General features: G+C 63.8%; 202 protein-coding genes and 5 pseudogenes (2 of these 207 only partly in view). 97 read left to right on the plus strand and 110 right to left on the minus strand.

Translation table 11 applies throughout. The features are described 5' to 3' along the window. Both HU751_RS06630 and HU751_RS06635 read right to left on the minus strand, forming a co-directional pair. A protein-coding gene (locus HU751_RS06630) for a fumarylacetoacetate hydrolase family protein (RefSeq protein WP_186732780.1) crosses the window boundary here: on the minus strand, positions 1–675 show its 5' portion. Its footprint begins 105 nt before the window's first position; only the first 675 of its 780 coding nucleotides appear in the window; the start codon lies at positions 673–675; the stop codon falls past the left edge of the window. Then, complete coding sequence (locus tag HU751_RS06635; protein WP_186732781.1) at positions 672–1,346, minus strand: fumarylacetoacetate hydrolase family protein; 675 nt, start codon at positions 1,344–1,346, stop codon at positions 672–674. Before HU751_RS06635 ends, HU751_RS06630 begins: the two co-directional genes overlap by 4 nt. A 162-nt stretch (positions 1,347–1,508) precedes the next feature. On the opposite strand from HU751_RS06635, the gene hpaA reads away from it, so the two are divergent. After that, positions 1,509–2,411, plus strand: coding sequence for a 4-hydroxyphenylacetate catabolism regulatory protein HpaA (gene hpaA, locus HU751_RS06640; RefSeq protein ID WP_028688922.1), 903 nt, complete (start codon positions 1,509–1,511; stop codon positions 2,409–2,411). A 172-nt stretch (positions 2,412–2,583) separates the two neighbouring features. Beyond that, on the plus strand, positions 2,584–3,006 hold the full coding sequence (hpaR, locus tag HU751_RS06645; RefSeq protein ID WP_186714313.1) for a homoprotocatechuate degradation operon regulator HpaR: 423 nt from the start codon (positions 2,584–2,586) through the stop codon (positions 3,004–3,006). A 108-nt stretch (positions 3,007–3,114) separates the two neighbouring features. Here the strand turns inward: hpaR and HU751_RS06650 are convergent, their stop codons facing one another. Continuing rightward, on the minus strand, positions 3,115–3,711 hold the full coding sequence (locus HU751_RS06650; protein ID WP_186732782.1) for a TetR/AcrR family transcriptional regulator: 597 nt from the start codon (positions 3,709–3,711) through the stop codon (positions 3,115–3,117). Between the two features lie 5 nt (positions 3,712–3,716). Beyond that, a complete protein-coding gene (locus HU751_RS06655; RefSeq protein WP_186732783.1) occupies positions 3,717–4,919 on the minus strand; it encodes a multidrug effflux MFS transporter in 1,203 nt (400 codons plus the stop codon). 249 nt (positions 4,920–5,168) lie between these two features. On the opposite strand from HU751_RS06655, the gene HU751_RS06660 reads away from it, so the two are divergent. Beyond that, entirely contained in the window at positions 5,169–5,390 is a 222-nt protein-coding gene (locus HU751_RS06660) for a DUF6555 family protein (protein WP_050705694.1), read from the plus strand. A 151-nt stretch (positions 5,391–5,541) separates the two neighbouring features. Here the strand turns inward: HU751_RS06660 and HU751_RS06665 are convergent, their stop codons facing one another. Next, a complete protein-coding gene (locus HU751_RS06665) occupies positions 5,542–6,156 on the minus strand; it encodes a LuxR C-terminal-related transcriptional regulator (protein WP_186732784.1) in 615 nt (204 codons plus the stop codon). 107 nt (positions 6,157–6,263) lie between these two features. On the opposite strand from HU751_RS06665, the gene HU751_RS06670 reads away from it, so the two are divergent. After that, positions 6,264–7,895, plus strand: a complete 1,632-nt coding sequence (locus tag HU751_RS06670) for an ATP-binding response regulator (protein WP_186732785.1) — start codon at positions 6,264–6,266, stop codon at positions 7,893–7,895. A gap of 5 nt (positions 7,896–7,900) precedes the next feature. Here HU751_RS06670 and HU751_RS06675 read toward each other — a convergent pair whose 3' ends face one another. The 16 genes and pseudogenes from HU751_RS06675 to paaF all read right to left on the minus strand — a co-directional run bounded on the left by HU751_RS06675 (position 7,901) and on the right by paaF (position 24,140). Further along, a complete protein-coding gene (locus tag HU751_RS06675; protein WP_050705697.1) occupies positions 7,901–8,212 on the minus strand; it encodes a hypothetical protein in 312 nt (103 codons plus the stop codon). Positions 8,213–8,563: 351 nt separating this feature from the next. Continuing rightward, complete coding sequence (gene paaZ / locus HU751_RS06680; RefSeq protein WP_186732786.1) at positions 8,564–10,612, minus strand: phenylacetic acid degradation bifunctional protein PaaZ; 2,049 nt, start codon at positions 10,610–10,612, stop codon at positions 8,564–8,566. 25 nt (positions 10,613–10,637) lie between these two features. Then, complete coding sequence (locus HU751_RS06685; RefSeq protein WP_186732787.1) at positions 10,638–11,870, minus strand: OprD family porin; 1,233 nt, start codon at positions 11,868–11,870, stop codon at positions 10,638–10,640. Positions 11,871–11,905: 35 nt separating this feature from the next. Beyond that, positions 11,906–13,474 (minus strand): annotated as a pseudogene (locus tag HU751_RS06690) (cation acetate symporter); the annotation flags it as partial. Continuing rightward, the gene (locus tag HU751_RS06695) at positions 13,465–13,773 is read right to left on the minus strand and encodes a DUF485 domain-containing protein (RefSeq protein ID WP_028688889.1); all 309 of its coding nucleotides are present in this window, start codon (positions 13,771–13,773) and stop codon (positions 13,465–13,467) included. The gene HU751_RS06695 and the pseudogene HU751_RS06690, both read right to left, overlap by 10 nt. Before the next feature lie 224 nt (positions 13,774–13,997). Further along, positions 13,998–15,074 (minus strand): 1,2-phenylacetyl-CoA epoxidase subunit PaaE, encoded by a 1,077-nt coding sequence (gene paaE / locus HU751_RS06700; RefSeq protein WP_186732789.1) that lies wholly within the window; start codon positions 15,072–15,074, stop codon positions 13,998–14,000. Between the two features lie 15 nt (positions 15,075–15,089). Next, a complete protein-coding gene (gene paaD / locus HU751_RS06705) occupies positions 15,090–15,614 on the minus strand; it encodes a 1,2-phenylacetyl-CoA epoxidase subunit PaaD (RefSeq protein WP_186732790.1) in 525 nt (174 codons plus the stop codon). Continuing rightward, positions 15,601–16,359: a 1,2-phenylacetyl-CoA epoxidase subunit PaaC gene (gene paaC / locus HU751_RS06710; protein ID WP_186732791.1), complete on the minus strand. Its 759-nt coding sequence runs from the start codon at positions 16,357–16,359 to the stop codon at positions 15,601–15,603. The genes paaD and paaC overlap by 14 nt, the downstream gene beginning before the upstream one ends. A gap of 8 nt (positions 16,360–16,367) precedes the next feature. Further along, positions 16,368–16,649 (minus strand): 1,2-phenylacetyl-CoA epoxidase subunit PaaB, encoded by a 282-nt coding sequence (gene paaB / locus HU751_RS06715; RefSeq protein ID WP_011533969.1) that lies wholly within the window; start codon positions 16,647–16,649, stop codon positions 16,368–16,370. Between the two features lie 28 nt (positions 16,650–16,677). After that, complete coding sequence (gene paaA, locus HU751_RS06720; protein ID WP_186732792.1) at positions 16,678–17,667, minus strand: 1,2-phenylacetyl-CoA epoxidase subunit PaaA; 990 nt, start codon at positions 17,665–17,667, stop codon at positions 16,678–16,680. A gap of 284 nt (positions 17,668–17,951) precedes the next feature. Then, on the minus strand, positions 17,952–19,271 hold the full coding sequence (gene paaK, locus HU751_RS06725) for a phenylacetate--CoA ligase PaaK (RefSeq protein WP_186732793.1): 1,320 nt from the start codon (positions 19,269–19,271) through the stop codon (positions 17,952–17,954). 94 nt (positions 19,272–19,365) lie between these two features. Continuing rightward, positions 19,366–20,586, minus strand: a complete 1,221-nt coding sequence (gene pcaF / locus HU751_RS06730) for a 3-oxoadipyl-CoA thiolase (protein WP_186732794.1) — start codon at positions 20,584–20,586, stop codon at positions 19,366–19,368. Then, a complete protein-coding gene (paaI, locus tag HU751_RS06735; protein ID WP_186713285.1) occupies positions 20,579–21,028 on the minus strand; it encodes a hydroxyphenylacetyl-CoA thioesterase PaaI in 450 nt (149 codons plus the stop codon). Before paaI ends, pcaF begins: the two co-directional genes overlap by 8 nt. Next, positions 21,021–22,538, minus strand: coding sequence for a 3-hydroxyacyl-CoA dehydrogenase PaaH (paaH, locus tag HU751_RS06740; protein ID WP_186732795.1), 1,518 nt, complete (start codon positions 22,536–22,538; stop codon positions 21,021–21,023). The genes paaI and paaH overlap by 8 nt, the downstream gene beginning before the upstream one ends. Positions 22,539–22,540: 2 nt before the next feature. Continuing rightward, positions 22,541–23,335: a 2-(1,2-epoxy-1,2-dihydrophenyl)acetyl-CoA isomerase PaaG gene (paaG, locus tag HU751_RS06745; RefSeq protein WP_186732796.1), complete on the minus strand. Its 795-nt coding sequence runs from the start codon at positions 23,333–23,335 to the stop codon at positions 22,541–22,543. A gap of 31 nt (positions 23,336–23,366) precedes the next feature. Beyond that, positions 23,367–24,140 carry a 2,3-dehydroadipyl-CoA hydratase PaaF gene (gene paaF / locus HU751_RS06750; RefSeq protein WP_186732797.1) on the minus strand — a complete coding sequence of 258 codons (774 nt, stop codon included), beginning with the start codon at positions 24,138–24,140 and terminating at the stop codon, positions 23,367–23,369. Between the two features lie 339 nt (positions 24,141–24,479). Here paaF and paaY point away from each other — a divergent pair, with 339 nt between their 5' ends. From paaY to HU751_RS06765, 3 genes are all read left to right on the plus strand, one after another. After that, entirely contained in the window at positions 24,480–25,079 is a 600-nt protein-coding gene (paaY, locus tag HU751_RS06755; RefSeq protein WP_186732798.1) for a phenylacetic acid degradation protein PaaY, read from the plus strand. A gap of 59 nt (positions 25,080–25,138) precedes the next feature. After that, positions 25,139–26,062: a phenylacetic acid degradation operon negative regulatory protein PaaX gene (gene paaX, locus HU751_RS06760; protein ID WP_186732799.1), complete on the plus strand. Its 924-nt coding sequence runs from the start codon at positions 25,139–25,141 to the stop codon at positions 26,060–26,062. 223 nt (positions 26,063–26,285) lie between these two features. Next, positions 26,286–29,354: a hypothetical protein gene (locus tag HU751_RS06765; RefSeq protein ID WP_186732800.1), complete on the plus strand. Its 3,069-nt coding sequence runs from the start codon at positions 26,286–26,288 to the stop codon at positions 29,352–29,354. Between the two features lie 147 nt (positions 29,355–29,501). Here HU751_RS06765 and HU751_RS26795 read toward each other — a convergent pair. Further along, a pseudogene (locus HU751_RS26795) lies at positions 29,502–29,651 on the minus strand (hypothetical protein); the annotation flags it as partial. A gap of 7 nt (positions 29,652–29,658) precedes the next feature. On the opposite strand from HU751_RS26795, the gene HU751_RS06770 reads away from it, so the two are divergent. Beyond that, on the plus strand, positions 29,659–30,999 hold the full coding sequence (locus HU751_RS06770) for an LLM class flavin-dependent oxidoreductase (protein WP_186732801.1): 1,341 nt from the start codon (positions 29,659–29,661) through the stop codon (positions 30,997–30,999). A 111-nt stretch (positions 31,000–31,110) separates the two neighbouring features. On the opposite strand, the gene HU751_RS06775 is transcribed toward HU751_RS06770, so the two are convergent. From HU751_RS06775 to HU751_RS06805, 7 genes are all read right to left on the minus strand, one after another. Next, positions 31,111–32,094 carry a fatty acid desaturase family protein gene (locus HU751_RS06775; protein WP_186732802.1) on the minus strand — a complete coding sequence of 328 codons (984 nt, stop codon included), beginning with the start codon at positions 32,092–32,094 and terminating at the stop codon, positions 31,111–31,113. A gap of 19 nt (positions 32,095–32,113) precedes the next feature. Further along, a complete protein-coding gene (locus HU751_RS06780; RefSeq protein ID WP_186732803.1) occupies positions 32,114–33,181 on the minus strand; it encodes a GNAT family N-acetyltransferase in 1,068 nt (355 codons plus the stop codon). Between the two features lie 421 nt (positions 33,182–33,602). Then, entirely contained in the window at positions 33,603–34,898 is a 1,296-nt protein-coding gene (locus HU751_RS06785) for a histidine decarboxylase (protein WP_186732804.1), read from the minus strand. An 80-nt stretch (positions 34,899–34,978) separates the two neighbouring features. Continuing rightward, a complete protein-coding gene (gene dhbA, locus HU751_RS06790) occupies positions 34,979–35,728 on the minus strand; it encodes a 2,3-dihydro-2,3-dihydroxybenzoate dehydrogenase (RefSeq protein ID WP_186732805.1) in 750 nt (249 codons plus the stop codon). Next, positions 35,728–36,594, minus strand: a complete 867-nt coding sequence (locus HU751_RS06795; RefSeq protein ID WP_186732806.1) for an isochorismatase — start codon at positions 36,592–36,594, stop codon at positions 35,728–35,730. The genes dhbA and HU751_RS06795 overlap by 1 nt, the downstream gene beginning before the upstream one ends. Before the next feature lie 17 nt (positions 36,595–36,611). Then, positions 36,612–38,213, minus strand: a complete 1,602-nt coding sequence (locus HU751_RS06800) for a (2,3-dihydroxybenzoyl)adenylate synthase (RefSeq protein ID WP_186732807.1) — start codon at positions 38,211–38,213, stop codon at positions 36,612–36,614. A gap of 26 nt (positions 38,214–38,239) precedes the next feature. Next, a complete protein-coding gene (locus HU751_RS06805; RefSeq protein ID WP_186732808.1) occupies positions 38,240–39,412 on the minus strand; it encodes an isochorismate synthase in 1,173 nt (390 codons plus the stop codon). Between the two features lie 129 nt (positions 39,413–39,541). Here HU751_RS06805 and HU751_RS06810 point away from each other — a divergent pair, with 129 nt between their 5' ends. After that, a complete protein-coding gene (locus tag HU751_RS06810; RefSeq protein ID WP_225933234.1) occupies positions 39,542–43,828 on the plus strand; it encodes an amino acid adenylation domain-containing protein in 4,287 nt (1,428 codons plus the stop codon). A 61-nt stretch (positions 43,829–43,889) separates the two neighbouring features. Then, positions 43,890–45,209 carry a putative histamine N-monooxygenase gene (gene basC, locus HU751_RS06815; RefSeq protein WP_186732810.1) on the plus strand — a complete coding sequence of 440 codons (1,320 nt, stop codon included), beginning with the start codon at positions 43,890–43,892 and terminating at the stop codon, positions 45,207–45,209. 153 nt (positions 45,210–45,362) lie between these two features. Here basC and HU751_RS06820 read toward each other — a convergent pair whose 3' ends face one another. After that, entirely contained in the window at positions 45,363–47,468 is a 2,106-nt protein-coding gene (locus tag HU751_RS06820) for a condensation domain-containing protein (protein ID WP_186732811.1), read from the minus strand. Between the two features lie 217 nt (positions 47,469–47,685). Between HU751_RS06820 and HU751_RS06825 the strand changes: the two genes are divergently transcribed. The 8 genes from HU751_RS06825 to HU751_RS06860 all read left to right on the plus strand — a co-directional run bounded on the left by HU751_RS06825 (position 47,686) and on the right by HU751_RS06860 (position 57,958). After that, entirely contained in the window at positions 47,686–48,201 is a 516-nt protein-coding gene (locus tag HU751_RS06825) for a sigma-70 family RNA polymerase sigma factor (protein ID WP_186732812.1), read from the plus strand. A 120-nt stretch (positions 48,202–48,321) separates the two neighbouring features. Then, positions 48,322–50,106 carry an ABC transporter ATP-binding protein gene (locus tag HU751_RS06830; RefSeq protein WP_186732813.1) on the plus strand — a complete coding sequence of 595 codons (1,785 nt, stop codon included), beginning with the start codon at positions 48,322–48,324 and terminating at the stop codon, positions 50,104–50,106. Between the two features lie 2 nt (positions 50,107–50,108). Next, positions 50,109–51,878 (plus strand): ABC transporter ATP-binding protein, encoded by a 1,770-nt coding sequence (locus HU751_RS06835; RefSeq protein ID WP_186732814.1) that lies wholly within the window; start codon positions 50,109–50,111, stop codon positions 51,876–51,878. After that, complete coding sequence (locus HU751_RS06840) at positions 51,875–52,819, plus strand: ABC transporter permease (RefSeq protein WP_186732815.1); 945 nt, start codon at positions 51,875–51,877, stop codon at positions 52,817–52,819. The genes HU751_RS06835 and HU751_RS06840 overlap by 4 nt, the downstream gene beginning before the upstream one ends. Continuing rightward, positions 52,819–53,754, plus strand: a complete 936-nt coding sequence (locus tag HU751_RS06845) for an iron chelate uptake ABC transporter family permease subunit (protein ID WP_275967721.1) — start codon at positions 52,819–52,821, stop codon at positions 53,752–53,754. Before HU751_RS06840 ends, HU751_RS06845 begins: the two co-directional genes overlap by 1 nt. Then, entirely contained in the window at positions 53,751–54,533 is a 783-nt protein-coding gene (locus HU751_RS06850) for an iron ABC transporter ATP-binding protein (protein WP_186732817.1), read from the plus strand. Before HU751_RS06845 ends, HU751_RS06850 begins: the two co-directional genes overlap by 4 nt. After that, positions 54,530–55,492 carry a siderophore ABC transporter substrate-binding protein gene (locus tag HU751_RS06855; protein WP_186732818.1) on the plus strand — a complete coding sequence of 321 codons (963 nt, stop codon included), beginning with the start codon at positions 54,530–54,532 and terminating at the stop codon, positions 55,490–55,492. Before HU751_RS06850 ends, HU751_RS06855 begins: the two co-directional genes overlap by 4 nt. Before the next feature lie 228 nt (positions 55,493–55,720). Further along, positions 55,721–57,958: a TonB-dependent receptor gene (locus HU751_RS06860; RefSeq protein ID WP_225933235.1), complete on the plus strand. Its 2,238-nt coding sequence runs from the start codon at positions 55,721–55,723 to the stop codon at positions 57,956–57,958. A gap of 80 nt (positions 57,959–58,038) precedes the next feature. Here the strand turns inward: HU751_RS06860 and HU751_RS06865 are convergent, their stop codons facing one another. After that, positions 58,039–58,935: a LysR substrate-binding domain-containing protein gene (locus HU751_RS06865; protein WP_186732819.1), complete on the minus strand. Its 897-nt coding sequence runs from the start codon at positions 58,933–58,935 to the stop codon at positions 58,039–58,041. Positions 58,936–59,056: 121 nt separating this feature from the next. Here HU751_RS06865 and HU751_RS06870 point away from each other — a divergent pair, with 121 nt between their 5' ends. Next, complete coding sequence (locus HU751_RS06870) at positions 59,057–60,388, plus strand: serine hydrolase domain-containing protein (protein WP_186732820.1); 1,332 nt, start codon at positions 59,057–59,059, stop codon at positions 60,386–60,388. 39 nt (positions 60,389–60,427) lie between these two features. Here HU751_RS06870 and HU751_RS06875 read toward each other — a convergent pair whose 3' ends face one another. From HU751_RS06875 to HU751_RS06885, 3 genes are all read right to left on the minus strand, one after another. Continuing rightward, positions 60,428–62,035, minus strand: coding sequence for a methyl-accepting chemotaxis protein (locus HU751_RS06875; protein ID WP_186732821.1), 1,608 nt, complete (start codon positions 62,033–62,035; stop codon positions 60,428–60,430). A gap of 403 nt (positions 62,036–62,438) precedes the next feature. Next, positions 62,439–63,266, minus strand: coding sequence for an RHS repeat-associated core domain-containing protein (locus HU751_RS06880; protein WP_225933236.1), 828 nt, complete (start codon positions 63,264–63,266; stop codon positions 62,439–62,441). A gap of 77 nt (positions 63,267–63,343) precedes the next feature. Beyond that, positions 63,344–63,496, minus strand: coding sequence for a hypothetical protein (locus tag HU751_RS06885; protein ID WP_186732823.1), 153 nt, complete (start codon positions 63,494–63,496; stop codon positions 63,344–63,346). A 296-nt stretch (positions 63,497–63,792) separates the two neighbouring features. On the opposite strand from HU751_RS06885, the gene HU751_RS06890 reads away from it, so the two are divergent. The 3 genes from HU751_RS06890 (at position 63,793) to HU751_RS06900 (ending at position 69,085) form a co-directional block, all read left to right on the plus strand. Beyond that, positions 63,793–64,530 carry a PA3715 family protein gene (locus tag HU751_RS06890; RefSeq protein ID WP_186732824.1) on the plus strand — a complete coding sequence of 246 codons (738 nt, stop codon included), beginning with the start codon at positions 63,793–63,795 and terminating at the stop codon, positions 64,528–64,530. 377 nt (positions 64,531–64,907) lie between these two features. Then, entirely contained in the window at positions 64,908–67,217 is a 2,310-nt protein-coding gene (locus tag HU751_RS06895) for an AAA family ATPase (RefSeq protein ID WP_062574067.1), read from the plus strand. Then, positions 67,214–69,085, plus strand: a complete 1,872-nt coding sequence (locus HU751_RS06900) for a UvrD-helicase domain-containing protein (RefSeq protein WP_062574066.1) — start codon at positions 67,214–67,216, stop codon at positions 69,083–69,085. Before HU751_RS06895 ends, HU751_RS06900 begins: the two co-directional genes overlap by 4 nt. Before the next feature lie 458 nt (positions 69,086–69,543). Here the strand turns inward: HU751_RS06900 and HU751_RS06905 are convergent, their stop codons facing one another. Then, positions 69,544–69,852: a helix-turn-helix domain-containing protein gene (locus HU751_RS06905; protein ID WP_062574065.1), complete on the minus strand. Its 309-nt coding sequence runs from the start codon at positions 69,850–69,852 to the stop codon at positions 69,544–69,546. Between the two features lie 84 nt (positions 69,853–69,936). On the opposite strand from HU751_RS06905, the gene HU751_RS06910 reads away from it, so the two are divergent. After that, entirely contained in the window at positions 69,937–70,383 is a 447-nt protein-coding gene (locus HU751_RS06910; protein WP_062574064.1) for a hypothetical protein, read from the plus strand. Positions 70,384–70,728: 345 nt separating this feature from the next. Here HU751_RS06910 and HU751_RS06915 read toward each other — a convergent pair whose 3' ends face one another. From HU751_RS06915 to HU751_RS06930, 4 genes are all read right to left on the minus strand, one after another. Continuing rightward, a complete protein-coding gene (locus HU751_RS06915; RefSeq protein WP_062574063.1) occupies positions 70,729–71,010 on the minus strand; it encodes a hypothetical protein in 282 nt (93 codons plus the stop codon). After that, positions 71,007–71,408 (minus strand): hypothetical protein, encoded by a 402-nt coding sequence (locus tag HU751_RS06920; RefSeq protein WP_062574062.1) that lies wholly within the window; start codon positions 71,406–71,408, stop codon positions 71,007–71,009. The genes HU751_RS06915 and HU751_RS06920 overlap by 4 nt, the downstream gene beginning before the upstream one ends. A gap of 188 nt (positions 71,409–71,596) precedes the next feature. Beyond that, on the minus strand, positions 71,597–72,565 hold the full coding sequence (locus HU751_RS06925) for a DNA-binding protein (protein ID WP_062574061.1): 969 nt from the start codon (positions 72,563–72,565) through the stop codon (positions 71,597–71,599). Positions 72,566–73,135: 570 nt separating this feature from the next. Then, positions 73,136–74,389 (minus strand): PucR family transcriptional regulator, encoded by a 1,254-nt coding sequence (locus HU751_RS06930; protein ID WP_185831978.1) that lies wholly within the window; start codon positions 74,387–74,389, stop codon positions 73,136–73,138. A 351-nt stretch (positions 74,390–74,740) separates the two neighbouring features. On the opposite strand from HU751_RS06930, the gene HU751_RS27000 reads away from it, so the two are divergent. After that, positions 74,741–74,965, plus strand: coding sequence for a hypothetical protein (locus HU751_RS27000; RefSeq protein WP_260480057.1), 225 nt, complete (start codon positions 74,741–74,743; stop codon positions 74,963–74,965). After that, entirely contained in the window at positions 74,913–75,440 is a 528-nt protein-coding gene (locus tag HU751_RS27005; RefSeq protein ID WP_250636910.1) for a phytanoyl-CoA dioxygenase family protein, read from the plus strand. The genes HU751_RS27000 and HU751_RS27005 overlap by 53 nt, the downstream gene beginning before the upstream one ends. A 217-nt stretch (positions 75,441–75,657) precedes the next feature. On the opposite strand, the gene HU751_RS06940 is transcribed toward HU751_RS27005, so the two are convergent. The 7 genes from HU751_RS06940 to HU751_RS06970 all read right to left on the minus strand — a co-directional run bounded on the left by HU751_RS06940 (position 75,658) and on the right by HU751_RS06970 (position 85,678). Continuing rightward, the gene (locus HU751_RS06940) at positions 75,658–76,620 is read right to left on the minus strand and encodes a WD40/YVTN/BNR-like repeat-containing protein (RefSeq protein WP_062574059.1); all 963 of its coding nucleotides are present in this window, start codon (positions 76,618–76,620) and stop codon (positions 75,658–75,660) included. 10 nt (positions 76,621–76,630) lie between these two features. Beyond that, positions 76,631–79,045 carry an efflux RND transporter permease subunit gene (locus HU751_RS06945; protein ID WP_062574058.1) on the minus strand — a complete coding sequence of 805 codons (2,415 nt, stop codon included), beginning with the start codon at positions 79,043–79,045 and terminating at the stop codon, positions 76,631–76,633. An 8-nt stretch (positions 79,046–79,053) separates the two neighbouring features. Then, a complete protein-coding gene (locus HU751_RS06950) occupies positions 79,054–80,700 on the minus strand; it encodes a DUF1302 domain-containing protein (RefSeq protein ID WP_062574057.1) in 1,647 nt (548 codons plus the stop codon). 26 nt (positions 80,701–80,726) lie between these two features. Continuing rightward, complete coding sequence (locus HU751_RS06955; protein ID WP_062574056.1) at positions 80,727–82,148, minus strand: DUF1329 domain-containing protein; 1,422 nt, start codon at positions 82,146–82,148, stop codon at positions 80,727–80,729. A gap of 475 nt (positions 82,149–82,623) precedes the next feature. Beyond that, on the minus strand, positions 82,624–83,271 hold the full coding sequence (locus tag HU751_RS06960) for a hypothetical protein (protein ID WP_062574055.1): 648 nt from the start codon (positions 83,269–83,271) through the stop codon (positions 82,624–82,626). Positions 83,272–83,359: 88 nt separating this feature from the next. Next, the gene (locus tag HU751_RS06965; protein WP_062574054.1) at positions 83,360–84,727 is read right to left on the minus strand and encodes an NAD(P)/FAD-dependent oxidoreductase; all 1,368 of its coding nucleotides are present in this window, start codon (positions 84,725–84,727) and stop codon (positions 83,360–83,362) included. A 63-nt stretch (positions 84,728–84,790) separates the two neighbouring features. After that, positions 84,791–85,678: a phytanoyl-CoA dioxygenase family protein gene (locus HU751_RS06970; protein WP_062574053.1), complete on the minus strand. Its 888-nt coding sequence runs from the start codon at positions 85,676–85,678 to the stop codon at positions 84,791–84,793. Between the two features lie 320 nt (positions 85,679–85,998). Here HU751_RS06970 and HU751_RS06975 point away from each other — a divergent pair, with 320 nt between their 5' ends. The 10 genes from HU751_RS06975 (at position 85,999) to HU751_RS07020 (ending at position 97,461) form a co-directional block, all read left to right on the plus strand. Continuing rightward, positions 85,999–86,580, plus strand: coding sequence for a TetR/AcrR family transcriptional regulator (locus tag HU751_RS06975; RefSeq protein WP_062574052.1), 582 nt, complete (start codon positions 85,999–86,001; stop codon positions 86,578–86,580). 274 nt (positions 86,581–86,854) lie between these two features. Further along, complete coding sequence (locus tag HU751_RS06980) at positions 86,855–88,381, plus strand: flavin-containing monooxygenase (RefSeq protein WP_062574051.1); 1,527 nt, start codon at positions 86,855–86,857, stop codon at positions 88,379–88,381. Beyond that, complete coding sequence (locus tag HU751_RS06985; RefSeq protein WP_062574050.1) at positions 88,378–89,253, plus strand: alpha/beta fold hydrolase; 876 nt, start codon at positions 88,378–88,380, stop codon at positions 89,251–89,253. Before HU751_RS06980 ends, HU751_RS06985 begins: the two co-directional genes overlap by 4 nt. Positions 89,254–89,470: 217 nt before the next feature. Further along, a complete protein-coding gene (locus HU751_RS06990; protein WP_062574049.1) occupies positions 89,471–90,628 on the plus strand; it encodes an iron-containing alcohol dehydrogenase in 1,158 nt (385 codons plus the stop codon). A 12-nt stretch (positions 90,629–90,640) separates the two neighbouring features. Continuing rightward, the gene (locus HU751_RS06995) at positions 90,641–91,972 is read left to right on the plus strand and encodes an APC family permease (RefSeq protein WP_062574048.1); all 1,332 of its coding nucleotides are present in this window, start codon (positions 90,641–90,643) and stop codon (positions 91,970–91,972) included. A gap of 79 nt (positions 91,973–92,051) precedes the next feature. Continuing rightward, positions 92,052–93,476, plus strand: a complete 1,425-nt coding sequence (locus HU751_RS07000) for a gamma-aminobutyraldehyde dehydrogenase (RefSeq protein ID WP_126577637.1) — start codon at positions 92,052–92,054, stop codon at positions 93,474–93,476. Between the two features lie 43 nt (positions 93,477–93,519). Further along, on the plus strand, positions 93,520–94,773 hold the full coding sequence (locus HU751_RS07005; RefSeq protein ID WP_062574046.1) for an aspartate aminotransferase family protein: 1,254 nt from the start codon (positions 93,520–93,522) through the stop codon (positions 94,771–94,773). A gap of 96 nt (positions 94,774–94,869) precedes the next feature. Beyond that, positions 94,870–96,249: an aspartate aminotransferase family protein gene (locus HU751_RS07010; protein ID WP_062574045.1), complete on the plus strand. Its 1,380-nt coding sequence runs from the start codon at positions 94,870–94,872 to the stop codon at positions 96,247–96,249. 57 nt (positions 96,250–96,306) lie between these two features. Then, the gene (locus HU751_RS07015; protein ID WP_186732825.1) at positions 96,307–97,233 is read left to right on the plus strand and encodes an NAD(P)-dependent oxidoreductase; all 927 of its coding nucleotides are present in this window, start codon (positions 96,307–96,309) and stop codon (positions 97,231–97,233) included. Positions 97,234–97,311: 78 nt separating this feature from the next. Beyond that, positions 97,312–97,461 carry a hypothetical protein gene (locus HU751_RS07020; RefSeq protein ID WP_062574044.1) on the plus strand — a complete coding sequence of 50 codons (150 nt, stop codon included), beginning with the start codon at positions 97,312–97,314 and terminating at the stop codon, positions 97,459–97,461. A 143-nt stretch (positions 97,462–97,604) separates the two neighbouring features. Here HU751_RS07020 and HU751_RS07025 read toward each other — a convergent pair whose 3' ends face one another. The 5 genes from HU751_RS07025 to HU751_RS07045 form a co-directional block, all read right to left on the minus strand. Continuing rightward, the gene (locus HU751_RS07025) at positions 97,605–99,299 is read right to left on the minus strand and encodes an acyl-CoA synthetase (RefSeq protein ID WP_225933237.1); all 1,695 of its coding nucleotides are present in this window, start codon (positions 99,297–99,299) and stop codon (positions 97,605–97,607) included. Between the two features lie 124 nt (positions 99,300–99,423). Then, positions 99,424–100,191 (minus strand): SDR family NAD(P)-dependent oxidoreductase, encoded by a 768-nt coding sequence (locus HU751_RS07030; RefSeq protein WP_062574043.1) that lies wholly within the window; start codon positions 100,189–100,191, stop codon positions 99,424–99,426. Further along, a complete protein-coding gene (locus HU751_RS07035) occupies positions 100,191–101,363 on the minus strand; it encodes an acyl-CoA dehydrogenase family protein (protein WP_062574042.1) in 1,173 nt (390 codons plus the stop codon). The genes HU751_RS07030 and HU751_RS07035 overlap by 1 nt, the downstream gene beginning before the upstream one ends. A gap of 49 nt (positions 101,364–101,412) precedes the next feature. Continuing rightward, positions 101,413–101,769, minus strand: coding sequence for a DUF6285 domain-containing protein (locus HU751_RS07040; protein WP_062574041.1), 357 nt, complete (start codon positions 101,767–101,769; stop codon positions 101,413–101,415). Continuing rightward, positions 101,766–102,824, minus strand: coding sequence for a phosphotransferase family protein (locus tag HU751_RS07045; RefSeq protein WP_062574040.1), 1,059 nt, complete (start codon positions 102,822–102,824; stop codon positions 101,766–101,768). Before HU751_RS07045 ends, HU751_RS07040 begins: the two co-directional genes overlap by 4 nt. Before the next feature lie 199 nt (positions 102,825–103,023). Here HU751_RS07045 and prpR point away from each other — a divergent pair, with 199 nt between their 5' ends. From prpR to HU751_RS07060, 3 genes are all read left to right on the plus strand, one after another. Next, complete coding sequence (gene prpR, locus HU751_RS07050; RefSeq protein WP_062574039.1) at positions 103,024–104,970, plus strand: propionate catabolism operon regulatory protein PrpR; 1,947 nt, start codon at positions 103,024–103,026, stop codon at positions 104,968–104,970. Positions 104,971–105,531: 561 nt separating this feature from the next. Next, entirely contained in the window at positions 105,532–106,623 is a 1,092-nt protein-coding gene (locus tag HU751_RS07055; RefSeq protein WP_062574038.1) for a site-specific integrase, read from the plus strand. 251 nt (positions 106,624–106,874) lie between these two features. Next, entirely contained in the window at positions 106,875–108,104 is a 1,230-nt protein-coding gene (locus tag HU751_RS07060) for a hypothetical protein (RefSeq protein WP_062574037.1), read from the plus strand. Positions 108,105–108,111: 7 nt separating this feature from the next. Here HU751_RS07060 and HU751_RS07065 read toward each other — a convergent pair whose 3' ends face one another. From HU751_RS07065 to HU751_RS07105, 9 genes are all read right to left on the minus strand, one after another. Then, on the minus strand, positions 108,112–109,536 hold the full coding sequence (locus HU751_RS07065) for a TniQ family protein (protein WP_081100290.1): 1,425 nt from the start codon (positions 109,534–109,536) through the stop codon (positions 108,112–108,114). A 2-nt stretch (positions 109,537–109,538) separates the two neighbouring features. Beyond that, entirely contained in the window at positions 109,539–110,525 is a 987-nt protein-coding gene (locus tag HU751_RS07070) for an ATP-binding protein (protein WP_062574035.1), read from the minus strand. Between the two features lie 14 nt (positions 110,526–110,539). Next, positions 110,540–112,414, minus strand: coding sequence for a TnsB C-terminal domain-containing protein (locus tag HU751_RS07075; RefSeq protein ID WP_062574034.1), 1,875 nt, complete (start codon positions 112,412–112,414; stop codon positions 110,540–110,542). Further along, entirely contained in the window at positions 112,407–113,030 is a 624-nt protein-coding gene (locus tag HU751_RS07080) for an SPFH domain-containing protein (protein WP_062574033.1), read from the minus strand. Before HU751_RS07080 ends, HU751_RS07075 begins: the two co-directional genes overlap by 8 nt. A gap of 258 nt (positions 113,031–113,288) precedes the next feature. After that, the gene (locus HU751_RS07085) at positions 113,289–113,561 is read right to left on the minus strand and encodes a hypothetical protein (RefSeq protein ID WP_186732826.1); all 273 of its coding nucleotides are present in this window, start codon (positions 113,559–113,561) and stop codon (positions 113,289–113,291) included. A 145-nt stretch (positions 113,562–113,706) separates the two neighbouring features. After that, a complete protein-coding gene (locus HU751_RS07090; protein ID WP_186732827.1) occupies positions 113,707–114,015 on the minus strand; it encodes a DUF3077 domain-containing protein in 309 nt (102 codons plus the stop codon). Between the two features lie 352 nt (positions 114,016–114,367). Next, positions 114,368–115,384 carry a cytochrome d ubiquinol oxidase subunit II gene (gene cydB, locus HU751_RS07095; protein ID WP_186732828.1) on the minus strand — a complete coding sequence of 339 codons (1,017 nt, stop codon included), beginning with the start codon at positions 115,382–115,384 and terminating at the stop codon, positions 114,368–114,370. Between the two features lie 14 nt (positions 115,385–115,398). Next, positions 115,399–116,790 carry a cytochrome ubiquinol oxidase subunit I gene (locus HU751_RS07100; protein WP_186732829.1) on the minus strand — a complete coding sequence of 464 codons (1,392 nt, stop codon included), beginning with the start codon at positions 116,788–116,790 and terminating at the stop codon, positions 115,399–115,401. A gap of 99 nt (positions 116,791–116,889) precedes the next feature. Next, the gene (locus HU751_RS07105; protein WP_186732830.1) at positions 116,890–119,214 is read right to left on the minus strand and encodes an FdhF/YdeP family oxidoreductase; all 2,325 of its coding nucleotides are present in this window, start codon (positions 119,212–119,214) and stop codon (positions 116,890–116,892) included. Between the two features lie 274 nt (positions 119,215–119,488). Between HU751_RS07105 and HU751_RS07110 the strand changes: the two genes are divergently transcribed. Then, complete coding sequence (locus HU751_RS07110; protein ID WP_186732831.1) at positions 119,489–120,388, plus strand: bestrophin family protein; 900 nt, start codon at positions 119,489–119,491, stop codon at positions 120,386–120,388. 90 nt (positions 120,389–120,478) lie between these two features. Next, positions 120,479–121,855, plus strand: a complete 1,377-nt coding sequence (locus HU751_RS07115) for an OprD family porin (RefSeq protein WP_186732832.1) — start codon at positions 120,479–120,481, stop codon at positions 121,853–121,855. 118 nt (positions 121,856–121,973) lie between these two features. Here HU751_RS07115 and HU751_RS07120 read toward each other — a convergent pair whose 3' ends face one another. Beyond that, entirely contained in the window at positions 121,974–123,188 is a 1,215-nt protein-coding gene (locus HU751_RS07120; protein WP_225933238.1) for a molybdopterin molybdotransferase MoeA, read from the minus strand. After that, positions 123,170–123,709 (minus strand): molybdenum cofactor biosynthesis protein B, encoded by a 540-nt coding sequence (gene moaB, locus HU751_RS07125; RefSeq protein ID WP_186732833.1) that lies wholly within the window; start codon positions 123,707–123,709, stop codon positions 123,170–123,172. Before moaB ends, HU751_RS07120 begins: the two co-directional genes overlap by 19 nt. Positions 123,710–123,974: 265 nt before the next feature. On the opposite strand from moaB, the gene HU751_RS07130 reads away from it, so the two are divergent. Genes HU751_RS07130 through HU751_RS07140 form a run of 3 tightly spaced genes read left to right on the plus strand, consistent with a single transcriptional unit; the run spans position 123,975 to position 125,643 of the window. Beyond that, positions 123,975–124,895, plus strand: coding sequence for a LysR family transcriptional regulator (locus tag HU751_RS07130; RefSeq protein ID WP_186732834.1), 921 nt, complete (start codon positions 123,975–123,977; stop codon positions 124,893–124,895). Further along, positions 124,892–125,395, plus strand: coding sequence for a cyclic pyranopterin monophosphate synthase MoaC (gene moaC, locus HU751_RS07135; RefSeq protein WP_186732835.1), 504 nt, complete (start codon positions 124,892–124,894; stop codon positions 125,393–125,395). Before HU751_RS07130 ends, moaC begins: the two co-directional genes overlap by 4 nt. Further along, positions 125,392–125,643 (plus strand): MoaD/ThiS family protein, encoded by a 252-nt coding sequence (locus tag HU751_RS07140; RefSeq protein WP_186732836.1) that lies wholly within the window; start codon positions 125,392–125,394, stop codon positions 125,641–125,643. Before moaC ends, HU751_RS07140 begins: the two co-directional genes overlap by 4 nt. 271 nt (positions 125,644–125,914) lie before the next feature. Here HU751_RS07140 and cydB (HU751_RS07145) read toward each other — a convergent pair whose 3' ends face one another. Both cydB (HU751_RS07145) and HU751_RS07150 read right to left on the minus strand, forming a co-directional pair. After that, the gene (cydB, locus tag HU751_RS07145) at positions 125,915–126,922 is read right to left on the minus strand and encodes a cytochrome d ubiquinol oxidase subunit II (RefSeq protein ID WP_186732837.1); all 1,008 of its coding nucleotides are present in this window, start codon (positions 126,920–126,922) and stop codon (positions 125,915–125,917) included. A 38-nt stretch (positions 126,923–126,960) separates the two neighbouring features. Then, entirely contained in the window at positions 126,961–128,367 is a 1,407-nt protein-coding gene (locus HU751_RS07150) for a cytochrome ubiquinol oxidase subunit I (RefSeq protein WP_186732838.1), read from the minus strand. 324 nt (positions 128,368–128,691) lie between these two features. Here HU751_RS07150 and HU751_RS07155 point away from each other — a divergent pair, with 324 nt between their 5' ends. Beyond that, positions 128,692–130,965, plus strand: coding sequence for an FdhF/YdeP family oxidoreductase (locus HU751_RS07155; RefSeq protein WP_186732839.1), 2,274 nt, complete (start codon positions 128,692–128,694; stop codon positions 130,963–130,965). 279 nt (positions 130,966–131,244) lie between these two features. Then, positions 131,245–131,364: pseudogene (locus tag HU751_RS27220) on the plus strand (hypothetical protein); the annotation flags it as partial. Positions 131,365–131,404: 40 nt separating this feature from the next. On the opposite strand, the gene HU751_RS07160 reads toward HU751_RS27220, so the two are convergent. Beyond that, complete coding sequence (locus HU751_RS07160; RefSeq protein ID WP_186732840.1) at positions 131,405–131,956, minus strand: YdeI/OmpD-associated family protein; 552 nt, start codon at positions 131,954–131,956, stop codon at positions 131,405–131,407. A gap of 22 nt (positions 131,957–131,978) precedes the next feature. Then, positions 131,979–133,112, minus strand: coding sequence for a pyridoxal-phosphate-dependent aminotransferase family protein (locus HU751_RS07165; RefSeq protein ID WP_186732861.1), 1,134 nt, complete (start codon positions 133,110–133,112; stop codon positions 131,979–131,981). Positions 133,113–133,413: 301 nt separating this feature from the next. Between HU751_RS07165 and HU751_RS07170 the strand changes: the two genes are divergently transcribed. Beyond that, on the plus strand, positions 133,414–134,349 hold the full coding sequence (locus HU751_RS07170) for a cyclase family protein (RefSeq protein WP_186732841.1): 936 nt from the start codon (positions 133,414–133,416) through the stop codon (positions 134,347–134,349). Between the two features lie 69 nt (positions 134,350–134,418). Here HU751_RS07170 and HU751_RS07175 read toward each other — a convergent pair whose 3' ends face one another. The 3 genes from HU751_RS07175 to HU751_RS07185 all read right to left on the minus strand — a co-directional run bounded on the left by HU751_RS07175 (position 134,419) and on the right by HU751_RS07185 (position 139,790). Beyond that, positions 134,419–137,442 (minus strand): non-ribosomal peptide synthetase family protein, encoded by a 3,024-nt coding sequence (locus HU751_RS07175; protein ID WP_186732842.1) that lies wholly within the window; start codon positions 137,440–137,442, stop codon positions 134,419–134,421. 327 nt (positions 137,443–137,769) lie between these two features. Further along, on the minus strand, positions 137,770–138,915 hold the full coding sequence (locus HU751_RS07180) for an AAA family ATPase (protein WP_186732843.1): 1,146 nt from the start codon (positions 138,913–138,915) through the stop codon (positions 137,770–137,772). A 14-nt stretch (positions 138,916–138,929) separates the two neighbouring features. Next, positions 138,930–139,790, minus strand: a complete 861-nt coding sequence (locus HU751_RS07185) for an RNA ligase family protein (RefSeq protein ID WP_186732844.1) — start codon at positions 139,788–139,790, stop codon at positions 138,930–138,932. Positions 139,791–140,087: 297 nt separating this feature from the next. On the opposite strand from HU751_RS07185, the gene HU751_RS07190 reads away from it, so the two are divergent. Continuing rightward, a complete protein-coding gene (locus HU751_RS07190; protein WP_186713361.1) occupies positions 140,088–140,306 on the plus strand; it encodes a hypothetical protein in 219 nt (72 codons plus the stop codon). 38 nt (positions 140,307–140,344) lie between these two features. On the opposite strand, the gene HU751_RS07195 is transcribed toward HU751_RS07190, so the two are convergent. Genes HU751_RS07195 through HU751_RS07205 form a run of 3 tightly spaced genes read right to left on the minus strand, consistent with a single transcriptional unit; the run spans position 140,345 to position 141,584 of the window. Next, positions 140,345–140,506 carry a DUF2256 domain-containing protein gene (locus tag HU751_RS07195; protein ID WP_186732845.1) on the minus strand — a complete coding sequence of 54 codons (162 nt, stop codon included), beginning with the start codon at positions 140,504–140,506 and terminating at the stop codon, positions 140,345–140,347. Then, positions 140,503–141,039, minus strand: coding sequence for a DUF3833 domain-containing protein (locus HU751_RS07200; RefSeq protein WP_186732862.1), 537 nt, complete (start codon positions 141,037–141,039; stop codon positions 140,503–140,505). The genes HU751_RS07195 and HU751_RS07200 overlap by 4 nt, the downstream gene beginning before the upstream one ends. Positions 141,040–141,041: 2 nt before the next feature. Next, complete coding sequence (locus HU751_RS07205; RefSeq protein WP_186732846.1) at positions 141,042–141,584, minus strand: chalcone isomerase family protein; 543 nt, start codon at positions 141,582–141,584, stop codon at positions 141,042–141,044. 108 nt (positions 141,585–141,692) lie between these two features. Between HU751_RS07205 and HU751_RS07210 the strand changes: the two genes are divergently transcribed. Then, positions 141,693–142,463 carry an SDR family NAD(P)-dependent oxidoreductase gene (locus tag HU751_RS07210; protein WP_186732847.1) on the plus strand — a complete coding sequence of 257 codons (771 nt, stop codon included), beginning with the start codon at positions 141,693–141,695 and terminating at the stop codon, positions 142,461–142,463. 14 nt (positions 142,464–142,477) lie between these two features. Here the strand turns inward: HU751_RS07210 and HU751_RS26800 are convergent, their stop codons facing one another. Further along, positions 142,478–142,804: a putative quinol monooxygenase gene (locus tag HU751_RS26800; RefSeq protein WP_367616949.1), complete on the minus strand. Its 327-nt coding sequence runs from the start codon at positions 142,802–142,804 to the stop codon at positions 142,478–142,480. Between the two features lie 64 nt (positions 142,805–142,868). After that, positions 142,869–143,876, minus strand: a complete 1,008-nt coding sequence (locus HU751_RS07220; protein WP_186732849.1) for a zinc-binding alcohol dehydrogenase family protein — start codon at positions 143,874–143,876, stop codon at positions 142,869–142,871. 106 nt (positions 143,877–143,982) lie between these two features. Between HU751_RS07220 and HU751_RS07225 the strand changes: the two genes are divergently transcribed. Continuing rightward, entirely contained in the window at positions 143,983–144,873 is an 891-nt protein-coding gene (locus tag HU751_RS07225; protein WP_186732850.1) for a LysR family transcriptional regulator, read from the plus strand. Here HU751_RS07225 and HU751_RS07230 read toward each other — a convergent pair whose 3' ends face one another. The 3 genes from HU751_RS07230 to HU751_RS07240 all read right to left on the minus strand — a co-directional run bounded on the left by HU751_RS07230 (position 144,874) and on the right by HU751_RS07240 (position 146,930). Beyond that, positions 144,874–145,491, minus strand: a complete 618-nt coding sequence (locus HU751_RS07230; protein ID WP_186732851.1) for a dTMP kinase — start codon at positions 145,489–145,491, stop codon at positions 144,874–144,876. A 43-nt stretch (positions 145,492–145,534) separates the two neighbouring features. Then, the gene (locus HU751_RS07235) at positions 145,535–145,957 is read right to left on the minus strand and encodes a PA0061/PA0062 family lipoprotein (protein WP_186732852.1); all 423 of its coding nucleotides are present in this window, start codon (positions 145,955–145,957) and stop codon (positions 145,535–145,537) included. A gap of 64 nt (positions 145,958–146,021) precedes the next feature. Continuing rightward, complete coding sequence (locus HU751_RS07240) at positions 146,022–146,930, minus strand: NHL repeat-containing protein (protein WP_186732853.1); 909 nt, start codon at positions 146,928–146,930, stop codon at positions 146,022–146,024. Between the two features lie 255 nt (positions 146,931–147,185). Here HU751_RS07240 and HU751_RS07245 point away from each other — a divergent pair, with 255 nt between their 5' ends. Both HU751_RS07245 and HU751_RS07250 read left to right on the plus strand, forming a co-directional pair. Beyond that, complete coding sequence (locus tag HU751_RS07245) at positions 147,186–148,022, plus strand: bifunctional allantoicase/(S)-ureidoglycine aminohydrolase (RefSeq protein WP_028692239.1); 837 nt, start codon at positions 147,186–147,188, stop codon at positions 148,020–148,022. 80 nt (positions 148,023–148,102) lie between these two features. Then, positions 148,103–148,708 (plus strand): START domain-containing protein, encoded by a 606-nt coding sequence (locus HU751_RS07250; RefSeq protein WP_186732854.1) that lies wholly within the window; start codon positions 148,103–148,105, stop codon positions 148,706–148,708. Between the two features lie 3 nt (positions 148,709–148,711). On the opposite strand, the gene HU751_RS07255 is transcribed toward HU751_RS07250, so the two are convergent. The 5 genes from HU751_RS07255 to HU751_RS07275 all read right to left on the minus strand — a co-directional run bounded on the left by HU751_RS07255 (position 148,712) and on the right by HU751_RS07275 (position 154,026). Next, the gene (locus HU751_RS07255) at positions 148,712–150,220 is read right to left on the minus strand and encodes an MDR family MFS transporter (protein WP_186732855.1); all 1,509 of its coding nucleotides are present in this window, start codon (positions 150,218–150,220) and stop codon (positions 148,712–148,714) included. Continuing rightward, on the minus strand, positions 150,210–151,346 hold the full coding sequence (locus HU751_RS07260) for an HlyD family secretion protein (RefSeq protein WP_186732856.1): 1,137 nt from the start codon (positions 151,344–151,346) through the stop codon (positions 150,210–150,212). Before HU751_RS07260 ends, HU751_RS07255 begins: the two co-directional genes overlap by 11 nt. 289 nt (positions 151,347–151,635) lie before the next feature. Then, positions 151,636–152,508 (minus strand): alpha/beta fold hydrolase, encoded by an 873-nt coding sequence (locus HU751_RS07265; protein WP_186732857.1) that lies wholly within the window; start codon positions 152,506–152,508, stop codon positions 151,636–151,638. An 18-nt stretch (positions 152,509–152,526) separates the two neighbouring features. Beyond that, a complete protein-coding gene (locus HU751_RS07270) occupies positions 152,527–153,147 on the minus strand; it encodes a LysE family translocator (RefSeq protein WP_186732858.1) in 621 nt (206 codons plus the stop codon). Positions 153,148–153,570: 423 nt separating this feature from the next. Beyond that, on the minus strand, positions 153,571–154,026 hold the full coding sequence (locus HU751_RS07275) for an REP-associated tyrosine transposase (RefSeq protein ID WP_186735684.1): 456 nt from the start codon (positions 154,024–154,026) through the stop codon (positions 153,571–153,573). Positions 154,027–154,224: 198 nt separating this feature from the next. Here HU751_RS07275 and HU751_RS07280 point away from each other — a divergent pair, with 198 nt between their 5' ends. Next, positions 154,225–154,704: a GNAT family N-acetyltransferase gene (locus tag HU751_RS07280; RefSeq protein WP_186735686.1), complete on the plus strand. Its 480-nt coding sequence runs from the start codon at positions 154,225–154,227 to the stop codon at positions 154,702–154,704. Here the strand turns inward: HU751_RS07280 and HU751_RS07285 are convergent. Continuing rightward, the gene (locus tag HU751_RS07285) at positions 154,686–155,126 is read right to left on the minus strand and encodes a general secretion pathway protein GspC (RefSeq protein ID WP_186735688.1); all 441 of its coding nucleotides are present in this window, start codon (positions 155,124–155,126) and stop codon (positions 154,686–154,688) included. The genes HU751_RS07280 and HU751_RS07285 overlap by 19 nt on opposite strands. Positions 155,127–155,240: 114 nt before the next feature. On the opposite strand from HU751_RS07285, the gene gspH reads away from it, so the two are divergent. Then, the gene (gspH, locus tag HU751_RS07290; protein ID WP_186735690.1) at positions 155,241–155,675 is read left to right on the plus strand and encodes a type II secretion system minor pseudopilin GspH; all 435 of its coding nucleotides are present in this window, start codon (positions 155,241–155,243) and stop codon (positions 155,673–155,675) included. After that, entirely contained in the window at positions 155,672–156,265 is a 594-nt protein-coding gene (locus tag HU751_RS07295; RefSeq protein WP_186735692.1) for a type II secretion system protein GspJ, read from the plus strand. Before gspH ends, HU751_RS07295 begins: the two co-directional genes overlap by 4 nt. Here the strand turns inward: HU751_RS07295 and HU751_RS07300 are convergent. From HU751_RS07300 to HU751_RS07310, 3 genes are read right to left on the minus strand one after another with little or no spacing between them, the layout of a single operon-like run. Further along, complete coding sequence (locus HU751_RS07300) at positions 156,258–157,160, minus strand: FecR family protein (RefSeq protein WP_186735694.1); 903 nt, start codon at positions 157,158–157,160, stop codon at positions 156,258–156,260. The genes HU751_RS07295 and HU751_RS07300 overlap by 8 nt on opposite strands. A 29-nt stretch (positions 157,161–157,189) precedes the next feature. After that, a complete protein-coding gene (locus HU751_RS07305; RefSeq protein WP_050705431.1) occupies positions 157,190–157,732 on the minus strand; it encodes an RNA polymerase sigma factor in 543 nt (180 codons plus the stop codon). Continuing rightward, positions 157,729–158,373, minus strand: a complete 645-nt coding sequence (locus HU751_RS07310; RefSeq protein WP_367616950.1) for an STN domain-containing protein — start codon at positions 158,371–158,373, stop codon at positions 157,729–157,731. The genes HU751_RS07305 and HU751_RS07310 overlap by 4 nt, the downstream gene beginning before the upstream one ends. A 160-nt stretch (positions 158,374–158,533) precedes the next feature. Here HU751_RS07310 and HU751_RS07315 point away from each other — a divergent pair, with 160 nt between their 5' ends. Then, complete coding sequence (locus tag HU751_RS07315) at positions 158,534–158,848, plus strand: hypothetical protein (protein ID WP_186735696.1); 315 nt, start codon at positions 158,534–158,536, stop codon at positions 158,846–158,848. 57 nt (positions 158,849–158,905) lie between these two features. Here the strand turns inward: HU751_RS07315 and cobF are convergent, their stop codons facing one another. Together cobF and HU751_RS07325 are read right to left on the minus strand one after the other, a co-directional pair. Beyond that, positions 158,906–159,655, minus strand: a complete 750-nt coding sequence (gene cobF / locus HU751_RS07320) for a precorrin-6A synthase (deacetylating) (protein ID WP_186735698.1) — start codon at positions 159,653–159,655, stop codon at positions 158,906–158,908. Positions 159,656–159,719: 64 nt separating this feature from the next. Continuing rightward, positions 159,720–161,009 carry an OprD family porin gene (locus HU751_RS07325; protein ID WP_186735701.1) on the minus strand — a complete coding sequence of 430 codons (1,290 nt, stop codon included), beginning with the start codon at positions 161,007–161,009 and terminating at the stop codon, positions 159,720–159,722. Between the two features lie 346 nt (positions 161,010–161,355). Between HU751_RS07325 and HU751_RS07330 the strand changes: the two genes are divergently transcribed. The 3 genes from HU751_RS07330 (at position 161,356) to HU751_RS07340 (ending at position 162,788) form a co-directional block, all read left to right on the plus strand. Further along, entirely contained in the window at positions 161,356–161,712 is a 357-nt protein-coding gene (locus HU751_RS07330) for a histone-like nucleoid-structuring protein, MvaT/MvaU family (RefSeq protein WP_186713382.1), read from the plus strand. Between the two features lie 206 nt (positions 161,713–161,918). After that, positions 161,919–162,446, plus strand: a complete 528-nt coding sequence (gene gloA / locus HU751_RS07335) for a lactoylglutathione lyase (protein WP_186735703.1) — start codon at positions 161,919–161,921, stop codon at positions 162,444–162,446. 96 nt (positions 162,447–162,542) lie between these two features. Next, positions 162,543–162,788 (plus strand): hypothetical protein, encoded by a 246-nt coding sequence (locus HU751_RS07340; protein ID WP_186735705.1) that lies wholly within the window; start codon positions 162,543–162,545, stop codon positions 162,786–162,788. A 127-nt stretch (positions 162,789–162,915) separates the two neighbouring features. Here the strand turns inward: HU751_RS07340 and mnxG are convergent, their stop codons facing one another. Next, on the minus strand, positions 162,916–168,768 hold the full coding sequence (mnxG, locus tag HU751_RS07345) for a manganese-oxidizing multicopper oxidase MnxG (protein ID WP_186735707.1): 5,853 nt from the start codon (positions 168,766–168,768) through the stop codon (positions 162,916–162,918). Between the two features lie 601 nt (positions 168,769–169,369). On the opposite strand from mnxG, the gene HU751_RS07350 reads away from it, so the two are divergent. The 11 genes from HU751_RS07350 to HU751_RS07400 all read left to right on the plus strand — a co-directional run bounded on the left by HU751_RS07350 (position 169,370) and on the right by HU751_RS07400 (position 181,524). Further along, positions 169,370–169,513, plus strand: a complete 144-nt coding sequence (locus tag HU751_RS07350) for a hypothetical protein (protein ID WP_186735709.1) — start codon at positions 169,370–169,372, stop codon at positions 169,511–169,513. A 50-nt stretch (positions 169,514–169,563) separates the two neighbouring features. After that, the gene (locus HU751_RS07355; protein ID WP_186735711.1) at positions 169,564–170,625 is read left to right on the plus strand and encodes a 3-deoxy-7-phosphoheptulonate synthase; all 1,062 of its coding nucleotides are present in this window, start codon (positions 169,564–169,566) and stop codon (positions 170,623–170,625) included. 79 nt (positions 170,626–170,704) lie between these two features. Next, the gene (locus tag HU751_RS07360; RefSeq protein WP_186735713.1) at positions 170,705–170,986 is read left to right on the plus strand and encodes a peptidylprolyl isomerase; all 282 of its coding nucleotides are present in this window, start codon (positions 170,705–170,707) and stop codon (positions 170,984–170,986) included. A 16-nt stretch (positions 170,987–171,002) separates the two neighbouring features. After that, complete coding sequence (locus HU751_RS07365; protein ID WP_437181038.1) at positions 171,003–172,925, plus strand: extracellular solute-binding protein; 1,923 nt, start codon at positions 171,003–171,005, stop codon at positions 172,923–172,925. Further along, positions 172,922–173,980, plus strand: coding sequence for a microcin C ABC transporter permease YejB (locus HU751_RS07370; protein WP_186735717.1), 1,059 nt, complete (start codon positions 172,922–172,924; stop codon positions 173,978–173,980). Before HU751_RS07365 ends, HU751_RS07370 begins: the two co-directional genes overlap by 4 nt. After that, positions 173,980–174,996: an ABC transporter permease gene (locus HU751_RS07375; protein WP_186735719.1), complete on the plus strand. Its 1,017-nt coding sequence runs from the start codon at positions 173,980–173,982 to the stop codon at positions 174,994–174,996. The genes HU751_RS07370 and HU751_RS07375 overlap by 1 nt, the downstream gene beginning before the upstream one ends. A gap of 129 nt (positions 174,997–175,125) precedes the next feature. Continuing rightward, on the plus strand, positions 175,126–176,511 hold the full coding sequence (locus HU751_RS07380; protein WP_186735219.1) for a sigma-54 interaction domain-containing protein: 1,386 nt from the start codon (positions 175,126–175,128) through the stop codon (positions 176,509–176,511). 278 nt (positions 176,512–176,789) lie between these two features. Continuing rightward, on the plus strand, positions 176,790–178,181 hold the full coding sequence (locus tag HU751_RS07385; RefSeq protein WP_186735221.1) for a GntP family permease: 1,392 nt from the start codon (positions 176,790–176,792) through the stop codon (positions 178,179–178,181). A gap of 11 nt (positions 178,182–178,192) precedes the next feature. Continuing rightward, positions 178,193–178,963 carry a 3-hydroxybutyrate dehydrogenase gene (hbdH, locus tag HU751_RS07390; protein ID WP_186735223.1) on the plus strand — a complete coding sequence of 257 codons (771 nt, stop codon included), beginning with the start codon at positions 178,193–178,195 and terminating at the stop codon, positions 178,961–178,963. 283 nt (positions 178,964–179,246) lie between these two features. Further along, positions 179,247–181,196 carry an acetoacetate--CoA ligase gene (locus HU751_RS07395; protein ID WP_186735225.1) on the plus strand — a complete coding sequence of 650 codons (1,950 nt, stop codon included), beginning with the start codon at positions 179,247–179,249 and terminating at the stop codon, positions 181,194–181,196. A gap of 52 nt (positions 181,197–181,248) precedes the next feature. Further along, positions 181,249–181,524, plus strand: coding sequence for a peptidylprolyl isomerase (locus HU751_RS07400; RefSeq protein WP_008095636.1), 276 nt, complete (start codon positions 181,249–181,251; stop codon positions 181,522–181,524). Positions 181,525–181,529: 5 nt separating this feature from the next. Here HU751_RS07400 and HU751_RS07405 read toward each other — a convergent pair whose 3' ends face one another. After that, positions 181,530–182,153 (minus strand): LysE family translocator, encoded by a 624-nt coding sequence (locus tag HU751_RS07405; protein ID WP_186713393.1) that lies wholly within the window; start codon positions 182,151–182,153, stop codon positions 181,530–181,532. Between the two features lie 135 nt (positions 182,154–182,288). Here HU751_RS07405 and HU751_RS07410 point away from each other — a divergent pair, with 135 nt between their 5' ends. Together HU751_RS07410 and HU751_RS07415 are read left to right on the plus strand one after the other, a co-directional pair. Further along, positions 182,289–183,104 carry an AraC family transcriptional regulator gene (locus HU751_RS07410; protein WP_186735227.1) on the plus strand — a complete coding sequence of 272 codons (816 nt, stop codon included), beginning with the start codon at positions 182,289–182,291 and terminating at the stop codon, positions 183,102–183,104. 63 nt (positions 183,105–183,167) lie between these two features. After that, complete coding sequence (locus HU751_RS07415; protein WP_186735229.1) at positions 183,168–183,788, plus strand: LysE family translocator; 621 nt, start codon at positions 183,168–183,170, stop codon at positions 183,786–183,788. On the opposite strand, the gene HU751_RS07420 is transcribed toward HU751_RS07415, so the two are convergent. Further along, positions 183,766–184,461: a metallophosphoesterase gene (locus HU751_RS07420; protein WP_186735231.1), complete on the minus strand. Its 696-nt coding sequence runs from the start codon at positions 184,459–184,461 to the stop codon at positions 183,766–183,768. The genes HU751_RS07415 and HU751_RS07420 overlap by 23 nt on opposite strands. 74 nt (positions 184,462–184,535) lie before the next feature. Here HU751_RS07420 and HU751_RS07425 point away from each other — a divergent pair, with 74 nt between their 5' ends. After that, positions 184,536–185,042, plus strand: coding sequence for a DUF3016 domain-containing protein (locus tag HU751_RS07425; protein WP_186713397.1), 507 nt, complete (start codon positions 184,536–184,538; stop codon positions 185,040–185,042). Between the two features lie 3 nt (positions 185,043–185,045). Here the strand turns inward: HU751_RS07425 and HU751_RS07430 are convergent, their stop codons facing one another. Beyond that, positions 185,046–185,570 (minus strand): DUF2867 domain-containing protein, encoded by a 525-nt coding sequence (locus HU751_RS07430; RefSeq protein ID WP_225933240.1) that lies wholly within the window; start codon positions 185,568–185,570, stop codon positions 185,046–185,048. 141 nt (positions 185,571–185,711) lie between these two features. Here HU751_RS07430 and HU751_RS07435 point away from each other — a divergent pair, with 141 nt between their 5' ends. After that, complete coding sequence (locus tag HU751_RS07435; RefSeq protein ID WP_186735233.1) at positions 185,712–185,954, plus strand: hypothetical protein; 243 nt, start codon at positions 185,712–185,714, stop codon at positions 185,952–185,954. 3 nt (positions 185,955–185,957) lie between these two features. Here HU751_RS07435 and HU751_RS07440 read toward each other — a convergent pair whose 3' ends face one another. Next, the gene (locus HU751_RS07440; RefSeq protein ID WP_186735235.1) at positions 185,958–186,458 is read right to left on the minus strand and encodes a methylated-DNA--[protein]-cysteine S-methyltransferase; all 501 of its coding nucleotides are present in this window, start codon (positions 186,456–186,458) and stop codon (positions 185,958–185,960) included. A gap of 150 nt (positions 186,459–186,608) precedes the next feature. On the opposite strand from HU751_RS07440, the gene HU751_RS07445 reads away from it, so the two are divergent. Further along, on the plus strand, positions 186,609–187,118 hold the full coding sequence (locus tag HU751_RS07445; RefSeq protein WP_186713400.1) for a GNAT family N-acetyltransferase: 510 nt from the start codon (positions 186,609–186,611) through the stop codon (positions 187,116–187,118). Here the strand turns inward: HU751_RS07445 and fos are convergent. The 4 genes from fos to HU751_RS07465 form a co-directional block, all read right to left on the minus strand. Further along, positions 187,109–187,519, minus strand: coding sequence for a fosfomycin resistance glutathione transferase (fos, locus tag HU751_RS07450; RefSeq protein ID WP_186735237.1), 411 nt, complete (start codon positions 187,517–187,519; stop codon positions 187,109–187,111). The genes HU751_RS07445 and fos overlap by 10 nt on opposite strands. 178 nt (positions 187,520–187,697) lie before the next feature. Next, positions 187,698–188,516 carry an RHS repeat-associated core domain-containing protein gene (locus HU751_RS07455; RefSeq protein WP_186735239.1) on the minus strand — a complete coding sequence of 273 codons (819 nt, stop codon included), beginning with the start codon at positions 188,514–188,516 and terminating at the stop codon, positions 187,698–187,700. 248 nt (positions 188,517–188,764) lie between these two features. Then, entirely contained in the window at positions 188,765–189,112 is a 348-nt protein-coding gene (locus HU751_RS07460; RefSeq protein WP_225933241.1) for a hypothetical protein, read from the minus strand. A 137-nt stretch (positions 189,113–189,249) separates the two neighbouring features. Beyond that, the gene (locus HU751_RS07465; RefSeq protein WP_186735241.1) at positions 189,250–189,789 is read right to left on the minus strand and encodes a GNAT family N-acetyltransferase; all 540 of its coding nucleotides are present in this window, start codon (positions 189,787–189,789) and stop codon (positions 189,250–189,252) included. Positions 189,790–189,943: 154 nt separating this feature from the next. On the opposite strand from HU751_RS07465, the gene HU751_RS07470 reads away from it, so the two are divergent. Further along, on the plus strand, positions 189,944–190,390 hold the full coding sequence (locus tag HU751_RS07470; RefSeq protein ID WP_186735243.1) for a hypothetical protein: 447 nt from the start codon (positions 189,944–189,946) through the stop codon (positions 190,388–190,390). A 76-nt stretch (positions 190,391–190,466) separates the two neighbouring features. Here HU751_RS07470 and HU751_RS07475 read toward each other — a convergent pair whose 3' ends face one another. Beyond that, the gene (locus HU751_RS07475; protein WP_186735244.1) at positions 190,467–190,697 is read right to left on the minus strand and encodes a hypothetical protein; all 231 of its coding nucleotides are present in this window, start codon (positions 190,695–190,697) and stop codon (positions 190,467–190,469) included. A 356-nt stretch (positions 190,698–191,053) separates the two neighbouring features. Between HU751_RS07475 and HU751_RS07480 the strand changes: the two genes are divergently transcribed. The 4 genes from HU751_RS07480 (at position 191,054) to HU751_RS07495 (ending at position 193,230) form a co-directional block, all read left to right on the plus strand. Then, positions 191,054–191,236: a hypothetical protein gene (locus HU751_RS07480; protein ID WP_186735246.1), complete on the plus strand. Its 183-nt coding sequence runs from the start codon at positions 191,054–191,056 to the stop codon at positions 191,234–191,236. Positions 191,237–191,351: 115 nt separating this feature from the next. Beyond that, the gene (locus HU751_RS07485; protein ID WP_186735248.1) at positions 191,352–191,870 is read left to right on the plus strand and encodes a GNAT family N-acetyltransferase; all 519 of its coding nucleotides are present in this window, start codon (positions 191,352–191,354) and stop codon (positions 191,868–191,870) included. An 80-nt stretch (positions 191,871–191,950) separates the two neighbouring features. Further along, positions 191,951–192,340: a hypothetical protein gene (locus HU751_RS07490; RefSeq protein WP_186735250.1), complete on the plus strand. Its 390-nt coding sequence runs from the start codon at positions 191,951–191,953 to the stop codon at positions 192,338–192,340. A gap of 224 nt (positions 192,341–192,564) precedes the next feature. Continuing rightward, entirely contained in the window at positions 192,565–193,230 is a 666-nt protein-coding gene (locus tag HU751_RS07495) for an SOS response-associated peptidase (protein WP_186735252.1), read from the plus strand. A 44-nt stretch (positions 193,231–193,274) separates the two neighbouring features. Here the strand turns inward: HU751_RS07495 and HU751_RS07500 are convergent. Next, a pseudogene (locus HU751_RS07500) lies at positions 193,275–193,385 on the minus strand (VOC family protein); the annotation flags it as partial. Between the two features lie 53 nt (positions 193,386–193,438). Further along, positions 193,439–194,080: a hypothetical protein gene (locus HU751_RS07505; RefSeq protein WP_186735254.1), complete on the minus strand. Its 642-nt coding sequence runs from the start codon at positions 194,078–194,080 to the stop codon at positions 193,439–193,441. Between the two features lie 259 nt (positions 194,081–194,339). Between HU751_RS07505 and HU751_RS07510 the strand changes: the two genes are divergently transcribed. Both HU751_RS07510 and HU751_RS07515 read left to right on the plus strand, forming a co-directional pair. Further along, positions 194,340–195,926, plus strand: coding sequence for an ABC-F family ATPase (locus tag HU751_RS07510; RefSeq protein ID WP_050705397.1), 1,587 nt, complete (start codon positions 194,340–194,342; stop codon positions 195,924–195,926). 155 nt (positions 195,927–196,081) lie between these two features. Further along, the gene (locus HU751_RS07515; protein WP_186735256.1) at positions 196,082–197,248 is read left to right on the plus strand and encodes an MFS transporter; all 1,167 of its coding nucleotides are present in this window, start codon (positions 196,082–196,084) and stop codon (positions 197,246–197,248) included. Here the strand turns inward: HU751_RS07515 and HU751_RS07520 are convergent. Further along, the gene (locus tag HU751_RS07520) at positions 197,207–198,256 is read right to left on the minus strand and encodes an alpha/beta hydrolase family protein (RefSeq protein ID WP_186735258.1); all 1,050 of its coding nucleotides are present in this window, start codon (positions 198,254–198,256) and stop codon (positions 197,207–197,209) included. The two genes, HU751_RS07515 and HU751_RS07520, sit on opposite strands and share 42 nt — an antisense overlap. A 148-nt stretch (positions 198,257–198,404) precedes the next feature. Beyond that, positions 198,405–199,016, minus strand: coding sequence for an FMN-dependent NADH-azoreductase (locus tag HU751_RS07525; RefSeq protein WP_186735260.1), 612 nt, complete (start codon positions 199,014–199,016; stop codon positions 198,405–198,407). 133 nt (positions 199,017–199,149) lie between these two features. Here HU751_RS07525 and HU751_RS07530 point away from each other — a divergent pair, with 133 nt between their 5' ends. After that, a complete protein-coding gene (locus HU751_RS07530; protein WP_186735262.1) occupies positions 199,150–200,052 on the plus strand; it encodes a LysR substrate-binding domain-containing protein in 903 nt (300 codons plus the stop codon). Then, positions 200,045–200,416 carry an MmcQ/YjbR family DNA-binding protein gene (locus tag HU751_RS07535; protein WP_186735264.1) on the plus strand — a complete coding sequence of 124 codons (372 nt, stop codon included), beginning with the start codon at positions 200,045–200,047 and terminating at the stop codon, positions 200,414–200,416. Before HU751_RS07530 ends, HU751_RS07535 begins: the two co-directional genes overlap by 8 nt. A gap of 18 nt (positions 200,417–200,434) precedes the next feature. Here the strand turns inward: HU751_RS07535 and HU751_RS07540 are convergent, their stop codons facing one another. Then, positions 200,435–200,851 (minus strand): VOC family protein, encoded by a 417-nt coding sequence (locus HU751_RS07540; protein WP_186735266.1) that lies wholly within the window; start codon positions 200,849–200,851, stop codon positions 200,435–200,437. Positions 200,852–201,072: 221 nt separating this feature from the next. Here HU751_RS07540 and HU751_RS07545 point away from each other — a divergent pair, with 221 nt between their 5' ends. Then, positions 201,073–206,073, plus strand: coding sequence for an NEL-type E3 ubiquitin ligase domain-containing protein (locus tag HU751_RS07545; RefSeq protein WP_186735268.1), 5,001 nt, complete (start codon positions 201,073–201,075; stop codon positions 206,071–206,073). A 2-nt stretch (positions 206,074–206,075) separates the two neighbouring features. On the opposite strand, the gene HU751_RS07550 is transcribed toward HU751_RS07545, so the two are convergent. Further along, positions 206,076–208,580, minus strand: coding sequence for a UvrD-helicase domain-containing protein (locus tag HU751_RS07550; RefSeq protein ID WP_186735284.1), 2,505 nt, complete (start codon positions 208,578–208,580; stop codon positions 206,076–206,078). 187 nt (positions 208,581–208,767) lie between these two features. On the opposite strand from HU751_RS07550, the gene HU751_RS07555 reads away from it, so the two are divergent. Next, positions 208,768–209,466: a pirin family protein gene (locus tag HU751_RS07555; RefSeq protein WP_186735270.1), complete on the plus strand. Its 699-nt coding sequence runs from the start codon at positions 208,768–208,770 to the stop codon at positions 209,464–209,466. 51 nt (positions 209,467–209,517) lie between these two features. On the opposite strand, the gene HU751_RS07560 is transcribed toward HU751_RS07555, so the two are convergent. The 3 genes from HU751_RS07560 to hisN form a co-directional block, all read right to left on the minus strand. Beyond that, positions 209,518–210,474, minus strand: coding sequence for an AraC family transcriptional regulator (locus tag HU751_RS07560; protein WP_186735272.1), 957 nt, complete (start codon positions 210,472–210,474; stop codon positions 209,518–209,520). Positions 210,475–210,713: 239 nt separating this feature from the next. Next, a complete protein-coding gene (locus HU751_RS07565; protein WP_186735274.1) occupies positions 210,714–211,448 on the minus strand; it encodes a hypothetical protein in 735 nt (244 codons plus the stop codon). Between the two features lie 111 nt (positions 211,449–211,559). Further along, entirely contained in the window at positions 211,560–212,351 is a 792-nt protein-coding gene (hisN, locus tag HU751_RS07570; protein WP_186735276.1) for a histidinol-phosphatase, read from the minus strand. A 228-nt stretch (positions 212,352–212,579) separates the two neighbouring features. Here hisN and HU751_RS07575 point away from each other — a divergent pair, with 228 nt between their 5' ends. Continuing rightward, entirely contained in the window at positions 212,580–213,224 is a 645-nt protein-coding gene (locus HU751_RS07575) for a helix-turn-helix transcriptional regulator (RefSeq protein ID WP_186735278.1), read from the plus strand. An 828-nt stretch (positions 213,225–214,052) separates the two neighbouring features. On the opposite strand, the gene HU751_RS07580 is transcribed toward HU751_RS07575, so the two are convergent. Beyond that, entirely contained in the window at positions 214,053–214,469 is a 417-nt protein-coding gene (locus HU751_RS07580) for a DUF1294 domain-containing protein (protein WP_186734617.1), read from the minus strand. A 1-nt stretch (position 214,470) separates the two neighbouring features. Further along, positions 214,471–215,301 (minus strand): undecaprenyl-diphosphate phosphatase, encoded by an 831-nt coding sequence (locus tag HU751_RS07585; RefSeq protein WP_186734616.1) that lies wholly within the window; start codon positions 215,299–215,301, stop codon positions 214,471–214,473. A 390-nt stretch (positions 215,302–215,691) separates the two neighbouring features. On the opposite strand from HU751_RS07585, the pseudogene HU751_RS27225 reads away from it, so the two are divergent. From HU751_RS27225 to HU751_RS07635, 11 genes and pseudogenes are all read left to right on the plus strand, one after another. Then, positions 215,692–216,363: pseudogene (locus HU751_RS27225) on the plus strand (cache domain-containing protein); the annotation flags it as partial. A 138-nt stretch (positions 216,364–216,501) separates the two neighbouring features. After that, positions 216,502–217,236 carry a methyl-accepting chemotaxis protein gene (locus HU751_RS27230; RefSeq protein ID WP_437181045.1) on the plus strand — a complete coding sequence of 245 codons (735 nt, stop codon included), beginning with the start codon at positions 216,502–216,504 and terminating at the stop codon, positions 217,234–217,236. A 98-nt stretch (positions 217,237–217,334) separates the two neighbouring features. Then, positions 217,335–217,901 (plus strand): nicotinamide riboside transporter PnuC, encoded by a 567-nt coding sequence (gene pnuC, locus HU751_RS07595; protein WP_186734614.1) that lies wholly within the window; start codon positions 217,335–217,337, stop codon positions 217,899–217,901. Continuing rightward, positions 217,898–218,449: an AAA family ATPase gene (locus tag HU751_RS07600; RefSeq protein WP_186734613.1), complete on the plus strand. Its 552-nt coding sequence runs from the start codon at positions 217,898–217,900 to the stop codon at positions 218,447–218,449. Before pnuC ends, HU751_RS07600 begins: the two co-directional genes overlap by 4 nt. Positions 218,450–218,747: 298 nt before the next feature. Then, positions 218,748–219,188, plus strand: coding sequence for a functional amyloid chaperone FapA (gene fapA / locus HU751_RS07605; protein WP_186734612.1), 441 nt, complete (start codon positions 218,748–218,750; stop codon positions 219,186–219,188). Position 219,189: 1 nt separating this feature from the next. Continuing rightward, positions 219,190–219,762 carry a fibril amyloid subunit FapB gene (gene fapB, locus HU751_RS07610; RefSeq protein ID WP_186734611.1) on the plus strand — a complete coding sequence of 191 codons (573 nt, stop codon included), beginning with the start codon at positions 219,190–219,192 and terminating at the stop codon, positions 219,760–219,762. A 52-nt stretch (positions 219,763–219,814) separates the two neighbouring features. After that, positions 219,815–221,128 carry an amyloid-like fimbrin subunit FapC gene (fapC, locus tag HU751_RS07615; RefSeq protein WP_186734610.1) on the plus strand — a complete coding sequence of 438 codons (1,314 nt, stop codon included), beginning with the start codon at positions 219,815–219,817 and terminating at the stop codon, positions 221,126–221,128. Between the two features lie 63 nt (positions 221,129–221,191). Beyond that, entirely contained in the window at positions 221,192–221,872 is a 681-nt protein-coding gene (gene fapD / locus HU751_RS07620; protein WP_186734609.1) for a fibril amyloid maturation endopeptidase FapD, read from the plus strand. Between the two features lie 33 nt (positions 221,873–221,905). Then, positions 221,906–222,643 carry a fibril amyloid subunit FapE gene (fapE, locus tag HU751_RS07625; protein ID WP_186734608.1) on the plus strand — a complete coding sequence of 246 codons (738 nt, stop codon included), beginning with the start codon at positions 221,906–221,908 and terminating at the stop codon, positions 222,641–222,643. A 46-nt stretch (positions 222,644–222,689) separates the two neighbouring features. Beyond that, positions 222,690–223,970 (plus strand): fibril amyloid transporter FapF, encoded by a 1,281-nt coding sequence (gene fapF, locus HU751_RS07630; protein ID WP_186734607.1) that lies wholly within the window; start codon positions 222,690–222,692, stop codon positions 223,968–223,970. Between the two features lie 129 nt (positions 223,971–224,099). After that, positions 224,100–226,295 carry an LTA synthase family protein gene (locus HU751_RS07635; RefSeq protein ID WP_186734606.1) on the plus strand — a complete coding sequence of 732 codons (2,196 nt, stop codon included), beginning with the start codon at positions 224,100–224,102 and terminating at the stop codon, positions 226,293–226,295. Between the two features lie 6 nt (positions 226,296–226,301). Here the strand turns inward: HU751_RS07635 and HU751_RS07640 are convergent, their stop codons facing one another. After that, a protein-coding gene (locus HU751_RS07640; RefSeq protein WP_050705488.1) for a sigma-54 dependent transcriptional regulator crosses the window boundary here: on the minus strand, positions 226,302–226,703 show its 3' portion. Its footprint extends 924 nt past the window's final position; 402 of the gene's 1,326 nt are visible here — the last part of the coding sequence; the start codon falls outside the window, past its right edge; it ends in the stop codon at positions 226,302–226,304.

Below are 226,703 nucleotides of genomic sequence, written 5' to 3' on the forward strand. Positions count from 1 at the left end.
CGGCACCACGTCGGCCAGGCCTTCCGGTGTGCCGGTGGCGATCATGTCGCCGGGCTGCAGGGTCATGAAGCTGGAGAAGTATTCGATCAGGTAGGGGATGTCGAAGATCATGTCGGCGGTGCTGCCTTGCTGTTTCAGCTCGCCGTTGATCCAGGTGCGCAGCGTCAGCTTCGACGGATCCGGCACGTCGGCGACGTCGACGATCCACGGGCCCACCGGGGTGGTGGCGTCGCGGTTCTTCACCCTCAGGTTGGGGCGGTAGTAGTTCTCCAGGTAGTCGCGGATGGCGTAGTCGTTGCACACCGTGTAGCCGGCCAGGTAGTCGAGGGCGTCCTCGCGCCGGACGTTGCGCGCCGGCTTGCCGATCACCGCCACCAGCTCGCACTCGTAGTGCATGTACTTGACGTTGTCCGGGCGCCAGGTGACCTGCTCGTGCCCGGTGTAGGTGCCCGGCGACTTGATGAACGCCAGCGGTTCGGTGGGCGGGGTGAAGGCCAGCTCGGCGGCGTGGTCGGCGTAGTTCAGGCCCAGGGCGAACATGTTGCCGGTGGCCGGCGGCAGCCAGGTGACCTGGTCGGCATGGACCAGGCGACCATCGGCCAGGCGCAGTTGCTGGTCGTCCTCGACGGTGACCTGATGGACCTGGCCGTCGAACTGGATACGGGCGTGCTTCATGGGGCGAGTCCTTGTTCGGCGACGATGGGGTTGGTCAGTTGGCCAAGGCCGTCGATCTCGACCGTCACGCGGTCGCCGGGCAGCACATCGACGCGGCCTTCGGGCGTGCCGGTGATCAGCACGTCGCCGGCATGCAGGGTCATGAACTCGCTGATCTCGGCGATCAGCCGGGCCACGCCGCGCACGCAGTTGGCGGTGTTGTTCTGCTGGCGCAGCTCGCCGTTGACCCACAGGCGGATGCCCAGCGCGTCGGGGTTGCCGACCTGCGCGGCCGGCACCAGCTGCGGGCCGATGGCGCAGAAGCCGTCGCGGCACTTGGCCTTGACCGCCGGACGGTAGTAGCTGTCCTCGGGCAGGCTGAACTCGTTGACGATGGTGTAGCCGGCCACATGCGCGAGGGCGTCGTCGACGCTGACGCGGCTGGCGTCCTTGCCGATCACCACGCCCAGCGCGGGGCCGGGTTGCAGGTGCTCGACTGCCGAGGGGTAGGTCACCGGTTGGGCATGCCCGTTGCGGGTGTTCGGGGTCTTGATGAACAGCACCGGCTTGACCGGCGGCTGCCGGTACGGCGCTTCATGGAAGGATGCCAGATGCTGCTGCAGCAGGCCCTGGTAGTTCAGGGCGACGCCGAACAAGCTGCCGTTGGCGACCTCGTGCAAGGCACGGCTCATGCTTTTCTCCTGCGGTGATTGAGGCGACCGGGGGCGCCTCGTGGTGTTTTTGTTAATGTGTTAACGTTATATTTAATATGTTAACGATCGTCAAGGCGTCCACCGCTGGCTGGTGGTGCTACGATGGTTTCCCCGGCGCGTTTCACCGCTGCGAGAACAACAATGAAAGAACGACAGCCGATCCCCAACATCAACATCGGTCAGGTCTACGACCAGCGCTACAGCGACAGCGAGGTGCACTACGACCGCCTGGGCAACCTGGCCGGTTTCTTCGGCCGCAACATGCCTGTGCACCGCCACGACCGCTTCTTCCAGGTGCACTACGTGAAGACCGGCAGTGTGCGGGTGTACCTGGACGAGCAGCGCTACCACGAGTCCGGGCCGATGTTCTTCCTCACCCCGCCGACCATTCCCCATGCCTTCGTCACCGAGGCCGACGCCGACGGCCATGTGCTGACCGTACGCCAGCAGCTGGTCTGGCAACTGCTGCAGGCCGAGCCTGGGCTGGCGTTGGGCCCGCGGCTGCAACCGGCCTGCGTTGCCCTGGGTCACCTGCAGGGCGCGGCGGCCGGCGAGGTACGGCGCCTGGAGCAGCTGTTCGACCTGCTCGGCGATGAAATCGGCCATGGCCAGGCCGGGCAGGGCACCGCCGTGCAGGACCTGGCGCGCCTGGTGATGATCAGCCTGCTGCGCCTGGGCGCCAATTCGCTGGAGGCCACGCCCGCGCGGCACGAGGACCTGCAGCTGTTCCATCGCTTCAACGAGCTGATCGAGCGCCACTACCTCGACCACTGGACGCTGCCGGCCTATGCGGCGGCGCTAGGGGTGACCGAGGCGCGGCTGAACGATGTGTGCCGGCGCATGGCCGACCTGCCGTCCAAGCGCCTGGTGTTCGAACGGCTGATGCAGGAGGCGCGGCGATTGCTGCTGTACACCGGCGGTTCGGCCAACGAGATCTGCTACCGGCTGGGGTTCAAGGATCCGGCGTATTTCAGCCGCTTCTTCCAGCGCCATGCGCAGATGACGCCGGGGGAGTACCGCCAGCGCCAGGCGGGATTGCGTTGACTTGGGGGTGATCGGCTCCGGGCTGCAGGCTTCAACCGATCGTGCAATGAGGGTGGTGTCTGGAAAATGGGCGTTTGCCAGGAGCGCTGGTACTTTTCACAGGGGCTGGACAGCACGGGTGAAAATGGTTTTCACTTTATTAATATCTTAATAAAACCAGTCGTTTATCCTGATGACCAATCCTAGACCTTCCCTGACGTTGACCCTGTTGCAGGCCCGCGAAGCGACCATGGCGTTCTTCCGTCCGGCCCTCAATGCCCATGACCTGACCGAGCAGCAGTGGCGGGTGATCCGCATCCTGCGCCAGCAAGGCGAGCTGGAAAGCCACCAGTTGGCGGACCTGGCCTGCATCCTCAAGCCGAGCATGAGCGGCGTGCTCAAGCGCCTGGAGCGTGATGGCCTGGTGGGCCGGCGCAAGTCGCCGGAGGACCAGCGGCGGATCTTCATCAGCCTGACCGTGCGTGGCCAGCAGGCGTTCCTGGCCATGAGCGAGGAGATGGAGCGCAATTATCAGGAAATCCAGCGTCAGTTCGGCGAGGACAAGCTGGAGCAGTTGATGGGACTACTGAATGAGCTGAAGAAAGTCAGGCCCTGATGCCGTGAACGCTGGTCACCCCTATCGCGGGGCAAGCCCGCTCCCACGGGTAAACGTGGGAGCGGGCTTGCCCCGCGATAGGGCCCTTGAATCGTGTACAGGGTCCCCCTACAGACCGGCAAGATACAGCGAATCATCGAGAATCTTCAGCAACGAAGCTGCTCGCCGCGCATACACCGCCGGGTTCGCATACAGCAGCTCCACATGCAGGCTGTCGATGATCCCCAGGTACGCATCGCCATACAGCTCAAGCTTGTTGCCATCGCTGCGAGCCCAGGCGTGGCGCTCGCGCAGCGCTTGGCAGAAGCCCAGGCGGATCTGCTCCAGGTAGGCCTCGAAGCCGCCGGTGACGATCGCACGGATTGGCGCTGGCGGCAGGAACGCCGTGCGCAGCACGAAGCGCAGGTTGGCCGAGGCGGCGTAGCGCTCGGCCAGGTGCAGCGGGTGCCAGTGCCCCGGTGCCTCGCGGCCCGCCGCCTCGAGGCCGAATCCGGCCTCGACGTAGGCGGTCTCGTCCGCCAGCGCCCGTTCGAAGGCGCGCACGAACAACGCGTCCTTGTTGGCGAAGTGGGCATACAGCGACGCCTTGCGCATGCCCGCCAGGACGGCGATCTCGTTCAGCGACGAGCCGTCGTAGCCGTGTTCGGCAAAGTGCTCGACGGCATGGTCGCAGATGCGCGCGGCGGAAGGGGTCAGGGCTTTCAAGGCGGTCACTCCGGGTTGACGCTAGGGGCGCTGATTGTCTTTGCCATGGCGGCGCTGGTCAAACCGACGATGACCAGGGCAGCGGCCGCCAGCAGCCAGGCCCAGGCCAGCGGTCCCAGTGTGGCCAGGTGCCCGGCCAACGGTGTGGCACTGGACGAGATCACCAGTTGCAGGGCACCGAGCAACGCTGCGGTAGAGCCGACGTCACGTTGTTGCGACGACATCGCCAGGGCCATCAAGGTGGCCTCGCAGATCCCCAGGCCAAACAGCGCCAGTACCACGCCCGCCAGCAGCAGCGGCAGGCCCGCGGCGGTCAGCCCGGCGACCACCGTCAGCAGCGCGCCGCCACCCATGCACAGCGCACCCCACCAGGCCACGCGGGCCACGCCATGGCGCGTCACCCAGTAGCCGGACAGCGCCGCGCCGAGCAGGATGGCCACGCCGCAGGCCCCGAACAGCAGGCCGAAGTGGGCGCTGGAAAGACCGAAATACTGCTGATACACGTAGGCGGAGCCGGCGATGTAGGCGAACAGGAAGAAGAACACCGCCGACAACGCCAGGGCCGGTCGCATGAAGGCGCCGTCGGCGGCGATGCGCGCATAGGTGCGCCATGCAGTGGTTGGTGCCAGGCGTACCCGCTGCCCTGCAGGCAAGGTTTCGCCGAGCGTCAGCATCGAATTGAGCAGGGTCAGCAGGCCCAGAGCGGCCAGCACCAGCATGATTGCCCGCCAGCCATAGGCGGCGTCGATCACCCCGCCCAGCGCCGGGGCGAGGATCGGCGCCAGGCCTTCGATGGTCATCAGCAGGGCGAAGATCTGCGCCGCCCGCGCGCCGTCGGCGCTGTCGCGCACCATGCTCATGATCACCACCAGCGTCAGCGCGCTGGCCAGGCCCTGGACCAGGCGTGCGATCAGCAACAGGTCCAGCGAAGGCGCGGCGGCTGCGCCGAGGGAGGCCAGGCTGAACACCATCAGCCCCGCGAGCAGTGGACGACGACGGCCCACGGCGTCGACCACGGGGCCGAACAGCAACTGGCCGGCGCCCATCGCCAGCAAGAACACGGTCAGGGTCAGCTGCACCTGGGTATAGCCGGTGGCGAAGTCGCGGGCCATTTCCGGCAGGCTGGCCAGGTACATGTCGATGGCCGAAGGGCCGAGGGCGCCGATCAGGGCGAGGGAGGCGGCGAAGCGCAGGTTGGAGGCAGGCATGACTGGGAAATCCGTTGGCAAAAAATAACCTACCGACCGGTAGGTTGTACGAATTATGCCAGAGAACACGCAGGGGTCAACAAGGCCAGTGTCCGCTTGCGCCCCGGCAACAGGGCATTCGCTTGTACAGGACCGACGGATCTTGAGTCTCGGCTCCTCCCTTGGCCTTGCCTGATAATTTTTTGAATTTTCAACGCACGGGGTGATCAGTCAGAGAGTCATCCATGGAGAAGAGGAGGGCCTGCGGCAATGCCAAGTCCCCAGCTATTTACCATTGAATACCGGCTGCACGGAGAGCCGCGGCGTTTCATCATCCGCCAGGAGCACATGGACAATGCCGAAGCCTGGCACTGGGCAAGTTGCGATGCGGGGTTGGGGATCATCCCGAAGTTCGGGCGGGAAAAGATCAAGAAGGTCAGCCGGCCGATGGCCGAGCGGCATGGCATCACTGATGTGCACTGGCGGGTGTGAGGCGTCGAGGCGAACTGCGGGAAATCGGGCAGGTACCTGAATCAACGTGGGAGCGGGCTAGCCCCGCGAACACCGGCAAAGCCGGTGCCAGGCATTGCATCGCGGGGCAAGCCCGCTCCCACGCAGTCACACACAATCGTCTGATGGTTTCTCAGTTCCCCGAATACTTCACCGCCGCTGCCGTGCGGGTTGGTACATTGAGGGTCTTGAGCAGCGAAGACACATGAATACGCACCGTGAACGGCGAGATATCCAGCGCCCGTGCGATCTCCTTGTTGGTCTTGCCCTGGGCGATCAGGCGCAGCACGTCCTGCTGGCGATGGGTGAGCTGTTCCAACTCGCTGGGGGTTCCCAGTTGCGGCAGCAGGCCGCTGGGCAGGTAGTTGACCACCACCTCGCCGGCGCGGATGGCGAGGATGGCCGCGCCGATTTCCGCAGGGCTGACGCTCTTGCCGATAAAGCCATCGACACCGGCGGCCATGACTTCGCAGATCACCTCCGGGTCATCGACCATCGACACGACGATCAGCGTGGTGCGCGGCAACTGTCGGCGTAGCTCGGCGAGGCGGCCGATGCAGGTAAGGCCGGGAAAGCGCAGGTCGAGGATCAGGGTGTCGGGCGTGGCGCCCAAGGTGGCCAGGCGCAACACATCGGCCAGGCTGCCGGCTTCCTCCAGCCGGGCGTCGGGCAGGATGCGCCGCGCGGTGTTGACCATGGCTTCCCTGAACAGCGGATGGTCGTCCGCCACGATGATGCGGCAACTCACGTCGAGGAACTCCCTGTCGTCCGACACATGCTAATTTAGCAGTCAACTGCGGCTTTTTCCCATGATGCATGCCGCAAATGCCGACTGGCGCACAAGGACGTTACCCCATGAGGTTCGAGAAGAACAACGAACTGGACCAAGCCAACCTGCGCATCATCGTCGCCTCCTGCGCGATCAGCTACGTGGCGCTGCTGGGCTTCCTGCCGGGACGCTCGCCGGCCACCTACCTGCCGGTACTGCTCTACTACGCAGGTTTCGTGGTGGTCTCGATTGGCATGCGCCAGGCCATCAAGCGCTGGCCCGGGCATTACCCGGCGCGGCGGATCTTCGGCATGCTCGGCGACTACACCGGTACCTGCTTCGGCCTGGTGGTCGGCGGCGAGACCGCATTGCCGCTGTATGCGGTGATGGTATGGATCAACCTGGGCAACGGCATGCGCTTCGGTTCGCGCTACCTGGCCATCGCCACGGTGCTGGCCCTGGCCGCGTTGCTGGTGGTGTGGCGGCTGACGCCCTACTGGCAGGAGCAGCCGTTCCTGCTGCCGATGCTGCTGACCACCAGCACCCTGATCCCGTTCTACGCTCACCTGCTGCTGGAGCGCACGCGCAAGGCCACGGCCCTGGCCGAGGCCGCGACCCGCGAGAAATCCCGCTTCCTGGCCCAGGCCAGCCACGACCTGCGCCAGCCGATCCACTCCATCGGCCTGTTCACCGCCTGCCTGCGCGAGGCGCGCCTGGGCGAGGAGGAGCGGCGCCTGGTGGACAGCATCGACCGCTCGCTGCTCAACGTCTCGCAGCTGTTCCGCTCGATCCTCGACCTGTACACCCTGGACAACGGCCGGGTGCAGCCGAAATGGGAGACCATTGCCGTGGACGGCTTTTTGCGCGAGCTGCTGCGCCAGAACAGCGAAGCGGCGCGCTGGGCCGGGGTCGAGATGCGCCTGATGCCGAGCCGTCACTGGATCCGCGCCGACCCGGGCATGCTGGCGACCATGGTGCAGAACGTGCTGTCCAACAGCTTCAAGTACGCCGCCGGCCGCCCGCTGCTGATCGGCGTGCGGCCTCGCGGGCAGGGCCTGGCCATCGTCGTCTGCGACCAGGGTCGGGGGATTGCCGAGGAGCACCAGGGCCGGGTGTTCGAGGAGTTCTACCGGGTGCGCGAAGTGCGCGACAAGGATGTCGAGGGGGTCGGCCTGGGCCTGGCCATCGTCAAGCGCCTGGGGCGGTTGATGGGCCTGGAGGTCAGCCTGCGCTCGCGCCTGGGGCATGGCACCTGCGTGACCCTGCAGGGGCTGGCCAAGGCCCCTGCGCAAGTGCCGCGGGCCACGCTCGACCAGGCCGTGCAGGCGGGCCTGCTCACGGGGTTGCGGGTGTGCCTGGTGGAGGACGACCACAACGTGCTGCAGGCCACCAGCGCCCTGCTGCAACGCTGGGGATGCGAGGTCCAGGCCGAGAGCTCGCCCCATGGCCTGGTCAGCGACTGCGATGTGATCGTCGCCGACTACGACCTGGGGCCGCAGGCCACCGGCATCGACTGCATCGACCAGTTGCGCGCGCAGCGCGGCGCCGCTGTGCCGGCGCTGATCATGACCGGTCACGACATCGACAGGTTGCAGGGCGCCTTGCAGGCGCGGGGCATCGCGGTGCTGGCCAAGCCGGTGCGGCCTGCCGAGTTGCGCGCGGCGTTGCGTGCCCTGCGCGAGACGGCAGCGGCGCCGGCGGTTCAGGCCGGCGCTTGAGGGTGTCACTGGAAGACGGGGGCCTGGCCTTCCTTCCAGCAGGTGGGGGACGGGGTGTAGATGCCCATGCCGGCCACGGCGACCAGGCCGCCGCTGGGCACCTGGCAATCAAACTGGCCCTTGGAGGTGCTGGCGGTGAAGTAGGTGGTGTTGGAGTCGCTGCGCAGGTTGCTGACCTTGCTTACCGGCACGCCGAGGGTGACCTCGGTACGCTGCTTGAGGGTGTCGGCGCTGGGGCTGGCGGTCTGGCAACCGGCCAGGGCGGCGAGGCCGGCGAGCAGGAACAGGGACTTGAAGGGGAAGGACATGGGGATCATCGCGTTGCTTCCTTGGCATTGTTCTCGGTACGGCGCACCCACCGCCAGGAAGGGGGGCTGGCGGTGGGGCGGTGGGCCGACTATAGCGCCGAGGTGGCGTTGCGCGATGTAGGGCGGATGTGCGAGGTGGCATAGTGATGGCAATTTCAAGATGCTGAGCATTGGCGTCCGGCTTGGACTTGCCGGGGCTGCTTTGCAGCCCTTTCGCGGCACAAGGCCGCTCCTACAGAGGCGCGAATCTCCTGTAGGAGCGGCCTTGTGCCGCGAAAGGGTCGCAAAGCGACCCCAGCAATCGCAAGACCTTGAAAGGGATGGCCGCTTATCGCCAGGCCCCTCGCCACCCAACCACGCTCACCGCTTAACCACCAACGTCAGGATGTCATAACTGGCCACCAGCTCACCCAGCTGGTTGGTCACCTCCACATCCCACGCCACCACCCCTTGTGCCTGCCCTTGCGGGCTGGTCTTGCCCTGGTCGATCTTGCGCTTGCAGGTCAACCGTGCCTGGATGGTGTCGCCGATCCCTACCGGGGTGATGAAGCGCAGCGTGTCCAGGCCATAGTTGGCTAGCACTGGCCCCTGGCCCGGAGAAACAAATAACCCGGCCGCTGCCGACAGCACGAAGTAGCCATGGGCGATGCGTTTGCCGAACTGAGACTGCTTCGCCGCGATCTCGTCGAAGTGCATGTAGAAGTGATCGCCCGACAGACAGCCGAAATTGACCAGGTCGGCTTCGGTCACTGTACGCCGGTGGGTGAGCAGCGACTCGCCGATGCGCAGGTCGTCGAAATGGCGGCGGAACGGGTGCACCTCGGTCTCGATCACCTCGGCGCCGCGCACGTATTCACCGGTCACCGCCATCAGCATGCTTGGCGAGCCTTGCACGGCGGCACGTTGCAGGTAGTGCTTGACCGCGCGCAGGCCGCCCAGCTCCTCGCCGCCGCCGGCACGGCCGGGGCCGCCATGCTTGAGCTGCGGCAATGGCGAGCCATGGCCGGTGGATTCCTTGGCCGCCTCGCTGTCGAGCACCAGCAGCCGCCCATGCCAGGCCGCCGCCACCGGGATGGCCTTGGCCGCCACGGCGCGGTCGGCGGTCACCAGCGATGCCACCAGGCTGCCCTTGCCGCGGGCGGCCAGGGCCAGGGCCTCGTCGAGGTCGTCGTAGGCCATCAGTGTGCTCACCGGACCAAACGCCTCGATGTCATGGGCACCGCCCTCGGCATGCGGGTCGCGGGCCAACAGCAGGGTCGGGGCGAAGAACGCGCCCTCGGCCACGCCGTCGCCGAGCGGGGTGAAACCGTCACTGGCCCCCAGCAACTGCTCGCAGCTGTCCAGCAACTGGCGCACGCGCTCGCCGACATCGCGCTGCTGGTCGTGGGAGGCCAGCGCACCCATGCGCACGCCCTCGACCGCAGGATCGCCCACCACCACCTTGCGCAGCCGCTCGCGCAGGCGGGTGGCCACCGCGTCGAGGTGTTTGGCCGGGACGATGGCGCGGCGGATCGCCGTGCATTTCTGCCCGGCCTTGGTGGTCATCTCCCGCGCCACTTCCTTGATGTACAGCTCGAACTCCTCGCTGTCGGGGCTGACGTCCGGGCCGAGGATGGCGCAGTTCAGCGAGTCGGCCTCGGCGGTGAAGGGCACCGAGTGGCGGATCAGGTTCGGGGTCACGCGCAGCTTGGCCGCCGTGTCGGCGGAGCCGGTGAAGGTCACCACGTCCTGACCCTGCAGACGGTCGAGCAGATCACCCGTGCTGCCGATCACCAGTTGCAGGCTGCCAGCCGGCAACAGGCCCGATTCGTTCATCAGGCGTACCACCGCTTCGGTGAGGTAGCTGGTGGCGGTGGCGGGCTTGACGATGCACGGCATGCCGGCGAGGAAGGTCGGGGCGAACTTCTCCAGCATGCCCCAGATCGGGAAGTTGAAGGCGTTGATATGCACGGCCACCCCGGTGCGCGGCACCAGGATATGGCTGCCGGCGAAATGGCCTTGCTTGCCCAACGAGATCGCCGGCCCTTCATGCACCAGGTTGCCCGACGGCAACTCGCGCCGGCCCATGCTGGAGTAGGCGAACAGCGTGGCGTTGCCGCCCTCGATGTCGATCCAGCTGTCGGCGCGGGTGGCGCCTGAGTGGTGGGACAGGGCGTAGAGCTGCTCCTTGCGCTCGGCCAGGTACAGCGCCAGGGCCTTGAGGCGGGCGGCGCGCTGCTGGAAATCCATGGCCAGCAGCTGCTTGAGGCCCTGGGCCCGGGCGAAATCCACGGCCTCGGCGAAGTCCGGGCGCTCTTCGTGGCTGTAGGCCAGGACGTGGCCGTCGAGGGCGCTGCGCAGGGCCTGGGCGCCGTGCTGGCCAATCCAGCGGCCGGCGATGAAGCTTTGCAGGGTAGGGGCGGCGGACATGCTGTTCTCCTTTGAAGGGGCGCGGTTACCAGAGCGCCACGGTGTAGCCGATGATCAGGCGGTTCTCGTCCACGGCGTTGGTCAGGCCGTTGCCGGAACGGAAGGTGACGTTGCGCCAGCGCAGGCTGACGTCCTTGAACGGGCCGCTCTGGATGACGTAGGTGATGTCGGTGTCGCGCTCGCGCTCGCGGCCATTACTGAGCGTGGCGGTTTCGGCGTGGCGGCCGTCGGTGTAGCGGGTCATGAAACTCAGCCCGGGGATGCCCATCGCGACGAAGTCGTAGTCGTAGCGCAGTTGCCAGGAGTCGAGCCCGGCGCGGGTGAAGGTGTTGTAGGTGACCAGGTTGACGGTGTACGGATCGCCGCCGTTGAGGAACGGGAAGGCGCTGTCGCCGGACATCTGCTGCCAGGTGGCGGTGAACTTGTGGGCCTTCACGCCCAGGGTGAACATGGCGTTGAAGTTGCGGTTGTCGATGCGCCCGGCACGCTCGGCGCCGTCGCCGCGGCTGTCGAAGTAGCGCAGGTCGCTGCGCAGGCTGACGCCTTCGGCCAGGGGCTGGGTGTGCAGCAAGCCCACATACTGCTGGCGGTAGATGTCCTCGAGCTTGGCGTAGTAGTAGCTGACGCTGGTCTGCGGGGTGATGGCGTAGCTGCCGCCGCCGAAGTCGAAGTGGTCGCTGCTGGCGGCGCCGTAGCCGATGTCGTCGCGCCCGGAAGAGTCGCGCAGGTTGGCCTTGGTCAGGCGGCCGCCGTTGAAGGTCAGGCCGTCCAGTTCCTGGCTGGTCAGCAGGCCGCCCTGGAAGGTCGAGGCGAGCAGGCGGGTGTCGTTGTACACCACCACCGGCAGGATCGGCTGCAAGGTGCCCAGGCGCAGGGTGCTCTTGGACACCCTCAGCTTGCCGGTCAGGCCCAGTTCGCTGTAGTCGTCCACCGGCTCCAGGCTGCGCGGTCCGTAGGGCAGCAGGCCGGTGTTGCGCCGGTCGCGGCTGGAGTCGAGCTTGATGCCCAATTGGCCCATGGCGTCCACCCCGACACCGACCGGGCCCTCGGTGAAACCCGATTCGAAGCGGGCGGTGAAACCCTGGCCCCATTCCTCGGCCTTGCTCTGCGGGGCGTTGCTCTGGCGGAAGTCGCGGTTGATGTAGTGGTTGCGCAGTTCCAGGCGTGCGTGGCTGTCAGCGATAAAGTCCGCCATGGCCGGCAAGGGCAGGGCGAGGGTGGCCAGCCAGGCGGCTGACTTGAGGTGCGTGCGGTTCATTGTTGTTGTACCCGACATTGTTATTGTTCTTGAGGTCAGTGCTTGCTGGCGCCGGCGGCGCCGATACCGGTCATCGAGCGGATGAACTGGGCCAGGTAACGCCCACGTTCTTCGCGTGCCCGCTCCGAGCCGTCGGTGACCGAGAAGGCCCAGGCGGCGAGGAAGGCCAGCGACATGGAGAACAGCGCCGGGTTGCTGTAGGGGAACAGCGCCCGCTCGTTATGCAGCACGTTGACCCATACCGCCGGGCCCAGCACCACCAGGACGATGGCCGAGACCAGCCCGGCCAGGCTGCCGCCCACCGCGCCGCGGGTGGTCAGGCCTTTCCAGAACATCGAGAGCAGCAGCACCGGGAAGTTGACCGAGGCGGCCACCGCCAGCACCAGGCCGGAGAGGAAGGCGATGTTCTGCGACTCGAACAGCAACCCCAGCAGCACCGCGAACAGGCCGATCCCCAGGGTGGCCAGGCGCGAGACGCGCATCTCTTCCTGTTCGCTGGCCTGGCCCTTGCGCACCACACAGGCGTACAGGTCGTGGGACACCGCCGATGCGCCGGACAGCGCCAGGCCCGCCACAACGGCGAGGATGGTGGCGAAGGCCACCGCCGAGATGAAGCCAAGGAACAGGTTGCCGCCCACGGCCTGGGCCAGGTGTACCGCGACCATGTTGCCGCCGCCGATGATCGCCCCGCTGGCGTCGCGGTAGGACGGCTCGGTGCCGACCATGACGATGGCGCCGAAGCCGATGACGATCAGCAGCAGGTAGAAGTAGCCGATGAAACCGGTGGCGTAGAACACGCTCTTGCGCGCTTCCTTGGCGTCGCTGACGGTGAAGAAGCGCATGAGGATATGCGGCAGGCCGGCCGTGCCGAACATCATACCCAGGCCCAGGGAGATGGCGTCCACCGGGTTGGACAGCAGCGCCCCCGGCGCCATGATCGCCTGGCCCTTGGCGTGCACGGCCACGGCGCTGGCGAACATCGCCTCGGTGCTGAAGCTGAAGTGCCTGAGCACCATGAAGGCCATGAAGGTGGTGCCCGACAGCAGCATCACCGCCTTGATGATCTGCACCCAGGTGGTGGCGAGCATGCCGCCGAAGGTGACGTACAGCACCATCAGCACGCCCACCAGCATCACCGCGTACAGGTAGCTGATGCCGAACAGCAGCTCGATCAGCTTGCCGGCGCCGACCATCTGCGCCACCAGGTACATCAGCGCCACGGCCAGGGTGCCGAAGGCCGAGGTCAGGCGCACCGGGGCCTGGGCCAGGCGGTAGGAAACCACGTCGGCAAAGGTGTACTTGCCCAGGTTGCGCAGGCGCTCGGCGATCAGGAACAGGATGATCGGCCAGCCGGCCAGCACGCCCAGGGCGTAGAGCAGGCCGTCGTAGCCGTTCATGAACATCATCGCCGAGATGCCCAGGAAGGAGGCGGCGCTGATCATGTCGCCGGCGATCGCCAGGCCGTTCTGCATGCCGGTCAGGCCGCCGCCGGCGGTGTAGAAGTCACTGGCCGAACGGGTGCGCAGGGCGGCCCAGCGGGTCACCAGCAGGGTGAAACCGACGAACACCAGGAACATCGAGATGGCGGTCCAGTTCATCGCGCGCACTCCTGCTTGACCACCTCGTTGAGCGGGTCGATGACGCGGTTGGCGCGGTGCATGTAGACGCCGGTGAGGGCGAAGGACAGCAGCACCATCAACACGCCCACCAGCATGCCGACGCTGGTCACGCCGCCGCTGAGGGACTGGCCGAGCACGCCGGGGGCGAAGGCCACCAGCAGGACGAAGCCGTAGTAGGCGACGAGCATGGTCAGGGTCAGCGAGCCGTTTAGGCGGCGCTTGCGCTGGATCAGTTGCACGAAGGCGGGGTGCTTGCTGATGGATTCGAGGTGTTCGGGTGTCATGGGAGCGTTCTCTCTGGCTGTTGTAATTGTTTTTTCAGGTCACGCGGGTGTTGCCGAAGGTTTGCAATTTCTCTGTGGGAGCGGCCTTGTGTCGCGAAAGGACCGCAACGCGGTCCCAGGAACCCAGCAGCTCGGCAGCGATTGCTGGGGCTGCTGCGCAGCCCTTTCCGACCGGTCCGACGCCTCGGCAAGGCCGCTCCCACAACGCGCCGGGCGCCTCGATCTCAAAGCTGATCGAAATCGAGCACCACCTTGTCGCTCAGCGGGTAGGTCTGGCACGACAGCACATACCCGGCCGCCACTTCGTAGTCCTCCAGGGCATGGTTGCTGTCCATCTCCACCTCGCCCTCGATCACCTTGCACTTGCAGGTCGAGCACACCCCGGCCTTGCACGACCAGGGCAGCTCGGCGCCGATGGCGTTGCCGGCCTCGAGCACGCTGCGGGTGTTGCGCGGCAGGTCGAAGGCCAGGGCGCGGCCGTCGCTGATCACGGTGACGTGGCTGACCGCCGAATCCACCTGCCGCGCCGCCTCGCGGGCTTCGCGACGGGCCTCGCCACCGGCGGCGGCGAACAGCTCGAAGTGGATGCGCTCCCTGGCCAGACCGTTGGCCTGCAGGCTGTCGCGCACGGTCTCGGTCATCGCCTGCGGGCCGCAGATGAACGCCGCATCGAGTGACTTCACGTCGAGCCAGCGGGCGAACAGCTGGCCGCACTTGTCGGCGTCGATGCGGCCGTTGTACAGGTCGACGTCCTGCTGCTCGCGGCTGAACACGAAGATCAGGTTGAGGCGGTCGAGGTACTGGTTCTTCAGGTCTTCCAGGCGATCGCGGAACAGCGCGCTGTTGCTGGCGCGGTTGCCGTACAGCAAGGTGAAGCGGCTGTGAGGCTCGCAGGCCAATGTCGTGGCGACCAGCGACAGGATGGGGGTGATGCCGCTGCCGGCGGCCACGCCCAGGTAGTGGCCCCGGCGCGTTGGGTCCAACGGCACGAAGAAGCTGCCCGACGGCGGCATCACCTCCAACTGCTGGCCGGCCTTGAGCACTTCGTTGGCGAAGGCCGAGAAACGACCGCCCGGCACGCGTTTGACCGCCACGCGTAATTCGCCGTCCTGCACCGCGCTGCAGATCGAGTAGGAGCGGCGCACCTCTTCGTCATCCAGTCGGGTGCGCATGACCAGGTACTGGCCCTGGGTGAAACGGAACTCTTCGCGCAAGTGCGCGGGCACGTCGAAGGCGATGGACACCGCGTCGCGGGTCTCCTGGCGCACTTGCCGGACGGTCAGGCTGTGAAACTGGCTCATGGCGTTCTCCACGGCTCAAAGGCATTTGAAATAGTCGAACGGTTCCAGGCACGCACGGCAGCGGTACAGGGCCTTGCAGGCGGTGGAACCGAACTGGCTGAGCAGTTCGGTATCGCTGCTTGCGCATTGCGGGCAGCACACCGTGGGCGAGGCCCCGCGCAGGCTGGCACTGCCGGCGGGTGGAGCGATGCCGTAGGCGCGCAGGCGCTCGCGGCCCTGGTCGCTGATCCAGTCGGTACTCCAGGCCGGGGTAAGCCTGCGCTCCAGCGCGGGTTCGGCGAACCCGGCCTGCTCCAGGGCCTGGCGGATATCGCCCTCGATTACCTCGGTGGCCGGACAGCCGGAGTAGGTCGGGGTGACCACCAGGTGCAGGTGGCCGGCGCGCCAGTCGAGGTCGCGGACTATCCCTAGGTCGATCACGCTGACCACCGGCACCTCCGGGTCCATCACCTCGGCCAGCACTGCCCAGGCCTGTGCCAGGTCGCCGTCGCGCAGGGCGCGGGCGCCGCGGTCACCCGCGATCAGCTCACCAGGTCGCATCGGGGTAGGCTCGCGGCAAGAACTGCATCTCGGCCAGCAGCAGGCCCAGGTGTTCGGTGTGCAGGCCCTTGCGCCCGTCCAGGTAGAAGTGGCTGGCGGCTTTGGGCAGCGGCAGCTCGACCGAGGCGAAGATCGCCTCCACCGCGGCGTGCCAGCGCTGGGCGACCTGCGTCGGGTCGGCGGCAATGCCGGCTTGAGCCAGCTGTACTTCGCTGTCGCTGGCCACCGTCAGCTCGACGGTGAAGCGCCACAGCACCGGAATGGCCTCGAGCATGCGCCGGCGGCTTTCCTCGGTGCCGCCGCCCAGGCGCTGCACCCATTCGCCGGAGCGGCGCAGGTGGTAGGTCACCTCCTTCAGGGCCTTGGCGGCGATGCCGGCGATACGCTCATCGCCCGAGGCACTCAAGCCATCGAGCATGGCATGGTGCCAGGCGTCGTAAAAGAACTGCTTGAGCATCGTCACGGCGTAGTCGCCGTTGGGTTGCTCGACCAGCAGCAGATTGCGGTAGGCGCGTTCGTCGCGACGGAAGGCCAGGGCGTCGGCGTCATGGCCGTCCCCCTGCAGTTCAGCGGCATAGTCCAGCCAGTTGCGGGCCTGGCCGACCAGGTCGAGGCCGACGTTCATCAGCGCCAGTTCTTCCTCCAGCGCCGGGGCCTTGCCGCACCACTCGCACAGGCGCTGGCCCTGGACCAGGGCGCTGTCGCCGAGCAGCAGCAGGTATTGAATCAGTGCTTGCTTGTGCATGGCGCGCCTCACATGTGTCCGACTTCGGCCGGCAGCTCGTAGAAGCTGGCGTGGCGATAGACCTTGTCATCGGCCGGGGCGAACAGCGGGTCCTTCTCGTCGGGGGAGGAGGCGGTGATCAGCGCCGAGGGCACCACCCACAGGCTCACCCCCTCGCTGCGGCGGGTGTACAGCTCGCGGGCATTCTCGATGGCCATGGCGGCGTCGGCGGCGTGCACGCTGCCGACGTGCTTGTGGTTCAGGCCGTGCTTGCTGCGCACGAAGACTTCGAACAGGGTCCAGACAGACATTGGGGGTATCTCCGCATCATTCGCCGCTTCAGGCGGCGTTCTTGTTCTGTTGCTTGCGGGCATAGGCCACGGCGGCCTCGCGCACCCAGGCACCGCTTTCGATGGCGTTGCGCCGGGTGGCCAGGCGTTCCTGGTTGCACGGGCCGTTGCCTTTGATCACTTCGTAGAACTCGTCCCACTGGATCTCGCCGAAGTCGTAGTGGCCGCGGGCCTCGTTCCACTTCAGGGCCGGATCCGGCGCGGTGCAGCCGAGCAGTTCGAGCTGGGGCACGGTCTGGTCGATGAAACGCTGGCGCAGTTCGTCGTTGGTCTGGCGCTTGATCTTCCAGGCCATGGACTGGGCGCTGTTGGGGGAATGCTCGTCGCTGGGGCCGAACATCATCAGCGCCGGCCACCACAGGCGGTCGATGGCGTCCTGGACCATGTCCTTCTGCGCCTGGGTGCCGTGGCGCATCATGGTCAGCAGCAGTTCGTAGCCCTGGCGCTGGTGGAAGCTCTCTTCCTTGCAGATGCGAATCATGGCGCGCGAATAGGGGCCGTAGGAGGTGCGCTGCAGCACCACCTGGTTGACGATCGCCGCGCCGTCCACCAGCCAGCCCACCGCGCCCATGTCGGCCCAGCTCAGGGTCGGGTAGTTGAAGATGCTCGAGTACTTGGCCTTGCCGCTGTGCAGCTTGGCGATCTCGTCGTCGCGATCGGCGCCGAGGGTTTCCATGGCGCTGTACAGGTACAGGCCGTGGCCGGCTTCGTCCTGGATCTTGGCCATCAGCTGCAGCTTGCGCTTGAGCGACGGGGCGCGGGTGACCCAGTTGCCTTCCGGGAGCATGCCGACGATTTCCGAGTGGGCGTGTTGGGAGATCTGGCGGATCAGGGTCTGGCGGTAGGCCTCGGGCATCCAGTTCTTGGCTTCGATCTTGATCTCGGCGTCGATCTTCTCCTGGAAGGCGCGCTCTTCGGGCGACATCTCCTCCAGGGACTTGAGGCGCTTGACGCCGGTTTCTACGAGCTGTGCGTACATGTTCGGGCTCCCGGTTGTGGGCTGCTTGGGGCGTGGCTCATTTATAAGCGATACAAAACACAACATCAAACAGTATTTGATGTATCGAATAAGATTTGTGTATCGCTTTTAGATTGCCGGGGCTGCTGCGCAGCCCTTTCGCGACGCAAGGCCGCTCCCACAGGTACCGCGCAAACTCTGTGGGAGCGGCCTTGCGTCGCGAAAGGGGCGCAAAGCGCCCCCGGTTTTCTCGAGGCCAAAAAAAGCCCCGGACCATGCCGGGGCTTCCTTCTAAGTGCTTGCTGTCAGCCAGCCAAGCGCTTGTCATACACATGACAAGCCTTGCCCTCCGAACGCTTCAGCGTGCCGCAAGGCTGCAACTGGATCTGCGTGCTGATACCGATATAGGTCTTGATCTGCCGCGCCAACTCGCCCACCACCTGCTTGCGCTGGCCCTCGTCGAGGTACTGGCTGTCGTTGCGCAGTTCCACATGCACCTCGACACTGTCGAGGTTGCCATTACGATACAGATGAATCTCATAAAGCTCTGAAAGTTGTTTTATCTTGAGCACCTGTTCCTCGATCTGCGTCGGGAACACATTGACCCCGCGGATGATCAGCATGTCGTCGCTGCGCCCGGTGATCTTGCCAATGCGCCGCATCGGCCGCGCCGTGCCGGGCAGCAGTCGGGTCAGGTCACGGGTGCGGTAGCGCACCATCGGCAACGCCTCCTTGCTCAGCGAGGTGAACACCAGCTCGCCGAGCTGGCCGTCCGGCAGCACAACGCCGCTGACCGGGTCGATGATCTCGGGGTAGAAGTGGTCCTCCCAGATGGTCGGGCCGTCCTTGGTCTCGAGGCATTCCATGGCCACGCCCGGGCCCATGATTTCCGACAGCCCGTAGATGTCCAGCGCATCGATGCCCAGGCGCTGCTCGATGGAGCGGCGCAGTTCGTCGGTCCAGGGTTCGGCGCCGAAGATGCCCAGGCGCAGCTTGAGGTCGTGCGGGTCGATGCCCTGGCGCTCGATCTCGTCGGCCAGGTTGAGCATGTACGAAGGCGTGACCATGATGATGTCAGGCTGGAAGTCGCGGATCAGCTGCACCTGCTTCTCGGTCTGGCCGCCGGACATGGGAATCACCGTGCAGCCCAGGCGCTCGGCGCCGTAGTGCGCGCCCAGGCCGCCGGTGAACAGGCCGTAGCCGTAGGACACGTGCACCTTGTCGCCGCGGCGCCCGCCGGCGGCGCGGATCGAGCGCGCCACCACGTTGGCCCAGGTGTCGATGTCGTTCTGGGTGTAGCCGACCACCGTCGGCTTGCCGGTGGTGCCGCTGGAGGCATGCAGGCGCACCACCTGGTCCTGGGGCACGGCGAACATGCCGTAGGGGTAGTTGTCGCGCAGGTCATTCTTGCCGGTGAAGGGGAACTTCGCCAGGTCGTCCAGCGACTTCAGGTCATCGGGGTGGGCGCCGCAGGCGTCGAAACGCTGGCGATACAACGGCACGTTGGCGTAGGCGTGGTTCAGGCTCCAGCGCAGGCGTTCCAGCTGGTGCTGGCGCAGCGCATCGAGGCTGGCGGTTTCCATCGGGTCAAGCAGGGCGCGGTCGGCATCGTGGTAGAGATTCATGGTTTCACTCGAGTTGTTCTTGTCGTGGGCCGAAGCCCTGAGTGTCATGGCAGGCAGCATACTGCCCGCGTCGCGTGGCGTCTCTGGCGGCTGATCAGAGGCGTTCGAGCACAAGGGCGATGCCCTGGCCGACGCCGATGCACATGGTGCACAGGGCATAGCGGCGGCCGGTCTGCTCCAGCTGGTGCAGGGCGGTGGTGACCAGCCGCGCGCCGCTCATGCCCAGCGGGTGGCCCAGGGCGATGGCGCCGCCGTTGGGGTTGACCCGGGGATCGTCGTCGGCCAGGCCCAGCTCGCGCAGCACGGCCAGGCCCTGGGCGGCGAAGGCTTCGTTGAGTTCGATCACGTCCATGTCGGCCAGGGACAGGCCGGTCAGTTCCAGCACCTTGCGGGTGGCCGGCACCGGGCCGATGCCCATCAGTCGCGGCTCGACGCCCGCCACGGCGAGGCCAAGGACCCGGCCGCGAGCCTTGAGGCCATGTCGCCGGGCTGCCGCGGGGCTGGCCAGGAGCAGGGCGCAGGCGCCGTCGTTGACGCCAGAGGCATTGCCGGCGGTGACGCTGCCGCCCTCGCGGAACGGTGTGCCCAGGCGCGCCAGTTGCTCAAGGGTGGTGTCGCCCCGTGGATGTTCGTCGTGCTCGACGCGCTTGGCCGGGCCTTTGCGCTGGGGGATATCCACCGCGACGATCTCCCGGGCCAGGCGGCCATTGGCCTGGGCGGCGGCGGCCTTGAGCTGGCTGCGCAGGGCGAAGGCGTCCTGGTCCTCGCGGGAGATGGCGAAGCGCTCGGCGACGTTCTCGGCGGTCTCGGGCATCGAGTCGATGCCATATTGCGCCTGCATCAGCGGATTGACGAAGCGCCAGCCGATGGTGGTGTCGAACAGCTGCGCGCTGCGACCGAACGCCTGTTCCGACTTGCCCATGACGAAGGGTGCTCGCGACATCGATTCGACGCCGCCAGCCAGCATCAGCCCGGCCTCGCCGCAGCGCAGGGCGCGGGCGGCGTTGCCGATGGCGTCCAGACCCGAGCCGCACAGGCGGTTGAGGGTGGTGCCGGGTACCTCGATCGGCAGCCCGGCCAGCAGGCCGGCCATGCGCGCGACGTTGCGGTTGTCTTCGCCGGCCTGGTTGGCGCAGCCGAGAATCACATCGTCCACGGCCGCCCAGTCCAGCTCCGGGTGGCGCGCCATCAGTGCCTTGATCGGCACCGCGGCGAGGTCGTCGGGGCGCACGCTCGCCAGGGCGCCGCCATAGCGGCCGATGGGCGTGCGCACGGCATCGATGATCAGCGCGTGGGGCAGGGTGGCATCAGTCATGGGAGGTCTCCGGCGACAGCACGGTGCCGCGCACTTTGTAGGATTTGCCGTGGAACAGGGCGATCAGCTCGCCCTGTTGGTTCTCGATGCGCACGTCGTAGTTGCCGGTGCGGCCCTTGCGGCTCTGTTCGCCGGCGGTGGCCAGCAACTGGTCGCCCAGGCGTGCCGGCGCCACATAGTCGATGCTGCAACCCAGGGCCACGGCGGCTTCATCGTAGCTGTTGCAGGCAAAGGCGAAGGCCGAGTCGGCCAGGGCGAACAGGTAGCCGCCGTGGCAGGTGCCGTGGCCCTGGAGCATGTCGGCGCGCACGCGCATGCTCAGCCGTGCGCTGCCGGGGCCGGCGTCGAGCAGTTCGATGCCCAGGCCCTGGCTGGCGGCGTCGCGGGCGAACATGGCCTGGGCGCAGGCGCGGGCCAGGGTGTGTGCGGATTGTTCAGCCATGCAGGCGGCCTCCTTCGACGTGGGTGCGGCGTAGCAGCAGGGACGGGCGGTAACGCTCCTCGCCGTAGCTGCGTTGCAGGTTGTCGAGTACGTTCAGGGTGAAGCCGACCCCCAGGTCGTCGGCCCAGGCCAGCGGGCCGCGTGGGTAATTGACCCCGGCGCGCATCGCCAGGTCGATGTCGCCGGGCGTGCCGACGCTTTGCAGCACCGCGTCGGCGGCCTCGTTGGCGAGCATCGCCACGGTGCGCAGCACCACCAGGCCGGGAAGGTCGGCCACCGGACAGACGCTCAGCCCGGCCCGGGCGAGCAAGGCGACGGCCTGGTCCCGGGCCTCGGCACTGCACTCGGCGCCGTGGCTGATGGCCAGGCGCGTGGCGTTGGCGTAGTCCAGGGCCAGGTCCAGCAGCACCAGGTTGCGCAAGCCGTCCTCGCGGGCGCGCTGGCTGGCCAGGCGGCCATCGGACAGCGCCAGGGTGGCGTCCCCCACCCGCAGCAGGCCGCCGCCAGCGCGTTCGGTGATGCCGATACCCTTGGCGCGCAGGCGCTCGACCAGGGGCTGCAGGACACCGAGGTCACCTTCCACCGTGCAGCGCTCGACAGGCGCCTGGCTGGTGAGTGCCGCAGGCTCTGGTCGCTCGGCACCGTCGGCGTAGCTGTAGAAGCCCTGGCCGGTCTTGCGCCCGAGGCGCCCGGCGTCGACCAGCTCTTTTTGCACCAGCGATGGCTGGAAGCGGAAATCGCCATAGAACGCCTCGAACACCGAGCAAGTCACCGCGTAGTTGACGTCGTGACCGATCAGGTCGGTCAACTCGAAGGCTCCCATGCGAAAACCCCCGGCGTCGCGCAGCAGGGCATCGAGGGTGGCGCAGTCGGCGGCGCCCTCCTGCAGCAGGCGCAGGCTTTCGGCGTAGAAGGGCCGAGCCACGCGGTTGACGATAAAGCCCGGCGTCGAACGGGTGTGCACCGGTTGCTTGCCCCAGTTACGGGCGGTGTCGTACAGGGTGGTCGCCAGTGTCGGCGCCGTGGCCAGTCCGGACACGACCTCCACCAGCGCCATCAGCGGTGCCGGGTTGAAGAAGTGCATGCCGATCACTCGTTGCGGGTGCCGGAGCCCGGCGGCAAGGCTGGTGATCGACAGTGACGAGGTGTTGCTGGCCAGGATGCAGTCGTCGGCGCAGCGGGCTTCAAGCTGGCGTAGCAGATCCTGCTTGATCGGCAGGCTTTCGACGATGGCCTCGATTACCAGGCGGGCATCGGCAAGGCCGTCGAGGCTGTCGAACGGTTGCAGGCGAGCGCGGATGGCGCTGTGGTTGTCAGGGGTGAGCCTGCCTTTCTCGACCAGTCGGCCGAGTTGCCGGTCGATACCCTCGATGGCCTGCGCGGCGGCGCCGGGGCGGTTGTCATACAGGCATACCGGGTGCCCGGCCTGGGCCGCCACCTGGGCGATGCCGGCCCCCATGGCACCGGCGCCGATCACCGCCACCAGGGCGTCGTTGTCGAGTGCGGCCATGGTCAGCGCCCCTTGAACACGGGTGTGCGTTTGTTCATGAAGGCACCGACGCCCTCGCGGTAGTCCTCGCTGCGCCCGGCCAGGCGTTGCAGGTCGCGCTCCAGTTCCAGTTGTTCGTCGAAGCGATTGTCGAAGCTCTGGTTGAGGGCGCGCTTGATCAGGGCCAGGCCATAGGTGGGCTGGTTCGCCAGGTGGCGGGCGAGCTTGAGCGCTTCGTCGCGCAGCGCGGCATCGTCCACCACCCGGTGGATCAGCCCCCATTGCTCGGCCTGCTCGGCGCTCAGGCGCTCGCCCAGCAGGGCCAGCGCCTTGGCCCGGGCCATGCCGACCAGGCGCGGCAGCAGCCAGGTGCCGCCGGAGTCCGGCACCAGGCCGATCTTGCAGAACGCCTGGATGAAGCTTGCCGAGCGCGCCGCCAGCACCAGGTCACAGGCCAGCGGCAGGTTGGCCCCGGCGCCGGCGGCCACGCCGTTGACCGCGCAGATCACCGGCAGCGGCAGGTCGCGCAGGCTGCGCACCAGCGGGTTGTAGAACTGTTCGATGGACTGACCAAGGTCAGGCAACTCGGCGCCGGGCGCGACGTTGCGGTCGGCCAGGTCCTGGCCTGCGCAGAAGCCACGGCCTTCGCCGGTCAGCAGCAGCACCCGGGCGGTTTCGCTCTGGCGCACCTGCTTCAGCGCCTCGCGCACTTCCAGGTGCATGGCGCTGTTGAAGCTGTTGAGCTGCTCGGGCCGGTTCAGCGAAAGCAGGGCGACGCCGTCGTCGCCGATGGAAAACAGGATGTGCTGGAAGGACATGACTGGCTCGCTCCGTCAGTCGGTGGAAGGCTTACAGCCCTTGGAATCGGGCCGGGCGTTTGGCCTGGAAGGCGCGAATACCCTCGTCGCGGTCGGCGGTGCCGGCCAGCAGGGTGAAGGCGTGGCGTTCGAAGCGCAGGCCGCAGGCCAGGTCCATGTCCTGGGCCTTGAGCAGCGCCTCCTTGGCCAGGCGCACCGCCAGCGGCGCCTTGGCGGCGATGGCGGCGGCCACCTGCAGGGCGCGCTCGACGGTGTGTTCGGGCTGGGTGACTTCGCCGACCAGGCCTGCCTGCAGGGCATGACGGGCATCGATGGCTTCGCCGCCGAGGACCATCTGCATGGCCAGCGGCTTGCCCACTGCGCGCAGCAGGCGCTGGGTGCCGCCAGCGCCGGGGATGATGCCGAGGTTGATTTCCGGTTGGCCGAAACGGGCGTCGCTGCCGGCGATGACGATGTCGGCGCACATCACCAGTTCGCAGCCGCCGCCGAGGGCGAAGCCGTTGACGGCGGCGATCAGTGGCTTGCCAAAGGCGGTGATGCGCTGCCAATGGGCCACGCGCGGGTCGTTGAGGATGCCGACCAGGTCGCGCTGGGCCATTTCGTTGATGTCGGCGCCGGCGGCGAAGGCCTTGCGGTTGCCGGTGATGACCACGGCGCGGATCTCTGGATCCTGGTCGGCGGCATCCAGTTCTGCGGCCAGCTCTTCCAGCAGCGCCGTGTTCAGGGCGTTGAGGGCTTGCGGTCGATGCAGGGTGATCAGGCGGACGCCGTCCGCCGGGGCCTGCACGATGAGGTTGCTTGGCATGGGGGTACCTCAGGCTGCACGTTTGGCGCCGGCTGGGGCCGGCTTTTTTGGAATTGTTCGTGGTGCTGGGACAAGTATATGTACAAAGCGATACGCAAAATCAACATAGAAATTGTAATTGCGTATCTGTATTTGAGGCGAGTGACGCTATCGCGGGGCAAGCCCGCTCCCACGCTGCCTCGCTGTTGTAGCCATTTGTGGGCGCTGGTTTGCCCAGCGATTAGGTCATCACTGGTCTGAAGCTTTGTGAAGAAAACGATACACAGCAAGGCATTGACTAAGTGATTTGATCTGATACAGGATTTACATGCCATCTGAATCATATCGAGCACACAGCCCATGCCCTGCTATCGCCTCGACGGCCTGACCCCGGTAATCCACCCCACCGCCTACGTACACCCCAGCGCCGTGCTGATCGGCGACGTGCTGGTCGGCCCCAACTGCTACATCGGCCCCCTGGCCTCGCTGCGCGGCGATTTCGGGCGAATCATCCTGGAAGAGGGCGCGAACCTGCAGGACACCTGCGTGATGCACGGTTTCCCCGGCGGCGACACGCTGGTCGAGCGCAACGGCCATATCGGCCATGGCGCGGTGCTGCACGGCTGTCGGATAGGCGAGGACGCCCTGGTCGGCATGAACGCGGTGGTCATGGACGGCGCGCATATCGCCCCGCGCTGCATCGTCGCCGCCACGGCCTTCGTCAAGGCGGGGTTCACCTGCCTAGAGCAGCGCCTGGTGGTTGGCGCGCCGGCCGAGGTCAAGCGCCCGCTCAGCGACCAGGAGCTGGCCTGGAAACAGCGCGGCACCGCCGAATACCACAGCCTGGCCCGGCGCTGCATGACCGCGCTGGTGGAGTGCCCGCCGCTGACCACGCCCGAAGCGGACCGCCCACGCATGGGCGACTCCGGCTTCAGGCCCAAGGCCGAGGGCGGCGCATGAGCCTTGCGCGGTCGCGGCAGGCAGGTATAGTCGAGGCTTTAGCCGCGCCTCGTTCCCCCATGAGCAGCCTTGCCCCCCTGAATCACCTGATCACCCGTTTCCAGGAGCAGACGCCGATCCGCGCCAGCTCCCTGATCATCACCCTCTATGGCGATGCCATCGAACCCCATGGCGGCACGGTCTGGCTGGGCAGCCTGATCAACCTGCTGGAGCCGATGGGCATCAACGAGCGGCTGATCCGTACCTCGATCTTCCGCCTGACCAAGGAAGGCTGGCTGACCGCCGAGAAGGTCGGCCGGCGCAGCTACTACAGCCTTACCGGCACCGGTCGGCGGCGTTTCGAGAAAGCCTTCAAGCGCGTCTACAGCGCCAGCCTGCCGGCCTGGAACGGCGCCTGGACCCTGGTGCTGCTGTCGCAGCTCGACGCCGGCAAGCGCAAGGCCGTGCGCGAAGAGCTGGAATGGCAGGGCTTCGGCGCCATGGGCGCGAACCTGCTGGGCTGCCCGCGCACCGACCGCGCCGACCTCGCCGCGACCCTGCGCGAGCAGGACGCCGAGGACGACTGCATCGTCTTCGAAACCCTCGCCCAGGAAGTGCTGGCCTCCAAGGCCCTGCGCGCCCAGGTGCGGGAAAGCTGGAACATCGAGGAGCTGGGCCAACACTACAGCGAATTCATCCGCCTGTTCCGCCCGCTGTGGCAGGCCATGAAGGACATTGAGGCGCCGAGCCCGCAGGACTGCTTCCTGGCGCGCACGCTGCTGATCCACGAATACCGCCGCCTGTTGTTGCGTGATCCGCAACTGCCGGACGAGTTGTTGCCGGGGGATTGGGAAGGGCGCGCGGCGCGCCAGCTGTGCCGCAACCTGTACCGGTTGGTGCAGGGTAGGGCGGAGGAGTACCTGGCCAGCGCGCTGGAGACGGCGGATGGGCCGTTGCCAGATGCCAACGAGAGTTACTATCGGCGGTTTGGTGGGCTGGGCTGAGTGGCAGGCGGGACCGTGTTGCGCAGTAACTTACCTGCGGAAGCTAAACGCAAAGGGGGCGCCGGCATAGCGGGCAAGCCCCTTCCCATCGTTTCATTCGGACGTAAACTGGCAATTTTGTCAGTGGCGGGCTGCGATCCAGCAGGTGATGCTCGAAGGTGCCAGGTAGTGCAGCCGTCGTTGGTTTGGCATTGCCAGAAATGCATCTCAGGGAGCCTTTGTCATGGAATACTCACGCAGCCTGATCGAGAAGTGCCTTGCTTTTTCGCCTGATGCTCGTCGGGTCGTAGTAAGACCTTTTAATAGCTTTAGTGTCGGCGATCATCTCGCCGAGATTACAGACAGTTTCATTAAACTTAACAGCTCACACAAGTTCAACTATGCAGATATCGAGCAAATTTCGCCGCTCGATGAAGTGGCGAAAGAAATCGGGCGGGCGGAGGCCGAGCTAAACTCGGAAGGTAACAAGACGTTGACCGCAGCCGAATGGCTTGGTCTATCGGTCACCGACGGCCCTGTGCTGATTCAGCTCAACACTTACACCGAGCCTGACGGGTATTTGTTTCTCGGCTATGTTCAGGTCGTAGCGCAGATCAACGCGGCCCCAGAACTGATTTTGGTATGCGACGAGAAAACCAGGACCACGGCCAAAGCCAGTGAACTGGCTTATGTGAAGCATGCTGCTGCCAAAGATAAGAAACGGATTCCAGGGCACTTGATTGAATCGGTCTATCGCATCAACCTCGCTGCTCAGTATGTTTTTTCAGAGAGCGCCACTGCCCCAGTGACTCCGGTCGAATCAGCGAAGCAACCTGTCGGTTTTGTTACGCAGAAGCTAGGTGTCGGTGAGTGCGAATGGACCAGTCCATGTTTTTTGCTTTCGGACCGTGACCTGACTGGCAGTGAAAGTGTTCGTGTATGGGCCGTCGACAAAGTGAATGGCCGAGTGCTGAAAACCGTCACACTTGCAGCATACTTGCAGTCACGCAGTCAGTTTGAGTGGCCGAAAGCACTGGTCAAAGCGGTACGCGATGACCGCTCGCTGATTGACGGGTCCACACTACTACAGGCGGGGTACGTAGATAACTTTCCAGGGTATTTTGATAAAGGCGAGTCTTTTTCCACACAAGCGTTCAATGATGGACAAAACCCCTACCGCTTGACCAGGCTTTGGGTATTTTCCAGCCGGGCACGCCTGTTTACCAATGCACCGTTCATTGGCAACGCTGTCATCGCAAACGACCTGTCCAGCATTGATCTTGCCAACACCGAACGGGTATGCGTCGAGGTTCGGGATAAAAACAGCAAGCACTTGCATGAGTCGCTCATTGTCTCCTTCTCCCCCTCAAGCAGTGCCCAGGCTCGTGCCGAGGCCCTGTGCATGGCGGTTGGTCGGCACAGCAAGATGCTATGGGCGGGCGCTATGGCTGAAGACGGCGTGACTATTGCTCCGAATAGCCAGCACAATGCGCTATGGGTTCCGTACCAGTCCGAGCTATCGGTCACCGTGGAGACGGTCCAGTGGGTATCCTACGGCGACCTGAAAATCACGCGTGCCTTGGCTGCCGAAGAGCTGCTTCACATTCATGTGCATGATGACGTGACAGGCGCCCCGCTGGCTGGGTCGCCATTGCTGTTCACGGCATGCGCCGCAGACCTTAGGCAGGACAGGTGGCCGGTGGCTTTGGCCCAAGCGCTTGGGAAATCACCGCTTGGCGATCATCTCCGTCTGGATATGGACGCTACAGCCACGGATTGTCCCTCAGTGGCGCACTGGAAGCGTGCGGGGATAGCGTTGCGTATCTGGATGAGTCAACCGCTTCAGGATGGCGACGCTTGGGTGCCTATGGTGGCTAACACCGAGAATCCGGCTGTTGCCTGCAACCTGAGTGAATGCTTCGAATCGAAAAAAGTCATCGTGAGTTCAAGGGAAACTGATTTCCATAGGCTCGATAACTTTAATTGTGACGACTGGAACTTATCTGTCGGTGATACGGAAAGTTTCGGTAAGAAAGATTATGGATCGATCATGGATGCGGAGTCAAGGGAGCTATATGGTCGGTACGAAATTGAACTACAGGATAAAAATACTGCACATGCCTGCTATCGTTGGATTGTTGTAGTGCCGCCCCTGAAGATTGATGCTTCTACGCAAGAAGAGTGGTCGTTAGAAGAGTTAGACAAGGCGAAAAAAGAAGCAAAGGAAGTTCAGGCGTCTAATCTGAAAAGCGCCTTGCTTGCTGCGATGGAGGCTGATGGTGTTCGCTGGTTTGCGATTGGTTCTGCCCAGTCATGTGAGAAAGCTGACGGGGGCGAGACAGGTCACGAAGCTATCTGGCTACCGAGCTCAATGGGCATGAGAGCGGTGTTCAAAGGCCTGGATACTGCAGAAGTGGCCAACAACAGGCCGGCAATTGGGCAAGCCGCAGTACGTGCACGAGTGCTCATTACAAGTACGGCGTGCATAGCGAATGCTCTGTATGGGATGAAGCCATTCACTCCGGCGGCGTTCCAGAAATGCCTCGCTGAAGCCCTTGCTCTCAAGAAACCGGGTCAGGATGTGGCCTTGGATTTGGCAGAGGTGGTAGCTGAGCAAAACCTTGCGGTTCGAGCCGAAATACTGGGCAATGCAAATAAAGCACTGCTTGAACAGCTACTGACTTTTTTAATGGGGGAGAACGTTAGCGTTAACCGTACCCCTGCGGCTAACAAGCACGATGAGTATAGTTGTCATTCGCAGCTTCGTTCGGAAAGAAAGGTTGGTATAGAACCGGTGATGGCTCGTGTCGATGAAATTCTGTCCTCAGAGCCGCTTGTGGCGTGCGTAAGCGAAAAGGATTTTAAAATTAATAGGTATAGAATGACAGAAAGTAGAGATGCTAGTTTTGGGGGGATTGAGCGTGTTCGTGTTTTTTGGCCTGTTATTGAGTTTTCCCCGCAAGCTAAGCAGCAGGTGACTGATAGCTGGAAAGCTGTGCCGCTTTGGTTGGATCACACAGCCTGGGATAGTAACTCGCTGTCTCTCTCAGAGCTAAAATCCCAACTCCCGGACGCCCCCGAGAAACACTCTGCGCGTGAAATCGATATACCGCTTAGCACGAAAGAGGTTCTTCGCCTCAGAGTTGATGTTACCCGAGGCGAAGAAGAAGGCGCAGAGTTCAAGTCTGTTCGGCTCAGGGACTGCATTGTTGAGATGAATCTGGTTGGTACTCATTACCTCAACGGTGCTTACACTACCCCAGAGGGACCCTGGTGTTATCCATTCGTGACGGATCTGCATAAGTTTTCCTGAGCGCTTAAGCTCGCGATATTTTCAGGCTCTGAGAACGAGTCGGGACGTGGCGTTCAGGTAGGTAATGAAAACCGGTCAGTGGAAGGCAAAGAGTTCTGCTATACGCCTGGCCGGATTTCATCTTCACCTAAAGGCCACGCGTCGAGGCTAAATCACGAAGAACCCATGGGTCCCATCCCACCCCAACTGGTCCACCAACCCGAACTCCCAATCCAGATACCCCTGCATCGCCTCCCGCGGATTGTCGGTGCCCTCATAGGGGCGGCGATAGCGATCGATGCGGGGCGCGCCCAGGAGCCCAGCCATGGCAAGGCGTGACGGCCGCCTGCGGCTGGGCGCCTTTCTCTCCGGCTCCGGTGCTCACGCCGGCAGCTGGCGACACCCGCAGGCCGACGCCGACGCCTCGATCAACTTCCAGCGCTACCGGCAGTACGCCCAGACCCTGGAACGTGGGTGTTTCGACGCGCTGTTTCTCAACGACAACGTCGCTGTCGGCGAACTGGACCCACGGGTGCTGCGCAGCAGTGCCTACAGCCTGCGCTGGGACCCGCTGACCCTGCTGCCGGCGCTGGCGGTGGTGACCCGTCACATCGGCCTGATCGCCACCGCCAACACCAGTTTCAACGAGCCCTACAACATCGCCCGCAGCTTCGCCTCCCTCGATCACCTGTCCGCTGGTCGCGCCGGCTGGAACCTGGTTACCGCGCTGATCGGTGGCGAGAATTTCAACCAGGCGGCGCACCTGCCCCATGCCGATCGTTACGCCCGCGCCGAGGAGTTCTTCGACGTGGTCACCGGGCTCTGGGACAGCTGGGCGAACGACGCCTTTCCGCTGGACAAGGCCTCCGGTACCTGGCTGGAGCCCGCGCGCATGCGGGTGCTCGACCACCAGGGCGAGCATTTCCGCGTACGGGGCCCGTTGAATGCTCCACGACCCGTGCAAGGCTGGCCGGTGATCGCCCAGGCCGGTTCCTCACAGGCCGGCCGGGCGCTGGCGGCACGCAGCGCCGAGCTGGTGTTCACCGCCCAGCAGACCTTGAGCGAGGGCCGGGCGTTCTACGCCGACATGCACCAGCGCCTGGCCCTGGCCGGACGGGCGCCGGAGTCTTTGCTGGTGTTTCCGGGCCTGGCGCCGGTGGTGGGGCGCACGGCCAGCGAAGCCCAGGAGAAGCACGAGCAGCTGCAGGCGCTGGTGGATCCGGAGGCGGTGCTCAAGGCGTTGTCGTTCCTGCTGGACATTGGCATCGACCTGGAGCGGCTGCCGGCGGATGCCCCGGTGGTGCTGCCGGAGCCGTTGCCGTTGACCGAGCGGCACCAGAGCCGCCAGCAGCTGGTGGTGGACCTGATCCGCCGCGAACGGCCCACCGCCAGGCAGTTGCTGGCCGGGCTCGGCGCGGGCGGGCACCGGATGCTGGTGGGCACGCCAAGGCAGATCGTCGAGGAGATGGCCTGCTGGTTCGAGGAAGGGGCGGCGGATGGCTTCAACCTGCTGTTCACCCATCTGCCGGGTGGGCTGGATGATTTTGTCGGGCAGGTGGTGCCCGAGTTGCAGCGGCAGGGGTTGTTCCGGCGCGAGTATGAGGGGCGTACGTTGCGAGAGAACCTGGGGTTGCGGTATGTGCCCAATCGCCATTTTTCGAACTGAGCATGGCAGCTGTGGGAGCGGGCTTGCCCCGCGATGGCGTCATTAGCGAACTGACGCTATCGCGGGGCAAGCCCGCTCCCACGAATACCTGTACTGACCCGGAGGGGCAGCTCAACCCCGCTGATCGAAGAAATGCCCCATCAGCTGCAACAACGGCCGCCGCCGGTTCTTCACCGCGAACTCCCACTCATGGGTCTGCGACGGCGCATGGCCGACCTCATGCTCGCTCAGCAGCTTCTGCACCTGGGCCAACCGGTACCACGGCACCGAGGGGAAGGCGTGGTGGACGATGTGCAGGTTGAAGTTGAGGATCACATAGCGCGACCACAGCGGCAGGTCCTTGCAGTCGTGGGACACCCCGTCCTGCTCCCAGAACTGCAGGCGGTCGGCGTCCCGCGCAAGCAACGGTGCCTCGGCATGGTGAGGCAGGTTGAGCAGCTCGACCATGAAGAACAGGAACACCCAGGTGATCCCGTAGAACAGCACCAGGTCCAGCAGGTGCCCCAGGCTCCAGGCCAGCACGGCCGCCGCCAGGTAACCGGTCAGGTACAGGCGGGCGAAGCGGATCTCCTTGAGAATCCTCGGCGAACTGTCGCCCTTGGCCCGGGCAATGAACGGCGCGCGCCAGTTGAGCAGGAAATGGTTGGCGGCGATCATCGGGATCCAGTGCTTCCAGACGAACTCCAGGGTGCGCTCCTGTTTTTTCGTCATCACCGAGAAGCGCTCGATCATGCCGCGGTTCTCCGGGTCGTTCACCGGGTGCGCGGTCCAGGTGTGGTGGGCCATATGGAAGCGCCGGCGGACCAGGAACGGCAAGGCGATCAGCCAGCCGTCGCAGTGGCCGATGAAGTCGTTGAGCCGGCGGTTGGCCGAGGCGGCGCCGTGGGTCGCCTCGTGCATGATCAGGTAGAGCTGCACGGTGGCCAGGCCGGCCAGCGCCAGGCCCAGCAACTGCAAGGCGGTGGAGTCGGCGAGCCACAGGTTCCAGGCCACCGCCAACAACAGCAGGTCGGCGACCCAGAGCATCACGGTCCAGGGTTCCCGGGCGCCGTCGGGGATCTGTTTTCTTACACTAAGCCATTGGTCCTTGGTCACTTGCAAAAACTCCGATCGGTTAGCTGGCGGCCCGGGAAGCCGGGGCTGCGGGAATGCTGCAGAGGTTGTTGGCCAGGTGCGCGTAGGCCAGGTCGAAACGGGCGATGTCGTCGTCGAAACCATGGCTGCGCGGGGCCACGGCGAAGTCCTGGAACACCAGTTGGAGGCAGTCGTAGCGGCTGCCGTTCTCCAGGTGCCAGGCCGGCAGGTAGGCAGTGATGGCAAAGCCCAGGCGACGCAGGCTGGCCAGCAGCTCCAGCTTGTCGGCCAGGATCAGCAGGCTGACGTACTCGGCCTGCGCATGCTGGCGCAGCAGCGCGCCCAGCTCCGCCAGCACGGCCTGGGTCGACGGGTAACGGCCGCACTGGCCCGACAGCATCAGCGCGCCGGCCTGGGGATCGTGGCTGTAGCTGAGCTGGCCATGGCGTTCGGCGCCGGTGGGGCCGCTGAGGAAGGTGTCCGGGTAGTTGCCGGGGGTGACGGCAAGCTGCAGGGCGGGGTAGAGCAGGCGGCGGACGAAGTCGGCGGCGCGGGTGGTCACGTACCAGGGCGCGACATGCACAAAGCCGGCCTGGGGCACCGGGTGGATGGCGGTCAGGTGATACTCGCGCAGGCCGTCGACCTTGTCCGGACCACCGTCGTGCCCCACCAGCACCGCGGGGCGGATCTTCTTCATGACGCCGTGGCTGGCGATGTTGCGGGTGATGTAGAAACCCAGCTCCAGGGGCTCGGGCCGGTGGGTCTCGAAGCCCAGGCGCACCAGGCTGGAAATGGCGCCGGTCCTGCGCGCATCGGGGTGGATCACCCCGTGGCAGACTTCCCACGAGCGGTTCCAGGGGCGGCGGGCGATGCAGCAGCATCCGAGCAGCTGGCCTTGGGCCTCGGCGACGAACCATTGCTGTTGCCCGCTGCCCAGCGAGTGGCGGATATAGTCCGGGCTTTGGCAAGGGTGGGTGGTCTGCCCATAGACCTGCTGGAACAGCGCGGCGAGGGCTTCGATATCGGCGGGGCTGGCCGGACGATAGCGCAGTGTTTCGGTTTCCGGCAACGGCGCAACGGCCGTTTGCGGCGAACGGGTCGCAGTCATGACGCACCTTTTGTCTTTATTGAAGGCGAACGAAGGCAGTGACCGCCCAGGGCAGGTCACGGGCACGTGGCGGGGCTGGGGTCAGTGACGGGGATGTCGTCGCAGGTCGGCGCGGCGGGGCGATTCGTATAGAGGGTGAGGCGAGGGGGCGTCATCCGTGAGCATGGCCATCATGCGACTCCTGTACATGGCGGGTTCTTGTCCAAGGCCAGCGCAAATCCTTGGCGCTGGCAGGAAAGGGACTATAGAGCCACGCCAGGGGCCGTCAAACGGGCATCGGCAGGAAGCGGCAACGCGTTGCGTAGGCAAGGCGCCGAGGCGGCGGGCAGGCCCGCCCCCTGTTTTTCGGCACGCCAGGTCCCGGAGCAGTACGCCGTAGGAAATGGCTTACATGTAAATGGTTGTAAAGACGACCAGGCGTTCAGATATCGCTGTCCTTGAGGCGGGCAAGGCCGCTGTCGCGTGCAGGTCTGGCATGGCCCGGCAGCGGCTCCGTCCGGGGTTGTCCTGCCGTGCTGTAGACCCGTGTACGACTGCCCAGGCCCTCCACCAGGGGCGCCTGCAGCGGGTTTCGGGTGACGGGTTTGCCACGGAACTTGAGGTCGGCGATCACCTCGTCAAGCAGCGCGTCGATCTGCGTGCTGTCCTGGTGGTGGGCGGTGGTAATCAGGTGCGCGGTGTCGCCCGAGGTGGCCAGGCAATGGCGTTTCCACACGCTGGCCGAGGGGCAGGGGAACACCACGGTGATCGAGTTGGGGTTGCGCCAGGCCTCGATGCCGGCCGCCCGCAACCGGTCCACCGCATGCTGGGCCAGGTCCAGGCAGCGCTGGATGCGTGCGCGCCAGTCCTCCAGCGACCGGCTGCACAGGGCGGCCCACATCATCAGTGGCGTGTGGCCGTTGCGCGAGCCGCTGATGGTCTGGTCGCGGGCGCTGATGTAGTCGATTTCCACCGAGATGCGCTCGACGTTGCCGCGCCGGGCCACGACGATGCCGCAGGGCATCGGCGAGCCGATCATCTTGTGCCCGGAGACGCAGATCGAGTCGATGCCGTCGGCAAACGAGTAGGGCTCGGGGGCGTCGACGAAGGGCAGGATCATGCCGCTCAGGGCCGCGTCGGCATGCAGGTAGTAGTCCTCGCGGCGGATGCCGGCCTGGGCCAGGCGCTGCTGGATGACGGCGATGTTGTCGGTGGCGCCGCGCAGGGTGGTGCCGATATTGGCGAAGATGATCGGGTGGCGTTCACCGTCGGCCGCGATCCGCGCGACCAGGTCGTCGTAGTCCATCTCGCCGTTGGCCTGGGATTCCACCACCTGGGCCTTGATGCGCAGCAGGCGGACGATCTTGGCCACCGAGTAGTGGGTGTCCTTGGAGTAGTAGAGGGTGGCGTCGGGAAACAGCTCGCGGGCCAGGTAGCAGCCGAACATGTTGCCTTCGGTGCCGCCGTTGGTAACGTAGCCCCAGCTGTCCTCGAACGGGATGTGGAACAGCTCGGCGAAGAAGCGCATCACCTCGCGCTCGAAGTCGAAGGAGTTGAGCAGGTAGTTGCTGGGTTCGTTCCAGTCGCCGCAGTTGTTGATGGAAAAGCGCATGAAACGGTGCAGCAGGCTGTAGTCGAAGTCGGCCGACTCGGGGTAGCCGACGTTGAAGTACTGGTGGGTGAGGCAGTACTGCCAGAAGGCCTCGAGGCGCTTGTGGTTGGCGGGTGAGAATGTCATGTCCAGCTCCATGGTGCGCGCTCGACCGGCCAGGGCCGAGCGCGGTGCGGGTGAAAGTCCTTGTCAGTGCCGCATCAGGCTCAGGCGGCCAGGGTGGCGCCGCCGTCGACCACGATATCCTGCAGGGTCACGTGCCCGGCCTGTTCGGAGGCCAGGAACAGCACCACCTGGGCGATGTCGTCGGGCGTGGCGATCTTGCCCAGCGGCACGCCGAGCTTGAACTGCCCGGGCAGGCCGTCGACCAGCTGGCGCTCGCCCGCCGGGTCGCCGAGCATGCCGGCCAGCATCGGCGTGCGCGTCGAGCCCGGCGAAACCACGTTGCAGCGCACGCCGTAGGGCGCCAGCTCCAGGCCCACGCAGTGGCTGAGGCTGACCAATGCGGCCTTGGAGGCGCAGTAGGCGGCCATGTTCAGGCGCGGCACGTGGGCGGCGTTGGAGGCGACGTTGACGATGGCGCCGCGGCGTTGGCGACGGAACACCGGGGTCCACTGGCGCATCAGGTAGAACGGCGCGCTCAAGTTGACATCCAGGCAGCGCTGCCAGTCCTCGCAGGACACCTCGTCGCTGCGCCCCAGGCGCAGCACGCCGGCGACATTGACCAGCACGTCGAGGTACTGCGCCTGCTCCTTGAGGCGGTCGCAGACCCGCTGCACGTCGGCCGGGTCGGTCAGGTCGACATGCAGCAGCGGGAACGGCACGTCGGCCTCCTCGCAGTCCAGGCCGATGACCTCGGCGCCTTCGTCGAGAAACTGCTGCGCCACGCAGCGGCCGATACCGCTGGCGGCACCGGTGACCAGCACGCGCCGGCCGGTGAAACGGGCCATGGCCATCAGGCGGCACCCCGCGCTTGCACCAGCGACCACCAGCCGTCCAGGGTCGGCGCGTTGGCCAGCTCCTCGAAGCTGACGGCGATGCCGCGCTGCTTGAGCTCGGCGGCCAGCTTCATCACCTGCAGCGAGTCCAGGCCGTAGAAGATCAGGCTTTCCTGCGGGTCGAGGTCGCTGTCGTCCTCGATCATCTGGCGCACCCGGCCATGCAGCCAGTCGCGGGTGGTCTCGCCCGCGGGTTGGGTCAGCAGGGCGGCGGTGTCGGTGACATGGCCGCAGCGGGTGGCCACGTACTTCAGGGCCAGGCGGTGCTCCTCCTCGGAGAAGTCGGCCACCGCGTCGCCCACCAGGAACGCCTGGATATCGTTCATGAAGGCGTCGGCGGCGGTGATCATGCAGCCGATATGGGCGTACACGCCGCCGATCAGCAGCTGGTCGCGGCGCCAGCCGCGCATGCGCTCGAGCAGGTCGGAGCGCTGGAAGGCGCTGTAGCGCCACTTGGTCAGCACCGTGTCGCCCGGCTGCGGCGCCAGGGCGTCGATGATCGGTTGCTGCTCGGGGCTGGCCGCCGGCAGGCCCGGGCCCCACATGGCGTTGAGCAGGGCACGGTCCTCGGGCGGCTGTTCATGGGGCTGGGCGGTGTAGACCACCGGGATGCCCTGCTCGCGGGCCCACTGGATCAGCCGCGACAGGTTGTCCACCAGGGCGGTGAGTAGGGCGCCATCGGGCTGGTAGAAGCGCAGGAAGTAGCGCTGCATGTCGTGGATCAACAGCACGGCCCGGGCCGGGTCGGGCTGCCACTGGGTCTTGTTGGCCGGGTAGCTGGCCCGCTGTGGCATGGCATAGTCGTGGATGGTTGGAATGGTCATGTCGGGTCCTTGGACGGTCAGGCGGTCGGGGCGACGGCGAGCAGCGCGCGCAGTTGCTTCTTGTCGATCTTGCCCACCGCGGTCAGCGGCATGGCGTCGATCAGCCGGATCCGGTCCGGGAGCTTGTACTCGGCGATGCCCAGGCCCATCAGGTGGCGACGCAGGGCGATCGGCTTGAGCTGCGGGTTGCGCGAGACGATGAAGGCGCAGCTCTTTTCGCCGAGCAGGTCGTCGGGCAGCGCCACCAGGGCGGCGTGGGTCACGTCCGGGTGCATGACGATCAGGTTCTCGATCTCTTCCGAGGCGACTTTCTCGCCGCCGCGGTTGATCTGGTCCTTGACCCGCCCGACCACCCGCAGGTTGCCGTCGGCGCTGCGCTGGACGATGTCGCCGGAGTGGTAGAAGCCGTCCTGGTCGAACACCTGGGCGTTGTGCTCGGGGCTTTTGTAGTAGCCGCAGAAGGTGTAGGGACCACGGGTGGCGAGCATGCCCGGCTCACCATCGGCGACCGGCTGGCCTTGCTCGTCGAGGATGCGCACCTCGTCCAGCTCGCTGATCGGCCGGCCCTGGGTGGTGAACACCTGTTCGTCGCTGTCGTCCAGGCGGGTGTAGTTGACCAGGCCCTCGGCCATGCCGAACACCTGTTGCAGGCGGCAGCCCAGTACCTCGGGGACCTGGCGGGCCAGGGCCTCGGCGAAACTGGCGCCACCGACCTGCAGCAGGCGCAGGCTGCGCAGTTTGGTCGCGTGCCCGGGCGCGGCCTGCAGCCACAGGGCCACGGCGCTGGGCACCAGGGCGACCATGGTCACGGCATGGCGCTCGATCAGGGCGAAGCAGTTGAGCGGCTCCGGATTGGCCGCCATGACGATGCAGCCGCCGGCATGCAGCACGCCCAGGCCGCCGGGGGAACTGAGGGTGTAGTTGTGCGCGGCGGGCAGGGCGCAGAGAAAGCGCGTGGCGCTGTCCAGGGCGCAGATCTGCGCGCTGGCCCGCACGCTGTAGGCGTAGTCGTTGTGGGTGCGCGGGATCAGCTTGGGGGTGCCGGTGCTGCCGCCGGACAGCTGGAACAGCGCCACCTCGCCAGCGGGGCTGGGCGCGTAGTGGGTGCCGCGCACATCGGCGCTGGCGCTCCATTCGTCGAGGGCATCGAGCATCAGTGTCAGCTTCGGACGCAGGCCTTCCTTGGCCAGGTCATCGAGGAACGCGTCGTTGCGGAACACTTCATGCTCGGCAGAGGCGATCAGCAGGGCGGGGCGGATCTGCCGGGCGAAGGCGCCCAGCTCGTGCTGGCGGTGGCTGTAGAGCGCGTTGACCGGGGCGATGCCGGCCTTGAACAGGGCAAACAGCACGATGTAGAACTCGGCGACGTTGGGCAACTGCACCAGCGCCGTGTCGCCCTGGCCCAGGCCGTGGGCGGCCAGGCGCGAGGCCAGGTTGGAAGCGCGCCGGTCCAGTTCGCCGTAGCTGATGCAGCGTTCGCCGCAGAGGATCGCCGGGGCCTGTGGCTGCGCGGCGGCGCGCTCGATCAGCAGTTGGCTGAGCGGCTGGTCGTTCCAGTAGCCGGCGGCGCGATAGCGCTGCGCCCGGTCCGCGGGCCAGGGGGTGAATTCGATGGTCATGGGAATCTCGGAAAGCGGGTTTGAGGTCAATGGTCCAGGCCGCAGGCACGCAGCATGGTGCCGAGCTTGGTCTGCACTTCGTTCCATTCGGTGTCGGGGCTGGAGGCCTCGACGATGCCGGCGCCGGCGAACAGGCGCACGCGCTGGCCGTTGAAGGTGCCGCAGCGGATGGTCACCACCCACTCGCCGTTACCCTGGGCGTCGCACCAACCGACCATGCCGGTGAACAGGCCGCGCTCGAAGGGTTCGACGAAGCGGATCAGCTGGCGAGCCCGCTCGGTGGGGTAGCCGCACACGGCGGGAGTCGGGTGCAGGCGGCAGGCCAGCTGCAGGGCGTCGATATCGGCCGTGGCCAGTTCACCCTCGATGCGGGTGGACAGGTGCCACAGCGCGGCGGTGCTGATCAGCGACGGCCGCTCGGGGACCTGCAGGCGGCTGCACAGTTCGCCGACGCGCTGGGCGATGTCCTCGGTGACCAGGCGGTGCTCGTAGTGGTCCTTCTCCGACGCTGCCAGCCATTGCGCATTGGCGCGGTCTGCCTCGGGGTCGGCCATGCGCCGCACCGAGCCGGCCAGCGGGTTGCTGATGAACGCCGTGCCTTGCTTGTGCACCAGCAGCTCCGGGCTCACCCCCAGCAGGGTGGCGCCGTCGGCCAGGGGCACGCGGAAGTGGTAGCCCTCGCGGTTCAGCGCCTTGAGGTTGGCCTGCACCTGTGCCGGGTCCACGGGCGCTGCGAAGTGCAGTTCACGCTGCACCGAGAGCACGGCCTTGCGCACATCGCTGTGCTGGAAGTTGACGATGGCATGGCGCACGGCGCGCTTGAAACCGTGTTCGTCGGGGATGTTGGCCTGGCTGAGCAACGCCGGCAGCGCTCCGGCCTGGGCGGGCGCCGCGGTGCGTTGCTGCCAGGCATAGGCCTGGGGAATGTACAGACTGGATGCCTGAGTGGTGTCGAAGGGGATGGCGCCGACCACGATCGGGTTGTCCTGGCCGGCCTGGCGGGCGCGCTCGAAGGCCTGGTCGATGCTGCGCCGCAGCGCGCCGCCGGCCAGGTGGCTGCCGTGGGCCGGGGTATCGATCCGCTCGCGCAGGCCGCTGACGCTCAGCTCGCGGTCGCCGGATGTGAATGAAAAGCTCGAGTCCTCTTGGCTGAGCGGCACGGTGTCCCTGTCTTGCAAACGCAGGGTGCCTGTCTTCATGGGTAGCCTCCTTGGCCGATGGGTGAGAAAGAAAACCTTGAAATATAATCATTCTCGTTAGTAAATATGAGGACGCGAAACACATGGATTTGTCAACCACGCGGGTAAGCGATGAGAGAGTTAACTTCGATGCAGGCCGCCTGTTGGATCGGGCGGGATGCACATGCGGCACTGGGTGGCGTCAGCGCGCACCTGTATGCCGAGTTCGATGGCCAGGCCATCGATGTGGCGCGCCTTGAGGGCGCACTTGAGGGGCTGTACCGGGCACATCCGATGCTCAGGCTGCGCATCGACGGGCAGGGGCGGCAGAGCATCGACGAGACGCTGCGCGCCCATCTGGAGCTGGAGGATTTCAGCGATCTGGACGGTCCCGCCGTGGAGCGGCGCCTGCTGGAGAAACGTCGCCAGTGGAGCCACCAGCGCCTGGACCTGGGCGCCGGCCAGGGTGCGCGCTTCGGCCTGAGCCTGTTGCCGGGCAATGCCGCTCGGCTGCATGTGGACACCGACATGATCGCGGTGGACCCGTCGAGCTTCCGGGTGCTGATGGAAGACCTGGCCCGGCTGTACGACGCCCCAGGCGCCGCGCTGCCACCCACGCTGAGCTACTTCGACTGGTTGGACCAGGTACGTGCCGATGCCGACCTGCGCGACGCTCGCAGCCGCGACCGCGCCTGGTGGCGGGCACGCCTTGCGCAGATCGCCCCGGCGCCGACGTTGCCCTTGCTTGCCCCGGGCCCTGCACGCAGCGAGCGCTTTGCCGCCCGGCTCGAACCCGACCAGTACCGCGCCTTGCAGCAGGCGGCGCGGGTGCAGCGGATCACCTCGTCGGCGTTGCTGCTCGGGCTGTTCGCCACTGCCCTGGGCGAACACACCGGCGATCGGCGCCTGCGCCTGAACGTCCCGGTGTTCTGGCGCGAGCCGGTGCTGGAGCCGGTGCAACGGATCGTCGGCGAGTTCGCCAACCTGGTGCTGGTCGATGTCGACTTCACCGGCGTCGCCAGCCTTGCCGCACTGTGCCAGGACCTGCACCGGCAATTGGTCGAGCGCCTGGCGCACAGCGCCTATCCAGGCGTGGACCTGATGCGCGACCTGTCGCGCCATCACGGCACGCCGCAACTGGCGCCGGTGGTGTTCACCGCAGGGCTGGACCTGCCCGGTGGCGAGCTGTTCTCCGAGCGCGTGGGCCGGGTGTTCGGGCCGATGGACTGGGTGATCTCCCAGGGGCCGCAGGTGGCGCTGGACGCGCAGGTGGCCCAGGTCGATGGCGGTCTGCTGGTCAACTGGGATGTGCGCCTGGACGCACTGCCGGCGGATTGGGTCCGGGCACTGTTCGAGCGCTTCATTGCCTTGGCCGTCGCGGTGGCTGCCGACACGGGCGCGCTGCACCAGCCTTTGACGATCGCGGCCAGCCGGGATTGCCCCTTGAACGCCCTGCAGCAGGCCTACCTGCTGGGGCGTGGCGAACACCTGCCGCTGGGCGGCGTGGCCATGCAGGAGTTCCGTGAGTACCGCGGGCGCATGGACCTGGCACTGCTGCGCAGCCGCCTCTCGGACATGGTGCGCCGCCACGACAGCCTGCGCACCCGCATCGATGCCCAGGCACTGACCCAGTCGTTGAGCGACCAGGTGCAGGTCAACCTGGAGGTGATCGACCTGCACGCCTTGACGGTCGAGCAGGCCCAGGCGCAGCTCGAGGTCCGTCGCGAGACCTATGCCCACGCGCTGTTCGACCTGGCCGGGCCGCCCTGGAATGTCACCGCCTTCCAGCTGCCGCAGGGTGAGCTGGTGGTGTTCGTACGCTTCGATGCGCTGATCCTCGATGGACGCTCCATCGCCACCCTGATGGTCGAGCTGTTCGACGGGCATTGCCAGCCGCTGACCGCCGGCGAGCCGACGGCGGCTGTCGTCGACCGGAGCGAGGTGCGCAAGGCTGATACCGAGTATTGGAAGTCAAAGCTGGCCGAGGTCGATGGCGCGCCACGGCTGCCGTGGCGCTACGCCCTGGACAAGGTCGGCGTGGCCCGATACGCACGCCAGCGCCAGGTGATCCCGGCCCCGGTGTTCAAGGCGTTGAGCCGCGCCGGTGCGCGCGAGGGGCTGTTCAAGAACTCGACGATCATGGCCGTGGTGCTGGAAGTGCTCGGCCACTGGCTCGACGAGGGCAGCCTGTGCGTGGCGGTGCCGGTGGCGCCGCCCCAGGACGGCGCGTTCGCCAACCGTTCCAGCTTCATTGCCCTCGACTGGCAGCACCGACTGCCCACGCTCGCCGAGCGCGCCAAGCGCCTGCAGGCCGATGTACTGGAGGGCCTGCAGCACCTGGCGTTCTCCGGCGTGGACCTGGCACGCCTGCTGTACGACAGCAACGGCCCGGGCCCGGCACTGCCGGTGGTGTTGACCAATGGCCTGTCCTGGCCGGTGAGCGCGGTCGATGCTCCGATGACCTTGAGCGCGGGCCTGACCCAGACGCCCCAGGTGGCCATGGACATCCGCTTCTGCAACACCGCCGAGGGAGGCCTGGCGTTCGAGATCGACTATGCCCGCGAAGCGGTCGATGGCCGCTGGGTCGGGCAGTTGCTCGCAGCCTTTGGCCAGGCGGTGGCGCAACTGGCCGGGCAGGGCGCGTTCGAAGTCCAGGCACGGCAGTTCATCGACCTTGGCCACTACCGCCTGAACAGCAGCGAGGCGCAGGCCGAACCTGTCGATTTCCTCGGGCGCATCGCCCACAACCTGTTCGGCCCGGACAATGGACGCATCGCCTTGCTGCACGGCGAGCGGCGGATCAGCTACGCCGAACTGGGCGAGGGCGTCGCCCGCATCGCCCAGGCTTTCAAGGCCCGGGGCCTGCAGCCTGGCCAAGTGGTCGCGATCTGCCTGCCGCGCGGCCCCGAGCACAGCATGACGACCCTGGCCTGCGCCCTGAGCGGGCTGGTCTGGGTGCCGATCGACGCGGCGGCGCCCGAGGAGCGCCTGCGCTACCTGCTGGACAACTGCCAGCCGGCGCTGGTGGTCGACACCGCCGCGCCACTACTGGCCAGCCCGCCGGCCGCCCTGGACCTGACGGGCCTGGCGGCGTTGTCGGCCAGCACCACGCCGGCCTACTACCTCTACACCTCCGGCACCACCGGCAAGCCCAAGTGCGTGGTGCTGAACAACCGCGCCACGGCCAACGTCATCGGCAGCACCCTGGCGCAGTGGCAGGTCAGCCGCGACGATGTGTTCATCTCGGTGACCCCGCTGCACCACGACATGTCGGTGTTCGACGTGTTCGGCAGCCTCTGCGCCGGGGCGGCGCTGGTGCTGCCCGAGCCCGGCGAGGAAAAGGACGCGTTGCGCTGGAACCAGCTGGTCAGGCAGCACGGCGTGAGTCTCTGGTGTTCGGTGCCGGCCATCTTCGAAATGCTCCTGGCCTGCCGCCAGGGCGATGGCCTGCAGAGCCTGCGCCTGCTGGCCCAGGGTGGCGACTACATCAAGCCGGCGGTGATCGCCGAATTGCGCGAGCAGTTGCCGGTGGCGCGGCTGGTGTCCCTGGGCGGGCCGACCGAGACCACCATCTGGAGCATCTGGCACGAGATCGGCGACCAGGACCGCGCCAGGGTGCCCTATGGACGCCCATTGCCGGGCAACCGCTACTGGCTGCTGGACGAGCACGGCGAGCATTGCCCGCAGGGCGTCGCCGGGCGTATCCACACCAGTGGCGTGGGCCTGGCCCTGGGCTACCTGCAAGAGGGTGAGCTGGTGCAGAACGACTTCGTCAGCGTGCTCGACGAGCACGGTGCGCCAGTGCGGGCTTTCCGTACCGGCGACCGTGGCCGCTACCGCGAGGACGGCGTGCTGCTGTTCGACAGCCGGGTCAATGGCTATGTGAAGGTGCGCGGCGTGCGCGTGTCGCTGCCGGACATCGAGATCGAGCTGATTCGCCATCCGGCGGTGCAGCAGGTGCTGGTGGTGGACTATGGCGACACGCAACAGGGCGAGGCCTGCATCGGCGCGCTCTATGTGCGGCGCAACGGCGCGCCACCCGGCGACGTGGCGCTACGCGAGCATGCCCGGGCGTTGCTGGCGCAGTCCCACGTGCCCACGCGCTTCATCGAGGTAGCCGAGTTGCCGTTGACGGCCAACGGCAAGCCGGACCGCCGCCGCGCCCGCACGTTGCTGGAAGGCGACACCGAGCAGGCGCCGGCAGCGACGCCCAGTGATCCGCAGCGGTGCGCCCAGGTGCTGGCGATCTATCAGCAGGTGCTCGGCGCCACGCAGCCGGCCCTGGACTTTCTCGCCATGGGCCTGCGCCCGCAGCACCTCAAACCCCTGGCGGCACGCCTGGGCGAGGCCTTCGCGGTGCGTTTGTCGCCCGCGCAGCTGCTGCCGTGCCGCACGGTCGAAGAGGTCGAGCGCCTGCTCGCCGCCACGCCTGCCTGAATCAACCGCCCTGGGCCGCACCCAGGGCGCCATCCGTAGTTTTTGGGAAATCATCGAGCATATGGACATCGCAACCCTAGACATCGCCGGCATCGGCGTCGGACCGTTCAACCTGGGCCTGGCCGCGCTGCTGTCGCGCCACCCGGACCTGCGCTGCGCGTTCCTCGAGCGCAAGGCGGAATTTCGCTGGCACGAGGGCCTGCTGCTGCCGGGCACCACCTTGCAGGTGCCGTTCCTCGCTGACCTTGTGACCCTGGCCGACCCGTGCCACCCGTTGAGCTACCTCAACTACCTGCACCAGCACGACCGTTTGTTCCAGTTCTACTACTACGACCACTTCCAGGTGCCCCGGCGCGAATACGATCACTATTGCCGCTGGGCCGCGCGCCAGTTGCCGGCCTGCCACTTCGGCGAGGAGGTCACCGGGGTGCGTTACGATGGCGACAGCGAGCGCTTCGTCATCGACAGCGTGTCGGTGTCGGGCCTGGAGCGGCGCTACAGCAGCCGTGACCTGGCCATCGGCGTCGGTACCCGGCCGTGGCTGCCGGCCTGGGCGCGCACCCGCAGCCAGGCGCCGATGCTGCACTCGGCGGAGTTCGGCAAGCGCCAGGGCGAACTGGAGCAGTGCCGGCGTGTGGTGGTGGTCGGCTCCGGGCAGAGCGCGGCAGAGTGCGTGCTGGCCCTGTTCAATGCGTTGACGCCGGAGCAGGTGGAGGCGGGGGCTTCGATCCACTGGATCACCCGTTCAGGGGGCTTCCATCCCATGGAATACTCCAAGCTTGGTCAGGAGTGCTTCACCCCGGCCTACATGAACTACTTCCACACCCTGGACCGCGACAAGCGCCGCGAGATCGTCGCCGAGCAGGGCCTGTTGTACAAGGGCATCAGTTTTTCCACCATCGGCGCGATCTACGACCTGATCTACGAGCGCTCCATCGGCGGGCGCGAGCCGGGGCTGACGTTGCTGTCCAGCTGCGACGTGGAGTCGGTCGAGGACCTGAGCTCAGCAGGCCTGCGCATGACCTTTCGCCACCGCCAACTGGACCAGCGGGCGACCCTGGAGACCGATGCGATCATCGCGGCGACCGGCTATGCGCATGCCTGGCCGCAGTGGTTCGAGCAGCTCAAGGGCACGGTGCTGGCCACCGACGCGCATGGCGACTGCATCGTCGGCGAGGATTTCACCGCGCAGCGCTGTGATGGCGGCAGTGGCCGGGTGTTCGTGCAGAACGCGGAGATATTCCAGCATGGCGTCGGTTCACCGGACCTGGGGCTGGGGCCGGTGCGCAATGCGGTGATCCTCAACCAGTTGCTGGGCCGGGCGCAGTATCGGGTGCCGCAGCGGTCGTCGTTCCAGCGCTATGGGTTGCCGCAGGGGTGATGGGCGTTAGGGCTGCAAAGTTTTCGCCGTGGGGGATGTTGCGCCTGTGAGATCGAGCGCCGCCCGCGCGGCGCTCGATCTTGTAGGCGATACAACTCTTGCGCCGGACAACAGCAGGCGGCGCTCGCTCTCACAAGCGCCGCCCACCTTGAACTACAAAACCACTTCTGCCAAAGCCCTCCGGCCGCCGTCCACCTCGGCCAACACCCCGAACGCCGCGGAAATCATCGCGCACAGGCGCTCGACCTGGGCGGCGCTATAGCGATCGCTGCGGTAGGTGACCACCAGGCGCAGCGAGCGCTGGCCGTCGAACACATCCTCCATGATCTCGAACTGCAGGCCGAACATCGACTCGCTCTTGTCCGGGTCGATCTGCTTGTAGCGGATCGCCTGGCCTGCGGGCGTGCGCAGGGCGCCATTGAGGGCGTTGTTGGCGTGGATCTGCACGTACACATCGAACATCAGCCCCTCGGCGGGCGTCATGCCCAGCGCCTGCTGGATGGTCTCCATGGGCACGTCGGCATAGGCCATCGAGTCGTTGATCATCCGCGTCACATCGCCCAGCAGGTCACCCAGCGACTGTTCCGGGGCGAACTGCACGCGGTGGGCGACCATGGTGGTGAAGTAGCCGACGGTGTCGAAGAACGCCGGATCCGTACGCCCCGAGGCCGAGGTGCCGATCACCAGGTCCGACAGGTTGCCGAGCTTGTGCAGCGACAGGGCGATGGCGGTGTAGATCACGCTGAACAGCGATGACTGGTGCTGCCGGGCACTGGTGCCGAGTTGCTCCAGCACGCCGGGTGCGGGACGCAGCTCCAGCCAGCGCGCACGGGTGGTCGCCTGGTCGGCGGGCAGCAGCGTGGCATCATCCCAGGCGGGCAGGGCAAGGCCGCGGGTGGCGTCGCCCAGCAGTTCGGTCCAGTACGCCAGGTGGCGCGGGTTCGGGCCCTGGGCACTCTGGGCGAGGGCGAACTCGTGGAAGGTGCGCGCCGCCGCCGGCCATTGCGGCGCCCGGTCCTGGGCACGGGCCAGGTAGGCCTCGGCCAGTTCGGCCATGATCACGTTTAGCGACCACTCGTCGATGGCCATGTGGTGGACCAGGAACGACAGCACCTGGTGGCCACTGTGCGGGTCACGCAGCAGGCGTAGCCTCAGTGGCAGTTCGCGGGCCAGGTCGAAGCGGTGCTTCGCCTCGCTGGCAAGGCTCGCACCGCTGCTCTCGGCGCTGTTCCAGAACCACTTGTAGCGGCCCAGTTCGGCCAGCGGCACGATGCGCTGGCAGGCGTTGTCGCCTTCGCCATGGTAGGTGGTGCGCAGGCTGGCATGGCGCTCCAGCAGGTCGCTGAAAGCTTGCTGTAGCAGCGCTTCGTCCACTGGGTCGTGGAAGTCCAGGGCAAAGGGCAGGTTGAAAATGGTGCCGTAGTCGAAGGCCGCGCAGGCGCGCCACAACGACGCCTGGGCCAGGGCCATCGGTGCCTGCTGGATATCCCCGGCCTGGTCGCTGGCCTGACTGGCTTGCCCTTGGCTCAGCTTGGCGCGGGTGGCCAGCGCCGACGCGCTGGGCGAGGCGAAGAAGTCGCTGAAGCGCAGTTCGATACCGTGCTCGCCCTGCAGGCGCCCGATGATCCGGGTGGCCAGCAGCGAGTGGCCGCCCATGTCGAAGAAATCGTCGTCCAGGGTCATGCCAGGCTCCGCCAGTGCCTGGCGGAACGCGTCGAGAATGCGTTGCGCGATGTCCGTCGAGGGTGCCTGGGACAGCGGCTCGAGCTGCAGTGGCTGGTCGCCGGCCTGGGCGTCGTATTCGGCGCGGATACGTTCGAGCAGGGCTTGCGGCGACTGGCGCAGCACCGCATGGCAGAGCAGGCCGAGCGCGGCCTGCTGGTCGCCGGCCAGCAGCAGGGCCTCGAACGGCGGCTGCGTGGTGGAATCCCAGGGCGCCGTCTGGCGCGCCCGCAGCAGGGCGTCCATGCCCTGGGCGGCGCTGCGCTCGATGCGCAGGCACGGGTACCAGCCGGGCTCCTGGGTCTTGTACAGGTCGCCGTCATCGCTGAAGTGGTAGCGGCTGTTCAGGCCCGGCGTGGTCTCGACCACCGCCTGCACGGCCAGGGCCAGCAACGACAGGTCGGCCTGGGGGCCAAGGCGCCAGGCGCCCAGTTGCCGGTGCAGTTGCTCGGGTTGCTGCTGCTGGGCGAACCAGGCGAGCTCCTCGTGTTCGTCCAGGGCCTGGGGTGAGGGTGGGGTGGTGTTGCGTTCCAACATAGCTAGCTTCCTGCTGTTCGATCGTTCAAGGCCCGCGTCGGCCTCACTGCCATCCATGGATCGCGGTGAGTGGCCGCGCAGAGGGGTTGCACCACCGGGGTGCATTGCGTGAATCCCGGGGATTCGTTATGGTGTGAAAGATGCAAATAATTATCATCTAGATTGGCGCACGTCAAAGCAAGCCGTCTGGAATGCACCACGCTCAGGGAGAGGTACCGTGGACAACGGAACGTTCGCGCTTCGTCAGCAGCTGCACCAGCTGTATCAGGATCATCACGGCTGGTTGTGCGACCTGCTGCGGCGCAAGCTCGGCAACTCGGTGGATGCGGCGGACCTGGCCCACGACATCTACCTGCACTTGATGAACAAGGGCCAGGTGCCCACGGCCGAGCAATCGCGCTGCCACCTCACACAGATCGCCAACGGCAAGGTCATCGACCTGTACCGCCGCCGCCAGCGCGAAACCCGCTACCTCGAGGACCATGGCCTGCTGCCCGAGCCACGGGTGCCGTCGGAGGAGACGCGGGCGCTGGTGGTCGAAGCGTTGGCTGCGATCGACAGCGCCCTGCAGCGGCACTCGCCCAAGGCGCGCCAGGCCCTGTTGCTGTGCCGACTCGACGGCATGGCCCACCGCGCCATCGCCGACGAGCTGCGGGTCTCGGTGTCCTCGGTGGAAAAGTACATCGCCGCCGGCCTGCGCACTTGCAGGCGCTACCGGCTGGGCGGCGTCTGAGGGTGCGCAGATTTTCTTGCGGGTTTGCCCGCCTCGTGCGGAATACAGGTTGAGAAGGACATGCGGGCAGGGCGCCCCTGGGACGGCCCGGCCCGCGCCTCGTGCTGAAAAGGAGCATTCATGAGTGTTGAACAAGGGGTGGCGGACCCGTCCGCCCGTGGACCGGTCGCCGCGGTGCTTGCGCCGATACGCGGCCGATTGATCGTCGCCGGGCTGCTCGCCGCCCTGGGCGCCATGCTGACCCTGGCGCCGCTGGCAGCCATCGCCGAAGTCGCCCGGCTGGCCCTGGCCGGTGGGCAGGGCCTCGACCAGGCCTGGCCGGTCATCGCCGTGGGGCTGGGTTGCCTGTTCGCCGGCATGGCGCTGATCTCGCTGGGCGACCTGGTGGCGCACCTGGCTGACAACCACATCACCGGCACGCTGCGCCTGGCGATCATCCGCCGCCTGGCGCGGGTGCCGCTGGGCTGGTTCACCAGTCGCGCCTCGGGCGAGGTCAAGCAGGCCATGCAGGATGACATCGGCATCCTGCACAGCCTCACCGCACACTTCTATACCACCCTGGGGCGCAGCGCCGGGGCGGTGCTGGCCTCGATCGTCTACCTGTTCGCCATGGACTGGCGCATGGCGATCGTGTCGATGCTGCCGTTCCCGCTGTTCTTCCTGTTCTTCGCCCGCGCCCACCAGGCCAGTGCTCGTAACATGCAGGCCTTCGGCGCCGGCATGGGGCGGATCAACCAGGCGGTGGTCGAGTTCGTCAACGGCATCCCGGTGGTCAAGGCCTTCGGTGGCCAGCGCAAGGCCCATGGCAGCTATCGCGAGGCGGTGGACGCCTTCGCCGCGGCCTTCACCGACTTCACCCGGCCGCTGGTCAGTGCCATGGCCAATGCCAACGCAATGATCGCCCCAGTGTCGGTGCTCGGCGTGGTCCTGGCGTTCGGCACGCTGTTCGTCGGCCTTGGCTGGATCACCCCGGTGCAGGTGTTGCCGTTCGCCCTGGTGGCGCCGGGCATCTGCGCGCCGCTGCTGTTGCTGGCCTACATCACCCACGACCTGAACAACGCCACCGGCGCCGCCCAGCGCGTGCAGGCGCTGCTGCGCACGCCGGTGCTGGAGACCGACGGCCAGGGCGCCGGCAAGCTGCCGGCCGATGCGCGGATCGAAGTGCAGGGCCTGGGCTATCACTACGACCCGCGCAATCCGGTGCTGAGCGAGGTGTCGTTCACCCTCGAACCCGGCACGGTGACCGCGGTGGTCGGCGCCTCGGGCGCCGGCAAGTCGACCCTGGCGCGCCTGCTGCTGCGCTTCTTCGACCCCAGCGCCGGGCGCATCACCCTGGGCGGCGTCGACCTGCGCCAGATCGACAGTGCCCAGTTGTACCGACGCATCGGCTTCGTCCTGCAGGACGTGCGCCTGATCCATGCCAGCGTGCGCGAGAACATCGCCCTGGGCCGGCCTTCGGCGAGCCAGGAGCAGATCGAGGCGGCGGCACGGATCGCCAATATCCACGAGCGCATCCTTGCCCAACCGCGTGGCTACGACGCGGTGATCGGCGAGGACGTGCAGTTCTCCGGCGGTGAGCTGCAACGGCTGAGCATCGCCCGCGCGGTGTTGCTCGACCCACCGGTGCTGGTGCTCGACGAAGCCACCGCGGCGGCCGACGCCGAGAACGAAGTCAAGCTGCAACAGGCACTGTCGCGCTTCGCCCAGGGCCGCACGCTGCTGGTGATCGCCCACCGCCTGGACACGGTCATGCACGCCGAGCAGATCCTGGTGCTGGACCAGGGCACGGTCGCCGAGCGCGGCAATCACGACGAACTGCTGGCCCGTCGCGGTCTGTACGCGCGCTTGTGGGCTGCCGGGGGTTATGCGAAGTCGCGGGTGACCGCGCAGGTGGAGGAACACTGATCATGCTGGGGATTTTCGTTCGACTGCTCGGCGCCGACGCCGTGTTCCTGCGCCGTTATCTGCGCCTGGCACTGGTGTATGGCGTGCTCTGCGGGCTGACCATCGTCACCCTGATGCCGATCCTGCGCCACCTGCTGGGCAATCAGCTGGAGGCCGCCGGCCAGTGGCTGGCCCTGCTGGCCCTGGGCGTGGTGGTGTGCTGGTACCTGCGCCGGCGGGTGGAGAAGGCCGGTATCGCCGTCGGTATCGCGGTGCTGCGCGGTGGCCGCCAGCGCCTGGGCGAGCATGTCGGCACGCTGCCGGTGGGCTGGTTCAGCGCTGCCAACACCGCGCGCCTGAGCCACGTCACCACCCAGGGCATGATGGAAATCGCCCAGTTGCCGGCCCATGTGTTCACGCCGCTGTTCACCGGGGTGGTGACGCCGCTGGTGATCCTCGTCGCGCTGTTGCTGGTCGACCTGCGCCTGGGCCTGGTGGCCCTGGTCAGCCTGCCGCTGCTGGCCCTGGTGATGCTGGCGACCATGCGCCTGGGCCAGCGCGCCGACCAGCGCTACCAGCGTGACACCGCGCAGACCAGCCAGCGCATGGTCGAATTCGCCCAGGCGCAGTCGGTGCTGCGCGCCTTCAATGGCGAGCAGGGCGGCACGCGCTTCCTAGAGCAGGCCGTGGCCCAGCAACAGCAGGCCGCGCGCAAGCTGATCCAGCTTTCGGCGCTGTCGTCGGTGCTCAATGTCTGGGCGGTGCAGGCCAGCTTCGCCGCCTTGCTGGTGGTCGCCACGCTGTGGCTCGGCGAGCAGGCCGGTGCAGCCTTCGACAGCGCGGCGGTGATCGCCACCCTGGTCGCGCTGGTGCTGGCGACCCGCTTCATCGATCCGCTGCTGGATGTGGCCGGCTACAGCGAGGTGCTGCGCGGCACCCGTGGCCAGTTGCAGGCGGTGGCCGAGTTGCTGGCCGTCGAACCGCTGCCCGAACCCGCCGCGCCGCAGTCGCCGGCCGATGGGTCGGTGCAGCTTGAGCAGGTCGGTTTCCGCTACGGCGATGATCAACCTGAAGTGCTGCGCGAGGTCAGCCTGGATATCGCGCCCGGCAGCATGACCGCGCTGGTCGGCGCGTCGGGGTCGGGCAAGACCACCCTGGTGCGCCTGATCGCCCGGTTCTTCGATGTCACCCAGGGCCGGGTCAAGGTCGGCGGGGTGGATGTGCGGCAGATGTCCGCCGAGCAACTGGCCGGGCAGATCAGCCAGATCTTCCAGGACGCCTACCTGTTCCAGGGCAGCATCGCCCACAACATCCGCCTCGGCAAACCCGATGCCAGCGAGGCCGAGGTGCTCGAGGCGGCGCGGCTGGCCGGGGTACAGGAGATCCTCGAACGCCTGCCCGAAGGCTTGCACACGCCGGTGGGCGAGGGCGGTGCACGGCTGTCCGGCGGCGAACGCCAGCGTATCTCGATTGCCCGGGCGCTGATCAAGGACGCGCCGATCCTGCTGATCGACGAGGCCACCGCGGCGCTGGACGCCGAGAACCAGGCGGCCATCGCCGAGGCGCTGGCACGGCTGCGCGGCAAGCGCACGCTGATCGTCATCGCCCACCAGCTGTCGACGGTGGCCATGGCCGACCAGATCGTGGTGCTGGACCAAGGGCGCATCCGCGAGCAGGGCGCCCATGCCCAGTTGGCCGCCGAGGGTGGGCTGTACGCGCACTTCCTCGAGCAGCGCCGGGCCGCCAAGGGCTGGCGTATCGGCGAGGCGGCGGGTGATGGAGTGACCGCTTGAGTCGGGTGCTGCTGCCAACGCTGTTGTTGCTGCTGTGTGGCGTTTCATTGATGGTCGGGGCCAGCCAGATATCCTGGTCGGCCTTGTGGTCGGCCAGCGACGATGCCTGGCTGACCCTCACCGCCAGCCGCCTGCCACGCCTGGCGGCGCTGGTGCTGACCGGTGTCGGCCTGTCGATCTGCGGGGTGATCCTGCAGCAGATCGTGCGCAACCGCTTCGTCGAGCCGGCCACCTGCGGCGGACTCGACGCAGCCAAGCTGGGCATCCTGGTGGCCCTGACCGTGCTGCCCGGGGCTGGGGCCAGCGGGCGCATGCTGTTCGCCCTGGTGTTCTGCCTGCTGGCGAGCCTGGTGTATGTGGCGATCATCCGCCGCATCCGTTTCACCAACCTGGTACTGGTGCCGGTGATCGGCCTGATGTACGGCAGCCTGCTCAGCGCCATCGCCGAATTCTACGCCTATCGCCACAACATCCTGCAGAGCATGCAGGGCTGGCTGCTGGGCGACTTCTCGCGGGTGATCGAGGGCAACTACGAGATCATCTACCTGATCCTGCCGATCGTCGTGCTCACCTACCTGTACGCCCAGCGTTTCACCGTGCTCGGCATGGGCGAGGGCATGGCCACCAGCCTCGGGCTCAACTACGCGGCCACCGCCATCCTTGGCCTGGTGCTGGTGGCGGTGAGCGTGTCGGCCACGGTGATCACCGTGGGCGCGATCCCTTTCGTCGGCCTGGTGGTGCCGAACCTGGTGGCGCTGCGCTACGGCGAGAACCTCAAGCGCACCCTGCCCATCGTCGCCATGTGCGGCGCGGCGCTGCTGCTGGCCTGCGACATCCTCGGCCGGCTGCTGATCCATCCCTACGAGGTGCCCATTGGCCTGACCGCCGGCAGTGTCGGCGGCGTGCTGTTCCTGTTGCTGATCCTGTGGAAATGCAAATAATGCGTCGCGCCGCCTGGTTGTTGCTGCCGGCCCTGGCGCTGGCGTTCCTGCTGCTGGGCTCGGGCCTGGACTTCAGCTACGTGATCCCCAAGCGCCTGGTGCGCCTGGGCGCGATCGTCGTGGCCGGGGTGTGCATCGCCTTGTCCTCGGTGATCTTCCAGACCCTGGCCGGCAACCGTGTGCTGACCCCGGCGATCATGGGTTACGAAGGCATCTACCTGTTGTTCCAGGCCCTGCTGGTGCTGTGGCTGGGTACCGCCAGCGTGGCGCTGCTGGGCGCCCAGGGCAACGCGCTGCTGTCGATCGCGCTGATGCTCGGCTACTCGTGGCTGTTGCAACGCTGGCTGCTGCGCGAGGGGCGAGGGGATGTCTATCGCCTGCTGCTGCTGGGCCTGGTGCTGACCATGGTGCTGGGCACTTTCACCCAGTTCATCCAGCTCAAGACCAGCCCGGGGGAGTTCTCCATCCTGCAGAGCCTGGGCTACACCAGCTTCAACCGCGCCCAGCCGGCCCAGGTGCTGTACTCGGGCCTGCTGGTGGCGGCGGTGGCGCTGCTGGTGGCGCGCGGCACGCGGGTGCTCGACGTGCTGGCGCTGGGGCGCGACCAGGCCATCGCCCTGGGCCTGGACCATGGCCGCTGCCTGCGCCTGCAGATGGCGCTGATCGCGGTGCTGGTGGCGGTGTCCACCAGTTTGGTGGGGCCGACTGCGTTCATGGGCGTGTTCGTCGCCAACATCGCCTACGCCCTGGCGCGCAGCGCCAGGCACCAGGTCACCCTGCCACTGGCCTGCGCCGTGGCCATCGGCATGTTCCTGCTCGCCCAACTGCTGGTCGAGCACCTGTTCAACTACCGGACCAGCGTGAGCATCCTCGTCAACCTGGTGTGCGGCGCGTACTTCCTCGCGCTGATGGTCCGAACCCGAGGCACCCCATGATCACCCTCGAACACCTGCACAAGGCCTACGGCGACAAGACCGTGCTCGACGATGTGAGCCTGGCGTTCCCCGCAGGCCAGGTCACCTCGCTGATCGGCCCCAACGGCGCCGGCAAGAGCACGCTGCTGATGTGCATCGCCCGGCTGCTGCCAGCCAATCGCGGGCAGATCCTGCTCGACGGCCAGGACATCAGCCGCATCGCCATCGCCGACTACGCCCGCCGCGTGGCTACCCTGCGCCAGGTGCTGGACTTCAACCTGCGCCTGACCGTCGAGGAGCTGGTCGCCTTCGGCCGCTTCCCCTACAGCCGCGGCCTGCTGACCGCCGACGACCAGCAGGTGATCGACGAGTCGCTGGATTTCCTCGGGCTGCAGCCTCTGCGCGGGGCTTACCTCGACGAACTCAGCGGCGGCCAGCGGCAGATGGCCTTCCTGGCCATGACCATCGCCCAGCGCACCGACCTGCTGCTGCTCGACGAGCCGCTGAACAACCTCGACATGAAGCACGCGGTGCAGATCATGCAGGCGATCCGCAGGCTCTGCGACGAGCAGGGGCGCACGGTGATCCTGGTGGTGCACGACATCAACTTCGCCGCCAACTATTCCGACCACATCGTCGCCATGAAGGGCGGCGCCGTGCACAGCCATGGGCCGGTCGCCGAGGTGGTCACCCAGGCCAACCTGCGCGCGCTGTTCGGCCTGGCCTTCGAGATCCTGCCCAGCGCGCACGGTTTCGTCTGCAACTACTTCAACCCATCATTATCGAGAGAGCTGGTATGAACGGAATCTGCAAGATACTGCTGGCCGCCGCCGTGGCGGCCGCGCTGCCCGGCTGCGACCAGGCCCCGCCGGCACAGGCGCGCGCCGCCAGCGCCGACTACGCCCCGGTGAAGGTCGAGCACGCCCTGGGCACCACGCTGGTCGAACACCAGCCGCAGCGCGTGGTGGCCTTCGACATGAGCGAGCTGGACACCCTCGACCAGCTCGGCGCGCCGGTGGTCGGCATCGCCAAGGACTATGTGGCGGGCTTCCTGGCCAAGTACCGCGACGACCCCAAGGTGGCCGATGTCGGCACCACCATCCAGCCCAACCTCGAGCGCCTGCATGCGCTCAAGCCCGACCTGATCCTGATCTCGCCGCTGCAGGCGCAGAGCTACCAGGAGCTGAGCCAGATCGCCCCGACGGTGCACTACGACATCGACATGGACAACCGCCAGGGCAACGTCATCGACACCGCCAAGCAGCACCTGCTGACCGTCGGACGGATCCTCGGCAAGGAAGACCAGGCCCGGGAAACCGCCGCGCGCATCGACGCCAAGGTGGCCCAGGTGCGCCAGGTGACCGATGGGCGTTCGGAGAAGGCGCTGATAGTGCTGCACAACAACGGCGCGTTCACCGCCTATGGCGTGCGCTCGCGCTACGGCTTCATCTTCGACACCCTCGGGGTCAAGCCGGCCAGTGACGACATGCAGGCCGGCCTGCACGGGCAGCCGATTTCCAACGAGTTCATTCACCAGGCCGACCCGGACATCCTCTACGTGATCGACCGCACTGCGGTCATGGAGCGCAGGGCCGCGCTGGACCGTGAGACCCTGGACAACCCGCTGCTGCGCCAGACCAAGGCGTGGAAGAACGGCCATGTGGTGTTCGTCGATGCGCAGACCTGGTACCTGTGCACGGCCAGCGTGACCTGTCTGGAGCGGGTGGCGGACGAGGTGGTGAAGGGGTATCAGGGCTGACGTACGGAAAGGTGGGGCTGCTATGCAGCCCTTTCGCCGGCAAGCCGGCTCCCACAAGAAACATCAGCCAGGCGCGATTCCTGTGGGAGCCGGCTTGCCGGCGATGAGGCCGGTACAGATATAGAACCGATAGTGGCCAAATGACGGTAATTTCTGTTGAGGGATTCGCCGACTCGTACGGAATGACTAATGAGAAACATTACCATTGCGTCCCGAAAGGAATCCCTCATGTCTCCACTGCAACATCCCCAGGCCCCGAACCTGCCCCGCAGGGCCTTGCGCATGGCCGTGCTGCTGGGCATGGCCGCCATCGCCGGCAACGCCTTCGCGCAACCGCCACGCACCACCACCTCGGCGCAGCAACAGACCCCCGATGTGAAGGAAGAAGGCCTGACCCTGCCGGAAACCCTGGTACAGGACACACGTGACTCCCTCGGCGCTCCGCCAGCGGAATATGCCGGTGGCCAGGTCGGTTCGGGTAGCCGGCTCGGGCTGATGGGCAACAAGGACTTCAGCGAAACGCCGTTCAACGCCATCAGCTACACCAAGGAATACATCGAGAACCGTCAGGCTCAGGACATCGGCTCGGTGATCGGCGCCACCGATCCGTCGGTGTACGTGCCGAGCAAGCGCGGCATCTTCGAGACCTTCTTCATCCGCGGCCTCTACAGCACCGGCAACGACATCACCTTCAACGGCCTGCCGAGCATGGCACCGAACATGCGCGGCTCCACCGAGCTTGCCGAGCGCATCGAGGTGCTCAAGGGCCCGTCGGCGCTGCTCAACGGCATGCCGCCTGACGGCAGCGTCGGCGGCAGCATCAACATCGTGCCCAAGCGTGCCGGCGACGAGCCCCTGGCTCGGCTGACCGCCTCGTACGAGTCCGACGGCCTGGCCGGCATGCATGCCGATATCGGCCGCCGCTTTGGTGACCAGAAGCAGTTCGGTGTGCGCTTCAATGGCGTCTACCGCGACGGCGACACCCCGGTGGACGACCAGCAGCACCGCATGCAGCTGTCGTCGCTGGCCCTGGACTGGCGCGGCGAGCGGGCGAGGGCGTCGCTGGACTACTACCACCAGCGCGAGCGCATGGATGGGGTCAACTACTTCGGCATCTCCTCGATCAGCCCCGGGGTGACTCACCTGCCCAAGGCCAAGAAAGGCGATCATTCGCTGGCCCCGGAGTGGGGCTACACCGTCAACGACACCGACACCGTGGTGCTGCGCGGCGAGTACGACCTCAACGACTCGCTCACCGCATTCGCCGGCTGGGGCCACAGGGAAGGGGGCTACAACGCGCTGATGACCAGCGGCATGCTGCTCAACGATGCCGGCGACATCTCCGCCACCCCGATCCGCTCGGCCCGCGATGGCGAGCAGAAATCCGGCGAAGTCGGCCTGCGCGGGCGTTTCGCCACCGGGCCCGTGGACCACGCCTGGTCGCTGGCGGCCACCCGCTACGACTCCGAGAACAGCTTCAAGGACAAGCGCCTGTCGTCGACCATCCGCACCAACTACTACAACCTGGACTACGGCCCGCGCCCGGAGATCGGCGAGTACGGCAACGTCACCTCGCGCATGCGTGCCCGGCTGAGCAGCGAAGCCTTGCTCGACACCATGTCGTTCCTCGATGACAAGGTGCAATGGACCGTGGGGGCACGCCACCAGAACGTGCGTGCGTCGAACTATAACGGCAACCACCAGCGCACCTCCAAGCCCTACGATGAAAGCCGGGTTTCGCCGGCCACGGCCTTGCTGGTCAAGGTCACTGACGAGCTGTCGCTGTACGGCAATTACATCGAAGGCCTTAGCCAGGGCGGCATCGCGCCGGACAACGCGCGAAACGCGGGTGCGATCATGGCGCCGTACCAGACCAAGCAGTACGAGCTGGGCGCCAAGCTCGACCTGGGCACCTTCGCGCACACGGTCAGTGTCTACCAGGTGAAGAAACCAAGCGCCTATACCGACCCGGTCACGCAGGTCTACGGCGTGTACGGCGAGCAGCGCAACCGTGGCCTGGAATGGTCGTTCTTCGGCGAGCTCGAGCCGGGCTTGCGCCTGCTGGGCGGTGCGTCCTACACCAAGGCCGAGCTGACCAAATCGATCCGCAAGGAAAACGAGGGCAACCAGGCCACTGGCGTGCCCAAGGTGCTGGCCAAGCTCGGCGTCGAGTACGACCTGCGTGAGCTTCCCGGCCTGACCCTGACCGGCAACGCCAACTATGCCGGCCGGCGCTACGCCACCGATGCCAACAACCTGTCGCTGCCGTCCTACACGATCTTCGACCTGGGCGCCCGCTACAGCCTGAAGATCTCGGACAAGCCGGTGACCTTCCGCGCCACCGTGCAGAACGTGGCCAACAAGGCTTACTGGATCGGTTCGTGGAACGGCGGCGATGGCAGTGGCCTGTCCGGTGGATTGGGGACGCCGCGGTCGTTGTTGTTCTCTACCTCGGTGGATTTCTAGCCAGACCAGCGCTGGCTGCATGGGAGGGGCGGTGCGCCGATGCGACCTGCCCCGTGATCACCGGCCAGCCGGTGCCAGATTCACACCGCGTCCGGATATGCCTCACGCAGGCTGTCCCCCAACCAACCCATGAACCACAACGCATCGGCACTCGGCGGCTGCGCTGGCGTCAGCAACTGGTAGCTTTCCAGCGCCACGGCTTGTTCCACGCAGCGCACCAGGCTGCCTTCGCGCAGCTCCCGCGCCACCAGTACCTCGGTGGCCAGGGCAACACCGTGACCGCGCTGGGCCAGGTTCAGCACGATATCGTTGCTGATATGCGAAGTGTCGGCCTTGACCCGCACCCTCAGGCCATTGGCGGCGAACCAGCTGTTCCACCAAGTGCCGTCATCAACATGGATCAGCCTGCAGGCGGGCAAGTCCGCAGCGCTCAGCCCCACAGGCAACTGCGCGAGATAGCTCGGCGCGCAGACGGCGAACACCTTCGGACGGATCAACACCTCACGTACCCCGCTCAGCTCACCCGGCAGACCGAAGGCGATGCCCAGGTCCGCCTGGCGCGCATCCACGCTGGTAAAGGTGGCGTTAGGCTCGATGGCGATCCTCAGGTCCGGGCGCAGGCTGCGCAGGGCGTCGATGCGCGGTGTCAGCCAGCGCGAGGCGAACGCCGGCACGCAGAGGATCCGCAGCCAGCGCTCGTCTCCCCGTTGTGCCAGGCGCGCACCGGCATCGGCGAGGATCTGCAGTGCTTCGGCTGCGGCCTTGTAGTAATGGGCGCCGGGCAGGGTGAGGCTCACACCGCGGGGGGAGCGTTCGAGCAGGCGCACGCCCAACCAGGCCTCGAGGTTCTTTACATGCCGACCGATCGCCGGCTGGGTCACGTGCAACGCCTGGGAAGCCGCGACATAGCTACCCAGGCGGGCGGCGGCCTCGAAAGCACGCACGGCGTTGAGCGGGGGCAGGCGGTCTTCGGCCATGGGCACGCTCCTGGCTGTTAGTTTTTTTAATAGTGAAGGCAAATTTATTGTGCTTTTCCCGCCCGTTCAAGTTGCCGACACTCGGGGCGGCGTATTTCCGCGCTTTACGAGGAGCCCTCCGATGCGGCCAACAACAATAAAGAAGTCGTTCAACGGTCTTTCCATCCTGGCCCTGGCGCTCGCCGCCCTGGCTGGTGCGGCGCAGGCGGCCGACAACAAGGGGGGCTGCGGCGTGCCAGGGCTTGAACCCTGTCCGCAGCCGTTCGACAAGGTGCTGCCGGCTGCCAGGGATATGCTCACCTGGGACCAGGCCACCCGGGTCGTGGGCTTTCGCAACACTTACCGCCTCTACGGTGGCGATGTCTTCGCCCCGAACGGCGCCACGCCATTTCCCTTGCCGCAGGCCAGCCACACGCTGACCGACGTGCAGTATCAGTTGGACGGCAAGACGCACAACCTCGCGCAATACCTGGCCAACCAGAGCGTGACCGGCCTGCTGGTGCTCAAGGACGGCAAGATCGCCTACGAATACTACGGCAAGGGCAACACGCCACAGACCTTGTGGACGTCCCGCTCGGTGGCCAAGTCGGTGGTCAGCGTGCTGGTCGGCATCGCCGTCAAGGAGGGCAAGATCCAGTCGCTGGACGACAGAATCAGCCGCTACGTTCCGGAACTGGAAGGTTCCGAATGGCAGGACGTGACCTTGCACCAGCTGTTGCAACACACTTCGGGCGTAATCTGGGACGAGAACTACGCCTCCAAGGATTCGGACTTTTCGCACATGACCCAGTGTGAGGCCACCGCTGATCCCTATCACTGCGTGCTCGAATTGGTAAGGTCGGTCAAGCGCAAGCCCGGGGTCAAGCCGGGTGAAGTCTGGTCGTACAACACCGGTGGCGCCTGGCTGGTCGGTCGGGTGCTGGAGAATGCCACCGGCATGACCATCGCCGAGTATCTGCAAAGTCGGGTGTGGAGCCGCTACGGCATGCAACAGGCCGGCGTCTGGCACGCCCTGGTGCCGGGCAAGGTGGACATGGGCGGCCACGGTTTCAATGCCACGCTGCGCGACTGGGGGCGCTTCGGCCAGTTTGTGCAGAGCGGCGGCCAGCTGCCGGATGGCGAAAAGCTGCTCCCGGACGACTGGATCGCACGTTCGACCCACTGGACCCAAGCCAAGGGATCGGTGACGGCCGCAGCGCCCAACGGCCAGTACGGCTACCAGTGGTGGTACAACGCCCCGGCCGCGGACAGCGATGCCGAGCCCAAGCGCACCGCCAACAGCGACAAGACCTTCTGGGCGCTGGGTATCTTCGGCCAGAGCATCGCCATCAACCCGACGGAGCATCTGGTGGTGGTGCAATGGTCAACCTGGAAGAACGCCGAGAGCCCCAGCTCGCTGTATGACGAGCAGGCGGTGTTCGTCAATGCGGTGGGCAAGGCATTGAGCCATTGACGCAAGGCCAGGGCAGGGCGCCGGGACGCGCCTTGCCGTTCACACGCGAAACCGCGACACACTCGCCTGCATGCCCTGGGCAATCTCGCCCAGGCGCTGCGCCGCCGACGCCAGCTGCCGCGTGGTGTCGGTACTGTCCCGCGACATGCGGGCAATCAGCTCGACCTGCTGCGCCACCTCCTGGCTGGCCTTGGTCTGTTCGCCGATGGTCTGCGAGATCTCCTCGACCACCGAGGCGGCGCGGCGCGCCCCTTCACGAATCTGCTGGATCGACGCGCCGGCCTGGGTGGCCAGCTCCACCCCGGCGCGTACTCGGGTGACGCCAGTCTGCATGCTGTCCACGGCATTGCCGGTGCTGTGGCGGATGCGCTCGATCATGTCGGCGATTTCCCGGGTCGACTGCGCCGTGCGCCCGGCCAGGCCGCGCACCTCGTCGGCCACCACCGCGAAGCCGCGTCCGGCATCGCCGGCGCGGGCCGCCTCGATGGCCGCGTTGAGGGCCAGCAGGTTGGTCTGCTCGGCGATGGTGTTGATCACCTGGATGATCGAGTAGATCTCCTCGGAACTCTGGCCCAGCACGGTGATGGTCTCGGAGGAGCGGTTGACCGCCTCGTCGATCCCCTGCATGCCGCCGACCACGCTGAGGATGACCTCGCCGCCGTCGCTGGCCAGGCGCTCGGACTGGCCGGAGATGGACTGCGCATCCCGGGCGTGCTCGGCGATCTGCGCCAGGTTGGCGATCATCTGCTCGGTGGCCGAGGCCATGCTCACGGCGCTGTCGGACTGCTGGCTGGTGCGTTCCACCAGGCTGCTGGAGGCCTGGCCCAGTTCGTCGGCCACCTCGCGCAGCAGCAGGTTTTCCTCGTGGATCGCCTTGATCATGTTGCCCAGGCTGTCGCGCATGTCGGCCAGCGAGCGCAGCAGGTGCCCGGTCTCGTCGCGATCATGGACCTGGATCTGGGTGGTGAGGTCGCCCTGGGCGATGCGTTCGGCTACCGCCATGGTCTGGCTCAGGGGGCGCAGGATCGAGCGCAGCAGCAGGACGGTGCACAGCGCCAGGACCAGGGTGGCCAGGATCATCCCGCCCACCAGCACGGCGATGCCCTGGTGCAGGGTGGCGGTGCTCTGCTCGCGGCTCTTGTCGGCGTTGCCGGCGATCAGGTCGCTGAGGGTACTGTTGCGCTGCTCCAGCTCCTTGAACGCCGCGACGAAGGCCGGCAACTGCGTCTGAGCCTGCTCGGGGGATTTCAATGCCAGCTGGATGATCGAGGTGGCGCTGGCGATGTACTGCTCCAGCAACGGCCCCAGATCGCTGATGGCCTGGTGCAGATCGGCGTCCAGAGGCAGTTCGAGATTGCTTTGCACGACACTGCGGAACCACTTGGCGTGCTCGTCGAGGTCGGCCAGCACCTGGTTGGCGGTGTCCGTGTCGCCCGGCTTGACCAGCAGGGCGGCCAGCACGTCGGCGCGCAGCGCGTCGTGCATCATGTCGCCTTCCATGTGATTGCGCAGGGCGGCCATGCTGTCCTCGCTGCGCTTGAGTGCCTGGTTCTGGTCATGCTCGGCGAGCAGGCCGCTACCGCCGAGCAACAGCGCGGCGAGGATGCTGACCAGACCGAACCCGATGGTTTTCTGGCGAATGTCCATTTCGAACAGGCTCCGTGGGGTAGGTCAGGTGAGCATAGATGGCTGGCCGGGCGATGCACGGGGCATTGCGGTCGGGGAGTGCGCATGATTACGATCAAGGCGGCCATCACCACCGGTATTGAGCGCGACCGGCGTGGAAGGACGCGCTGATCTTCGTCCGCCTGGTGGGCCTGGGTGAGCACGGCCACGCACTGGGCATGGCGCTGGCCGGGGTGCTGGGGATGGCGGTGGCGATCATCTACGACTTCTTCCCGATCCCGGGCGACTAGGACAAGGTTGTGTTCCTGACCCTGACCACCTGGTCGCACATGATGGCGCAGATGTCGCCTTCGAGCGCGCCAGGGCCAGGAGGGCGCGACACGCAACCACGGGAAAAGCGGGCATTTGTTGAGGCACAGCACGATCAGGTGTTTTGGGGGGCTATGGTGTCTGCATAGCTTGGGGGAGGGGGCTCTGGGTGAGTAGTGTTACTACGAATTGAGTTATTCATATTACTGTTGGCTCCAGTATCAGCGGCCGATAATGAAATGGTTTGTACGCCTTCAGGGGTTGTAACCGCCGCTCCCACCGCTGTACGCACACTCGCATCTAACGGCGTGGGGGTGACCAAGCTGGAAAGTCGATTAACACCCCAGTTTATATCGAGTAGCGTATTCAGATCTTCTTCAGTGTATATGTATCCTGTAGCACGACTGTAATCGCTAGCGCGGATAAGGTCCGCAACTTTTTTGGGTATGCTTTTTATGAGTTTTATTTCAGATTTACTTAATTTATCTTTTTTGGCGATCGCCTTCCAGTTTGGAAACTGACTAAAAAAATCCTGTTCAAGCGCACGCGGACTAAGACTTACATTATATATACGAATATTGATATCCCGGATTGGGATACGCCCAGAGTCATCCCTGTAGTTGACAGGGTCGTTTCGGCAGTAAGCATATGCATTAATTCCACCCTTTCCGAATGGACTCAACCTGTCAGGCGAAACAAAACGCATCAGCGATGCAATAAATGCACGATGGCCATTCCCCAACAGGTAATGTCCTATCAGTGGTGTTCTTGGATAGCCATCATACCCAAGGTGCATGCTTGAAAGCTTGTCAGTGGGATCGTATCCAAACGGGGTATAGGCAATGCAATGACCACTTCCGGTGCCGAGCCCCCGCAATATGGATTTTTGTCGATCAATCACCAGATGCCTGGTACATGTGCATACGCTTGACTTATCGATCATATGCCCTCCTAAGCGCGTCATCCGACGTCTGAGACCAGATTGCAACTGGCATGATGGTACTGCAACTGGCAAAAATGTCAGGTATCACTATCGATGAGAATACAGAACGTTGCTTTGCCCGTGGCGTCGTAGGAGTCGACGCCTTCCAGGCGCTCGCCATTGAAGTCGGTGGCGCGGATCGTTACCTCGACTAAGGCCTTGGTGGCCGCGCCAGCGCCGACGAATTCCATGGCGGCCGGGCAGGGCGAATTTCTTGCGCAGTTCCTCGATCTTGATGTGCAGGCAGTGGCGCGATTGCGGGCAGGCAGAACCGATAGTGGAGAGTTTGGCGAACCCCGCCAGGGCAGGCGTACCGAGGGTGGGCTGTTTATATAACTCAACTAAATAGTCATTTAGTTGAGTTATAATTTACGATTATCAATAGCCGGACAGGGTACACAGACGTGTTGCAGAAGCCTGCCGACCACGTGAAGTTTGCGCCCAGTTCACATACCCTGAAAAACCATCAAAGGAATGAGACATCTCCATGCGTGGACTCACCGTAATACCGCTGTTGTTTGCGCCCATGATCGCTTGGGGCGACTGTACGCAGCACCTGCAAACCTGGGCCCAGCACCTGCATCCAACCTTGAAGCTCGCCAGCGAGTTTGCGGTCTGCAAGGTCAATCCCGCAGACGCCAACCAGGTACTGGCAGCCTTGCCGTTGATGGTGAACGTCGATGAATACGGGCAAGGCGATTACGGCCTGGATGTGCTGGTGGCCGATGCCGCCGGCGGCAAGGTCATTGCCCACAGCTACCAGGAGGCTGCGATCGTCTCCGACGCGGTGCAGTTTTCAGGCCTGATGCTGGACACGGCGCGTTATCAGATTGCGCCTGGGCTGCGGGCATTTGGCGTGCGCATTCGTCATACAGGCTCGTCGCGGGTCAATCCGTTCAGCAGCGAAACCCTGAGTCTCTATGTGAACGACAGCTCGCAATTGCGCCAGGTCATGGACGGCCTGGTTGTTAGCAATGGCCACGGCGAATGGGATGGTGCCTGCGCCGGTGAGTTCGGCGAAACAAAGCGGACACTGGCGATTGGCAAACCTGGCAAGGAGGGTTTCAGCAGGTTGCGAGTGACCGAGATCACGACCGGAAGTCGGAGCGTTGTGAAAGGCGTTGATGACTGTGAGGAAATCGAGAGCAGTTCGACGACGAAGACGTTCAACCTTGAATATGACGGCAGTCGGTATGGGGTGCCGAAGGAATTGACGTTCCAGTGATCTGGGTTGGCGACGGGGCTTTGATGGAGACTGAAATCTGGCCTCCCTCTGGGCGTGATGCTCAATACGAACATACGCATAATGTATATTATGTTAAATTGCGTATTATGAATGTGGTTTGCGTCTGCCAGATCACGCTCGAGCTGCCGACGCCATCTCGACAACTGCTTGCGAATGCGGGAATTCGGCACTTTCCACATGAAACTCGTACGGCCAGCCGGAAAATTCGTCTAAATTTGAAACAGTCTCTCCAAAAAAAGCGCAAATTCGAAACCCTCTCCTTGCTACTGCGCGAATTTGGAGTCCTACAGGCCCTCAGCTAGAGTCCAAACATCCGCCTCTGGCAACCCGCCCTATGCCACCACAAGGAAGAGGCTATGCAGATCCAGTACCTGGAGATCGCGAACTTCCGCAAGCTCCTGTCTGTTCGAATCGACCTGGCAAGCACCACTAGCCTTCTGGTCGGCGCTAACAACAGCGGTAAGTCATCCGCTATGTTAGCGCTACGCAAGTTCCTGCTTTCAAAAGCGACGGTATTCCGTCTCCAGGATCTGACGCTTTCCCACCTCGCAGTTATTGACGCCATTGGCGCCGATTGGGAGGCTTCGGATGAAACCCTTGAGACACCCACGGCTAATGAGTGGTCCCACTGGTTACCCACCCTCGATCTCTGGGTGGAAGCTTCGCAAGGCGAATTGCACTACATCCGTGACCTTATCCCTAATTTCGCCTGGAAAGGCGGTCATGTGGGAATGCGCTTCCGACTCGAGCCAAAGGACATGGCCAAGCTCTTTACCGACTACCGGAAGGAGCGAACCCGCGTGAAGATGCTGCAGCAGGAGATAGCGAAGCAGACCGAGGAAGGAAAGACTCCGCCTACCCTGCCCCTTTGGCCGCAAAGTCTTCACGATTACCTCAACAGGCGCCTGGGAGCAATGTTCACAGTTTGTTGGTATCGCCTAGACCCATCGAAGCTCGATGCGCCAGATACCAAAACGCGCCATGCCAATCTGCAACCACTGTCCGCGACTGCGGTGCCGCTGGAGGCCAACCCGCTGACTGACCTGATACGCGTGCACGAAATCAACGCCCAGCGGGGCTTTGGAGATAGCGCGGAAGAATCTGTCACTGAAGGCAGAGGTGGCTCTGGGAAACGACTGACAGAACAATTACGCGCTTACTACAACCGCCACCTTGATCCGGGCGACAGCCCTGATTTATCCGACCTCGAGGCGCTGACAGCTATTCAGGCTGCGCAGTCTGCGTTCGATTCCCGGCTCACCTCAAGCTTTGCTCCTGCTCTCATTGAGCTCGCGGGCCTGGGGTACCCGAATCACTCTGACCCCGCCATTAGGGTGGAGACGCGGCTGTCGCCTACTGACGGGATGAACCATGAGGCAGCGGTGTTGTTCGAGTTGGACTCAGTCGCCGGCGCGCCAGGCGCACCTCTCATGCGCTTGCCCGAAACCTCAAACGGACTGGGTTACCAGAACCTGATCTCGATGATTTTCCAGTTGATGGCGTTTCGGGACGACTGGCTGAAAAAGTACAAAAATACCGAGGAGCAAACTGACGTAGGGGTTGAGCCAATCCACCTGGTGCTGATTGAAGAGCCTGAAGCTCACCTTCACGTCCAGGTGCAGCAGGCATTTATCAAGCATGCGTATCATGTCCTGTGTAACGACCCGCTACTGACGAGGTATCCAAGGCTGAAAACCCAGATGGTCGTCAGCTCTCACTCGAGTCACGTTGCCCATGAGACGGAGTATGCGAATTTACGCTACTTCCGTCGGCTGCCAGCGGGGATGGCCGGTGTGCCGGTGCCGGTATCGACTGTCTCCAATCTGAGCACGGTGTTCGGTCAGCGGAACCCGCATAGGCAGACGAAGGAGTTTGTAACCCGATACCTCAGGGCTCAACATGCTGACCTCTTCTTCGCCGACGCCGTCATCCTGGTTGAAGGTGCTGCGGAGAGAATGATGCTGCCGCATTTCCTGCGCAACCACTTCCCTTTCCTTGATCGTTGCTACATTACCATCCTGGATATCGGAGGCAGTCATGCGCATCGCCTGCGGCCTTTGGTCGATGCGCTGGGTATTGTGACATTGGTGATCACAGATCTTGACGCCGGCCTCAAGAAATCAGCAGTACCGGTTAAACGCAAAGCAAAACAGGAAACCAACAACCCTACCCTGCGCAACTGGGCCAAGGCCCAGAAGATTGGGCACGACGTCGACACGTTGTTGGATCTGGATGATGAGACAAAGTCCCAACAGATAGACGACCTGTTCGGGATCCGGATCGCGTACCAGACTCCAATTGCCGTTCGATTGCCCAGCAACGAAACCGAAGCTGAGGCGCTGCCCAATACCTTTGAGGACAGCCTGGTACTGAGCAATGTTCAGCACTTCGCAAAAAAGAAGGGTCAAGGGTTGACCAAAGCTTTCGCGGCAGCCCTGCGACAGTCGCAGACCGCAGATGACCTCGGCAAAGCCTTGTTCGACGCGCTCAGGGATGGCGACAAAGCGAAGTTCGCCTTGCAGGTGTTAGGTGACCCGGATTTCGCGAAACTGACGGTTCCAGAATACATTCGTGAAGGGCTCTTCTGGTTGGAAACCAAGCTCAAGAAGAAAAGTAAAGAGCTGTTGATTGTCCCAACAGCCAGCATCGAGGTGACAGAGGGATGAGCATCACGACCGAGATACCTGATGATCCGAAGCCGACTGCTGACGATGTTATTCAGGAGTGCTTAAACCTCGAGTACCCCCGTAGTTTCTTTCTGTACGCGGGTGCTGGCTCTGGAAAAACCCATTCGCTTGTGGTTGCCGTGAGGTCGCTGAAGGAACGAGAGCGGGAACGCCTGACCTTTGAGGGGCGGCAGATCGCGATCATTACCTACACCAATGCGGCTTGTGAGGAAATTGCTCGTCGACTCGAGCACGACCCCTTGGTTGAAGTTTCTACAATCCATGCGTTCTCTTGGCGAATGATCAAAGGATTCAACGACGACATACGTGATTGGTTGCGCATCAAGCTCGCCGCAGACATCGAAGCGTTGGATGACAGGATCAGCCGTGCGCGGGGTGTTAACAAAACCTCTTTGGCGAACCAGGCCAGTCGCGACAGTAAGGCCGGGCGCCTGGCCAGCCTGGATGACATACCGGTCTTCACCTATAGCCCAACCGGTGACAACCGGAGTAGGCAGTCATTGAATCATAGCGAGGTCATTCAGATGGCCGCGGCGTTCATCCCTAAGCCGCCGTTACTTGACGTCATGGCGGATCGGCACCCGGTGCTGCTTATCGATGAAAGCCAAGACACGAATGGCGATCTCATGGATGCTTTTCTGGAAGCGCAAGCAGCAATTCCTAAGCGTTTCTGCCTGGGATTGCTGGGCGACACGATGCAACGGATCTACAACGACGGGAAGGTTGGGCTGGATGAAGCGATTCCGTCAGACTGGGCCAAGCCTGAAAAGCGTGTGAACCGTCGTTGCCCGACGCGAATCGTTGAACTGATCAACGTGATCCGCGCCAGCGTAGATGATCATGAGCAGATACCCAAGCCGGGCGCCACTCAAGGTACCGTGCGGATGTTCTGCACTCAGCAGGTTGCAGGCCTGGACTTTAATCTGGAAGAGCAGATCGCAAAGCAGATGGCTGACGTCACTGGGGACTCACAATGGGCATCAGGTGCAAAAGGCCGGAAGACCCTCATCTTGGAGCACAAGATGGCCGGGCGCCGTATGGGGTTTGAGGGCGTTTTCTCGCCGCTGTATGAAGTCGAGCACCTGAGTACGGGGCTTCTGGACGGAACGCTCCCCATACTTAAACTGTTCTTCGAGCGTGTGGGCCCGATTCTTGAAGCAGCGAAAGCAGATGAATTCGCGTTGATGGAGGCCGTGCGACTACGATCTCCTCTGCTCGATCCTCAGCACCTACAGTCGGTACCCAATCAGCTTGACTTGCTTGAGTCTGTCGGCGAAGCGACTCAAAGGCTATGTGAATTGTTAAGGAACAACGACCCGCTGATTGAGGAGGTCGCTCATGTCCTTCAGCGGACTGGCCTACTTGAGCTGCCGGAACGGTTTATGGAGGCTTTGACTCAGGGAGCAACGGCAGATGACGCACCCGATACTGCAGATCGGGATGCGCTTGAGGTGCATGCGTATCGGGTCGTCCTTGGACGCCCTTATTCGGAGATGGCCGCATTCGCGGATTATGCAAATGGGCTTTCGCCGTTTGACACCCATCAGGGTGTAAAGGGTTTGGAGTTCCCGCGAGTTATGGTGGTGTTGAACGACGAGGAAGCCGGCGGTTTTCTGTTCAGCTATGAAAAGCTGTTAGGCGTGGTGCCTGCATCTTCTACCGACGTGAAAAACCAGCTGGCCGGCAAGGACAACGCCCTATCTCGAACGCGGCGACTTCTGTACGTCACGTGCAGCCGCGCTGAGGAAAGTCTGGCCATCGTGGTCTATACCGCTCAGCCAGAGGTTGCCAAGGCAAGTGTCATCAGTGCTGGCTGGTTGAAAGCTGATGAGATTGTGGTGCTTTGACTAAACTTCGACCAACGACGAAGCAGTCTTCTGGGATAAAGGCACCTTTCAATAAAACCCGAGTAAGCCCTAACGTCACCATACCGCGTCAGGCATGCTCATGGCCTAAGGCATGATCGTACAGGTCTTGAAGCACGACCGCAGTGCACGAGACGATGGGGATCTAGCAGGTTTAAGGATCAACTGGTATGCGCCGAAGCGGGCGTGGATATCGCCACAGCAGTCAGCGATTGACCCCTGAGCGGAGAGCAAAAAAATGATCTTACCGCACGTCCAGGCGACCACGCGCCCAGAGCATGATGGGAAGCTGTTGCGCACCAGATCCATTGCGAAGTGGGTCTGAGCAGACTGGCCCATGCCCACTTGATAGCGCCCATGCTTTCACGCATCGCACATGACCGCCCTTTTCCAGCGCGGGTTAAAGCAACGATTGCCTGCGTGGCGGTAGAATCCATATCTTACTGGTGAGTTTCACCCGTTTCGGTAGTAAATCCCAATGCTTGTAACTCGCCTTCCAAGCGAGCGAGAAGCGCTTGGCTATCGCGGTGCGGCTCTTTAAAAAGGTAGGCCGCAATCAGCACTGTGGCGGGATGAACCTCCAATACGTCCGCTAACTGCTCGAGCTTTTGAATCGTCGGGCCTTTTTGCCCTCTTTCCAGCGTACTCAAGTAGGTGCGGCTACTGACCGTCGAAAAGTCCTCCTGGGTCAGTTCCCGATGCTTGCGTAGCTGCTTGAGGGCAAGGCCAAAGGCCGTATTCAGTTCCATTTTGCCAAATCCGCAAAAGGAACGATGAAGCCCGCTTGAACACTATAGGACTACAATCTATAGGATTCATTTCGAGGCTCAATCATGTTCATTACCTATCGTCATCTTGAGATGCACCTGGATCCGCGGTTCGATTACTACCCGGCCCAGTTGTGGGCGGCTGTCGAACAGGACCTTCAATGGCCGTGGTTCTACGTGCAAATTGCTCGGCGGGATAAGCGTGAGGTGACAGCCAGCACGCTGCTGCTCCAGTACGCACATGACTTGGCGTGGATTATCGAAAACCAGTCGAAACACGCATGGGTCGAACAGGTGCAAATCGTAACCCCTGCCCATCTCAACGGACACTCCAAATGGCTGATGGAGCCGTTGCTGGAGGTGTGCGTAGTGCAGGACAAGGCTGGTGTAGCAGGCCTGCTCTTCAAAGTGGAAAACGACGTCCGCTATTCACTGCATCCCACGCGAGACCTAGAGAAACTGCTCGTGATCAACGTATTGTTCTCGGCTGAGTCGGATTTGGGGCGACGCTGAACAGCAGTCGGAGCTGGCCATCTCGACCGGAATTTCATGAGCGCACCCTAGCAGTATCTTTGATCGTTGCTTGCCCAATCCCGGTGTCTGCAGGTAAACGGGGTCACGGTATTAATCTGGGGTCTTCACAAGAGGAGACAGTTGCCCGTCAACAGCTTCCACAGGCCAGTCAGGTGGTTCACATCAAAAATGTCCACGATGGGCAAATCTTGTCGCTTGACTCACTAGGCGAGAGCTTGCGCTTCAAGGAGAAAACACCCTCGACGTACTCAAGGATCAACTCCTCCCCAACGTCCCATCCCAGCCCATCGAGCAACGCGGACGGCAGCTTGATTCGGCTGCTCATCAGTAGCGGTACTCTTGCGGCGAAAAACGCCCCTTGGGACCAAACAGCAACATGGCCGTAAGTCTTTCCAAGTAGGCCGCCGCTTCCCTGGGAGCATACTGCGCGAAATATACCCGCTGCGCCGCAGGCAGCGTAGCGCGGTGCGCGAGGCACGCCTTCACCATCTCTGTCAGCACATAGCCGCGGACGTCATAACGTGCATCCACGGCGCGCAGGACGGTGTCATAGCATGCGTAAAAAGTCGATTGCGGACTGACCTGCCGTTGGGTATCGCTACTCATCCCTGGCTCCCGGCCTGCCAAGAGGCCAGAAACTGCAACACCTGATCGACTTGTCCCTGACTGACCAACTGCTCCGCAGTCTGCTGGTCGAAGGTTGGTAATGGCTCGAAGCGAAACCAAGTGATCGCCGGCTGGATGGCAATCCCGTTCTCGGCTACCGCCAAGACCACCCGAAGGGCATCTGCGATAAACCGCTGCGCCGCTTCGACATCTGATGTTCTAGCCGCATCTGGTTGGCTGCGACGATAGACTGCGACCTGGTCAGCAAGCACGACAGGTCTGAGGCCAAAAATCTCGACGTAGCGCTCAACTGAGTAGGGTGCGCCGTTCGCGGTACAAAGGTAGTCGATTAACTCGGCGGTCGATAGCGCCGCTGCTTGGGGTGCCCCCTGATTCATGGCTCATTCCTCCCACTACGTTTCACACTACAGCATGCCCGCAAACCGGCGCCGGGCAAAGCCCCTCTTGGTCGCCGGATCCGCCTACGTGGACGCACCATTTTCCGACCCATCAAGCGGCCTTCATGCCTCCTCAGCGCCGTACTTACTGATGTAGCCGCGTCGGTCCAAGTACAAAGCGTCGACGCTCAGTTGCGCTTGTTAGTTGAACGCCGCGGGCGACTGGCCAGCACCTCAATTCGGGCTTCGGCCGCCACCGCACGTTCACGAGCTTCGGCCAAATCCTCTCGGGCAGCCTGCAAGGCGGCCTCTAGGCGACTGATGTATTCACCCGCCTCGCTAGCGCGTTGCTGGACCTGCGTCAACTGCGCGCCGAGCAATTGCCCCTGGCTACGTGCCGCCTGCAACTGGTCACGGGTGTCTGTTAGGACAAGCTGATGCTCCTCCATGCCGCGCTGGGCAATGCTGAGCCGGCCTTGGGCGTCCTTAAGTTGTGCGCCCAGTGCTTTGCTCTCCTCCCGGGCTCGATCGATCTCGCGATAGGCGCGGTCTTCGACGTCGCGGGTGTAGCGCTGCTGCTCGCTACGCGCTTGCTCAGCCTGCTTACGGCTTTCCTGCAACAGATGGTCGACTTCGGTCAATTGCGTACGCGCCTCGTCACGCTGCGCTTGCAGTTCATCGCGCTGGTTGCGCAGGTCGTCGATCTGGGCCTGGCGTTGGGTCAGTAACTGTTCCAAGTCAGCCAGACGGACTTCTGCGCCCTGCCTCGCTGCCACAGCTTCCACCGTCTGCTGACGGGCCTGTGCGACTTCCAGACGCGCGCGAGCCTCCAGCTCGGCCAGCGCCTCGCGCTCTTCTAATAGCACTTGACGCTGGCCGGCCAACGCCTGCTCCGCCGCGCCCTGGGCCAAGGTGGTCGCCTGCTGCCAAATAGCAACGAAGGCCTGCGCCACCTCCGCCGGCAATCCGGGTAGCCGGGTTTCGCCGCGCAGGCGCCCGGCCAGCTGTTCCCACCACTGATCGAGCAGCGCGCCGACCCGCGCCGGGCTGCCGCGGCCGAGCGCCAGGCGCACGCGCTCCACCGTCGGCCGCTCACCACGGGCCAGCACCGCGTCCGCCGCCGCGAAAACGTCAGTTTCTGGTACGCCTACCGCCATGCCCTACCCTCCGCCCCATTAGGTCTGATAATTAAATCTTATCCGACCCTATTAATATAGATCTTAATTTTTTTTACGTTTAACGTATTTTATCATACGAATGGTGACAAAACCTTACTCTAGTGACAACCTCGTTATCCGCCAACAGAAAGTAAAATGAGGTCAGCTGAGACTGGAATGAGCTCGGTATGCCTGGGCGGCTGCACTTTGTCACTGAGGCCTACAGCTCCATGCCAGCACACCCCAGCTGGCTTGCAGAATTACAGCCATCACCTGATCGACGACCAAGCCGGTCGCTCTACATAGAAACTCATTCGACATTTAAATCGAGCGGCAGCCCGTCGGTGAGACCGCCGAGAGGTTCGAACGGAACCTTGCCTCAAACGCTGCACTTGACTAACAAAGAAAATGAAGGCGGCGATAAACTTATGCCACGAACGGTCGAACCAGCACATTGCTCGAAGAAAAAGTAAACAACGTGGGTGCAAGCTGATGGCAAATCACTAGGTATATAACTGCTCGAATTCTGGTTCCTGGCCCGCAGTCCTGACTCTGGACGTGCATTGACAACTATTTCTCGTCGCCTGCAAATGGGGTATTCCAGATCACCAGCTCGAGTGCGGCAGCGATCTGGATGCGATGGTCGCCAAACGGAATAGGCAGCAAGTCCTGGGCGCGCTCCAGCCGGCGCAGCAAGGTATTGCGATGGGTACCCAGCACCTCGGCGGTCTGGGTGATGTTGCAGCCATTGGCCAGGAAGGCATGCAACGATTGCTGAAGCACCGTGGGCTCGGTCGCCAAGCGCCCCAGCGTGTTCAATACGAACTGCCTGGCCGCGCGGGCATCCTGGGTCATCAGCGACACCATCCTCACCTGATCGATCGTGGCAACGCCGGGTGAGCCCGCCAAACGGCCCATCAACCGCTGGGTGGTCAAGGCTTCCAGGTGCGAGCGCCGGAAGCCATTCATCCCCGCGCCCGCCGAACCGATTGCCGCGCGCATCTTCGGAAATTGCCGGGCGACGACCTGCAGCAGGTTCAGGTCCAGCGGCTTAACCGCATGGCTCCAGGCCCACAGGGTCGCATGGCCCGCGAATACGATCAGAGGCGCTACCGTGCCCGTGAGCTGCGCCAGAGCACGCGCCATATCCTCCAAGGGGCGAATCTCGGCGTCCGGGGTTTCACTCCAGACGAGGCAGGCATGGTGCCTCTGAGCCAGGCTGTAACCCAGTCGCTTGCCGAACTGCTCCGCGTCCACATCCCTGCCATCGAGCAGCCGGCTGACCAGGCTGCGTTTATCGATAGGGTCGTCATGGGCCTGGGCGCTTTTTTCTTCGAGGATGATCTGCGTCACCACACGCATGTTACTGTCGATGAATTCCGAGATCGACCGCGACGAGACCTCTAGGAATTCCTTGAGCACCGCGGGATCCTGCGTCAGGCTGAAGGCCATCTTCATCCACAGGTCCCAGGCTGCGTTCTGTGTCGACCTTGCAACATTCATCAGCAGTTCGGCCCCCCCCCTGCGGGCGAGCTCCCTGGCCGTGTCCACCATGTCAACGGACACATAGGGTTCCACCGGCTCCCCAGGGCGCTGCAGGTTGGCATTCGCCCAGTGGAGCAACTCTGCCCGATTGGCGCGCCGACACGCGGCCAGGATGACCGGGTCCTCCAGCAACCTGGCATCTTCGGGCGAGGAGAGCAGTGACTGGTTCAGGCGCTCGACCCACTCGGGTGGCAGCGCCTGAGCGAGTTCGGCGCCTTTGCGCATGAGCTCGCGAACTGTTTCCGAGGGGCGTGGCCAGGGTGATGGCGTGTTGGTCATGGGCGGTGCAAATCACTCAAAAATCGGCTGGGAAATAGTGCAGTTCGTACCTTGGCGCAGGGCCAGTGGAAACCTAGCATGCACTCACTGCCTGAACAAAAACTACAAGGAGGCACCGTGACGCTCCATGTCCTTTTTTGGGTTTAACGCAGTGGCAAGTAGGCCTGTTTCCTGATGCCCGTTGATCAAACGTCAACCCGCCTGCGCAACCGTTCCTTTCAATCTGGAGTGTTCTTAATGTCAGCCTCTCGCGCCTCCACGCCAAGCCTACCCGTGGTAACCCGCTCGACTTCCGCGCAAGAGATTGCGCTGCTGAGCGACCAAGCAGGTGCAGTAATCATCCGGAACTTCATGACCCCAGAACAAGTCGTACGGATCAACAACGAACTCGACGCCCCGCTGGCCGCGCTCGATGCCGGCTCTAGGCACGAGCAAGAGCTGACTGCCGAGTTCCATGGCCATCAGACCAAACAGCTCACCAACCTCGTCACCCACAGCAAGACCTTTCGTGAGGAAATCCTCGATGACGACCTCTTCCACGAACTGGGGAGCGTGCTTTCGCCCCGGGTGCGGTGACTGGTGGCTGACCACGGCCCAGTTGATCGAAATCGGCCCAGGCAACAAAGCGCAAATGCTGCACCGTGACATGATGCAGTACCAACCGGTCGTGCCCATGAACAACGCCATCACCAACCTCATGCTGGCCCTGACCGATTTCACCGAAGAAAACGGCGCTACGCGCCTCATCCCCGGGAGCCAGGACTGGGATGATTACGAAGACGTCGGCACCCCGGAAATGACCATCCCTGCCGTGTTGAACGCAGGCGATGCGGTACTGTTCGGCGGCAAGGTCGTCCATGGTGACGGCGCCAACGTGACCGCCGGTGAGTTCCGCCTGGGCCTGACCATTCCACTGCAGGCTTCGATCCTCACGCCGGAAGAGGCTTATCCGTTGATCGTGCCGCTGGAGGTGGTAAAGACGCTTTCTGCGCGCGTGCAGAAGATCATCGGCTTCCGTTCGCAGTATCCTGCGGGCAGCCCAGGCCTGTGACAGCATAACTACGCTGACCTGGCGGACCATCTGCAGCTGTAACGCGTGTAATCGATCCGGGGGGCAGGCCACCTGCCCCCGGATATGCCCTGCTTGGTCCGTAATGCCCTGTCCTCTGCGTTGACCGCGTCCTCCCCCCCTCTTAAGGGGTTGATGATTGGCGTTCGGCCTGGGTTGTTTTGCGACCCAAGCCATGGCCAGTTCGTCCGGTAACGCCTCACTCCTGGTACGGCACGACGCCACGGCGCGAGAACAACACAGGCGAACCGTGGGCATCGAGCAGCACCGCAGTCAGCGACAAGCCATCAGCCGACTGCTTTTCCTGGAAATGGCGCCCGCCATCGTCGCTCAGCATCATCAGCCCATCCAGCCCGACCACCAGCACCCGGGTACCCGCTACCGCCATGGCGGTGACGGAGCCTTTGCCGTGGGTGGGTAACCGGCGCAAGTCCTTTGCGTCCTTGGCGCCATGCAGCAACGTGCCTCGCTGGCCACCGAGCAACAGGCTGCCGTCATTCAGGATGGCCCCGGACCACAAGCTGCCTGTGTAGCCGGTATCCAGGTAACCCCAGTTTTTGCCGTGGTCCTCGGAGTGCAACAGCTGCCCATGCTCGGCGGTGGCGTACAGCGTGCCGTGGCTGTCGGCAAACAGCCCCATTAGGTTGAGGTCGGCCTTCCTAGCACCCGGCGGCGGCGGCAACGATTGCTCGGTCCAGGTCTTGCCACCATCCTCGGTGGTCAGCAGCAACGACCACAGCCCCACCGCAACGCCCTGTTGGGCGTTGAAAAAATGCACGGCGAACAGCGGCCGATCTTCGTCGCTGGACAAGCGCTGGATCTGCCACGACTCGCCACCGTCAGTAGTGGCCAGGATCGCCCCCCAATGGCCGACCGCCCAACCGTGCTCGGCGTCGACGAACGATACACCTGTCAGTTGGGTCGACACCGGTACCGAACGCGCCTGGCGAAAGCGCTTGCCCTGATCGTCTGACAACAACACCACGCCGTGATCACCCACCGCGACCACCCGCTGGCCGGCCCACACGGCATCCAGCATGGTCGCTTGCGTGGCATTGCTCGCCTGCACGGCAGGCACTGCCTGCAAGAGCTCGGCCCGGGCAGACAGCAACGGCAATGTCGCGGCGAGCACCGCCGCGATCAATGAAGCCCTGAATCGCATGTTTCTCTCCTCAGTGCAGCAACGCGCCGATCATGCGCACGGGGCGCTTGCGCGGGAATACCCGCTCCAGCCAGACCGCGAACGCCGGCAGTACGGTCATGGCCATGACCATGTTGACAATGAACATGAAGGCCAGCAGCTTGCCCATGTCCGCCTGGAACTTCAGGTCGGAAAAGGCCCAGGTGGCGACGCCCACCGCCAGGGTGATCGCGGTGAAGATGGTGGCCACGCCCACTTCGAGCAACGCGTGCTCGACCGCCTTGGTGATCGACTGGCCATGGGCCAGGTGCAACTGCAGGCGGTTGTAGATGTAGAAGGCGTAGTCGACGCCGATACCCACGGCCAGCACCATCACCGGCAAGGTGGCGATGGTCAGGCCGATCTGCAGCTCCTTCATGAACCAGTAGCCAATGAACGTACCGATGGTCAACGGCAGGCAGCACACCAGCACCGCGCGCAGGTCGCGGTAGACCGCAAACACCAGCAACGCGATCGCGGCATAGACATACAGCAGCATGGGCGTCTCGCTCTTCTCCACCTCCTCGTTGATCGCCGCCAGGACACCGGCGTTACCCGAAGCGAGGCGGATCGACAGGCCCGGTTGCGGATACTCGCTGCGAAACGCCTTGACCGCCGCCACCACCCGGTTGATCGTCGTGGCCTTGTGATCGGCCAGGTACAGGTGCACGGCGGACATGCTGCAATCGGTACGCACCAGTCCAGGGGTGCGAGCCACCTCGGTAGCCAGCGCCGCGTAGTTCATCGGGTCGATGGGCACCACGGCCATCTTCGGGTTGCCTTCGTTGTAGCCCTCGTTGAACTGGCGCAGGTTGCTGGAGAACGACGCTACCGACAGCACGCCAGGCACGCCCTGCATGGCCCAGACGAAACGGTCCTGGTACTGGCCCGCGGCGACATCCTCGCACGCCGCCGGCACGCCTTCGCCAGCCTCCCCCGGCTTGGCTTCGAACACCACGCTGAGCCAGTCCAGGCCGATGTCATAGTTGTTGGCGATGGACACGGCGTCGCGGTTGAAGCGCGAATCCTCGCGCAACTCCGGGGCCCCGGCCTGCAACGAACCGACGACACGGTCATGGCTTTGCCAGATCGCCACCAGAAAGATCACCAGCGCCACGCCCAGTACCCACTGCGCGTTGCGCCACTCGGCCAGCCGCGCCAGGCCCCGCAGCCAGCGGCTACGGCGCTGCCGGGAAACCTCCTGGGCCGCCGCATACTTGTCGTCGATCCGCAGCATGGACGCCAGCAAGGGCAGCATCAGCAGGTTGGTGATGATCTTGTAGGCCACCCCGAGCGATGCGGTGATGGCCAATTCGCGCACCATAGGGATCGGGATCAGCAGCAATGTCACGAAAGACACCAGGGCGGTCACCAACGCCAGCGTTCCTGGGATCAGCAAGCCGGTGAAGCTCGAGCGTGCCGCCGCTTCGGCACTCTTGCCGATGGCGATCTCGCGAACGATGAAGTTGATCTGCTGCACGCCATGGGAAACCCCGATGGCGAACACCAGGAACGGCACCAGCACCGCCAGCGGGTCGAGCCCGTAGCCGAGCAGGCGCAAGCTGCCAAATTGCCAGACCAGCGAGGCTAGCGAACAGACCAGCGCCAGGAGGGTGAAGCGCAGCGAATGGCAATACCAATACACCGCCGCCGCGGTCAGCAGCAGCGCCAGCAAGCAGAACTCCAGCACCGCCGAAGCGCCGTCGGCGATGTCGCCGATCTGCTTGGCGAAGCCGATGATCTGCACTTCGAAATCGCCATCTTCGAACTGCTGGCGTAGCTCTTTTTCCAGGCGATGATTGAACGCGACATAGTCCAGGTGTGTCCCGTCGGCCTCGTACTCGTTGAGCTCCGCGGTGATCATCGCGCTGCTCTGGTCACGCGACACCAGGGTGCCGATGAAGCCCCCTTGCGCGGTGGAGTTGGCGATCGAGGCGATGACCTGGTCGTTCAGGTGCTCGGGCGAAACCGTGCCCGGCACCAGCGGATCGGCGCGAAAGCCTTCTTCGGTAATCTCGTTGACGAAGGCATTGGGCGTCCACAACGAGCGCACGCTGCTGCGCGAGATCCCCGGCAGGAAGCTGATTGCCTGGGTCACGTCATACAACCGCTTCAGCCCAGGGGCGCTCCAGATATCACCTTTGCGTGCCTTGACCACGATGGTCAGGCGGTTGGCGCCCATCAGGTCGTTGCGGTACGTCTCGAAGGTCTGGATGTATTCATGGCCGACCGGCAACTGTTTTTCGAAGCCGGCGTCCATGCGCAACTGCACCGCGAACCAGGCCATGACCAGGGTGAACACGGCCAGGCCCGCCAGCACGAGCCGACGATGTCCGAACAAGACCCGCTCGACGCGTGGCAACACGCCACGCGCCTGGACCTCTGTCAGTTTTACAGAACCGTTCACAGGAAGCCTCACAAGGTGCGGGAGATCGCGATGCCGACATAGTCGCGGTCACGATACAGCTGGTCGTAAGGGGTATCGCCGCCCATGAACTTGGCGTAGTTCAGGGACACCTGCCAACTGGCCGGGTTGCGCACGAAGTTCAGGTAGAAGTTCATGCTGCTCGCGTCCTTGGTGAAGGTGGCCGTGAGGTTCGGTGTGCGCCCGCTCAGCGAGCGTGCGTAGAACACCCCCGGGGTGACCTGCCAGCCCGGCAGCAAGGTGCCGTCGTAGGTCATGCTGAAGTCCAGGTTGATGCCCGACGAGGTCTTGTCGCCACTGGACTTGGGCGCAGTCGCAGGGTCCAGCTGCCAGGTATTGAGGCCAGCGGCGAGCGGCTCGCCGTTGACCTGGTCATGCAGCCCCGGGTACTTGATGACCACAAGTTCCGTGAGCAAGGTACCGGTGCTTGCGCCAGTGAAGTCCAGCAGCGTCGGCGAGTTGGACGGCGTGAAGCTGTACAGGCCGGTCAGGTGCCACTGGAACTTCTTCTCGTCCTTCCAGCATTTGCCGCCATTGCTCGAACACAGGTCGACGACCGGGTTGAGCATCACCGAATCCTTCGGCCGGTAGGACAGCTCGGTACCGACGGCCCAGTCGCCGATCGGCATGTTGGCGCTGACGCCATACATCATCCGGTCTTCCTGGTAGCGCCAGCTCGGTGCGGCGGCAAAGGTGTCCGGGTCGAGAATATCCACGCGCAACGACGGCGTCTTGTCGTGGTAGCGCATCACATAGAAGCCATAGTTGACGTCGCTGTCCTCCGGTTGCCAGCGCAGCGAAAGGCCCCACTGGCCGCTGTCCCGGGCTTTGTTCTCGGAGAACCCATACTCGCCCCTGCCCTCGCCGAGCGCGTTGGTGGTGGACCAGTAGCTGCCCACCGGCGGCAGCTCGCTCTTGTTCCAGCGGAATTGATAGTAGGCCTCGACGTTGACCCCGGAGCCCAGGCCCGACGCGACACTGAGCATCGGCGCCGGCAGCACGGCCTCCTTGAGCTGCACCCCCGGGCGGGCCAGGGCTTGATAGTCGTAGGCGTTGGTATTGTTGATACCCCCGGCCACGAACAGACTCTCGCCCCAGTTGATCACCTGGTTACCCAGGCGCGCCCGGACCCGCTGCCCGCCCACTTCGAAGCCTTTGCTCACCCACAGATCGAGCAGGCGAGCCTTGAAGGCGAGATCGTCGCGGGCATCTTTGCCAAGGCCACTGCTACCGATGCTTTCAGGGGTGTTGAACGAGCGCGTGCCGGTGGTATCGGTGGCCGCGAAGTCGCGGATCCAGGTACCGCGCGCCATGAAGGTGATGTCCTCGGGCATCTTCAGCAACAGCTCGTGGGTACCCTTGAGGTAGTTGGTGAACATGTCGCCACGGTCGTAGTTCAGATCGCCCTGATCCGCAACGCCCGAACTCTGCGCCAGGCAGCCGGACGGCACATTGTGCCCGGTCGGCCCCTGGTTGATCAGGTTGCAGCCGCGCGACTCCGTGCGTACGCCCATGCCGGCGGTGATGGTGGAGTCGAACGAACCATTGAGGGTTTCGGTTTCGAAGGTGAACCCCATTGCCAGTGGGGTGGTGCACACGATGACAAGGCCTGATGCTTTGCTAATTATTCTTTTCATGCTGGCTCTCGATCTGACGTCGTTCTTTAGCGCTCGCTGATGGCTCGCAGGTTATCGGAGGTGAAGAAATCGCGTTTCAGGCGTGGGCTGCTGCCGTCCTCGGTGAGCCAGCGGATATCGTTCTTGCCAACGCCGACCGACGTCATGTCGAACAGGTAGCGGCCATCGACCAGGTTGTACTGGACCTGGGCCTGCACATCGCAGGTGCCGGTCTCGTAGACGGGGATCGAGAAGCCTTCACGGACCTTCCAGATCTGCCCTTGCTTGTCGTAATCGACGGCCAGCAGCGGGTTCCAGCTGTCCTCGTCGATGTAGAACATGCGTTTTGGCGCCTGGTGGCGCATGCCCTGGCGGACATTGGCTTCGACCACCCAGACCCGATGCAGCTCGTAGCGGCGCGCCTGCGGCGCGATCGAGTCGTTGCCGGCGAACGCCTCTACCTTGGCGGCGGTGTCATAGGCACCGAAGGCGTTGTACGGCACCAGCAGTTCCTGCTTGCCGACCAGTTTCCAGTCAAAGCGATCCATGGTGCCGAAGAAGACATTCGCCTCATCCACGGTGTACTGGTTGTCCAGGCCGATCTGCGGCGCGTCGTAGGAGTACGACGGCATGCGCCGTACGCGACGTTGGCCGGGGAAGTAGTAGAAGGTCGTGGCCTGTTCGCCGGCCACGGCCGTCTGCACCGCGGACTGGCCAGCCAGGGCGGCAGGCTCCAGGTAATTGAAGAAGGTGGCGTTTTCCAGGCGGCCGACGGAGGAGAACAGGTTGTCGCCTTTCTTGCCCCAGGGGGTGAAGAAGAAGGTGTCGGTGGACTGGCGCAGCCACTCCCCGCCCTTGCGCGGCGAGATGCCCGAGATGCTTTTCGGGATTTCGACGCCCACGCCGCGGTAACGCATCTTCATGTTCCACATCACCTCGGCGCCGTTGCTCGGCATCGGGAACGGGGCACCTGGCAAATGGGCTTCCTCGAGGGCGACCCCGGTGGCGTCGAGCTTGGCGAAGCCCACGTTCTTGCGCGTGTTCTCAGCCACGAAGGCCGGTACATCGCAGGTCCGACGGGTCGGGTAGACCTCCATGCGGTAGCCTGGAATCTTCTTGAACAATTCCAGCTGGGCGGGAGCAAGCTTGCTCGCGTACTGCGCCACATTGCTCGCATCGATGCTGTACAGGGGCTTGTCGCCCTTGAACTTCCAATGCTCCCCGCGTACCTGGCCGTAGTTCCAGCCCGTCCCTTGCGGCCCCGGGGCGTTCCAGGCCGGAATATCGCCGTTTGAGCTGGCGGCGACTTCACCCCCCAGCGGCGTCAGCTTCGAGCCCAGCGCCTCGGCCCCCTGGGGCGCGGCCTGCACCGAACAGATCGCGGTCGACGCCGCCAGGGTAACCAGCAGCTGCCTGAAAATACGCCGGGCGGACGGTTCACCTTCCAGCCGTGCAGTGACTTCTTTCATGGGGGGATCCTCAAACAAATGGCTTTGACCGGCTGTTCGATCTTCCGGGTGGGAAAATCGGTGTCTGACGCATCTCGGTCACCCGACATGATCAGTTGACCATGTCATGTGATCAACAGGCAAACCATATGCCAAAACACCTTACAGGCGGTTTACATCAGATAAATCAGCTAGTTGGAATTGTTTATCGCTTTATAGGTGCCAAGCGTCTGCACTCTGATGGGAAGTAAGGAAACATGTGTTACTAAAAGATGCTTGTTCTTGGTGCGCTGCATAAACACTTCGCCCCTGACAAAGCTGACACTAGCGGACCGTTTTATACTTTCCGCTTATCCAGCCTCATTCTTGACGCGAATACGTCACCCATAAAAAAACCGCCCCGAGGGGCGGCAAAGAAGCAGGCCCTCGGCCCGCCATGGAGTAGATGCCAGATATAACATCCTGAAAAAGCATGAAGCGCGTAGATACCGTTGCGTCAATGCGAGTGCAGCATGGCCTGCGCGCAAACTTTTCGGGAGCGCTGAAGTGCACCATAGGCATAGAACAACTGCGCCATCGAATAGGACCAGGTCACGAAGGCACAACTCATGAATATCATCTTCGTGTCATCCCCCGGGATCGGGAAGAAGTCATACCTTAGTGCAATCGTCAAGCCCGCTGCCGCCCCCAGGAATGTGGACAACGCGTGCAGAATCTCGCCCGCACGCGCCAGTCGCCACGTGAAGTAGAGCAGGTACACCGTGGCGATCGACCACATCAGCACATAGAAATAAGGGAGCCATGGCTTGAATGCCGACGAGAGAAAGTAAATAGCCGCGGCAACGAAAGACAGCAAGAACAATATAAAGTCTTTCGCCGGTGTCGGCTTGTAATTATGCGTCACCGCCATCAACCCGAGCGTTACAATAATCGGCACGCCGACACCGCGGGAAAATGCGTCGAGAAAAATGGCAATATTGTAGTTAGTCTGCCAGCCGGTGGCGATGAACGTCGTAAAGTTCGTTGCGGATATACCCACAATCAGAAACTCGAAACCGAGCAGATAATTTTTTTGCCTGATGAATGCCGCACCATAACCTAAACCACATACCACCAGCAGCACGCATGCGACCAGCGCGAACATATCTATTAGTTCCACGATAACAGCCTCTTCAATAGGATCGCGGCGTTGTCCCGTCGCCCGTCGCACAGAACAACGACATCAACTGTAATCAGCCTTTGCTGGCATTGTGTTTGCGTACTTTTCTATCGGTCCAGTCATCCAGTAACTTGGCCGCCGCGAACGCGGAATGGATGGCGCACCATTGCAAAGGCTCAGGCAGCATCGACGGTGTCTTGTGCTGCATGGCAGTCAGCAGTTCTGGTGTCTTGCCGTTGATTTGCGCGGCAAACAGCGACCCGACATATGACTGGGTGCCCAGCCCGTGGCCCGAGCAGCCGGTGGTGTAGAGAATGTTCTGCTGTTCGCCCATGGCACCGATCACCGGCAGGAAGTCATAGGCACCGCTGACATAGCCACTCCAGCAATGCTGGATGCCCAGCCCGTGCATGGCTGGATGGCGTTCGCGCAGTACCTGCGCCAGTGCCGCATAGGCGCCTTGGTCCGGGATATTGGGCGTCTTCGAACCGTACGCATAACCCAGCTTCTTGACGGTCAACACCATGGTGCCATGTGCCGTCAGACGATGGCTTTCCATGGTGTAATGCGGCGTGATTATGCCTTCGCGCCCCTGCCAGCCCACGGCAGCGAGCTGCTGCGGCGAGAGCGGTTGCGTTTCTATCGCCGACACCCGAATCGCCGCGACCTTGTTGCGCAATACCCCCAACTGCGGGGTATAGGCATTGGTGGCCAGTACCATCACTGGCGCGGTCGCGCTGCCGTGGGCAGTCTTGCAGGTAATGACCGGCCCTTCGCTGAAGGAGAGCAACGGCGTGCGCTCATAGAGTTTCACGCCCGCCTCGATGGCCGCGCGGCGCAGGCCGGCGACGTATTTCCCTGGGTTCAGGGTGCCGCCACACTGCTCTGCCGCGAACAGAAACGCCGGCGGGATTCCCCGCGCCCGCATCTCGGCGCCATCCACGAAGCGGGTCACGGCCCCCAGTTTTTGCCCCAGCGCCATGTTTTCCCGCAAGCGTTTTTCCTGGCTGGCATGAACACCTGCGCGCAGCACGCCGGAGGGGTTGTAGTCACAGTCAATGCCCAACGCCTTCATTCGGCCTTCCACATAAGGCACGGCCTCGTCGTAGAACCTGACGAACTGCGTCGCCTGCTCGACCCCCAAACGCTTGACGAACATGTCGTACTCGATGCCCATGCTGCCCAGCAGGTAACCGGCATTGCGGCCACTGGCGCCGAAGCCGGCGAACTCCTGCTCCAGCAGGATCACCTGGGCGCCCAGCGCCCTCAACTCCAGCGCGGTCGACAGCCCGGCAAAACCGGCGCCGACCACGATGACATCGGCCTTCACGTGCCCTTCAAGCGACGGCTGCAGATCGGCGGGTCGCTCCACCCATCCACCCAGGCTGCGAAACTTCAACGGTGCAGCGTCACCAGGGGCTGCTTTATTCACTGCATTCATACATGACTCCCAGAATACCGGCCATTGCTTGCATCCGAAGCGGCCCAGGACGGTTCGGAACTGTCAGAACCCTTTCCCAGGCTCGGAGAATGCCGGCATGTTCAGGAGCTCTTGCGGGTCGCGCATCTGACCATCGATTTCCACCCAGCCGAGCAACGTGGAGCTGGCGCTCCAGCCCAGCAGACGTTGCATTTCTGCCGGGAGCTGGCGAACGCGCTCGATGGGAATGGACAGGAAGTGGTTCTCTTCCAGACGCAGGAAGGCCAGGTCATAAGCCATGGTCAGGCCGGTGCGCGGGGCTGCGGACGTATTGGCGCCACCGCCGTGATAAACCGAGCCCATCCACAGCAATGCGGAACCTGCCGGCATTTGCGCGGCGACGGTTTCTTCCTGGGTCGGCATGCGCTCGTCATCCCACAGATGACTGCCGGGGATGACACGGGTCGCGCCGTTTTCTTCGGTGAAATCGGAAATCGCCAGCATCATTTGCAGCCGGGCCTCACGCCCGAACTGGGGGTGGCGCCACAGCGAAGTGGCATCGTCACGGTGCAGGGGCTGCAGGCCTTGGCCCGGGCCGATCTGAATGGCCTGGGTGATGCTCAGCTGAATATCGGGCGCCATCTCGATGCGATCACTGCCCACCCAGACGTGGGTAGGGGTTTGCAGGATCTGCTTGGCCACGCCGAGGAACAGCGGGTTCATCGCTACTTCGACAGCCGTGTCGCTACGCCCGATGATCCGCGCGACACGCCGGGTCTGGGTGCCCGCGAAATAGGGGTCGACGCCGCAAGGGGTGACATTCAGGTAGCTGTCCAGTTCGTCGCGCAGGGCATTCAGCGTGGCCGGCGAGACCAGGTCGGAAATGATGACTCCGCCGTCACGCCGAATGATCTCCACCACCTGTTCGACCGATGCATCGCTGCCGAGCGTCGAGAGCTTTCGTGTATCCATCTGCTTTGTACCTGTCTGGTTTTGTCATTGTTCTGATCCAGCGAAGCTGGGCAACGTGGCTCAACCCGCCAGTGCCGACCACGGCATCCCCTTCCCTGCGGTACTTGCGCAGTACAGCGGTGCCTGGGTGTGAAAATCATCATTACTGAACATGGTCAATTGATCAAGTCGTTTGATTTAACTATTTTTCATGCTGTTTCATGTTCCTTGGCGCAGGAGGGCTTCGACGCATGGATCGAGCCCCCTCCTTGCGATAGCATTCGTCACCGTCGACGCCGGACCAAAAGGCCGGCGACAACATCGAAAAGGGAGAACGCTCTATGGCTCGAATTGGCGCAGAAGAGCGCAGGCAGGATTTCATCGAGGCCACCGTGAAGGTGATCGCGGAACATGGGGTGGCCAATGCCACGACGCGGCGTATCGCAGCGGCGGCAGACTCTCCGCTGGCTTCGTTGCACTATGTCTTCCACACCAAGGACGAGCTGTTCTATGCCGTCTACGAATCCTTGATCAACCTGCCGCAGCAATCGCTGCAGCACGTGCCGGCGGGTGCCACGGCAGCTGAATCGGTGGGCGAAATGTTGCGCCAGCTGGTCAACTGGTTCACCGCCCACCCGGAAATGGCCACCACGCAGTTCGAACTGTTTTGCTGGAACCTGCGCAACAACCCGGAGATGGCAGCCAAGATCTACGCCGTGTCCATCGACGCGACCCAGCAGGCCATCGCCAAGGTCACCGGCTCGGCGCTGGACCAGGCCGCGGTGGCCACCGTCAGCCGCTTGCTGATCAACCTGTTCGACGGCCTGATGCTCGCCTGGTCCGCCCACGGCGACCGTGCGCGCCTCGAAACCGAGACTGAAACCGCCTGCCAGGCGGTCAAGCTGCTGGTGGCCAGCTACTGAAACGCCATTCGGATTGCCGGGCTGCGCCGCCGCGCGGCAATCCGCATTTCCCAGGCGGGAGCATCTCGCCCACTCCTCCCCGTTGCCCTGAGGCTGTCCGTCAACCGGTGTACTGACTCGGTGTACTGACCGACGTATCGCGAAGGTGCAAATCATCTCAAAACGATGACGAGCAGGTGCATTTTGCACCTTGCTCCGCACAATCGGCCGCCCTATTCTGGTCAAATGATCAAGTCAAAAGATCAGTCTCTATAACACTACAACAGGAGGCGACATGTCCTCGCACACTGCTCTTGCGGTTGAGCCGCTCGACATTTTGATCATGGGAGCCGGTGTGTCTGGCATCGGCGCGGCGGCCTACCTGCGACGCCATCAACCCGCCAAGACCTTCGCGATTCTCGAGTCCCGCGAACGCATGGGCGGCACCTGGGACCTCTTCCGTTACCCCGGCATCCGCTCCGACTCGGACCTCTATACCTTCGGTTTCGACTTCAAGCCCTGGACCAAGGCGAAATCCCTGGCGGATGCCGCGGATATTCTCGAGTACCTGCGCGAAGCCATTGACGAGTACCAGCTGGAACCGTTCATCCAGTACCAGCAGAAAGTCGTCTCGGCCAACTGGCAAAGCGACAGGGGCCTGTGGGCAGTGCGCATCGAGGAGGGCCAGACGGCCCAGGTGCGTACGCTCGAATGCCGCTGGCTGTTCAGTGCGGGTGGCTACTATCGCTATGACCAGGGCTTCACCCCCCGCTTCGAGGGCACCGAGCAGTTCAAGGGGCAGATCGTTCACCCGCAACACTGGCCGGAGAACCTCGACTATGCGGGCAAGCGCGTGGTCGTCATCGGCAGTGGCGCGACCGCGGTGACGCTGATTCCGGCCATGGCGGACAAGGTCGCCAGCATCACCATGCTGCAGCGCACGCCGTCCTACATCATCAATCAGCCGGCCACTGACGGGGTTGCCGCGTTCCTGCGCAGGGTGCTGCCGGCGCAAACCGCCTACTCCCTGACGCGCTACAAGAACGCCAAGATCACCCTGGCGTTCTGGGGCTTCTGCCAGCGCTTCCCCAAGCTTTCGAAAAAGCTGCTGCTGTGGCTGACCCGCAAGGAGTTGCCGAAAGGCTACCCGGTCGACGTGCACTTCAACCCACCCTACAACCCGTGGGACCAGCGTCTGTGTTCGGTGCCCGAGGGCGACCTGTTCAAAGCCATCGGTGCCGGCAAGGCCGACATCGTCACCGACCATATCGAGCGCTTCACCGAGTCCGGTGTATTGCTCAAGTCAGGCAGGACGCTGGAGGCCGACATCATCGTCACGGCCACCGGGCTCAACGTACAACTGTTCGGTGGCATCACCCTGCACAAGGACGGCAAGCCGGTGGTGCTCAGCGAGACCCTGGCCTACAAAGGCATGATGCTCTCCGGCGTGCCAAACTTCGCTTTCGCGGTGGGCTACACCAACTCGTCCTGGACCTTGAAGGTCTGCCTGCTGTGCGACCACTTCTGCCGCCTGCTCGGTTTCATGGCGCGCGAAGGCTACAACGTCTGCGAGCCGAAGGCGCCGGCCGGGATCGAGACCCGCCCTCTGCTGGACTTTGGTGCCGGCTATGTGCAGCGCGCGCTCGACAGCATGCCGCGCCAGGGGCCGTGTGAACCCTGGGTGATGTCGATGGACTACTTCCGCGATATCAAACTGCTGCGCCGCGGCACAGTGGCGGAAAAGTGCCTCAGTTTCAGCAGCGTACCGAACGTGCCGGTGCATGCCAGCGTCGAACTGCAGCAAACAGGTAGCCGCCGATGAGCCGTGACCGCTTCTGCGAGCTACCGGGCAAAGGCAAGCTCTGCTACCGCAGCTACGGTATCGAGGGTGCCCCGACGGTCCTGCTCATCGTCGGCCTCGGGCTGCAGCTGACCTACTGGCCGCAAGCGCTCATCGCCGGGCTGGTCGCGCAAGGGTTGCGGGTCATCACGCTGGACAACCGTGACTCGGGCAGGTCGTTCTTCACCGACGTGGCGCCCCCCACGACCCTGCAGCAGTTCCTGCGCAAGCGCACCGCAGGCTATGACCTGGGCGACATGGCCAACGACGTCATCGGCTTGATGGACGACTTGCAACTGGAAGCGGCGCATGTCGTGGGAATGTCGATGGGCGGCATGATCGCCCAGACCCTCGCCGCGCGTTACCCGCAACGGGTCAGGACCCTCACGTCGATCTTTTCCACCACAGGCTCCCTGCGCGTCGGCCAGCCGGCGCTCAAGGCCCTCCTGCAGCTGCTGCGCCGCCCGCCGCGCAGCGAGAAGGAAAGCGTTCGCGACTACGTGGACATCATGCGCCTGATCGGCTCCACCCTCGAGTGGAACGAGCCTGCCTTGCGTGAGTATGCCCAGCTGGCCTGGGAGCGAGGCGGTGGCGAGGCCAGCAACCTTGGTACCGCCAGGCAGATCGGCGCGATCATCAACTCCGCCGACCGCACCGAGGAGCTGCAGCGGATTCGTTGCCGCACCCTGGTCATCCATGGGGAAAAAGACCTCATGGTCGCCACCAGCGGCGGCTACGCCACGGCGGCGGCGATCCGTGGCTCCAGCCTGGTGTTGCTGCCCGGGATGGGGCATGACTTTCCGGCTTGCCTGTCCACCACGCTGCTGTCCCTGCTGACGGGGCACCTGCGTTAACAACAGTTTCTTTAGGGGCGTGCAGCTTGGCCGCCCCTCTTTTTATTCCACTGGAGACCTTTGGCGGCACGTTGCAACACCACCCAAAACAACAACATACCGGCTTGCGCCAAAGCGCCAGGCCACACATCACACGCCTGAGCGGCCGACCGCGAGCAGGCGCGGGTGCTCCTCCACTGCCCTTTCGACAATGACAACAATTGAGCAAGAGGTACGTATGGAATTCAAGTTCTTACTCCCCAGCAAGATCGTGATGGAACCTGGCCTGCGCGAGCGCACCGGTGAACATCTCCAGGGCCTCGGCCTGGCACGGGTGCTGATCGTGACCGATGCCGGGGTCAAGGCCGCCGGCCTGCTGGACAGCGTCTATGCCAGCCTGGACAAGGCAGGGATCGCCTACGAGGAAGTCGCGGACATAAAGGCCAACCCGCGCAGCGAAGACATCAACCGCACCGCGCAGCAGTATCGTGGCAAAGGCATCGACGGCCTGCTGGCCGTGGGCGGCGGCAGCGCGATGGACGCGGCCAAGGCCATCAGCCTGCTGCTCACCCACGAGGGGCGGATCGAGGACTACGAAGGGTCGTTCACCCTCAAGCACGCCATACCGCCGATCGTCGCCATCCCGACCACCGCAGGCACCGGCAGCGAAGTGACCTGCTTCTCGGTGATCACCGACACTGCCCGTCATTTCAAGATGAGCGTCCATGATTACCGCGTCGGCCCCGTGCTGGCGCTGCTCGACTCCCGTATCCTCGACACCCTGCCCGCGTCGATTGCCGCCGCCACCGGCATGGATGCCCTGACCCATGCCATCGAGGCCTACACCTGCCGCGTTTCAAACCCGATCAGTGATGGCCTGGCATTGCATGCCATCCGCCTGATCAGCCAGCACCTCAAGGCGGTCGTACTGGAGCCAGACAATCAAGAGGCGCGCGAGCAGATGTTGGTGGCGAGCCTGATCGCCGGCATGGCATTCGGCAACGCTGACGTCGGCAGCGTGCACTGCATCTCCGAGTCAATTGGCGGCATGTACGACACCCCGCACGGCGTCGGCAACGCGATCTTCCTGCCCTTCGTCTTTGGCCACAACCGCGATGCCGACATCCTCCGCCACGCCCAGGTGGCCTACGCCCTGGGGATCGACCCGACGCTGGCGCCGGCCGCCGCCGCCGAGGCCGCCGTGGGCCATCTGTTCCAGATGAGCAAGGACCTGGGCATCCCCTCCTTCGCCGAGGTCAAGGGCGTGCGCGAGGAGGACTTCCAGGCCATCGCCGAAAAATCCAAGCAGAACTTCTCGGACGCCAGCAATGCCAAGGCGATGTCCGTCGAGGCTTATCACGACATCATCACCACCGCTTACCACTTCGTCGCGTAGGAGGGCTGTGTCATGAGTCATTCAATCTCCAGCGCCTCGTTGCGGCGCACCTTGGGGCCGTTCTCGGTGCTGCTGTTCGGCCTGGCGTTCCTTGCCCCGCTGATCGTCTTCGGCACCTACGGCGTGATCACCCAGGCCAGCGGCAACACCACGGCGATGGCCTACCTGATCGCGGCGACCGGGGTGGTGTTCACCGCGTTGAGCTACGGGCGGCTGGTCAGGGTATTCCCGGTAGCCGGCTCGGCCTACACCTATACCCGCAAGATGCTCAATGCCAATCTCGGGTTCATGGTGGGCTGGGCCGCCCTGCTCGATTACTTCTTCATCCCGATGCTGATCTGGCTGCTCGGTGCCAGCTACCTCAACATGGCTTTTCCAGACGTTGCGCAGTGGGTGTGGATCAGCGGTTTCATCGTCACCACTTCAGTGCTCAATGTCCTGGGCATCCAGGTCGCCAATCGCTTCAACGTGCTGTTGATGGTGGCGCAACTGGCGATCATCGTCGTGTTCCTTGGCCTGTGCGTGCACTACATCGTGGCGGCCAACGGCCCTGGCGGGCTGCTGTCGGCCAAGCCGTTCTTCAACCAGGACGTGCCCTTCGCCACCAGCATGGCCGGCGCCGCCATTGCCGCCTACTCGTTCCTGGGCTTCGACGCGCTGTCCACGCTGAGCGAGGAAACCCGCGACCCGGGTCGAACGCTGCCACGCGCCATCCTGCTGGTCGCGTTGATCGGCGGCTCGGTCTACGTGGGCTCCTCGTACTTCATGTACCTGGCACACCCCTCCCCCAGCTTCGAGCAGGTGGACGGGGCCGCCTTCGAGATCGCCCGGATGATCGGCGGTGACGTGTTCTTCGCCGTGGTGCTGGCGGGGATCATCATCGCCCACTTCGCCGCGGGCATGTCGTTCCAGGCCAGCGTGGGGCGGCTGCTCTACGCCCTTGGCCGGGACAACCAGCTGCCGCGCAAGGTGTTCGGTGTCCTGCATCCGCGCTTCAAGACCCCGGCCTTCAACATCCTGCTCTGCGGCGTTTTCGGCACGGCCGGTTTTGCCTTGACTATCGCCACCGCGACGTCGCTGGTCAACTTCGGCGCGTTTGTCGCCTTCACCGCCGTCAACCTGTGTGCATTGCGGCTCACCTTCGATGCCCGCGTCAAGGATGGCGCCGGACTGCTGCGTGGCGTGCTGTTCCCGCTCATCGGCCTGGTCACGGCCGGGTGGATGCTGATCAGCCTGGATAAAGACGCGCTGATCATGGGCAGCTGCTGGCTCGGCCTGGGGCTGGTCTACCTGGCCTGCCGCACCAGCTTCTTCCGCAGTCCCGTCCCTGAGGCATTGGTATAGCGACCCCGTTTCCATCGAATGCTCTGACGACAATCACAAGGCCGGCCATTGGCCGCGCCGTTAAATGGCGAGAATCGACATGCAAAGCAAACTTCTGATCAATGGTGCCCTGGTAGCCGGTGAAGGCGACGAGCTGGCCGTGTACAACCCCTCCCTGGGCAGCGTCCTGGTGCAAACCACCGAGGCCAGCCAAGCCCAGGTCGAGGCCGCGGTGCAAGGCGCCGATGCAGCCTTCGAAGCCTGGTCGCAAACCCCGCCCAAGGACCGCGCGGCGCTGCTGCTCAAGCTCGCCGACAGCATCGATGCCCAGGCAGCGGTGTTCGCGCGCCTGGAAGCCGACAACTGCGGCAAGCCCTACACCGCCGTGCTGCAGGACGAGCTGCCGGCGGTGTCGGACGTATTCCGCTTCTTCGCCGGCGCCGTGCGTTGCCTGCAAGGCTCGGCCGGGGGCGAGTACATCCCGGGGCACACCTCGATGATTCGCCGCGATGCGGTCGGCGTGGTCGCCTCCATCGCACCGTGGAACTACCCCTTGCTGATGGCGGCCTGGAAACTCGGCCCCGCCTTGGCAGGTGGCAACACCGTGGTGCTGAAACCCTCGGAACACACGCCGATGACCACCCTGAAACTGGGTGAACTGCTGGCCGAGATCTTCCCTGCCGGCGTGGTCAACATCGTCCATGGTCGGGGGGCCACGGTTGGTGAGCCGCTGACCAGCCACGCCAAGGTGCGCATGGTGTCGCTGACCGGCTCCGTGCGCACCGGCAGCCGGATCATCGAGGGCACCGCCGACAGCGTCAAACGCATGCACATGGAACTGGGCGGCAAGGCCCCCGTGTTGATCTTCGACGATGCCGATATCGACGCGGCCGTCGAAGGCATTCGTGCCTTTGGCTTCTACAACGCAGGCCAGGACTGTACCGCCGCGTGCCGCCTGTATGTGCAGAAGTCGGTGTACCCGGAGTTCGTGCGCAAGCTCGGCGAGGCCGTGGCCAGCATCAAGTGCGGGCTGCAGGATGATCCCTCGACCGAGATGGGGCCGCTGATCACCGAAGAGCACCTGGGCCGTGTCGAGGGCTTCGTCAAGCGTGCCCGCGAAGTGCCTCATATCGAAGTCATCACCGGTGGCAAGCGCGCCGCTGGTAGCGGGTTCTTCTTCGAACCGACGGTCCTGGCCGGTGCCCGCCAGGACGACGAGGTGGTGTGCCGGGAGATCTTCGGCCCGGTGGTGACGGTCTCGTCGTTCGAGGACGAAGCCCAGGCGCTGGCCTGGGCCAATGACTCCGACTACGGCCTGGCCTCTTCGGTGTGGACCGCCGATGTCGGCCGCGCCCATCGCCTGGCTGCGCGCCTGCAATACGGCTGCACCTGGGTCAATACCCATTTCATGCTGGTCAGCGAGATGCCCCATGGCGGCGTGAAGCTGTCCGGCTATGGCAAGGACCTGTCCATGTATGGCCTGGAAGACTACACCGTGGTGCGCCACGTGATGTTCAAGCACTGATAGCGCCAAGCAAACGTTGCCCGATCACTTCAAGAGGTTATGCATGAACAACATCGAGACATTCGAACGGCTCGAGTCCAACGTGCGGATGTATTGCCGCGACCTGCCCCTGGTCTTCGATACCGCCCAGGGCAGCAAGATCCGCGGCGAGGATGGCCGCGAGTACCTGGACTTCTTTGCCGGCGCCGGCGCCCTGAACTATGGCCACAACGACCCGCGCATGCGCGATGCGCTGATCGCGTACCTGTCGGCCAACGGCGTGACCCACGCGCTGGACCTGCACACCACCACCAAGCGCCAGTTCCTCGAGGCGCTGGAACGCGACTTGCTCAAGCCGCGCGGCTGGGACTACAAGGTGCAGTTCACCGGCCCGACCGGCGCCGATGCCGTCGAGGCCACATTGAAACTGGCGCGCAAGGCGACCGGGCGGAGCAAGATCGTGTCGTTCTATGGTGCCTACCACGGCATGACGGCCGGTGCGCTGGCCGTTACCGGCAACCGCACCCGGCGCGGCCCGGGGCTGTCCACCGACGTGGTGTTCGTGCCCTACGAAGACAGCCCCTACGGTGAGTTCGACAGCATCGGCTTCCTCGAGCGCCTGGCCAACGACCAGGGCAGCGGCTCGGAATTGCCCGCGGCGGTGATCGTCGAATCCGTGCAGATCCAGGCTGGTGTGTACGTGGCCTCAAACCAATGGTTGCAGCGCCTGCGCCAGTGGACCCGGGCGCATGGGGTATTGCTGATCTGCGACGAGATCCAGGCTGGCTGCGGCCGCACCGGTGACTTCTTCGGTTTCGAGCGCTCCGGGGTGGTCCCCGACCTGATCACCTGCGCCAAATCGATCGGTGGCTATGGCCTGCCCATGGCCATCGTGTTGATCGGCGCCGGGCTTGATGTCTGGGAGCCGGGCGATCATATCGGCACCTTCCGCGGCAACCAGTTGGCGTTCCTCACCGCCCAGATCGCCCTCGGCTATTGGCGCGACGAGCAGTTCCTGAAGTTGCTGGCCGCCAACTGCGCAGCCATGGAACGCGCGGTCGCCAGCTATGCCGAGATTCCAGGAGTCGCCTCCGCGCGCTGCCGCGGCATGATCGCCGGCATCGATTTCGGCCGCGGCAACGTGGCCTTGGCCAAGGATGCCCAGCAGCGCGTGCTGCAGGCGGGCGTGCTGGTCGACCGCTGCGGTCCGAACGGCGAGATCATCAAGCTGATGCCACCGGTGAACACCCCGACCGAGCAGCTCGAACAGGGCCTCAAGGCGTTCGGCGAAGCGGTCGCGGCAGCGCTTGGTCTGTAACCGCAGGATCCTGCCGTGCGTCCCGTGACGATCCACGGGGCGCAGGCAACCTGCTCACTTGCGGGCGATCGAAGCCTGCGACAGGAACATGAACCAATGAACACGCTCACTGCAACCGCGCGCAACGATCTGGCAGCGCTCATTCACCCCAACACCAACCTGGCCCAGCATCAGGAAATCGGGCCGTTGGTCATCACCGCAGGCGACGGTGTGCGGGTCTTCGACGAACAGGGCAATACCTATATCGAAGCCATGTCGGGCCTGTGGAGCGTTGCCCTGGGTTTCAGCGAACAGCGCCTGGTCGACGCCGCCGTCGAGCAGCTCAGGCAACTGCCCTACTACCACAGCTTCAGCCACAAGACCAACGCCCCGGCCGCGGCGCTCGCCGCCAAGCTGGCGGAGCTTGCGCCCGGCGATCTGAACCATGTGTTCTTCACCAACTCAGGGTCCGAGGCCAACGACTCGGTGGTAAAGATGGTCTGGTACGTGAACAACGCACTGGGCAAGCCCGCCAAGAAGAAGTTCATCTCGCGCCAGCAGGCCTATCACGGCGCCACCGTCGCCTGCGCCAGCTTGAGCGGCATCCCGTCGATGCACCGTGATTTCGATCTGCCGGCCATCCCGGTGCATCACCTGACCTGCCCGAACTTCTATCGATTCGGCCGGCCTGGCGAGACCGAGAAAGCCTTTTCGGCGCGCCTGGCGGACGAGCTGGAGCATTACATCCTCGACGAAGGCCCGGAAACCATCGCGGCATTCATCGGCGAACCGGTGATGGCCGCAGGTGGTGTGATTCCTCCTCCCCAAGGCTACTGGGCAGCGATCCAGGCGGTGTGCAGACGCTACGACATCCTCGTGGTGATCGACGAGATCATCACCGGCTTCGGCAGGCTTGGCACGATGTTCGGCGCCGAGCTGTACGGGATCCAGCCCGACATCATGGTGCTATCCAAACAGCTCACCTCGTCCTATCAGCCCCTGGCCGCCGTGCTGGTGTCCGATGCCATCCATGATGTCCTGCTCAGCCAGAGCCAGCGTTTGGGGGGCTTCGCCCATGGCCTGACCTGCACGGCTCATCCCGTCGCCACTGCGGTGGCGCTGGAAAATATCCGCATCATCGAAGAGCGCGACCTGGTGGGCCAGGTCCAGCGCCTGGCCCCTGAATTCCAGCGCCGTCTGCGCGCATTCGCCGACCATCCGCTGGTGGGCGATGTGCGCGGTATCGGGCTGGTGGGCGCCATCGAACTGGTGGCGAACAAGACCACCGGCCAACCGTTCGCCGAGCCCGGCACCTTGGGTGGCTATGTGTTCAAACAGGCGCACAAGCACGGGCTGATCATTCGCGCCATCTACGACACGATCGCCTTCTGTCCGCCGTTGATCTGCACCCAGCCCGATATCGAGGCGATCTTCAGCGCCTTCGAACGCACGCTGGCCGACGCGACTGACTGGGCCCGCGCACAGAACCTGTTGTAGGCGAAGGACTGCGCCCGCGTCCTGGACACCTAAAACAAAAATCATGAGGGTTGGAATGTGAGCACACAAAATGACCAGCGCTTCGACTTCGATGTATCGGTAGTCGGGCTCGGCGCCATGGGCACGATCATGGCCCATGCATTTCTCAAGCAAGGCAAACGCGTGGCGGTGTGGAACCGATCGCCTGGCAAAGCAGCGGCGCTGGTCGCCGCTGGCGCTCAGCTGTGCGACTCGGCTCACGCCGCGCTCAGCGCCAGCCCGGTCACGGTCTTCGTGCTGCTGGACGACCAGGCGACCCACGGCGTGCTTGGCATGCCGGGGGTGATGACTGCGCTCGCAGGTCGCACAGTGGTCGATTACACCACCAACGGCCGCGACGAGGGCCTGGCGCTCCAGGCGCTGGTCAACGCCGCTGGCGGCCTGTACGTCAAAGGGATGATCGTGGCCTACCCGCGCAACGTCGGTCATCGCCAGAGCCACACCCTGCATACCGGAGACCGTGAGGGTTTCGAGCAGCATCGGGCGCTGCTCGAAGCGCTGGCCGGTCAAACGATGTTCCTGCCTTGGGACGAAGCACTGGCCTTTGCCACCGTGCTCCACGCTCAGGCATTCGCCACGATGGTGGCGTTCTTCGAGGCCGTGGGCGCGAGCGAGCGATTCGGCCTGCCGGTGGCGAAGACGGCCAGGCTGCTGCTCGACACATCACGGTTTTTCATCAGCGATGCGCTCGAGGAAGCGGTACGCCGGCTGGAAGCGCAGGATTTCGCAGGCGCTCAGGGCAGGCTCGATGTGCATGTCGGCGCCTTCGCCCACATCGCCCAGTCGCTGCACGCGCAAGGGGCCTGGACGCCGGTCTTCGACGCCGTATGCGGGGTCGTGCAGCGTGCCGAATCCATGGGCTACGGCGATCAGGACATCGTGGCGGCCACCCAGGTGTTCGCAGCGGCCAACCCTCCCGAAACGGCCGCACAAAGGACCATTTAGTGGCGCGCTTTATCAAGCTTTAGCCAACGCCACGGACCAGACTCGACGGTAATTACAAAAACAAAGCTGGAGGTTTCCATGCGTCTTTTTGCCTTACTAGTTGCCAGCGTGACACTTGCCCTGTTCCTGACGGCGGTCTACGCCCAGCGGTCTGCCATGGCCAATCGATCGGGTGCGCACGCGGCGCACCCGATCGCGAGCATCGGCGATATCTTCCGGGGTTACTAGGCAGCATGCCGAACGTTTCGCTCCCGTCACAGGCAAGCTGGCTCTCACAGGAATGCGCGAGCCGGCTTGTCGTTGCGACAACCCCTGACGATGGGACGCAAAGCGGCCCCCGTCACCAGACGATCTGACGCCAGGTACAGTGCCTACCTGAAGTCCGGCGGCGACTGGAACGCCTCTTCTTTGGGTGATGCAGCAGATTCGACCGGGCCGGCGGCCGCTTGGCGAGCCCATTCGCGCAGGACGAACTTCTGGATCTTGCCGGTGGCCGTCTTGGGCAGCTCCACCAACGAGACATGCCGCGGCGCCTTGAAGTGCGCCAGGCGCTCGCGACACCAGCGGATCAGGTCTTCCCCCGAGATACCCGCCTGGGCCTCTGCACACAGGGTGACGAAGGCATGCGGGGTTTCGCCCCAGCGCGAATCGGGCCGCGCCACCACGGCAGCCTCGAGCACCTCGGGATGCTGGTAGAGCACCTCCTCGATCTCCAGCGAACTGATGTTCTCGCCGCCGGAAATGATGATGTCCTTGGCCCGATCCTTGATCTCCACATAACCATCAGGGTGCAGCACGGCCAGGTCGCCCGTGTGCAGCCAGCCGCCAGCCAGGGCGCTGCGGGTGGCTTCGGGATTGTGCAGGTAGCCTTTCATCACCGTGTTGCCGCGCACCACCAGCTCGCCCAGGGTCGCCCCGTCGGCGGGAACCGGCTGGCCGCTACCGGTATCCAGCACCGTGGCTTCCTCGAGCATCGGATGGGCCACGCCCTGGCGGCTCATGAACCGCGCGCGAGCCACCAGCGGCAGCTCGTCGACGCCTGGCTGCCACAGGCACAAGGTACTGGGGCCATAGCTTTCGGTCATGCCATAGGCGTGGGTGATGCTGAAGCCACGCGCCTCCATGGCGGCGATCACCGCGCTGGGCGGTGCGGCGCCACCAGTGATCACCGACACCGCCTGGGACGGCGCGGCGCCTGCCGGAGCATGGATCAGCATCGACATCACCACCGGCGCGGCGCTCAGGTGGGTCACGCCATGCTCGGCGATGGCGGCGTGAATCGCCTCGGGCTGCACCTTGCGCAGGCACACATGGCTGCCGCCCGACAGGGTCACCGCCCAGGTATGGCTCCAGCCGTTGCAGTGGAACATCGGCAAGGTCCACAGGTAGACACTGCGCGGGCCGAGCTGGAAGATCAGCGCCCCGGCGCAGGCATTGAGGTAGGCGCCGCGGTGATGCAGCACCACGCCCTTGGGATCGCCGGTTGTGCCGGAGGTGTAGTTGATGGCGATCGACTGCCATTCGTTGTGCGGCGCGCTCAACGGCCGGTTGCCATCGCCCTGGGCCAGGAAGCTTTCGTAGTCCAGGTCCGGCGCCAGGTCGGCGCCCTCGGCCTGGGTATCATCGATGCCCACCAGCAGCGGTGGCGTGTCCAGCATCGCCAGCGCCTGGTGGACCACCGCGCCGAACTCGCGATCGCACAACAGTACCCTGGCCGCGCAATGGCGTAGGATGAACGCGATGCTGCGTGCCTCCAGGCGGATATTGATGCACACCAGCACGGCACCCGCACCCGGCACGCCATAGTGCGCCTCGAGCATCTCGGGGATGTTCGGCGCCAGGATCGCCACGCGCTCGCCCGGCTGCACGCCGACCCGCTCCAGGGCGCTGGCCAGGGCCCGGCTGCGCTGGTGCAAATGCTGGTAGGTGTAGCGGCGGTCGCCGTACACCACTGCGTCGCGCTGCGGATAGACCTGCGCGGCGCGCTTGAGGAACGACAGTGGTGACAGCGGCACGTGGTTGGCCGCATTCGGGGCCAGTTCGTGTTCCAGGCTCGGGGTCATCATGACGGGTCCTTCGTCCATGGGCAGTTCAACGGTTGCACGCACATAACTACCTCTGTTTCTTGTTGTTCTTGACCGGCACAGCCGGTGCCATTCATCGCGGGGTTTGCAAGGCTGGGGGGTGTATCTACAGGCTGCTGCACAGGTGGCCGCCATCGACCACGATCTCGCTGCCGCTCATGCCGCGGCCGGCGTCACTGGCGAGCAGCAGCAAGGCGCCGTCCAGGTCCGCCGGCTGGCTGAAGCGCCGGCTCGGAATACGCGCGCGCAACTTCTGCCCCGCGTCGCTGGCCAGGAACGCCTCGTTCAGGTCGGTCATCACGTACCCCGGCGCCAGGGCGTTCACGCGGATGCCATGGCGCGCCAGCTCCAGGGCCATGGCCCGGGTCAGGTGCGCCAGGCCGGCCTTGGCCGCCAGATAAGGACCGACGGCGCCGGCCACCCGGCTGGCGAGGATCGAGGTGACATTGATCAGGCTGCCGCCCTGCCCTGCGGCGACCATGCGCCGCGCGCTTTCCTGGGCCACCGTCCAGGCACCCTTGAGGTTGGTGTCGAGCACGCGGTCCCAACTGCCATCGTCGCAGTCGAGCAGCGCCTGGCTGTCGCTCACCCCGGCATTGTTGACCAGCACATCCAGCGCGCCGGCGGCATCGAGCACCCGGCAGACATCGTCACGGCTGGTTACATCGAGGGCATAGGCGCGGGCACGGCCGCCGCTGGCCTGGATGGTCTCGACCAGGGCCTGCAACGGCGCCTCGCGCCGGGCGGTGACCAGCACCTCGGCGCCAGCGGCCGCCAGGGTCTGGGCAAAGTGCCGGCCCAGGCCACTGGAGGCCCCGGTCACCAGGGCGCGACGGCCATCGAGAGAGAACAGTCGAGCAAGCTGCGGCTGCATCAGTGACCTCCCGGGCGCTGTTCAAGAAGCTTCTTCGCCAGGCTCATGCGGTGCACTTCACTCGGACCGTCATAGATGCGGAACGGCCGGATATCGCGGAAGATCCGCTCCACCACCGTGTCCCCGGTCACACCGCGCCCGCCCAGCACCTGCATCGAGCGATCGACCACCCGCCACAGCGCCTCGGAGCTGATCACCTTGGCCATGCTCGATTCGACATTGCCCCGCTCGCCCTGGTCGAGCACCCAGGCGCAGTGCCACACCGCCAGGCGTACCACATGCAGGTCCATCATGTTGTCGGCGAGCATGAAGCCCACCCCCTGGTGCTCGCCCAGCGGCTTGCCAAACGCGCCGCGGGTGCGCGCGTAGTCGCAGGCGATGTCATGGGCCCGTCGCGCGGCACCGAGCCAGCGCATGCAGTGGGTCAGCCGTGCCGGCGCCAGACGCACCTGGGCATAGCGGAAGCCCTTGCCGATCTCGCCGAGCACATCGCTCGCCGGGATCCGCAGGTTGTCGAAACGCAGTTGCCCGTGGCCACCCGTGAAGCAGCTGTCCAGCGTATCCAGCTGACGCTCGTGGATGATCCCTTCACGCTGCATGTCGGTAAGGAACATGGTCGCCGAGCCATCCTCCATGCGGGCCATGATGATGGCGAACCCGGCGCCGTCGGCCCCGGTGATCAACCATTTACGGCCGTTGATCAGGTAGTCGTCGCCATCGCGGGTGGCGGTTGTACGCAGCATCGATGGATCAGACCCCGAGCCCGGCGCCGGTTCGGTCATGGCGAAGCACGAACGCACGTGCCCCTGGACCAAAGGCCGTAGCCAGCGGTCCTTCTGCGCTTCGGTGGCCACCACGTCCATCAGGTGGATGTTGCCTTCGTCCGGGGCATGGATATTCAGCGCCACCGGGCCCAGGGGCGAGTAGCCGGCCTCTTCGAAAACGATCGCCTTGGCGGCATGGCTCAGGCCCAGCCCACCCATTTCGCGGCTGGCGTGGGGCGTCAGCAGGCCTGCGGCCTGGGCGAGGGCCTGCAGGTCCCGACGCAGGGCGTCGCTGGGGCCGTGGCCTTCCTGGCGTGGGTCGTTTTCGAACGGGATGACCTGTTCGGCAATGAAGGTGCGGGTTCTGGCCTGCAGTTCGAGCAGTTCGTCTGGGAGGGGGAAGTTCATGAGAGTCCTTGTTCGTGCTTGTCGGTCTTGAAACAGGGGCGCGCCGCGCTCAGCGCACGGCCTTGGGGTTGCTGATCGCCAGCCGGTCGAGCGTCACATGGCGCAGCGTCTCGACCAGGACGTGAGCGCTGTGCGGGGCGTCATGACGGCCTTGGCGAATCGCCCGCGCCAGCTGGCTGCGGGCTTGCTGCAACGACGGGGCGGTCGTATCGTTCAGCGCGGCCAGGTGCGCCTGCTCTTGCAGGCCGACGACGGCGTCCAGGCGGTTTTCCCGGGCGGCGATGGCCATGGCGTTGGCGATCATCAATGTTGGGTAACGCAGCTCGCCGGGCAGTGCCGGCAATACCTGCTCGAGCAAGGTCTGGCGGGCAATTTCGAGTAGTTCATGGGCGTGTGGCTGGGTCATGGCGCATCGGCCCCGGTCATGTTCAGGATGTCGAGTTCAAGCTCCGGCAGCAGGCACGCCGTCAGGGCCAGCTCCAGGGAAGGTTCTTCGCCGGACAGGTGGCGCTGCCCCTGCTGCAGCGCGATCACCGCCCAGCGCAGGGTCGCCATGACCTGCCAGTAGTGCAGTTGGTGAGGCTCGATCCACAGTGGCGATACTTGATGGTAGCCACGCAGGAAGTCCGCCAGCTGGCCGATGCCGCCGGCTTCCAGGTCAGGGCGCGTGAACCGCCAGCAGGGGGCGGTGAACCAGCCCAGGTCCTCGCAAGGGTCGCCCCAGCCGGTGAACTCCCAGTCCAGCACCGCCTCCAGCCCCTGCTCACTGGCCAGGTAATTGCCGGTGCGGTAGTCGCGGTGCAGCAGGCACAGACGGCTGTCGCGCGGGGCATGCAGCTCGCACCAGCGCAGGCCCCACTCCAGCGCCGGGTAGGCATCGTCGAGAGTGTCGAGGTAACGACGATAGGCATCGACGGTGGCCAGGGCCGGCGAACGCTGCGGCACGGGCAAAAAGTCCAATGCCGCACTCGGCGGGCGGATCTGATGCAGGCGTGCCAGGTTGGCGCCGAGCTGCTCTGCCAGCCGAGCCTGGCCCTGGGCGCCCGCCCCTGCGCTTAGCAACCGCCCAGCAGCGGCACCCGGCACGTATTCCATCAGGAAGAACACCCGCCCGTGGATCTGGGTATCTCGGCACAGCCAGAGCGGCCGCGGCACTTTCACCCCGGCTTGGTAGGCCACCTGCAACACGGCGAACTCCTGGGTACGGTCGAGGCTGGCCGGCAGCGCGGACAGCGCGTCGCTGCGCAACACCCAGCGCCGGGCGCCGGCCCAGGGGCCGCCCTCGATCAGTAGTTCAAGCAGCCAGTTTTCCTGGATGGCACCGCCGCTCAGGCGCTTACGGGTTTGCATGACAACGCGTGTTGCCGTTGCCTGCTCACGGATGAAGTCGACAAGGCGCTGCTCATCGGCCGAGACCGCGAGCGCGTCGCCTGCCGGACAAGTCGTAGAGGAACTGCTCATGAATCAATGGTCCTGCCTTCGGTTTCAAGTGGGCAGTTCAGCTAGAGCAACGCCCGGGCCAACTTTGCGCGGATCATCTGCAGGCCCCGTCACACCTAGCCTGCAGCGGCTCATTGGAAAGGCTGGCGAAGCGCTGCATTGCATATACGAAACAAATTAGTTCAGGATTGAAACACTTCAATTCTGAACAGGCACCGCCATGCACTCCCCCACCTCCCAGGTCGTCGTGCTGATCAGCCACCTGCAGCGCCCCCGGCAACGCAGCCGCCTCGCGCAAATGGTGGCCGGGCTCGCCGCGGACTACCCCGACACCCACATCGAAGTGCTCGACACCTCGGTGAGCGAGGCGTTGCAAGCCGCCCGCGAGCTGGAATTGCGCGGCGAAGCCGACGTGTTCATCTGCGCAGGGGCCACTGCCGCCTACCTGCGCAAGCACCTGGCGCGCCCGGTACTGACGATGCGTGTGGGCGGCGATGACCTGCTGCGGGCGCTGGGGCAGGCGCGCGAGCATGCCTCGCAAGTGGCCTTGCTCAGCTACAACCGCATCGACCAGGGCCTTAAGGCCATGGCCGCACTGTTCACCGTGCAGGTTCACCAGGCCGCCTACACATCCCTGGAAGAAGCGCGCCAAGCGGTCGAACAGGCCGCCCAGCTGGGATGTCGCAGCATCATCGGCTCATCGACTGTGGTGGAACTGGCGGAACAGGTTGGCCTGCACGGCGTGCTGTCACTGAGCGAAGACACGGTGCGCAAGTCGCTCGAAGAGGCCTTGGGCATTCTCGACAGCCAACGTATCGAGATCGCCAAGCGCCGGCACTTGAACGCAGTGCTGCAACATATCCCCACCGGCGTGGCGGCGATCGACAACCAAGGCGTGGTGCAGTCGCTGAATCCGGCCCTGGCCCATCTGCTGGATTTGCCCCTTAGCGCGGCCCTGGGCCGTCCGTTGCAGCAGCTGTGCCCGGAACTGGACCTGGAGCAGGCGTTTGCGGAGGGTGGCGAAGAAAACCGGGTGATCCGGCTCGGCTCACATGCAGTGGTCAGCAACCTACTGCCGATCCTGGAGAATGGCCAGCGCACCGGCCTGGTTCTGACCTGCCAGGACACCACCGCCGTGCAGCGCGCGGACCAACGCATCCGCTCCACCCGCCGCCCCGGCGCCTTTACCGCCCGATACCGCCTCGAGCAGCTCGACGGCAACAGCCGGGCCAACCGGGAAATGCTGCAGTTGGCCAGGCGTTTCGCCGCCAGCCAGTCAACCATCCTGATCACCGGTGAAAGCGGTACCGGCAAAGAGCTTCTGGCCCAGGGCATCCATAACGAAAGCCCTCGCCGGCAGGGCCCCTTCGTCGCTATCAACTGCGCGGCGTTCCCGGAGTCGCTGCTGGAAAGCGAACTGTTCGGCTATGAGGAAGGCGCCTTCAGCGGCTCGCGCAAGGGCGGCAAGCCCGGCCTGTTCGAAGTGGCTCACCGTGGCACGCTGTTCCTCGACGAAATAGGCGACATGCCCGTGTCACTGCAGACGCGCTTGTTGCGGGTACTGCAGGAGCGCGAGGTCCTGCGCCTGGGCGGCACCGAGCCGATCGCGATCGATGTGCGCATCATCGCCGCCACCCATCAGGACCTAAGTGCTGCGATACAAGATGGCGATTTTCGTACCGACCTGTATTACCGGCTCAACATCCTGCGCCTACAGACCACGCCCTTGCGCGAGCGCCCCGAGGATATCGCCCTGATCTGTCGAGGCATCAGCCAGCGCCTGCTGGTCCAAGGTCAGCCGCCCGGCGCGGCGGAGGTGCCAGGCGCCCTGCTGCCTTACCTGGCACGTTATGGGTGGCCAGGCAATGTGCGTGAGCTGGAGAACGTGATCGAGCGGGCGATGCTCTCGGCCCGCGAACTGCTGGGAGAGCACGGCGTAGACGAACAGTATCTGGCGCGGGTGCTGCCCGAGCTGTGCCAAAGTGTCGCACCAACCAGCCGTGCCAGGCCCTCCAGGGAGTCGGACCTGCACAGCATCGGCAAGGCCGCCCAGCTGCGGCATGTGCAGGAAACCCTGGACAACTGCCAGGGCAATCTCGACGATGCGGCGCGGCAGTTAGGAATCAGTCGGACCACGTTATGGCGAAGGCTCAGGTCAGTGCGGTGAATCAGGTACTTAGCCAACCAAAGGCCAATTACCGATCAAGTATCGTTCCGCGTCGACGGAAGACATTAGTCACGAGCGCTCCAGGACAGGCGCGGGCCCGCCCAGTTTCCAGCCACTGCACCTTGGAGATGCACTGATGCCCACCGTATACAACATCGATGGCTAGCCGAAATCGCCATTCTCGATCGCGTATCCTACTGAGAGTATCGAGGGGTATTTCTGGGGGTACATTTCTGCTTCTGCAATCCATAAATCCCGCCCTAGAGCCCTGTCCAAATGTTCTTCGGTGAGTCACCTCGGCCAGCCTCTCCGGCGGCGGCATATCCTCAGCCGTCAGCGCTTTTCTACTCCCGCAACTGACCAAAACCCTCGAGACACTTGTGCAGAGCGCATCAAATTGATTCCGCGCCTTTGCAATACGACGAGCGCCTACATTGTTTCACAATCTACTGAAACACTTAACTTCTAAGGCTGCGTCTCGGTATATTGGGTCTGATAAGCCACAGGTTATCCGAACCTATTGCAACGTTGAGCGAGAAGACATTGACAGAGCCGGTACAGATGCCCTCCTCCCAGCCGCTGGTGCTAACAGAGTTGGCCGACAGCACCCGCGCCGCGGCTGAGGCATTCATCGCGGCAGGCACTGCGGCCAACACCGTGCGCAGCTACCAAAGCGCCCTCACCTACTGGTCCGCTTGGCTGCGGTTGCGTTATCGCCGCTCGCTCGGAGACGGCCCGTTGCCACCCGAGGTCGCCGTGCAATTTATCGTGGATCACCTGGCCAGGCCCGATACTAATGGCGGCTGGACACACCTGCTGCCCCCAACCGTCGACGCTGCACTAGTTGCAGCCAAGATCAAGGGCAAGTCGGGGCCACTGGCTTTTAGTACAGTCAGCCACCGCTTGGCGGTTTTGGCTAAATGGCATCGCCTGCAACACTGGACCAACCCAAGTGAGGCTCCAGAAGTCAAAACCCTGCTGCGAGAGGCGCGCAAGGCCCAAACACGCCAAGGCGTATCCGTGCGAAAGAAGACCGCAATTGTGCTGGAGCCGCTGCAGGCGATGCTCGCCACCTGCACCGATGGCGTGCGTGGGGTTCGCGATCGCGCCCTGCTGTTGCTTGCCTGGAGCGGTGGTGGCCGGCGCCGCTCGGAAATCGTCGCATTGCAGACCGAGGACTTGCGCCGTCTGGAAGCCGACACTTGGCTATATGTGCTTGGGGCAACCAAAACCGACAGTAGTGGCGTGCGTCGGGAAAAACCGCTGCAGGGGCCGGCGGCACAGGCACTTAACGCCTGGCTCGCTGTAGCACCGGCCACCAATGGCCCGCTGTTTCGCCGCTTGTACAAAGGGGGCCGGGTCGCGACTGTTGGCCTGTCCGGTGACCAGATCGCGCGCATTGTCAAACGTCGCGCGGCACTGGCAGGCCTCGACGGTGACTGGGCGGCACACAGCCTCCGCTCGGGCTTCGTCACCGAGGCAGGACGCCAGGGTGTGCCTCTGGGCGAGGTGATGGCGATGACCGAGCACCGTAGCGTCAGCACCGTAATGGGTTACTTCCAGTCGGGGTCGTTACTGGGCAGTCGTGTCAGCCAGTTAATGACCACTTCTTCATCGGAAAAAGACAGCCCTGACGAGGTAGAGGACGGCTAACCCTTGCTCCTGAAGCGGCGCGCGGCGATGGCAGGTCTTGACGGGGACCGGGCAGCTTACTGTCGTCTACACCTCTAGCCGCTGTATTGCCCGCAGAGCGGACGACGGCAGCATCGCACAATGCTCAAGAATGCTATGGGCAACGTGCAGTGACGCTTTGCTACACTCTTTGCCTACCTAACCAATCGCCACCTTAAAGCAGCGTAAGCCTCCCCGAACTGCTTAACGTAGATGGTAGGCCGGAGCCACCGATGCCGCAGACGCAAAAGATCTACTTCATCCCCCCGCTGGATCAGGAGATCTCTCATTATCTGATGCAGACCATACCTGCGCGCCGGCGACGTAAAGTGGCGCGCTATCTTCAGCATTTCGACCTCTGGTTGCGCAACACCCATTATAAATCCCTGAACCATAATCCCCTACCGCTCGAAGCTTATGTGTATTTTTATCTCTGCCACATAAGCCTCTACCCTGGCTCACTGCCGCCCTCAGAACCAAGGGATTACTACCTAGAAGTAGATATTGATGAGTTGCTCATCGATCGAAAGCTCAAAGGATTGGGTCGGCTGACCAGTCGTCAAGCGGCATCTCGCGTGGCTGCAGCCATGAAGTGGCAAGAGCATCGCTTTGGCAAAATTCTAGACCCGATGCGTTCAAGCATGAAAAAACTTTACACCCAAGCCAAATACTTTTCCTGCGTCACTGAGTTAACCGCGAAAGCTGAGCTCAACTCAGCTGAACTGTTCGAGCAGGTCAACGAAACGTGCAGAGGTGTGGAGCACTGGGTCAGAGATCTCGTGATGGTTAGCTTATTAAAAGAAACGAGATGCACCACCAAAGATTTGGCCGAAGCAAAATGCGTCGATTTTTTCCACGAACTCAGTGATCGTTGGTACTTCCAATTCGGCATGAACAAAAAGATTTACCTTACCCAGGGGTGTGCAACCCTCCTTCAGGTGCTCCTAGGGCGACATCATCATTTGGAGAAGTATCGGGTTAATCATCAACAGCTATTCAGCATGGGCGATGCTGGCGTCGAATTCAAGATGGATGCCCACGAGGTAGAACTCGTGTTGGAACGTCGTTACCGCTTTGCCCTAATGCTACGCAGCGTGAACTGCGCACCGGTTGTCAATCTTTATAATCCAGGCGCAACGCCTTTTCCGGAGGAGTTTGTCAGTGAGCGTGCAGCTCCTATTCCACCCCAAGGAAAAACTCACAAAGTCATCAATCTCCAATTTACAGCAGACTTTGACAAGCCACTTGATCTTCCTAGTTTCTCAGTACCTCAAGACCAATATTTCTACGAAGATTGGGATGCTGCGGTTCGCCAATCCAGCTTGGCAGTGGTAGAACCGAAGGTTGTGCACATCGATAAAACACCACCCGGGTCGCAGAATACCAACCTGCAGCACCGGCGTGTGCTGATTGCCGGCGAAAGTATCGATGAAACGGCTTGGGCCGATTGTGGTGAAGACTAATCATTGATCAATGTGACAGTGAAAGAAACGTCTCTCGCTGCACTGGCTTGCTCACCTTCCACCAACGGAGTTCAGCGAAAGCGGAGCGGGCTGAAAAGTGGAACTCGCAAGCGGCTTGTTGCGGCAGGACAATCAGCGCCCACGCAGTGGGTCCCAACCACCGGCGATAGACGACACGACTGGCATCCGTTTTGGAGCAGGTTGGCTCCACTTCTGATAGCCGGTGTAGCTGCGTACTCATGAAAAAAAGAATTTCGTGAGCTAATATTTTCGACATCAGCCATTTCTTTTCGCGCCCTCCTTTTAGCGAGGCAAATACGTCATGCGTCCGCTTCGACTCAAGCCAGGTTCTCAGTTTTCTGATGGTACAGGAGCTAGCTTTCGAGTACAGGTCGGAGGGCGTTTGAACCCCGCACCAAAAACATAGCCAGTCAAGATAGCCAACAAGTTGATACCCTTGCGTGGGTACCTCACTCTGTTCGACACTCCGCCACATCACGGCGAGCTTATACTGGCTGAGCTTGATTCCGGGAAGATACCGCTTTCGCATGTGCCTGAAGATACACTTCAAAATTGGGACGAACTCGTCAGCAGTTAGAACGACTACTTTTTCATTAACTGGCGAGCAACGATTGATGTTGCTGACCCTGTAGAAGCCCGCAGTTTTATCGCCGCGACCGGATGCGGCCATTGATTGAACCTCACTGAACTGTTCACGCTGATGCACCGCGAAATCAGTGATGGCCGACGAAAACTGAGCGGTGTTATCAAAATAAATGTTGGTCGGCTGATTAACATCAAAAAATAGCTGGCGGTCCTTGCTACGCTCAAATATTCGATGCGCCAGATTCAGCCGTTCCAGCCCCAACCTATTCAAATAGGACCGGCCACTCTGCCCTTGCTTGAGTCGCAGTAGATGACCACAATGCACACAGCTATATGGCTCATGGAACAATTTGCTGTTTAACGAGTAATCCATTGCCCCGCCGCAGGTCCGACACGCCTGGCTCAACTCGATCTGATGGATCGGGCACTGCTTAATAAGCGAGTATTGGAACAGCGTGTAGTGCACACCACGTACCATGCACACCGGACACACTCTTAAATTGGTTGCGATGTGATCAATGCTCGGTACGGCAGCCGGCACTAAGAAAAGCGCGTCTTGCTGCACTGCAGCGAGAGTAAAACACTCTTTAAGCGCTACCGGACTCACAGACGCGCTGTCGGCAAGGCTTGGGAATCGGCTGCGCTTGCCGCTTCTCGCATTCTTTGCTGGTGCAAAGATCTTGACCAATGTATTCCCGTGGATGACGTTATAGAGCGCAAATCGGCATAGCAGCGAATAGGCTGACTCATAAGCCATATATCTTGGCGTCACCGGACAGTACCTGGATGTGACACTCAGCGTTTTAGTATCTGGAACAATGATCATGATCAAGCGCTCGGATCAGCTGCTTTACTATTGCGCGTTGCGGCCTGAAACCAAGATTCACGTATAGATCGCAAACTGAACTCCCTGGTAATGGTGTAGCTTGGGTGATCCATGTCGACACTATCGCGCAAAATAATCTCTATTGTTTTACTGAAATACTGCATCGGTATTTCCATTTTGCTTTTCAGCTTCAACTCCTTATAAGCATCACAAAAGGCATCCCACAGTATGTCTTTCACTTGCGCCAGCCTAAAGCCATTGGCATATGCCTGTGGGACAAAGAATTTGGTGAACGTCCATGTGGAACTAGCCGGATAAGGAGTGCTGTCAAAAAAGCCAAGGCAGGTCGCGAAATCTTCTTTTTCGCGTATTCCGCGGAAAGGGTGCTCGTAAAGCATGAACCTATTAACAATAGCCTCTCCCTCCACCCCGGTATTGAGGAAGGCTTTCTTCTGATCCAGCAGTTGCTGCTGCCCTACTAGGATGGGAAGCAATGTCACACCCTTTAGTCGTAGGTCATTGTAGATATCCTTGATCCAGTCAAAATGCTGCTGCTGAAGCCGCTGAGCTTCATCAATGAACAGAATAAAGACCTGCCGTGAATCCTTGCACGCCGCCTGCTCCATGAAATTCACTAACCGAAGATGTTTTTTTGAGAGGCTAACATTATCATTCCACTGCTTGTGACCGACCACCGCCAACAGTGAGTTATAGAAATTACCTTTCGTGGCTGATATTTCCCGCTTCGCGTTGTAAATAACGACAGGAAAATCCGGAAAATCTTGCGTAAGGCATTGCTGGCAATAAAGCATTGCCCAGGTCTTACCGTAACGGGTATGCCCCCAGATGACTAAACCAGAGTCTCTGCGACGAATAACCTTAAGCACAAGCGCGTAAGTCTCACCGATCGAAAATGTCGGAATCAAATACCGCTGATTGCAGACAGGATGAAGATCAACCTCGACGGGTCTCGTATCCTGGATATCCATTTGCACCCTCTATTTCAAAAAGTGAAAACTTTAAACAGCTTTACTCTGTCGACTTGTGATTCCGATGCCGGGGGAGGCGTTTCTTCCTCGACAGACGAACCTGATGAAACCATGCCAGTGTTTTTGTATAGGTTCGTCGCGCTCTCTCGAGTCATTTTGTTACCTTTCAATTGAAACCTACGGACAGCTTCAATGAATGACTCACTTTCCGTAAAGCGGAATTGTCCGTTCTTCACGGCCTTTGAAATCTCGGTCTGCAATTTGTAGCTGTGTGGCGTGATTGAGTAAGGTGGCGGCGGTGTCAGCACACCAATAAACGCACCAGACTCATCAAGCAAATTGATCGAAGAGACATCTCTGCGAGAGTACTCGATAATCATTTTCCGCCCCGCCGAATTACTCCGCAATACGTCCGGATTTCGGTATTTCTGGTAAGCAAAGTTAATGAACGCGCCCCCATATTTGGCATTTGACTGCACGATCTTTGGCTCGCGAATTCTCGTAAACGCTGCCTCATTTTGATAACTAATAGGCAGTGTGTTCGGCGGCAACGCCCTTGCCTTCATACGCATGAGGAACAAGTCCAACGGGGTGTGGCCTTGGATTGACGCGTGCGGCCGACCGTTATAGTCAGAGATCACTATGTCTATGGCACTTTCCAACTCTTCTAGAGACAGTAACATCTTCAAAGGGTTTTTGGATTTTGGCGATAAACGTGCCTTGATCTCGTCTGTGGACTCACTACCCGTGGTACCAATTATTTTGTGAGAAAAATTTTGCACTAAATAGAGAAAAAAACGCTCCACAACAGGGCGATCATTGGGCGTGTGCGGTCTGCCGAATTCCACCACACAGCCAAGCCTATCATTTAGCACCTCAATCACATGCTTCGCCTTATGCGCCCAAGCATTATCCAGTTTTAGTGTGGACCACGTTTGCCACGCGCCCGAACTTTCTGAGGGGAACCCCCCTTCATCGCAATAACGGGTATCAGGAATATTCAGCGGTGGACGAGCGTGTGGGCTCAGGGCTCGATAAATCGCCGTAAGTAAGTCGACTTGATCATAGTTGTGACCCAGTGCCAATGAATAGCCCAACACGCACCTTGAAAATTTTTCGATCAGACAAATTAACCAGACCCTAAGAATTTCATATTCAACAGGCTCCCCATAGGCATCCCTTTCGCGAATAACCAAGCGAATATCCAATTTGTGCCCATCTGCTTCAACTTGCTCCAAGATATCCGATGGATCAATATCTCGGACGCTCTCGTTAGCTTGTGAGGACTTCAACTCCTGCTCTGCTTTCAATTCTCGGTGTTTATCCTGCAACCACCTCCTAAGCCCGCTTATACCTTCGGTTTTTTGATTTAATGGGTATTCATTTTTGGTAACTCCAACCTCAATGCACTTGCGCACGAACGCTTTATGAACCGCTATAAAGTAGTCGCCGCCAGATTTCCGGGGTTTGTATCTACGGGCTTGCGCTTTCAGCCAATCACCCACATCTGGATGTTGCTCAACGAAGTGCGTAAAAACGCCGGAATATCCTTGTGTTACGGATGAACTGGGCTGCGCTGTCCGATAATATTTTCTTTCACCGCTGCGTTTATAAGGTATTGCGGCCACCCAGCCAATGGGACTTCCGGATTTGTCCAGCGCCTCGCATTTGTCGATGACTCGATAAAGCGTTGAGCGGGGCATCCCGTATTTTTCTTGAATTTCCTCTAGCGATGCGCCTTCCTTCAAGAACGCCCGTATAGCTTTAATACGATTCTCCGTCGGACCTCGAAGGCCATCCGGCAGGACCGTTAGGTCAACAGCGCGCCACTTATCACAGTCGTAACCTTCTCGTTCGCGTTCGGACCTAGAAAATCGTTGATCACTCATCCTGGGCATCTCCATGGCCTAATTGGGATGCCCCACTTAATTTTGTCGAACTCAAACTCTTGACGTTCAATCGGCCCTTTCTGACCAACTCGAACACCAACGCTGCGCCCTTTTCGCCAAAATCCTGCTCAACCGCCTGCATAGCGCTGCTCACCGTAAGTCCATACCTTGGGAGGAGTCTCATTACTTCGCGAAGATTGCGCTCAGTCAGTGCATCTCTCTGCTTGTTGATATAGGAAAGCATGAGTAGGTAGTTTTCGTAGCGGGTACGTTCTGATTTCAGGAAGTCAGTATCTAAAATTTCGCAGAGAAAGCCGTTATCGTCGGCATAATTCTGAACTTCAACGGTCGTGCTGGTTCCTAGGCACGACCTGGACACCACAATGATTGAAGCGTGGCTATTCTCGAACGCAAGCGCAACCGGAATTCTAACTTTGTCCAATTCGATGAAACGCAAATTCACGGATAAATCGCTCACCCAAGGATCAAACTCCACCTCGGCGAATCGCCACAGCGTGGGTCGGCAGAACAAGCTGACCTTTTCGTTTTGCTTATGACTGAACACCACGAATTCTGGAGCGCCCGCTGGTCGTGAAGGATGGGAGAGTGGGTCCATTGCTTTCCTTTTTGAGTAATGTCCGTAAAATCATTAACTTACGAAGTTGCAAAATTGCACATGCACTCAAAAGTTTCATAATTAGAGAGGAAGTATGGGTGGCAGATGGTCAATCGTTATATTTTATAGAAATATAAAATATGTTATTTATTTCTGAAGGAGTGGACAGTCTAGGGGACTATATAGATTGACTTCGATTTATAACTGTATTTCTATTAGAAATACTTAAGTGAGGCCATCAAAGACGATGGATGCATTTCAAATGCTGAGTTTCAAATTTTGAAAGTCTCGAATTTTCGAAGTCGCAAGAACTGTGCAACGCCCCTTCGTGCATACCTTCTGCACCAGCCGTGCTCTGTTGACGAACACATCGATCTGACAACTGCCTGAGTGCTGCACATCTTCCCAGTATTCCGTGTGCACAAGCTGCCCGTTCTGCGGCCCTGTGTACGTGCCCGCAGCTTCACGCGTGACATAGCTGCTGTCGCGCACATACCTGAGCACCACCGGATCTTCTTCCGGCACCACCATGATCTGCCTTGGCACCCCGAAGAAGTCGATCAGTAACGCACTCTGAATGCTGAGCGGTCGGTGTGGGAGCCGGCTTGCCGGCGATGGGCCGCAAAACGGCCCCGGGTCTAACAGACTGACACCAACCACAGCGGCCACCGCATTCCTACTCAACCCTCCGTCCCACCATCAATCCATGATTCACATCCTGAGCCAGCGCCTTGGCCATGCCACTGAGGTAATGCACCGCCGTCAGCAACGTCGGCAAACGATCCGTCTCCGCCATGGCCAGATCGCTGATCTTGTGCACTGCACACATCAGCACGGTCGCCTGCTCAACCGCATGGTCCACCGAATGGCCCGCCACAACACGGAACAGCGGGTCTTGACCGCCCTCCTCCCCAGCCTCGCCAAAATGCCCGACGCCGGTGGTTGCGAGCTTGCTGATACGTGGGGTTTGCAATTCCTTATCCATAGCATTCCTCCTGCGGCCCCGCGAACGGCGCGGGGCCTGATCGGTGAACATCAAATGTGAGCCCAAGCTCGCCAGATCAATGCCGGGATTGAAGGAACCCGGCGCACACGAGGTGCCCCACGTACAGCCGCCATAAGCGACAACGTGCAATCCTTCTATCAGCAACGGCCTGTCTTTGACCCATTTTTAGCTTGCAACCGCTTGAGCTGTAGTGGTTTATGGTTTCGCCGCATCGCCTGTCTGCTCGGTCTTGCGCCCGAACAAGCGCTAAGGCAGCAGACAAAGCATCGCAAACAGCCACGCCTCTGCAAGGTCCGTAGACCCCGAAGAAGCGTGGCTGACCACTCAACAATTAATGATAGGCATCCCCCGGCTGCACCTTGCCGCGGAACACGTGGTAGCTCCAGAAGGTGTAGGCCAGGATGATCGGGATGATGAACAGCGCCCCGATCAGCGCGAACAGCTGGCTGGTCAGCGGCGCGGCGGCCTGCCACAGGGTCAGACTCGGCGGCACGATGTTCGGCCAGATGCTGATCGCCAGCCCCAGGTAACCAAGGAACACCAGCCCCACCACGGCAATGAACGGTAGGTGCGAGTGGCGCTTGCGCAGGGTCTTCTGGATGACCACCACGGCCACCACCGCCAGCACCGCGATCAGTACCGAGCGCAGCCAGTGGCTGGCACCGAACCAGCGCTGGGCGATGTCGTCATGCAGCCAGGCGGTCCAGGCGCAGATCACCACGATCACCAGCGCCAGCAGGTAGGTCAGCGGACGGCTGTAGTGGCGCATGCGCGACTCGAGCATGCCATCGGTCTTGATCAGCAGCCAGGTGCTGCCCAGCAGCGCGTAGGTCAGCAGCAGGCCGACGCCGCAGAACAGTGGGAACGGCGCGACCCAGTCCCAGCCGCTGCCGGCGAATTGTCGGTCCACCACCGCGATGCCGCTGATGTAGGTGCCAATGGCCACACCTTGGAAGAAGGTCGCCAACACCGAGCCGCCGATGAACGCCTTGTCCCACAGGTGACGCTTGTTCGGGTGGGCCTTGAAGCGGAACTCGAAGGCCACGCCGCGGAAGATTAGCCCGGCCAGCACCAGCACCAGCGGCAGGTAGAGGGCCTCAAGGATCACCGAGTAGGCCAGCGGGAAGGCGCCATACAACGCCGCCGCACCCAGCACCGCCCAGGTCTCGTTGCCGTCCCACACCGGTGCCACGGTGTTCATCATTACGTCGCGATCGCTGGAATCACTGATCAGCGGGAAGAGAATCCCCAGCCCAAGATCGAAGCCGTCCATGATCACGTACATCATTAACCCGAAAGCAATGATCACGCCCCAGATGACCGAAAGATCGATACCTTGAATTGCCATGTGCCTGCTCCTTCTCAGTCGGCGACGGACAGCGGGCGACGCGCGGTGGCCAGCGATTCCGGTTGGTCGGGGTTCGGCAGTTCCTCGTGCGCAATCGGGCCCTTGCGCACCAGGCGCATCATGTAGCCGATCCCCACGGTGAACACCGAGAAGTAGATGACCACGAAGGTCGCCAGGGTGATGCTCATCTGCACGGTGCTGTGGTTGGAGGCCGCTTCAGTGGTGCGCAGCATGCCGTAGACTACCCAGGGTTGACGGCCCACTTCGGTGGTGAACCAGCCGGCCAGCAGGGCGATCAGCCCCGACGGCCCCATCAGCAGGGCGAACCAGAGGAAGGCACGGTTGCGGTATAGCGCTCCGTTGCGACGCAGCACCAGGGCCAGCAGCGCGCAGGCCAGCATCAGCATGCCCAGGCCGGCCATGACCCGGAAGCTCCAGAAGATGATCGTAGAGTTGGGACGGTCCTCCTTGGCGAAGCTCTTGAGTGCCGGGATCTGCTTGTCCAGGCTGTGGGTCAGGATCAGGCTGCCCAGGTACGGCACTTCGAGGCTGTAGCGGGTGGTTTCGGCAGCCATGTCCGGCAGGCCGAACAGCACCAACGGCGTGGCTTCGCCCGGCTTGTTCTCCCAGTGACCCTCGATGGCAGCGATTTTCGCCGGCTGATGCTCCAGGGTGTTCAGTCCATGGGCGTCACCGACCACCACCTGCACCGGCGTTGCCACCAGGATCATCCACATGCCCATCGACAGCATCTTACGGATCTGCGGCGTATTGCTCCCGCGCAGCAGGTGCCAGGCCGCGGAGGCCGAAACGAAGAACGCGGTAGAGAGGAACGCGGCCAGCGCCATGTGCGCCAGGCGGTAAGGGAACGACGGGTTGAAGACAATCTTGAACCAGTCCAGCGGCATCACCCGGCCATCGACGATCTCGATGCCCTGCGGGGTCTGCATCCAGCTGTTCGAGGAGAGAATCCAGAACATTGAGATCAGCGTGCCGATGGCCACCATCACCGTGGCGAAGAAGTGCAGCTTGCGTCCCACCCTGCCCCAGCCGAACAGCATCACCCCGAGGAAGCCCGCTTCGAGGAAGAACGCGGTGAGCACCTCGTAGGTGAGCAACGGCCCAGTCACGCTGCCGGCGAAGTCGGAGAAACGCGCCCAGTTGGTGCCGAACTCGTAGGCCATCACCAGGCCCGAGACCACGCCCATGCCAAAGTTGACGGCGAAGATCTTCGACCAGAATTTGTAGAGGTCCTTGTATACCGAGTGGCCGGTTTTCAGCCAGCAGCCTTCGAGCACGGCCAGGAAGCTGGCCAGGCCGATGGTGATGGCCGGGAAAATGATGTGGAACGAGACCGTGAAGGCGAATTGCAGCCTTGCTAGGTCCAGTGCACCCAGATTCGACATGACGATATCCTTGTGGACAGACAGGTTCCTCCCAGGCGGCGGCTAGTACGGCGCCGCATACCCGGGGGCCTGCAGTCGATTGATTTGAACGGTCGAGAGTTATGCGCTGACGGCGTGAATCAAGGCATCCGCTTGCGCGTGCTCGAGGCGAATGGCGACGAACTTCGAGGTCGGCGTGAAGGTCTGGTCGCCGTAGCTTTCCAGCGGTACCAACGGGTTGGTCTCCGGGTAGTAGGCGGCCGCCTGGCCGGCGGGAATGTCGTAGGCCACCAGGGTGAAGCCACTGACCCGACGCTCCAGGCCGTCCTCCCACAGCGATACCATGTCCACCTTGTCACCGGGCGCGAAGCCCAGCCGCTGGATATCGGCCGCATTGGCGAAGACCACTTCACGCAGGCCGAACACACCGCGGTAGCGGTCGTCCAGCCCGTACAGAGTGGTGTTGTACTGATCGTGCGAACGCAGGGTCTGCAAAATCAGGTCAGGCTTTTCGCCACGGGCGAGGACCGTTTCGTTGACCAGTTGCGCGGGCAGCTGGGTAGCGGTGAACTGCGCCTTGCCGCTAGCAGTGTTCCACTCACGCTCGGCGGCGGAGTTACCTAGGTAGAAACCGCCAGGATGCTCCAGGCGCGCGTTGAAATCGGTGAAACCGGGGATGGTATCGGCGATCAGGTCGCGGATGCGCGCATAGTCGGCCACCACCCAGTCCCAGTTGATCGGCCGGTCGCCCAGGGTGGCCTTGGCCATGCCGGCGATGATCGACGGTTCCGAGCGCAGCAGTGGCGAGCGCGGCTTCAGCTGACCATGGGAGATGTGCACCATGCTAAAGGTGTCTTCCACGGTGACGCCCTGTGGCCCTTCGGCCTGGATATCGATCTCGGTGCGGCCCAGGCACGGCAGTATAAGCGCATCGCGGCCGGTGACCAGGTGCGAGCGGTTGAGCTTGGTCGAGATGTGCACGGTCAGCTCGCAGTTGCGCAGCGCCGCGTGGGTGCGCGGGGTGTCCGGCGTAGCCTGGGCGAAGTTGCCGCCCAGGGCGATGAACACCTTGGTGCGGTGCTCCTCCATCGCCTGGATCGCCAGCACGGCGTTGTGCCCATGGCCGCGCGGCACCTCGATGCCGAAGCGACGCTGGATGTTGTCCAGCAGCCAGGTCGGCGGCTTCTCGTCGATGCCCATGCTGCGGTCGCCCTGCACGTTGCTATGACCGCGCACTGGCGACAGACCGGCGCCCGGGCGGCCGACGTTGCCGCGCAGCAGTTGCAGGTTGACGATCTCCTGTACGGTCGGCACCGAGTGGCGATGCTGGGTGACACCCATGGCCCAGCACATGATCACCCGCTCGGCCTTGCGATACATTCGCGCGGCCAGCTCGATCTCGGCCTTGCTCAGGCCCGACTGCTCGACGATGTGCTCCCAGGAGGTAGCGTCCACCTGCGCTAGGTAGTCGTCCATACCATGGGTATGGGCCTTGATGAAGGCGTGGTCGAACACCGCCGGCATGCCGTTGGCCTGGGCCTCGCGTTCCCACTGCAGGAGGAACTTGGCCATGCCACGGATGGCCGCCATGTCCCCACCCAGGGCTGGGCGGAAGTACGCCGTGTTGGTCGGTTCGGAACCGTTGCTAAGCATTTCGAACGGGTGCTGCGGGTGCTGGAAGCGCTCCAGACCACGCTCCTTGAGCGGGTTGAAACACACCACCTGGGCGCCGCGCTCCACCGCCTCGCGCAGCGGTTCGAGCATGCGCGGGTGATTGGTGCCGGGGTTCTGGCCAATGACGAAGATCGCGTCGGCCAGCTCCAGGTCGTGGAACACCACGGTGCCCTTACCCACCCCGACGGTGCTGGACATACCCAGGCCGCTGGCCTCGTGGCACATGTTCGAGCAGTCGGGGAAGTTGTTGGTGCCATAGGTACGCACGAACAATTGGTAGAGGAACGCCGCTTCGTTGCTGGCCCGGCCCGAGGTGTAGAAGTCGGCCTGATCGGGCGACTCGAGTTTGTTCAGATGCTTGGCGACCAGGGCGAAGGCCTCTTCCCAGCTGATCTCGACGTAATGATCGGTGCTGGCGTCGTAGCGCATCGGGTGAGTCAGACGGCCCTGATATTCGAGCCAGTAATCGCTTTGTTCGAGCAAGGCGCTGACGCTGTACCTGGCGAAGAAATCGGGATCGACCGAGCGGCCGGTGGCCTCCCAGTTGACCGCCTTGGCGCCGTTCTCACAGAACTTGACCATGCCGTTCTCGGGCGACTCGCCCCAGGCGCAGCCCGGGCAGTCGAAGCCGTTGTTCTGGTTGGTCTTGAGCATCGCACGGACGTTTTTGACGGCGTTCTCGCTGCCCAACCAGGCCTTGGTCACGCCCATCAGCGCGCCCCAGCCGGCGGCCGGTCCATTGTAACTTCTAATATGTTCTTCGTCGCTCATCAGGATCACCCTTGGTCGCGGCAGGCTAATTAACAAGTTCGAAGTTTCATTGAGTTCAAACAATCAACTTCGACACTGCTGACCCGTGCAGGCTATTTTCACGGTGCACTAGCGTCAAATCGAAAGTAATTAAGACTTCATCGGCATTCTCTATCACGGGCCGTGATAGAGATTTCCGATCAACTGGTCATTAAATATGATTGGACGCTGTTACCTGCACTTTCTAGTCTGCTGCCGCGCTCCAACTTCGCCTGATGAACCCGCGGGTATTGCCATGATCGTCCACGCCAAACCCAACCTGCTGAACGTGCTGATCACCCTCAAAGGGTCGATTGCCCGGCGCATCGCCCGACGCACCCTCATGGTCAGCGCGCTGGCCTCGCTGATCGTGCTGCTGGAGACCCTGCACCCAGCCTTCTACGCCAAGGTCAATGCCACGCCCTTCACCCTGCTGGGCATCTCGCTGTCGATCTTCATGAGCTTTCGCAACAACGCCTGCTACGACCGCTGGTGGGAGGGCCGCAAGGCCTGGGGCCAGGTGGTCATCGAGGTGCGTTCGTTCATTCGTGCCAGCTGCGTGATCGCCAACCCCGAGCAGCGCGCCCTGCTGCTGCGCGGACTGTGCGGCTACACCCATGCCCTCGGCGCACGGCTGCGCGGCGAGGACGAGCTCAAGGCCGCCACGCCCTGGGTTGGCGATGCAGCCAGCCTGCCGCCGCACAACCTCAGCGACGGCATCCTGCAATCGCTGGGCGCGCGCATCTCGCGCTTGGCCCAGTACCAGCAGATCAGCGAATGGCGCTACGTGACCCTGGAACAGCGCCTGAAGGGCCTGTCCGAGGCGCAGGCGGCCTGCGAGCGGATCAAGGCCACGCCGCTGCCGTTCCCCTACACCCTGCTGCTGCACCGCACCATCTACCTGTTCTGCGTGCTGCTGCCGTTCGCTATGGCCGAGCCGCTGGGCTGGCTGGCGCCGCTGTTCACCGCCATCGTCAGCTACACCTTCTTCGGCCTGGACGCCATCAGCGACGAACTGGAAGACCCGTTCGGCCGCGACGAGAACGACCTGCCCCTGGACGCCATCGTGCGCACCGTCGAGCGCGACGTGCTCGGCGCCCTGGGCTGCACCGAGTTGCCGCCGGCGCTGCAGCCGGTGGACCACATCCTCAGCTGACCCCCCGAACCCCTTGCCCACCCCGGCCAGCACCACTGGCCGGCGGCGTTCGCGTGCGCGTCAACCTATCACAACAATGGAGCAGCACCCATGCAACGCACCACCCTCTCCGTGGCCGTGTCCCTGGCCACCCTGGCGGGCCTCGCGCCCTTGTGCAGCCACGCCGCTGGTTTCCTCGAAGACAGCAAGGCCAGCCTGACCCTGCGCAACTTCTACATCGACACCGACAACCGCAACGGCAGCGCCGCGCCGAGCAAGCAGAACGAATGGGGCCAGGGCTTCATGCTCAACTACGCCTCGGGCTACACCCAAGGCACGGTCGGCTTCGGCGTTGACGCCCTGGGCCTGCTGGGCGTGCGCCTGGATGGCGGCAGCAAGGCCGGCAAGGCCAATGTCGAGCGCCAGCCCGGCACGATCTTCCCGCTGGAGCACGATGGTTCGGCGGTGGATGAGTTCAGCAGCCTCGGGTTGACCGCGAAGATGCGTATCGCCCGCACCGAGCTGCGCTACGGCACCCTGCAGCCGAAGCTGCCGGTGGTGGTGTCCAACGATGCCCGCCTGCTGCCGCTGACCTATGAAGGCGCCCAGCTGACGTCCAACGACTTCACCAACCTGACCCTGACCGCCGGCCAGCTGGAGCACACCCGCGGGCGCAACTCCACCGACCTGCGCGCCCTGAGCATCGCCGGGGCCAACGGCAGCACCGCCAAGAGCCGCGACAGCAACCACTTCTACTTCGCCGGTGCCGACTACAAGGCCAGCAAGCAATTGTTGCTGCAGTACTACTACGGCGAGCTGGACGATTTCTACAATCAGCACTTCTTCGGCCTGGTGCACAACCTGCCGCTGGGGCCGGGCAACCTGAAGACCGACCTGCGGGTGTTCCTCAGCGACAGCGACGGCAAGAACGCCAGCGCCGCCGGGCGCAAGGACAACTACCTGAGCAGCGGTTACTACGGTGGCAACGTAACCAAGGGCGAGGTGGATAACCAGGTGTACAGCGGCATGTTCACCTACAGCCTGAGCGGGCACAGCCTGGGCGCGGGGTACCAGGTACTGACTGGTGAGAGCGACTTCCCTTACCTGAACCGCGGCGATGGCGAGGGCACCAGCACTTACCTGGTCACCGATGCGCAGCTGCTCAAGTTCAACCGAGCCGGGGAGCGTACCTGGCTGGCGCGGTATACCTACGACTTCGCGGCGGCCGGGGTGCCGGGGTTGAACTTCAGTGTGCTGTATCTGAAGGGGGACTCGATCGACACGGCCCATGCTGATCGTGGCGAGTGGGAGCGGGACATCGCGCTAAGTTATGTCACGCCGTCCGGGCCGTTCAAGGGGCTGGGGCTGGCGTGGAAGAATGCCAGCCTGCGCAGCGGGCTGCCGGCCGGGACCGTGGCGGGGTATGCGGCGCAGCGGGATCAGGATGAGAATCGGTTGATCGTGAGTTATACGCTGCCGTTGATGTGATGGGATTGGCGCGGCAGGGCTTCGACGTGCTTGGCGATAGTCCTGCTGTGCTCTTGAGATCGCTGAAACCCTCTCGTCGAACCCTGAATTCAACAAATCATCCAAGGCATGAAAAAACTCAAACCCCAACCCCCGCAAACCCAATGAAATCCAGCACATCTCCCGCCTCGAACGTCTCCCCCGCCGGCACCTCGAGCAACCCATCCCCAAGCACCGCGCTGAGCAGTGTCGAGGAGCTCTGGTTCTCCAGCAACCGCGCCCGCCCGCCATCGAGCCGTACCCGCAGGTACTCCTGGCGCTTGCCAGCCTTGGGCCAGTTAAACCCCGCCACCACCGGTACCCGCAGCGGCTCGACCCGCTCCACGCCCATCCGCGCCAGCAGGTAAGGCCGCGCCAGCAGCAGGAACGTGACCAGCGCCGACCCCGGATTGCCCGGCAACCCTAAAAGCGGGACCGCGCCCACATGGCCGAAGGTGAACGGCTTGCCAGGCTTGATCGCCAGCTTCCACAGCTTCACCTCGCCATCCTCACGCAACAGCGCGCCGATGCAGTCGGCATCCCCGACCGACACACCCGCGCTACTGATGATCAGCTCGGCACCTTCGGCCCCGGTCAGCGCCGCGCGCAGCCGCAGCGGATCGTCCGGCACACAGCCCAAGTCGATCACCTCGCACCCCAGCCGTTCGAGCAACGCAGCCAGCACCACCCGATTGCTGTCGTAAATCTGCCCAGGCCCCAGCGCCGCGCCTTCACCCGCCAGCTCGTCACCACTGGAAAGTAGCGCGACCCGTGGCCGGCGCAGCACCGGCAGCTGGGCAAAACCCTGCGACGCCAGCACACCGAGGGTAATCGGGCTGAGCACCGTACCCGCTGCCAGCAAAGGCGCCCGAGCACGGATCTCGTTGCCTTGCGGGCGTATATTGTCACCACGGCGCAATGCGTCGAGCGAACGCACCCGCCCTTGCGCGTCGACCTCACAGTTCTCCTGCAACTGCACACAGTCAGCCCCTGCGGGCACCGGCGCCCCGGTAAACACCCTCGCACAGGTACCTACCTGCAGCGGCTCGGGCGCCTGCCCGGCGAACACCGTCTGTGACACCGGCAATGGCTGCGCCACCAGGTCGTCCAAGCGCAACGCGTAACCGTCCATGGCACTGTTGGCCCAGGGCGGCAAGTCGATCGCTGCGCACAAGTCCTCGGCCAATACCCGGCCGTCGGCCCCACGCAATGCCACCTGCTCGACGACGGTGAACGGCTCGGACCTGGCCAGGGCTAGTAGCTGGCGCAGCGCCTCGTCCACCGCCATCAGCCCGCTCACGAGCGCGTCCCGCATAGGTTAGCTGCCTTCAGATGCGGCACGAAATTGCACGGACGGTGCCGTGCGTCAAGTTGCTCGACCAAGATACCTTCCCAGGCGGTGCGGCAGGCACCAGTGGAACCCGGCAGGCAGCAGACCAGCGTGCCATTGGCCAGGCCCGCCAGGGCGCGGGTCTGTACTGTGGAGGTGCCGATGTCGAGGATCGACAAGGCGCGGAACAACTCGCCGAAACCGTCGATATGCTTGTCCAGCAGGCAACTGACCGCCTCCGGCGTGCTGTCGCGCCCAGTGAAACCGGTGCCACCGGTAATCAGCACCACCTGCACACCCTCGTCGGCGATCCAGCCGGCCACCTGTGCACGGATTTTGTACAGATCGTCCTTGAGCAACGCCCTGGCCACCAGGCGGTGGCCCATATCCACCGCGCGACTGGCCAGCAGCTCGCCGGAGGTGTCTGTTTCGAACGTGCGGGTATCGCTGACCGTCAGCACGGCAATATTCAGTGGGACAAATACAGCATCGGGTTTGGCACTCATATCTTGGCACTCTGATAATTCGACAATACGCTCGAGAAACTAGAGCGTCCCCGACATCACGTCCAATCGATAATACTCAATATATCATAAGCGGCCTCTATCGCCCTTCATCATCAGCCCCCTCTATCACTTCTTAGTAATTTCTCATTGGACGATATTTAATCTTCGCTTTACTTTTTATCTCCCTGAAGCCTGGCCTCACTCATACATTCAAGTGCCATGCATCGCTGTTTTCGCTTTTTTAAATCAATCGGCAAGGCGACCCATGGATATCAAACAGCTTAAGTTCCTTATTGCCTTGGACCAGACCCGACATTTCGGTCAGGCCGCTGCTTTGTGCCATATCACACAGCCGACCCTGTCGATGCGACTGCGCAATCTGGAAGACGAACTAGGCCTTATGCTGGTTGCTCGCGGCCAGCGTTTCGAGGGATTTACCGAAGCCGGCGAACGCATTCTGGCCTGGACCCGCACGCTGCTGGCAGCCTACGACGGCCTGCAAGCCGAGGCCGCCAGTTGCCGTGGACGTATTGTCGGCAGGCTACGCATCGGTATGGTGCCGCTGTCCAGCTTCAACCTGATGGACTTGCTCAAGCCACTGACCGACGGCTACCCGCAACTACAGGTGCAGCTGTTATCGCTGAGCTCGGAACAGGTGACTGACGGCCTGAGCCGCAACCAGCTCGACCTTGGCATCTGTTATCTCGACCAGATCAACCGTAGTTACTTCGACGTGATCGAGTTGGGTGCCACACGCATGGGCCTGTTGTACGACACTCGGTGGTTCGCTTTCGACAGCCCATGCCTGACCTGGGAGGCCCTGGCCGGTCTTCCGCTGGGGCTGCTGTCCCAAGGTATGCACTATCGCCAGTCCATCGACCTGAGCTTTCGCAGCCGAGGACTCCATCCTCAGCCGATCCTCGAAAGCGACTCCACCTACCAGCTGGTTCAGGGCGTCTGCGCTGGTCTTTGCTGCGCAATCATGCCGCTGGACCATGGCCTGGAAGGACTTAGCGAACACATCCACATCCATCCGATCAGCGATGCCAGCATCCGTGCCCCATTGGGTCTGCTGCTTCGTCGCAGCGAACCGCGCTCGGCCCTGGCACAGCAGTGCTTCGCCGAAGCCCGCCTGCTGCTGTGCCCGCAGGCGCAGCCCTCTCCCCAGCCTCTGGAACTCTCATGAACGATGCCGCCGCCTCTCCCGACGCCCTGACACACCTTGACAGCCGCGGCCATGCGCACATGGTCGATGTCAGCGACAAACCCGACACCCGCCGGGAAGCCATAGCCGAAGCCTGGGTGCGCATGAAGCCGGAAACTTTGGCCCTGATCAGCGCCGGCGGCCATCCCAAGGGCGATGTCTTCGCGGTGGCGCGGATCGCAGGGATCATGGCCGCCAAGCGCACCCACGAACTGGTCCCGCTGTGCCACCCGCTGTTGCTGACCGCGGTCAGCGTCGAGCTCAAGGCGGTGGCGCCGGACTCAGTGCGGATCATCGCCAGCGTCGCGCTTAACGGTACGACCGGCGTCGAGATGGAAGCGCTAACCGCCGCCAGTGTGGCCGCCCTGACCCTTTACGACATGTGCAAGGCCGTCGACCGCAGCATGCAGATCGACTGGCTGCGCCTACTGCGCAAGTCCGGCGGGCGCTCGGGGCTATACCAGGCCGAGGTGGGACCATGATCCAGGTGCACTACTTCGCGCGTTACCGCGAGCTGCTGGGCAGCGACGGCGAAACCGTAGCCTGGGAGCCCGCGATGGCCTGCCTGCGCGACCTACGCGAGCGGCTTGCCGGCCGCGGTGGCCCATGGACGCAAACCCTCGGCCAGGCCAACCTCATGTGCGCACGTAACCAGGAACTGTGCGCATTGGACGAGCCGTTGTGCGACGGTGACGACATTGCCTTCTTCCCCCCCGTCACAGGGGGTTAGGCCATTGCGCGCCAGGTGGGCGATCGGATAGTCGATTCGCCTGTTTAGCCCGTCAATGAGTTGTTTCGCTGGAAGATTCAATTTTTATGGTCCCTCTCGGCACTTCTAACTTAACTATTCTCTGTGCACCGATGTACGGCATTTGGCGCAAGCCGGGGAAAGTTTTACATGTTCCGCGATCCGCCCTTACGTCGGGGAACGATACTTTATGGCTGTCAATTATCGACTTATGTCTGCCCCGCCACTCGAGTGTGGCGGGGCTGCAAGCCGATCAATGATAACCATCACCCACTTTCACCTTGCCGCGGAATACGTAGTAGCTCCAGGCGGTGTACACCAGGATGAACGGTAAGATGAACAGCGCGCCGATCAGCGCGAATAGTTGGCTGGACACGGGGGATGCGGCCTGCCACATGGTGATCGACGGGGGGATAATGTTCGGCCAGATGCTGATACCCAGGCCACTGTAGCCGAGGAAGATCACTACCAAGGTGAGTAGGAAGGGCGAAGCGGTGGCCCGGTGTGCCAGCGTGGTCAAGGTGGCGATGAAGCAGAACAGCAGAAGCAATGGCACCGGCAGGAAGTAGAACAGGTTGGGCAGGCTGAACCAGCGCTGGGCGATTTCTGGGTGGATGAGCGGTGTCCACACGCTTATCACGGCAATGACACCCAGCAGGCCCCAGATGAAATAGGACGAGTAACGGTACATCTCTTCCTGTAGGCGGCCTTCGGTCTTCATGATCAGCCAGGTGCTACCCAGTTGCGCATAAGCCAGTAACAACGCAAAGCCGCAAAATAGAGGGAACGGCCGACACCAGTCGAGTGGGCCGCCAGCATACATGTTGTTCTCCACCGGAATACCATCGAGGAATGCACCCAGGGCAACGCCCTGGGTGAAGGTGGCGACGATCGACCCGCCAATGAAGGCCTTGTCCCACCAATGGCGGCTGCGCTCGCTGGCTTTGAAACGGAACTCGAAGGCCACGCCGCGGAAGATCAGGCCCAACAGCATCAGTACCAGCGGCAAGTAGAGTGCGCTGAGTATCACTGAATAGGCCAGTGGGAAGGCGCCGAACAAGCCCGCACCGCCCAGCACCAGCCAAGTCTCGTTGCCGTCCCACACCGGCGCGACGGTATTCATCATGACGTCGCGCTCTTCCTTGTCCTTGATCGCCAGGAAGAGAATGCCGATGCCGAGGTCGAATCCGTCCATGATGACGTACATCATGACCCCAAAAATAATGATCAATGCCCAGATCAGCGTGATATCGACGCCCATAGCAGTCGCTCCTCAAGTTCCAATCGTATTCTGCACGCTCAATGATCGTCTGCTGCGGACATAGGGCGTGCCGGCGTATTCGACTGGCCGGCTGCGCCTTCGGTCGAGGGCGCAGCCTCGTGTGGATGAGGCCCTTTGTGCACCAGCTTGAGCATGTAGGTGATACCGGTACCGAACAGCACGAAGTACACCAGCACGAATAGGATCAGGCTAATGCTCATTTCTCCCACGGTCAGTGGTGATACCGCATCCTTTGTCCGCATGAGTCCGTACACGACCCAAGGCTGGCGGCCCATCTCGGTGGTCACCCAACCCGCCAGCAGAGCGATCAAACCGGACGGCCCCATGCATAGCATGAACTTCAGGAACAGCGGTGTGGTGTGCAGCCGGTCGCCACGGCGCAGCCACAGGCTCCAGAGCCCGGCGAGGATCATCAGCAGGCCCATGCTCACCATCAGCCGGAAGGTCCAGAAGATCACCGTGGAGTTCGGGCGATCCTCAGGCGGGAACGACTTCAGCGCCGGGATCTGGCGATCGAGGCTGTGGGTCAGGATCAGGCTGCCTAGGTAGGGCACCTCGATGGCGTAGTGGGTCTTCTCAGCTTTCATATCCGGCCAGCCGGCCAGAATAAGCGGCGACGGCTCACCGGGAATGTTTTCCCAGTGTCCTTCGATAGCGGCGATCTTCGCCGGTTGGTGCTCCAGGGTATTCAGGCCGTGGGCGTCACCGACTACGGCCTGGATCGGTGCCACCACCAGGGCCATCCAACAGGCCATCGACAACATGGTGCGGGCTGATTCGATGTTCTTGCCACGCAGCAGATGCCAAGCCCCGGAAGCGCCAACGAAGAACGCGGTAGCCAGGAACGCGGCGATTGCCATGTGCGCCAGGCGGAAGGGGAACGACGGGTTAAAGATGACCGCCAGCCAGTCCACTGGGACAGCACGGCCGTCGATGATTGCATGGCCCTGAGGTGTGTGCATCCAACTGTTGGAGGAGAGGATCCAGAACGTAGAGATCAATGTGCCTATCGCAACCATGGCGGTGGCGAACATGTGCAGCCCTCGCCCCACACGATCCCAGCCGAAAAGCATCACGCCGAGGAAGCCCGCTTCAAGGAAGAACGCGGTCAATACTTCATAAGTGAGTAGAGGGCCGGTAATGCCTCCAGCGAAGTAGGAAAACTGGGACCAGTTGGTGCCAAACTGGTAAGCCATCACCAGTCCGGAAACTACACCCATGCCGAAGTTCAAGGCAAAAATCTTTATCCAGAACGTATACAGCTCGCGATACACATCACGACCGGTCTTCAGCCAGAGCCCTTCTAATACGGTGAGGTAACTAGCAAGCCCTATTGTGATCGCAGGAAAAATTATATGAACAGCGACAGTGAAGGCAAACTGTAACCGTGCCAGATCGAGCGCCAACGTATTGTATGTGTCCATGCTTTCTCTGCCTCAGCTGGATTTGGGGCAAATTCGCAAATGCGAATCAGATGCATCATATTTGACTGGACATGACCAACTTTCCATCGAGCTCATGATGGGTAGCGTAGTGTGTGGAGGATAGATCATGCGCGAAAAAATCCTGGAAGAATTTAGGATAAAACAGTGACCACATTGGATCCTGAAACTTAATTTGCCTTTCCTCAATGAAGCTGTATCTTTTTACTGTCCTAAATGATGCGTGTTCCTGTGGCCGAAATAGCGGAAATCTACTACTTGATACGGCTTTATATTAATTAAATATAAATCGTTTTCGGAGCAACCATGGCTAATCGACGCAAGGTACCAGGTGTTCGTAGTTACGATGGCCCCGCAGGTGGCTGGGGTGCGCTGAAAGCGACCGCGACGGCAGTGCGAGAGCAGATGGACACGCTCAAAGCACCCATCACCTTGATGCGCACCAACCAGCCCGACGGTTTCGATTGCCCGGGATGCGCCTGGCCCGACAAGGAGCACAAGTCGACCTTCCAGTTCTGCGAGAACGGCGCCAAGGCGGTGACCTGGGAAGCGACCAACAAGCGCGTCCCACCCGAGTTCTTCGCCAATCATCCGGTGGCCACGCTGCTGCACCGCACCGACTACGAACTGGAAGACCTCGGCCGGCTGACCCATCCGATGGTCTACGACCACGCCAGCGACACCTATAAGCCGGTGGAGTGGGAACAGGCTTTCGCCCGCATTGGCGAGATCCTCCGAGGCCTGGAACCGAACCAGGTCGAGTTCTACACCTCTGGGCGTGCCTCCAACGAGGCAGCCTACCTGTACCAACTGTTCGCCCGGGCACTGGGTACCAACAACTTCCCCGACTGTTCCAACATGTGCCACGAGCCGACCAGTGTCGGGCTACCGCGTTCCATTGGTATGGGCAAGGGCTCGGTGTCGCTGGACGACTTTGATACCTGCGAGCTGGTGATCTCCATCGGTCACAACCCCGGCACTAATCACCCGCGGATGATGGGCACGCTGCACGAGGTGTCGCGGCGCAAGGTACCGATCATGGTCCTGAACCCTCTGCGCGAACGGGCCCTGGAGCGCTTCGCCGATCCGCAGGACATGATTGAGATGGCCACCTACGGCTCCACCCGGATCGCCTCGACCTACCTGCAGGTCAAGGCCGGTGGCGATGCCGCCGCGATCAAGGGGGTGATGAAGTCGCTGCTGGAGATGGAGGACTCGCTCGGCCAGGTGCTCGATTACGAGTTTATCGAGCAGCACACCAACGGTTTCGAGGCGCTCAAGGCCGACCTACTGGCGACCACGTGGCCCGACATCGAACACGCCAGTGGCCTGAGCAAGGCCGAAATGGAAAAGGTCGCGGCGGCCTACGCCAAGTCCAACGCCACCATCGTCACCTACGGCATGGGCATAACCCAGCACAACGAGGGCACGGCCAACGTCCGGCTGATCTGCGACCTGCTGATGTTGCGCGGCAACATCGGCAAGCCCGGTGCCGGCATCTGCCCGCTGCGTGGCCACTCCAATGTGCAGGGCAACCGTACGGTGGGTATTACAGAGAAGCCCCCGGCCGATTTCCTGAACAAGATTGAGCAGGTGCTAGGTTTCAAGCCGCCGGCAGAACATGGGCATGACTCGGTACAGGCCATGCAGGCAATGATCGCCGGCACATCGAAGGCGCTGATCTGCCTGGGCGGCAACTTCGCCGTGGCGTTGCCCGACCCTGGCCAGTGCTTCCCTGCCATGGGCAAGCTGGATCTGAGCGTGCACATCGGTACCAAGCTCAACCGCACCCACTTGCTAGTAGGCAAGGAAACCTACTTGTTCCCCTGCCTTGGGCGCACCGAATTGGATGTGCAGAACGGTGAACGACAGTCGATCACCGTCGAGGACTCCATGTCGATGGTTCATGCCTCGGCGGGCAAGCTGAACCCCGCGTCGGAATTCCTGCGATCGGAGCCGGCCATCGTCGCCGGTATGGCCAACGCGACCCTTCCAGGCAGCCCAGTGCCTTGGCTGGAACTGGCTGCCGACTACGATAAGATCCGCGACCTGATCGAGAAGACCTTGCCAGGCTTCGACGACTACAACGCGCGTATCCGCGAACCGGGCGGCTTCCGCATGCCGCTGCCAGCCTGCGACCGTAAGTGGATGACCCCGTCGGGCAAGGCCGAATTCTTCGTGTTCCCGGGCCTGCACGAAGACAAGGAAGTCGACGGTGACGATGTATTGCGGTTGATCACCCTGCGCAGCCACGACCAGTACAACACCACCATCTATGCGATGGACGACCGTTACCGTGGGGTGTTCGGTCGCCGCGACGTGCTGTTCATGAATCCCGTCGACCTGCAGGCGCGCGGCCTGGCTCACGGCGATCTGGTCGACATCGAGACCGTCAGCCATGGCCGCAAGATGCGCTACGAGCGGATCACCGCCATCGAGTACAAAATTTCCGCCGGCTCGGTGGGAGCATACTACCCCGAGGCTAACCAGCTGGTGCCGCTGGACTACATCGATGTTGACAGCGGAACGCCGTCGTACAAGTCGGTGCCGGTGCGAGTGATGCGTTCTGAGCTCAACTAAACAACGATCAAGATGGGCGCATGAGGCGCCCTTTCGTTGCGCTGCCCGGCATGTCATTCGTCGGTTAGATGTCGCGCCGTTCGGGCCTGAGTTGCGTTCGCAACTCAGGTGAACTGTTGCAGCGACAATACATCTGAAAATGCGCCTACCTACCCGTTGTGCGCCCCCAACATCCTACCTGGTGAGGCGTCGTCTTCCATCAGAGGTTGAACACGTCAGTCCGACCTGTCCGCCAACCATGGAGCTTTACGATCATGGCCACGCTCTGTGAGATCTGTAATGCACATCGCCAATGTGCTCAAGCCAGCGCTGGCTCGAGGCGAGCTGAGTCTGATCGGCGCCACCACCCTCAACGAGTACCAGAAGCACATCGAGAAGTTCTCTTGTCGTCAACATAGGGCTGGTTGCGCCCCTGGATGTTCCCGAGCTGCATCACGGGTCAATTTTCCGCCTCGGGCGCCCGAAATGCTTTGCTGTAGTAGCCGGACGAGTCGAAACAGCAAACCACCTTCTTGCCGGCCGCAAGCATATCGCAGGCATCCCCAATTCGCTTTTCACGCGTCTTGAGTTGCTTCGCTGAAGTAATCCAGTGGATCCAGTCCACCCGCGCAAGGGTCGTCGTACTGTTCCAAACCTTTTGAGCCTCAGGTGTGCTTGCCAGGGCTTTCTCGAAATCCGCTGGGATATCAGGCTCGGGCTCCTTCTTCACAGGGACGAGTTCGAGGGTAACGATATCTCCAACAGCCACACCCGCCGCTTCGAGTAAATCGCTACTGACCTTCAGCCAATGGCTCAGCTGACCATCAGGCTCTAGGGTTGCCCGAAAAGGATGCCCATTGATCGTGCCTTCAACGCTCGTCCTTCCCCGCCTCGGAAGCCGTTCACTCGCGTCCCTTGGAAGAACTGCAAACGCCCACGACCTGTCATCACCGGGCTTTGCCGGACGAAGAAGCTTGGCTTCGAATCGGGACCTCGCATCGTCTGTTGCCATGGCAAGTTCTCCCACCGAGCGCCTAGTTCACCATCACCTCGTCCAGCGCCTGCTCAAGGGTGCTGACCGTACGCTCGATATGGTGCAGCTTTTCGAGCCCGAACAGGCCGATGCGGAAGGTCTGGAAGTCGGCCGACTCGTCGCATTGCAACGGCACGCCGGCGGCAATCTGCAGGCCGTGGCTGGCAAACTTCTTACCGCTCTTGATATCGGCATCATCGGTGTAGCTCACCACCACGCCAGGGGCCTGAAAGCCCACTGCGGCCACGCTCTTGATACCTTTGCGGGTCATCATTGCGCGCACCCGATCACCCAGGGCCTGTTGTTCATCGCAGACCTTGTCGAAACCGTAGGCTTGCGTCTCTTTCATCACTTCGTTGAACCGCGCGAGGGCATCGCTGGGCATGGTCGCATGGTAGGCGTGGCCGCCCTGCTCATAGGCCTGCATGATCTGAAGCCACTTCTTCAAGTCGCAGGCGAAGCTGGTGCTTTGCGTCGATTCGATGCGCTCGAGGGCCAAGGCGCTGAGCATCACCAGGGCGCAGCAAGGTGAGGCGCTCCAACCTTTCTGCGGTGCGCTGATCAGCAGGTCGACCGCGCATTTGTGCATATCAACCCAGATCGCGCCGGAGGCGATGCAGTCCAGCACGAACAGGCCACCCACCGCATGCACGGCGTCGCCCACGGCCCGCAGGTATTCATCAGGCAGGATGATCCCTGATGACGTTTCAACGTGGGGGGCGAAGACAATCTGCGGCTTCTGCGACGCAATGGCCGCCAACACTTCGTCCAGAGGGGCCGGGGCATAGGCAGCCTGGCGCCCCGCTTCAACCGGGCGGGCTTTGAGCACCGTTGTGGCCGCCGGGATATTGCCCATCTCAAGGATCTGGCTCCAGCGATAACTGAACCAGCCGTTGCGTATCACCAGGCATTGCTGGCCGGTGGCAAACTGCCGTGCTACCGCTTCCATACCGAAAGTGCCACTGCCCGGAACCACTGCAACCGCCTGGGCGTTGTAGACCTGTTTCAGGGTGGTTGAAATGTTCTTCATCACACCTTGAAACGACTGGGACATGTGGTTGAGCGAGCGGTCTGTGTAGACCACCGAATACTCGACCAGCCCTTCGGGATCGATACCGGGATAGATCTTCGACATGGTGCGGTTCCTTTGGCAGAGAAGTCCATGGCATCGACCCTGCCCTAAGCTATTGCAAATGACAAGATGCATCAGGCACACCGCATCGCCAGCCCGGCCCCTGCCTGACTCAAATCAGGGAAACGCCCACTGGTTGAAGTCTCAACAGCTTCCCCTGCAGTCGAGTCCCGTACTGAACATCAGAGATGTCCACTTCCTTGCCTTGCACGCAAAACTCCTTGTCCCACCCACCACTTTTTCCCTTCCCCGCCTCCACCCAAAATCCGCCCCTGACATCAATTCCCGTTCAGGAGCCCAAGCATTGCGCTATTTCAAACCGCTACTACTCACCCTAGCCCTGGCCACCACCGCCCAATCCACCCTGGCCGCCGACTGGCAATCCTCCCCCTATGGCCCCAACGACGAAATCGGCGCCGCCAACCTCCTCACCCCCGAGGTGGTCAAGCAAGCCATCACTCTGGTCAAGACCGGCAAGACCTACCCCCTGGCCGTCCCCGTCAGCAAGGACCTGCCCGCCTTCCGCCACCGCAGCTTCCATCTCTACAACATCCAGCCCGGCGAACAGGCCGGCCAGACCCTGGGCAAGAACAAGTTCAGCTTCAACGACGAGCTGGTCAACGGCTGGACCGGCGTCGGCACCCAGCTCAACGGCATCGGCCATATTGGTATCGACAACGTCTACTACAACGGCAACAAGGCCGCTGATTTCGTCACCGTCGAAGGCGTGACCAAGCTCGGCGTGGAGAACGTGCCGCCGATGGTCACCCGCGGCGTGGTGCTGGACATGACTGCGTACTACGGCAAGGCCATCGTGCCGGGCGGTACGTCGTTCACCGTCAATGACATCAAGGCGGTGCTGAAACGGCAAGGCATCACCCTGCGCAAGGGCGACGTGGTGCTGTTCAACACCGGCTGGCTGGAGCTGATCGGCAAGGACAACGCGCAGTTCCTCGCCACCGAGCCAGGCATCGACCTGCCGGCGGCCGAGTGGCTGGCCGACCAGGGCATCGTTGCCTTCGGCGGCGACACCTGGGCCTCGGAGGTCTATCCGAACCCCACCGGCGAAGAGTTCCCGGTCAACCAGTTCATGCTGGCCAAGCGCGGCATCTACAACCTGGAGCTGATCGACACCCGCGCCCTGGTACGCGACAAGGCCTTCGAGTTCCTGTTCGTGCTGGGCCAGCCGCTGTACAAGGGGGCGACGCAGGTCAATATCAACCCGGTGGCCATCTACTGATCGCCCTGCCGCGATACCGACTCATCGGGCAGGTGGAAGGGCCAGGCCGGCAGCAGCCTGGCCCGGCCTTCACTTGTCCCTGTGCTGCGTGACGCCCATGAAGTCCAGGTACCTGGACAGCAGCGCCTTGTCCAGCGGCGGTGTCTTGATGCCGCTGCCCGCCAGGAAGCGGTCGGTGTTGCGCCGCTCGAAGTAGTAGGTCATCTCATAGACTTCGACCAAGGACTTGCCCGGGACCACCTCCTCCGTGAACAGGCTCAGCAGGCTGTAGAGCGGGCTGTTCTCATTGTTGCGCCAGAGCGCGAGCCAGTCGTGGAAGTGCGCCGGCTTCAGGTCCAGGTCGAAGATCTCGTTCAGGCGCACGAAGAAATCCGACACGGATAGATCGTTCACCGGGTCGGGCACCATGTGGAAGTACTGGCCGACGGCGTCCTTGTTCCTGGCGATATGGACGATGGCCTTGGCCACGAAGTCCACGGTGACCAGCTGGTCCTTGAGCCCCATGATCATCGGGTAGGTGCCCAGTGACAGGCAGCACCTCACGAAACTGCCCCACCACTGGTTCATTTCGGTGGCGCCGGTCTCACCGTTGCACATCACGAAGCCCAGGCGGATGCCGATCACCGGCAGCCCCTTCTGCCTGGCCTGCTCCAGCACGCGCTCCATGACCCATTTGCTTCTGACGTAGTTGGTGTCACGGCAGACGACCGGCAGGTTCTGGTGAATGTCTTCGTCCTCGTACATCCAGGTCTTACCGGTGAGCAGGTAACCCCAGCTGAATACCGCCACGGTGGAGCACGCCACCAGGTACTTGAGCTTGAAGCGGGTGGCGAACTCGATGATCTGCTGGATGCCGTCGACGTTGACGGCCTTCATGATGGGGTACGGCTTGATGTAGTTGACGTTACCCCCGGTGTGGTAGACCACCTCGACCTCACTCGCAAGATCGCGGTAGGCCGCCTCCGGCAAGCCCATACGCGCCAGCGTGAAATCGCCGACCACGGGCTTGATGCGGGGAGCCTGCTCCTCTGGCCAGGCCTGTTTGTATTTCTCGAGGGTGAACTTGATCCGGCTGATGGCATGGGTCGCGCTTTCGGCCCGCACCAGGCAATAGACCTCGGCTGTGGTCGTGTTCAGCAGCTCCAGCAGCAGGTGCGCGCCGACGAATCCGGTGGCACCGGTGAGCAACACCTTGCGCGGGTTGGCCAATACTTCGGGGTCGATCTGCGTCGGATAGTCATGATCCGCCTGCAACGAAATGTCGCCCAGCAGGACCTGGGTCGAGATCCGCTGCTTTTCCTCGAAGGTCAGGGGCACCTGGTCGTATCGTGCCCTGACCTGCGCGGCGAGGCCCTCCAGCGTCGGGTACAGGTAGAGGTCTATCAGCGTCAGGTGCTTCCTGATCTGCGCAGGCAAGGCGGTGAGCACCCGGACCACGCCCAGTGAATGGCCGCCCAGTTCGAAGAAGTTGTCCGCAGGATCGATGTCCTGCACTTGCAGCACATGGCGCCAGATGGCTAGCAGAATCCCTTCGATGTCCTGCTCGTCAAAGCCGTCCAGCGACAATGCTTCGTCGGTGGGCATTGCCTGCAGCGCCTTTCTGTCCACCTTGCCGCTGAAAGCCAACGGCAGGCTGTCGAGGATCACGATCTTGTCCGGCACCATGTAGGTGGGCAGGGTCTTGTGCAGTGCCTTGCGGATACGGGCTTTCACCTGTAGCGCAGTTTCCCGCGTGGCGCCGCCCAGGGTCACGAAGGCCGCCAGGATGGGTTGCCCGTGCTCAGCATTCACCGCCACCACTGCGGCTTCCTTGACATCCTCGAGGACGTTGATTGCCCCCTCGATCTCCGCCGCCTCAATGCGGAACCCGCGCACCTTGAGTTGCGTATCGTTCCTGCCGATGAACTCAAGGTTGCCGTCCGCCAGCCGCCGCACGATGTCCCCGGTCCGATAGGCGCGCAGGTTTGGCGCCCCGACGTCCGCGTCGATGAGCACGAACCTTTCGCGGGTCTGCTCCGGTTTGCCAAGGTATTCCTTGGCCAGCTGGTCTCCGCTGATGAACAGCTCCCCGGGTTCACCCACCGGCAATGGCTGTAGCGTGGCGTCGAGCACATGGAATCCCACGCCGGCCAGTGGCTTGCCGATGGTTCTGACACTCTGCCCCGGCTGGTAAGGATGGCAGGTGACCGCGATGGTGCTTTCGGTGGGGCCGTAGGCGTTGTACAGCTTCACCTTGTCCGCCCAGTACAGGAATACGTGCTCGGCGCAGGCCTCCCCGCCCACGCCGATACTGCGCAGATCGCCGATCGGCTCCTCGGTAGGCAGCGACGCCAGGATCGTCGGGGTGATCATGGTAATGACGTCGATGTGGTTGGCCCTGATGAAATCGAGCAGCGGCGCGCCCAGCACCTTGTTGTCGGGGTACAGGTACAAGCTGGCCCCCACCAGCAACGGAATCCACAGGTCCATGAAGGAGGCGTCGAAGGTATAGGAAAGCAGCTGGATGACCTTGTTCTTCGCAGACACGCCCGTGACGCCGGGGTAGTTGACGGCAAAACTGTGGACGGCACCGTGCTGGACCGCGACGCCCTTGGGCTTTCCGGTACTGCCGGAGGTGTAGATGACATAGATGAGGTCGTGCGGGGCGACTTTAACCGGCAGATTTTCAGCCGGGTGATCGGCAATCACACGCGCCTGTTCTTCCTCGGCCGGCACTACCCGCTGCCCCTGGTAACTGGAAAACTTTTCGAGTACCTGTTCAGAAGCGATCAAAAACCGCGCACCGGTGTCTTCCAGGATCAGCTCCAGACGTGCCTCGGGATAATCCGGGTCAAGCGGGACATAGGCCGCACCGGCCTTCATGACCGCGAGCATGAACAAGGGGCGGTCAATCGACTGAACGGCACAGATCGCCACCAGCGCCCCGGGGGTGACGCCGATGTCGATCAGGTGCCTTGCAAGACGATTGGCACGCTCGTTGAGCGCCTGGTAGGTGACACTGTCCGTCCCATGGTAAATGGCCGTCTTCTGCGCCTGCAGTTCTGCCTGGTGTTCGAACAACTCGACGACGGTAGTTGCGTGTGCATAGTCCATTGCAATGTTCCTCCGTTGTGTCCGACACGTGTCTGGACGCGCTCACGCCATAAGGGGGCAATGCCTCCCTTTCATGGATCGACGTCATGAGCAAACTTGGAAACTGCAAAGGGCAAGCAAAGCCGTTCATTCCAGAGGCCGGGCTCCATGGCCTGATGTCGCGTTGGGTGTCGGTAGCCCCAGACTAGTCGAGCACGCCGCTGTCATGGACCAGAGGATTACGAAAAGGCCGAGGTTTCGACAAACGGGCAATCGATGCGCAAGAGTGCCTGTAGTGGTGAACCCAGCGGCCATCCAAGGAGCGTGGGACCTTGAACATCAAGCCCCTCACCCCGTCACCACCTCATACCTCACCCGATGCGCCTCAGTCGGCAGCGGCACCTCCCACTTGAACAGCATCCGCCGTATATCGTCATTGCGCAGCGACGTATCGCGTCGCTGGTTACGCCGCATGATCTCGTCCTCCGGCCGCTCCAGGTAGACGATCTCTACCTGCGCCCCATAGCCATACAGCAAATCCAGCGTACGGCTGCGCATCTGCCCCGACAGGTGCGTCGAGTTCCACACGAAGGGCCTGCGCTCGCGCAACAGCGCCTTGGCCCGGTCGATGGCGTAGTGGGCGGCGGCGCCTTCGTTCTGGCCGTGGCGCAAGCCCAGGGCCTGGCGCGCGTCGTCGAACGACACCACCGGCAGGTCCGGGTGGTGTCGGGCGGTCCAGGTGTCCTTGCCGCTGGCTGGCAGGCCGGAAAGCATCACCACCTGGGAACCCAAGGGTTCATGCAGCGCATAGTCCGGATGCACGCGGGCGCCACGCAGGTACTGAATGCGCGTGTAGTCGTCGGCAAACGCCCGTGGGCCGTACAAGCACCCCTCCTCTGCCGCCAGCTCGCGCCATAGTTCGATGGCGGTCAGCACATCGGCCTTGCCGGCATAGTGGCGGCCCTGCATGTCGGCCTCGGCCACCGCGCAGAGCATCCACACCGGCAGCTCCCAGGACAGCTTGTGCAGCAGGAACTCCGCGCTGCGCCCGCTGCGGTCGCCCTGCAAGGCAAAGAACGGCAGTTGATGCACGGTGATGATCCGGCAGATCTGTTCACGCAGCGCGAATGGCACGCCGGCGCGCCACAGCAGCAGGCGCGCATCCACCGCGCCTCGGCGCGAGTGGCCGGGTTGGCCGATGCGCCCGGTCTGCGGGTCGATCACCGTGGTGTCGGGCTTGGCGATGTCATGCAACAAGGCGGCGAAGAACAGCACGAAGCGCTGCTCGGCGCTGGCATCGCGGTAGGCGCGCTGCGCCAGCAACGCCTCGACCACCAGGCGGGTATGGACCCACACATCGCCTTCGGCGTGATAGGTCGGATCCTGCGGGGTGTCGGCCAGGCGTGCCAGGGCCGGAATGGCCGCCAGGCAAGCGGCGCTGTCCATGTCGTGCCCGGGGTCGGGCACCAGTTGTTGCAGTTGTCGAATATCCATTTCAGGAAGCTCCTTCAGTCGCCGCGGCGTGCGCCGTGCCAGTCCAGGGACAGGCGCGGTGCGTAGAGATCGACGCCGGCGGCCAGTTGATTGGGTATGTACGGTTGGTTGGCATGGTGCTGGTCGGCGTCGAGGATGGCCTGGACGAAGTCCTGGCGTACCCACTTGAGCCGGCCCAGGGTCTGGTGCTCGTCTTCGAGCTTCAGGTACAGGCCCTCCATGCGGCTCGAGCGGTCGCACTGGCGCCAGGCACGGGCCAGGTCGAGGCCTTCGCGGCGCACCACCTGCTCGAACACTTCGCGCCATTGCGCGGTCTTGGCCAGCGAGTCGCCGAGCAACGCCATCAGCTCGGCGTAACGGCGTGGTGCCGGGCCTTCGTACAGCACCGGCACCGACAGCACCGGCCCATCGGCGAGCAGGCGGCGGCGCGCCGCAGTGGACAGGAACAGCCCCGTGGCGCGGTCCCACACGTCGAACTCGCAGAAAAAATGCGGCAGGTGGTCGTAGAACACCGAGTGCTTCTTGTGCAGCCACTCGCCATACAGCACGAAGCGGTCTTCAAGACGCTCCAGCAACCAGTGCTCGTGGGCCACGGCCCATTGCTTGAACAGGTTGAACTGGCGCTCGCGGCCACCGCCGCTGAGGTAGTGGCCACGCGATTGCAGGCGAAGCTCGCCACCGTTGGTAAAGCTGATGCCGGCGTTGGCGCCGTCGAGTTTCTCTTCCACCACCAGCCATTGGCCGGCCAACGAGCCATAGGCCACCTGGCCGGCATCGCTGTCGCCGTCCTGCAGGCGCGAGCCTTGCAGATGGGGTGTGCGGGGGTATTTGAGCAGTTCGAGGGAATGTGCGTCGGCACGAAAATCCATGTTCATGGGTTTCTCCTTGGAAATAGGGAAAAACCGACGACAGGATCAGGCAGGTACGAGGATGAAGCGCCGCCGCGCGCAAGCACGGGCAGCCATCAGGCACGATGGACCGTCGTCGGTATCAGGCGTGTTTGATGGCGCAGGGCACTGGCTTCACCACTTGGCAAAAGGTTGCGGGGATTCGAGGGCGCGCATTCAACAGCAGGTGCCATCAGCAAGTCAAGCCCTCAATGGAGGCAATGTGATAGCATCTGCGCGCCCCTGGAGGGGCAATCTTTTGAAATCCCGCAAGGAACATGCTTCGTGAAAGACTTCGTCATCAGCGTCAACAACATCGTCCTCTACATTTCCCTGGCCGTTATCTGGCTCTTCGCCCTCATCACCCTGTTCACCGGCGGATTCCTGCCAGCCCTGGGTGTGTTCGTGGTCGGCAGCCTCGGCTGGTGCATCGTTTCCGGCTTCTGGTTCGTCCAGTCCGCCACCTACGATGAGCTGCGCAAGCTCAACGCCAGCAAAGACTGACGTGTCCGGGCGGCGCAGCATCGGGTCTTGCGACCGCCCTACCCTTGCTGCTGTGTCCTGCGCGGTGGCGCCGAGCGGCGACAGCGCTGCGAACAATACTTCACCTCCTCCCAGCACCGCGCCCAACGCTTGCGCCAGGTGAACGGCCGGCCGCATGCCGCGCAGATCTTGCTGCGCTCGACGGGTGCGTGCCGAGTCATGGAGCCCCCTCCGGCAGCCGGCGGAAGAACAGGGTGATCTGGCCGATCTCCACCCCCAGCTTGCTCATGCGCGAGCGGTTGATCAGGGTGTCCTCGTCCATCAGGTACATCCAATCGTCCAGGTCCACCTGCCAGTGCCGCCCGTCTACCGGCAGATCCAGCGTGTAGCGCCAGCGCAGTGCGTTACCGGCCACTTGACCGCGAGCCTCGCCGATCACATCCCCCGCCGTGCCGCGCCAGTGGCCGGGACCGTCCGGCACCAGCGTCCAGGTGCGCCGCTGCCGTGTGCCGTCGCCATAAAGAAACTGCTCGTCGAGGATCAGCCGTTCGCCCTCCCGGCGGCTGTCGATGCGAACGTGAAAGCGCTTCACCACTTCCCCGGAGCGCTTCTGGAACATGCCCCAGGCCTGCACCGGGCGCGAGAAGAAAGCCGCCAGGTCGAAACGGGGTTGCTCGCTGGCGTACTGCTCGACTTCGACATTGCCACAGCTGCCCAGCACCAGGCAGGCTGCCAGCAACAGCATTCTGTACATGTTCATGATCCTCCTCGGGGCTTGCCGGCCAGGCCGAGCAGTTCCAGGCGCAACTGGGTGTCCCGAGCCCGCGGGTCCAGCCAGATGGCGAAGAACGCCCGGGCAAAGGCCGGGTCGGCAAGGGCGCGGGTGGGCTGGTCATCTACATAGAAGCGGCCGCCCTGCCCCGGTAGGTACAAGCCCGTGATGCGCATGCCGGGGCGTACATCCACGAATGCCTCCTGCAGTGACTTGGCCCAGGCTTCGAGCTGTTGCGGTGTAACGTGGCCGGCGCCGAGGCGGCGCATCTCTTCAAGGCTGGCTTGCACCAGCGTGTCCCGGGACAATGAGCGGTGGTAGGTCAGTTCCAGGGCGAAAGGCTGGTTCCAGTCATGGCGCGGACCCTCGGTCCACAAGCGTGCGCTGTACAACCGCAGGCCGAACCAGGTGAAGTCGCCACCGCCCAGTTGCTGGGCCGCCGGCAGCGCTGCACGCCAGTCCGCAATAGCTGCTGGCATCGACGTCAGCAGCAGGCAGATACAGGCCAAGCGCGCAAGGAATGCCATGACGAATCTGCAGAAAGACTTAACTTATACAAGACTAGTTTTCTGTACAGATAAATCAAATCATGTATAGATTTAAGGGTCGACTGCACCTATCAGGTAGATCGTCCAATGAGCCTGATCACCCATCTCCATGCACCCGCCAACGTGCTGGTCTGCGGCGCCAGCCAGGGCATCGGTCTTGCCCTGTGCTCGCAGCTGTTGGCACGTGATGACGTCGGACTGCTGCTCGCTGTTTCGCGACAGGCAACCAGCAGCCCCGAGCTGGATGTGCTGGCCCAGACGCACGGCCGCCGTTTGCTTCGCCTCGACTGCGACGCTCGGGATGAACAGGCGCTGCAAGCACTGGCAGACCAGGTCCGTGGCTGCTGCGATCAGCTGAACCTGGTCATCAGTACCCTCGGTGTGCTGCAAGCACCGCCGGCGCGGGCCGAGAAGTCGCTGGCGCAACTGGATCTGGCGGGGTTGCAGGCCAGTTTCGCCACCAACTGCTTCGCCCCTGTCCTGCTGCTCAATCACCTGTTGCCGTTGCTGCGCCGCCAGCCCGTCACCTTCGCGGCCCTGTCGGCGCGAGTCGGGTCGATCGGCGACAACCACCTGGGCGGCTGGTACAGCTATCGCGCCAGCAAGGCCGCGCTCAACCAGTTGTTGCGCACGGCCAGCATCGAGCTCAAGCGGCTCAACCCCGACTCGACAGTGCTTGCCCTGCACCCCGGCACCACCGATACCCAACTTTCACGCCCATTCCAGGGCAATGTGCCCCTCGAAAAGCTGTTCGCGCCAGCGTTTGCCGCCAGTTGCATCCTCGAACTTGTCGGCCAGCACGGGCCGTCAGAGACCGGTACGTTCTGGGCCTGGGATGGCAGCCCCGTTCCCTGGTGATCCGCAGGCGTTCCTCAGGGATGAGGCGCGACGGCGGTGGACACCGGATCGAGGAAGATCAGTTGCAGCGGCTCCGCCAACAGCTGGTCGGCCTGCTCGGCAAAGCACTGGAAGTGCTCGGTGGCCAGGTGCGTGTCCAGGGCCTGCTGGTGGTCGAACGCCTCGCGCATGTAGAACGTCCCGGGCTCATCGCTACGCTCGAACAGCATGTAGTCGCGGTTGCCGGGCTCCGCCCGGGTCGGCTCGATCAAGGCCAGCAAGGCCGCTTTCAGCGACGCTGCCTGGCCTGGCTTGGCCTTGAGGATGGCAAGGGAAACGAGGGGATGGTCTTGTTGGTTCACATCAATCTCCTGGTCAATCGCAAGGGGCCGGATCGACCGGCCCGCCGTTGTCTCTCGGATGGGCTCAGAAGCCTTCCAGAACGATCTTGCCCCGCGACTTGCCGCTCTCGACCAACGCATGGGCACGGCGCATGTTGGCGGCATTGATGGCACCGAAATGCTCGCCCAGGGTGGTGCGCAGGATGCCCTGGTCGATCAGCCCGGCCACCCGCTCGAGCAGCTCGTGCTGGCGCACCATGTCGTCGGTCTGGTACAGCGAGCGGGTGAACATCAGCTCCCAGTGCAGCGACAGCGACTTGCGCTTGAGCGGCATGACATCCAGGGTCTGCGGGTCGTCGATCACCCCCAGGCGACCTTGTGGCCGCAGCACCTCGACCAGTTGCGCGAAGTGCTGCTCGGTATGGGTAAGGCTGGCGACATGGCTGACCGACTCGATCCCCAGGGCCTGCAGTTGCCCGTGCAGCGGCGCGCTGTGGTCGATGACATGATGGGCGCCCAGTTCGCGTACCCAGTCGGCGGTCTCGGCGCGGGAGGCCGTGCCGATGACCGTCAGGCGGGTCAGTTGCCGGGCCAGTTGCACCAGCATCGAGCCGACGCCGCCGGCGGCGCCGATGATCAGCAGGGCATCGCCGTCCCCGCCGCCTTCGAGCAAGCCTAAGCGGTCGAACAGCAGTTCCCAGGCGGTGATAGCCGTCAGCGGCAGCGCTGCTGCCTGCGCCGCATCCAGGCTGCGCGGTTGGTGCCCGACGATGCGTTCGTCGACCAGGTGATATTCGCTGTAGCTGCCGGGCCTGGCGATGGAGCCGGCGTAGTACACCTGGTCGCCTGGCTTGTACAGGGTCACCTGAGGGCCGACTTCACGGACGATACCGGCCGCGTCCCAGCCGAGTATTTTTGGCTCACGCGTGAAAGTTCCGGCGCGGACCTTGGTGTCGACGGGGTTGACCGACACGGCCTTGACCTCCACCAGGATGTCCCTGGGCCCTGGATTCGGTCTGGGCATGAAGATGTCCTGAAGAGACGCAGGATCTTCGATGGGCAGGCCATTCTGGGTAAAACCGATCGCTTTCATAGGCACTCGCTGCTGGATATGGTTTGATTCGTGAACCCAGTCTGGCGCGTCCGGTCGTTGGGAAAAACGGGCTGAGCCCGTGAACACTTTCATTGCAGGAGTGAAAATGATTCGCCTCGACGACCTGGGCATCTTCGTTCGCAGCGCCGCGTTGGGCAGCTTTACCGCCGCCGCCCACGAAGCCGACCTGCTGCCCGGCCAGGCGGCCGAGGCGGTCAAGCGCCTGGAGCGTGAGCTGGATGTACGGCTGTTTGCCCGCACCACGCGCAGCCTGCGCCTGACGGCCGAAGGCGAGCAGTACCTGCCCTCGGCCCTGGCCGCCCTGGAGGCCCTCCGGCAAGGGCGGGACAACCTGCAGCAGGAAAGCGCCCGCTTGAACGGGATCCTGCAGGTGGCCGCGCCGTCCGACCTGGGGCGCAACGTGTTGCTGCCCTGGTTGACGGCGTTTCGCCGCGAGCACCCACAGTTGAACCTGCGCCTGTTTCTCTCCGACCAGATCGCCGACCTGTTCCGCGATCCGGTGGACATCGCCATCCGCTACGGCCTGAATGCCGACGCCAACTACATCGCCCTGCCACTGGCGCCGTGGAACCGCAAGGTGCTGGTGGCCTCGCCCGAGTACCTGGCGCGGCAAGGCACGCTGCACACGCCCGAGGCGCTGCGCGAGCACCAGTGCCTGCTGTACATGCAGCAGGGCCGGGTCTACGACAAGTGGCAACTGGGGACACAGACCGTTCAGGTGCGTGGCGCCCTGTTCTGTGACGATGCCGATATCGCCCGGCGCTGGGCCGTGGCGGGCGAAGGGATCACCTACAAGTCCTGGCTGGATGTGAGTGACGATGTATTGGCGGGACGGCTCGTCGTGCTGTTGCAGGATCACCCCGGGCCGGGCATGCCGCTGAGCCTGGTGTGCCCGCACCGCAAGCAGTTGTCGCCTGCGGTGAAACAGCTGCACGCCTGGCTGTCGAGTCGCTTCGCCGCGCTTGAACGCTACTGATCAGGCTACCGGCAGCACGCCCTGGATCGCCGATACCACCTGCCGTGTCGCCACTTCCAGGGTGTCTTCATTACGGCACAAGAACCAGCCTTGATCGGCAACGGCTTGCTCGAATGCTTGCGTGCAGGCCACGTGTTCATCCAGTTCATACATCACGGTACTGCTCAACCCACGCGAGCGCGCCGCTGCCCTCGCCCAGGAAATTTCAGGCTCGGTGACCACGCCCACATGCAGGTCCGGCACCCGCACGTCGCATTCGATGTTCAACCGTAGAATCTCGGCAAACGGCACCAGCCGGCGAAACGCGGCATCGGACGGATACCAGCGGTCGATCAGGATGATGCTGTCCTTGGGCTGCCTGGCCAGCACATGCCAGGAAATCCAGGCCCGGCTATGCGCAAGGCGCTCACAGACCTTCATCTCCAGATCCCGGCAGGGATTTCTGACGAACTGGTTGACCAGGGCCATGGTTTCGCCCCGGTAGGGATCGCTCTTCTTCTCGCTGATGCGGATCACCTTCCTGTTGTCCGCCCTCAGCGCTTGGGTGACGGATTCCAGCAGCGTGGTCTTGCCGGTGCCCTTGGGCCCGTCGAGGGAAATGAACAGCGAATGATTCATGCGTCACACAACGTTTGGATTTCCTTCATCGACAGGCATTGGCTTACATCAGGCAGTAGAACTCGCTGACCTCTGCGACGATCTCCCGGGCGGCATTGTACAGCCTTGCCTCAGGTGTGAGGGCCATGGAGCGTGCTTCGAGCAAATAGCGCTGGCCGGCCTGGAAATGGGCGTAGTCGAGGGTCAGATAGCATTGGCGGACGGTGGTGCCACCCATCATGCTCAGCCCGCCACCGCCGCTCGTTTCGTAGTCGAACCTGACCACCAGCTCATGGCTGCCGGGAGTTACCTGGAAGAAGCGACCTTCTTCCAGGCGCTGCTTGTCGAGGCGTTCGGCCAGCAGCACGCGGTCGTTGGGGAATGGCAGCGAGAGGTCGACCCAGGCCATCTGTGGGTTGGCGGCTGGCATTGGGGCCTGGCAACCCGGGATGGCGGTGATCAGGAACAACAGCATCAGCCGGCGCATGACAAAGACTCCTCTGGGGCCTGTATCAAGGATAGCGCCGTGGCCTTGGCAACGGAGGGGTTTGTCAGGCTTCGGGCACCCGTGGCAGGGATTCGGCCTGGGCGGTGCTCTGCGCAGCCGGCGGGGTCAGGCGCAGCACCCGGTCGCGGCCACCCTCGGCGAGCAGATAACCACCCTTGCCGTCCGGGACAATGGCCTGGGGCGCCTTCAGGTAGTTGAGCACCGTGTGACGAGTACCATCGCCGTCGATGCGCAGCAGGCGCGCACGGTGGGTCGAATCCTCACTGATCCACAAGCCACGCTGGTCGCAAAGCAGGAACGTCGGATTGCGCAGGCCCTCGACCACCACCGGGTCGGCACCCTCGGCGTTGAACGCACGGATCTTGCCGGTGGCCTTCTCGGTGTACAGCAGGCGCCCGTCGGTGCAGCGGGTCAGGCCTTCGGTTTCGGTCAGGCCCGCACGCAGCACATCGAGCTCGCCGCTGCGCCAGTCGTAGCGCATCAGCCGGCCATCGCCCTTGCGGTCCTCGATGGCGTAAAGATGCTTGCCATCGTTGTACAGGCCCTGCACGTTGTTGCCTTCGAACAGCTGGCTGACCTGGCCGTTGCGCGACACGCTGACCGGCGCCCCGCCCACCTCCTGGCTGAACGCCCAGCCACCGTCGACGGCGACCATGCCATCGGGCTTGGACAGGCCCTCGAGCACCACCATCCGGTCGCCCTCGGCGGTGATGCGCATGATGCTGCCCTTGCCGCCGTTGAGTTCGCGGCTGACCAGCAGGCTGCCGTCAGCCTGGGGCAGCAGCGAGGCAGCCCGGGTCACCGAGTTGTGCAGCACTTGCACGCTCCAGCCTTCGGCAGCCTGCACCGGGTAGAAGGACTGCCAGGCGAAGAAACCCAGGGTACAGGCCACCAGGCCTCCGGTACCGGCCAGAGCGAGGCGGACAGCACGTTTGCGCAGGACAGGCATCATCGATTCAGCTCCGTGGAAGTGCTGGCGATGCTAGCAAGGTGATGTGAAAAAAATGTCATTGCCATAAAACCTGGGAAACTTCCTACACCCGCGCCATGAGAATACCGTCATCACATTCAGCAATTGGATACCGGGTATTCCAACATTTAATTTGTAGATGGCACAGCCACGCCCCTATGCTGGCGGTGCATCCCCTGCACGCACCGGCCGGTGTGGTCCAAGGCATGGGGAGAGAACAACAAGTCGAGACCGTTCATGTCGAAACCTTCCTACTTCGCCCCCCACGGTGGGCACCCGGCTCAGACCGAGCTGCTGACTGACCGTGCCATGTTCACCGAAGCCTATGCCGTCATCCCCAAGGGCGTGATGCGTGACATCGTCACCAGCCACCTGCCGTTCTGGGACAAGATGCGCATGTGGGTCATCGCCCGTCCGCTGACCGGTTTCGCCGAAACCTTCTCCCAGTACATCGTCGAAGTCGCCCCTGAAGGCGGCAGCGAGCGTCCTGAGCTGGACCCGAACGCCGAAGCGGTGCTGTTCGTGGTCGAGGGCGAGATCGACATCACCGTCGAAGGCAAGCACCACACCCTGGTTCCCGGCGGCTACGCGTTCCTGGCCCCGGGCGCCGACTGGAGCCTGCGCAACAACAGCAAGGCCAACGTCACCTTCCACTGGCTGCGCAAGCACTACCAGAAGGTCGAAGGCCTGCCGGTTCCGGAGTCGTTCGTCACCCACCGCGACAACGCCACCGTCATCGAGATGCCGGGCACCGAAGGCCGTTGGGTCACCACCCGCTTCGTCGACATGGCCGACATGCGCCACGACATGCACGTGAACATCGTGACGTTCCAGCCGGGCGGCGTGATTCCGTTCGCCGAGACCCACGTCATGGAACACGGCCTGTACGTGCTGGAAGGCAAGGCGGTGTACCGCCTGAACCAGGACTGGGTCGAGGTCGAGGCCGGCGACTTCATGTGGCTGCGCGCCTTCTGCCCACAGGCCTGCTACTCCGGCGGCCCGGGCCCGTTCAGCTACCTGCTGTACAAGGACGTCAACCGTCACGTGCACCTGACGCTCAATCCGCAGCGTTGATGAGCATGCAGGAGCGGGCACGCCCGCTCCTGCAGGTCTTGATCCATACTGATCGGACCTTCCCTTTCGACCTCCCCGCCATGACCCACCTACGCCCTATGCTTGTCCTGCTGCTCCTGCTGCCGGGCACCTTGCCGTGGGCAGACGATTGGCAACTCGCCCACCAGGAAGACGGCATCGATGTCTACCTGAGCAGCGTCGACGGTTCGCCCTACCAGCAGTTCCGCGGCATCGCCCGGATCAAGGCCAGCCTGCGTACCCTCACCGACCTGCAGGAGAACCTGCGGGTGGCCTGTAAATGGCTGTACGCCTGCGCCGACATGCGCCTGCTGGAGGTGGACGGCGACACCACCTGGGTCTACCTCACCACCGCCCTGCCCTGGCCAGCCAAGCCCCGCGACATGGTGCTCAAGGTACGCACCGAGCGCCTCGACGACGACACCCTGGTCCGCCACCTGAGCGCCGAGCCCGGACGGGTGCCGGCCGCGCCCGGGCTGATCCGCGTGCGCCGGCTCAGCGGCGAGTGGATCATGCGCCCGCTGGGCGAGCGCGAGACCGAGGTCACCTACCAGCTGCGCGCCGACCCGGCCGGCGATGTGCCGGGCTGGCTGGCCAACCGCTTCGTCGTCGATGCGCCGATGGTCACCCTGAAGACCTTGCGGGCGGTGGCCGAGCGTCAACCGTAATTGCTAGCGACTGCGCAGCAGCAGGGACGCCAGCGCGCAACCGAGCAGCGCCACGCACGACAGGTAGAACGCATCCGAATAGGCCATCAGGTAAGCCTGCTCGCGCACGCTGCGGTCGATCAACGCCAAGGTCTGCATCACCTGCGGTGACTGCGGATCGACCATGCCGCCGGGCAGGCGCTGCTGCAGCGCGCCGTCGAACAGGGTCAGCCCTTCGCCCACCCGCACCGAATGAAAGCGCTCGCGCTGCGACACCAGTTGCGTCAGCAGCGCCGTGCCCAGCGCGCCGCCGAGGTTGCGCAGCATCGAGATCAGCGCCGAGGCCGAGCCGGCCTGGGCCTTGTCCAGGCCCTTCACCGCCAGCACCGACAGCGCCACCATGATCAACGGCTGGCCGATGCCGCGCACCACCGTCGAAGGGATGATCACGTTGCTGCCCGCGTCCACCGTCAGTGTCGATCCCAGCCAGCAGCCCAGGGCCATGATGGCGAAGCCGCTGGCCACCAGCAGCTTGGCGTTGAGCCAGCGCATCAGCCGTGGCAGCAACGGCGCCAGCAGCAGCTGGACCATGCCGTAGGCGATCAGGCTCTTGCCGATCTCGCTGGCACTGTAGCCCTGCACCAGCGACAGGTAGTTGGGCACCAGGAACACCAGGCCGAAGGTCGCCGCGCCGAACACCGCCATGGCCAGGCTCGACACGCCGAAGTTGTAGCTGCCCAGCAGGCGCAGGTTGATGAACGGCCGCGCGCCCCACAGCTGGCGCTGGATGAACAGCGCCAGGGCGATCACCGCGACGAGGCTGAAGCCGACGATGAAGCGCGATTCGAACCAATCCTTGCGCCCGCCCTCCTCCAGCACCACCTGCAAGGCCCCCAGCCCCAGCGCCATGGCGACGATGCCCAGCCAATCCGCCTGGCGCAGGGCACTGCGATCACCGGCCTGGCCCTTGATCGACCAGGCCACCGCCGCCAGCAGGGCAACGCCCGGCGGCAGCTGCAGCAGGAAGATCCAGCGCCAGGAGTACATGTCGGTGAGCCAGCCGCCGATCGACGGCCCGGCGGCTTGGGCCACGCTGTTGGACAGGCTGAACAGCGCCATGCCCAGCGCCAGGCGGCTGGCCGGCAGCTCGGTGATGATCAACTGCATCGACAGCGGGATCAGCACCGCGCCGGAGGCGCCCTGGATCACCCGCAGGCTGATCATCGCCTCCAGGCTGCCGGCCATGGCGCAGCTCACCGAGCTGACCAGGAACACCGCCGAGCCCACCAGCATGACCCGACGCAGGGAGAACACCTGCACCAGCCAGGCGGTCAACGGGATCATGCTGATCTCGGCCACCAGGTAGGCGGTGGAGATCCACGAGCCTTCCTCGAAGCTGGCCCCCAGCGCGCCCTCGATCTCGGGCAGGGCGGCGCTGGTGACATGCACGTTCATGCCGGCCATGAAACAGCCGAACAGGCCGCCGATCACCGCCACCCAGGCACGCAGGGAGACTTTGTCTTCAGCGCTCATGGCGGGCCTGCCGGGTGTCGACGGTGGCGATCACCGACATGCCGGGCAGCAGCCGTGGGCTGTCGTCGCCCTCCAGGTCGAGGTGGATGCGTACCGGAAAGCGCTGGACGATCTTGGTGAAGTTGCCGGTGGCGTTGTCCGGCGGCAGCAGTGCGAACACCGCGCCGGAGCCTGGGGAGACGCTGTCCACCGTACCGCGCCAGTGCTGGCCGAAGGTGTCGACCTCAAGGGTCACCGGCTGGCCGGGACGCATCTGCGCCAGCTGGGTTTCCTTGAAGTTGGCCACCACGTAGGCCTGCGCCACCGGCACCAGCGCCAGCAGCGGCAGGCCGGGGGTGACGTACTGCTGCTGGCGCACCTTGCGCTGGCCGACCACGCCGTCGAACGGCGCGCGGATCTCGGTGTCGGCCAGGGCGCTGCGGGCCAGGTCGGCCTCGGCGCGGGCCTGGTCGAGGTCGGCCTGGCGCTGCAGCAGCTCGGCGTCCAGTTGCTTGCCCTGCTGCTCCAGCATCGCCTTGCGCGCGTGCTGGCGGGCCAGTTCAGCGTCGGCGGCGCGCTGCATGGCCTGGGCCTGGATGCGGGTGGCGCGGGCCTGCTCCATGCGCTGCACGCTGGCCGCCTGCCATTGCGCCAGGTGCTGGTAGCGCTGCCAGTCGGCCTCGGCCCGTTGCGCCTCGCCGCGGCTGCCACCGCGTTCGGCGTCGGCACGGGCGATGGCGTGGGCCTGCTCGTCCTGTTCGGCGGCGAAGGCACGCAGGCGCATGCGCTGCACCTGCAGCGCCGCCTCGCTCACCGCCAGGTGCGCCTCGGCCTTGCGCAGGCGGTCGCGAAAGTCCCGTTCGTCCAGGCGCACCAGCAGGTCGCCGGCCTTGACCGTGGCGTTGTCCGCCACCGCCACCTCGGCCACGTAGCCACTGACCCGGGCACTGATCGGTGCCCAGTCGGCGCGCACGTAGGCGTCGTCGGTCTGCTCCAGGAAACGGCCGTCGAGCCACCAGTAGCCGCCATAGGCCGCCACCAGCAGCCCGAGCCCCCCGGCCAGGCCGAAACGCAGCAGACGCTGGCGATGCCGGCCGCGGGTTTGCTCGAGGGTGTGCTGGGGATCTGGGCTGACCGCCTGGTTCATGCTGGGCTCCATCCGATGGGGGGAGCGTCAGGGTACGGAATCTGCGATTGTCGTTCGCTCGCGAATCAGCAAGCAATCGTCGCGAAATGGACAGCAGATCAACTAACACCAATGGCGGGTTAGAGCACCTGTGGGAGCGGCCTTGTGTCGCGAAAGGGCCGTGCAACGGCCCCAGGATGTCAGCATTTACGCAAAAATCGCCGGGGCTGCTACGCAGCCCTTTCCGACCGGTCCGACGCCTCGGCAAGGCCGCTCCCGCAGGGCGGGGTGTGTTCGTTGTGGGATGCGTTCAATCCTGCAGGAACGCCAGCACCTGCTCTGCGGCCATCTGCGGATCTTCCTGCATGAAGCAGTGCCCACCTGCCACCTGCTGCGCACTCACCCGGGCGTTGAGCCCCGCCAGGCGCTGTACCGAATGTGGCACGAACGGATAGGTCTGCTCGCCGTACAGGATCCGCGTCGGTGTCTGGATGCTGCCCAGCTGCTGCCACATACGCTCGGGGAACGAACTGAAGATCTCCACCTCACGGCTGGGCCGGCACTTGAGCACCACGCCTTCGCCGCAATCGCCGATGGCGTGCTCCACATAGGCCTGCAAGGCGGTGTCGGTCCAGCCCTTGAAGATCCCGCGCCCTTGCAGCGAGGCCTGCGCCGCCTCGCGATCAGGCCAGTGGCTGCGGCGGGTGGCGGCCTTGCGCGCCAGGGCGTGGCGACGGTGCAGGCCGACCATGCCGGCGGCGCCCATCACCCCGATCATGCGCCGGCTGAACAGCACCGGATCCAGCAGCACGGCGCGCTGGAACAATTGCGGCTCGCTGGCCAGGATCAGCCCGGTGAGCACGCCGCCGAAACTGTGGCCCAGGGCGTAGCGCGGGACATCGCCATACTCGCCACGCCCGACCTCGAACGCCTCCACCGCCAGCGCCGCGCTGCGGTTCCAACCGCAAAAGGCGCCGCCGTGATCACTGTCGCCATGGCCTTGCACATCGCTCAGCCACAGGTCGAAATGCTCGCCCAGGCGCATGAGCATGGGTTGGTAAACCAGGCTGCAGAAGCCGTTGCCATGCAGAAAGTGCAGCAGCGGCCTGCCGCTGGCGGGGGTTCGCCATCCGCGCAGGGTAAAACCTTCCGCGCATTCATGGGACCAGGGAATCAACTCCATCGACGGCACTCATCGGCTCTAGGAAAACGCCGATTCTACAAACAGCAGCGGATACAGTGAAATCACCAGCAGCACGGCCATCAGGACATTGAACAGCACCACTGCGCGCGGATTGCGCAGCAGGTTGCGCAAGGCGCTGCCGAACATCACCCAGATGCCGACGCTGGGCAGGTTCACCAGGGCAAAAACGGTGGCGATGACGATTACGTTGAACACGTAGCCCTGGGCCGGCGTATAGGTGGTGATCGCCCCGATCGCCATCACCCAGGCCTTCGGGTTGACCCACTGGAATGCCGCGGCGCCCCAGAACCCAAGCGGCTTGCGGCTGCCGGCGGCATCGCCGGACATCGGCCCTGAGGTGGCGATCTTCCAGGCCAGGTACAGCAGGTACGCCGCGCCCGCGTAGCGCAGGATGCTGTACAGCGGCGGCCAGGCCTTGAACACCTCGCCCAGCCCAAGGCCCACCGCCAGTACCATCACCATGAAGCCGACGCTGATGCCCAGGGCGTGGGGAATGGTGCGGCGCACGCCGAAGTTGACCCCCGAGGCCAGCAGCATGGTGTTGTTCGGACCGGGGGTGATGGAAGAGACGAAGGCGAACAGGACGAACGCACTGAGCAGATCGAGCGAGGCAAGCATGGCGGCGGTTTCCGGCTTTTCTGATTATCGAAAGGCCACAGTAGCGGAGGGTTGGATGCAATGACCGGTACAGTTGGGTGAAATTGCGTGGATACACATTTCTGAGCTGGTTGTATGGCTTGAGGCTTCTGTCGTTCTTGAGATCGAGCGCCGCCCGCGCGGCGCATCGCGGATGAATCCGCTCCTACATTTGTTGCAACGTGCCGAACCTGTCAGGCCATGGTTGCCAGCCTTGGCGCCTGTCTTGAGACAGGTGGGGCGGCGGCAATGCACGTCGAAAAATCGCGTCGAGCCCACAAGGCTTACAACCATGGCCTATCAGGCATGGCCACGTTGCAACAAATGTAGGAGCGGATTCATCCGCGATGCGCCGCGCGGGCGGCGCTCGATCTCACAGGCGCTGAAATCTCAAGACGAACACCCCTACAACCAGATCGCATCCCAGTGCGAGTAGCTACCCACACTGTCCACTAACCCTGCTCGCAACGGATTGGCAATGATGTACCTTGCAACCATGACCACATCGTCCTCCTTTCGTAAGGCACGATCGTGATAACCGGCTTGCCAGACGGGTGTTGAGCTGCCCCCAACCTTGTGCAGTTCTTGACTGGACCTAGCCTTGAAGTAACGCATCAACGTGCTCAGTGTCACATCTTCCAATTCAACCAACCAATGAAGATGGTCAGGCATCACAACCCAGGCCAGTGACTGGCAACTACCTTCCTGGTCAGCCAGGCGCAGGTACTTGACTACCGTGCGTGCATAGTGGAAATCGAGGAACAAGGGTCGGCGACGATGCGTTACTGTGGTCAGCAGATAGAACCTACCGGACTCTGAGTATCTGCCACGACGCAGGTGGCTACTTTTTGGGATTGGCATGTGGGTCGTCCATAAATGGCATACCCAGAACCAGCCTAGCATTAGCGATCACCGGTTGGGCAGAGGAGTCTTTTCAGTACTTTTCGAAGGTGACTTGCGCTCGCCCCCCTGGCCCCGAAAATCTTCCGCCAGACACCTGGCGGCCTTACCTCATCCTCCCTGACACTACCGACCTACCAATTACAAGGAAGCCCCACCATGCCCGTGACCATCCGCCCCGCAGTCCGCGGCGATGCCGCCCAGATCCTGGCCTTCATCACCGAGCTGGCCGACTACGAGCGCGCCCGCCACGAAGTGGTGGCGACCCTCGCCGACATCGAGCACAGCCTGTTCGACGCGAGCAGCACGGTGCGCAGCCTGGTCTGCGAGCGCGACGGCCAGGCCATCGGTTTCGCCGTCTACTTCTACAGCTACTCCACCTGGCTGGGGCGCAACGGCATCTACCTCGAGGATCTCTACGTCATGCCCCAGCAGCGTGGCGACGGTGCCGGGCGCACGCTGCTGCGGCATATCGCCCGCGAGGCGGTGGAGAATGGCTGCGGTCGCCTGGAATGGAGCGTGCTGGACTGGAACGAGCCGGCCATCGGCTTCTACCGCTCGCTGGGCGCCGAACCGCAGGACGAGTGGATCCGCTACCGCCTCGACGGCGAGCGCCTGCGTCAGTTCGCCGAAGGCTGAGGCGCCTCACCCCAGAACGACGCCTGCGCCAAAACCGGCACCTCGACGCGGCTGCGCTGGCCGCCGCGTTCGATCACCAGGCCGCGGCCTTCGATGGCAACCAGGCGCACGCCACGGGCCAGCTCTTCGCCGCTGCGCACGGCACGCGCCGGGCCACCGTCGATGCTGACGATGGCCACCGCACCCTGGCTGCCGGCCATCACCCCGCTGACCTGGACCTGCACCTGTAACGGCAGGTCGGCAAACCAACGCCCAGCTGGCGTTTCGCTCGACGCCAGGGCCTCGGCAGGTTGCAGCGGGGCTACGTCCGGCGAGGGTTGCAACAAGAGGCTGGCCCAAGTCGCCAGACCGGCGATTAGGGCCAATACCCCCAGCCCCTGCAACAGCAGGCCGCGGGACAGGTTGGGACGGGCAATACGCATGGTCACGCGCTCCTTGTGTGCCTGTGCCCAGCATACCGTCCGATTCTCACGGTTTTGTTTCACACGGCGATCATCTTGCTCGGGCAAGCTGCCTGGCAGGACAAGGAGCGCCCCGTGAACGGACAACGTGGTTTCACCCTGATCGAACTGATGGTGGTGCTGGTGATCGTCGGTATCGCCAGCGCCGCCATCAGCCTGAACATCCGCCCCGACCCCGGCAAGCACCTGCGTGCCGACGCCGAGCGCCTGGCGCGCCTGTTGGAATTGGCGCAGAGCGAGGCCCAGGCCGACGGCCAGCCGCTGCGCTGGCAAAGCGATCGCGACGGTTACCGATTCGTGCGCGCCGATGGCCGGGTGCTCGCAGATGGCCCGCTCAAGCCGCGCCGCTGGCAGGCCGAGGCGGTCAAGGTACAACGCGAGCCCCGTGGCGCGGTGTGGCTCGACGGCGAGTGGATCGGCACGCCGCTGACCCTGCGCCTGAGTAGCGGCGCGCTGCGGATGGAACTGGCGCGCAACGCCGCCGGCCAGGTCCGGGTAAGCCAGCCATGAACCGGCAGGCGGGTTTCACCCTGATCGAAGTGATGATCGCCATCCTACTGATGGCGGTGGTCAGCCTGATCGCCTGGCGCGGGCTGGACAGCGTCAGCCGCGCCGACCGGCATGTGCGTGAGGCCAGCGAGGACCAACAGGCGATCCTGCGGGTGTTCCAGCAGCTGGAACGCGACCTGGCCCTGCGCGCCACCGTCGAACTGGTCGAACCACCCCTGCCCGGCCACGAACCGTCGGGCAAGCCGTTGCTGCCCGCCGTACGCGCCCGTGCCGATCGTCTCGAGCTGGTGCGTTCCGGCGCTGTCTCCGGCAGCGGCTTGCAACGGGTGCGCTGGTACGTACGCGGCGGCACCCTGTATCGCGCCGCCGCGCCACTGCGCGAGCGCTTTGCGCTGCCCGCGCCCAAGGCCGCGGTGGCCGTGCTGGACAACGTCAGCGCCTTCGACCTGCGCAGCTGGCAGGCCAAGGGCGGCTGGCGCTCACCGGCCAGCGAGGCCGACGACAACCCCGCCGGCCTCGAGGTGCGCCTGACCCGGCGCGGCCCCCAGGGCGAGGAGCGTTACCGCCAGGTGCTGGGCCCGTTCAACTGACCAGCACCACGCCGCCCGGCAGCTCCAGGCAGCGTGCGCCATAGGCGACGCGGATCAGTTCGGCGGCTTGGCGCAGCTGGTCGAAACTGAACCGCGCCTGCACCCGCCGGCGGCCCAGCGTGGGGTTGAGCAGCACCAGGCGTCCCGGGCGGTAGCGGTTGATCTCGTCGATCACCCGGGCCAACGGCGCGTCGCGGAACACCAGCATGCGCTCACGCCAAGCCATCACCTGGCTCGGGTCGAACGACTCCGGCATCCCGATGCCTTGCGCGCCATAGCGCAGCTGGCGACCTGCAGGGAGCACCTCGACCCGGCCCTGGACGGCCACACGCAACTCTCCGCCCAGACAGGTGACGCAGACTCCCTCATCGTCCTCGCGCACGTTGAACCGGGCCTGCTCGGTGCTGATCACCCCATCCTGCGCCCGCACCTGAAGGGGCTGGCCGGCCTGCACCTCGATCTCGCCGGCGAGCAGGGCGATCCCCTCGGCCTCGCGGCTGACCCGGGTGCGCACGTTCAGCTCAAGCTCGATCCCGGGCATCAGCGCTACCCGTTGCTGCTCGCCGATATCGGTGGCAAACGCCGGTGCCGGCGCCATGGCCTCCTCGAGCAGTCCGCCACGCCAGGCCACCAGCGCCACCGACGCCGCCAGCGCGCCGCCCAACAACGCTCGGCGACCGAGCAGCGGCGCGCCCTGCCCGGCTTGTCGTGCCGCGGGGCCGAGCAGGTACCAGAGCTGGCGGGCCTGGGCGAACGCCTCGGCATGCGCCGGGCTGCGCGCGCACCACTGGCGCAGGGCCCGGGCATCGGCCTGGGTGGCCTGGCCGGACGTCAGCCGCAGCAGCCAGTCCTGTGCCTGGCGCTGCAAGTCGGAATCGGGCGGAATCTGGGACATGGGGCTCACATGAAGAGGTCGACTATCGTTCAAGACGGTTTTCCCGCGCCGGGACCGAACCGCTGAAACACTTTTCTGTCCAGGCGCATCGCGCAATGCCCCAGCGCCGCCTTGAGTTCCTTCTCCACCGTACGCGTGGAGATGCCGAAGCGCTGGGAGATTTCCAGGTGCGAGGCCTCCTCCAGGCGAGCGGCGATGAAGATCCGCCGACGCCGGGCCGGCAGCTCGTAGAGGGCGCCCAGCAGGTTCTGGATCTCGCGCTGGCCGCCGACGATGCGCGCCGGGTCCTGGTCTTCGGCCACCTGCAGCAGCGCCTCGACCTCGGCGCCGGTGAGCAGCCGGGCGTCGGCCTCGCGGCGGTCGGCGGCGACGTTCAGGGCCATGCGGTACAGGTAGGCGCCGGGGCGCTGCAGGTCGTGCGTCGCGTCCATGCGGTCCACCCGCAGGTAGGTTTCCTGCAGCACGTCGTTGGCCAGGTCGTCAGAACCGAGGCGGCGCCTCAGGCGCACCCTGAAGGCGTCGTAGGAGGTCAGAAACAGCTTGACCAGCGCACTGTCCCGAGGTTTGTTCATGCCGCCGCAGCTCCTTGCGAAAGTGGGCAATCCATAGGTTCCGGACGCAGCAGCAGGGTCAGCGGCTGCGCCAGGGATGTCGGCGGCGCCTGTTCCAGGCGCACCGTGCGCAGGCGCTCGACCAGCGCGGCATCGCGGGCGAAGTCGCCGGTGCTGGCCAGCAGACGGCTCTGCACCAGCTGGCCACTGCCGTCGATCCACACCTGCAAGGCCGCCCGGTAAGCGCCCGGCCGGGTCAGCGGCGAGGCGCACAGGGCGTGCTCGACCGCGTGCTGCAACGCCAGCGCATAACTGCCCGATGACAGGCCGCCGTTGCGCCCACGCTCGACCGTGCCGCGTATGCGCAGCGGTTGCAGGGTGAAGCCGCCGCCACTGTAGTGCGCCTGCAGGCCGGTGCCCTGCAACAGTCGCTGCAGGCCTTCACGCGCTGGGTAACGCCCCTGGACCTGGCTGGAGCGCTGGCCGGCGAGCAACGCCTGGTCGACCAGCACCGCCAGGCCGCTCTGCCGACCGAAGCTCTCCAGCGCCCGGTCCAGCGCCTGGGCCGGGATATCCAGGGCCAGCAATGGCTGGCCACGCAGCCCGGGGGCCGCCAGCAACCAGGCCAGCATCAGCGCGACGGCCACGAGCAATGCACGCACAGCTGTCCGGGCCTCCTTGCTGGCCGCCGTCGCCGGGGAAACGTCATCCTGGGGCCTGTGTATGACGCTGTGGTGACAGCCTGCGGCAACCAAAGCTTCACCCCGATTGCAACCTGCGGGCGCTAGACTGCGCCGAGGAACGACTGCCCGGAGACCCGCCATGGCCCGCCTGACCCTGACCGCCCTGCCCCTGCTGCTGGCCTGCGGCCTGCCGGCGCTCGCCGAACCGCCCAAGGACAACCAGGGCTGCATCGACGTGCAGGTCGGCCAGTCACGGGCGTTGGCCTATGACTGCCTGACCCAGCAACTGCAAGGCACTGATCCGCGCGCCGCCAAGGGGCTGCGCGAACAGCTGGATCCGACGCGGCAGATGCAGCGCAAGGCGCCGAACCAGATGGGGCTGGCGACGCCGGCGGCGACGTCGACGCGCATGGGCAACAGTTTTGGCAGTTCGGTGGTGCCGCAGCGGCCTTGATGGGGTTGGCGATGGATCTGCAGCGCTCTTGTCGAACACCAACCAACCCAACCACCACTACCCCTCCCTGCGCAACAAATAGGTATCCATGATCCAGCCCTTGCGCCGCCGCGCCTCCTCGCGCAGTTGCACGATGCGCGCCTTCACCGCCAGCAACGGCCCGCTGACCAGCAACTCGTCCGACGTGCCCAGGTAGGCGCCCCAATAGATCACCAGTTGCGGGTCGTCCAAGGCAGCAAAGGCGCACTGGCCGTCAAGCATCACCAGCACATTGTCGATCCGCGCCTGTTCGCCCAGGCGTCGGCCCGGCAGCACGGTCAACGGCTCGCCGATGCGGTTGAGGGGGATCTGGTGGCGGGCGGCCAGGGCCTGGATGCTGCTGATGCCGGGGATCACCTGCAAGGCCAACGCCAAGCCTCGTTGGCGCACCAGGTCGAGAATGCGCAAGGTGCTGTCGTACAGCCCGGGCTCGCCCCAGAGCAGGAAGGCGCCGACGTCGGCGGCCCCCAGTTCGTCCTCGATCAGGCGGGCGTACAACGCGGCGCGCTGGACGTGCCAGTCCTGCACCGCGCCGACATAATCCGGCGCCTGGCCATCCCGGCGCGGGTCCTCGACCTGCACCAGGCGGTAGCCGCCCTCGGGCCGGTAGCGCTCGAGGATGGCCCGGCGCAGGCCCACCAGTTCATCCTTGTCGCTGCCCTTGTCGAGGACAAAGAACACCGTGGCGCGGCGCAGGGCCTCCACCGCCTCATAGGTGACCTGGCGCGGATCGCCCGGCCCGATGCCGATCAGTAGAAGCTGTTTCATCACCTGCCCTGCCTGGTTGCCGGTGGTCATTGTCGACCGACCACCGGCCCTTTGGCAAAGCGGCTCAGAAAATCGAGAAGTTGTAGCTGACGATGACCCGGGTCTCGTCCATGTCACGCGCCCACTTCTCGTAGTTGCTGCGGTAGGTGGAGTTGCGCAGGCGCACGCTGACGTCCTTGAAGGTGCCGGACTGCACCTGGTACTTCAGCTCGCTGTCGCGTTCCCATTCCTTGCCCTCGGCATTGCTGCCCGGGACCTTGACGTTGTCGCCGTTGATGTAGCGGGTGAAGAAGGTCAGGCCGGGCACACCCAGGGCCTTGAAGTCGTAGTCGTAGCGCACCTGCCAGGAGCGTTCCTGGGCGGCGGCGAAGTCGTTGACCTGGGCGTAGTTGACCAGGTACGGGTTGCTGCCATCGAGGTACGGCATGGCGCTGTCGCCGTACATGCGCTGCCAGCCGGCGCTGAGCTTGTGGCCACCGAGGCTGTAGCCGAGCATGCCGCTGAAGGCACGGTGGTCGATGTGCCCGGCGCGGGCGTTGCCGATATCGTCGCTCTTGATCAGCCGCAGGTCGGCCGACAGCGTGCCGACCTCCAGGGGCTGGCTGGCGACCAGGCCGAGGAAGTGCTGGCGGTAGATATTCTCGAGCTTGGAAACCTGGTACTGGGCGCTGACCCGCTCGTTGACGCGGTAGTCGACGCCGGCCAGGTCGAAGTGGTCGGCCTCGATGTCGCAGGCGTAGCGCTTGTTCTTGCAATGCACTCGGATGTCCTGGCGATCGGTGGAATCCCGCGCGGTGTACTGATTCAGGCGCGCCAGGGTGAACTTGAGGTCGCGCACTTCCTCGGAGGTCAGCCAGGCACCGTGGAACATGGTCGGCAGCAGGCGGCCGTCGTTGTACTTGAGCAGGGGCACATCCGGCATCATCGACCCGTACTTGAGCACTGTATTGGACACTTTCACCTTACCGGCGACGCCCATCTTGGCGTACTGGTCGGCGGAGTGGCGCGGGTCGTGGCCGGAAGACGGCAACAGGCCGCTGTTGCTGTCGGCGGGGCTGGAGTCAAGTTTGAAACCGACCATGCCCAAGGCATCCACACCAAAGCCGACCGGCCCCTGGGTATAACCGGACTGGACATTGAGGATAAAGCCCTGCGCCCACTCTTCGCGTTTCGACGCGCCCTGTTTGGAACTGCTGTGGCCGTCACGGAAGTCCCGGTTGAAATAGACATTGCGTGCTTCGACCTTGGCACTGCTGTCTGCAAGAAAACCGGCGGCCTGGGCGTTGACACCGGCACACAGGAAGAACAGGCCGGCAACTCGGCGCCCGGGGGCGAGGGGGAAAGGGGCAAACATGCGAGGGAACATCCAAAAGAAAGGCGAAAAACCATCCGGGCAGTCATCTGCACCGGCACTACGCGATGAACGAATACATTTCGACCATCATCCATAATTTTGCGCCAAGGGCTCTAGCCTGCGCCATGTGACCATGGTCTAAAGCCTTTGGCCGGGTCGATTCGAATAACGCGTGAAAAACCTGCAAAGTTCCCGACTAATTGATTGAAAGTTTGCTGTTTACCCACTCGCAAGCGACTACTACACTCTCGCTTAGCGAACAGCTTTACCCATCCACGTGGCCGGCGTTCAGTCTGGTTTCATGTTCGTCACGTCCCGCCACGACAGACTTACAGGAGTGATGACAGTGTCCAGACTTGCAGAGTTTCGTGCTGCCGAAAAAGCGCTCAAGGAACAGATGGCACAACTGGAAGCGCTGAAAAAGGATGCCGGCCTTAAACGCGAAATCGAATTCGAGCAGAAACTAGTCGGCCTGATGAAAAGCTATGACAAGAACCTGCGCGATATCATCGCCATCCTCGATCCGAAGGCCGTGAGCCGCGCCCCGGCGCAGGTCAAGCAGCAGCGTCGACCACGGGTGGTGAAGGTCTACCAGAACCCGCATACCGGCGAGCGGATCGAAACCAAGGGCGGCAACCACCGTGGGCTGAAAGCCTGGAAAGAACAGTACGGTGCGCAGACGGTGGAAAGTTGGGTGCGCTGATGAAACCTCGACACCCGCTTCACACTTTTTTCACATGCGCAGGCCCAGTATCGAACCAGCTAAAGGACTAGCGACCCCATCACGCGCCCGCACATGCGGGCCTCTAATTCCGGCGCCCCGCACTCGTGCGGGGCGCTTTCATTTGCGCTGACGACGTACTTCCGTATCATGGTCCGCCTGTTTTAGGCCCCGATTCTGGAGTACCCATGAGCCTGCACGATCTGCAAACCCTGCCCGGCGTTACCGCCCAGCCGGACACCGCCACCGCCCAATTCGTGTTCAACCACACCATGCTGCGGGTCAAGGACATCGAGAAGTCCCTGGACTTCTACACCCGCGTGCTGGGCTTCCGCCTGGTGGACAAGCGCGACTTCCCGGAAGCGGCCTTCAGCCTGTACTTCCTGGCCCTGGTCGACCCGGCGCAGATTCCGGCCGACGACGCCGAGCGCCACCAGTGGATGAAATCGATCCCCGGCGTGCTTGAGCTGACCCACAACCACGGCACCGAAAACGACCCCGAGTTCGCCTACCATAATGGCAACACCGACCCGCGTGGTTTCGGCCACATCTGCATTTCGGTACCAGACGTACGTGTTGCCTGCGCCCGCTTCGAGGCGCTGGACGTGCCGTTCCAAAAACGCCTGGAGGATGGCCGCATGAACCACCTGGCCTTCGTCAAGGATCCGGACGGCTACTGGGTCGAGATCATCCAGCCGACTCCGCTCAAGGACTGACCTTCACCGGTCGCGCTCGTCGGGCCGGGAACTCCCGGCCCCTCGCTGTGGTATCTAGAAGGAACGCCTGTTCCCAGCCACAGCGAGGTAAGGACGATGCAAACCCTTCACTGTGAATACCGCGACCACACCATCACTGCCAGCGTGATGCCCCACCCCGACTCGCCCCTGCCCTACGCGGCCGGCTGCGTGATCACCGATCCCGCAGGCCATAGCAGTCGACGAATCTCGCTCCCGATGAAGTTCTTTGCCGACCTGGACAATGCCCAGCATGTGTCCCTGGCCCATGGCCGGGCGCTGGTTGACCAGCAGCTGGACCAGGCTGACCGGCGAGTGTTCTGAGTTGGGGCCACCCACGCCCCTTTGAACCGCGTTGCGTCACGTCAGTGGCACCTGATCTGATTGGCGCTGCAACCCTACCGGCAAGTACCGGGTGGCCTCCCTGCTCCCAAGAGGCCACCCAGTTCATTCACTGCGCCGGCGCGGTGGACGGCGGCGCTTCGTTGGTTACCCGCAGGATCCCCCACAACCCCGAGGCATTGCCATAGGCGGCATAGTCGCGGAACAGATAATCCCCCGGCACCGCATTGGCGCCCCCGGCGCTGGGCAGCATGAAGCTGAAGTGCGCCGCCGGCAGCACGCTCTCCTGCGCACCCACGTACATCGCCATCGGGTTGTATCCGTAACGCACCGAGCCGATGCCTGGCAAGCCCATGGGGTAGCCGTGCACATCGCTCTTCTCGGCCTGGTAGTTGTGCAGCGGCCACAGGTGCCCGTCGAGCTGGTAGGTGATGCCGCGGCTGCCGCCGCTGGGCATCAGTACATGGCTGCGCGCAGGCTGGCCCGGCTTGGCCCAGAGCACCGGGGTCTGCGGATCGCCGCCGACCAGGGCGTTGCTGTAGGCCATGTGGGCGTTCGGCACATCGGCGAAGCCGAAGCCGTCGGCATGGCCGAACGGTGCGTCCGGCGCCAGGCCGAAGCGCAGCCACAGCGGCTCGGTCTTGTAGTTCATCGCCATGTTGCCGTTGTCCTTCGGATCACCCGGTACGCCATTGCCCTCGGTGGCGATGCCTTCCACCGGCCTGCCATCGGCCCAGCGCATGTTCAGCGAGCGCTGCCACACAGTGACAAAGTCGCGGTAGTCGGGCTGGCCGCTGACCTTCACCGTGGCCTGGGCGCGGCTGGCGTTGTCCTCGGTCCAGGTCGCGCTCTGCGGCAACACGCTCATGGCGCCCACCAGGCCTTTCTGCGGCTGCTTGATGACATCCGCCGGGGTCAGGTTGAGGCCACCAAACTCGATGGCCGTGGTGTTGATGTTGTCCACCGTGCGGCCCAGTTGCAGCACCGGCTTGCCTTCGCGCTCCAGGTGCCCGGCGTAGTACTGGTACACCCGGCTCGGGTAGGCGCCGCTGGCGCCGGCGCGCGGTGGCACGGTCTGCACCGGGTTGAGGCCGACGTTGACACCGTCCGACTTGGTGATGTCGTAGGCCAGCAGCTGCGCATGCAGGCCGACGTGGCTGGACGGGCGCATCAGGTTGTTGTTGAACGCCGTGGAGCCCTCGCCACCGGCCCGGTCGCGCTTGACCACGTTCTGCATCACTGCGGTGCTGGGCAGGTCCGGCATCATCAGCGGCAGGCGGTTCTCCAGGGTGATGCTGATGCAGTCGCCGGCATTGGCGCGCAGCACCAGCGGTTCGACCGGCACGCCGGCCTTGAGCTTGCCGGTGCTCGTGTCGAGATCGGCCTTGCGCACGTAGAGCACCGCGGTCGGGTCGTGCAATGGCGAGCTGTGGCCGCCGACGGTGAAGGTCGCGCCATCCTCCTCGTCGGTGACCGTGGCCATGGGGATATCGACCTTGCGGCTGTTGAACACCAGGGTGCCGCCATTGGCCTTGAGCGCACCGCCGACGTGCTGGCCAATACCGGCCGGGTCGCTGATGCTGACCCCGTGACGATTCTCGAGGATGTCGTTGGCCAGGGCCGCGACAATCTCGTAACTGCGCTTGACCGTCGGCCGGGTGCCGATGCCATTGGCGTTGGCCGTGGTTTTCGGGCAGATGCCGTCGAAGTTGACGGTGTTGCGCATGGCCACCGGCTGCGGGTTGTTCGGCAGGGCGAACAGGTCGGCGCGCTGGGCGGTGTAGTTGCGCATGATGCCCCAGATACCGTTCCAGTAACCTTCCAGCGCGGCGTCCAGCGAGTACAGGTAGTCGCCGTTGGTGGCGGCGGAGCTCGAGATCATCGACACCGGCGCCATGAACCCGAGCTGCTCGGAGATGCCTACCATCTGCGACGACTTCCAGCCCGAGTTGGAGCTGTTGCCGAAGCCCGAGCCGTTCTGCAGCCACTTCACGCCGTGCAGGGTGACGTTGTGCTCCTCCTCATGGCCACCGGCGTGCATGCGCAGGCGCACGTTGTCGCCGGAATAGGTGCGCAGCAACGGGGTGAACGGATCGCCCGGCTCGCTGCCCTTGTTGACGTGCGGCGGGAACAGCGTGGTGCCGCCGGTGGGGCCAGTGGCCTGGGTGATCGCCGAAGGCGCCAGGTTCATCGCCGGGATGGCGCGGTCGGTGCGACTCTGCATGGCATAGGCCAGGTCGCCGCCCAGGCCGTCGGCCTGCATGCCGCGCTTGCCGTCCGGGCCGACCTTGTTCGGGTCGAACACGCGCAGGGCCAGCGGCTCGTTGCGGTAATTGACGACGAACATACCCGGGTCATCCACCGAGATCGCCTGTGGGCACGGCCGGGTCGGACAGCCCGGGCTCAGCCCGCCACGCGACTCGACCACCGATTCGAGCAGCGTCGAGGCTTTCTGCCGCACCGGCGGGTTGATCGCGTAGCGGAAGCTGTCGGCGGTGGCCGGGTAAGCCTGGCCATCCGGTATGCCGTTGGGGCCGGCGCCCACGTACACGCCGGCCTCGTAGGCGTGCTGGAAGTCGCTGTACTCGAGGAAAAACTCGCGGTAGCTGTCGTTCTTGCCGTCGCCGTCATGGTCGCCGGTCTGGATCACCGCCTGCCACGAGGTCGGGCCGCCGTCCTGGCGGGTGGCCGGGTTGTACAGCTGTTCGCCGGTCTCGGCGTGGTACCAGGTGGAACCGGCAGGCTCGGCCAGCACGGTCGCGTACAGCCCGAGTTGCTGGTGGGTCGATGGGCCAAGGTGGTCATGGGTGAAGATAGTGCCCAGGCCACGGTCGACGTTGTGCACGTTCACCAGCGGGTCGGCGAACCAGCGTTGCATGGCGGTACGCGCGCCGAGCCAGTCGGCCCGGCCGAAGCGCCCGAAGTACGGATGCTGTTTGGCTTTCGGGCACGCGGCGGTACCGTCGCGGGCGTCGCCCTCGGTGCAATTATTGAAGCTACGGATGGCATGCACACGCTCGACCACACTACCGGGCGAGAGGATGCCGTCCTCGTAGTTCCAGCCGTTGGCCGAGCCGTCGGCGGCGGTCAGGTCCCACTTGGGCAGGTGGATGTGCTGGCCGATCACGTCAGTTGGCGTGCGCACCTGATAGTCGTCCATCTCGTAGTACGACGGGATCAGGTTGGTGTGCACGTACTGGGTGCAGTCGAAGGTGTTCATGCGCATCACCAGCGGCTCCGGCGGGCGCTGCTTGGTGATCACCGGCCAGGCGTCCTCCCACAGGGCGAGGATGCGCGCCTGCGGGAAGTGGTAGCCAACCTTGTTGTACACCGCGTCGAACTGGATGTTGGCCGCCTTGTAGATGCGCGGACGGTCGGCGGTGAAGGTGGACGAGCCGCGGAAACTCATGCCGGTGAGGTTTTCGCCACTGAAGAACTCGCCGACACCCGAGGACTGGGTCAGGCGCTTGCCACGGTCGTCCATGCAGGGTTCGTAGAACGGCGCCCCCGCCGTGGGCAGGGCGCCGTTGGTGCGGAAGGCCTTGGCCACCGGCGCGCTGCCGGGGATCAGGGCGAAGCTCGGGTGCTCGACCTTGGCGTGGAACTGCATCGCGGCCTGTTCGACTTCGGTGCCCTCCTCGGGCAGGTAGATCGGCTTGGCCTTGTGCACCACCTTGGAGAAATCCAGCTTGGTGGTGGTGGTCACCGCCTCGCCGCCGGCCGACACGCCGTCCAGCGCGTGGCGACCGAGGCCGCCGTCCCAACCGTCGACCTGATTGGGGTCGAGGTTGGCCCACAGGGCCTTGCCGCTGTCCTTGAGCTGACGGGCCAGGGCTGGGTCGAGCATGTCCAGCGGCGGGGTCGGCGGACGCTGGCCGACGCTGCTTTCCATGCCGCCGATCCAGAACGGGTAGCCGGGGTTCTTCAGGCTGCCGTCGGCGTTGCGATTGGTCTCGCTGCGGTCGACCAGGGCCAGGGAACCGACAGCACGCGGTGTGGCTGGCGCGTCCGGATGGTCGTCGCCCTCCTCCTCTTCGTCATCATCTTCTTCATGCCCGGCGATCAAGGTCTCGGACAGCTTGGGCACCACGGTGACCTTGCCCGGCATTGGTGCCATGGCCTTGCCCGGCAGCGGCACGATGGCCGGGATCGGCGTGCCGGCGATGATCTCGCCGTCCGGCAGCGCCCGGGCGCCCTGGGCCGGCTTGCCATTGCGCAGGGCGAACGGCGTGCTGTGGAAGCCGTTCGTGCCCTCGCCGCTGACCTCCAATCGGGTGCCCGGCTCGAACACATCGTGCACCCGCCACATGGCCCACATGCCCTGGGCGAAGTGCGGGTAGAAGTGACAGTGATAGATGGCATCGCCCGCCACTCGATTGCGGTTGCCCGAGCCGCCGTTGGCGATCTCGTAGGTGTAGCCAACGCCCGGGCCGATGCCCTGGGCGTCGATGTAGTCGGAGTTGTCGTCGTTGGGGTTGAACAGCCACTGGTGCCCGTGCAGGTGGAAGATGTGCTGCTCGTGGCCGTTGTGGGTGTTGCGGAACTTGGTGAAGTCGCCGATGTAGCTGTGGTGCACATTGGCAGGCTCGGCCGGGTACAGGGCCATGGTCGCCTTGACCCCGGTAGCGCTGGCCGGCGGCGTCTGGCCAGGGCGGATGTTCTCCAGCCCGACGTTGGCCGGGATATCCACCAGGGTGCCGATATCGCCCACGGTGTGGGCGCTGAGGAAGAACTCCTCGTAGGCGCACGACAGGCAGTCATGCATCGGCCCCACGCCGAGGCGGTTGGCCACCACCTCGGCGCCCATGCCGCCGGAGCCGTAGTTGATCATGAACGAGTCGCGGGTCGGCTCGAGTACATGCCCCATGACCGGGTCCGCCCAGTAGGCGGGGAACGCCTGGGTCGCGGCCACCTCGTCGGCGAACTGCGAGGCGAAATCGCGGAACGCCTCCAGCCGGTTGGGCAGCGCCGGGTTGCGCTTGCCGACGCTTTCCAGCGGGTAGGTGCTGGCCGGGAAGCTGCCGTCAGGGTTGGGGCCCATGACGATGGCGTCGGTCTCGCTGCTGAGGATCTCGTTGCCGTCGAGCATGGCGATGATAGGCTTGCCGGCCTTGCCCTCGGCGATCCACGGCTCGGCGTTGGGGTAACGGGCCTGGTAGTCGATCACCGGCTGGCCGGTGGCCGTGCGCCCCGTGGTGGCCAGGCGCATCTCTTCCTCGGTCAGGGTGTTGCGGTAGGTACGCCCGGCCTTGGGCACCACCACCACCTGGCCGAACAGGCCGTTGGCGACGTTGCCGGCGCCGCCCTGGCCGCCAAAGGTGGCGCCCTGGCTGGTGACGGCGAACGCCCCTTCGCGCTCGGCGTAGAGGGTGTAGCTGCGTGTGCCACCCGGGGCAACCAGGAAGTTGCCGTTGCGCCCGGTGTTGGCGGCAATGTCGCCGATGCTGTTGACCGCCTGCAGGCCGTTGACCTGGAAGCCGACATGACGGTCGGTGACCTGCTCGTCGGCAACGAAGTGTTCGCCGCCTTCGTTCTCGACTTCGGCGCCCTCTTCTTCCTCGCCTTCGACTTCGGTTTCGTCGTGGTCGATGCCGTGCTTGTTGGGGTTGGCCTGGTAGGCCAGCAGGTTGGTCAGGTTGACCGTCAGGCAGTCACCGGCGGCCACCCGCAGCACGATCGGCCGCGGGCGCTTGTCCGGGCGCAGGGTGACCTTGCCCGGTACCGCGGCGCCGCCCTTGCTCAAAGGCACGCGGTGCTCGTCCACCACGTCCTGGCGCAGGGCGTACATCATGCCGTTGGCGTTCTGCGCGCCGAGGCGGTTGAACATCAGTGGTTGATCCAGCGCCACCACGTTGGCTACCAGCGTGCGCTGGCACTGCACCGCGGCCTCGCCGGAGACCTGCCAGCCCAGCAGGGCCAGCAGGAAGGTGGACAGGACCGGGCCTTTGCGAGGGGTCGACATGGGGCACCTCCGGGGACACAGGGATACTGCGGGGAGGTGAGCAAGGCTTGTGCCATGAATTTAGTCGTTGTTTATCAAGTACTTGATAGAAATAGAAAGGATGAGCTGGGCGCTTTCACCCTTAATTGGGGGGCTTTCCTGGAACCGCGTGGGAGCAACTGTCTTGCTGAAATCTCTCAACTGACGTGATCTCTGTAGGAGCGGCCCTTTCGCGGCACAAGGCCGCTCCTACAGGTTGGCGTAGTACCTGTGCGCCGCTGCCACGCTATCGAATCGATAGCATTTAGTGATTGAACACACGCGCAAAGGTGCAGTAAGCTCGGCCTCAATCACTGGAGAGCAACATGTCGAAACAAACCTGCAACCACGCCAACCACACCGGTCGCTCCGCGCACCGCGTGCTGGCTGTTGCCGGTCGTAACGCCGTTGCCAGCTTTTATTTTGGGTATTGGTTTAGCCACTAGGCGCCGATGACCCATCCGGCGCCCACCTTCGAGGGGCCGCCGAACATGAGAATACTCAAACCCCCGGTCGGCTCCCCGACCGGGGGTTTTGCTTTTCCGGACCTACGAAACATACCGATTACCTTGAGGACAGCGACATGAACTACACCACCTATTACCGCACCTTCGCATGGCGATTTAGCCAGTTCCGTTCGGGCCAGCCTGCCGCCTCCGTTCGGTCGATTTCCGGTGGCAATGCCGCACAGACACCCCATTTGACGATCAGTCGAACACCTCGATAGGGCCGACGACGCGGGCCAGAACCCGCCGTCCGCCCAGGGAAAAAAACGCCATGCAAGCCTCGAACCTCGCCCTGCCCCTGACCCAGCCGCACGCTGCCAACACCACCGTCAGCCAGCGCCTGCCCAGTCCGCACCTGCTCAAGCAGCAGATGCCGCTGTCCAATGAACTCACCCAGCAAGTCCATGCTCACCGCCAAGCGATCCGCGCCATCCTCGAAGGCCGCGACGAACGCCTGCTGGTGGTGGTCGGCCCCTGCTCGATCCATGACCCGCGCTCGGCCCTCGAATACGCCGACCGCCTGGCCGCGCTCAGCCGCGAAGTCGACGACAAGCTGTTGCTGGTGATGCGCGCCTACGTGGAAAAACCACGCACCACCGTGGGCTGGAAAGGCCTGGCCTACGATCCGCACCTCGACGGCAGCGACGACATGCACGCCGGCATCGCCCTGTCCCGCGGCCTGATGCTGGGCATGCTCGAACGCGGTCTGCCGATCGCCACCGAGCTGCTGCAGCCGATGGCCGCAGGCTACTTCGACGATCTGCTGGGCTGGGCCGCCATCGGCGCGCGCACCACCGAGTCGCAGATCCACCGCGAGATGGTCAGCGGCCTCGAGCTGCCGGTCGGCTTCAAGAACGGCACCGACGGCGCTATCGGCATCGCCTGCGACGCCATGCGCAGCGCCGCCCACCCGCACCGCCACTTCGGCATGGACGCCCAGGGCCACCCGGCGATCATCGAAACCCTGGGCAACCCCGACACCCACCTGGTGCTGCGCGGCGGGCACAAGGGCCCGAACTACGACGCCCAGAGCGTCGCCCTGGCCCGCCAGGGGCTGGCCAAGGCAGGTCTGGCGCCACGGATCATGGTCGATTGCAGCCACGCCAACAGCGGCAAGGACCCGGCTCGCCAGCCGGCGGTGTTCGAGGATGTACTGGCTCAACGACTGGCCGGCGACCGTTCGCTGGTCGGGGTGATGCTCGAAGGGCACCTGTTCGATGGTTGCCAGGCCCTTGGCAAGGGTGCGCTGAAATACGGCGTGTCGATCACCGATGGCTGCCTGGGTTGGGAGGCGACCGAGGCCCTGCTGCGCGACGCCGCCGCACGCCTGTAAGCCTGCATGGCAAGCCTTGCGAGACACGGCACGAACAAGTGCGCTAGGCTTGCCTTTTCGATCCCAAGGAGCAGTACCCATGGCCCGAGCCACCGCCCGTCACATCCTGGTTTCCAGCGAAGAGAAGTGCAACGAACTCAAAGCACAGATCGAGGCTGGCGCCGACTTCGCCGAAGTCGCCAAGGCCAACTCCACCTGCCCGTCCAGCCGCCAGGGCGGCGACCTCGGCTCGTTCGGCCCGGGCCAGATGGTCAAGGAGTTCGACACCGTGGTCTTCAGCGCGCCGCTGAATGTCGTCCAGGGTCCGGTGAAGACCCAGTTCGGCTATCACCTGCTGGAAGTGACCAGCCGTCAGGACTAAGTCATCGCAGGCGATGATGTCCCCTGTGGGAGCGGGTTTACCCGCGAATGTGCCCGTACATGCAACATCGTTGCCTGAGCTGACGCATTCGCGGGTAAACCCGCTCCCACAGTTACTGTGTTGCATGATCCTGTGGTGCTCGCTCTCGTTAGCCCACGCCGCCCCCACCCACGCCCTCACCGTCTACGCCGAAGCCCCGCGCTACCCCGCGAACTTCCGCCATTTCGACTACGTCAACCCCGACGCCCCAAAGGGCGGCAGCCTGCGCCGCTCGGCCATCGAGATCGGCAACTTCGACCATATCCTGCCCTACATCGACAAAGGCATCGGCGTCAGCCAGGTCGATGGCTGGCTGTACGCACCGCTGGCCGTGCGTTCCCTCGATGAGCCCTACACTGTCTACGGCCTTATCGCCCATCGCATGGAGCGCGGCCCCGACGACGCCTGGCTGCGCTTCTACCTCGACCCCCGCGCCACCTTCGCCGACGGCAAGCCGGTACGGGCCGAGGATGTGCGCTTCAGCTATGAATTGCTGATGAACAAGGGCAGTCTCAAGTTCCGCACCCAGTTCGCCGATGTCGCCGCGGTCACGGTCGAAGGCCCGCGCCAGGTGCGTTTCGACTTCAAGCAGCCCCATGGCCGCACCCTGGCCTTGGAACTGGCCGGCCTGCCGGTGCTGCCCGAGCACGACTGGCAGCAACGCGACTTCGCCAACGGCGCCGGCTTCGACAAGCCGGTGGGCAGCGGCCCATACCGCATCGGCAGGATCGACAACGGCCGCAGCATTACCTTCGAGCGCGATGCGAGCTGGTGGGCCAGGGATCTGCCGGCCGTCCGCGGGCTGTACAACTTTGCCAGCATCGGCGTCGAATTCTTCGGCGACACCGAGGTGGCCCGCCAGGTACTCAAGGGCGGAGGCTACGACTACAACCGCGAGTACTCCGCTACCGCCTACACCCTCGGCTATAACGGTGCCCCACTGGATGACGGGCGCCTGCAGCGCGCCCACCTGGCACCGGCCAAGCCGCAGATCGCCCAGGGCTTCGTGTTCAACCTGGACCAGCCGCAATTCAAGGACCGCCGCGTGCGCCAGGCCCTGGGCATGCTCTGGGACTTCGAGTGGAGCAACCGGCAGATGATGCGCAACATGTACATCCGCCAGCAGAGCCTGTACTCGAACACCCCCCTGGCCGCCCGCGCCTTGCCCGACGCCGAGGAGCTCAAGCTGCTCGAGCCGCTGCGCGGCCAGGTGCCGGACCAGGTGTTCAGCCAGGTATTCAACGCACCGGTCACCGACGGTTCCGGCATCATCCGCCAGCAGCAGCTGCAGGCCCTGGCCTTGCTGCAGAACGCCGGCTGGCATCCCCAGGGTGATCGGCTGGTGAATGCCCAGGGCCAGCCGCTGAGTTTCACCTTCCTCAATGGCCAGTCGGGCCTGGAACGCCTGCTGCTGCCGTGGAAGCGCAACCTCGCACAGATCGGCGTCGAACTGAACATCCGCAACGTCGACTCCGCCCAGTACGTCAACCGGGTGATGGCCCGCGACTACGACATGATCGTCACCGGCTACCCGGTGACCCTGTCGCCGGGCAGCGAGCAGTACAACTACTTCGGCTCCGCCGCGGCCAACGACCCGGGCTCGAACAACCTGATGGTGCTCAAGGACCCAGCGGTGGACCGCCTGCTCGACGGCCTGGTGCGCGCCACCAGCCAGGCCGACATGCTGCGCCACGCCCGCGCCCTGGACCGTGTGCTGCAGTGGAACTACTACTGGATCCCCAACTACTACCCGCCGGGCAGCTCGACGGTGTGGTGGAACCGCTTTGGCCTACCCAAGGTACAGCCGGCCTATGACGAAGGCCTGGACACCTGGTGGGAAATCAGCCCCCGGGCGCTGACCAACCCGCAGATGGCCGAACGCCTGCGGAGTGCGCCATGACTGCTTACATCCTGCGCCGCCTGCTGCTGATCATCCCCACCTTGCTGGCCATCCTGCTGGTGAACTTCGCCATCGTCCAGGCCGCGCCCGGCGGGCCGGTGGAACAGGCCGTGGCGCGCCTGCAGGGCATCGGCGGCGGCGCGCCGGGCGCCCGCGCCGAGGCGGTACAGGGCGAATCGCGCGCGACCCGCGGCCTGGACCCGAAGCTGATCGAGGAGATCAAGCGCCAGTACGGTTTCGACAAGTCCGCGCCCGAACGGCTGTGGCTGATGCTCGGCCAGTATGCGCGGCTGGACTTCGGCCAGAGCTTCTTTCGCGGCGCCACGGTCACCGAGCTGATCGTGCAGAAACTGCCGGTGACCCTGTCACTGGGCTTCTGGGCCACGCTGATCACCTACCTGGTGTCGATCCCGCTGGGCATCCGCAAGGCGGTACGCCATGGCAGCCGTTTCGACGCCTGGAGCAGCGCGTTGATCGTGATCGGCTACGCCCTGCCCTCGTTCCTGTTCGCCCTGCTGCTGATCGTCTTGTTCGCCGGCGGCACCTCGCTCAACTGGTTCCCGGTACGCGGGCTGGTGTCGGAGGACTTCGACCAACTCAGCCTGCTGGGCAAGGTCGCCGACTACTTCTGGCACCTGGTGCTGCCGGTCGGCGCCCTGGTGATCGGCGGCTTCGCCACCCTCACGCTGCTGACCAAGAACGCCTTCCTCGACGAGATCGCCCGCCAGTACGTGGTCACTGCCCGGGCCAAGGGCCTGAGCGAGCGCCGGGTGCTGTACGGCCATGTGCTGCGCAACGCCATGCTGCTGGTGGTGGCCGGCCTGCCCCAGGCGCTGATCACGGTTTTCTTCGCAGGTTCCCTGCTGATCGAGGTGATCTTCTCCCTCGATGGCCTCGGGCGCATGAGCTACGAGGCGGCGGTGTCGCGGGACTACCCGGTGGTGTTCGGCACGTTGTTCATCTTTACACTGGCCGGGCTGTTGATCCGCCTGCTGGGCGACCTGTGCTACACGGTGCTCGACCCGCGCATCGACTTCGACGCGAGGGGGCGCTGATGTTCTCGCCCATCGCCCGGCGCCGCCTGCGGCGTTTTCGCGACAACCGCCGCGGCTGGATCTCACTGTGGCTGTTCGCCGGCTTGTTGCTGCTGAGCCTGGGCGCGGAACTGGTGGCCAATGACAAGCCCTTGCTGCTGGGCTACCAGGGCGAGCTGTACACCCCGGCGCTCAAGCGCTACACCGAGCAGCAGTTCGGCGGCCAACTGCCGTTCCAGCCGGACTACCGCAGCCAGTACGTGCGCCAGCTGATCGAGGGCCAGGGTGGCTGGATGCTGTTCGCGCCGATCCCGTTCAGCGCCGATACCCCCAACTACGACCTGCAGGTCCCCACCCCCAGCCCGCCCAGCGCGAGTAACTGGCTGGGCACCGACGACCAGGGTCGCGACGTGCTGGCGCGGGTGCTGTACGGCACGCGGGTATCGCTGCTGTTCGCCTTCGCCCTGACCCTGCTCAGCGTGCTGATCGGCGTGACGGCCGGTGCTTTGCAGGGCTACCACGGCGGCTGGGTGGACTTGCTCGGCCAGCGCCTGCTGGAGGTGTGGTCGGGGTTGCCGGTGCTGTACCTCTTGATCATCCTGTCGGGGTTCGTCGAGCCGGACTTCTGGTGGCTGCTGGGGATCATGGCGCTGTTCTCCTGGCTGACCCTGGTCGATGTGGTGCGCGCCGAGTTCCTCCGTGGGCGCAACCTGGAATACGTCAAGGCGGCCCGGGCCCTGGGGCTTTCGGACACCCAGGTGATGCTGCGGCATATCCTGCCCAACGCCCTGAACGCGACCCTGACCTACGTGCCGTTCATGCTCACCGGAGCGATCACCACCCTCACCGCACTGGATTTTCTCGGCTTCGGCATGCCCGCCGGCAGCGCCTCGCTGGGCGAGCTGGTGACCCAGGGCAAGCAGCACCTGGAGGCGCCGTGGCTGGGCTTTACCGCGTTCTTTGCCCTGGCGTTGATCCTGTCGTTGCTGGTATTCATCGGCGATGCGCTGCGCGAGGCGTTCGATCCCCGAAGGTAGATTTGCCTGTACCGGCCTATCGCGGGGCAAGTCGCATCGGCGCACCGCCGCTCCCACGTGGGAGCGGCGGTGCGCCGATGCGACTTGCCCCGCGATAGGGCCTTCCTGATTCAAGTGGATACTGCAAACATGCACGACAACCTCAAGGACTACCCCCAGGTCCGCCAACTGGCCATCCGCTCGCTGTTCGAGATCATCGAGCAATCCAGCGAAGGCACGGTGATCGTCGACCGCCAGGCGCGCATCGTCTGGATGAACGAGCGCTATGCCCGGCGTTTCGGCCTGCAGGATGCCACCAGCGCCATCGGCCAGCCCTGCGAGGCGGTGATCCCCGGCAGCCTGATGCGCGAGGTGGTGAGCAACGGCAAGCCGATCCTGCTGGACATGCTCGACACGCCGAACGAGCCGCTGGTGGTGATGCGCCTACCGATCCATGACGACCAGGGCGCGCTGATTGGTGCCATCGGCTTCGCCCTGTTCGACGAGCTGCGCAGCCTGTCGCCGCTGCTCAAGCGCTACGCCAGCATGCAGCAGGAGCTGGCCTCGACCCGCTCGCAGCTGCGCGCGCGCCAGGCCCGCTACAGCTTCGCCCAGTTCGTCGGCAGCAGCCCTGCCTGCCTCGAGGCCAAGCGCCGCGCCCGCCGCGGCGCGACCAGCGACTCGCCGGTGCTGCTGCTCGGCGAGACCGGCACCGGCAAGGAACTGCTGGCCCATGCCATCCACGCCGCCTCGGCACGGGCGCACAAGGCGTTCGTCAGCATCAACAGCGCGGCGATCCCCGAGGCATTGCTGGAGGCCGAGTTCTTCGGCACCGCCCCTGGCGCCTTCACCGGCGCCGACCGCAAGGGACGCAGCGGCAAGCTGCAACTGGCCGAAGGCGGCACCTTGTTCCTCGACGAGATCGGCGACATGCCCCTGGCCCTGCAGAGCAAGCTGCTGCGCGTGCTGCAGGAGAAGGAATACGAGCCAGTGGGCAGCAACCAGATGCTGCGCAGCGACGTGCGAATCATCGCCGCCACCTCCATCGACCTGCAGGCGGCCATGGCCCGGGGAGCGTTTCGTGCTGACCTGTACTACCGGCTGAATGTGCTGCCGGTGCAGGTGCCGCCGCTGCGCGAACGCCTGGAGGACCTGCCGGCGCTGTGCGAGGCGATCCTCGCCGAACTGGGCAGCCAGTATGAGCTGGAGGCTGATGCCCAGGCGCTGTTGGGGCGGCATGCCTGGCCCGGGAACATTCGTGAATTGCGCAATGTGCTGGAGCGCGCAACCTTGCTGGCGGACCAGCCGCGGTTGGGCGTGCATGATCTGATCAACGCGCTGGGGCCGTTGAGCCCGGTGGCCGAGACGGCACCGCAGTTGGGGTACCGGGAAGCCTGCGCGCAGTTTGAACGCGGGCTGATTGTACAGGCCTTGGCACGCAGTGGCGGGAATGTGCCGGAGGCGGCAAAGGCATTGGGATTGGGGCGCTCGACGCTGTACAAGAAAATGGTGGCGCTGGGTATTTTGTCTCAATAAAGAGATTTACGTTTCAAAATAGAGACTATGGCGAGGGCTTCGCCCTCGATCGCGGGGCAAGCCCGCTCCTACAGGGATTGGTGATACTTGCAAATACACCGCCCCCTGTAGGAGCGGGCTTTCCCCGCGATGGTCTTCAGCCAATGTGCATCTCTAGACAGAGACAATAAATTCAGAATATAGGTATTTATTCAATAAAATCAATTAGTTAACTATATGGCACGATTCCCGCTATCTCCCCGGCAACCATAAAAACAACACCCTGGAGATCCCCCTCGATGACCGTGTTCATCGCCCTCGCTGCCCTGGCCCTTCTCATGCTCGCCGCCTACCGCGGCTACAGCGTGATCCTCTTCGCCCCCATCGCCGCCCTCGGCGCCGTGCTGCTCACCGACCCCGCCGCCGTGGCTCCGGCCTTTACCGGGGTGTTCATGGAGAAAATGGTCGGTTTCATCAAGTTGTACTTCCCGGTGTTCCTGCTCGGCGCCGTGTTCGGCAAGCTGATCGAGCTGTCGGGCTTCTCGCGCTCGATCGTCGCCGCCGCCATCCGCCTGCTCGGCACCCGCCAGGCCATGCTGGTGATCGTGCTGGTCTGCGCCCTGCTCACCTACGGCGGCGTGTCGCTGTTCGTGGTGGTGTTCGCGGTGTACCCGTTCGCCGCCGAGATGTTCCGCCAGAGCGACATCCCCAAGCGGCTGATCCCGGCGACCATCGCCCTGGGCGCGTTTTCCTTCACCATGGACGCCCTGCCCGGCACCCCGCAGATCCAGAACATCATTCCCAGCACCTTCTTCAACACCACCGCCTGGGCCGCGCCCTGGCTGGGGCTGATTGGCACGCTGTTCGTGTTCTGCGCCGGCATGCTCTACCTGCAACGCCAGCGCAACAAGGCCCAGCGCAAGGGCGAAGGCTACGGCAGCAACCTGCGCAACGAACCGGAAACCGCCGACGACATCGCCTTGCCCAACCCGTGGCTGGCCCTGGCGCCGCTGCTGCTGGTGGGGGTGATGAACCTGCTGTTCACCCACTGGATCCCGCAGTGGTACGGGACCAGTCACACCCTGCAGTTGCCGGGCATGGCCACACCGGTGCAGAGCGACGTGGCCAAGCTCACGGCGATCTGGGCGGTGCAGGCGGCCCTGCTGGTGGGCATCCTGATGGTACTGGTGTGCGCCTTCGGCACCATTCGCCAGCGCCTGGCCGAAGGTACCAAGAGCGCCGTGAGCGGCGCCCTGCTGGCGGCGATGAACACCGCTTCGGAATACGGGTTCGGCGCGGTGATCGCCTCGCTGCCGGGCTTCCTGGTCCTGGCCGACGCCCTGCGCGGCATCCCCAACCCGCTGGTCAACGAAGCCATTACCGTCACCCTGCTGGCCGGCATCACCGGCTCCGCCTCCGGCGGCATGAGCATCGCCCTGGCGGCCATGAGCGACAGCTTCATCGCCGCCGCCAACGCGGCGAACATCCCGCTGGAGGTGCTGCACCGGGTCGCCGCCATGGCCAGCGGCGGCATGGACACCCTGCCGCACAACGGCGCGGTGATCACCCTGCTGGCGGTTACCGGGCTGACCCACCGCGAGGCCTACAAGGACATTTTCGGTATTACCCTGATCAAGACCCTGGCCGTGTTCGTGGTCATCGCCACGTTCTACGCCACCGGCATCGTATGAAGGAGAACGGCATGACGCTCAAAGGCAAGACCGCACTGGTCACCGGTTCCACCAGCGGCATCGGCTTGGGGATAGCCCAGGTACTGGCCGAGGCTGGTGCCGACATCCTGCTCAACGGCTTTGGCGACCCGGCGGCCGCCATTGCCGAGATCAGCCAGCACGGGGTCAAGGTGGCCCACCACCCCGCCGACCTGTCCGACGTGGCGCAGATCGAGCAGATGTTCGCCCTGGCCGAACGCGAGTTCGGCGCGGTCGACATCCTGGTCAACAACGCCGGCATCCAGCACGTGGCGCCGGTCGAGCAGTTTCCAGTGGAGGCCTGGGACAAGATCATCGCGCTGAACCTGTCAGCGGTGTTCCACGGTAGCCGCCTGGTCCTGCCGGGCATGCGCGCGCGGGGCTGGGGGCGGATCGTCAACATCGCCTCGGTGCACGGCCTGGTAGGCTCCACCGGCAAGGCCGCCTACGTCGCCGCCAAGCACGGCGTGGTCGGCCTGACCAAGGTCATCGGCCTGGAGACCGCCACCAGCAACGTCACCTGCAATGCCATCTGCCCGGGCTGGGTGCTGACCCCGCTGGTGCAGAAGCAGATCGACGACCGTGCCGCCAACGGTGGCGACGCGCAGCAGGCGCAGCACGACCTGCTGGCCGAGAAGCAGCCTTCGCTGGCCTTCGTCACGCCCCGGCATCTCGGCGAGCTGGTGTTGTTCCTGTGCGGCGATGCCGGCAGCCAGGTGCGTGGCGCCGCCTGGAACGTGGATGGCGGTTGGCTTGCTCAGTAAGCGGCTAAAGTGGAGTAAGGACGCTTCTTGCATGATGATCATGTTTTCTGTGGAAGCGGCCTTGCGTCGCGAAAGGGGCGCGCAGCGGCCCCAGGTTCTAAGCCACCCTCGAAAATGCCGGGGCTGCTGCGCAGCCCTTTCGCGACGCAAGGCCGCTCCCACAGGGATAACAGTTCCCCGCGCGACAGCACAGCCCGAAGGGCTGGGCGATCTCCTACAGGGATTGCGCATGGCCTGAAGATGCATATGGTACCCACTATCAGCCATTTCCGAGGGTCCCGGCATGAACGACGTACTCTGGCGCCCCTCCACCACCCGAGTCGAAGCGAGCCGGATGGAAGCCTTCCGCCGCCGGGTCAACCGGCGCTTCAACCTCCAGCTCGACAGCTATGCCGCCCTGCACCGCTGGAGCATCGAGCAGCGCTCGCAGTTCTGGCAGGCCCTGGCCGAGTACTTCCATGTGCGCTGGCATACGCCACCGGCCAGCGTCCTCGAGGAAGGCGAGCACATGACCGAGGCCCGCTGGTTCCGCGGCGCCACCTTGAACGTTGCCGAGCACCTGCTGCTGCGCCGCGACGATCGCCCGGCCGTGGTGGCCGTGCGCGAGGACGGCACTCGCCACTGCCTCACCCACAACCAGCTGGCCGCCCAGGTTGCCGGGCTGCAACAGGCCTTCAGACAGGCCGGCATCCAGCCCGGCGACCGTATCGCCGCGGTGATGCCCAACACCTGGGAAACACTGGTGGCCATGCTCGCCGCCACCAGCCTTGGCGCGGTCTGGTCGAGCTGTTCGCCGGAGTTCGGCACCCACGGCATCATCGACCGTTTCGGCCAGATCGCGCCCCGGCTGCTGGTGGCCTGCGCCGGTTACCAGTACGCCGGCAAGACCATCGACCAGGTGGAAAAGATCAACCAGGTCGTGGCCCAGCTCCCCAGTGTCGAGCTGTTGCTGGTAGTGCCCCATACCCGGCCGCAGACCCGCGCCGATGAGTTCAGCGGCAAGCGCACTGCCTTGTGGGCCGAGTACTTCACGCCGGGTGGCACCCTGGGCTTTACTGCCCTGCCCTTCGACCACCCGCTCTACATCCTCTACTCCAGCGGCACCACCGGCGTACCCAAGTGCATCGTCCACCGTGCCGGTGGCGTGCTGCTGCAACACCTGAAGGAACACGGCCTGCACAATGACCTCAAGGCCGACGACGTGCTGTTCTACTACACCACCTGCGGCTGGATGATGTGGAACTGGCTGGTCAGCGCCCTGGCGGTCGGCGCCACCTTGGTGCTGTACGATGGCTCGCCGTTCCACCCGGGCCCCGAGCGCCTGCTCGACCTGATCGACGCCGAAGGGATCCATGCCTTCGGCACCAGCGCCAAGTACCTTGCCGCGCTGGAGCAGGCCGGTGTCGAACCGGCAAGCTCCCACCGCCTCGACAGCCTGCGGCTGATCCTCTCCACCGGCTCGCCGCTGTCACCGCACAGCTACGACTATGTCTATGCCAAGGTGAAGCCCGACGTGTGCCTGGCGTCCATGTCCGGTGGCACTGATATCGTCGCCTGCTTCGTGCTCGGCAACCCGCTGCTGCCGGTGCGTCGGGGCGAAATCGCCGGCAAGGGCCTGGGCATGGCGGTGGATGTGTGGAATGAACAGCGACAGTCGATCACTGGCGAGAAAGGCGAGTTGGTCTGTACCCAGCCCTTCCCTTCGATGCCGCTGGGCTTCTGGGGCGACGACGACGGCAGGCGCTACCATGATGCGTATTTCAGCCAGTTCGAGGGGGTCTGGTGCCAGGGCGACTATGCCGAGCAGATCCCAGGGGGCGGCCTGGTGATCCACGGCCGTTCCGATGCGGTGCTCAACCCCGGTGGAGTGCGTATCGGTACCGCGGAGATCTACCGCCAAGTCGAAAAGGTCGATGAGGTGCTGGAGAGCGTGGCCATCGGCCAGGACTGGCACGGCGACGTGCGCGTGGTGCTGTTCGTGCGCCTGCGCGACGGCCTGCAACTGGACGATGCCCTGCGCCAGCGTATTCGCCAGGTGATCCGCCAGTACACCACGCCGCGCCATGTGCCGGCGGTGATTGCCCAGGTCGACGATATCCCGCGCACCCTCAGCGGCAAGCTGGTGGAGCTGGCGATCCGCAACGTGGTACATGGCCTGCCGGTGAAGAACACCGACGCCCTGGCCAACCCCGAGGCGCTGGAGCAGTTCCGCGACCGCCCGGAGTTACGCTGATGACGACATCAGGCATAATGTCGCCCTTTTGCCCAGAAACACAGGTACCCCCATGAAAGCCCAAGCCCGTCATATCCTGGTCAAGACCGCTGACGAAGCCGAAAAGCTCAAGCAGCGCATCGCCAACGGCGAGGCCTTCGACGTGCTGGCCAAGAAGTTCTCCACCTGCCCGTCCGGCAAGCGTGGCGGTGACCTGGGCGAAGTGCGCCCGGGCCAGCTGGTCGGTGCCATCGACCAGGTGATCTTCAAGAAGCCCCTGCGCGTGGTGCACGGGCCGATCAAGAGCAAGTTCGGTTATCACCTGGTGCAGACCTTCTACCGCGACTGACCCCCTCAGCGCCGGGCGGCCAGCAGGCCAATACCGGCGCAACCCAGCAGCGACGCGCTGATCCGGTTGAACAGCCGCCGTGGCCCAGGCCGCTCGAACCAGCGCTGCAGGTAAGCGCCAAGCCCGGCATAGATGGCGATGGCCGCCCACTCCAGCAACAGGAACAGCACGCCCAGTTGCAGGAACTGCTCGCTCACCGGCGTGGCGCTGCCAACCGAGACGAACTGCGGCAGAAAGGCGGTGAAGATCAGAATCGCCTTGGGGTTGCCCGCCGCCACCCAGAACTCCTGTCGCGCCAGTTTCCAGGTGCCGCGCGGCTGCTCGCCAGCCACCGCCGCCTCGCCGACCGGCGCCCGCCACAGCTGCCAGGCGATATAGAACAGATAGCCCGCGCCCAGCAGCTTGATCGCCAGGAACAGGTACTCGCTGGTATGCAGCACCACGGCCAGGCCCATGGCGGCCAGGGCGATCATGCCGCTGAAGGCGAGCAGGCGCCCGCCGCCAGCCACGCAGGCGGTGCGCAGGCCATAGCGGCTGGCGTTGTGCAGGGACAGCAGGTTGTTGGGCCCCGGCGCCATGTTCAGGGCGAAACAAGCGGGGATGAACAGCAGCAAGCTCGACAGGTCCATTATTCTTCTCCAGCGGGACCGTCGCAGCGTCGCGTCCGGTGGGCAGGCGCGTCAAGCACAGTGACGCGGCAAATGGCCGGAACAGTAGGTAGACGCTAGACTGGCGCCCTGCGCCCACCTCCAGGCCCCCTCTCCATGACCCCTTCGAGCAGTGAAATCTGGCACGATCCGGCCCTGCCCTACGTCGAGAGCCGACGCGCTTGCCACAGCCGCGCCTGCTACAAGGCCCACAGCCATCCGAGCTTTTCCATCGGTGCGGTGGATGCCGGTCATAGCCGCTTCACCGGGGCCAGTGACGGACAGGTGCGCCTGCCCCCTGGCACCCTGGTATTCGTGCCGGCCCAGCGGGTGCATGCCTGCAACCCTGAGGCCGGGCAGGCCTGGAGCTACCAGATGCTGCACCTGGACGCCGACTGGCTACGCTGCCTGCGCCTGGAATCGGGCTTTGCCGCCGACCAGCCCGGCGCAGTGGCCCGGGTCAGCCGCTCGGCGGCGCTGTACCGGCAGTTCTGCGGGCTGAACACCCTGCTGTTTTCCAAGGCGACAGCGTTCGAGAAAGAAGCGGCATTAGTGGCTTTTCTTGGCGACAACGACTTCTCCATCCATCCGGACCTGCCACCCGCGCCGCCCTTGCCGCCGTCGACACTCCGCGACTTGTTGGCCCATGCCGAGGAGCAGACGCTGGCCGAACTGAGCCTCGACGGCCTGGCACGGCTGGCGGGCATGGGGCGCTATCAATTGATCCGTGCCGTCAACATCGCCACTGGCATGACGCCCCATGCCTACCTGCTCAACGCCCGGATAAACAGGGCCCGGCAACTGTTGCGCCAGGACCGGCCGCTGGCGGAAGTCGCGTATCGCCTAGGCTTTGCCGACCAGAGTCACTTCCAGCGGGTGTTCAAGGCGCATGCAGGGGTAACGCCGGGGGCCTATCGCGCAGCCATGCAATAATCTTCAATACTCGCCCTATTGCCCGGTCACAGACTACGGCTTCCTCCTTCTGGAAGCCCAACCATGCAACTGTTCCTGCTCATCGCCACCGCCCACTTTCTCGCCCTGCTCTCCCCTGGCCCGGACTTCTTCCTGGTGGCCCGGACCTCGGCCAGCGCCGGTTGGCGGGTGGCCAGTGGCGCCTGCGCAGGCATCGCCCTGGCCAATGGCGTGTTCATCGGCGCGGCGTTCGCTGGAGTGTCGTTCCTGCGCGACGGCAGCCCGCTGTTCGTCGCCCTGCAACTGGCCGGCTGCGGCTACCTGCTGTACATCGGGCAACTGTTCCTGCGCCATGCTGGAAAGAGCGGCCTGACGGGGGCTTGCGCCAACGCTTCATCGCGCGCCGGTGGCTGGCTGAACAGCCTGGGCATGGGCTTCGCCTCGGGCATCCTCAACCCGAAGAACGCACTGTTCTACGCCAGCCTGGCCAGCATGATCGCCAGCAGCGGCACTTTAGCCAAGCTGGCCTATGGCACCTGGATGTTCGGCATTGTCCTGGCCTGGGACCTGCTGGTGGCCGTGGCCATCGGCAATCAGCGGGTGCTGCGCCGCTTCGCCCGCGCCCTGCCCTGGCTGGAGCGGGCCTCGGGGGTGATGCTGATCCTGCTCGCCAGCGGCGTGCTCATGCACCTGGCCTTGGGCTGAGCAACGTCAGCCCCCGCAAGTCGAGCAGGCTGAAATGGCCACGGCTCCAGCCGCCGGTGTCCAGGTGCCAGACATTGCCCAGCACCTTCACCTCCAGCACCGGCGTATGCCCGACCAACAAGGCGCGCAGCCCTCTCACTGGCCGGCTGTCGCCCTCCTTGAGGCGCCGTCTCGACCACTGGCACACCTCACGCACCTGCGGGTCACCTCCGGCCTGCAGGTTCTCGCACAAACGCTCCCAGTCGTCGAACGGGCTGTCGGCGTGCAGCAGCCCGACCGGACCGTCGGGTGTGTCGACCTGCAGCGCGATCGGCAACCGCTCGAACACCTCGACGAAACGCGCCTGCTGTGTTTTCGCCAGGTCGAGAAACCAGCCGCCGCCGGCCGCCCGGTACATGTCCAGGTCGACCCGCCCGCCGCGCAGATGATTGACCGCCAGCGACTCGTGGTTGCCCTGCACCGCGTGAAACCAGGGCTTGGCCAGCCATTCCAGCGCCTGCGGGCTGGCCGGCCCGCGGTCGACCAGGTCGCCGACGCTGAACAGGCGGTCGACCACCGGATCGAACTCGACGGCCTCGAGGCATTCCTGCAGACGCTCGAAGTGCCCATGAATATCGCCCACGGCCAGGTCACGCCCGCGGGTATTGGCGGTCATCCGCCGAAAAGCGCTCATTGCATCAGTCCTCTGCTTATGCCCCATACCGGCGTAAAATAGGCAGGCAAGCCGCCCCACCCCGGAGGTGCATCATGCGTACCACCCTGGCCAGCGCCCTGTTGCTGGTGCTGGCATTCGACAGCATGGCACAGGGCGCCCCGACCGCGCAGGTCGAGGTGCGTTTCGACCACCCGGAAAAATTCCGCGATGCCAGCCTCGACAACCGCGGCTACCCCCAAGGCGCAGACCCGCAGGTGATGAAGGCCCTCACCCAGCACCTGCAGAAGCTCGGCCAGCGCTACCTTCGACCCGGCCAGCAACTGGTCATCGACATCCGCGACATCGACCTGGCCGGACGTTTCGAGCCCTGGCACAGCCAGGCCTACGATGTGCGCTTCATGCGCGAGGTCACCTGGCCCAGCATCGACCTCGACTACACCCTCCAGCAGCCCGGACAACCCGCGCTCAAGGCCCAGGAACACCTGAGCGACAAGATGTACCTCAGCCGCCCGGGACGCCTGGGCAGCAACGACCGGCTGTATGCGGAAAAGGCCATGCTCGGTGATTGGTTTCGTCAACGCTTCGCACCGCCGTCCTGATCGTTACAACGCCAGCCGGCGCAGGGCGATGGGCGCGATCAGGCGATGGAACGGCGCCACCGGCAGCATGTACAGGCGGCCCAGCCAGTTGTGCGTGCGCACCACGGTGCTGACCAGCACCTCGCAGCGTCCCGGGGCCGTCGGACGACGCATCAGGGCAATGTGCACGTCCAGGTGATGATCGCAATCGGCTAGCAGCACCTCATGCTCGCTGTTGCTGATCAGGGTGAAGATGCCCACCCGCTCTCCGGGCTGGTAGCTGCCCGGTGCGCGGGCCGGGTCGATGGCGGTCAGCCGGCCCAGGTTCTTCAACCCGAACAGCCCGACCAGGCGGTTGCGCAACACCATCATGTCGTCGATCCAGCCAGGCATGCTCGCCATCAGGCGCAGGAAGTGCGCCATGGCGAGCTGCCCATCGTCCGCCAGGTCGATCGCCCGGCAATGACGAAAGCCGGCCTGCGCGGCGTGGGGAGCGATAAGCGAGTTGGCGGGGATGGCTGCGGCATGGGTCATTGCGGTCTCGTCCATGAAATCGACACATCGGCGCTGGGAGTCAGCGCCCGTCGATTGTATCCTCGTCAGTCGACGACATGCCAAGGACGGATGCACCATGACGACCTGCACGCTACGACCGGCGCCACAGACAGGCACTGCCGGGGTATCGCCCGTATGAAGTACGTGCTGGTGATCCTGGCCAGCTATGCCAGCGTCTGGTACCTGGTGGGCACCCTGATTCGCGGGCGCCTGGCCGATATCGCCGAAGGCCTGCGCCATCGCCCGGACGCCCCACCTCCAGGACAGTACCTGCGGGAGGTCGAAGCCCACGCCCGTCGCGCGCACCGCCACTACAGTCTGTTTGTCGGCACGCTGTTGGCTCTCGTGTTGGCGCTGCTCTGCTTCTGGCTCGGCTGAAACCTAGAACTCCAGCATCAAGCTCTGCCGCCCTTCCAGTGCCAACAGAAACTGCTTGGCCGGCAGGCCGCCGGCAAAACCAGTGAGGCTGCCCGAGGCTCCGATCACCCGGTGGCACGGCGCGATGATCGAGATCGGATTGCGCCCGTTGGCCGCACCCACCGCGCGGACCGCATCGGGCTTGCCGATCTGTCGGGCAATCTCGCCGTAGCTGCGGGTCTGGCCGAAGGGAATGGTCAACAGCGCCGCCCAGACCTCACGCTGGAACTCGGTGCCGGTGAAGTCCAGTTCCAGCTCGAAGCGCTGGCGTTGTCCGGCAAAGTACTCGCCAAGCTGGCGGGCGGTCTCGCGCAGCACGCCGTGCTGGTCATCACGGTGCAGTTCGCCCAGGCGCACCCGGTTTTCCCGCTCGTGCTCCCACAGCACGGCAGCCAGCCGCTCGCCCCGCGCCACCAGGGTCAGGGTGCCGACAGGCGATTGCATGAGGGTGAAGGCACAGGACATGGCAGGCTCCAGCTGGACGACGATCACGGCACTGTACCCATCGCGGCGTGCCGGCGCATCCGCTTTCTTGCCAGGTCATCGCCACTGGCAAGCTTGGACCTGCGCCCCGTACACTGGGGCACCACTCGTTTTTCAAAGGATGGAAACACAGTGAACGACGCATCGCCCGACATCGTCATCGAACGTTTTGCCGAGCAGCACTTGCAGGGCATCGCCGCGCTCTACAACGAACCGGCTGTTTGCCGCCAGGTACTGCAGATGCCCTACCAGTCCGTCGAGGTCTGGCGTGAACGCCTGGCCGCCTATCACGAACGCCAGGTCCGCCTGGTGGCGGTGCACCAGGGCCAGGTGATCGGCAATATCGGCCTCGACCAGAGCACGCGCATCCGCCAGGCGCACCTGGGCGAGCTGCTCATGGGCGTTGCCCAGGCCTGGCAAGGCAAGGGCGTCGGCTCGCGGCTGATGGCGGCGATCCTCGACATCGCCGACAACTGGATGAACCTGCGCCGGGTCCAGCTCACCGTCTATGCCGACAATGAGCCGGCGCTGGCGCTGTATCGCAAGTTCGGCTTCGAGACCGAAGGCCGGCTGCGCGATTACGGCGTGCGCGACGGGGTGTACGTCGATGCGCTGTGCATGGCGCGGATGCGTCAGTCGTAGAACACCATGCCCGCGTAGGGTTTGACCCGACAGGCCGCCAGCCGCGACTGCAGATCGCCGACATGGGCTTCGAGCTGGTGGCCGTCCGGGTCGAGGAAGTACAGCGAGTCGCCCTCGCTGCTGTCCTGTTTCCAAAGTTGCACGGCATGCTCATGCAGGCGCTGGGCGAATGCCGCGAAATCGGCCTGATGGATGGAAAACGCGTAGTGGGTGTAGTTGCGCTGCAAGTCGCCCGCCTCGATCTGGTCCACCGAAAGGCACAGCCACAAATCGCCCAGGCTCAGGTAGGCACCGCGGTCCCAACGTGCATCGAGCTTGAAGCCCAGGACCTGCTGGTAGAACACGATGCTGGCCGGCAGGTTGGAAACCGCCAGGGTGAGATGGTTGAGTCCGTTCAACATTTGGTGCTCTCGTCAACGACAGATTCTGTAAACGCCAGATACGTTTATTAAACACGAACCCAGAGGAATAGTTAGCAGGGCAATACAACTTATTCACAAGGCGTGATCAGCTGATTCAATAAAACTGACTGCGCACCCTGCGACTTTTTGCCAGCATTTATCTCAAAAAAACCTCCCCCTAGGATTGATCCTTCCTGATAGAGTGAAAAATTTTTTCAAATTCAGCAACCTTTATTTCCAATCCAGGGTACAAATCATAAGCCTTATTCATTTCCACTTGTCCCGCAGTGTAATTACCAGCCAATCGCGCCCTAGCAGCAGCCGCAATTGCGAATAGCGACTCAAAATAACCCGTCACCCCTTCCTCATTTTTCGCCCTCTGCCCACTAAGCCAGTAAAGCTCGCGCTCATCAATCTCCCGAGGCGAATTAGTGTATTGAAGATCGTCAAAGAAATTTGCCAATGCGTTAGCTTGACGGTTGCGCGCATTCGCTTCGGGTGTTCGTCGATGCTCGTTAAACCGCTGAAAAACGGGCATGACATTATCTAGATTCGAGCTGCCAGAGGCTGGCGCAGAGCGTCCCGAAGCATCAAGATTGACAGCACCTTCACCCATTGACACCGGATCAACACTGACCTTTGCACGCCGCCCAGAGCTGGAAAACATTCTTCCACTAACATCTAATCGGTTGACCGGATCACCCGCGCAGTATGCATATGAGTTAATACCACCACGATCAAATGGACTCATACCATCGGGAGATGTGAAGCGCAGTAAATCCGGCCGATATAGCCTATAGCCATTGCCGAGCAAGTAGCCCGCACCGAACAACTCAAAATACTGCCCGGCGAACAACAAGCTGGGGAGCGCCCCGCCACCATAACTGACAAAACCATGACATTGGTATGCAATAGGGCTTTGCTTCCCTGCCCCCATGACGCAACCCGCTGCATCCTGCATATATAGCACGGCTTTGTGACTCTCCTGCTTACTCATAGTATATCCTATAAGTGTAAAATCCAGCAGAGCAACAGGCTCCGCCCCGAGACGAGATCATAGAAAGTTCTCGCCGAAAGTTTAGAGCAGCCCCGCGCTTAGCAAACTGACAAATTTAATAGTAGACACCAAAAAACTCTACACATAGAATTTGTAGTTTAATGTTTTCGAGGCCACGCCTGCGCCCACCAAGACAACCTCCCCGCGAATATCCGTCCGGGTCGGCTGAACCCTATCAAACTTATCGCCTAAACCCGCGAACACATCAGCGCCGCATCGAGCAGACGCCCCTTGTCATACCAGGCATCACGTTGGTAGGCGGAAAACTGCTGCCGCCCTGCGGCGCCTTGAACCTTGACCAGCCCCTCGGCCTTGTTTGGATCGGTGCTGGCGACAAACAGCTCCAGGGCGCCCTGGTTCTGCACGACATAGGTCGTGACCGTATCGGGTAGCTCGGCCTTGACGCAGTTCAGGTACTCCGGCGGGCTTTTCGCGGTCATGCCGAAGGTGTTGTCGCGGCCCGCACGGATATCGGGATCGTGTGCGCAGCCCACCAGCAACAGGCTGGTGGCCACTGCCATCATCAAACGGCTCATACAGACTCCAACCACCCCAGCAGGAAGCCCTGGACAGGGTCAGACACCTACCACCCTTTTTAATAGTCTGCTTACGATCTACAAGACTAGCCCCAGGTGACGGGCGCGGTAGGCCGGTTCGCTATATCGCCTGGCTTTCAAGCCGGCCTGTCGATTCGGTAGAGCACGTGCGGCCGCAATGCATTGTCTTCAGGCACCGTCGGGTCGGGGAAATCCTCAGCCGGATCCGAACGCATACCCAATCGTTCCATCAAAGCCCGCGATGGGGTGTTGATGCTGGAGGTGTAGCCGATGACCTGCCTTAGCCCAAGCGTCGACCAGGCGTGCTCCAGGCACGCGCTGGCCGCCTCGAATGCATACCCCTGCCGCCAGTGGCTGCGCCCGAGGATCCAGCCGATTTCAACCTGCGAACCGCCCGGTATCTCATCCCCGGTCAAGGACAGTCCAAGCCCGCCGACCAACACGCCATCGACCTTGCGCTCGACAGCGACGAAACCGAACCCATGGACCTGCAGATGCTGATCGCAGTCCGCGAGCAGCGACCGGGTTTCATCAAGAGACAGTATCGCGGGATAGTAGTAGCGCCTGACTTCCGGGTCGGCATTGACCAGGGCAAAGGTTTCGATGTCCCGCTCGGCCCAGGGACGCAGGACAAGACGTGGTGTTTCGATGAACATGGAGCGAGCCCTCACCGGCTTGATGTCTGCAAGGCCTTGAAATCTAGCACAATTACCATGCTGGCAAAGGCACCCAACCGATGCTTCCAAGTCCTGGGCGTTGCGAGGCGAGATCGCTAGAATGCGCGCTGCATTTTGAAAGGGATTTCACGCGATGATTTCGACAGGTACCGTGCCAGCCCGGCGCGTCGACCACTGGATTGCATTAGGCGCAGTGCTGTGGGCCATGACCAGCGCTACCCTCCTCACCCGGTTCGATGAATACTTCTGGGGCAATTTCGCACTCTTGCTGGCACCTCACGCCATCGTACTGGGCGTCTTGCTGATTTTCAGAGGGCCATGGGCGGTATTCGCGGGCGCGCAGATAGCGATGGCACTCTTCCTGAGCCTCTTCGGACTCTGGTTCTCCACGGGAGGACGTGCCGAGGCAATGGCTTGGCTGTGGTATTTCTTCAGTTTTCCCGGCGCCTTGGCCGGCGGTTTCCTGGCCATGCTTCGAACCAGGGATGCCACGTCACTGATCGCCGTGTCCCTGACTGCCAGTTGGGTCTTCGCAGGGATGCTGGTCGATCTGGCCAGCGTCTTCCTGTGGCTTTGGTAATGCCTGGCAGGCATCGCCCACGCCGTGCTGCCGGGGAGCCATGGCACCTTGGTCATCAGTGACATGTGAAGCCGACTCAGCACCGCTTGTTGATCCGCACCGTCACTGCGCTGAAGAACATAAGCATCGCCGCGACATACAGGAACACAAGATCGACGCCGGGGAACGCGAAAATCCCGACAAGCCAGGCGGCCAGCAAGCCACCGCCGACCCAGCAGCGTTGCCGAGCAGTGAACCGCTCACTCGTTGCTTTTACACGATCCAACCATCCCATCAGTACACCCCTGGCCGGCAAAGGCTGAATCATATTCCATGCCCGGCTGCAGGGTCGATGTTACCGTGGCTTGCTGGTACAAGCCCCGGTTCAGGGGCCGTATCCCCAGGAATGGGGATCAGGCACTGGCCTGCAGGAACACGAAGATCGCCACCACATCCACAGCCAGCACGGCAGCCACGACAAAGCTCATGAAATAGAAGTCATCCTGGAACATGTCTGCTCTCCCCGCATGATCGGTTTCCTGGGTTCAAGCAACTCCCATTCCAGCCTGCCAGCTCCACGACCACGTCCATTGGTCAGGCGAGACAGGCGTGTCGGGCAAACAGGCGTTTACTGATGGTCATGCCCTCCGGCTCTTGCAAGGATGCCCATCAAGGTGTGCCCCCATGAGACGCATCCAGAAGATCATCCAGCAGCGCCGTCGGCAGCTGCATGTCCACATTCCGCCCAGCGAATTGAAGGGAATGCAGTGTGGCGATGGGCCCAGCGCGGCGAAACCGCTGCCGCCGCCAGAGGTTCGCCAGGTAGGAATGAGAAGAGCCGCGCTTGCCGAATCGACCACTGACTGAACAGGCCCTGCCCAAGCTGTTAGAATGAGCCGGGAGCCAGATCCAGTGAGGCCTGTTTACCAGTTTGGCGATAGACTCCTGCCCAGTCCCGACAGGCGATGCCAGGAGGCAATCAATGCAGCCGATCACTTTGCGCAAAGCGCTCCCTCAGGATGCCTTGTGCCTTGCCGCACTCGGCATTCAGGTCTTTCTCGATACCTATGCCACCGAAGGCATACGCGACGCCATCGCCCAGGAAGCCCTGGACTCATTCTCGCCAGACAGCCTGTCGAAGGTGATTGCCAGACCAGATACCTTCATCGCGCTCGCAGAGACTGACGGGCATCTGGTCGGCTTTGCCCAGGTCGCGATGAACACCAGCCACGAGCGGATCACCAGCCCGCGGGCAGCCGAGCTTCAACGCCTTTACCTGCAAGAGCGATTTACCGGGCAAGGCATTGGCCGGCGCTTGCTGGAGGCCGCCGAGCAACACGCCAGGCTCGGCGGCGCATCATTCCTTTGGGCCACTGTCTGGGCAAGGAACGCGCGAGCGTTGGCATTCTATCCTCGACAAGGCTATGAGCACTTCGGCTCGCAAGCGTATACGTTGCAGAACGAGACGCACGAAAACCAGTTGTTCGGCAAGTGCTTGTGAGCGCTGACTGGGTTCCCAGGTGGACGGCTTAGCGATGCCTCTCATAAGATGCGCCTCAAAGGATCTGGCTGGAGAACTACATGTCGGGTGGGAGCATCACGTGCGGAACGTTCACGGGGCGAGATAAATCGGGGGCTTCGTTCGAGGCAGTGATCTGCGCCTCTCTCGATGGTTCCAAGCTGATCGACGACATCACAACCCAGCTCGAAACTCAGGATTACGTCCTTGTAACGGCCGACCAGGCGGGCGAGCTACTACCGCTACTACAAATCTACCGGGCAGGCCTGGTGGCAGAAATCGGTCACTCCGATTGGTGGAAAGCCGTACAGGATGAAGCCCCCGGCATGGATCCGGTTTCAGCCAAATGGGGAGCCAGCAACGGCTGGCGACTCTACTGTACCGAGGATCTGATAGAGGCATGCAACACAGCATTGTCAGAGGCAGAGCCTGTATGCATTGCCTTTGATTGACCCTCTGGACTCACATGGACGCAGTTCACTTCAAGGAAGAAGAACAATGAAATACCAGGCGACGGCATCATTTGCCGGGACGGCGACAATGCTCGACCACGGGCAATGATCCAGCAGCAGATAGCCTCGCTGATCAGCGCGTTCCCGCGCAGTCATTCAACAACTGAGGATCGCGGACACCGCTCGACGACCTATCCTTCAAGTTCAAGCAGGAGGGATGGGAAATGTGCGGACGGCTGAGCCAGTACCGCGGGCTCCATGACTTCGTTGAAACCCTGAGCATGCCGCGGGCCTGGCGGAACAATGTCGGTGAGCAGCCGCTCGGTCATTACAACGTTGCACCGAGCACGCAGGTTGCAGTGCTTCGGGTAGATGGCACAGGCCCGCGTGCAGACATGGTGAGGTGGGGATGGCGCCCGCACTGGGCGACCGACCATGCTGCGCCGATCAATGCCCGCGTCGAAAAGGTGGCGCACGGTGCCTTCTTTCGGGCGATATGGCCATACCGGGCCATCACCCCGGTGGACGGCTGGTATGAATGGGTGGATGAAGGCGGGCCGAAGAAGCAGCCCTACTACATCCGCCGACACGACGGTCGCCCTGCCCTGTGCGCCGCCATCGGCCAGTTCGCCGGCAGCGATCATGACGGGTTCGTGATCATCACCGCCGATGCCCAGGGCGGCCTGCTCGACGTGCACGACCGGCGGCCGGTTGTCCTGTCATCTGACCTGGCGATCGAATGGATGTCGGCCCCTATGCCCAGTGAACACGCCGAGCAGTTGCTGCTCAACCTGGGCGAGCCGCCGGAGACTTTTGAGTGGTACCGGGTGGGCGCTGCAGTGGGTAACGTACGTAATCAAGGACAGGAACTGATCGAACCGATTCAATGAAGAATAAGCCGCTGGCAAGGGGCTTCAGGTTCGCTCCGCCCATCTCAATCTGCAGCCGTCCAGACAGCCAGCTCATAGCCATCTGGGTCGATGAAGTGGAACCGTTTTCCACCTGGGAACGAAAACACTTCCCGGCTGGTCTCGCCGCCCGCCGCCAGGACACTGGGCAGGTGGAGCCAGTCCAGCCACCGACGCCAGTCAATCGTTTTTATAGAATGGCGGGAGTACCGATGAGCTCATTGGTCTTCATATCAATAATTTCGACTCTCCCACTCCAGTCCTCCAAGGGGGTGTACGTCATGCCGTACTGACGCCCAGCGACCAGGTCAACGTCTATATACACAGATAGCGTGGCCTGAGTACCGGTCCACTTCTTGATTTCAAGGCGGTGAGGTCCCGCCGTCAGGCGGTATTCTGTTCTTTGTGTGTACAACACATACAAGGTGTCCTCGCCATCCACGCTGGCGATCGTGAGCGTTTTTTCAATGGCTTGGATTCTTGCTGTCCTGGACTCCGGCAAGGCCTCCGTGCCCTTCTGCGTGTAGGGCGTGCATCCACCGATCACAGCAAGCAACAGTGCAACACCGTAGATTTTAAGTCCGTGCATTACCCGCATGTTGTCCTCTGTATCCGGCTGAAATGTCACGCTATTCAACCCTAACCAGCATCGAATTGCCACTATATCGCCATTAGCCAGGAGGGCAACGCATGCATGGTCTGAGGCGAACGACTTCAACGTCGGCCTACCCTGCAAGCCATTTGTGTTCCAACCGAGCAAAGGTGGGCTGTGGATCAACGAACCAAGTGTTACAATCTGCCCCTTCAAATCAGCGCCCATGGCGTTGGACATCCGTGAACGCCGGCAGTAAGACCCCCGCCACACCTACGCAACCATGTGCCTGAGGGCTGGGATGAACCGAAGCGTTCATCGCGAACCCGCTCGGCCATGGCGTCAGGATGTTGCTTTCTACCTACGCGAAATGGATCAGCTCCTCCTCGGACTGGAGGGAGCTGGAGAAGCTGCTGCCCCGAGTCGTCTTGACCCAAGATTGGCCCAAGACTGACGACAAGGCCTAAATACACCTCTGGAACCCCCGTAGGACAAGCACTTGATTTCTACAGCCAATATCACCATGCAGTTCGGCTCCAAGCCGCTGTTCGAGAATGTGTCGGTCAAATTCAACAACGGCAACCGTTACGGCCTGATCGGCGCCAACGGTTGCGGCAAGTCGACCTTCATGAAGATCCTCGGCGGCGACCTGGAGCCATCCGGCGGCCAGGTGATGCTCGAGCCCAACACCCGCCTGGGCAAGCTGCGCCAGGATCAGTTCGCCTATGAAGAATTCACCGTAATCGACACGGTGATCATGGGCCATGAGCAGCTGTGGAAGGTCAAGGCCGAACGCGACCGCATCTACTCGCTGCCGGAGATGACCGAGGAAGACGGCATGGCCGTCGCCGAGCTGGAAACCGAATTCGCCGAGATGGACGGCTACACCGCCGAGTCCCGTGCCGGCGAGCTGCTGCTGGGCCTGGGCATTCCCCTGGAACAGCACTTCGGCCCGATGAGCGAAGTCGCTCCCGGCTGGAAGCTGCGTGTGCTGCTGGCCCAGGCGCTGTTCTCCGACCCGGACGTGCTGCTGCTCGACGAGCCGACCAACCACCTGGACATCAACACCATCCGCTGGCTGGAAACCATCCTCACCGCGCGCAACAGCACCATGGTGATCATTTCCCACGACCGTCACTTCCTCAACAGCGTCTGCACTCACATGGCCGACCTGGACTACGGTGAGCTGCGCCTGTTCCCGGGCAACTACGACGAGTACATGACCGCGGCCACCCAGGCCCGCGAGCAGCTGCTGTCGGACAACGCCAAGAAGAAAGCCCAGATCGCCGAGCTGCAGACCTTCGTCAGCCGCTTCTCGGCCAACGCCTCGAAAGCCAAGCAGGCCACCTCGCGCGCCAAGCAGATCGACAAGATCCAGCTGGCCGAGGTCAAGCCGTCGAGCCGGGTAAGCCCGTTCATCCGTTTCGAGCAGACCAAGAAGCTGCACCGCCAGGCGGTCACCGTCGAGAAGATGGCCAAGGCCTTCGACGACAAGGTGCTGTTCAAGGACTTCAGCTTCACCATCGAAGCCGGCGAGCGCGTGGCCATCATCGGCCCCAACGGCATCGGCAAGACCACCCTGCTGCGCACCCTGGTCGGTGAAATGACCCCGGACAAGGGCGAAGTGAAGTGGACCGACAGCGCCGAGGTGGGCTACTACGCCCAGGACCACGCCCACGACTTCGAGGACGACGTCACCCTGTTCGACTGGATGGGCCAGTGGACCAGCGGCGAGCAGGTGATCCGCGGCACCCTGGGGCGCATGCTGTTCTCCAACGACGAGATCCTCAAGTCGGTGAAGGTGATTTCCGGTGGTGAACAGGGCCGCATGCTGTTCGGCAAGCTGATCCTGCAAAAGCCTAACGTGCTGGTGATGGACGAACCGACCAACCACCTGGACATGGAGTCGATCGAGGCGCTGAACCTGGCGCTGGAGAACTATCCGGGCACCCTGCTGTTCGTCAGCCACGACCGTGAGTTCGTGTCGTCGCTGGCCACCCGCATCATCGAGCTGACGGCCGATGGCGTGGTGGACTTCAGCGGCACCTATGACGACTACCTGCGCAGCCAGGGTGTAGTGGTCTGATCCAAGGCTGGGCAACCTTCATCGCGGGGCAAGCCCGCTCCCACATTGTGGGGGCGGGCTTGCCCCGCGATGCGTTTAATTAGTTAGCCTGCTTTCTTTTCCGTCGCGCAGCGGCCATGATGGGCACAGCCCACCGCCCGCCCGCGAACGAGCCCATGACCGCGCCACACGCCTCCAGCGTCACCCTGCAGATCCTCTCGATCGTCTTCTACACCTTCATCGCCTTCCTCTGCATCGGCCTGCCGATCGCGGTGCTGCCCGGCCATGTGCACGACCAGCTGGGCTTCGGCGCGGTGATCGCCGGCCTGACCATCGGCCTGCAGTACTTGGCCACCCTGCTCAGCCGGCCCTTCGCCGGGCGGGTGGCGGACACCCTCGGCGGCAAGCGCGCGATCCGCTACGGCCTGTACGGTATCGCCGGCTGCGGCGCGCTGACCCTGCTGTCGGCCTGGACCCTCGCCCTGCCCTGGCTGAGCCTGGCGCTGCTACTGGGCGGCCGGCTGTTGCTGGGCATCGCCCAGGGGCTGATCGGCGTCGCGACGCTGAGCTGGGGCATCGGCCAGGTGGGGCCGGAGCATACCGCGCGGGTCATTTCCTGGAACGGCATCGCCTCCTATGGCGCCATCGCCATCGGCGCGCCCGCCGGCGTGCTGCTGGTGGATGGCCTGAGCTTCGCCGTGCTCGGACCGGCACTGCTGGGCCTGGCGCTGCTGGCCCTGTTGGTGCTGCGCACCCGGCCGGACGTGGTGGTGGTGCGCGGCGAACGGTTGCCGTTCTGGTCGGCGTTCGGCCGCGTGGCGCCCTGTGGCGTGGGGCTGACCCTGGCGTCGATCGGCTACGGTACCCTGACCACCTTCGTCACCCTGTACTACCTCGAGCGAGGCTGGATCGGCGCCGCCTGGTGCCTGAGCGCCTTCGGCCTGTGCTTCATCCTCTCGCGGCTGCTGTTCGTCAACGCGGTCAACCGCTTCGGCGGCTACAACGTGGCCATCGCCTGCATGGCCACCGAAGTGCTCGGACTGACCCTGCTGTGGCTGGCACCCTCGCCGTTGTGGGCGATGGTCGGTGCCGGGTTGACCGGCTTCGGCCTGTCGCTGGTGTACCCGGCGCTGGGCGTCGAGGCGATCCGCCAGGTGCCCAGCAGCAGCCGTGGCGCCGGGCTGGGCGCCTACGCGGTGTTCTTCGACCTGGCGCTGGCCATCGCCGGCCCGGTGATGGGCGCGGTAGCGGTGCACCTGGGGTATGCCTCGATCTTCTGCGTCGCCGCCCTGCTCGCCCTGTCAGGGGTGGGCCTGACCCTGCTGCTGGCCCGCCGCGGCTGAACGTTCGGCGGGCTCCGGAGCGCCCAGTGCCTGGCTGAAGAAGGCGGTGGTCTCGCTGCGCAGCGAACGATGGATATGCCGACGGTCGACGCCCTCGGCGTCCTTGCACAGCACTGGCATGCGCTGATGCTGCTCGTCGTCGCAGGGGGCCATGAACACGAAGTGTCCGGCACCGGCCAGCAGGCGGTAGTCGGGCGTGACCGGCAGCTTGCGCGCCAGGGCATCGGCGTTATGCTCCAGAGCCAGGAGCTGGTCGTTGTCACCGCTGTAGATCAGCGCCGGCACCTGCACGCCGGCCAGGGCGTGGCGGCCGAACATCAGGCTCAACGGCGCCATCAGCATCACCGCGCCCACCCGGGGGTCGGCGCGGGGCGCCAGCTCGCTGTGGTCGGCGATCAGCACGCCATGGGTCTTGCAGGCGTCGGCGTCGGTGGGGCGTTGCTCGCAATAGCGGCGCAGGCGTTCGAGGTCGGGCCGTGCGCCGGACAGGATCAGCGCGGTCTCACCGCCGGCGGAATAACCGATCACCCCAACCTTGCCGTCATTCAGATACGGCGCGAGCAGCCTGTCGTTGCGCGCCGCGGTGATCGCGGCGCTGATCTGCAGCGGCCGCCCATAGAGGTTGCTGAGGGTACCCAGGCGGCTATGGTCGCGGTTGTTGTCCCCGGGGTGAACCACCGCCACCACCACGAAACCCTGGCGGGCCAGGCCATTGGCCAGGTCATGCAAGGCCATCGGGCTGCCGGTGTTACCGTGGGAAATCACCAGCAGCGGGAACTGCCCCATGGCTACCGGCGCCTCTTCGGCGACACGGGTCTGGTAGCCCTCGATGCGCACCGGGCGCGCTTCGCCGCTGGAGGGGTAGAACACCAGCGCCTGCATGGGCCGGGCGTCCACCGGGTCAGTGAGCGTCAAGCGGTGCAACCCGGCCACCCACGGCGCCGCGTCGGCGCGGGCCAGCAGGCCGCCGAGCAGCAACAGCGCCATCAGCATACGGGTTCGTTTCATCGCAGGGCACTCCTCGTCGCAAGGCACTGCGCAGCACTCGGGTATGGATGCCAGCATAGAACCCGGCTCGCAGCCGGCACATGAAAACTGGATGAAAAAAGCCGACTGGCGCGCTGGGCGGCAGTCGGCTTTGGGTGCGCAGTGGCGATCAGGCGGCGGCGAACAGCTCACCGGCGATCTGCGCCTGGGCGGCGTCGATGGCCTTGGCGCGGTGCTCCGGGCCGTAGGCCAGGCCATGGGCGCGGACGATTTCCAGGTCGGTGATACCGATGAAGCCGAGGAACACCTTGAGGAAGTCTTCATGGCCGACGCCGGTAGGCTGGCCCTGATGCAGGCCGCCAGCGGTGGACACCAGGATCACCTTCTTGTCGCCACACAGGCCTTCAGGGCCGGCCTCGGTGTAGCGGAAGGTCTTGCCGGCCACCGCCACGCGGTCGATCCAGGCCTTGAGCTGGGTCGGCACGGTGAAGTTGTACATCGGCGCGCCGATCACCACGGCGTCGGCGGCGAGGAATTCTTCCAGGGTCTCGGTGCTCAGCTTGGCTTCATGGGCCTGTGCAGCGTCGCGCATCTCTTCCGGGGTGCCGGCGGCCACCAGGGTAGCGGCGGAGAAGTGGCTGATGGCGTCAGCAGCCAAATCGCGGTAGACCACTTCGAGGCTCGGGTCGGCGGCTTTCCAGGCCTCGACCACTTCGCGGCTCAGCTGGCGGGAGGCGGAATTGTCGCCCAGGATGCTCGAATCGATATGCAACAGTTTCATGGGACTCTCCTGTGAATGAAGACCGCGGCGGTGGGCGATCACGATGGGAGCAATCCTATCGGCACATCGAATAGCTGATAAGTCGGTAAAAACGCGTTAGTTTGTTCCACTGATGGAACAATGAGATGGCCAAATGCAAGACCTCAACGACCTCTTCTACTTCGCCCGGGTGGTCGAAGCCGGTGGCTTCGCCGCCGCCGGGCGCCAGCTGGGCATCCCCAAGTCGCGCCTGTCGCGGCGCATCGCCGAGCTGGAGGAGCGCCTGGGCACCCGCCTGCTGCAGCGCACCACCCGGCAGCTCAAGCTTACCGCCGTGGGCGAGCGCTACCTGAACCACTGCCAGGCCATGCTGCTGGAGGCGGAGATGGCCGACGAGGTGGTGGCCAGCATGTCCAGCGAGCCCCGTGGCCGCCTGCGGGTGTCCTGCCCGGTGGCCCTGGCCCACGCCTTTCTGCCTGATGTGATCAGTCGTTTTCTCGCCCAGTACCCCCAAGTGCAGCTGGACATGGTGCTGCTCAACCGTCGGGTCGACCTGATCTCCGAGGGCATCGACGTGGCCCTGCGCGTGCGCGACCTGGGCGACGAGGACCCAGCCCTGGTCACCCGGCGCCTGCGCCAGGCGCAGATGCAGCTGGTGGCCGCGCCGGGCTTCGCCGACCACATTCGTGATCCCGCCGAGCTGGCCAGCCTGCCGGTGCTCGGTGCGGCCGAGGCAGACCGCCTGGTGCACTTCCGTCTGCACGGGCCGCACGGTCGCCAGGAAGATGTCGCCCTGGAGCCACGTCTGGCCATCGACGACTTCGTCGTGCGTAACGCCGCGGTGCGTGCGGGCCTGGGCTTCACCGCCCTGCCATCGATGTTCTGCGAGGAGGAACTGGCCCGTGGCGAACTGGTGCGCCTGCTGCCAGACTGGTCGCTGCCCGGCGGCTACCTGCAGGCGGTCTACCCGCACCGCCGTGGCCTGCTGCCGGCGGTACGCGCGTGGATCGATCACCTGGCAGCCTCGTTCGAGGCGTGTGGAGAGCGTTATGTCTGAGAAAAGGATGTCCGGGGAGCAGGTGGCGGCGCTGTGCCTGGCCCTCCCTGGGGCGCGGGAAGACTACAAATGGGGTGGCATCCGGGTGTTCTCGGTGGCCGGCAACAAGATGTTCGCCGTGCAGGACCTGGGCGGTGCCGGCTTGTCGTTCAAGGTGGCCGACGAGCTGTTCCTCGGCTACTGCGACCGCCCCGGCATTCGCCCTGCGCCCTACCTGGCGCGGGCGAAGTGGATCAGCATGCTGCCGCCCTACCCCATGGGCCGCGACGAGCTGAGCGACCTGCTGCGTCGGTCGCATCAACTGGTGGTGCAGCGCTTGCCCAAACGTCAGCAGGCGGGGTTGCTGCTTGGGCCGACAAGCTGAGTGCGCATCGCAGCACCTTTATGCCTGAATGGGCGGCCCTTTGAGTTCGACGCGGTTGCCATCGGGGTCGTAACAGTACAGCGAGACACCCTCGCCTTCAGCCCCATAGCGTTTCTCCCCGGCCTCGACCCGCACCCCGGCCTCACGCAGCAGTGCGCTCAGCGACGGTTCGTCGAACGGCTCGATACGCAGGCAGAAATGGTCGACATTGTGCCCGCTCGGGCCGGGCTGAGCACCGCCCTGGCGTCCCAACGGGCCGTTGATCGCCACCAGGTCGATCAGACCGTCACCGGCCCCCAGATGGATCATGCCCAGCGAATCCCGGCGTTTGCGCACCGGACAGCCAAGCAGTTCATGGTAGAAGGCCAGGCTGCGCTGCAGATCGCCGACGCGCAGGACCAGGTGGTCGATATGCAGGATGGTGAAAGCTGGCATGGCAGTGCTCCACGTTCAGGCTTTGTCTAGACCATAGCAGCGTCGCCGCCGGATGACCTTAGGCCGTCGCCGTCAATGGCCGACGGTGGGTCCGCCGCAGGTGCTGTGGGCCAAACGGCTCCGAGCATGTCAGCCATCGCCCTGGAGACAGCTCAACTATGTACCGCCACAGGCCCTTCCTACTGTCCTTGAATGGTCGCCCCCCTCATTGGAATGCGACCATGCACAGCATCGATCCTCCCTACCACCAGCAACAGATCCTGCGCAGCCTGCCCGGCTGGACCAGGCACCTGCATCCAACCCACGCGCAAAGGCTGTTGCGCCGGGCACACCGGGAGCATGTCAAGCCGGACGGACAGTTCGCGGACTGGTTCGTCCAGGCATCCCCTGTCCGCCAGACCGAGCTGCGCGAGGCCATCAAGCAGCGAACGACCAGCAGCAAGGCGCTGGCCAAGGCCTTGCAGGGGCTGCAGGGCATTACCGAGTTCTGTGAACCTTTGCTGAAGGCGCGACTGGGTGTCCAGGTGTCCATGACTGAAGCGCAGTTCAAGCAGCAACCCTTCATGCAGGTCCAGGAAGGAGGCATCCCCGACCCGGGGGCGTCCCATGACATACCTAACCCTCCGATCTTGACCGAGCTGCCGTCCGGCACCGCCACCCTCACCAGCCTGCTCGAAGCCGCTCTGCACAATTTCGAAGGCATGGCCGAGGTCGGCCCCTTCAGCACCCTGCAAGCCAGCGTCGACGACAGCACCTCGATCCCCGGGCTGAGTACCAGCACCTTCGTCAGCCACTGCCGTGCGCTCGACCTGGGCAAACGCTATCAGCAGCACCTGCAAGGTATCTATGGCGGTACGCGCAAGGGTGTGCTGCAACCGCTGTGGGCCCAGGCCCGACGCGATGAGCTTGCCGTACAGGCGCTGATCGCCCATATGCGTGGGTACCTGACAGATGATGGCCTCCAGGCCCTGCGCCAACTCTGCGCAACCGACCAAGCGCCGCGCTTTGGGACGGCAATGGCCTCGGTACGAACCTTGAGCATGCTGGGCATCCCACTGCACGACCTGTGGCTGTTGGCTGCCAACGACCAGTCCAATCCGCCCTATATCGCCTACCTGCCCTTCGACGATGATCGGCCGGTACAGGAGTTCATCAACCTGCTGGCCCTAGGTCGGTACCTGCGCCGCCGGCTGCTTGAGCCCGACTATAGAGAACGCTTTCTGGAACATGTCGCCCTCAAGGATCGCCCCGAGATGGCGAGAAAACTCAAGGCCAGGCTGTTCGAAGGCCCCAAGGCCGAGGTCATCCCCCTCGAGACACCTTCCCCCGCCTTTGCCGAGACCGAGCCCGGCACGCATCCCTGGCATGGACAAGAGACCGCCAGCGAAACAGGTGATCCGTCGGCTCCGCGCCCCGTCCGCTTCCCGGCGCTGGCGGTTCATGAAACCGCCATTGCCTTCCCGGTGTGGCCCAAGCTGTTCAACGACCACGTGCAACGCCTGCAGGACGACGCTCGTGGCGTGGCGGTACCAACGGCGGACATCGACGCCAAGGCCCGGCGCGAACGCCTGATGTTGTGGGGCGAGCGCGGCCTGACCCTGCTGGGAGTGGCGGCCATGTTCGTCCCCGGCCTGGACGTCGCCATGCTGGCCGTGGGTGCGTACCAGATCATGGGCAGCATCTTCCACGCGTTCGAGGCCTGGTCCGAAGGTGACAACGCCCAGGCCGTGAGCCAGGTCGAGTCGTTGCTCATCAACCTCGGCAGCGTGGTCGCCATCGCCGGCGTCGCCAAGCTGGCAAAGGCCTCGGGATTCGTCGACTGGATGGAAAGTCTCTGGCTTGATGGTGAGGAGCGACTATGGCATCCGCAGCTTGAGCCATACCGCAGTCAGGTCGAACTGCCGAAGGAGCTGCAGCCGGACGACCAAGGCATCCTGCAGTATGACGACCGGCATTTCGTGGAGCTGGACGACACCCTCCACGAGGTCCGCAAAGATACCGCGGGGGACTGGCGAATCTGCCATCCGGAAGACCCCAAGGCCTACCAGCCACGTTTGCTTGGCAATGGCAAAGGGGCTTGGCGCATGGCGCACGAGCGGCCGCAGGAATGGCCCCGGCTCAAGTTGATGCGCCGTCTCGGCCCACTTTGCAAGGGGTTGAGCGATGACGACCTGCTGGCCGCACTCGACAGCAGCGGACTGGAACGAGGCGTGCTGGAGCAAGTCCACGTCGATGGCAAGCGCCCTGCGCCACTGCTGGAGGACGCCCTGCGACGACTCAAAGCCGACAGCACCGCCGACGACATCATCGCCCGCACCCGCCAGGGTCGTCCGCTGGCCGCCTACAAACAGTTCGCCATCAGCGTGCTCGGCGAACTGCCCGGCTGGCCCGAGGATGTGGTGCTGGAGGTGTTCGATGGCGCCGAACCGATGGGCAGCGCCACCCGCTATGGGCGCAACCGCCTCGGTGACACGGTCATCCAGCTGACCCGAAGCGACCTGGAGAACGGTGACCTGGCCCGGATCGTCCTGGAAAACCTGGAGGAAGAAACGGTTGCGGCGCTGCTGCCAGAAGGTACAGCAAACGAGCACCGCCAACAGGCCTTGCAGACGCTGATGGCCGACCGCTTGAGCACAAAGCGATCGTCACTGTTCAACAGCCTCTACAACACCCAGTCCAAGCCACTCTCCCCTGTAACTTCAGCCATCGGCCGGCAGTTCTCCAGCTTGCCCCGGCAGGCACTTGACGAATTGGTCGGCCAGGCTAACACCGCCGAACGCGACAGCCTGCTTGCAGGCCGGGTCCCGCTGCGCATTGCCGAGGAAGCTCGGCTACTGCAAGCCCGCGTGCGACTGGACCGGGCCATCCTCGGTCTGTACCGCGACAGCCTGGCCAACACCGATAGCCAGATCATCAGCGACAACCTGCTGGCACGCCATCCGCAATGGTCCGCGCAACAGCGCTATCACGCGGCACTCGCCGACCGCTCCGCCGCCGCCCGGATGATTGGCCAGCAACCCGTGCCCTCCGGCTTTCGCTCGCCACTGCGGCTGAGTGATGGTAGGTATGGCTACCCTCTGAGTCCCGGGATATTCGCCTCTCGCGCCGAGCGCGAGCTGCATGCCTTGTACCCCGGGCTCACGGGGCGCGAGATCCGACAGCTGCTGGGTACCCTGCGCGCCAGAGGTGGCGCGACCGAGCAGATTCAGGTGTTGCGCGCTCAACTGGCGGTGCTGCGCGAACAGCTCGGCACCTGGGCCAGTGCTGGCGCCAACGACTGGGGCGAGGAAGTCGGCGCGTACTACAGCACGACCACTGACCGGCTGATCCGGGCCTGGCAGCGTCTGGACGGCGAGACACTCTACCTGTCCAACATTGCCCTCGATGCGCTGCCGGCGCTTTCGACACGTTTCGACCATATCACCACGCTGGAGCTGGAGAACCTGAACGTGATCGAGATACCTGCCGATTTCCTGCAGGCTTTCCCGTCATTGCGGCGCGTCGATGTGCGCAGCAGCCCGCAACTAAGCGGCACATCGGTCCTGCGAGCGCTGCGCAATGCCCCGCAACTGCGGGAACTGCGCTTGAGCGGTGCACGCCTGGGTGTGCTGCCGGCCACCGCCCACGAGGTATTGCCGACCCTGAACAATCTGCGCAGCCTGGAACTGCCCCGTAACCGTCTGACCCTCACCCTGCCCGACCTGCAGATGATCGCAGGCCTGCGCCTGGAGAACCTGGACTTGCGGGCCAACCGCATTGCGCTGGATGCGGACATGGCGGGCGCGTTCCGCTCAATGCGCGAACTGCGGCACTTGCACCTGACCTCGAATCCACTGGGCCTCAGCCCAGACCTGAGCGGCCTGGAAAACCTGGCCACCCTGCGCCTGGACAGCGGCCAACTTCAGCAGTGGCCTACCGGGCTCACCACCTTGATGCAACGCGTCCCCTGCATGCTGCGCGAAGTGGACCTGAGCATGAATCGCATCGGCCAGGTCCCCGATTTCGACGCCCTCTTGAACTCAGCCTATATCGACCATCTGCTGGAAAGACGTCCCAACTATCGCTGGCGCTTCAATTACAATTCTTTAGATGAAAACACCCGTGAAAGCCTGAGAGTCATTGGCGCCTCCGTCGAAGAGGAAGCGATCGCGGCCCCCCAGCCCGCTCCATCGCCGCGCTTCAACTGGCTGAGCAACGCCAGCGAGAGGCAGCAAGCCACCTGGAACGCACTATTTGAAAGAGACCGCAATGCCTGCCTGCGTGATGTGGTCGAGCAAGTCGGCATGTCGGCCAGTGCTCTGCGTCAGCCCAGGGCGTTTGCCCGCCAGGTCTGGACGCTGCTTGACCGGGCAGCCGCCAGCAGCCGTCTGCGCAAGCGATTGAACGAGGTGGCCGCCGCATTCCCGGTCAGCTGCGGCGATGCGGGTGCCGATGGGTTCGGTACATTGCAGATCGAAGTCATGGTCTACGATGAAGCCGCAGGCAGGGAGACTGCCACCCCCCCTCTGTTCCAGTTCTTCCGACGCTTGTTCCGGCGTGATCAGGTGAACGCCCTGGCACAGGACCTGTACAACGCGCGGCTAGCGCGGCGCGATGCCCTGCGAACGTTGGACGCCTGGCGAGCCCGGCCGCTGGGCGAACGCGGCGCCAGGCCTGCGCTGCCGGCCCTGCATCGCTTCGATACGCTGTCGGACGACATAATGCTCAACGGCCTGGGTGAAGGTCTGGATCTGATCGAGATCCGCCTGGCCCTGCGTACCCGCTTGTCGAGGCGTCTCGATTTCCCCGAACCCCAGCAAGAGATGCTTTACCGACAAACCGCCGAAGTCTCTGCGTGGACCGAGAGCGCGGTACAGGACGAGGTCGAGGTACGAGACGCCAGCGCAGACTCGCGTCGCCAATGGATCTCCCGACACCCGACCTGGCGCCGCCTGCTGCGCCGGGAATTCAGTTCACGCTTCGCTTCACTCAGGCATCGCTGGGACGTCGGCATCGATTACCTGGAAGGCAATGAACTGGACAGCACGTTGGACCCCACGGTGGTCGAGGCCCTGACCCAGGCGCTGGACCGCAGCCCCCTGGGCGAAGATGGCCAACCACTGCGCCAGGCCATCACCAGCGAGCATTATATTGCGGGCATGAACCGCATGGCCCTGGGCCTGGAAACGGACGAAGACGCCCTTTACCTGCGCCTGACCACGCGCCGCGACCCCAACAACTGAATCTACTGGCCGCGCAGGTCTTCGAAGAAGGCCTGCCGGCCCTGCACCTGACTCGACGCGCGCGGCTGACCGGCAGCCTCGCCGCTGGCCTTTTCCACGTGCCAGTAGCAATGTCGAACTGCTCGCGTCACCGCCACATAGGCCAGGCGCTGCACCTCTTCTTTCTGCGCCGTGTCGAACGCCTGGGCGTCTCCCGGCTTGCCCAGGCCGGCCAGGCGGTAGACCTGGTTCTTGTACGGCGAACTGGTCAGGTACTGGCAATCGCCCAGCATGAACACTGCGTCGGCCTGCAGGCCCTTGGCACTGTGATAAGTCAGCTGACGCAGACGGCGCTGGCCGGGCGGCAAGCTAGAATCAACTTTAATAACAGACGATAAATACCGCTCTATCAATAACTTATCGCTTGTTTTTCGAAATAGCATCATGACTGTTTCGCCCCGCTCATAGTGCTCGATCACGGTCTCGGCCAGTGCCGCCTCGTCCCGATCGAAGACCCTTACCGGCGCGAGCGGCAGCTCGGCGGCAAGCCCCGCTGCCCTGGCCTTCTTGCCAGTGATGGCCGGCGCGCCTTTGACCAGGTGCTCGGCGGCATCAATGATGTGCTGCTGGCTGCGGTAGTTCTCCACCAGCATCACCCGCGTGTTGGCGGGTGACGGGAAAGCCTTGGTGAACTCCATGAAGTACTTCGGCGAACTGCCGCGCCAGCCGTAGATCGACTGCCAGTCATCACCCACACACATCAGCGACGAATGCTGCGCCACCCGCCCGACATGCAGGGCCGGGCCACGGCGGCGGATCTCGGCCAGGCTTGCACGCAGCCAGCTGACGATCTGCGGGGAGACGTCCTGGAATTCGTCGATCATCAGGTGCGCCAGGGGACGCAGCAACGGGTCGGGCAACAGCCCGAGGTTCTCCGGATTGTTCTCGCCGAACAGGGCGAACATGCGATTGTAGGTCATCACCGGCGGCGACTGGGCCAGCAGGTGCGACTCCAGCGCTTTCCAGTAAATGGCCAGGGCTTCGAAGAAGGCCGCGTCGGTGTCGCCGGACGGGAAACTCATGGCCGCCACTGCGGCGTTGACGTCGAGGCCCAGGTTCTCGATGAAGCTTGCCGCGGTGACGAAGGCGTCGAGCAGCGGCGCCGGAGCCAGCTCGCCCTTGACCTTGTACTCGAAGCCCGGGCCCGCCACGGCATCACCTGCCAGGGATGCCGCCAATCGCTTTGCTGAAGAGTAATTATCAAGCCATATCAATGGTTTATCGCAAAAAGCTTGAAACAAGGTGCGCTTCACCGCCCATTCCGCACGCACCGCCAGCTTGGCGCCAGGGCGCTGGTACTGGCCGCTCTCGGCCGGATCGAAGCCCAGCACCACCCAGGCATCCAGGCCTTCCAGGCGACCGTGCACATGGAAGCGGCTGCCACGGATCTGCACCGTGTCGCGGCACGGCTCGATGCCCTTGATCGGCCAGGCGCCGGCGGCGAACCACAGGTCCTCGATCACATCGCATAGCTCTTCATCGCGCTGGGCCGCCAACTGGGTCACCTGGGCGCGCTTCTGCACGTCCGGATGATCCGGATCCAGCGGCTTGAGCAGCAGGGCTTCCTGGCGCAGCGCGCCGATCAACTGGGCAAAACGCGGGCTCTGGCCCATCAGGTCGCGATAGCACAGGTTGAGCTGCTGGCGCTGGGCGTCGTTCAGGCGCAGGTCGAATGGGTTGCTCTCGGCGTTGGCCTCGCCCCCGGCAGGCATCTCGCTGCCCAGGGTCTCGAACGCCCGTACCTGGGCGAAGCCCGGCAGGCTGCGCACCAGCGGCAGGATACGCGAGTGGAAGGTGCGCACCAGCTCGCGCCCCTGGGCTGGCGACAGTTCGACCTGCCACAGGGCAAAGACCTGCAGCAGGCGCTGGATGAAGTCCTTGCGCGACTCGCGGGTGAAGGTCACCACGGTCAGGGCATCGAGTTCGAAGCCCAGGTAGTGGCGCAGCAACAGGATGCGCAGCACCAGCGAGGTCGACTTGCCCGCCCCGGCCCCGGCCACCACGCAGGTGGACGGGGTGTCGCTGAAGATCAGTTTCCACTGCGCTGCACTCGGTTGTGCCTCGGCAGGCAAGCGCTGGGCGACATCGGCCTTGAAGCGCTTCTTCAGCTCGGTGGTCAGCGGCAGGCGCCAGTCGTCGAACAGGTTGTCGTCCTGGCCCGGCACGGCCACATGCTCGGGGCGGGTATCGCGAATCACCAGGACCTGCCGCCCGGCCTCGTAGCCGTCCACCCGGCCCCGCTCGTAACCCTCGCGCAGGCCGTCGGCGTGACCATTGCGCTGCCCCGTGGCATGGCCCAGGAACCATGAGTCGCGGTGCTGCGCCTGCAGGCGCGACAGACCACGCCCGAGCAGGCGGGCCGCCAGGCGACGCAGCCAGGGCAGCTGGGCGGGCGGGGTCAGGTCGGCCGGGGCCTGGGGATGCTCGTGGGGCACAGTCACTCCATTGAAAAACTGGACAGCAGGTATGTTCGCCTCATCCGTGCAAAAGTACCAGCGAATGCTTATGGATCAGGGTATTAGGCGATGAAGCGCATGCTGATTCACATCAAATTAAATCGAATAATCAGATCATACAAAGCCGATATTTACGCTTTTTATCGATCTTTCAAAACCGCATCATGGCCCCATTCCACCGAATCAGAGGAGCATCACCATGCTGCAACTGCGACCTTTCGAGAGCCTTGGCCACGCCAACCACGGCTGGCTGGACGCCCACCATCACTTCTCGTTCGCCGAGTACCATGACCCGGCGCGTGTGCACTGGGGCAACCTGCGGGTCTGGAACGACGACCTGATCGCCGCCGGCGCCGGCTTCCCACCGCATCCACACCGCGACATGGAAATCATCACCTACGTTCGCGAAGGTGCCATCACCCACCAGGACAGCCTTGGCAACAAGGGCCGTACCGAGGCTGGCGACGTGCAGGTGATGAGTGCCGGCAGCGGCATCGTCCACAGCGAATACAACCTGGAGAAGGTCGACACGCGGATCTTCCAGATCTGGATCATTCCCGAAAAAGTCGGCGACGCGCCGTCCTGGGGTACCCGACCGTTCCCCAAAGGCGAACGCGGCGAGGGCTTCGTGACCCTGGCCAGCGGCCGCGAGGGCGATGAGGACAGCCTGCGCATCCGCACCGACGCCCGCCTGGTGGCCGCCACCCTGCGCGCCGGGGAAAGCGCCGAGTACCGGCTCGATGAAGGTCGCCGTGGCTACCTGGTCCCAGCCAAGGGCCTGGTCGAAGTGAACGGGCTGCAGGCCAAGGCGCGCGACGGCGTGGCGATCGAGCAGGAGACGGTGCTGAAGGTGACCGCGCTGCAGGACAGCGAGATCGTGCTGGTGGATGTAGCCTGATCCATCTCGAACACGGGACAAGCCCACTTGGGTTTGTCCCGTGTTGCTTCGCTAGCCTCGCCGCCTGAGCGTTTCCGACGGCAACTCACCGAAACGCTGGCGATAGCTCTCGGAAAACCGCCCCAAGTGCAGGAAGCCGTAGTCCAACGCCAGTTCGGTAACGCTGCGCACCCCACAGCTGGGATCACTCAGGCAGGCCTGAACGCGCTCCAGCTTGCGTTGGCGGATGTACTGCCGAGGCGTGGTATTCAGATGGCGATCAAACAGCGCATACAACGAGCGCACACTCATGTTCGCCTGCTCGGCCAGCGCTTCGGCGCTCACTTCCAGCTTCAGGTTGCGCTCCACGTAGTCCAGGATCCGCTCCAGGCCTGCGCCCGCCCCGCTCAACGTCTCCATGCGCACGTTGGTGCTCATCAGCGTCAGCAGCTTGCTGGCGATGATCTGGCTGTAATGCCCCTGTACTCGCGGCAACGAGCCGCTCACTTCGGCTTCGTTGCAGATCATGCCCAAAAGATTGAGAAAGCCGCCCAGCTCCTCCAGCCGGTAGTGGTTGCGCAGGAAGCGCACGCCGCCGCTGGGCCGTTGCCAGCGCTGCTCGTCACAGATGCTGTCGAGCAGGCGCACCGGCACCTTGAGGATGAACTTCTCGCAATCCTCGGAATAGGTCAGGTCCACCGGGTCGTCCGGGTTGATCAGCAACAGCTCGCCCGGCACCAGGTGGTGTTCGCGCTGATGCCCACGCCACAGGCAGTTGCCGTTGAGCAGCACCTGCAGGTGGTAGATGGTTTCCAGCGCCGGCGAGGTGACCCGCACACTGCCGCCGTAGCTGATCCGGCACAGGTCCAGTTCGGCGAACTTGCGGTGGCTGAGGCTGGCCTGGGGGTGGGTGGTGCGGGACAAGCCGATATGGTGCTGGCCCACATGCCGATTCACGTAGTCGGACACGGCATAAGGGTCGGCATGGTGGAACACGCAGCTTTGCTCGCTCAGCAGGCGGCTTTCCATGGGCAAGGCACTCGCCATCGTTATTGTTATGGGCGCCGCCCGCTGCTACCCGAAAGGGTGCGCAGGTGGTCGTTCACGGTCATTCTATCCAGCCGCCCGGGGTGTGTCGGGGCAGGTGACGGTCGGCTGGCATGCCCCACACTAAGCAAAAACCCGGGGTCTGGGCAATGCGCAGGCGACAAACGCCGGGCGGACAGCGGACAGTGCGCGGATCAGCTTGTGCGATCAGCGAACACCGCTCATTGCACCGGCAGGAAGTTCATCAGCAGTAGGCTCTGCGCGTAGTTCAGGCCGATCCTCCGGTAGCGCTCATCGAGCATTTGCGCCAGCAAGTCCAGGCGGGCGACGACCTTGCCGAACTCCACCGCAAAACTCAGGTTGCTGCCCTGCTCGGAGATCTCATTGGAGAACAGCAGCAGTACGCCATTGGCATCCTGGCGCTGGCTGAGCATCCAGGTGGCCTTCTCGATGTTGCGGGCGGCGTTGTTGATGAACAACGGGTCGAGGGTGTCGGTCATGTAGAACTCGGTGCGTCCGCCGTGGGCGGTGACCAGCATGCTGCCGATGGCGTAGATGAATGCGCCGACCCGATCACCGCGAAATTCGGGGCTCAGGGCGTAGCTCAGGGCGGCCAGGTCACGGCGCTCGCCCAGTTGCGGCAAGGGTTGGCGTTGCTCGATGGCGATGCGGATCTGCCGCGCCGCCGTGGTGGCGTCGAGGTAGCCGGACTGCTTCCACTGGCTGGGGTTGCGCAGGTACAGCTTGTTCATCAGCAGGTAGAGGCTTTGCAGGTTGTCGCGCATGGCCAGGGTCGCCATGCGGTCGACACTGGTCTGGAACAGCTCGTCCGGCTTGCCGTTGCCGAACTGGGTGAGTATGTCACGCCCCTGTTGCTGGGTGCAGGCGGCCAGGCACGCCAGGGTGCCGACCAGTAGTAGACAGCGGGGAAACTGGATGAGTCGTCGTACAGCCATCGGCACCGGTAGGAGTCGTCGGCCCTGCCGGGGATCGGCGGGGCCTGGCCATGCATAGAACGCACAAATGCGAAAAAGTGCGATGGCCAGGCCGATTACCGGCGCGCAGCCTTACATGGCGTGACGCAACATCTCCACCACCTGCGCATGCAGCGCCGGATCGCCACAGGCCACCACGCAGCCGCCGTCCTGGGCCGAGCTGCCGTCCCAGGCGCTGATGACCCCGCCCGCCCCTTCGATGATCGGCATCAGTGCCTGCACGTCGTACGGCTGCAGGCTCGCCTCGACGATCACATCGACGAACCCCGATGCCAGCATGCAGTAGGCGTAGCAGTCACCGCCGTAGCGCATCAGCCGCGCCTTGCCAGCGACCGCCTCGAAGGCCGCCTTGCGTGCCGGGGTGTCAAACATGTCGGGGGTGGTGCACATCAACGTGGCCGAAGCCAGGTCGGTGCAGGCGCGGGTCTTGAGCAACGTGTCGCCGCGCCATGCGCCTTGCGGGGTACCGATGAAGCGCTCGCCGGTGAATGGCTGGTTCATCACCCCGACCACCGGGCGCTCGCCATCGTTAAGGGCGATCAGGGTGCCCCACAGCGGCAGGCCGGTGATGAAGGCACGGGTGCCGTCGATCGGGTCGAGCACCCAGGTCAACGGGCTGCTGCCCTGTGCGGCGCCCTGCTCCTCGCCGAGGATGCCATGGGCCGGATAACGGACCTGGATCAGCTGGCGCATGGCCTCTTCGGCGGCCTTGTCGGCGACGGTCACCGGATCGTACAGGCGTCCGCCCTTGTCCTCGACATCCAGGCTGGCACGAAAATACGGCTGGATCGCGGTGGCGGCGGCATCGGCCAGCTGTTCGGCGAAATGGCGGAATTCGACGATCTGGTCAGCGCTCAGGGACATGGGGCGGGCCTCGTGATTGGAAAGGATCGGCATGATACCCGACTGCACGATGAAGCGGATTCCGGCGGCATCAATGATATTGTTATGCCATTATTCCTGCTTCATTTAACCGTCACTCAATCGTTGTACTAGGATAGCAAGCAGCTTCAACGGCCCCGCCGGCAGTCAAGGACGCTGGTCACTGGCGTGCGCGGGCTCTTTGTTCCAACGCCTATCATGGATGACACGATGAATTCGCACCTGCTCTTCCCGCAGATCGGCAAAGTCATAGCCAGTACCGGCAGCCGCCATTTTCCGCGGCATCTGCACGACCTGATCCAGACCCACCTGACCATCGACGCCACGCATATTCGCCAGTTGCGCGACCCGGTTTGCGCCACCCGCCCGGACACGACGCTGATCAGCGAGACGGTGTTCAGTGCCGGCGATTCGGGTGAAGACTTCGACGACCCTGCCCGCCTGCACCTGGCGCGGCGCAAGGATGGTTACCGCTACGAGATCACGGTGTTGCGGGCTGACCCGCGGGTTGGCTTCTCGGCGACCGAGCGTAGCCGGCTCGAAGACATTTCACCGTTGCTGCTGCCGATGCTGGAGAAGCACATCAATGCCTTGCAGCCGGCCGCGCCAGGACCTGTGGACCTCGACAGTGTCGAGCAGCGGTTTATGGAACGGCTGCGACAGACGGGGATCCGGCTGTCGCAGCGGGAGATGCAGGTGTGCGAGGGGTTGCTGGCCGGACTTACGGCGCCGCAGCAGGCCGAACACTTGCGGCTCAAGGTCAATACGGTGGAGAGCTACCTGCGCAGGGCGGCGATCAAGTTGGGGATCAGTGGGCGGCATTCGTTGATGAGGTGGATGTATGCTGAAGGCTGAATGGGGTTCTTTGGTGCTTGTTTTGAGCTTTTTATGCGCATTCATTGGCGATGGTGACGCATAGTCACCTTTTCGCCCTTACGGCGAGTTCCTTTTTGAAGGATCAAAAAGGAACCAAAAAATCCTCGCTCCATTCATCCGGCCCCTACGCTTCGCTCCGGGGTTCCCTCGCTCCGTTCTTGCTCCCGGGAGGACCGCGCTGAACGCCCCATCCTGGGGCGCAGCGCTTGACGGCCATCCATGGCCGTCACCTCCCTCCGCAAGAACTCCGCTCGGCCTCCTGAAGTCGCAATTGGTGGCGCCTGGACTATCGCGCGCTTAGAAGCAAGAGCAAGAGCAAGAGCAGGAAATGCGAAGTTACTTATTTGACAGTTAATTATGTACTGGCTGTTCCGGCCCTTTCGCGGGGCAAGCCCGCTCCTACAGGGTTATATATAACGGCTACTATCGCGTGGGAGCGGGCTTGCCCCGCGATGCGATCGAGAGATTAATTAAGTTTGAACTAGCGATAGCTGCGTCAGTCCAGGCGCCGCCCGTAACTTCGCGACTTCAGGAGGCCGAACGGAGGTCTTGCGGAGGGAGGTGACGGGCATGGATGCCCGTCAAGCGCTGGGGCCCAGGATGGGCCCTGCAGCGCGGTCCTCCCGGGAGCAAGACCGGAGCGAGGGAACCCGGAGCGAAGCGCAGGGCCGGATGAATGGAGCGAGGATTTTTTGGTGACTTTTTGATCCTTCAAAAAGTTACCCGCCGTAAGGGCGGAAAGGTGAATAAGCGTCGACATCATAAATGAATGCGCATACAACTTTAAAAACCATCAAACAACAACCCTCAGATCACAACTCCCCAACGCCCCGCCAAGAACAGATAATCAACCCAAAACACCTGGTGCATAAAAACAATCCCCCAGAACACCACCTGGTAGGCCACCTTCCGCGTCTTGTGCCGAAACACCTGCTGCGCCAGCAACGCCCCCGGCCATCCCCCCAGCAGCTCGCTGGCATGCAGCACCTTCTCCGGCGTGCGCCAAGCCTGGTTCCGCGCCTGCTGCTTGTCCTGCCAGTACAACATCAAGCTGACCAGGCTCACCAGCGGATACATCGCCAGTGGCAGCCAGGTCCCATCACTCAACCCCATTCGCAGGCCACCCACCACCGGCAACAGGCAAAGCCCCACCAGCACCAGCCATTTCAGGCGTGCATGGCGCACGCCCTCCTCGCCCCGAGGCGCACGTTGCGTACGGGTCATGTCAGCCGTGCGCCGTCGACCAGTCGACCCAACCGAACTCCCAGGTCGCCAGGATCAGCAGGCCAAAGGCAATCCGGTACCAGGCAAACACCGCATAGCTGTGGTTGGCAATGAACTTGAGCAACCCCCGCACGGCGATCATCGCGAAGATGAACGACACCACGAAACCGAGGGCGAACACCGGCAGGTCGCCCGGCTGGAACAAATCACGGTACTTGTAGCCCGAATACACCGCAGCGCCGACCATGGTCGGCATGGCCAGGAAGAACGAGAACTCGGTGGCTGCCTTGCGCGACAGGCCGAACAGCAGGCCGCCGATGATGGTCGAACCAGAGCGCGAGGTGCCCGGAATCATCGCCAGGCACTGGACGAAACCGATCTTCAGCGCATGACTCCAGCGCATGTCGTCGACATGATCGACCTCCACCCGATGCTGGCGACGCTCGGCCCACAGCATGATCACCCCGCCCACCACCAGCGCGGCGGCCACGGTAATGGGGTTGAACAGGTACTCGTGGATCAGGTCGGCGAACAGCACGCCCAGGACCACCGCCGGGAAGAAGGCGATCAGCAGGTTGGCGGTGAAACGCCGTGCCGGCACCTGCGTGGGCAGGCCCAGCACCACGTCGAAGATCTTGCGTCGAAACTCCCACACCACCGCCAGGATCGCGCCCAGCTGGATGATGATGTTGAATGCCATGGCGCGTTCGCCACCGAAGTTGATCAGGTCGGCGACGATGATCTGGTGCCCGGTGCTCGAAATGGGCAGGAACTCCGTCAGACCCTCGACCACGCCCAAGATGATTGCCTGCAAGGCACTCCAAAAATCCATCTTTCCCCCAAGTGCGACGCTGCGCGTGGCAGGCCGCTTGTTTTGATTGACTCAATGATGCCGCACGCGGCGCGTGCTTTTTACAGCGACAGTAGCCCCCAAGGCCAGCTGAAAAGCCCAGCAGCCTAAAGGTTTCATCTGGCGCGGCCGAAATCCTAGCAGAGCCTGTGTTTCAAGGCTTGCGTTACCTGCTACACAGGATGTCAAGAAAGACTCATTAGCCGTTGGTCGAGTGGGGACCGGCGGCAAAGCATGCTTGGATGCCCTGGATAAAAAGAACAAAGACTGGAGTAACGCATCATGAAGACCCTGAGGTCGATGTCGATCAGCCGCCGCCTGTGGCTGATCCTGCTGGTGGCCGTGGCCATGCTGCTGGTGCTGGGCCTGCTGATGCTGCGCCAGCTCCACGGCGACCTGTACCAGGCCAAGGCCGAAAAGACCCGCCACGTGGTGCAGACCGCCGCCGGCATCCTGACGTATTACCAGGGCCTGGAGGCCGCCGGCACGCTCACCCGCGAAGCCGCGCAGCAGCAGGCCCTGCAAGTGGTGCGCGGGCTGCGCTACGACCAGAACGACTATTTCTGGATCAATGACCTGCAACCGAAGATGGTCATGCACCCGGCCAACCCCAAGCTCGATGGCCAGGACCTCTCCGCCATCCGCGACCCGGATGGCTTTGCCGTGTTCAACGAGATGGTCGTCCTGGCCCGCAGCCAGGGCGCGGGGCCGGTCGACTATCGCTGGCCCAAGCCCGGCGCCAGCGAACCGGTAGAAAAAACCTCCTACATCCAGCTGTTCAAACCCTGGGGCTGGATCATCGGCTCGGGCGTTTACGTCGACGATGTGCAGGCCGAATTCGCCCGCCAACTGCGCGACGCCTCGCTGGTCGGCCTGGGCATTGCCTTGCTGATGGCCCTGCTGGTGATGCTGATCGCCCGCAGCATCGCCCGTCCGCTGCAAGAGGCGGTACAAGCCATGGGCACCATCGCCAGTGGCGAAAGCGACCTGACCCGGCGCCTGGATACACATGGCCGTGACGAAATCACCCTTCTGGGCGAATACTTCAACCGTTTCAACGGCAAGCTGCAGGGCGTGGTTGGCCAGTTACAGGGCGCTGCCCATCACCTGGCCGAGTCGGCCGGCCATGTCGGCGACAACGCGGGTGCAGCCCAGGCCCGCAGTACCCAGCAATCGCTGCAGATGGACCAGGTGGCCACCGCGATCAACGAGGTTTCCTACGCCGTGCACGACGTGGCCAAGCACGCCGAACAGGCCTCCAGCGAGATGCGCAACGCCCAGACCCAGGTCGGCCATGGCCAGCAGGCGATCCACGGCAGCCTGCAGCAGATCGACCGGCTCTCGGCAACCATCGAGCAGGCGGTGCAGGTGATCCGTGAACTGGCCAGCCACAGCACCAAGATCGGCGGCGTACTCGAGGTGATCCGCTCGATCGCGGAACAGACCAACCTGCTGGCCCTCAACGCCGCCATCGAGGCCGCCCGCGCCGGCGAGCAGGGCCGTGGTTTCGCCGTGGTCGCCGACGAGGTGCGCCTGCTGGCCCAGCGTACCGCCCAGTCGACCGCCGAGATCCAGACCATGATCGAGCACCTGCAGGGTCAGTCCGAGGCTGCGGTACGGGCCATAGACACCAGCAGCGAAGCCTCGCGCCAGACCGTCGAGCAGGCCCGTGAGGCCGGCAGCAGTCTGGATGCCATCAGCCAGGCACTGGGTAACCTGGGCGCGCTGAATGCCTCGATCGCCAGTGCCACCCTGCAGCAGTCCCATGTGGTCGAGGAGATCAACCGCAACGTCACCGAAACCGCCGACCTGTCGCAACAGACCGCCGAGGCCGCGCGCCAGTCCAGCGACGCCGGAGTAGCCCTGGCGCGGCTGAGCGAGGAGCTGGAACAACTGCTGCGCCAGTTCAAGGTCTAGCAACGACGAGCTGCGGGCGGATCCGACTCCGCCCACAGCTTGAAGCGGGCCGCTCGAAGCGGTTAGCATCCCGCTCTTTCCCCGCCCAAGGATCGCCGATGTCCGGCCTCGAACTCTTCGCCGCCGCGCTCGGCGTCATCGCCGTCTGGCTCACCGTCAAGCAGAACCCCTGGTGCTGGCCGATCGGCCTGGTGATGGTGGTGCTGTACAGCTGGATCTTCTACGAAGTGAAACTGTACTCGGACATGCTCCTGCAGCTGGTCTACGCGGTGCTGCAGCTTTACGGCTGGTGGCAGTGGACCCGACCTGACCGTATCGAGGACGCCCGCCAGGTGACCCGTCTGGCCCCCGCGCCGATGCTCAAGGGCCTGGCGGTCGGCCTGATGGCCAGCTTGCTGCTGGGCGCGGGCATGGCGCACTGGACCGACGCTGCCCAACCTTGGCTGGACGCCGCCCTCACTGGTTTCAGCCTGGTAGCACAACTGTGGATGGCGCAGAAACGCCTGCAATGCTGGGCATTGTGGGTGGTGGTAGATGTGATCTTTGTCGGCCTGTTCCTGTACAAGGGTCTGTACCTGACGGCCGCGCTCTACGCCTTGTTCACCCTGATCGCCGTGCGCGGCTGGCTGGAGTGGCGCCGCGATCCGGCGCTGGCAGCGGCATGAAGGTCCTGGTGCTTTGCGGACCGGAGTCCAGCGGCAAGAGCTGGCTCAGCGGCGAAATTCAGGCGCATTTCGGTGGTGTGCTGATCGGTGAATATGTCCGCCACTTCATGGACTGTGAGCAACGTGACACCTGCTACGCCGACATCCCCGCCATCGCCCGTGGCCAACTGGCCTGGGAAGATCATGGCCGCACGCAGGCGCCGGAGCTGCTGATCCTCGACACCCACCTGCTCAGCAACATCCTCTGGAGCCGGACCCTGTTCGGTGACTGCCCTGCCTGGATCGAGGAGGCGCTGAAGACGCGCCATTACGACCTGCACTTGCTGCTGCGCCCAGAGGGCGTCGAATGGGTCGGTGACGGGCAACGCTGCCAGCCCCGGCTGGAGGAACGCCAGGCGTTCTTCGACGACAGCCTGGCCTGGTTGCAGCGCCATCGACAGAACCTGCAGATCATCGACGGTGACTGGCCGCAACGCAGCGCCAAGGTACTGGACGCGGTGCAACACTTGCTTGACGGAAAAGCCCCGGTTTTCCCCACTGAATGTTAAGCCGCCGATACACACCGAATGGCCATAGCCCCCGGATTTGCGCGTAATGCCGCAGTTTCGGGGGCAGTGTCACAGCGGTGATACACCTGCGCCGACCTCCCCTCGAAGCCCGGTATTGCAGGGTTTGACCCTCAACTCACCGGGGGTCTGTCTCAGCACTGATACAACAATTCTCTGACGCAACAGTGCTTCCCACCCAAGATCCTGATTCTCAAGCAATAACAAAAACCGGCACAGCTTCTGCTCTCCTTCTGGCAACGCGGCCCCAGGCCCAAACGCCGAAGAAGGAATTGCCATCGTGGGGAAACCAGAAAAAGGCAAGATCTGTCACCTCCTGCTGCTCGGTTGCGCTTTGGGATCCAGTTTCAGCCTGCCCGTCCAGGCCGAGAACGGGGTTGTCGTCATCACTCGCGATGTGCAACCGCGCATAGCCACGCGAGCGCCGCTGGCTCCCGACCCCAATCCTGTCACCGTCAACACCAACCCCTCCGCGCATATCCTCAAACAGACTACCGAGTTGAGCGATGGCGACTTTGCAGGCATCAGCAGCGGTTCGGGCATCAATACGCTGATCACCCAGCAGACCAACAGTATCAGTACCAGCATCAACACCCAGACGCAGTTGCCCAACATTGCCGGAGGGCGCGCCTCAGGCTCTGGCAGCGGCATCGCCAACATGGTCAATTCGAACGTCCAGCAAGGCTTGGGCGCCCTGAAAATTCTCAACGGGGGCCAGTGACATGAGGCATTCGCTGTTGATCCTGGCCACGCTGTGCAGTGCTTCGGCCTTCGCCCAATCCCCCGTGATCAATAACGCCACCATCGACAGCTCGGGCGCGCAATACCAAGGCAACCTTGGGGTCAACCAGGCAGCCGGCGACCAGCAGCAACAAGTCAACGCCCGGGCCATCGCCATCGGCCACGATGCCGACGCCAGCACGCAGATCCGCCAGCGCCTGCGCACCCATGTCGACCCCGCGCTGGATGCGCAATCCAGCATCCAGGGCACTGCCTTCAGCCACGGCAGCGGCGTTCTGGGCGTCAACCAGAGCGCCGGCGCCAGCAACCAGCAAGCCAACGCACTGCGCATCAGCGTCAGTGCCCAACCGCAAAGCATCGACGACAGCGTCCTTTTGCAACAGAACGTGGCGCTGGTCAACAGCTCGGATCCAACTGCCCAGACACCCGGCCATCGCCAGGTCAGCATCAGCGACCAGGCATTCACCGGTAGCCGTGGCGTAGTGCAGTTGAATCAGAGTGCAGGGGTGGGTAACCGAACGGCCAACACCCTGAGCATCCGGGTCGCGGATTGACCCAAACAGGCAACAACAACACTTAACCTAAAATAAAGTACGGAGAACCACCATGAAACCCTCGATGGCACTCAAGCCTCTGGTTTTCGCAATTGCTGCGATCATGGCTGTGGCTGTACAAGCTGGGCAGAATGATCCGCGTGGCCATGGACACAACAATGGCCACGGCCACAACAACGGTCATCACACCCCTCCTCCTACCAAGATCCCGGTGTATGCAACCGCCAATGCCTGGGACAAGCAAAGTAGCACCAACAACCGCATCAACAATGAAGGCACCATCAACGAAGCCGAAATGAGCAGCTCGGCCTCGGGCACCAGCGGCAACGTCGGTGTCAACGTGGCCGCCGGCGCCGGCAACCAGCAGGACAACGCCGCCGCCATCGCCAACGCCGGTGCCGACTCGAGCCTGGACAACAGCTTCGTGTTCGGCTCCGCCTCGGCCACCGCCGATGTGCGTCAGTACAGCAACAACAACAAGGTCAACAACTACGGCACCACCAACTCCGGCATCATGAGCGGCTCGGGCAACAACGGCAGCGGCAACATGGGCATCAACATTGCCGGCGGCGACCTGAACCAGCAGAAAAACACCATGGCCATTGCCAACTCCAATGCGCCACTGGGTAACGCCACCGCCACCGCCTCCGCCGACCAGAACGGCCCAGGCCTGGTCGTGAACAACAACGCCGACCGCACCTATCGGGTCGATACGCTGACCTTCACCACCACGAAAAGTGGCAGCGCCTCCCACACCAAGGACTCCAGCTACAGCAAGGAAGGCAGCTCCTCGTCGAGCTGGGAGGCCGCCGGTGCCAACAGCTGGAGCGCCAGTGGCTCGAAGAGCTCGGACGCCAGCGGTTCGCGTAGCCATGAGTCGAGCTCCTCGGCCAGTGGTTCTCTGAACGCTTCGCTGGATGCCTCGGCAAGCGGCAGCGTCACCCACACCCAGGACTATGGCCGCCACGAGCGCAGCCGCACCGACTCGTTCGATGCGTCTCTGAACGCTTCGATCGACGCGTCGTATGACAAGTCGCACGAGAAGTCTTCCAGCTCCTCGTTCGAGAAGGCTTACGACTCTTCGTTCGAGAAGGCCTACGACTCTTCGTACGAAAAATCGGGTAGCAAAGCCTCCGAGTACGCCAAATCCGGCTCGAAGAGCTTCAGCGAATCCAGCTCGTACGACCTGAGCAACACCGTGTCGTTCCAGGTGCTGACGCCTACCGGCTGGGCCAACCCTGTGACCAACACCGCCACCCTGAGTGGCTCGGTGAATGGCGGCAGCGGCAACCTCGGCGTCAACGTGGCAGCCGGTGTGGGCAACCAGCAGAGCAACTCGCTGGCCATCTCCAACACCTCGTTCTGACAGCTGTGACCTTGAGGCCCCCTTCGGGGGGCCTTTTCCTCAACAGGATCGGGGGGCACGACCATGCGTATGATCGCCTTGGCGTTTTTGCTGTGCATGGCCAGTTACAGCGAAGCGGCGCAGATGCCGCTTTCGGTTTTGCCGGGGGGCGCGGTGATCTACAAGCCCATCCAGAGCATCCGCGAGCGCAAGTTCGCCGACCTGGTGCAACAGAAGACCGATTTCAGTTGCGGCGCCGCGGCGCTGGCAACCATCCTGCGCCAGGCCTACTGGCTGGACGTGGACGAACACACGATCATCGAGGGCATGCTGGCCCACGCCGACCAGGACCTGGTCAAGGTCCAGGGCTTCTCGATGCTCGACATGAAACGCTACGTGGAAAGCCTCGGCATGCGTGCCCGCGGCTACCGGGTCGCCGCCGACACCCTGAGCAGCGTGCGTATCCCTGTAGTCGTGCTGATGGACATCCGCGGGTACAAGCACTTCGTGGTCATGCAACGGGTCGACAAGGGCTGGGTCTACATCGGTGACCCGGTACTCGGCCACAAACGCTACAAGGTCGAAGATTTCCTCAAGGGCTGGAACGGCATCATCTTCGCCGTGATCGGCCAAGGCTACGACAAGGGCAACGCCTTGCTCGACCCGCCCCTGCCGCTGAGCGCCAAGGGCCGCATCAACACCTTCACCCCGGTCAAGGACGCCGAACTGATGGACTTCGGCTTCATCCGCAGCGACTTCTTCTAACGATAATCGAGCGCAACGCGTCGGGAGCATCCCATGAAGACTCCAGCCTGGCTCACCCTGATCTGCCTGGCCACCGCCCTGCCCATCCAGGCAGAGACGTTCAAACCCATTGAACTGAAGGATCAGGAGTTGGCGAACCTGCGCGGTCGCTACGTCATGCCGGGGCGGATCATCAGTTTCGGCATCGTCATGAGCAGTACCTGGCAAAACGCCAATGGTGATGTGATCGGCGCCAAGACGTCGATGCAAGTCCAGCAGTCGACCATAAAGCCCCAGTTCTACGTGTCGATGATCGATGAAAAAGGCACCGGGTCGTCGAGCCAGCAAGGTCACGGCAGCGTGACCGGTGGCGCGGGCCTGAACGCGACCGAGGGCGTCACCCAGGTCGTGCGCGCCGCAGGCGACAACAACAGCGCCTACAACAACGTCGATATCAACGTCACCAAGGCAAGCCAGGCCCCCGATACACCACAGCAGGGCCAACTGCTGAGCGCCGGATCGACCCTCGTCGGCAGCAACGCCGCAGGATCGTTGAGCGTTTCTTCGAGCGGCACTGGCGTGCAACTCAATGTGGTGGCCAACAACAACCAGGGCAGTGCGCTGCAACGCATCGCCCAGGGTGGCTTGATGCAGAACGCGACGCTGCTCGGCAACGGCAACCAGGTCAGCAACCTGACTTCCCTCAACGTCGTGCTGCGCGACAACGCGCCTGCTGCGGCCCTGAACGGCAATCTTGACCAGCTCAAAGGTCTTCGCGCTCTCGGATACTGATCTACGCTGACTCTCATCGTATGTAGTCTGAAGGGACGGCTAACCCATGCAACGATCGTTGACACTCAGAGCTGTTGTCTGTTTGAGTACCTTGGCACCCGTGACTTTGCTCCACGCCGCTGCGGATCCACAAGTCGAGGCACTGAAACAGGAGCTGCGGGAGTTGAAACAACGCTACGAAGCCCAGCAGAACGCTCTGATGGTGCTCGAGCAGCGCGTGCGGCAAGTCGAGGAAGCCCCTGCGGCACCGCCGCCCAGGCGCCTGACCAAATCCCCCTCGGAACCGGCCAAAGGCGCCCAGACCGTCGCTTCAGGGACTCCGGGCAACGCCGGCAGTTCGTATGGACAATCGCTCAAGGACGACTCCGAGCCAGCGCAGAGCGTCTCCAACCTCTATGACGAGGCCAGCGGCTTCTTCGGCGGCGGCAAGTTCAGTATCGAAACCGGCCTGACTTACACGCACTACGACACCCGTGCTCTCACACTCAACGGCTTCCTGGCCCTGGACTCGATCTTTCTCGGCAACATCAACCTCGACCGCATCAAGGCCGACAACTGGACCCTGGACCTGACCGCTCGTTATAACCTCGACCAGCGCTGGCAGTTCGATATAAACGTACCCATTGTTTATCGCGAATCGACCTATTCGTCCGGTGGCGTAAGCGGTGTCGGCTCAACCGCCTCCGACGCTTCGGTAACCCGCGACCCGACCATCGGCGATATCAACGTGGGGATCGCCTACAAGTTCCTCGACGAGTCGGAGAACTGGCCTGATGCTGTCGCTACGCTGCGAGTCAAGGCCCCAACCGGCAAGGACCCCTATGGCATCAAATTGATCAGGGATACGGCCAACGACAACCTGGCCGTACCTGAAAGTCTGCCGACCGGTAACGGTGTGTGGTCAATCACTCCCGGGATCTCGCTGGTCAAGACGTTCGACCCCGCCGTTCTGTTTGCAAGCCTGTCCTATACCTACAACATGCAGGACTCATTCAGTGACATCAGTCCGGAGGTCAACAGCAAAACCCCGGGTGACGTCAAGCTGGGTGATTCGTGGCAGATAGGCGGTGGTATCGCCTTTGCGCTGAATGAGAGGATGAGTATGTCGTTCTCGGTCAGCGACCAGTTCGCCAGCAAAAGCAAGATCAAGCGCGACGGCGGCGACTGGCAGTCGATCACCAACAGCGACTACAACGCCGCCAACTTCAACGTCGGCCTGACCTTCGCCGCCACCGACAACCTGACCATCGTCCCCAACCTGTCCATCGGACTGACCGAGGACGCGCCGGACTTCTCGTTCAGCCTGAAATTCCCCTACTACTTCTGACTCGCCAACCGGGCCCGATCCAGGGCCCGGGATTTGGTTACCGGTTTTGTAGCAACCGACTTTCCCGCCATCGGCCTGTTATCATCGCGCACAGTTTTGTGACGATTTAATGGCATTAAGGAAAGTTTCGTGAACAACCTGCTCGGTCACCCTCGCGCCCGCCTTGCCATGCTGGCAATCCTGGTGCTGGTGATTCCCCTGACCGCGCGCGCCCTGCTGGGCTGGTCCAACCCCTTCGGCTACCTGTCCGACCTGGCCATCGGCAGCCTGCTGTTGCTGCTCGTGCACCGTCGCCCCTGGTGGCTGGCCCTGCCGCTGCTGTTGGCCTGGGGTGGTCTGTGGGTGGCTTCCGCCGAACTGGTCAGCGCCGTCGGCCGGCTGCCCACGGTCGACGACCTGACCTACCTGGTCGACCCGCAGTTCATGGAGAACTCCACCGCCGGCACCCTGGCCCATGCCTGGCTGCCCGTCCTGCTGGTCGTCGGCCTTGGCGCCTGGCTGGCGAGCGTATGGCGATCGCCCGTCGGCGCACCCTTGCCGCGGCGACTCTGGAGCGTGCCCCTGGCACTGTTCGGCCTGCACTGGGGCGGCCAGCAGCTGGCCCCCTCGGATGCCGACCAATGGCGCCAATACGGCCTCACCCACCAGGCGCTGTCGGCAGCGGTGGGCAAGCTCCAGCACCAGACCTTGAGCGGCCTGGGCCATGTGCCGGCGGTCACGGCGCTGTCCAGCGCCGGCCTGACCCAATCCGACCTCAATGGTGTCAAGCTGCTGGACGCCCCAGGCAAGGCGCGCAACCTGCTGATCATCACCGTCGAGGGCATCCCCGGCGCCTACCTGCGCCCCAACCGCGAGGCACTGGGCAGCCGCTTCGAGCAGGACCTGATGCCCCGGCTCAGCCAATGGGCCGAGCGCGGCATGAACACCCCCGACTATGTGCTGCACACCCACCAGACCATTCGTGGCCTCTACGCGATGCTCTGCGGCGACTACGACAAGCTGGCCAACGGCACGCCCAAGGGCGTCGAGCTGCTGACCCAGCAGCAACGCAACCAGGCGTGCCTGCCGGCCCAGCTGCGCGAGGCCGGTTTCGCCACCCATTACCTGCAGGGCGCCGGGCTGCGCTTCATGGCCAAGGACCGGATCATGCCGCACATCGGCTTCGACACGGTGCATGGCCTGGAATGGTTCGCCAACGACAACTACCTGGAGTTCCCCTGGGGCAAGGACGACCGTGCCTTCTTCGAAGGTGCGCTCGATTACGTCGGCGAGCTGCGCAAGCAACCGCAGCCGTGGATGCTCACCCTGCTCACGGTTGGCACCCACCAGCCCTACTCGGCACCTGACGCCTACCTGCAACGCTTCGACACGCCCAAGCAGGCTGCGGTGGCCTACCTTGATGATGCACTGGGCAACTTCCTCGACGGCCTCGAGAAACAGGGCGTGCTGGAAGACACGCTGGTGATCGTCACCTCGGACGAATCCCACGGCATCGACGGCGTGCGTCTGGCCTCGGCCTGGGGCTTCAACCTCACGTTAGCGCCGGAACAGGCCCAACTGCCCAGGCTCAAGCAGGGTACCTACGGCCACATCGACCTGAGCACCTCCCTGCTCGACTATTTCGCCCTGCCGATCCCGGCGGCCCTGGGCGGACGTTCGCTGTACCGCGACTACGACAGCGGCCGTGAGATGATCTCCTACACCAACGGCATGCTGCGCTACCACGACGGCCAAGGCACCCTGAGCGAGTGCGACTTCCAGCAACGCTGCCGACGCTATGCGAGCAAAGGGTTCATAGCCGACCAGGCCAAATTCCTCGGCCGTGGCGACGACAGCCTGGGCCCGCAACTCAATCTGCTGGCCACCAGCCTCGACCAGTCGCTGCTGCAGACCCCACTCAACCTGCGCTACCAGTTCGGTGGCCCATCGCCCATCGCCCTGGCGGAGCGCATCAAGGATGACTGGGCGGACAACCTGATCGGCGCGCAGTACCTGGAAATGCCCGAAGGCTCGCGTACCCGTGTGCGTCTGAAAGTTCGGGCGCTGGATCCCCAGCACGCGGCGTTTATCCGCCTCAAGGCCAAGGAGCTGGAGCAGGACGTGCAGCTCGGGCTGCCCGAAGAGATTAGGGTGACAGCCGACGAGCCGCTGGAAATGGAGTTCGACTTCGACAACCCCACCGTGCGCAAGGCGTTTTCCTTCCATCTGCTGGGGTATGGTGGCGGCGAAGTGGAAGTCAGCGATTTCAGCGTGATTACCGCGCTGCCAGATGAGCCGGAGACGGTGGAAGAGCTGGCGGATGGGCATCTTGCCCAGTCGAGCTGAGGTCAGCTAGCGAATCTGGTGCTTGTGCAACAACCGATAGAACGTCGGCCTGGAAACGCCCAGCACCTTGGCCGCGATGCTCAGGTTGTCACTGTGCCGGTTCAGCACATCGCACAACGCCTGCCGCTCGGCACGGTGCTTGTAGTCCTCCAGCGTGCCCAGCGGCTGGTCCTGCTCCTGCAATTCCTGCAGGCCCAGGTCCTGCGCCTCGATCTGCCGGCCCTCGGCCAGCACCAGGCCGCGCCGCACTCGATTGGCCAGCTCACGAACATTGCCCGGCCAATCGTGGCGTCCCATGGCCGCAAGGGCGCCGTCGCTGAACGAACGCGGGCGCCGGCCGGTCTCGGCGCTGTAGAACTGGGAAAAATGACTGGCCAACATCGACAGGTCGCCATGCCGGTCACGTAG

This window comes from Pseudomonas peradeniyensis, from assembly GCF_014268935.2.
GTDB lineage: Bacteria > Pseudomonadota > Gammaproteobacteria > Pseudomonadales > Pseudomonadaceae > Aquipseudomonas > Aquipseudomonas peradeniyensis.

What these genes read in the sequence shown, in the direction of transcription:
- HU751_RS06695 (WP_028688889.1), bottom strand. Translation starts at nt 13,773, where the DNA reads ATGACACCCGAACACCTCGAATCCATCAGCAAGCACCCCGCCTTCGTG.
- HU751_RS06875 (WP_186732821.1), bottom strand. Translation starts at nt 62,035, where the DNA reads ATGGACATTCGCCAGAAAACCATCGGGTTCGGTCTGGTCAGCATCCTC.
- paaG (WP_186732796.1), bottom strand. Translation starts at nt 23,335, where the DNA reads ATGTCCTTCCAGCACATCCTGTTTTCCATCGGCGACGACGGCGTCGCC.
- HU751_RS07235 (WP_186732852.1), bottom strand. Translation starts at nt 145,957, where the DNA reads ATGCGCCGGCTGATGCTGTTGTTCCTGATCACCGCCATCCCGGGTTGC.
- HU751_RS06850 (WP_186732817.1), top strand. Translation starts at nt 53,751, where the DNA reads ATGATCACCCTCGAACACCTGCACAAGGCCTACGGCGACAAGACCGTG.
- HU751_RS07315 (WP_186735696.1), top strand. Translation starts at nt 158,534, where the DNA reads ATGGCCCGCCTGACCCTGACCGCCCTGCCCCTGCTGCTGGCCTGCGGC.
- HU751_RS06920 (WP_062574062.1), bottom strand. Translation starts at nt 71,408, where the DNA reads ATGAATCAGGGGGCACCCCAAGCAGCGGCGCTATCGACCGCCGAGTTA.
- dhbA (WP_186732805.1), bottom strand. Translation starts at nt 35,728, where the DNA reads ATGGCCATGGCCCGTTTCACCGGCCGGCGCGTGCTGGTCACCGGTGCC.
- HU751_RS07470 (WP_186735243.1), top strand. Translation starts at nt 189,944, where the DNA reads ATGATTTCGACAGGTACCGTGCCAGCCCGGCGCGTCGACCACTGGATT.
- cydB (WP_186732828.1), bottom strand. Translation starts at nt 115,384, where the DNA reads ATGGCAATTCAAGGTATCGATCTTTCGGTCATCTGGGGCGTGATCATT.
- HU751_RS07435 (WP_186735233.1), top strand. Translation starts at nt 185,712, where the DNA reads ATGAAGTACGTGCTGGTGATCCTGGCCAGCTATGCCAGCGTCTGGTAC.
- gloA (WP_186735703.1), top strand. Translation starts at nt 161,919, where the DNA reads ATGAGCCTGCACGATCTGCAAACCCTGCCCGGCGTTACCGCCCAGCCG.
- HU751_RS07300 (WP_186735694.1), bottom strand. Translation starts at nt 157,160, where the DNA reads ATGTCCCAGATTCCGCCCGATTCCGACTTGCAGCGCCAGGCACAGGAC.
- fapF (WP_186734607.1), top strand. Translation starts at nt 222,690, where the DNA reads ATGCAACGATCGTTGACACTCAGAGCTGTTGTCTGTTTGAGTACCTTG.
- HU751_RS06885 (WP_186732823.1), bottom strand. Translation starts at nt 63,496, where the DNA reads ATGGAATTCGTCGGCGCTGGCGCGGCCACCAAGGCCTTAGTCGAGGTA.
- pnuC (WP_186734614.1), top strand. Translation starts at nt 217,335, where the DNA reads ATGTCCGGCCTCGAACTCTTCGCCGCCGCGCTCGGCGTCATCGCCGTC.
- HU751_RS07395 (WP_186735225.1), top strand. Translation starts at nt 179,247, where the DNA reads ATGAACGACGTACTCTGGCGCCCCTCCACCACCCGAGTCGAAGCGAGC.
- HU751_RS06805 (WP_186732808.1), bottom strand. Translation starts at nt 39,412, where the DNA reads ATGAAGACAGGCACCCTGCGTTTGCAAGACAGGGACACCGTGCCGCTC.
- HU751_RS07020 (WP_062574044.1), top strand. Translation starts at nt 97,312, where the DNA reads ATGCGTCTTTTTGCCTTACTAGTTGCCAGCGTGACACTTGCCCTGTTC.
- prpR (WP_062574039.1), top strand. Translation starts at nt 103,024, where the DNA reads ATGCACTCCCCCACCTCCCAGGTCGTCGTGCTGATCAGCCACCTGCAG.
- HU751_RS07440 (WP_186735235.1), bottom strand. Translation starts at nt 186,458, where the DNA reads ATGTCCTGTGCCTTCACCCTCATGCAATCGCCTGTCGGCACCCTGACC.
- HU751_RS06995 (WP_062574048.1), top strand. Translation starts at nt 90,641, where the DNA reads ATGAGTCATTCAATCTCCAGCGCCTCGTTGCGGCGCACCTTGGGGCCG.
- HU751_RS07160 (WP_186732840.1), bottom strand. Translation starts at nt 131,956, where the DNA reads ATGGCAACAGACGATGCGAGGTCCCGATTCGAAGCCAAGCTTCTTCGT.
- HU751_RS07420 (WP_186735231.1), bottom strand. Translation starts at nt 184,461, where the DNA reads ATGAGCGCTTTTCGGCGGATGACCGCCAATACCCGCGGGCGTGACCTG.
- HU751_RS07130 (WP_186732834.1), top strand. Translation starts at nt 123,975, where the DNA reads ATGGATATCAAACAGCTTAAGTTCCTTATTGCCTTGGACCAGACCCGA.
- paaF (WP_186732797.1), bottom strand. Translation starts at nt 24,140, where the DNA reads ATGCCAAGCAACCTCATCGTGCAGGCCCCGGCGGACGGCGTCCGCCTG.
- HU751_RS06915 (WP_062574063.1), bottom strand. Translation starts at nt 71,010, where the DNA reads ATGAGTAGCGATACCCAACGGCAGGTCAGTCCGCAATCGACTTTTTAC.
- HU751_RS07225 (WP_186732850.1), top strand. Translation starts at nt 143,983, where the DNA reads ATGATTCGCCTCGACGACCTGGGCATCTTCGTTCGCAGCGCCGCGTTG.
- HU751_RS07070 (WP_062574035.1), bottom strand. Translation starts at nt 110,525, where the DNA reads ATGGATATCCAGGATACGAGACCCGTCGAGGTTGATCTTCATCCTGTC.
- HU751_RS06670 (WP_186732785.1), top strand. Translation starts at nt 6,264, where the DNA reads ATGAGGTTCGAGAAGAACAACGAACTGGACCAAGCCAACCTGCGCATC.
- HU751_RS07465 (WP_186735241.1), bottom strand. Translation starts at nt 189,789, where the DNA reads ATGTTCATCGAAACACCACGTCTTGTCCTGCGTCCCTGGGCCGAGCGG.
- HU751_RS07180 (WP_186732843.1), bottom strand. Translation starts at nt 138,915, where the DNA reads ATGGATATTCGACAACTGCAACAACTGGTGCCCGACCCCGGGCACGAC.
- HU751_RS07495 (WP_186735252.1), top strand. Translation starts at nt 192,565, where the DNA reads ATGTGCGGACGGCTGAGCCAGTACCGCGGGCTCCATGACTTCGTTGAA.
- hbdH (WP_186735223.1), top strand. Translation starts at nt 178,193, where the DNA reads ATGACGCTCAAAGGCAAGACCGCACTGGTCACCGGTTCCACCAGCGGC.
- HU751_RS07185 (WP_186732844.1), bottom strand. Translation starts at nt 139,790, where the DNA reads ATGAACATGGATTTTCGTGCCGACGCACATTCCCTCGAACTGCTCAAA.
- HU751_RS07325 (WP_186735701.1), bottom strand. Translation starts at nt 161,009, where the DNA reads ATGTTTGCCCCTTTCCCCCTCGCCCCCGGGCGCCGAGTTGCCGGCCTG.
- moaB (WP_186732833.1), bottom strand. Translation starts at nt 123,709, where the DNA reads ATGAGTGCCAAACCCGATGCTGTATTTGTCCCACTGAATATTGCCGTG.
- HU751_RS06800 (WP_186732807.1), bottom strand. Translation starts at nt 38,213, where the DNA reads ATGACCATCGAATTCACCCCCTGGCCCGCGGACCGGGCGCAGCGCTAT.
- HU751_RS07285 (WP_186735688.1), bottom strand. Translation starts at nt 155,126, where the DNA reads ATGCGTATTGCCCGTCCCAACCTGTCCCGCGGCCTGCTGTTGCAGGGG.
- fapD (WP_186734609.1), top strand. Translation starts at nt 221,192, where the DNA reads ATGCGTATGATCGCCTTGGCGTTTTTGCTGTGCATGGCCAGTTACAGC.
- HU751_RS07085 (WP_186732826.1), bottom strand. Translation starts at nt 113,561, where the DNA reads ATGGTGGTGCCGGAAGAAGATCCGGTGGTGCTCAGGTATGTGCGCGAC.
- HU751_RS07255 (WP_186732855.1), bottom strand. Translation starts at nt 150,220, where the DNA reads ATGAGCGCTGAAGACAAAGTCTCCCTGCGTGCCTGGGTGGCGGTGATC.
- HU751_RS06845 (WP_275967721.1), top strand. Translation starts at nt 52,819, where the DNA reads ATGCGTCGCGCCGCCTGGTTGTTGCTGCCGGCCCTGGCGCTGGCGTTC.
- HU751_RS07355 (WP_186735711.1), top strand. Translation starts at nt 169,564, where the DNA reads ATGCAAGCCTCGAACCTCGCCCTGCCCCTGACCCAGCCGCACGCTGCC.
- HU751_RS07060 (WP_062574037.1), top strand. Translation starts at nt 106,875, where the DNA reads ATGCCGCAGACGCAAAAGATCTACTTCATCCCCCCGCTGGATCAGGAG.
- HU751_RS07505 (WP_186735254.1), bottom strand. Translation starts at nt 194,080, where the DNA reads ATGTCCAACGCCATGGGCGCTGATTTGAAGGGGCAGATTGTAACACTT.
- HU751_RS07360 (WP_186735713.1), top strand. Translation starts at nt 170,705, where the DNA reads ATGGCCCGAGCCACCGCCCGTCACATCCTGGTTTCCAGCGAAGAGAAG.
- HU751_RS06655 (WP_186732783.1), bottom strand. Translation starts at nt 4,919, where the DNA reads ATGCCTGCCTCCAACCTGCGCTTCGCCGCCTCCCTCGCCCTGATCGGC.
- HU751_RS07110 (WP_186732831.1), top strand. Translation starts at nt 119,489, where the DNA reads ATGATCGTCCACGCCAAACCCAACCTGCTGAACGTGCTGATCACCCTC.
- HU751_RS07350 (WP_186735709.1), top strand. Translation starts at nt 169,370, where the DNA reads ATGAACTACACCACCTATTACCGCACCTTCGCATGGCGATTTAGCCAG.
- HU751_RS07055 (WP_062574038.1), top strand. Translation starts at nt 105,532, where the DNA reads ATGCCCTCCTCCCAGCCGCTGGTGCTAACAGAGTTGGCCGACAGCACC.
- HU751_RS07305 (WP_050705431.1), bottom strand. Translation starts at nt 157,732, where the DNA reads ATGAACAAACCTCGGGACAGTGCGCTGGTCAAGCTGTTTCTGACCTCC.
- HU751_RS06910 (WP_062574064.1), top strand. Translation starts at nt 69,937, where the DNA reads ATGTTCATTACCTATCGTCATCTTGAGATGCACCTGGATCCGCGGTTC.
- HU751_RS07250 (WP_186732854.1), top strand. Translation starts at nt 148,103, where the DNA reads ATGACCCACCTACGCCCTATGCTTGTCCTGCTGCTCCTGCTGCCGGGC.
- HU751_RS06635 (WP_186732781.1), bottom strand. Translation starts at nt 1,346, where the DNA reads ATGAGCCGTGCCTTGCACGAGGTCGCCAACGGCAGCTTGTTCGGCGTC.
- HU751_RS07520 (WP_186735258.1), bottom strand. Translation starts at nt 198,256, where the DNA reads ATGAAACGAACCCGTATGCTGATGGCGCTGTTGCTGCTCGGCGGCCTG.
- paaK (WP_186732793.1), bottom strand. Translation starts at nt 19,271, where the DNA reads ATGAATCTCTACCACGATGCCGACCGCGCCCTGCTTGACCCGATGGAA.
- HU751_RS07120 (WP_225933238.1), bottom strand. Translation starts at nt 123,188, where the DNA reads ATGCGGGACGCGCTCGTGAGCGGGCTGATGGCGGTGGACGAGGCGCTG.
- HU751_RS06970 (WP_062574053.1), bottom strand. Translation starts at nt 85,678, where the DNA reads ATGGATACACGAAAGCTCTCGACGCTCGGCAGCGATGCATCGGTCGAA.
- HU751_RS07265 (WP_186732857.1), bottom strand. Translation starts at nt 152,508, where the DNA reads ATGGAGTTGATTCCCTGGTCCCATGAATGCGCGGAAGGTTTTACCCTG.
- HU751_RS07405 (WP_186713393.1), bottom strand. Translation starts at nt 182,153, where the DNA reads ATGGACCTGTCGAGCTTGCTGCTGTTCATCCCCGCTTGTTTCGCCCTG.
- HU751_RS07455 (WP_186735239.1), bottom strand. Translation starts at nt 188,516, where the DNA reads ATGAGTAAGCAGGAGAGTCACAAAGCCGTGCTATATATGCAGGATGCA.
- HU751_RS07585 (WP_186734616.1), bottom strand. Translation starts at nt 215,301, where the DNA reads ATGGATTTTTGGAGTGCCTTGCAGGCAATCATCTTGGGCGTGGTCGAG.
- HU751_RS06900 (WP_062574066.1), top strand. Translation starts at nt 67,214, where the DNA reads ATGAGCATCACGACCGAGATACCTGATGATCCGAAGCCGACTGCTGAC.
- HU751_RS07045 (WP_062574040.1), bottom strand. Translation starts at nt 102,824, where the DNA reads ATGAGCAGTTCCTCTACGACTTGTCCGGCAGGCGACGCGCTCGCGGTC.
- fapE (WP_186734608.1), top strand. Translation starts at nt 221,906, where the DNA reads ATGAAGACTCCAGCCTGGCTCACCCTGATCTGCCTGGCCACCGCCCTG.
- HU751_RS07555 (WP_186735270.1), top strand. Translation starts at nt 208,768, where the DNA reads ATGCTGCAACTGCGACCTTTCGAGAGCCTTGGCCACGCCAACCACGGC.
- cobF (WP_186735698.1), bottom strand. Translation starts at nt 159,655, where the DNA reads ATGAAACAGCTTCTACTGATCGGCATCGGGCCGGGCGATCCGCGCCAG.
- paaZ (WP_186732786.1), bottom strand. Translation starts at nt 10,612, where the DNA reads ATGTCCGCCGCCCCTACCCTGCAAAGCTTCATCGCCGGCCGCTGGATT.
- HU751_RS07575 (WP_186735278.1), top strand. Translation starts at nt 212,580, where the DNA reads ATGAATTCGCACCTGCTCTTCCCGCAGATCGGCAAAGTCATAGCCAGT.
- HU751_RS07600 (WP_186734613.1), top strand. Translation starts at nt 217,898, where the DNA reads ATGAAGGTCCTGGTGCTTTGCGGACCGGAGTCCAGCGGCAAGAGCTGG.
- paaH (WP_186732795.1), bottom strand. Translation starts at nt 22,538, where the DNA reads ATGGCCGCACTCGACAACGACGCCCTGGTGGCGGTGATCGGCGCCGGT.
- HU751_RS07195 (WP_186732845.1), bottom strand. Translation starts at nt 140,506, where the DNA reads ATGACTCGGCACGCACCCGTCGAGCGCAGCAAGATCTGCGCGGCATGC.
- HU751_RS07430 (WP_225933240.1), bottom strand. Translation starts at nt 185,570, where the DNA reads ATGGACGAGACCGCAATGACCCATGCCGCAGCCATCCCCGCCAACTCG.
- HU751_RS07270 (WP_186732858.1), bottom strand. Translation starts at nt 153,147, where the DNA reads ATGCTTGCCTCGCTCGATCTGCTCAGTGCGTTCGTCCTGTTCGCCTTC.
- HU751_RS06960 (WP_062574055.1), bottom strand. Translation starts at nt 83,271, where the DNA reads ATGTTCGCGCTGGTCGCATGCGTGCTGCTGGTGGTATGTGGTTTAGGT.
- HU751_RS07375 (WP_186735719.1), top strand. Translation starts at nt 173,980, where the DNA reads ATGTTCTCGCCCATCGCCCGGCGCCGCCTGCGGCGTTTTCGCGACAAC.
- HU751_RS07485 (WP_186735248.1), top strand. Translation starts at nt 191,352, where the DNA reads ATGCAGCCGATCACTTTGCGCAAAGCGCTCCCTCAGGATGCCTTGTGC.
- HU751_RS06880 (WP_225933236.1), bottom strand. Translation starts at nt 63,266, where the DNA reads ATGATCGATAAGTCAAGCGTATGCACATGTACCAGGCATCTGGTGATT.
- HU751_RS07340 (WP_186735705.1), top strand. Translation starts at nt 162,543, where the DNA reads ATGCAAACCCTTCACTGTGAATACCGCGACCACACCATCACTGCCAGC.
- HU751_RS07530 (WP_186735262.1), top strand. Translation starts at nt 199,150, where the DNA reads ATGCAAGACCTCAACGACCTCTTCTACTTCGCCCGGGTGGTCGAAGCC.
- paaI (WP_186713285.1), bottom strand. Translation starts at nt 21,028, where the DNA reads ATGGCTGAACAATCCGCACACACCCTGGCCCGCGCCTGCGCCCAGGCC.
- HU751_RS07140 (WP_186732836.1), top strand. Translation starts at nt 125,392, where the DNA reads ATGATCCAGGTGCACTACTTCGCGCGTTACCGCGAGCTGCTGGGCAGC.
- HU751_RS07545 (WP_186735268.1), top strand. Translation starts at nt 201,073, where the DNA reads ATGCACAGCATCGATCCTCCCTACCACCAGCAACAGATCCTGCGCAGC.
- moaC (WP_186732835.1), top strand. Translation starts at nt 124,892, where the DNA reads ATGAACGATGCCGCCGCCTCTCCCGACGCCCTGACACACCTTGACAGC.
- HU751_RS07165 (WP_186732861.1), bottom strand. Translation starts at nt 133,112, where the DNA reads ATGTCGAAGATCTATCCCGGTATCGATCCCGAAGGGCTGGTCGAGTAT.
- HU751_RS06955 (WP_062574056.1), bottom strand. Translation starts at nt 82,148, where the DNA reads ATGAAAGAAGTCACTGCACGGCTGGAAGGTGAACCGTCCGCCCGGCGT.
- basC (WP_186732810.1), top strand. Translation starts at nt 43,890, where the DNA reads ATGGACATCGCAACCCTAGACATCGCCGGCATCGGCGTCGGACCGTTC.
- paaX (WP_186732799.1), top strand. Translation starts at nt 25,139, where the DNA reads ATGAGCAGCCTTGCCCCCCTGAATCACCTGATCACCCGTTTCCAGGAG.
- HU751_RS07080 (WP_062574033.1), bottom strand. Translation starts at nt 113,030, where the DNA reads ATGGACCCACTCTCCCATCCTTCACGACCAGCGGGCGCTCCAGAATTC.
- HU751_RS27000 (WP_260480057.1), top strand. Translation starts at nt 74,741, where the DNA reads ATGACCCCAGAACAAGTCGTACGGATCAACAACGAACTCGACGCCCCG.
- HU751_RS07415 (WP_186735229.1), top strand. Translation starts at nt 183,168, where the DNA reads ATGCAACTGTTCCTGCTCATCGCCACCGCCCACTTTCTCGCCCTGCTC.
- HU751_RS07175 (WP_186732842.1), bottom strand. Translation starts at nt 137,442, where the DNA reads ATGGACTATGCACACGCAACTACCGTCGTCGAGTTGTTCGAACACCAG.
- HU751_RS06895 (WP_062574067.1), top strand. Translation starts at nt 64,908, where the DNA reads ATGCAGATCCAGTACCTGGAGATCGCGAACTTCCGCAAGCTCCTGTCT.
- HU751_RS06810 (WP_225933234.1), top strand. Translation starts at nt 39,542, where the DNA reads ATGCAGGCCGCCTGTTGGATCGGGCGGGATGCACATGCGGCACTGGGT.
- HU751_RS06855 (WP_186732818.1), top strand. Translation starts at nt 54,530, where the DNA reads ATGAACGGAATCTGCAAGATACTGCTGGCCGCCGCCGTGGCGGCCGCG.
- HU751_RS07025 (WP_225933237.1), bottom strand. Translation starts at nt 99,299, where the DNA reads ATGATGACCCCGAGCCTGGAACACGAACTGGCCCCGAATGCGGCCAAC.
- HU751_RS07385 (WP_186735221.1), top strand. Translation starts at nt 176,790, where the DNA reads ATGACCGTGTTCATCGCCCTCGCTGCCCTGGCCCTTCTCATGCTCGCC.
- HU751_RS07220 (WP_186732849.1), bottom strand. Translation starts at nt 143,876, where the DNA reads ATGAAAGCGATCGGTTTTACCCAGAATGGCCTGCCCATCGAAGATCCT.
- HU751_RS07275 (WP_186735684.1), bottom strand. Translation starts at nt 154,026, where the DNA reads ATGCCAATCCCAAAAAGTAGCCACCTGCGTCGTGGCAGATACTCAGAG.
- HU751_RS06940 (WP_062574059.1), bottom strand. Translation starts at nt 76,620, where the DNA reads ATGCGATTCAGGGCTTCATTGATCGCGGCGGTGCTCGCCGCGACATTG.
- HU751_RS06770 (WP_186732801.1), top strand. Translation starts at nt 29,659, where the DNA reads ATGGCAAGGCGTGACGGCCGCCTGCGGCTGGGCGCCTTTCTCTCCGGC.
- HU751_RS07040 (WP_062574041.1), bottom strand. Translation starts at nt 101,769, where the DNA reads ATGACCCAGCCACACGCCCATGAACTACTCGAAATTGCCCGCCAGACC.
- HU751_RS07260 (WP_186732856.1), bottom strand. Translation starts at nt 151,346, where the DNA reads ATGAACCAGGCGGTCAGCCCAGATCCCCAGCACACCCTCGAGCAAACC.
- HU751_RS06925 (WP_062574061.1), bottom strand. Translation starts at nt 72,565, where the DNA reads ATGGCGGTAGGCGTACCAGAAACTGACGTTTTCGCGGCGGCGGACGCG.
- fapB (WP_186734611.1), top strand. Translation starts at nt 219,190, where the DNA reads ATGAGGCATTCGCTGTTGATCCTGGCCACGCTGTGCAGTGCTTCGGCC.
- HU751_RS07155 (WP_186732839.1), top strand. Translation starts at nt 128,692, where the DNA reads ATGGCTAATCGACGCAAGGTACCAGGTGTTCGTAGTTACGATGGCCCC.
- HU751_RS06980 (WP_062574051.1), top strand. Translation starts at nt 86,855, where the DNA reads ATGTCCTCGCACACTGCTCTTGCGGTTGAGCCGCTCGACATTTTGATC.
- HU751_RS07210 (WP_186732847.1), top strand. Translation starts at nt 141,693, where the DNA reads ATGAGCCTGATCACCCATCTCCATGCACCCGCCAACGTGCTGGTCTGC.
- HU751_RS07295 (WP_186735692.1), top strand. Translation starts at nt 155,672, where the DNA reads ATGAACCGGCAGGCGGGTTTCACCCTGATCGAAGTGATGATCGCCATC.
- HU751_RS07400 (WP_008095636.1), top strand. Translation starts at nt 181,249, where the DNA reads ATGAAAGCCCAAGCCCGTCATATCCTGGTCAAGACCGCTGACGAAGCC.
- HU751_RS06905 (WP_062574065.1), bottom strand. Translation starts at nt 69,852, where the DNA reads ATGGAACTGAATACGGCCTTTGGCCTTGCCCTCAAGCAGCTACGCAAG.
- fapC (WP_186734610.1), top strand. Translation starts at nt 219,815, where the DNA reads ATGAAACCCTCGATGGCACTCAAGCCTCTGGTTTTCGCAATTGCTGCG.
- HU751_RS06860 (WP_225933235.1), top strand. Translation starts at nt 55,721, where the DNA reads ATGTCTCCACTGCAACATCCCCAGGCCCCGAACCTGCCCCGCAGGGCC.
- HU751_RS07370 (WP_186735717.1), top strand. Translation starts at nt 172,922, where the DNA reads ATGACTGCTTACATCCTGCGCCGCCTGCTGCTGATCATCCCCACCTTG.
- HU751_RS06830 (WP_186732813.1), top strand. Translation starts at nt 48,322, where the DNA reads ATGAGTGTTGAACAAGGGGTGGCGGACCCGTCCGCCCGTGGACCGGTC.
- HU751_RS07200 (WP_186732862.1), bottom strand. Translation starts at nt 141,039, where the DNA reads ATGTACAGAATGCTGTTGCTGGCAGCCTGCCTGGTGCTGGGCAGCTGT.
- HU751_RS06950 (WP_062574057.1), bottom strand. Translation starts at nt 80,700, where the DNA reads ATGAAAAGAATAATTAGCAAAGCATCAGGCCTTGTCATCGTGTGCACC.
- HU751_RS06685 (WP_186732787.1), bottom strand. Translation starts at nt 11,870, where the DNA reads ATGAACCGCACGCACCTCAAGTCAGCCGCCTGGCTGGCCACCCTCGCC.
- HU751_RS06765 (WP_186732800.1), top strand. Translation starts at nt 26,286, where the DNA reads ATGGAATACTCACGCAGCCTGATCGAGAAGTGCCTTGCTTTTTCGCCT.
- HU751_RS07230 (WP_186732851.1), bottom strand. Translation starts at nt 145,491, where the DNA reads ATGAATCATTCGCTGTTCATTTCCCTCGACGGGCCCAAGGGCACCGGC.
- HU751_RS27230 (WP_437181045.1), top strand. Translation starts at nt 216,502, where the DNA reads ATGGACCAGGTGGCCACCGCGATCAACGAGGTTTCCTACGCCGTGCAC.
- HU751_RS07475 (WP_186735244.1), bottom strand. Translation starts at nt 190,697, where the DNA reads ATGATTCAGCCTTTGCCGGCCAGGGGTGTACTGATGGGATGGTTGGAT.
- HU751_RS06990 (WP_062574049.1), top strand. Translation starts at nt 89,471, where the DNA reads ATGGAATTCAAGTTCTTACTCCCCAGCAAGATCGTGATGGAACCTGGC.
- paaD (WP_186732790.1), bottom strand. Translation starts at nt 15,614, where the DNA reads ATGCGACCTGGTGAGCTGATCGCGGGTGACCGCGGCGCCCGCGCCCTG.
- HU751_RS07535 (WP_186735264.1), top strand. Translation starts at nt 200,045, where the DNA reads ATGTCTGAGAAAAGGATGTCCGGGGAGCAGGTGGCGGCGCTGTGCCTG.
- HU751_RS06660 (WP_050705694.1), top strand. Translation starts at nt 5,169, where the DNA reads ATGCCAAGTCCCCAGCTATTTACCATTGAATACCGGCTGCACGGAGAG.
- HU751_RS06795 (WP_186732806.1), bottom strand. Translation starts at nt 36,594, where the DNA reads ATGACCATTCCAACCATCCACGACTATGCCATGCCACAGCGGGCCAGC.
- HU751_RS07540 (WP_186735266.1), bottom strand. Translation starts at nt 200,851, where the DNA reads ATGCCAGCTTTCACCATCCTGCATATCGACCACCTGGTCCTGCGCGTC.
- HU751_RS07150 (WP_186732838.1), bottom strand. Translation starts at nt 128,367, where the DNA reads ATGGACACATACAATACGTTGGCGCTCGATCTGGCACGGTTACAGTTT.
- paaA (WP_186732792.1), bottom strand. Translation starts at nt 17,667, where the DNA reads ATGTACGCACAGCTCGTAGAAACCGGCGTCAAGCGCCTCAAGTCCCTG.
- HU751_RS07410 (WP_186735227.1), top strand. Translation starts at nt 182,289, where the DNA reads ATGACCCCTTCGAGCAGTGAAATCTGGCACGATCCGGCCCTGCCCTAC.
- HU751_RS06780 (WP_186732803.1), bottom strand. Translation starts at nt 33,181, where the DNA reads ATGACTGCGACCCGTTCGCCGCAAACGGCCGTTGCGCCGTTGCCGGAA.
- HU751_RS06890 (WP_186732824.1), top strand. Translation starts at nt 63,793, where the DNA reads ATGCGTGGACTCACCGTAATACCGCTGTTGTTTGCGCCCATGATCGCT.
- fos (WP_186735237.1), bottom strand. Translation starts at nt 187,519, where the DNA reads ATGTTGAACGGACTCAACCATCTCACCCTGGCGGTTTCCAACCTGCCG.
- HU751_RS07005 (WP_062574046.1), top strand. Translation starts at nt 93,520, where the DNA reads ATGAACAACATCGAGACATTCGAACGGCTCGAGTCCAACGTGCGGATG.
- cydB (WP_186732837.1), bottom strand. Translation starts at nt 126,922, where the DNA reads ATGGGCGTCGATATCACGCTGATCTGGGCATTGATCATTATTTTTGGG.
- HU751_RS06835 (WP_186732814.1), top strand. Translation starts at nt 50,109, where the DNA reads ATGCTGGGGATTTTCGTTCGACTGCTCGGCGCCGACGCCGTGTTCCTG.
- HU751_RS07280 (WP_186735686.1), top strand. Translation starts at nt 154,225, where the DNA reads ATGCCCGTGACCATCCGCCCCGCAGTCCGCGGCGATGCCGCCCAGATC.
- hisN (WP_186735276.1), bottom strand. Translation starts at nt 212,351, where the DNA reads ATGTCCCTGAGCGCTGACCAGATCGTCGAATTCCGCCATTTCGCCGAA.
- HU751_RS07035 (WP_062574042.1), bottom strand. Translation starts at nt 101,363, where the DNA reads ATGAACTTCCCCCTCCCAGACGAACTGCTCGAACTGCAGGCCAGAACC.
- HU751_RS06675 (WP_050705697.1), bottom strand. Translation starts at nt 8,212, where the DNA reads ATGATCCCCATGTCCTTCCCCTTCAAGTCCCTGTTCCTGCTCGCCGGC.
- HU751_RS07365 (WP_437181038.1), top strand. Translation starts at nt 171,003, where the DNA reads ATGTCCCCTGTGGGAGCGGGTTTACCCGCGAATGTGCCCGTACATGCA.
- HU751_RS07245 (WP_028692239.1), top strand. Translation starts at nt 147,186, where the DNA reads ATGTCGAAACCTTCCTACTTCGCCCCCCACGGTGGGCACCCGGCTCAG.
- HU751_RS06985 (WP_062574050.1), top strand. Translation starts at nt 88,378, where the DNA reads ATGAGCCGTGACCGCTTCTGCGAGCTACCGGGCAAAGGCAAGCTCTGC.
- HU751_RS07090 (WP_186732827.1), bottom strand. Translation starts at nt 114,015, where the DNA reads ATGGATAAGGAATTGCAAACCCCACGTATCAGCAAGCTCGCAACCACC.
- HU751_RS07030 (WP_062574043.1), bottom strand. Translation starts at nt 100,191, where the DNA reads ATGCAGCCGCAGCTTGCTCGACTGTTCTCTCTCGATGGCCGTCGCGCC.
- HU751_RS27005 (WP_250636910.1), top strand. Translation starts at nt 74,913, where the DNA reads ATGACGACCTCTTCCACGAACTGGGGAGCGTGCTTTCGCCCCGGGTGC.
- HU751_RS07525 (WP_186735260.1), bottom strand. Translation starts at nt 199,016, where the DNA reads ATGAAACTGTTGCATATCGATTCGAGCATCCTGGGCGACAATTCCGCC.
- HU751_RS07490 (WP_186735250.1), top strand. Translation starts at nt 191,951, where the DNA reads ATGTCGGGTGGGAGCATCACGTGCGGAACGTTCACGGGGCGAGATAAA.
- HU751_RS07010 (WP_062574045.1), top strand. Translation starts at nt 94,870, where the DNA reads ATGAACACGCTCACTGCAACCGCGCGCAACGATCTGGCAGCGCTCATT.
- pcaF (WP_186732794.1), bottom strand. Translation starts at nt 20,586, where the DNA reads ATGACTGATGCCACCCTGCCCCACGCGCTGATCATCGATGCCGTGCGC.
- HU751_RS07565 (WP_186735274.1), bottom strand. Translation starts at nt 211,448, where the DNA reads ATGGCTGTACGACGACTCATCCAGTTTCCCCGCTGTCTACTACTGGTC.
- HU751_RS07460 (WP_225933241.1), bottom strand. Translation starts at nt 189,112, where the DNA reads ATGAGCCGTTTGATGATGGCAGTGGCCACCAGCCTGTTGCTGGTGGGC.
- HU751_RS06870 (WP_186732820.1), top strand. Translation starts at nt 59,057, where the DNA reads ATGCGGCCAACAACAATAAAGAAGTCGTTCAACGGTCTTTCCATCCTG.
- HU751_RS06975 (WP_062574052.1), top strand. Translation starts at nt 85,999, where the DNA reads ATGGCTCGAATTGGCGCAGAAGAGCGCAGGCAGGATTTCATCGAGGCC.
- HU751_RS07105 (WP_186732830.1), bottom strand. Translation starts at nt 119,214, where the DNA reads ATGAGCGACGAAGAACATATTAGAAGTTACAATGGACCGGCCGCCGGC.
- HU751_RS07425 (WP_186713397.1), top strand. Translation starts at nt 184,536, where the DNA reads ATGCGTACCACCCTGGCCAGCGCCCTGTTGCTGGTGCTGGCATTCGAC.
- HU751_RS06965 (WP_062574054.1), bottom strand. Translation starts at nt 84,727, where the DNA reads ATGAATGCAGTGAATAAAGCAGCCCCTGGTGACGCTGCACCGTTGAAG.
- HU751_RS07515 (WP_186735256.1), top strand. Translation starts at nt 196,082, where the DNA reads ATGACCGCGCCACACGCCTCCAGCGTCACCCTGCAGATCCTCTCGATC.
- paaE (WP_186732789.1), bottom strand. Translation starts at nt 15,074, where the DNA reads ATGAGCCAGTTTCACAGCCTGACCGTCCGGCAAGTGCGCCAGGAGACC.
- HU751_RS07240 (WP_186732853.1), bottom strand. Translation starts at nt 146,930, where the DNA reads ATGATGCCTGTCCTGCGCAAACGTGCTGTCCGCCTCGCTCTGGCCGGT.
- paaY (WP_186732798.1), top strand. Translation starts at nt 24,480, where the DNA reads ATGCCCTGCTATCGCCTCGACGGCCTGACCCCGGTAATCCACCCCACC.
- paaC (WP_186732791.1), bottom strand. Translation starts at nt 16,359, where the DNA reads ATGCACAAGCAAGCACTGATTCAATACCTGCTGCTGCTCGGCGACAGC.
- hpaA (WP_028688922.1), top strand. Translation starts at nt 1,509, where the DNA reads ATGAAAGAACGACAGCCGATCCCCAACATCAACATCGGTCAGGTCTAC.
- HU751_RS07075 (WP_062574034.1), bottom strand. Translation starts at nt 112,414, where the DNA reads ATGAGTGATCAACGATTTTCTAGGTCCGAACGCGAACGAGAAGGTTAC.
- HU751_RS07380 (WP_186735219.1), top strand. Translation starts at nt 175,126, where the DNA reads ATGCACGACAACCTCAAGGACTACCCCCAGGTCCGCCAACTGGCCATC.
- HU751_RS07480 (WP_186735246.1), top strand. Translation starts at nt 191,054, where the DNA reads ATGAGACGCATCCAGAAGATCATCCAGCAGCGCCGTCGGCAGCTGCAT.
- HU751_RS06820 (WP_186732811.1), bottom strand. Translation starts at nt 47,468, where the DNA reads ATGTTGGAACGCAACACCACCCCACCCTCACCCCAGGCCCTGGACGAA.
- HU751_RS07000 (WP_126577637.1), top strand. Translation starts at nt 92,052, where the DNA reads ATGCAAAGCAAACTTCTGATCAATGGTGCCCTGGTAGCCGGTGAAGGC.
- HU751_RS06785 (WP_186732804.1), bottom strand. Translation starts at nt 34,898, where the DNA reads ATGACATTCTCACCCGCCAACCACAAGCGCCTCGAGGCCTTCTGGCAG.
- mnxG (WP_186735707.1), bottom strand. Translation starts at nt 168,768, where the DNA reads ATGTCGACCCCTCGCAAAGGCCCGGTCCTGTCCACCTTCCTGCTGGCC.
- HU751_RS07580 (WP_186734617.1), bottom strand. Translation starts at nt 214,469, where the DNA reads ATGACCCGTACGCAACGTGCGCCTCGGGGCGAGGAGGGCGTGCGCCAT.
- HU751_RS07560 (WP_186735272.1), bottom strand. Translation starts at nt 210,474, where the DNA reads ATGGAAAGCCGCCTGCTGAGCGAGCAAAGCTGCGTGTTCCACCATGCC.
- paaB (WP_011533969.1), bottom strand. Translation starts at nt 16,649, where the DNA reads ATGTCTGTCTGGACCCTGTTCGAAGTCTTCGTGCGCAGCAAGCACGGC.
- HU751_RS07205 (WP_186732846.1), bottom strand. Translation starts at nt 141,584, where the DNA reads ATGGCATTCCTTGCGCGCTTGGCCTGTATCTGCCTGCTGCTGACGTCG.
- HU751_RS07115 (WP_186732832.1), top strand. Translation starts at nt 120,479, where the DNA reads ATGCAACGCACCACCCTCTCCGTGGCCGTGTCCCTGGCCACCCTGGCG.
- HU751_RS06930 (WP_185831978.1), bottom strand. Translation starts at nt 74,389, where the DNA reads ATGACCAACACGCCATCACCCTGGCCACGCCCCTCGGAAACAGTTCGC.
- hpaR (WP_186714313.1), top strand. Translation starts at nt 2,584, where the DNA reads ATGACCAATCCTAGACCTTCCCTGACGTTGACCCTGTTGCAGGCCCGC.
- HU751_RS07065 (WP_081100290.1), bottom strand. Translation starts at nt 109,536, where the DNA reads ATGATCATTGTTCCAGATACTAAAACGCTGAGTGTCACATCCAGGTAC.
- HU751_RS06865 (WP_186732819.1), bottom strand. Translation starts at nt 58,935, where the DNA reads ATGGCCGAAGACCGCCTGCCCCCGCTCAACGCCGTGCGTGCTTTCGAG.
- HU751_RS07100 (WP_186732829.1), bottom strand. Translation starts at nt 116,790, where the DNA reads ATGTCGAATCTGGGTGCACTGGACCTAGCAAGGCTGCAATTCGCCTTC.